Here is a 229,058-nt window from a genome sequence, read left to right on the forward strand (position 1 = left end):
GCGGCACCTCGATCCTCGGTGGCATCGTCGAAGTCGCGGCCGACGCCAATCTCGGGGCGGCGGGCGGCGGTCTGGCGCTCAGCAACGGCACGCTTTCGACCACCGGTACATTCGCAACTGGCCGTTCCGTTTCGCTTGCCGGCCAAGGCAGCGTCAATGTGGCGACCGCGACGACGCTCGGTCTGACCGGAACCGTCAGCGGCACCGGCACCCTCGTCAAGACAGGCGCCGGGACGCTGACGCTTTCGGGAACGAACGCCTATGGTAGCACGCAGGTCGTGGCCGGCACCTTGGTTGGCAGCGCCGCGTCGATCGGCGGCAACGTTTCCAACGATGCGTCGGTGATCTTCGATCAAGCCACCGATGCCGACTTCACAGGCACCACTGCCGGCCAGGGAACGTTCCGCAAGGAAGGCGCGGGCCGGCTGACCCTCAAGGGCGCATCCACGGCCAAATGGTCGGTCGAGGCCGGTGGCGTCTCGGCGTCGGCCGACAGGTTCTCCGGCGACATCGCCATCGGCACTTTGGGCAACTTCACGTTCAGCCATGGCAGTGATGCCGCGTTCGCCGGCAAGTTGGCAGGCACGGGGTCCCTCACCAAAAGCGGCGCCGGGACGCTGCTCTATACCGGCGACGCATCGGGCTTCAGCGGCCGGACGCAGATTGCAGGCGGCCTGCTTGCGGTCGGCGCCACCGGCGGCGCGGCGACCCTCGGCGGAACCGTCGACGTGCTGGCAGGCGGCCGGCTCGGCGGCAGCGGCACGGTCGGGAACGTCAATCTCGGCGCGGGATCGACGATTGCCGCCGGCAATTCGATCGGCACGCTGACGGTCGCAGGCGACCTTGCCTTCGACCCGGCGGCAACGCACGAAGTCGAAGTCGATCCCGCGGGAACGGCAAGCGATTTCGTCAAGGTCACCGGCACCGCCCGCCTCACCGGCGCCACCGTCCGCCATGTCGGCCTGACAGGGACATACGACCCGACCTCGAGCTATACGATCCTCACGGCTGACGGCGGGCTTGTCGGAACATTCGCAAGCGTCACCTCCGGTTATGCTTTCCTGTTGCCCGAGCTTCTCTACGACCCAAGGAAGGTCACGCTGCGGCTGACCCGCAACGATCTCGCCTTTGCCGACAAGGCGTGGACATCGAACCAGCGGGCTTCGGCCGGTGGTGCAGAAAGCCTCGGCCCGGCGAACGCGGTCTACGGCGTCGTTGCCGCCTTGCCCGATGACGGCGCCCTGATCCGCGCCGCGTTCGACCAGCTATCGGGAGAGATCCACGCTTCGACCAAAACAGCCTTGATCGAAGACAGCCGCTTCCTGCGCGAGGCGATCGGCGCACGACTGGATGCGGCCTTTGGCGCCGCGCAGACAGCAATGCCGGTCCTGGCCTATGGTCCGGGTGGCCCCGAACTGGCCCCTGCCAACAGCGAGGGGCTGGTTGCCTGGGGCCATGCCTTCGGCGGCTGGGGCGAGACGGAAAGCGACGGCAACGCGGCGGCGCTCGACCGCTCCAGCGGCGGATTCCTGATGGGCGCCGACACCACGATCGCGCCGCATTGGCGGCTGGGTCTTGTCGCGGGCTATAGCCGATCGTCCTTCGACATCGACGATCGCGCGTCCACCGGCAGCAGCGACAACTACCATGTCGGCCTCTACACCGGCGGCGAGATCGACGCGCTGCGGCTGAGCGGAGGGCTCGCCTATACCTGGAACGACATCGAGAGCGAACGCTCCGTCGTCATCGGCGGCCTCAACAACCGGCTCGACGCGTCATATGACGGCGGGGTGTTCCAGGCATTCAGCGAAGCGGCCTACCGGATCGAACGCGGAGGCGCTTTCCTCGAACCGTTCGCAGCGCTTGCCCATGTTTCGTTGCACACGGACGGCTTTGTCGAGCAGGGCGGCGCGGCCGCGTTGTCGGTGGCGAGCCAGGCGACGGACACCACGTTCACAACGCTCGGCGCGCGTGCCGCCACGCAATTGGATCTCGGCGGCACGCCGGTCGATGCCCACGCGACCCTCGGCTGGCGGCATGCCTTCGGGGACGTGACGCCGATATCGTCGCAGCGCTTTGCCGGCGGCGCGGCGTTCTCGGTCGCTGGCGTACCGATTGCCGAGGACGCGGCGGTCATCAGGGCCGGCCTCGACTTCGCGCTCACGCCCGACGCCACACTCGGCTTAAGCTACACCGGTCAGGTGGCAGAGGACGCCAGCGAACATGGATTGGCCGGCAGGCTGTCGGTGAAATTCTAGGACGGCCTAAGGGTCCGGCGCGGCATACGCCGCATCGGGGCATCAGACGTGGTGCCGGGAGCGCTCGGGGCTTTCCATCGTCTTGCCTTCACGCATTCCTCGGCAAAACGCTGCCCGGTCCTGAAAATGTTCTAAAGTTTCCGGATGATCGCAGCGGCAACAGGCGGAGCGACGAGTTGCAGCAGTCTCAGCAGTTTTGCTTTGCCGACGTGAAGGCGGGCCGGACCGGGCTCAAGCGCACGCACGATCGCCGCAGCGGCCGCACCGGCCGTGATCTTGCCACGCCCTCGCCCCGCCGTCATCGGCGTATCCACCACCGGCAGCACGACATCCACGACGCGGACGGGCGTGCCGTCGAACTGCACCCGCAGGGCATCCGAAAACATCCGCAGCCCCGCCTTGGTGGCGCTGTAGACTGCCGACGTCGCCTTTGGGTAGCAGGCAAGAGCAGAGCCGACATTGACGATCACGAACGGGCGCGCTGGCGTGCGCGGCAGGAGCAGGCGCGACAGGATGAGCGGCGCGACAAGATTGGTTTCGATTTCGTCGGCGATCTCGTCGGCTCCATAAAGCCGGTCGTCGAGCCTGACATTGTGCTGGATCGCGGCGTTGTTGATCAGGCCATCGATGACATCGGCTCCCGCCAGTTCCGCCGCGAGCGCCGCGACGGCGGCACGGTCGCGGATATCGAGCACCCGAACCTCGATGCGTCGATCGCGCAGCGCCAGGTTTCGAAGGCGTTCCCGATCGCGACCGAGCGCGATGACCCCGTGACCCTGGGCAGCCAGCTGGAGGGCAATCTCCAGTCCGATCCCGGAACTTGCCCCGGTGACGACGTATCTTCCCATGTTATCTATTCCCGTTGAGCTGGAAACAGAGCCTGCAGCAAGAGGACAGCGATGGCATTAACCGAGGTTAAGCATCAAAAAGGGGCGGCGATTTCGCTGTTCGAGCGGATTGCAGGGCAACCGCTTGCCAACACTGACCGGGTAACAGAGGCAATTCAGGTTCGCCTGATGCGGCCTGCGGAGACGATCTTCGACCAGGACGAACCGCACCCTTATGTCTATGTGGTCGAGACCGGCCTGATCAAGCTGACCTACCTTCGAGCCGACGGCGAAGAATGGATCAAGTCCTTCGCGCTTGAAGGGCGGTTCTTTGCCAGTCTTTCGGCATTGCTTCCGGCAGGTCGCGCGACTTTTTCAGCGGTCGCGATCGAGGCCTGCCGGCTGGAGCGCATCCCGTTTTCGACCCTGCAGGCGCTGGTGGACACGGATCTCGGCTGGTCGCGGATGCTCAGCAACGCCCTGCTTTTCCTTGCCGAGCGCAAGGAGCGCCGCGAGCGGCAATTTCTGACGCTTGATCCGGAAGAACGCTACCGGTCGCTGATCGCGGAGGAACCGGAACTGGTCGTGCGCGCGCCGCAAAAAGATCTCGCCGGCTATCTCGGCATCACGCCCGTCGGCCTCAGCCGCATTGCCAAGCGCGTCCGGGTGGAGGCGGAAGCCAGACTTAACCCGGGTTAATGCCGCAAGCCATTCAACGCGCAATAGCTGCTCCCGTTCACCAACGGGAGCCACATCTTGACCAACACCGCATCGGACACACTGCTCTTTCTGCGCTCATGGCTGACGAAGCCGCTGGAGGTCGCGGCCATTGCGCCTTCGAGCACACGCCTTGCCGCAGCCATGACCTGTGAAATCGACCGATATACAGGCGACGTCCTGGAACTCGGGCCGGGCACCGGCATTTTCACGCGCGCCCTCCTGCGAAACGGCGTCCGGCAGGACCAGTTGGTCCTGGTGGAACGGAACCCGGCCTTCGCCGCCTTGCTGAGGGGACGCTTCCCCCAGGCGACGCTGATCGAAGGCGATGCGCAGCATCTGCGTCTATCGCCAGCGCGCAAGATCGGCGCCGCCGTCAGCGGCCTGCCGCTGCTCTCCATGCCGCGACAGACGGTGCACGGCATCCTCGACGCCGTCTTTCAGCATCTCGGCGACGGCGGCTCGCTCTTCCAGTTCACCTACGGTCCACGTTGCCCGGTGCCTTCGGCACTGCTCGACGCGCATGGCCTGGAAGCCTCGTTCCTGCGGTGGGTGCCGCTCAATCTGCCACCGGCGAGCGTCTACCGGCTGTCGCGCCGGAAGCGATGAATGACGAAGATCCCCGCCGCGCTCATCAGGGCGAGCGCGTACCAGGTCGCGGCATAGACGAGATGGCTGTTGCGAAAGCTGACGACGGTCAAGCCGCCGACCGGCAGCCCGCCCCGATTGGGCGTGGCGTCGGCATCGATGAAATAGGGTGCAGCATCCGTCAGCGCTTTTGCCTTGGCGATGCCAGCGACGTCGCGGGAGTACCATCTGTTGGCGGCGGGATCGTTGGTGCGCAGGAAACCGCCACCCGGTTCGGCCATGCGAAGAAGGCCGGTGACCCGGACCGGCCCCGCGGCCGGGCTTGCCTCTGCACGCGCCAGCGCGCCGCGCCTGTCCATGGGCACGAAGCCGCGGTTGATCAGGATGGCGGAACGATCGTCCTGGATCAACGGCGTCATCACCCAGAAGCCGGCGCCGCGTTCGGTGACGGCCTGGACGAGGACGGCCTTGTCGTGCGCGAAGGTGCCGCTGGCGGTCACGCGCCGGTACTCGTCCCTGTCGGCGCTGACGGCTGGCCATTGCGATCGGGGGGGCGCCGGAACCGGCTCAGCATGAACGCGGGCATCGACGCGATCGATCAGGTCGAGCTTCCAGAAGAGCCGCTGCACCTGCCAGGTGCCGAGCGCGATGAACGCCGCCATCAGCACCATCAAGGCAACGGTGAGAAAAATGCGAGAGCGGGGGCGCGCGGCCCCCGTCCCTGTTTCCATCGCACGGTCGTTCATGGACGTGCCCGCGCTTGGGCCGTCACGGCATGTTCTTCATCATCTCGTGCGTCATCGGCATCATGTTGACGTTGAGGTGATGCATGACCCAGAGCGAGCCGGCAAGCGCGATGCCGACGATGATCAGGGTGAAGATCAGCGCCATCATCGTCCAGCCGCCTTCCGAGCGCGGGTTCATGTGCAGGAAGAAGATCATGTGCACGACGATCTGGATGGCGCCGAGACCCATGACGACGACGGCGGTCGCCATCTTGCTGTCGAGCGCACCGCTCATGACCAGCGCGAAGGGGATGGCCGTCAGCACGACGGAAAGCGCGAAGCCGACCATGTAGCTTCGCAGCGACCCATGGCCCGCTTCGTGGCCGTGGCTGTGGCCGTGATGGGCCTCATGAGCATCTTCGTGCGCAAGGCTGTGGGGCTGTGAGCTCATCCGATGACTCCGATCAGGTAGACGAAGGAGAAGACGCCGATCCAGATGACGTCGAGGAAGTGCCAGAACATCGACAGGCACATCAGCCGTCGGCGGTTCTCCGGGATCAGGCCATGCATCTTGACCTGCACCATCATCGTCACGATCCAGATGATGCCGAAGGTGACATGCAGGCCGTGGGTGCCGACCAGCGTGAAAAACGACGACAGGAACGCGCTGCGCGTCGGGCCCGCGCCCTCATGGATCAGGTGGTAGAACTCGTAGAGTTCGAGGCCGAGGAAGGCGAGGCCGAACACGGCGGTGACGCCGAGCCAGAATATCGTCTCCATCTTGGCATTGCGCTCCATCTGGAGCATCGCAAAACCATAGGTGATCGAGGAAAACAGCAGCATCGCCGTGTTGATGGCGACGAGCGGCAGGTCGAACAGGTCAGCCGGCGACGGGCCGGCCGCATAGTTGCGACCGAGCACGCCATGGGTGGCAAACAGCACCGCGAAGATGAGGCAGTCGCTCATCAGGTAGATCCAGAAGCCCAGCATGGTGCTGCCTTCTGGATGGTGCTCCTCCTCCAGATAGAACTGCGGCGCTTCGGTTGCGTCGGTTTGGGTCGCGTTCGTCATCTCAGCTGCGCTCCGCCAGAAGTTCGGACCGGGCGTCCTCGGTTGCCGTCACGGTCGCGGCGGGGATGTAGAAATCCCGCTTGTAGTTGAACGTGTGGCCGATCGACACGACGATGATGGCAATGAACGAGACGACGACGAGCCACCAGATGTACCAGATCAGCGCAAAGGCGAGCGCGACGCTGAGGCCGGCGAGGATCACGCCGGTGCCGGTGTTCTTCGGCATGTGGATCGGCTTGAAGCCGCCGAGCGGACGCTCGTAGCCGCGGTTCTTCATGTCGTACCAGCTGTCATGGTCGTGCACGACCGGGGTGAAGGCGAAGTTGTAGTCCGGTGGCGGCGACGAGGTCGACCATTCGAGCGTGCGGCCGTTCCAGGGATCGCCCGAGGTATCGCGCAACTGGTCGCGCCGCATGTAGCTGACGACGAGCTGGACGACGAAGGAGGCGATACCGAGCGCGATCAGCACCGCGCCGAAGGCGGCGATGATGAACCAGATCTGCAGCGACGGATCCTCGAACTGGCTGACGCGACGGGTGACCCCCATCAGGCCGAGCACATAGAGCGGCATGAAGGCGAAGAAGAAGCCGATCTGCCAGAACCAGAAGCTCATCTTGCCCCAGAATGGGTCCAGCTTGTAGCCGAACGCCTTCGGCCACCAGTAGACGAGGCCCGCCATCAGGCCGAACACGACGCCGCCGATGATGACGTTGTGGAAGTGGGCGATCAGGAACAGCGAATTGTGCAGCACGAAGTCTGCCGGCGGGATCGCCAGCATGACCCCGGTCATGCCGCCAATGACGAAGGTGATCATGAAGCCGACGGTCCACAGCATCGGCACTTCGTAGCGGATGCGACCGCGATACATGGTGAAGAGCCAGTTGAACATCTTCGCCCCCGTCGGGATCGAGATGATCATCGTGGTGATGCCGAAGAAGGCGTTGACCGACGCGCCCGAACCCATGGTGAAGAAGTGATGCAGCCATACGAGATAGGACAGGATCATGATCACGCAGGTCGCATAGACCATCGAGGCGTAGCCGAAGAGGCGCTTGCCGCAGAACGTGGCGACGACTTCCGAGAAGATGCCGAAGGCCGGCAGGATCAGGATGTAGACTTCCGGATGACCCCAGATCCAGATGAGGTTCACATACATCATCGGGTTGCCACCAAGGTCGTTGGTGAAGAAGTTGGTGCCGGCGTAGCGGTCGAGCGACAGCAGCGCCAGCGTCGCCGTCAGGATCGGGAAGGTGGCGACGATCAGGATGTTGGTGCAGAGCGACGTCCAGGTGAAGACGGGCATCTTCATCAGCGTCATGCCCGGCGCGCGCATCTTGACGATGGTCGCGATCAGGTTGATGCCCGACAGCGTCGTTCCGACGCCTGCCACCTGCAGGCCCCAGATGTAATAGTCGACCCCGACGCCAGGACTGTAGTCGGCGCCCGAAAGCGGCGGATAGGCGAGCCATCCGGTGCGCGCGAACTCACCGACGAACAGCGACATCATGATGATGACCGCGCCGGCCGTGGTCATCCAGAACGAGAAATTGTTGAGGAACGGAAACGAGACGTCGCGCGCGCCGATCTGCAGCGGCACCACATAGTTCATCAGACCGGTGACGAACGGCATGGCCATGAAGAAGATCATGATGACGCCATGGGCGGTGAAGATCTGGTCGTAGTGGTGCGGGTTGAGATAACCCTCGTTGCCGTTGAAGGCGATCGCCTGCTGGACGCGCATCATGATGGCGTCGGCGAAGCCGCGCATCAGCATGACGAGCGCCAGGATCACGTACATGATGCCGATCTTCTTGTGATCGACCGACGTGAACCACTCGTGCCAGAGATAGCCCCAGAGCTTGTACTTGGTGATCAGCGCCAGGACGGCGATGCCGCCGATCGCAACGGCGATGAAGGTCGCGACCAGGATCGGCTCGTGATAGGGGATCGCCTCCCAGGTGAGCCGCCCGAAGATGAATTGTGTGAGGTTGGTGCTACCGAACATAGGGCTATCCAAATTCTCTTGAGATGCGGGCTCAGGGCTGCGTCGCGGGGGCGGCGTTGTTCAACTGCGCCGGCGCCGGACCGTCCTGGCCCTCGGCAGGCGCCATCTGGCCGCCTTGCATATTGTGCATGTCGTGGTTCATCGATTGCGGCTGCGTGTCGATGCCTTCGGCCGGCTCTTCGCTCTTCGAGGGGTTGCCGGTCGCCGGGAAAGTGGCGCCCGGTGCCGCTTCGCCGGCATGGCCCGTGACATCAGCATGGCGATTGTCATGCTCGAGCTTGGCGCGGTTCTCGTGGCTCTCGACGCCGGCGCCGCCCATCATGTCGATATGCATCATGTCCTTCATGCACATCTGGCCGCTGCGAACGCACATATTCAGCACCGCTTCGTAGAGCCCGTCCTCGACGCCGGCATAGTAACGCACCGGTTCCTTGCTGCTCGGCTTTTCGAGCTTCAGATAGGCATCGCGGTTGAGCATCGTGCCGTTGCTCTTGACCCTGGCTACCCACTGGTCGAAGCCTGCCTGGTCGAGCCCGTGGAACTTGAAGCGCATGTGCGAGAAGCCGTCGCCGCTGTAGTTGGACGACAGACCTTCATACTCGCCCGGCTTGTTGATGACGGCGTGCAGCTTGGTTTGCATGCCCGGCATCGTGTAGATCATACCGGCAAGCGCCGGCACGTAGAACGAATTCATCACCGAGGACGCGGTGAGCTTGAAGTTGATCGGCACGTCCACCGGCGCCGCCATCTCGTTGACCGTGGCGATGCCATAGTCCGGATAGAAGAACAGCCACTTCCAGTCGAGCGCCACGACCTCGACGGTCAGCGGCTTGGTATCGGCCGGCACGGGCCGGTTCGCATCCAGCCGGTCGAGCGGCCTGTAGGGGTCGAGCTTGTGGGTGCTGATCCAGGTGATGGCTCCGAGCGCGATGATGATCGCCAGCGGCGCCGACCAGATGACGACTTCGAGACCGGTCGAGTGATGCCATTCGGGATCATATTTTGCAGCCGTATTGGACTGCCGGTAGCGCCAGGCGAAGAACAGCGTCAGGAACAGCACGGGCACAATGATGATCAGCATGAGGATCGTCGAAACGACGATCAAATCGCGCTGCTGCGCCGCAATATCACCCGAGGGCGACATCACGACCATGTCGCACCCGGCAAGGGCAAGGGTCGAGAGAAGAACGGCCGAACGTCCGGCGAGCTTCAATGGAGTGGGCATTTTTGGCTCCATTTGCGTTTTGTCTAGTCGGCACTAATCGCGTAACGGGCTCGGCGGAATGAGGCTGTTCGTCGCAGTGCAGCATTCTGTCGCATTGCAGCAGATAGACAACGACGTCCGCAAATGCCCAATCTAGAGCATCCTCGCCGGCTGACCATTGGCAAGATGCCGGTGAATCCACGTTTTTTTTCGCCGCTTCCTTGATCTCGGGCGTTGATTGATCAACATTCCGACGAAGCGGCACAATTCGCCGGGAGGAATTCATGAGCTCGGTCGTCAATCCCACGTCTTCAGGCCTCGAGCGGGACGCCCGCCGCATCCATGATGACAAGCCGTTGTCGCCGGGTAGCATCGCCATCGGCGTGGTCATCGGCCGCATGTCGGAGTTCTTCGACTTCTTCGTCTACGGCCTGGGTTCGATCCTGGTTTTCCCGAAGCTCATCTTCCCGTTTGCGCCCAACCCTGTTGTTGCGACCCTGCTGTCCTTCGCGATCTTTCCGCTGGCCTTTATCGCGCGCCCTGTCGGCTCGCTGGTTTTCATGTGGATCGACCGCAATTATGGGCGCGGCACGAAATTGACGATCGCGCTGGTGATCCTCGGGGGCTCCACCGCATCGATCGCCTTCCTGCCGGGCTATGAGACCATCGGTTTCTGGGCGGTGGCGCTGCTGGCACTCTTCCGGCTGGGCCAGGGCTTTGCGCTCGGCGGCGCCTGGGACGGACTTGCGTCCCTGCTTAACCTCAACGCGCCCGCGAACCACCGCGGCTGGTATGCGATGATCCCGCAGCTGGGCGCCCCCATCGGCTTTGCCCTTGCCAGCATCATTTTCTGCTATTTCGTCGCCAATCTGTCCGAGGAAGACTTTCTGTCCTGGGGCTGGCGCTATCCCTTCTTCGTGGCGTTTGCGATCAACGTCGTGGCGCTGTTTGCGCGCCTGCGCATCGTCGCCAGCAAGGAGTTCGGCGCAGCGATGGAGGCGCAGGAATTGCAGGCCCGTCCGGTGTTCGAGATGCTGAGCAAACATGCGGTCGACGTGGTGCTCGGCGCCTTCGTGCCGCTCGCCAGCTTTGCGATGTTCCATCTGGTAACGATCTTTCCGCTGAGCTGGGTGATCCTCAATGGCGGACAGTCGGCTGCGCGGTTCCTGATGGTCCAGGTGGCAGGCGCCGCGGTCGGCGTGATCGGGATTATCGTCTCCGGCCTGATCGCCGACCGGATTGGCCGCCGCAACGAGCTGATGATCGGGGCCATCCTGATTGCGATCTTCAGCTTCTCCGCCCCCTTCCTGCTTGATTCCGGCGGGGCCGGACAGGACGCCTATATCCTCATCGGTTTCGGCATTCTCGGTCTGACCTTCGGGCAGGCTTCCGGCGCAGTGTCGTCGCGCTTTACCCAATACTACCGGTACACCGGTGCAGCACTGACCTCGGATCTCGCCTGGCTCGTCGGCGCCGCCTTCGCGCCGCTGGTGGCGCTTGGGCTTGCAACCAGCTTCGGCATCATCTTCATCGGCGGTTACCTGATCTCCGGCGCGATCTGCACGCTGGTTGCCCTCAGCCTCACCAAGGCACTCGATCAGAACTGACGGCGCCTCAGCCTCAGAACGCTTTCTCCCGCATCGGCAGCCATTGCGGCGACGGCCTTGCGCCGTTGTTGCGCGGCTCTTTACTGCGACCTTCCGCCGGGAGAATAGTGGTCTTTTAGCAGCTATTACTCCGGGGATCGGCAGAATGGACCGCATTGATGCTATGAAGGTCTTCGTCACCGCGATCGACGCGGGCAGTCTTGCCGGTGCAGCAAGGCGGCTGAACCGATCCGCGACAGCGGTCAGTCGGGCATTGGCATTCCTCGAAGCGCATGTCGGCGTCGAGCTCTTGCACCGCACGACGCGCAGCCTGAAGCTGAGCGAAGCCGGCGAGCGCTATGCGGCCGCATGCCGGCGCGTGCTCACCGATCTCGAGGAGGCTGACCTGCTGGCCGGCGGCGAACGTTCGGCACCACGCGGCACTTTGACGATCTCGGCACCGCCGATCGTCAGCGAGGACGTGTTGCGACCGATCGTAGATCGCTTCCTCGACCTCCATCCGGATGTCTCGGTCCGGCTTCTGCTGCTTGACAGGTTCGTCAACCTCGTCGACGAGGGCATCGACATTGCCCTGCGCATCGGCCGACTGGCCGATTCATCCGACATTGCCACCCGCCTTGGCGGCGATGTCAGGCGCGTCGTCGTCGCGTCGCCGGATTATCTCGCAAATCACCCGCCCATCAACGAACCCGCAGATCTCGCCAATCACCGCATCGTCGCCTTCAGCAATTTCGGCCTCGAGAGCTGGACCTTCGCGCCGGCGAAGGGCTCGAAGATCCCGCGAACGGTTCACCTGCAGCCGCGCTGCATCGTCAATAGCGTGCGCGCCGTGGCGGACTCGGCAGCGGACGGCAAGGGGCTGACAAGGCTCTACTCCTACCATGTCGCAGAGCACATGCGGAACGGACGACTGAAGATCGTGCTGGCGGATGCGGAACACCCTCCCCTGCCCGTCCACCTGCTGGCGCCGCACGGCCGCATGTCGGTGCCGAAAGTCCGGGCCTTCGTCGATTTTGCCGCGCCTATCCTGCGCGCCGAATTTTTGCGCCTCGCGACCGAGGCCGCAACGCTCGGCTGATCATGCCGATAATCGCACGAGTGTCTGCCAAGGCGCGAATATTCTGCCGAAAAGTGAATGGATCTAAATCAGTTGCACCAACGCCGAGGGCGTAGGGCGGTCGCCATCGGCGATCGCTGCAACAAAAAAGGATCGAGAACATGAGCAAGGAGCAGAAAGTCGTCATCATCACCGGCGCTTCGCAAGGTATCGGCTCTGCCCTGGTGAAGGCCTATCGCAGCCGCAACTTTCGCGTCGTCGCCACATCCCGTTCGATCGAGGAGAGCGGTGACCGTGATATTGCGGCGGTTCGGGGCGACATTGCCCAGCCGGACACCGCCGACCGGATCGTAGCAACGGCGCTCGAGCGCTTCGGCCGTATCGATACGCTGGTAAACAACGCCGGCGTCTTCCTGGCCAAGCCATTTGCCGAATTCACCCTTGAGGACTACGACCACAACATGGGCGTCAACGTCGCCGGCTTCTTCCACGTCACCCAGCGCGCTTCCGCCGAGATGCTGAAACAGGGCTCGGGCCACATCGTCAGCATCACCACCAGCCTCGTCGATCAGCCGATCGCCGGCCTGCCGGCGGCACTCGCCGCCTTGACCAAGGGCGGACTGAACGCCGTGACCCGGTCGCTTGCCATGGAATTCGCAAAGACCGGGGTACGGGTCAACGCCGTCTCTCCGGGCATCATCAAGACCCCGATGCACGCGGCCGAGACCCATGCCGCACTGGCGACGCTGCATCCCGTCGGCCGGATGGGCGAGATCGGCGATATCGTCGATGCGGTGCTTTATCTGGAGGCTGCCAGCTTCGTCACCGGCGAAATTCTCCACGTCGACGGCGGCCAGCACGCCGGGCGCTGGTAGCCCTTACGCGCTGGCCCCGCCACTGGCCGGAGCCGGCAAATGGAAACCTCTCGAAAGGAGACTGCCATGCCTATCGTCACCGTACAGGTCACGCGCGAAGGAACGTCCGCCGATCGCCATTCGGTATCGGCGGAAGAAAAGGCCGCCATCATCCGCGGCGTCAGCAACGTCTTGCTCGACGTGCTGAAAAAGCCGCTGGAATCGACCTATGTCATCATCGAGGAGGTCGAGCTCGACAACTGGGGGGTGGGCGGCCTTCCCGGCTCGCAATACCGGGCTCGACAGATCACAGAAGCACGCTCCTGACACCGCGGGCGGAAATTTCGGCAGTGACCCGACCGAAACGTTGGCGGCGCTCCGGCGGCGTTTCGGCTCGGGAATAAACGTCCGCCGCATCCGTTCTTCCATCCACCCGAACGGAGAATGGACATGTTGCACTTCTGGAAGAAAGACCCGCCCAGCATTCAATTCCTGTGCGATCCGCAGGACCTCGGGGTGATCGCGCCGCCGGTGGCTGCCAAGACCAGCTTGCCCGAATGGTTTCGCAAGCTGCCCGCTGTCGACCCGCAGCATCTGTCGGCCCGCAACAACGGCCTGACCATCAAGCGCTGCATGCCGTTTCTCGACGCGATGACGACCGGTTGGATCCTGCCCTTGGCGGCAACCGTGCGGCTCGAAATCCGCGACGACGGCCGAGACGTCGAGGCCGGCTGGGAATTCGATCGGGTGATGGTCAGCAACCACGCCGCCCACCAGGTTGCGGGAAATCCGAAGGCACCGAGCCCGCCGTGCAAGTTTCACAATTACTGGTCGATCCGCACGCCTCCAGGCTGGAGCTGCCTGTTTGTGCCGCCGCTCAACCGGCCACCGCAGCCGTTCGAGTGCGTCGCAGGCGTCGTTGATACCGACACCTACAGCGCCAATATACACTTCCCGTTCTTCGCCACGGCGCGGGATGGCGTCCATACGATCGAGAAGGGCACGCCGCTCGTCCAGGTCATCCCCTTTCGCCGACAGGATGCCGCGATCACGGCCGAGATCCGCGCGGAGACAGCCGCCGAAAGAGCAGACCGAGACACCGTCTACCGCAACACGATCGCGAGCCCAGGCTGGTATCGAAAGATCGCGCGCGCCGCGCGCTGACGTCCATTCGACACCAATACTAGCCGACATCAAAACGGGGACCGGTTGCCCGGTCCCCGCCTTCTCGTATCGATCCCGCAACGTCGTCGTCAGCGTGTATGCCAGACCTTGCCCGGCCGGTAGGAACGGTCTGAGCCGTTTGACGAACTGTTGGACGAGGAATTCGAACTGGAGTTCGAACTCGAATTGGAAGAGCTGTTCGAGGAGGAATTGGAGCTCGAATTCGACGAACTGTTGGACGAGGAGTTCGAGGAAGAATTGCTCGACGAGTTGGAGGAGCTGTTGCCGGCGACCAGGATCGTGCCGTCACTGTAACCGCCCACCTGCCTGTCGACCGACGGCGCCGGCGCGGTGGTCGCTTTCGCCTGGGCCTGCGTGCCGGCAAAGGTGGCAACGCCGGCGATGAGGGCTGCGCTCAATTTCCAATGGTTCTTCATGCCCGTAACTCCTTGTTGAGAACGACCGGCATCTCCGGTCCGAAGGAATAACGGAGATCAGCGAACTCTATTCCATCGACGCAGGTTTTTCTCTCCCGGCGGTCACGGCTTGGCTCAATCGGCAGGCCACCGTGCCGGCGACGGCAGCTGCGGCGCGGTCCGTCGTCGCGAGCGGGCGAGCGCCGCCAGCCCCAGCACGACAACGGATCCAAGCCCATAAGCAAGAACATCCCACCAGTCCGGCGTGGCGCCGAAAACGGTCCTCAGGATCGGATCGGAGATACGGATCCCGAGCGAAGCCGCCAGATACTGGGCGAGTTCGATCGCCACGCCCATCAGGAATGCCGCGCCGGCGAGTAACGCCGGCCGCGCCCTCAGCAACGCGGCGAGCGCGTAGTAGACCCACATCACGGCCAGCACATCGCCGGAAAAACCGCGCACCCAACCCCATCCGGCTCCAAGGGTTGCCAGGAGAACCAGGGCGACGAAAATCAGAACGGATGACAGGAAGGCGGTGCGATCGAAGCGGAGTTGCATGGCCGCCGATGTAGCGGCGCTTGGCACGGCTGTCGAGTGGCGAACGAGGCCGTGACCGCTGTCCCGGTCTCAAGCGCTCGTGGCGCCATCTCCTGTCATCGCGAAAACGACCAGTCGCGCCCGGCCATCGAGCGGCTCCACATTTGTCGGTAAAGCGGCGACGTCTGAAGCAACTCCTCATGACGGCCGCTCGCGCTGAGCCGGCCACGGTCCATCACGAGAATGCGGTCCGCGCCGACGACGGAGTGCAGATTGTGCGCGATGACAAACAGCGTGCGGCCCGCGGCAAGCGCCGACACCGCTTGCTGGATCGCCTCTTCGTTCTCAGGATCAAGCGCCGAGGTTGCCTCATCCAGGATCACGATGGGCGCCTCTTTCAGGATCGCCCGGGCAATGCAAATGCGTTGGCGCTCACCCCCGGAAAGCCGACTTCCAAGCGCCCCGACAACCGTGTCATAGCCGTCGGCAAAGCCCATGATGGTGTCGTGCATGGCTGCGGCGCGGGCGGCATCGGCCACCTCGGCCTCCGACGCCGATGGCCGGCCGATGCGGATGTTGTTGCCGATGGTGTCGTTGAACAGCAGCGTCTCCTGGAAAACCGGCGCGATCGTCGATGCCAGCGCGGCACTGTCGAAATCGCGGATACTGCGTCCACCGATGAGGATCTCGCCGGCGTCGGCCTCGAAGAACCGCATCATCATTTGCAGACAGGTGGTCTTGCCGCTGCCGCTGGCGCCGACCAGCGCGATCATCTGCCCCTGGTTGGCCGCAAACGAGACATCTGAGAGTGCCGGTTCGCTCCTGCCTCTATAGGTGAGTGAGACGTTGCGGTAGGTTACGCCGAAGGTGCCGACGGCGGCTTCCTCCCCCTGCGGCAGCGTCGGGTTCGTCAGGATGGCCTCAATGTTGCGACGGCCGAGGCGGGCAAGCGTCAGCATCGCCGTCAGGCTGGCAAAGTTTCGGGCGGGCACGGTGGCCGAGAAAACGAGCAGGGCGGCCATGGCCAGCCGCACGACGTCGGCCCCGGATGCCGGTTCCGTTTGCGCGAGCGCGAGAACCGCCACAAAGACCGAAAATGCCGCCGACAGATCGATCGTCATGCGAAACAGCACCGCGATCGGTGTCATGCGCCGGACCCCGCGCCAGGCGCCATCGCGCAGACGCAGCACACTGCGGGCGAAGTCATCGCCGATCTCGCCGCGAGCAACGAAGGTTCTGAGCACCGCGACGCCTTCGGCGTTTTCCTGCATCACCAGCGCCGCCGCGGCAAGGCTGTCCGCGCGCCGATCGAGCCCGGTCAAAAGCATGCGCTGCGCCAGTGCCAGAAGCGCAAGTCCGATGATCATGGTGACGATCGCCACGGCGCCGACAAGCGGCCACACGATCGCGGCACCGGCCAAGCACACCACCATAGCTGCAGCGTTGGCGGCGATTTCCGGCCGCGTGTAGGCGGCATGGTTTTCCAGCCAGAGCACGTCTTCCGAGATCGCCTGGATCAGCTTGCCGCCATCGATCGACCTGAAAGCGCCGAGCGGCATGCGGATGAGATGCTGCAGGATCGCTCTCCGCAAGCGCAGGCCGGCGGAATAGGCGCGAGCATAGAGGTGCCGGGCGACCGGCCAGATCAGCAGACGGCGCAGCACGACAATGACGACAAGGGTGATCGCGCACCAGAGCGGTGCCTGCGAAAGCGGGTCCAGGGCCGCCTTTGCCACCAGCACTGCGACAATCAGCGGCTGGGCGCCGAGCAGCACCCCATCGACGATCCGCCCGGCAAGCGCCGGATCGAAGCGCAAGCCGAGATGAAGAAGCCTGTCCCGTTCAGGCATCACTTCGCACCTCGTTGTCGAGGGTGAACGACCGCGCCGCAAGATGAGAGCGCCACTGCCGCGCATAGGCGCCGTCAAGAGCGATGAGGTCGTCGTGGCTGCCGCTCTCGACAATGCGGCCATCACGCAGATAGACGATCCGATCGAAGTGGCGGACACTCGACAGGCGATGGGCGATCGCGATCAGCGTCCGGCCCTTTGCCAGTTCATCTAGCGCCTGCTGAACCTCGTGCTGGCTGTCCGGATCGAGATAGGCGGTCGCCTCGTCGAGTACGACAATCGGTGCATCCTTGAGGATGGCGCGGGCAATGGCAATGCGCTGCTTCTGACCGCCCGAAAGCCCCTCGCCGCGATGGAGGACCGTCTCATAGCCCTGCGGCAGGGCGCGGATGAAGCCATCGGCCTGGGCAAGGCGCGCTGCTTTCACGATATCCTCCCCGGTCGCATCGGGCCGGCCAAGCGCGATGTTGGCGCCGACCGATTTCGAAAACAGGAACGTGTCCTGGAATACGGCTGTGAACTGGCCCGCCAGTTCCCGCTGCGAAAAGGAGCGGATATCGCGTCCCCCGAGCGTGATGCGACCCGCTTGCGGGTCGAAGCTGCGCAACAGCAGGCGCGCCAGCGTCGACTTTCCGGAGCCGCTTGGTCCCACCAGCGCAACCTTTTCGCCGGAGCGAATCTCAAGGTCGATATTGCTCAAGGCGATCGGACCGGAACTGGTGCCGGAATAGGCGAAGCTGACGTTTTCGAAACGCAGACCGCTTTCGACCTCAGGGTTGGCGGTCACCTCGAGCAAATCCGGCAGCCCGATCAGCGCGTCGACGCGCGCAAGCGACGCCTCCTGTATCCGCAGGCGGCCCATCGCGCCGAACAACCGCGTGCCGATCGACGACAGGATGAAGGCTGAAAGGAGAAAGAAGACAAGGACTGAAATGCCCTGCGGCAGCGGATAGAGCCACAGGCCAAGCGGCGCCGCGATCACGAAAGTCGAGGTCAGCGCCAGGGCGAACCAATTGGTGCCCGACGCACTGAAGTCGAGCCAACGGCCGACGATCTCATCGACACCTCGAAACGCAGCCTCGGCGCGGGTCAAATCTTGCGGTTCGATCCCATAGGCCTTGATGACAGGGACCATCGTGACGGCTTCCTGTAGCGCGGTGTCGACCGCCGCCTGCGCCTCGACGAAACGGCTCGATAGTCCGCCGTCACGCCGCATGACCATCGAGAAGGCGACGATGCCGGTGACGATAGGGGCCAGCACGGCAACCGCCATCCGCCAGTCGATCGCGAACATCAAGGCCACGAGGAAGACCGGCGCAATGGATATCGCGACCAGATCCGGGATCAGATGGGCGATGCCGTCCTCAATGCGCTCGACATCCTCCATCAGCGTGCGCCGGACACGCGCTGCGTCGAAACGTTGAATGGCCCCGAGCGGAGCGGCCCAAAGCTTTCGCCCGATGCGCAGACGCGTCTCGGTCTGGACCTCGATCGCCACCCGGTACGCCAGCAGGTTGCCAGCCATCTGCAACAGACAGGACAGGATGAGCGCGCCGAACAGCGCGCCAGACCAGAGAATGGCACGATCGCGATCGCCGGCGATCAGCTCGCCCACGATGAGCGCGACCAGGGCGGCAGCGGCCGTTTCCAATGCCGCCGACAGCGTCGACAGGAAGCCGACCGCCGCCATGTGGCGACGATACCCCTCCGTCAGACCCCAGAGGCGGGAAGCGACGCCGCCGCCGGCAACATCGCCGCTCTTCGCCTCGCCTTGCGAAATTGACGTGTCGTCAGCCATCGGCGCGCTCAGAACTTGATCTTGAAGCTGCCACCGACCGTCACCGGATCGCCCGGCGAAACCAGCCGGCCAACGCCGAGATCGGATGCAACGACGCGGTAGTCGACATCGCCGATATTCTTGGCAAAGACGTAGGCCGCGTAACGCTCGTTCTCGAGCCCTGCATAGGCATCGAGAAGGCCGTACCCCTTCTGCCGGATCGTGTTCTGCACATCGAAATAGTAGCTGGAACGGTAGCGGTAGTTGACGCCGGCCTTGCCGATGAGGTCGTCGAAGCCGGTCTCCCACTGGTAGGCGATGCCGGCATTGCCGGTGAAGCGGGAGACGAACTGCTGCTGGTTGCCGCTGACGTCGACGCTGCCGGCACCGTTAAGCGCCCGTGCGTTGTGATAGGCCTTGTAGGTCGCGTCGGCGTAGCCCGCCCCTGCCGTCAGGGTCCAATGTTCGTCGATGTCGAACCCGACCGACAACTCGCCGCCATAGGACTGGCTGCGCGGTGCGTTGGTGATCGGCGTCGCGCCGGTCAGGGCATTGAAGCCCTGGACCTGCTGGTCGCGCCAGTCGATGTAGAATAGCGAAGCGTCGACCTTCAGCCGGTCGTCAAGGCTTGCCGATTTCAGGCCGACCTCATAGCTGATGACCCGCTCGGCATCATACGGCCCCTCGTCACCGATGCCGACGAAGCCGGAGTTGAAGCCGCCGGATTTGTAGCCGCTGGAGATGCCGCCATAAAGGTTCAGCCCATCCATGGGTTCGAACTGCAGGCCGATGCGTGGCGTGACATAGGTCTCCGACATCTTTGCGCTGTATCCCGGCGCAAATGTTGCCGTCAGGCCGAGCATCTGGGCAATGCTGTTGGCGCTGAAGTCGTAGTCGAAGGACTTGCGATCGTGACCGACGCGCAGGCCACCGAAGACCTTCCAGTCATCGTTGAGCGCGTAGGTGCCATCGGCAAAGGCCGAAAGCGAGGTCGTGTCTGTATCGCCACGGGTCGAAAGCGTTGCTTCGCCACCGGTAAAGGTGCTGTTGGCGCCATAGGTGCGCGAACCCCTGGAGAATTCTCCGTAGACGCCGCCGACCCAGTTGAAATCGGCGTTATCCTCGGAGACATAGCGGATCTCCTGGGAGAACTGGCGGTAGTCACCCTCAAACGGGTTTTCCTCACGGTAGCGGAAATTCGGAAAGCCCAGGGATTGGAACAGCGCGTCATAGGCGCCAAAATATCCGATCGGGAAACCGTTGCCGCTGACCTCGACCGCGCTCTTCTGGAAGCCGGTGATCGAGACGATCTTGTCGCCATTGTCGAGCGTATAGGTCAGTTGGCCGGAGAGCGTGGCGAGATCGCTTTCGATCCGGCTCGGATCGTCGATCGCCACGCCGCGCTTGCCGTCCTTGAAATCCTGCTCCGGCATGCCGAACATCTCGCCGTCCAGCACCTGGCGCTCGATATCGACGATCCCGAGGAATTCGAGATTGTCAGTGATATCACCGGCGACGCTGACGCGGCCGTGCACGTCCTTGCCGCCGCCAAGGTCGGCGCCGTCGCCGGTCGAATAGAGGAACCCGTCCGTCTTCGAGGTCGACAGCGCGCCGCGCACCGCCCAGCCATTGTCGCCGATCGGGGCGTTGATGATGGCGGTTGCGGTGAGGGTGCCGAAGCGGCTGAAATCCACGCCGACCTCGCCGCCAAGGCGCTCGGGATCGGGCAGGTTGGAGATGATGTTGACGGAGCCGGCGATGTTGTTGCGACCGTAAAGTGTTCCCTGCGGTCCCCGCAGGATTTCGACACGGTCGACGTCCAGAAGCGTGCCGCTATGGGCCTGGGCATTGCCGATACCGACGCCATCAAGATAGACGCCGACCGAAGGGTCGCTTTCTATCAGCGAGGAACCGACGCCGCGAATAGCGGTGAACGACGTATAGAGCTTTGCCGTCACCGCTCCGACCTGCGCGTTCGGCACGGCCGCGATCGCGTCGTCGCGACGCCGCTTCTTCTGCAGCACCAGCGACGGGCCGCTCTCGACGGCAATGCTCGCCGGCAAGTCGGCGGCTTCCGCCTGGCGCTTGCCCGCCGTCACGATGATCGGCTGTAGCGTGGTCTCGTTTTTGGCCTCCTGAGCGAAGGCGGTAAGTGGCAGGCTCGTGCCAGCAAGAAGTGCTGCAAGCCGCATGGCAGTTTTCATGATCAATCCCCGGACCCCATTTCGCCGCGGATTATCGTGGGCGGCGAGGATGCGGTCGAGGCACTTGGCTTATGGGTTTCGACAAAAAGCTTACAAATTTTGTCCAGTTTTATGCCACTCAGGATTTCAATCGGCTCGGCGGATAGCCGTAGTGTTTCGTGAAGGCCGCCGTGAAATTCGCCGGGTGCTGGTAACCGGCGCGATAGGCGGCTTCGGCAATGCTCAGCCCGTCGCGCAGGATCGCGTTTCTGCCGATGAGCAGCCGGCGTTCCAGAAGATATTCGCGGGCGCTGATGCCGAAGGCACGCTGAAAATCCTGCTTGAGTTTGCTCGGACTGATGGCAAAGGCGGCGGCGAGCGCCGAATGAGAGGTGATTTCGGCAGCGTTTGCATCGATATGCCTTCGCAGCTCCAGCATCCGTTCCAGCGACTTCGGCGGAAGATGCGCGGTTGCGGCGGCTTCGGTCGGCCGGAAGGCTTCGGCCAGCGCCCCGAGCAGGCTCATGGCACAGGCGTCGAGATGCACGTTGGTGAAGACGCCGGCCGCCGGAGGATCGAGCACCGACCAGGCGAGCTGGCGCAGCCGCGCATCGAGGGGTCGTCGCCTGATCATGACCGGCTGGCACATGGCGCGCTGCATGGCATGATAGGTCGGGTCGTCCTTCATCTGCACATGGTTGTGCCCGGCCCATGCCGGCGTCAGCAGCAGTTCCACCACCCGCACTGGCTGACCCGGATGGATGGTCATGCTGGTCGGCAGGCTGTCTCCCGTGGAGGTGATCCAGACTTCATCCGGGCAGAAACCGCCCTCGAGACCCTCGGTCATGTTGGTGGCATAGCCCTCCAGCACGACGGACAGGCAGATCGCTGGGAAGGTACGGCTGCGATAGACGAGCGGCTCGTCGACGCGAAGGTCGGTCGCGCCCAGAAACATGCCGGGGCTGACTTCCCGCCAGCGGCGCGTCTCGCCCTGGAACAGACCCTGGTCCAGAGCGCCCTTGTCAATCGCTTCCGCGGTTTGACCCGGATCGCCAGCGATATCGCTGCGGTTGCCGTTCGTCAGATCCATCAGCCGCCCTGCCCCGACCTCACCCCTTGTCACATGCGCACTAGAACAGGATCTCGCCGGTCGACAGCTTTCGCAGCGCGACGGCGATGTTGGCGACGAGTGCCTCCTTGTTCGGTCCGTGGTCGGGGTAGCGGGTCATGTTGTCGCCGTTGTGCATGAAGACGTAGCCGCCGCGTCCCGTCGCCGTTGGATATTGCCAGAGCCAGTCGGCCGGTTTCGGATCGCTTTGCGGCCCGACATCGGTCAGCCAGATCGCGCCGGGCGGCGGATCGGTCCAGCCGCGCGCGTATTGACCGAAAATCCCCTGCCAGCCATCGAAGCCGTCGCCGAGGTCAGCGAAGATGCCGAAGCGGTCGTTGCGCACCCGGACCTTGATGTTGCTGAACGGCCGCGGCGAAACCGCGTGGAATGGCGCCATGAAAGGCAACCAGGGTTGGCATGGTTCGGCGCAGATGATCAGGTTTCCGCCACGCTCGAGAAAACCGATGAGATCGCCTGCCCGGCTCTTCAGGAAGAACTCGTCATGGCTGCTCGGGATGTAGAGCGTGTCGGTCCCATCCAACAGTTCCGGGCCGAGCGCGCCGAGTGGAGCAAACGACGGCTCGAAACCGGCCCGTTTCAGGCTCGGCTCGATCCACTCCGGGTGCCACTCGGACGGCACATGCGAGCATTGCAGGTAGGTGAAGCGGTTTCTCCGTGCTCGTTCTATCCCGAGTTCGCGGTTGAGCCACGGGTAGAAGGACTGCAGGAAGCGCGTCGTTGCCGGCATGAAGCGCTGGCCGTTGTGCGAGTGTGGGTCGAGCGTTGCCAGCAGCAGCCGGCCGCCACCTGGCAGCGACGGAAAGTCGAGGAAGAGGCTGCCGCCGCCACCGTCGATTTCAAGGATCGAGCGCGCGCCCGCCGGCACGTTGTAGGAGCCACCCCAATGCCAGCTCATATGCGACAGCGGCAGGCTGTCGGTGATCGGGTGGTGCGGTTCGGTGAGGCTGACTTCGAGCCTTTCGCCCTTGGTCCACCACAGCCAGTCGCGGCAATTGCCGGGCGTCCATTCCAGCCCCTTGACGTCGAGCCAGCTCGCATGGCCCTGCAGAAAGACGACGAGAAAGCCACCACCATGACGATAGGCGTTCAGTTGCTCGGCATAGGCACGCGGCGCGCCGGCGTCCATCGCATCCGGCATCACCACCGCCGCATAGGCCGACAGGTCCACCTTGGGCAGATCGTGGATGTAAATCAGATCATCGAGATGGTGACGGAAATCCTGGAAGCTGCGCAGTTGCCAGCTGTTGCCCCAGTGGATGTAGGCAATGCCCTTGCTACGTCCCGCGTTCTCAGCCATCGATGCTGGCTCCGTCATGGCGGAAGACCGGCGCATAGGTGTGTTTTGAAAGCCCGTTGAAATCGGCCCGCGCGATCGGCAGGTCATAGAGCGCCGTCAGGTTCTCGGCGCTCAACGCTTGCGCAGTCGGGCCAGAGACATAGCTGTTGCCGCTGGTCATCAAGAGCACGTCACTGGCGATCTCGACCGCATGCTGCGGCATGTGGGTGGAAAAGACGATCGTCATGTCATGTGCCTCCCTCAAATGTTCGAGCAGGCCAAGGACCTTGTCCTGGTTCTTGTAGTCGAGTGCTGCGCAGGGTTCGTCGAGCACCAGAAGCTCGCACTCCGACGCCAGCGCCTGGGCGATCATTACCAATTGGCGCTGGCCGCCGCTCAGGGAATTGAATGTCTGCGGCTCGAAATGTTCGATGCCGAGCATATGGAAATAGTGCCGGACGATCGCGTAATCCTTTTTGCCGGGCGCCCCGAACAGGCCGAGATGGCGAGCCCGTCCCATCAGCGCGATATCGAGCGCGGAGTAGGCGAACGGCACCTCGAACAGTTGCGGCACGAAACCCACCTGCCCGGCGATCGAAAGATGCCCGGACCGCGGCTTGATCAGTCCGATCAGGGTGTTGATCAGCGTGGTCTTGCCGACGCCGTTGGCGCCGAGAACGGCCAGCGTCCGCCCGCGCGTCAGGCTGAGGCTGTAGTTTCTCAGGATGGTCTTGCCGCCGCGTTCGACGGTCAGATCGCTTGCCTCAATCACTGGACCAGCCTCCCTTGGCATGCAGGCGGCGCAGGATCACCGCGAAAACCGGCACGCCGATCAAGGCCGTGATGATGCCGAGCGGGATTTCAGCCGTGGTCAGCGTGCGCGCGAGATTGTCGACCAGCAGCAGATAGATCGCGCCGAGCACGCCGGAGACCGGCAGAAGCTTCTGGTGATCGGCGCCGACCAGCGCGCGGGCAACGTGGGGAATGACAAGGCCGACCCAGCCGATGATGCCGGAGGTCGCGACCACGCCCGCCGATATCAGCGCCGAGGCGATGAGGATGATCCATTGCACGAGAACGACCTTCGTTCCGAGCGCCCGGGCCTTCTCCTCGCCCAGCGACATGATGTTGATCTGGAAGCGCAGGAGGTAGATAGCGACAGCGGACGGAACGACGGCGGCGGCGACCAGCAGCACGTCGAGATAGTTGCTCGAGGCGATGCTGCCCATCAGCCAGTACGTGATCGCCGGCAGCTTCTGGAAGGGATCGGCAAGCAGCTTGGCGATGGAAATCGCCGCCGAAAAGAAGGCCGATATGACCACGCCGGCGAGGACCAGCGTCAGCATGCTCGTGCGTCCGCGAACGGTGGCGAGCAGCTTCACCAGAAAGACGCTGCCGACACCGAAGAGAAACGCCAGCCCCAGCAGCAGATAGCCCTGCAGGCCGATGAGGATCGCCAACGTGCCGCCGAAGCCGGCACCCGAGGTGACGCCGATGATGCCGGGATCGACCAGCGGATTGCGGAACAACCCTTGCAGCGCAGCCCCCGAAACGGCAAGCCCGAAACCGACGATGACGGCGGCCAGGATCCGCGGCAGTCGAACCTGCTCGACGACGACCTCCTGAACCGGGTCCCAATAGGGCGTGACCAGCGGATGGATGTTGTCGACCAGGATGTAGGCGACATCGCGAACCGACAGGTCGTAGCGCCCGATGGTAATCGAATAGAGAATGACCGCGACCAGCAGCGCGATCAGGACCGGGAGGACGGAAACCGATGCCAGTTTCCGACCGACCCAGCCTGTGGCCTGTGCCTTAGTCGAAGAGTTCGGCATATTTGTTCGCCGGCGCGTTGCGCTCGGATTCGAGGATCGACTGCACCTGTTCGCCCGAAAGTGCGGCACCGTAGATCAGCTTGTAGGTCTCGCCGATCTGCGCCTTGAACGCGGGCGCGAAATCGGCGCCGTGCGCGATTGCCGCCAGCCATTCCGACGTCAGGAAAATTTCCGGCGCGTCGGGGGTGCGGGCAAAGACCGGCTGCTTGTAGACGCGCTTGTCCTTGACGGCCTTCAGGCTCGCCAGAACCGGATTGTCGAAGAAATCTTCGGGGTTGAGGTCGTCGGCATAGGCCGGAATGATGATGATGTCGGGGTTCCAGACGAGCAGCTGCTCGAAATCGACCGTGCGCCACCATTCGCCGGTGCCGTCGGCGGCCGGATTGGTGACGCCGCTCAGCGACAGGTCCTGCGAGCCGTTGGCGATCACCTGGATCTGGTCGGCCACCTTGTCGATGTGCAGTACGGTCGGAAGCTTGGCCTTGTCCAGCTTTGCGACCTTGGCGTCTAGTTTCTTCAGCCGGTCGGACTGCGCCTTGAGGATTGCCTGGGCGCGGTCGTTGCGGCCGGTCATGTAGCCGGTCAGCGTGACGTAATCGAGCCGGTCCTGCTCCGAGCAGCACTGCCAGCCGACGACGGTAAGCCCGACGCGCTCCAACGGCTCGATCAGATTTTCGTCATGGGTCCACTGGATCACCGCGTCCGGCTTCTGCGCGAGGATCGCCTCGACATTCGGCACGAAGCCGTCCTGGGCGGCACTGGCATTGATTTTTGCCATCTCCGGCAGCATGTCGGCATAGATGCCCTTGGTGAAGTAACGCACCAGGCTATCCTTGTTCATGCCGGCGATATTGTCCGCCTTGCCATCGACGGCACGATAGATGATCGGCGCGGAGCGGACGATGGTGACGACCCGTTCCGGCGGCTTGGCAAACGTGATCGTCTTACCGCGGTGATCGACAAACGAACTGTCGGCATGCGCTGCCACCGGCAACAGCAACGACAATACCAGTGCGGAGAGGGCCTTGAGACGGCTGGACATGGGTCACTCCCTTGACGGACACGCCGGCGCGCGGGTGATCCCAGCGCCGACGACCCTGTGGCAAATTTCATGAGTTTGCTAGTCAAGTTAAAGCGCTCTGTCCAGTACAAATTGAGGGTAAGAAGTCGTCATTCGACAGGCCCTGCACGCGCTGAGCGCAGGCGGATCCAGGCGGCCAATGCGCGATTGAGCCGACAGCGCCCATCACGCAAACAGCCGCTGTCGGAACGACAGCGGCTGTTTTAATTCGGCGGATCGCCAGCAAGGGAATTGTGGCGCTCTAGAAGCGGCCACCGACCCCGACGCGGGCACCGACATAGGCTTCGCCATCGCCTTCGACGGTGGCGCGCAGGTTCGCGTCGATGACCCAGGCCTCGCTTGCCTGGAGCGAGACGCCCGCCTGCACCGAGCCGAAGACGCCGCTACCGTCGAGACCCGAGTAACCGGCCGAGGCACCCACCCGTGGCTTGAGGGTCAAATCGTTCTCCAGCGTAAACTGCCGCTCGATCTCCGCCCCGAGGCTCACCCGGAACTGTTCAAGGGCAAAGCCCTCGAGCCCGATCTCGCCACCGGCATCGTTGTGGACGCCATAGTCGTCGACATCCTCGTTGAGATAGACGGCGCGCAGTTTCGGCGTGACGATCGTATCCTCATCCAGAACCCATTGGCCTGTTATCGAGCTGTCCCACAGCCAGCGGCTGCTGTCGAAGGAGCCGTCGAAGAAGGCCGTGTCGATATCGTTGCTGGAACCGCCGTAGAGCAGGCTGGCGTTGAAGAAGATGCCCTGCATGAGTTCGAGCGATGTATAGGGTCCGGCAAGCCAACCGGTGCCACGGATCTCGGCGTCGTCCTTGGTCGGATCGGTCATGTGATCGATATGGAACGAGAAGCCGATCAGCGCCTTTTCGTTGAGCAGATAGTCGATACCCGCCGAAAACAGGCCGAAACCGCCCCAGCGATCGTCGTTCTGTTTCCGGTTGTGCAACATCATCGTGGCATCGAGCCAGACGTTGAGCGGCGAGATTTCGCCGTCGATGCCATCCGCCGCGTTTCTCGCCGCCTCGAGCTGCGCCAGGCTGGTGGCGAAGCTCATGCCAACCCCGTCCGTCGAAGGCGACAGGCGCATGGTCACCGGATCGGTTGTCGTCAGCATGCGACGCCTCTCCAGCAGACCCGGCACCTGGATGCTGGACGCCAGCAGATTCTGCCTGGCCTGAACGAAGCCGCGCACGAGGTTATCGATTTCGCCGACGACGGCATTCGCGTCGAAGTTCAGATTATAGGTGATCACCCCGACATTGGAGGTCCCGGCGGCGGCCGTCAGCTGATAGCCGATCCTGACCTGGCCCGAGAAAGCCGGGTCCGGCGTAAACTTGAGATAGTAGCCGACCGGCGCGAATGCGCCGACCTGCGCCAACTCCCCCTCGATGATCTCCGCCTTGCCGGCGTTGGCGGGCGTCACGGTCAAGACCTGGGCGTCGCTGAAGGGGCCGCCCGTTGCTCCGCCGTTCAGATAGACATTCGGCGGCGACGATCCGGCGGGAACGTTGACGGTCTGGTCGGGAGCACTGACCTCACGCGCAGTAACCTGAAGCGTATAGGCGGCGCTCGCCGAACTGCCAGCAGCATCGGTGACGGAAATCGTGAAGCTATAGTCCTTGACCTCGGCATCTTCGCTCAGCGGCCCGGTCAGTTCACCGGTCGAGACGTTCAGCACCATGCCATTGGGCAGCGTACCGGCGCTGATGGCATAGAGCAGAGCACCATTGCCCCCGGAGGCCGATATCGGCTGGGCATATTTTTCGCCGGCCATGGCCGACGGAAGTGCGCCGGCTGCCGGCGTGAATGCGAATGAGGCGGCAGGTGCAGCGCGGGTGACGGTCACAGTGTAGGTGTTCACCGAACCATCCTCGGCCGTCACCACCGTGTTCACCGTGTTTGAACCAACTGCGAGCGAAATCGGGCCCGAAGCCGCGCCCGACGCGACCCCAACCCCGTTGACCGTAACCGTCGCCGCCGCATCGTTGACGACAGGCGTCAGCGTCAACGACGTCGTCGCATTGGAAACGGCAGCGGTGTAGGACGTCACATTCGCCGAAAAGGCCGGAGACAGCGTGGCGCCGCTGGCAGAAAGGCCCGCGAGCCTGGCATCCGTCGAAGCAGCCATCGCACGGGTGACGACGACCGTATAGCTCGTCTGTGTCGTGCCATCCTCAGCCGTGACGAGCGTCGTCACGGTGTTGGCACCAATCGACAACGGGATCACTCCCGAAGCGGCACCCGAAGCGACGGCCACGCCATTGACCGTCACGGTCGCCGTTGCGTCGCTCACCAGCGGCGTCACCGTCAGCGACGTCGTCGCATTGGTCACGGACGCGGTATAGGACGTCGTGCCGGATGCAAACGACGGCGACAGTGTACCGCTGCTCAAAGCCAAGCCAGCGAGTTCCGAATTGGTCGAGGCCGCACGGGTGACCGTCAGCGTATAGCTCGTCTGCGTCGTGCCGTCCTCAGCCGTCACCACCGTGGCGATGACATTGTTGCCGACGGCAAGCGCAACGGAGGCCGAGGCCGCGCCCGACGCCACGGTCACACCGTTGACGGTGATCGTCGCCGTCGGATCGCCTGCGGTCGGCGTCAATGTCAATGTGGTCGTCCCATTGGGGACCGATGCGGTGTAGGCCGTCGTGCCCGTCGCAAACGCTGGAGATAGCGTGCCGCTGCTGAGCGACAGGCCGGACAGGTCTGCGTTCGTCGACGGCGCGCGCGTCACGGTGACAGTATAGGTGGTCGTCGTGCCGTCCTCGGCCGTCACTACCGTCGTCAGGGCGTTCGGCCCGACCGCAAGCGTGATCGGCCCGGAGGCTGCACCCGACGGGACCGTCGCGCCATTGACCGTGATCGCTGCGGTCGCATCGCTGACATCAGGCGTAATCGTCAGCGATGTCGTCGTATTGGGAACGGAAGCCGTGTAGCTGGTGGTGCCGGTCGCAAATGCCGGGGACAATGTGCCGGCACTCAGGGATAGACCGGACAGGTCGGAATTCGACGATGCGGCGCGGGTCACGGTCACCGTGTAAGTGCTCGTCGTTGTCCCATCTTCGGCCGTGACGATCGTCGTTATGACGTTGGCGCCAACGGCAAGCGCGATCGTGCTGGAGGCCGAACCGGGAGCGACGGTTGCGCCATTGACCGTCATCGTCGCGGTCGCCTCGCTTGCGCCCGGCGTCACCGTCAGGGATGTCGTCGTATTGGGAACCGCGGCCGTGTAGGTGGTGACACCCGAGGCAAAAGCCGGCGAGAGCGTGCCGGCGCTCAAGCTCAGGCTCGCCAGGTCCGCATTCGCCGACGCCGCCCGGGTTACCGTGACCATATAGGATTTGGTCGTGCCGTCCTGCGCTGTCACCGCCATCGTCACGACGTTGGCGCCGACCGCCAGCACGATGGGTCCGGAGGCAGAACCGGAACCGACGGTCGCCCCATTGACCGTAACCGACGCCGTGGTGTCGCTGACCGTGGGCGTTGCCGTCAGCGATGCAGCCGCATTGGGAACGGTGGCCGTATAGGATGTGACACCGGCGTCAAACGCCGGAGACAACGTTCCGGCGCTGAGCGAGAGGCCGGACAGGTCCGCGTTTGCCGAAGGCGCACGGGTCACAGTCAAGGTATAGGTTTTTGTCGTCGTGCCGTCTTCGGCTGTCACAATCGCCGTCAAGGTGTTCGCACCGACGTTGAGCGAAATGGGACCGGTCGCCACGTTCGACGTGACGGCGGCGCCATTGACCGTCAAGGTCGCCGCCGAATGGCCGATTAAGAAAGTCGCGGTCAGCGACGACGTCGCATTCGGCACCGTGGCCGTATAGGAGGTCGTCGCCGCGGTAAACGAGGGCGACAATGTACCGTCGCTCAACACCAGACCGTCGAGGTTAGCATTCGCCGAAGGCGCGCGGGTCACCGTCACCGTATAGGTCTGCGTCGTCGTGCCATCCTGGGCCGTGGCAACGATGGTAAGCGTATTCTGGCCAACGGTGAGCGCAATCGAGCCTGACGCGGCCCCCGACGCAACGGTCGCGCCGTTGACCGTGATCGTGGCGTTGGCTTCGTTTGCCGTCGGCGTCACCGTCAACGACGAGGTCGTGTTGGGAACGGCGGCCGTGTAGGACGTCTGACCGGCAGCAAAGACCGGCGACAGGGTGCCGTTGCTCAACGAGAGCCCCGACAGATTGGCATCCGAGGACGCGGCGCGGGTCACCGTCACTGTGTAGGCCTTCGTCGTCGTACCGTCCTCAGCCGTCACGACCGTCGTCACTGTGTTTGTGCCAACCGCAAGCGCAATCGCGCCCGAGGGATTGCCGGATGTGCCCGTCGCCCCGTTGACCGTCACAGTCGCATTGGGGTCGTCGAGCGTGGGTGTGAATGCCAGAGATGTCGTCGCATGGGGAACCGATACAGCGTAGGACGTCTCATCGGCATCGAACGCCGGAGCGAGCGTGCCGGCGCTCAAGCTCAGGCCTGTCAGATTCGCGTTGGTCGAAGGCGGCTGAGCGCGCGTGATGGTTACCGTGTAGGTCTTTGTCGTCGCGTTATCCTGCGCGGTTACGATCGCCGTGAACGTATTGTCGCCAACGGCAAGCGGCATCGGGATGGTTGCCACCCCTGGCGTCGCCGTCGCGCCATTGATCGTGACCGTCGCCGTGGCGTCGCTGACATCGGGCGTGATTGCCACGGACGAGGTGGCGTAAGGCACTGAGGCCGTATAGGACATCGTGCCGGCGGCAAATGATGGTGACAGCGTGCCATTGCTGAGCGACAGGCCCGACAGGTCGGCATTCGTCGAGGGCGCGCGTGTCACGATCACGGTGTAGGTCTTCGTTGCCACGCCGTCCTCGGCCGTCACTGCAATTGTCAGCGTGTTCGGGCCGGCGGAAAGGGGGATCGAACCAGAGGCGCTCCCTGACGGAACCGCTACGCCGTTGACGGTGATCGTCGCCGCGGCGTCCGTGACCGTCGGTGTAATCTTGATCGAGTCGATTTCATTGGAAACCGAGGCGCGGTATTCGATCCGGCCGGGCGTAAATGTGTCGTCTAGCGCGCCGGCGCTCAGCGCGAGGCTTTGCAAGGTCGCATCCGGGGAGGATGGCCACGAGCAAGTGACGGTGGCATGCACGGTGCCGCCGCTGATATTGCTCCAGGCATAGACAACATGATTGCCGGCGTCAGACACGGCATAGGTGCCACTCAGGTCGAGCTCGGCGCCCGACCTGCCATGCTCTTGCAGGATTACTCCGTAAACCTCCTTGGTATATTCAGTATAAAGCGCGAATCCGGACCCGTTGTCCGGGCTATTGGCGCCGTTGAGGTTGCCCGACGTCGTCGCGTGATACGAAAGCACTTCGCCGACGTTCAACGTCAGCCCCTCTTGCCACAATTCGTCGCGATCCGAGAACGTTTGCCCCGTGCCCCAGGTCGAATTGATCGCCGTGCAACCGGCCGAAGGAGCAGCCATTGCGACCTGCGGTACGCTCAACGCAACGACAAAAAGAGCGAAAAATGCCCACAGAACAGAAACAAAACGTGACAAAATCTTACCCTTCCCGCATGAATCACCAGCGGGCTTCCCCGAAGCTCAACTAGCAATTGGGCTGGGATGGGCCAACCCTCATTTTACACATACGTAAAGTCGCATTTTCATATCGTTAACCTCCGATTAACGACTGGGCTTGTGCCGCAACCGGGCCACTACCGTTGGCCGGACCTCAATAGTTCGGCGCTCGACGTTTATGGCAATGCTGCGCTGCTTTTTCCGGAGTGCCTCGAAGACACAGCCGGTGCGGCGGAGCCTTCGAGCAACGACCCGAAGCCATTCAACCGGTAACGGCGCCTTCGCTGGCCGGGCGGGCCAGCGCCGCGAACTTGGCGAGGACGCCGCGTTTGTAGCGGGGTTCCGGCTGATGCCACTGGCTGCGGCGTCGTGCGAGTTCTTCCTCGCCGACGTCGAGCTGCAGCAACTGTCGATGGGCATCGATGACGATCCGGTCACCCTCCTGCACCAGCGCGATGGTGCCGCCCTCGAAAGCCTCCGGTGTGACGTGGCCGACCACCATGCCCCAGGTGCCGCCCGAAAAGCGGCCGTCGGTGATGAGGCCGACGCTGTCGCCCAGGCCCCGGCCGATGATTGCCGAGGTCGGCGCCAGCATCTCGGGCATTCCGGGGCCGCCCTTAGGCCCGAGATAACGCAGCACGAGGATATCGCCGGGCCTGATCCGGTCGGACAGGATGGCGTCCATCGCCGATTGTTCGTCCTCAAACACACGCGCGGGACCGGTCATGACCGGGCTCTTCAATCCGCTGATCTTTGCGACGGCGCCACCCTCGGCGAGGTTGCCCTTCAACACCGCGAGATGACCCTCGCGATAGATCGGTGTCCGGTAGGGCCTGATGACGTCCTGGTCGGCACGGGGCTCGTCGGGAACGGCTGCAAGCTCCTCCGCGATCGTCCTTCCGGTGATCGTCAGACAATCGCCATGCAGCAGGCCGGCGTTCAGAAGGATCTTCAACACCTGCGGTACGCCGCCCGCCCGGTGCAGATCGACGGCCATGTACCGACCCGACGGCTTGAGGTCGCACAGGACGGGGACGTTGCGGCGGACGCGCTCGAAATCGTCGAGCGTCCACTCGACCTCGGCCGCATGCCCGATGGCGAGATAGTGCAGCACCGCATTGGTCGAACCGCCGGTCGCCATGATCAAGGCGACGGCGTTTTCGATCGATTGGCGCGTGACGATCTTGCGAGGCGTGATGCCCGCCTTGACGGCTTCGACCAGAGCCGTCGCCGACTGAGCAGCGCTCTCCAGCTTTTCCCGATCGGGATTGGCCATGTTGGAGGAATAGAGAAGTGACATGCCGAGCGCCTCGAAGGACGAGCTCATGGTGTTGGCCGTGTACATGCCGCCGCAGGAACCGGTCGACGGACAGGCGTTTCGCTCGATGCCCTCGAAATCCTCCTCGCTCATTCGACCGGCCATGAAGGCGCCGACGGCCTCGAAGGCGGAGACGACCGAGAGGCTCTGGCCCTTCCAGTGGCCCGGCTTGATGGTGCCGCCATAGACGTAGATCGCCGGCACATTGGCGCGAAGAATGCCGATCATGCCGCCCGGCATGTTCTTGTCGCAACCGCCAAGCACGAGCACGCCGTCCATCCATTGCCCCTGAACCGCGGTTTCGACGCAGTCGGCGATCACCTCGCGGGACACCAGCGAATATTTCATGCCTTCGGTGCCCATCGACATGCCGTCCGAGATTGTCGGCGTGCCAAAGACCTGCGGGTTGGCGCCGGCCGCCTTGATGGCGGCCACGGCCGCATCTGCCAGCGGCTGCAGCCCGGCATTGCACGGCGTGATCGTCGAATGGCCGTTGGCAATGCCGATCATCGGCTTGTCGAAATCGGCCCTCTCATAGCCGAGCGCATAATACATTGCCCGGTTGGGTGAGCGCGCGACGCCCTGCGTAATGTGCCGGGACCGTTCGTTGTGAGCCATGTTCCTCTCCGTCATTTGGTTCGCGGTCGAGTTTACTGGCCGTCAAAACGGTTGTGAAATATACTTTTAAAGCTCAAATAAGTCGCATGACATATCACTTGGACCGCCCATCATGGATCTGAGGCAGCTTCGCCAGTTCGTCGCCGTCGCCGAAGAACTGCATTTCGGCCAGGCGGCCGCTCGTCTCAACATGACTCAGCCGCCGCTCAGCCAATCGATCCAGGCCCTGGAAAGGGAACTCGGCGTCCAGCTCTTCGAGCGCACCAAACGGACCGTGGAGCTGACATCCGTCGGCAGGCAATGGCTCGCCCATGTGCGCCAGGTGCTCGACGGAGCAAGCGGCCTCGCCGACACGGCCCGGCGGCTGTCGCGCGGCGAGATAGGCTCGCTGCGCCTGTCCTTCGTCAGCACGGCCGATTACAGCGTTCTGCCCGAAATGGTCGGCCGCTATCGCGCTGCCTATCCGCATGTGGAACTGACCATGCGCGAGGCCACCAGCGACGTTCAGATAGAGGCACTGCTTGCCGACGAGGTCGATGTCGGCCTCATCATCGCGCCGAGCAAGGCCTCGCTTCACCAGAGCCTTTGTTACAGACCACTCCTCAGCGAGCCGCTGGTTGCCGCCGTGCCGACCAGTTGGGTCGAGGCAGGCCGACAGGGATTTGGCGCGCCCGCGCTTGAGCCGGCGGATTTCTTCCAGGCGCCGCTCATCGTTTTTCCGCGACGGGCAGCACCCGCCTTTCACGACATCGTCTCGGGTTATTTCGCCGAGCACCACGTGCCGTTTGCGACCTATCAGGAAGCGATCCAGATGCAGACGATCGTCGGCCTGGTCGCCTCCGGGCTCGGGGTGGCGTTGGTCCCGCAATCGATGACCAATCTTCAGCGGCAGGGCGCCACCTATCTGCCTCTGGCCGGCCACGTGCCATCGGTGGAAACCGGCATGGCCTGGCGCCGTTCCGACCGGAACCCGGCGCTCGAAACCTTCCTTGCTGCCGCGACGCCGTTCGATATCGCCTGAAGACGCGATAGCATCGGGCGCTAGCGCATGAGGCCGCGCAGGTCCGGCATGCGGTTGCTGATGATGGTTTCCATGGAGAAGAAACCGGTGACCGTCATCAGGTCGAAATCGGTGATGAGCTTCTGGTAGAAGGCGTCGTACCCGGCCATGCCGCGCGTCACCACCTTGATCAGATAGTCCCAGTCGCCGCCGATGCGGTAAAGGTCCGTCACCTCGGGCAAGCGCTCCACATGCGTGCGGAAATTGTCGGCCCATTCCTTGGAGTGATGGCGGGTGCGGATCATCACGAACACCGTGAGATCGAAGCCGAGCGCAGCGACATCGATCGCCGCGTGGGTGCCGAGCACGAGGCCGCTGTCCTTCAGTCGCTGCAGGCGGCGCCAGCAGGCATTCTGCGACAGGCCGACTCGGTCGGCCAGGTCCCGTTGCGAGATCGTGCCGTCCTTTTGCAGGCAGGACAGAATCCGCATATCAATGTCGTCGATTTTTTCCATTTTAGCGATCATATGACCCGATTTTGACGAATTCAAGCATAAGAATGATGAGGTTTGCATGCAACCGATCGATTAGAATTATCGCCTGCCCTGTGGAGGAGGAGATGATGACGACGCCGTGCCCGCGCCAGCTACACCTGAGCACTCCGCTCGATGCGTTTCGAAAGAGCCTTGGAGGCGACAACGCGATCGCCGCCTTGCGGGCCGGACTGGTTGGCAAGAATGCCGAGATCGACGGTCCCTTCGGCAAGCGAACGCTCGTCTATGCCGACTATGTCGCATCGGGCCGGGCCCTGCTGCAGATCGAGCACTTCATTCTCGAACAGGTGCTGCCCTACTACGCCAATAGCCATACGGAGGCTTCCCACTGCGGCGGCTTCATGACCCGGCTGCGCCGCGATGCGCGCGCCGTCATCGCCGCCTGCTGCGGCGCGGGACCGGAGCACGCGGTCGTTTTCGCGGGCTCCGGGGCGACCGCCGGCATCAACCGGCTGGTCAAGCTCTTGGGCGTTACTGATGCGGTTGCCGATGGCCGACGCGTGCTCATCCTGCTCGGCCCCTATGAACATCACTCCAACATCCTGCCCTGGCGCGAAAGCGGCGCGGAGGTGATCGAGATCGCCGAGTGCCCGGATGGCGGGCCTGATCTCGCGGCCCTGCAGGACGCGTTGAGCGAGCCGGCCGACCTTGTCGTCTGCGCGTTCTCCGCCGCATCCAACGTCACCGGCATCGTCACCAATGTCGCGGCCGTCACCCGCATTGCCAAGGCCGCTGGCGCCAAGATGGTCTGGGACTATGCCGGAGCCGGCCCCTACCTGCCGATCGACATGTCGCCGGGCGATGACGCCGAGATCGACGCCATCGTCGTTTCGCCGCACAAGTTCATCGGCGGCCCCGGCACATCGGGCGTCCTGATCCTGCGGCGCGACGCTGCCGTAACCGTCAAGCCATCCTGGCCCGGCGGCGGCACCGTCAAGTTCGTTTCGCCGAACGGCCACGACTACAGCCAGAGCCTCGAGGCCCGCGAGGAAGCCGGAACCCCGAATGTCGTCGGCGATATCCGGGCAGCACTTGCCTTCCTCGTTAAGGAGGCGATCGGGCCCGAGGCGATGCGGATGCGCAACGCCGAACTGACCCGTCGTGCGGTCAAGGCATGGCAAGGCGTCGAGCGGCTGGAACTGCTCGGCTCGCTCGGGCCGCAGCGACTGCCGATCTTCTCGTTCCGCGTCAGCGACGGCAAGGGCGGCCATGTCCATCAGCAGCTCGTCACCCGCATGCTCAGCGATCGCTTCGGCATCCAGGCGCGCGGCGGCTGCGCCTGCGCCGGCCCCTATGTCCACCGGCTGCTCGGCATCGACGAAGAGCAATCGCAGCGCCTGCGCGAGGCCATTCTCTCAGGACAGGAAATGCTGAAGCCCGGCTTCATCCGCCTGAACTTCAGCGTGCTGCTTTCGGACGAAGAGGTGGCGTTCATCCTCGACGCCGTCGCAAGGCTTGCCGCCGACGCCACGCGCTACGAACAGCACTATGATTTCGACCCGTCGCGCGCGATCTTCTTCCCGCGCGCAGCACTGGCAATGGGAGCCTGAGCGATGACGAGGCCTGACGTCGCAGCCTTCTTCGACCCGCGCACCTGGTCCGTGCAATATGTCGTCAGCGATCCGAAGACCCGGGCCTGTGCGATCGTCGACCCGGTGCTCGACTTTGACGAAAAGTCCGGCGCGGTCGCGACCGGCAATGCCGACCGCCTGCTCGACTTCGTGCGGACACAGAACCTCGACCTGCAATGGATCCTCGACACCCACCCGCATGCCGACCATTTTTCCGCAGCCGCCTATCTGAAGGACAAGACCGGCGCGCCGACGGCTATCGGCACCCATATCGTCGATGTGCAGAAACTCTGGGCCGATATCTACAACTGGCCGCAGCTGAAGACGGACGGATCGCAATGGGATCGGCTGTTTGACCATGGCGACACGTTCCGCATCGGCAATCTCGATGCCCGCGTGATGTTCTCGCCGGGCCATACGCTGGCGTCGATCACCTACCTCGTCGGCGACGCCGCCTTCGTGCACGACACCGTATTCATGCCGGACAGCGGCACCGCGCGCACGGATTTTCCTGGCGGCAGCGCCAAGGCACTCTGGACCAGCATTCGCGACATCATGGCTCTTGCCGATGATACCCGGATCTTCGTCGGCCACGACTATCAGCCCGACGGGCGCAAACCGCTGTGGGAAAGCACGGTCGCCGAGCAGAAGGCGGGCAATATCCACCTGACGCGTTATGCCGGCGAAAGCGAATTCGTCGCCTTCCGCGAGGGGCGTGATCGAACCTTGCCGATGCCCAAGCTCATCCTCCATGCCCTGCAGGTCAACATCAACGGCGGAAGACTTCCGGAACCGGAAGACAACGGCCAGCGCTACCTGAAACTGCCGATCGACGCGCTGAAAGGTGCCGCATGGTCCTGATCCCGTCAGGTTCACGCGCACGGCCCTCGTCGCGGCAATTCTCCCGCATTCGCGCCGCGGCCATATCGTTATGTCCGTATGCGGGCGCCCTGCGATGGAGCTAGACCTCATCCAATATGGTCTGGCGGCCCTCAGCGGCAGTCTCGTCGGCTTCAGCCTCGGGCTTTTCGGCGGTGGCGGCTCCATTCTCGCGGTGCCGCTGCTCGTCTATGTCGTCGGCGTCAGCAATGTACACGTGGCGATCGGCACGAGCGCGGTGGCGGTCGCGGCAAATGCGCTCTGGGGACTGGCGATGCATGCGCGCCACGGCACGGTGAAATGGCGCTGCGCGGCCATGTACAGCGTCACCGGCATCGGTGGTGCATGGCTTGGCGCGGCCATCGGCAAGGCGCTGGACGGACAACGGCTGCTCCTGCTCTTTGCGGCGCTGATGGCCGTCGTCAGCCTCACCATGCTCAAACGGCGCCACCGGGTCGGCGATCCAATGTCGGCCTGCACCCCGCAAAATGCACCGAAAGTGCTCACCTTCGGTGCCGGAACCGGCGTCGTTTCCGGCTTCTTCGGCATTGGCGGCGGGTTCCTGATCGTACCGGGCCTGATGGTTTCGACCGGCATGCCGACCATCAACGCCATTGCCACATCGCTGGTCGCCATCTCCGCTTTCGGGCTGACGACGGGAGCAAGCTACTCCGTCTCGGGCCTGGTCGACTGGCCGCTCGCCATCTCGTTCATCGGTGGCGGCGCCGTCGGAGCGCTGGCGGGCTGCCGCGCCGCCCACGGTCTCGGCAAATATCAATCCACGCTGAACATGCTGTTTGCCGGATTGACGTTCACTGTCGCCATTGGCCTTGCTGCCTACGCCGTCGGCCGCTGACGCCAAAGGATCGCACAGGCGCGCGAATGCCGGCGGCTCGTCCCCGGAATGCCGTCACACTTGTTACTCCCGCGTTTTCGCATTCGGTGCGAAACTGTCCTTCATTGCGACGGGCAGCCACGACGGCGCCCGCGCCAGCGAGGAGGTTTAACACCATGCCGACAGCAAACGATGCAGGCGGACGAACCGCTCCGCAGACACCCCCGGTCGTGTCTGCGCAAGCCTGGGAAGAGGCCCGCCAGAACCTGCTGGTCAAGGAGAAAGCCCAGACCCGCTCGCGTGACGCGCTGGCCGCCGAACGCCGGCGCATGCCATGGATGGCCGTCGAGAAAACCTACGCCTTCGAGGGACCGGCGGGCCGGGTCAGCCTGGACGACCTGTTTGCAGGCCGCAGCCAGTTGATCGTCTACCGCGCCTTCTATGAGCCAGGCGTGTTCGGCTGGCCCGATCACGCCTGCCGGGGCTGCTCCATGGTTGCCGACCAGGTTGCCCATGTCGCCCACCTCAACGCCCGCGACACGACGCTGGTCTTCGTCTCGCGCGCTCCGCAGGCTGATATCGCAAGATTGAAGGCCCGCATGGGGTGGCGGATGCCGTGGTTGACGATAACAGACGATTTCGATGCCGACTTCGGCGTGGCCGAGTGGCACGGCACCAATGTATTCTATCGCGACGGTGGACGGGTGTTTCGCACCTACTTCATCAACAACCGCGGCGACGAGCAGATGGGCGGCACCTGGAACTACCTCGACATCACGCCGCTGGGGCGACAGGAGGTTTGGGAAGATTCACCTAAGGGCTATCCGCAAACCCAGACCTACAAATGGTGGAACTGGAACGACAGCTACGTGGAGGACGCAGCCCCCGACCAGAAATGGGTCGAAGTGTCGGACGCGGGCGAAAAGGCGTTTCGCGAACAGCAAGCCGGCAAGACGCCATAGGCCCGGCATCCGGTCACCAACCGGCGAACGTCATGTTGCAGCGTTGCTCACGGCGCGATTGCGGGGGTTGGAGGTGGCGGCGCTTCCACCCCCGGTTCGATGGCGAGGATGCTCAAAGCGAGTGCCACGAGCACGCAAATCAGGATGAGGAAAACGATGCCGGATTTGTCCATCGACCGACATCACCTTCTCAATGTGGGGAAATCGAGACCGCGCGCATGTTTCTCATCCGTTGACGGGGCCGCGCCGGGGCAAACGTCACGCCGTACATCGCGCCTAAGCAGCTCGCGCGCGCATACGACCGCCCGAGTGTGCCTGGCCGCATGCTTTGCAGAATCGCTGCGGCACCGGTAAAGCAGTCCGGCACGAGGGCGCTTCTGCACCTCGGGCTTTCCCGCATGAAACGAGCCGGACCGTCGCCTTGAAGACCATCGCCATCGATTTCGAAACCGCCAACGAACAGCGCGGCAGCGCCTGCTCGGTCGGCCTCGCCTGGATCGAAGACGGCCGGGTGGTGCGAGTGGAGGAACGGCTCATTCGTCCGAAGGACATGCGCTTTTCATCGTTCAACATCGCGATCCACGGCATACGCCCGGCGCATGTGGAAGATGCCGGCGAATTTCCCGAAGTGATGGACGAGTTCGCCGACGACTTTCTCGGCGCCACGATGATCGCCCATAATGCCGCGTTCGATTTCAGTGTCTGGCGCGCCTGCCTCGATCTCTACCGGCAGGATTATCCCCAGCTGTCCTATCTCTGCTCGGTCAAGATGGCACAGAAGGTCTGGCCGCATCTGGGCTCGCACAAGCTCAACATCCTGGCCGGCCATCTTGGCCTGACCTTTACCCATCACAACGCCGCCGAAGATGCGGCCATCTGCGCCGAGGCGACGATTGCGATCGCCCGCTCCCTCAACCTTTCACGGATCGAGGACGTGCCGGGAAGGATCGGCATGAAGGCCGGGAGGCTGTTTGCCAACGGCTACGACGCCTGCACCTGCCGAAAGAATTGATCCGCTCACGCGGGATCGGCCACCGGCTGCCTATTGCGCAACGAGTTTGGTTCCCGCCCGTTTGCGTGCCGCGTTTCGATGCGTCCGGATATCGGTTCGAAACAGCCGGTCCCAGATCCCCGACGTGACGCCGAAATTGCCTTCCGCCGTCACGTGATGGTGCAGCGCGTGACGGCGCTTGAGGGCGAAGAACAACGACCCCTTGCGGGCCGGCCGGTGATGCAAGAGATGGTGCACGACGAGGTACCAGGCGTAGCCGAGCAGGAAGCCCGCCGTCAGGCTGCAGGCAAGGGCCACGCCCCCGATCCACCACAGTGGGGCGAACAGCAGAACGAACGAGGCGGGGGCGCCGACCACTGTCGGGAGGCCGATCAGTGCCTGCGGGTCGCGGTGGTGAGCCTCATGCAGGTCGCGGATGCGCGCAACGTGGTGCAGCACGAAGCGATGCAGACAATATTCGGCCAATGTCCAGGCGATGACGCCGACAACGAGCAACGACGCGCAACGCCACCATTCCATATCCGGCGCGGCCCGCAGAGCCAGGGCCGAAAGGATGAGGATGACCGCTGGGTAAACGACGAAGCCGCTGTAGTAATTCCATCGATTGACCTGCATCGCGCACGTCCCTGCGGCCGTTGAAAAAGACGGTCACCTATGTGCATGGCCGGAACATGGCTGGCCATACGGCGGATGCCGTAGAAGCGCACGGGAGAGGCCAGGTTTTGTCCATGGCATAAGCAGCGTTTTCGTGTCGGAAATGCTCGAAAATCTGCTAGGTCAATTCCCAGTCAGGCCCGATCAGGGCCCATCGACGCCATTGTCACGCGAACGGGCGATCAACCAACCGATGGATGAAATCTCCAGCCAACCGGGCTCCCCTTTGCCAACGGCGGTAATGCCGACGGCCTCCAAAGGTCTCGACGTTTTCACGGACGGTTCCCACGAGCCGCGTTCGGGCAATGGCGGTTGGGCATTCGTCGTCTACCGCGACGGGGCGGAAGCGGCATCGCAACAGGGTGGCGCGCGTAACGCCCGCGACAACACGATGGAGCTGACCGCCCTGCTCCAAGCATTGCTTTGGCTCAACGACCACGCCCCTGGCGAACGCGCCACGCTGTGGTCCGATTGTGTCTACGCCGTCAAAGGCTGCAACGAATGGCGGCGGATCTGGAGAAACAATGGCTGGAGAAAGATCGGCGCCAATTCGAGGGTCCGCAACCGCAAGATCGTGAACGCCGAACTCTGGATGGCGATCGATCGCGAACTCGACCGCAACCCGGAGCTCGCCATCGCCTGGTGCAAGGGCCATAGCGGGCTCGCCGGCAACGAGCGGGCCGATGCCCTTGCGACGATCGGGCGCCAATCTGCCCGGACCGACGGCCGATGAACATCTAGAGCCTGAAGCGCGCTCGCCCCATGCGATCGCGGCCCGGCATGTCGTTTATGCTGCCGCCGTCGCTAATGACAGACGTGGGCCTGCTCGTGTCCGGCGGCATCGGCCGATCTTGTCGACGACAGGTGGACGAGCTTGATCCCCAGTTCGAGAAGCAGCTCGGCCGATTTCAGATCCTTCGCCCCGAGATTGTCGGTGTATCCGCGGATCGTGCAGGCGACGCATTTCGAGTGGGCTGCAAAACGGATGTCGCCCATGTCCTCCGCCTCTTCGGCCACAACCTCCAGCGCGCCGGCAACCGTTTCCAGCATGCCGCTGCGTTCGCGGGCGCTCATGTCTTCCAGTGTCATTGGGATCCCGACCATGTCATCTCCTTTGCGCCCGGCAGGATAAGCTGCGGCGCCGGCATCACGTTCGAATTCTGGTGTTATTCCCCATATGGAGATTGTGGCGTCCATTAGCAAATCATGCCGGCCATGCGGCTGCTGCATGCCACGCGCAAGCGCGCGCGCACGCTTCCGCCGGGTTTCATCTGCGCGCCTGCGTGCTATGAGAGCTGACGACCCCATCTTGCCGGGCCAAAATTCGAGTTGGAAATGCGCAGCCCACAAAGCGGAGCCATGTTTGATTTGACCGGCCGTTCGCCATTGCACGCGCTTGATCGGGCTGAAGCTCACGGCAGCGCAGCGCGCAAGCCATCGGCTACCCCGGGCCCTTCGACGTGAGCAACGGCCTCCTGAAAGCCTGGCTGATCGGGATTGCGCTGTGGCTCGCGGCGGTCGTCGCTTTCGCGGTTTACTCGGTCGAAACGTCGCGCCAGCGCCTCGGAGACGAACTCGCGACAGTGGGTCGAACGCTGCATCGCCTGATATCTCAGCGCGCAGCGCAGCACGATGCCCACATGACCAGCCTGATCGCGCTTGCCGACGATACCGAGCCGGCACGGCTGGATGCCACCCGGCAGGTCATGGAGAGCGTCGCGCGCTTTTACCCGCGCATCGCCTGGCTCGCGCTCGTTTCGCTCGACGACAAGGCCGGGCAGGGCGCCACTGCGGCACCACCAGGCAATCATGCTGTGAGGACGATGATCGAAGTCCCCGCCGGTGGCGGCGAGGATCTTGCGCCGCTGCGCGACGCGATCGAAGGACAGCAGCGCGGCAAGGTCGAGGCCTATGTCGGCCGGAATGGCCGGTATCTGCTCGCCAAGCGAGCGCAGGCGCCGTCGGACGCGGCACTGGTGATCGCCATCGACGCGCGCCATCTGCTCGAGCCTGAAGAGCAGCCGCGTTGGGCGCATCTGACGCTGACCCTCGACGCGCAAACGCTGGTCGACCTGCCGGCGGACGAGACGGCTGGTGGCGCACCGCCGCTGCTCGCACCGCTCCGTTTCCAGTCGACGATCGACAGTGCCAGCCAGAAGATTTCGCTCGCACTCGAGCGGGCGATGCCGACCGATCAGCTGCTGCCGGTGCGACCGTTGATCGGATTTGCCGCCATGGCAGGGCTGGCGTCGTTCGCGCTGATGTTCGCGCTGCGCCAGCGGGCCGCCGTCCAGAAATCGCAAAGGTCGACCGAAGAGGCGGAGGCCCGGGCGCTGCTGCAGGAGCGCCAGGCCCTGCTCGCGCATGCCTCCCGCGTCAACGCCATGGGCGAGCTGGCGTCAGGCATCGCGCATGAACTGACACAACCCCTGACGGCGATGCTGAGCCGCAGCCAGGCGGCTGTGCGATTGGCCGGCGCCGACACACCCGATATCGGGCTGATCCGCGAGGCGCTTGAGGTCAATGTCCGCGAGGCGAAACGGGCGGGCGAGATGCTGAAACGGATGCGCGACTATGCGTCCAACCGGGCGCCCGTGCCGGTGCCGAGCGCGATCAACGATATCGTTGCCGAGATTGCGGCGCTGACCGGCGCGGATCTTCAGCGCCGCGGCATCGAATTGAAGCTCGACATGGCGAGCGAAACGCTCAAAGCCGACGTCGATGCGATCGAGATGGAGCAGGTGCTTCATAACCTGATCCGTAACGCCGCCGACGCCCTGGAGAGCGCTGAGACCGCCCGTCCGCAGATCGCGATCGAGACGCGCGCCGATGGCCAGGAGATCAGGATCGTCGTTCGCGACAATGGACCGGGGATTGCCGCGCAGGCTTTTCCAAAGCTGTTCCAGCCGTTCTTTACCACCAAGGCCGACGGCATGGGGCTGGGGCTGTCGCTGTGCGCGACGCTCATCGAGCGCGTCGACGGCCGGATCGAGGCGGAGAATGCACCGGATGGCGGTGCATGCTTTGCCATTACGCTGCCGCGCACGCGCAAACGGGAACCATCGTGAACACATACCGGGTCTATCTGATCGACGACGACGAGGCGGTGCGCGCGGCGCTCGCCTTTCTGTTGAGCACTTACGGCATCACCGTCGAAACCTTTGGCGATCCTCAGGCCTTCCTCGCCCATGTCGACGAGAAAAAGCCGGGATGCCTGATCGTCGATCTGCGCATGCCGCTCGTGTCCGGATTGCAGCTGCATGCCAAGCTGGCCGAGCGCGGCATCGACTGGCCGACGATCATGATCACCGGCCATGGCGACGTCGCCGCCTGCCGCCGCGCCTTCAAGGCCGGCATCCAGGATTTTCTGACCAAGCCGGTCGACGGCGAGGTACTGGTAGAAGCGCTGCAGCAGGCGTTTGCCAGTTTCGATGCGCGGCTGGAAAGGCGCGAGGCGCGCCAACAGCTTGCCCGGCTTACCGAACGCGAACGCGAAGTGCTCGACATGGTCGCGCTCGGATGGGCGAGCAAGGAGATCGCCGAAGCGCTCAACATCTCGGCCAGAACCGTCGATGCCCACCGCGCCAAGATCGCCGAGAAGCTCGGAACCAGCTCGGTTGCCGAATTCGTGCGGCTGACGCTTGCGGACAAGGGTACCGTGTGAGGCGGGAATAGGTAGTCCCACCTATGCCGGGTGGTGGCGTCGCGGATTCTGCCGGTCGGGGTAATTGGGTAGTTCTGGCTTCGGAAAAGCGAACCGCTTCCTCCGGAACAAGGATAGGAACCACGCCATGATCAGGACCCTTCTCGCAACGGCTTGCGCACTCGTCGTCGCCGGCACCGCCCAGGCCGAACTGCTGACCGAAAAGAACATCCCGTCGAGCCTTGCCGTCGAGATCGCCGTGAATGCCGTTCAGGCCTGCGCCGCCGACAAGTACAACGTCACGGCCGCCGTGGTCGATCGCGCCGGCGTGCTGCGTGCACTCGTGCGCGCCGACAATGCTGGCACCCACACGGTCGAGGCAGCCCGCGCCAAGGCGTTCACGTCCGCATCGTCGCGCACGCCGACCTCGAAAATGGCAGAGAACGTCGGCAAGAACCCGGCAGCGGCACAGCTGGTCAACATCGAGGGCTTCCTGGTGCTTGCCGGTGGCGTTCCGATCAAGGCCGGCGATGCGACCATCGGCGCAATCGGTGTCGGCGGCGCGCCGGGCGGCAATTTCGACGAAGCCTGCGCAACGGCTGCAATCGAAAAGGCCGCCGATCAGCTGAAGTAACGCTGTTCCGCGACGGCCGGGCCTGCGGGCGCGGCGATATCCCCAGGGCGGCCACACCGCCCTGGGTAAAGCGCGTGGTGATCGCGGGTCGCGATATACCCGCGGATACAGCGAATTAGGGCAAGCAGACCCGCCGCCACCCAGCCATAAATCACCAGGCAAAAGCGGCCAGACGGCGCCTTTCCGATGCCGGCGATCCGGAAACCCGCGTCGTTCCGAAGCGTCCCGCAGGACAGCAACGTGGTTTCGTCGCTGGAAGTGCGGCGCCCCATCGCGGCCTGTGAAAGTATTCTGTTGCAGACAGGCAACATATCTGCAGCAAGAATTTTCAATCCGAAATTGCGTCTTGCCGAACAGGCAATCCCGTGCGACGTTACATTGTCGGCAACCCACATTGTAGGAGGCGTGAGATGACATATACTCTCTTTAATATGCGCTTTCCTGGTGGATTCATTGTCGTGCCCGGGATGCAACTCGCATCCTGCTTTGCCCTGCCGGGTTCACAAAGCGTCTGAACGCTGATCTTCCACGGTTCGGCATTTCCCAACTGACCTAACTTTACCGGCCAACGGCGTGACGATTCCCGTCCAGGCCCAAATCAACTTTTAGAGGACCCGATCGCGTCGAAGCGTCGGGATAAACACATGCGCGAGACATCCTTTCCGGTCGCCGGCACTCTGCCGGCAGCCCTCGACGACCTGTGCCGCACATTCGGCATCTGGAAAACCGCAACCGGCCTCGTCCCGGCAGCCTGGCGGCATCACCGGCTGACAAACCAGACATCCGGCCTTTCCGACCGGATGCGCCGTGACATCGGGCTCCCCGAAATGGGAGATCCGCCCGACGATCCGTGGAACGCTGCCTGGGCAACGCCCAGGTGGGCACCCGCCATTCGCGTCACCTGATGCCGGCGACACGACCGCCAGACCCGTCAGGGCGAGGCGGTTGCTGCCACTATTGCCACACGGGCACGACGCCGGTCGTGCCCGTGACCTCATCCGGCAAGCCGACATCGGACACCATCAGCCCCAGGTCAGTGGATCGAGCCGCAGGTAGAATTCGAGGCGGGCAGCATCGGGCGCGGCGACCCCCAGCGTCTCGAAAAGCACCGCCGCTGCATGTCCTTCCTGCTCCGCCGTCTCCCAGCTTTCTCGCGCGTTGGCGATCATCAATGCCAGGTCAGCGTAACGGTCAGCCGTTCCCAGGCGCCCAAGATCGATCATTCCGGTGCAGCGTAGAGTATGGGGGTCGACCATGAAATTGGGCATGCAAGGGTCGCCGTGGCAAATCACCCTGCCTGTCGCCTCCTGCTCGAGGCGAAGTGCCAGGTCCCGCTCCACCCGTGCCAGCAGCTCAGCCGCGGGCGTCTTCCGGTCGTCGTCGGGCAGGAAATCGGGATTGACGGCATTGCGCGCGACCACGTCCATGGCTCGCCCGAAAATCGGCGCGAGGCTGCGATCGAAAGGGCACTGGCCGGCATCCAGCGCATGAAGCGCTGCGAGTTGCCGAGCCATGGAAGGCCAGGCCGAAAGCAGGTCGGTCGCCGACAGCGCCGCGGCCGGCACGCCTTCTATCGCGGTCATAATCAGGCAGGCACCTTGCTCGGCCACGTGCCAGTCGATCACCTCCGGCGTCAGGACGCCCCTGTCTTGCAGCCACAGGAGCCGATCGCGCTCGCCCGCGAGCTCCACCACCCGTGCTGCGTCCGCCACCTTCGCAAAGGCTCGCCCATCGCTGCGCCGGTAGACGGCGTCACCGGAGGCTCCGGCCACGACCGGCCCCCATTCGAAGGGCGAACGCCCAAGCAATTCCGGTGTCAAACTCAAGACCACAGCTCCTTCGATCTTTGAATGGCTTGTGTTAGTTGGGTGCCGCCAGCAAAGATTGCAACGCTCGAACGAACGGCCTTTTGCCTCATCAGTCCGGTCATCGCAGGCGTATCACGCGTCGCTGGCCTCCGACGGCAAGGCGACGGCCGCTCACGGCCAACGGTTGCGGTCATAGGACCACTGAAAAAAGCGAAGGACAGGCAGACATGAACCAGACGCTCGCACTCATTGCACTTGTCGTTCGGGACTATGACGAGGCGATCGATTTCTATGTCAACACGCTGGGTTTCATCCTGGTCGAGGACAGTTATCAGCCCGAGCAGGACAAGCGCTGGGTCGTCGTCAAGCCAGCAGGCGACGGCAGCACGTCCTTGCTGCTTGCGCGCGCTTCCACTGCGCACCAGCAAGACTATATCGGCGACCAGGCCGGCGGGCGGGTGTTTCTCTTCCTGCGAACCGACGATTTCTGGCGCGACTATAAAACCCTGGTGGCGCGCGGCGTCGAATTCATCAGGGACCCAAAGGAGGCATCCTACGGGACCGTCGCGGTCTTCAAGGATCTCTACGGCAACCTCTGGGATCTCGTGCAGTTTACCGATGGCCGGGCCTGAGGGGGCCTGCCGGCACGATCTTAGATACACCTGGCGGGCAACGCCTCGCTCGGGCGGCGTGAGCGACACCTTTCGCTCGCCTCGGGCGGCATGGGCTTGACTTATCCATAACTCGGCAGCTATGGATTCAATCCATAGCCAGAGAGTTATTGATTTGACGCAACTACCACACGAAATCCTGTTCAAGACACTTGCCGACCCGACCCGACGGGCGATCTTCGAGCGACTCTGCCGCGAAGGCGACCAGACCGTTGGCGCGCTCACGGCACATGCCGGGATTTCGCAGCCCGCCGTTTCAAAGCATCTCGGCGTGCTGAAGCGTGCCGGCCTGGTGCGCGACCGGCACGAGGGCCGCCTGACGCATTATAGCGCCGAGCTCGGTGCGCTCGACCCGCTGGTCGGCTGGGCCAAAGAGATGACCGGATTCTGGCAGAACCGTTTTGACGACCTTGAAGACCTCTTGAAAAGGATGGACCAATGACCGAAGCCGCAACCGAAACGCTGACCGTCGTCGTTGAACGGGAGGTGCCCTATCCGGTCGAGAAGATCTGGCGGGCATTGACCCAGCCGCACCTGATCGAGGAATGGCTGATGAAGAACGACTTCAGCCCGAACAAGGGGCATCAGTTCAGGCTCACGGCCGACTGGGGCGCGGTCGACTGCCAGGTGCAGGCGGTCGAGCCCAACAGGTCGCTGTCCTACACCTGGGACACCAAGGGCCTGAAGAGCGTCGTCACCTGGACGCTGACATCAACAGGTTCAGGCACCCGACTGCGCATGGAACAGTCCGGTTTCCGGCCGGATCAGCAGCCGTATTATCAAGGCGCGCAAGCCGGATGGCCGAGGTTCGTTTCCGCTCTCGAGCAGGTCCTGGAGCGGCTCGACTGACGAACGGCCCGAGACACCGCGTTCACGCCGGGCGGATCATCCGGTCCGTCCCGGCTGGTATTTTGAGGAGGTGCCAATGAACTGGAGCAATTGCATTCGACAGGTCCACCGCTGGACGTCTGTTGTCTTTGCGGTGATCGTCGCTTCGATTTTCGCCACATTGGGACTGGGCAAACAGCCGGCCGAATGGGTCTATTTCCTGCCGCTGTTTCCGCTCGCGATCCTGCTTGCCACCGGACTTTACATGTTCGCCCTGCCCTATCTCGGCGGCCGTCGCACGATCGGATAGGAGCAGGCGCAATGGGCGAAAAGACACCCAAAAGGCCGGCAAAACCGTTGGAAAAGCCGGCGGCGACGAAAGCCAAGCCGGGCGGGACCGCCGCGATTGAACCCGGCGACGTTCCGCTTCTTTCCGGCGGCAATCCGCAAATCGCCAAAGGCTATGGCGACGCCCCGGTAAAGGCCTATATCGCGGCCATGCCGGGCTGGAAGAGCGATGTGGGCAAGCGGCTCGACGCGTTGATCGAACGCGCGGTGCCCGATGTCTACAAGGCGGTGAAATGGAACTCTCCGCTCTACGGCATCGAGGGCGAGGGCTGGTTCCTCGGCATCCATGTTTTCACCAAGTACATCAAGGTGGCGTTCTTCCGGGGTGCGGCGCTCGATCCCGTGCCGCCGGGACAGTCGAAGCAGAAGGATGTGCGCTATCTCGACATTCGCGAAGACATGGCGCTCGACGAGAAGCAGTTTTCCGACTGGGTGAAGCAAGCCAGGCAACTGCCCGGCGAGCGTATGTGACGGTTCGCGGGGCGCAGGCGCGCGCGTCCTTCGTCGGCAGTGCCCGTTGCCGTTAAGCCTTTGTTAAGCATAGCTTGAACCGCAACATGTCACACACTTGGGGACGCCGGCGGCATCCCCTAAGTACACGATCATCATCCGATGCTGGGTGATTCGACGGAGTGACATGATGTCAATGGAACAAGAGGCGGCCGCGCAGGCGCTGGCCCTCGATCGATCGGTCAGCGATGCCGAAATCACCATCGCCCTTTCCCACGCGCAGAACGCAATCGCCGCAGCCGGCCAGATCCAGTCCACGGGCCTGCGTCGCGCCATGCAGGTCAAGGATGCGCTCGAGGGCGCGTTGCGGCTCCGCAGCCTGGCCGCCGGGCGATAGGAAGGCTTTAGCCGGGACGCGCCAACGGCCACCGCCCGGTAAGAAATTGCCGCTGACGCTCCACGTTTTGCACCATCACACAGGATACACGATGCAACTGATGTCCATGCCGGCCGTTGCCGGCATATCCCTGGGCGTTGCGATCGCCACTGTCTTCTCCGGCAAGCACCGCGCAAAGCCAGTCGGCGAGAAGACCCTGACCTTCCTCGGCAGCTTCCTGGCCACCGTTTTCGGCCTGTTCGTCCTCAACTTCGGCGTCTTCTACTTCCAGCCATCCTGACCGTGTCTTGCGAAACGGAAGGATGGCCGGGCGTCTCCATGTCTTACCCAAATCCCGCTAGGCAACGGCCCGCAAGCCGGGGTCGGGAATGGGGACGGCAGCCATCAAAGCCCGTGTATATGGATCCTGAGGGTTTTCGAACACGGCCCGGCGCGGGCCCATCTCAACGATGCGGCCTGCACGCATGACGGCGACATGGTGCGACATGCGCTCGATGACGGCCATGTCGTGGGAGACGAAGAGGTAGGCAAGTCCCATCGTCTCCTGAAGCTCCAGCATCAGGTCGAGCACCCGCGCGCGCACGGAAACGTCCAGTGCCGCGACGCTTTCATCGGCGACGATCAGCTTCGGATTGACCGCAAGCGCCCGGGCAATACAGATGCGCTGGCGTTGGCCACCGGAAAACTCGTGCGCATAGCGGCTCGCGGCATCGGCCCCGAGGCCGACCCGCCGCAGGAGATCGGCAACCCTGTCTTCCCGCTCGCCGCTGTTGCCGATGCCATGAATGATCAGCGGCTCCGCGATCGCGGCACCGACCGCCATTCGCGGATCGAGCGAGGCATAGGGGTCCTGGAAGATCATCTGCGCCGAGCGCCGGACCGGCCGCATCTGGCGCTGGCTCAGCGGCCCGATGTCGCAACCGTCGATGAGCACCTGACCGCTGAACGGCACGAGCCCGAGCACCGCCTTGCCGGTCGTCGACTTGCCCGAACCGCTTTCGCCGACCAGCCCCAGGGTCTGGCCGGGCAGGATCTCGAAAGAGACGTCGCTGACCGCCGGCCGGCTCTCGGTGGGTTTTGCGAGCCAGCCTGCCTTCTTGCCGTAGTTCACCTCGAGGCCGCGCACAGAAAGGACCGGGCTTGCCGTCTGCGGCTTGGCCGCGAGCAGCCCAGATCCGACACGCGGTGGGCCGTCGGTGCCGGCGTGGGCGCCGAGCCGCGGCACCGCCGCCAGAAGCTCGCGCGTATAGGCCGCCTTCGGAGCCTCGAAGATCGGCAGGACGCCGTCCTGTTCGACCACCCTGCCCTGCTGCATGATGACGACGCGATCGGCCATTTGAGCGACCACGCCCATGTCATGGGTGATCAGGATGATCGAAGCGCCGAACTCCCGTTTCAGCTCCGTCATCAGTTTCAGGATCTGCGCCTGCACCGTCACGTCGAGCGCGGTCGTCGGTTCGTCGGCGATCAGCACTTTCGGCCGGCAGGACAGTGCCATCGCGATCATCACGCGCTGGCGCATGCCACCCGACAGTTCATGCGGGTACTGCGTCAGGCGCCGCGCCGGTTCGGTGATGTGCACGGCATCGAGCATGCGCAAAGCCACCGCCTCGGCCGACACACCTTCGGAGCCCTGGTGCTCCCGGATCGCCTCGGTCAACTGCGCGCCGATCGACATCACGGGATTGAGCGATGTCATCGGCTCCTGGAACACCATGGCGACATCGCCGCCGCGCACACTACGCATGGCGCTGTTGCTGAGGCGCGAAAGTTCGCGCCCTTCCAGCTGGATGCTGCCGGAGGCAATCCGCAGCGAAGCCTTCGGCAACAGCCCCATGATCGCCAGCGACGTGACGGACTTTCCCGATCCGCTCTCGCCGGCAATGCACAGCGTTTCGCCGAGCTTGAGGTCGAAGCTGACATTGTCGAGCACGCGCCTGGCGCCTTCCGGCGTTCTTGCGTCGACACACAATCTGTCGACGCTGAGAACCGACGGGGATGCGGATTGGGATGCTGTCACGAAAAGACGATCCTCGGGAAATAGAAGGACACGACCCAGTTCGGCTGATCGACGATTTCGCTGATCCGGAGATCGCCGCAGACGGAGCAGAGCAGATAGGCGTCGACCGGGCTCAGGCCATGCTCGGCACCAAGCAGATCGATCATTCGCATCAGGCTTTCGCGTGCCCCGGTCATCAGATCGGGACCGATGCCGGTGGTCACCTCGTAGCCGGCCGCGTCGAGATGGCGGGTGACCGGCCCCGGCGTGGTGAAGCGCGGGCTTGCGAGGCGCGCGTCCTTGACGAGTTCGATGGTCGCCTCGACCTCCATCTGGCTCTCGATGGCGGTGCCGCAGACTTCACCGTCGCCTTGCGCCGCATGGGTGTCGCCGATCGAAAACAACGCACCGTCGACTTCCACGGGAAGATAGAGCGTTACGCCCGACGTCAGATCGCGAATGTCGAGATTGCCGCCGACCCGACGCGGCGGCACGACGGAATGAAGGCCAGGCTCGGCGGGTGCCACGCCTATCGTACCGGCAAAGGGCTTGAGCGGAACGCGGCCGCCGGGGCCGTAGAGTGCCGGCGCCATCGTGCTGGCGTCGTAGGTCCACATGTGCAGTGCCGGGTCGGTGAACTGGTCGGCAAGCAGGCCGAAGCCCGGGATATTGGCCGTCCAGCCGACGCCCGAGGGGACGAAGCGACGGATCGTTACCTTCAGCGCATCGCCGGGCTTGGCACCTTCGACATAGACGGGACCGGTGACCGGATTGATCCGGTTGAAGTCGAGCGCCGCCAGCGTATCGAGGGTCGACCCCGCACCCAATTGTCCACCGGACGAATCCAGGCACTCGAAATGGATGGTTTCGCCCGGCTTGGCGATCAAGGTCGGTTCAAAATCGCGGTTCCAGCCGAAATGGTGCTTGGCGCGGTGAATGGTATGGGTGCAGGCAACGCACATTTTTCTCTCCCCAGATGATAACGGGGCTCCCCGGCCGCCACGGCCCGGGGAGCCCAAGGGCTTATTGCTTCACGTAGATCGCGTCGTAATTGATGACGCGGGTCGGATCGACGTAGATCTCGCCCGCCCCGCCCATGCGCGGCGACTTGGCGACGACGCGGCGTTCGTTGGTGACGGGCACCCACGGGGCGTCGGCCATGATGTCGGTGAAGATCTTGCCCCAGGCCGCCTGCCGCTCGCCGGCCTTGGCCGGATCGGACATCGAGTCTGCGGCAACCGCGCGCTTGTCGAGGTCTTCGTTGCAGTACCACGACCAGTTCCAGCCGCCCTGAACCGCGCCGGAGCAACCGAGGATCGGCCCGTAGAAATTGGACGGATCCGGGAAGTCGGCAATCCAGGCCATGCCGCCCGACCAGATCATCGGCGCTTCGCCTTCGGTACCGCCTGCGGCAATGACGTTGGCCTGGGCGAGTGCGCGAACCTCGGCCTTGATGCCGACGGCCGCCAGATCCTGCTGGATCGCCTGGGCAATGCGCGGCTGGGGATCGGTGTTGGTGGAATAGAGGACCGTCTCGAAGCCATCGGGATGGCCGGCTTCGGCGAGCAGGGCCTTGGCCTTTTCGACGTCGAAAGCATAACCGGTGTAGGCCTTGTCGTAGCCCGGCATCAGCGGCGGCAACGGCTGGTTGGCGGGTGTCGCCCGGCCGTTGAGGATGCGGGTGATGCGCTCCTTGTTGATCGCCATGTTGACGGCCTGGCGCACCTTGACGTCGTCGAAGGGCTTGACCTTGGTGTTGAGCGTCACATAGCCGGTGTGGAGCTGCTGGCCGTCGACAATGATCTCGGCGCCCTCGGGCGAGTTCTTGATCTCGAGGAACTTTGCCGGCGGAATGCCGTCGCCGGCGATATCGACCTCGCCCTTCTGCAGCCGCAGCAATGCGACAAGCGGCTCCTGGCCGACTTCGACGGTGAACTTGTCGATATGCGGCATGTCCTTGATGAAGTAATCCGGATTGCGCTCGAAGGTCAGGCTCTGGCCGACGGTCCAGTCCTTCAGGATGAACGTGCCCGAGCCGACCGGCTTCTTGCCGAAATCGCCGGCGGCGGCCTCGACCGCTTCCTTCGGCACGACGGAGGCGAAGTTGACGGCAAGAACGTGGAGGAAGGTCGCATCAGGGCGCGACAGGTGGAAGACCACGGTCGAGGCATCCGGTGCCTCGATGCCTTCGAGCGTCGTCGTCTTGCCGCCGGTGACGTCGTCGAAGCCCTTGATCGCGCCGAAGAAGCCGGCGCCGGGGCCTTGCGTCTTCGGATCGACGGCGCGCTCGATCGAGTATTTGACGTCGTCAGCGACGATTTCGCGGCCGTTGGTGAACTTCGCGCCCTTGCGCAGCTTGAACGTATAGGTCAGGCCATCGGGCGCGACCTCGAAGCTTTCGGCAAGCGACGGCACCAGTTCCGTGGTGCCGGGCGTGTAATCCATCAGCCGCGAGAACAGGCTCTTGATCATCGACCAGTTGACCCAGTCGTAGCCGATGGCGGGATCAAGGGTTGCAATGTCATCCTTGTAGGTGATGACGATGTCACCGCCCTGCTTTGGCGCGTCCTGTGCGAAGGCAGGCAATGGCGCAAGCATCAGCGCCGTTGCGACGGTCGAGTTTCGAAGCCAGCGTTTGAACATTTTTCGTTCCCCTTTTTGGTTGCTGTATGATTTCACCGGGCGCGGATGCGCGGATCGACGAGCGGCGCGAGAATGTCGGCGATGAGATTGCCGAGCACGATCGCCAGCGCCGAGACGAGCGTCACCCCCATGATGATTGGTATGTCGACCTGCTGGATCGCCTGCCAGGCGAGCTGGCCGATGCCGGGCCAGCCATAGACGGCCTCGACCACGACGACGCCGCTCATGAACTGGCCGATATCGATGCCGATCATGGCGATGATCGGCAGCAGCGCGTTCGGCAGCGCATGGCGAAAAATGATGCGCGCCGACGACAGGCCCTTGGCCCGGGCAGTGCGGACATAATCCTGGTTGAGCACGTCGATCATCGCCGAGCGCACCATGCGCGCATACCAGCCGGCACCGAGAACGCCGAGTGTCAGCGCCGGCAGCACCACATGCGCCGGCGTGCCGAAGCCGCTCATCGGGAACCAGGCGAGCGTGACGGCGAAGACGTAGAGCAGCAGCAGTGCCGCCACGAACTGTGGCGCCGAGACGCCGACGAAGGACGCCATCATCACGGCACGGTCGACGAAGCCGCCGCGGCGCACGGCCGCGAGCACGCCGAGAAACACGCCGAGCACCACCTCGACGGCAATACCGGCCGCCATCAGGATCAGCGTTGCCGGCAGCCGAGCGGCAATCAGCGCGCCGACATCGGTCTTCTGCGCATAGGACCGTCCGAGGTCTCCCTGAAACAGGCCCTGCAGGTAGCTCCAGAACTGGACGAGCAAGGGCTGGTCGAGACCGAGTTCGCGCCGGATGTTGGCGACCGTCTGCGCCGTGGCGCTGCGGCCTGCGATCATGCGGGCGGGATCAGCCGGCAGCGCATAGAGCAGCAGGAAGGTGATGGCGGCAACGCCGAGAAGAATGAGCGCGGTCTGCACCAGGCGGCGAAGAAGCAGGAAAACCATGTCAGCCCCTGCCCCGCTGCGTCGGATCGAGAATGTCGCGCAGCGCATCGCCGACCAGATTGAAGGAGAGCGCGGTCAACAAGATGACGGCACCGGGGATGAAGACCAGCCAGGGGGCGGCCTGAAAATAGCTCTGGCTTTCGAAGATGATGTTGCCCCAGGACGGCGTCGGCGGCTGCACGCCGATGCCGAGGAAGGAAAGCGTCGCTTCGAGTAGCACTGTCGTGGCGATGCCGAGCGTGCCCCAGACGATCGCCGTCGGGACCAGATGCGGCAGGATGTGGTGAAAGAGGATGCGGCCATGGCCGGCGCCGAGCGACCGCTCGGCCAGGATGAAGTCGCGCTCCACCAGCCCACGCGTCTCGGTATAGACGATGCGCGCCACCTGCACCCAGTTGACGAGCGCAATGACCATGGCGACGATCCAGAGGCTCGGCCGCAGCAGCGCTGCGAGAACGATGGCGAGCAGCAGCGCCGGAAAAGCCATCATCAGATCGGTGAAGCGCATCAGCGCGCCGCCGACGATGCCGCGCATATAGCCCGAGAGGATGCCGATCAGGAGCCCGATCGTGACCGCCACGCCGTTGGCGACGAGGCCGATCACCAGCGAGGTTCGCGCACCGTAGAGAAGGCGCGAGAACAGGTCGCGCCCGAGCGTGTCGGTGCCGAGAAGGAACTGCGCGCTCGGCGGCAGCGGCGCGCCCTCCAATGTCAACCCGTCGAACATCTGCTCATCGGGGCTATAGGGCGCTATCAACGGTGCGGCGATGGCGAGTAGCACCACAAGCGCAACGACGATCAGGCCGAACAATGCCGCCGGCTGGCGGACCATGGTTTTGAGTGCCCGCATCAGCCTGCCTCCGGCAGCGGCTCGGCGCCGCCCACGATCGAGGCAGCGACCTGTTCCATCGTCAGCCGACGCTGCATCGCGCAATTGCGCAGGATGCGATAGGCCGCTTCTTCGTCGAGCTTGCGGGCACTTCTGATCTTCTCGACGGCCGCATGCACCAGCGGCCGCATGCGCACCCGCTCTTGGAGATGGGTGATCTCGTCGAGGACGGCCTGGCGCTCGCGATGGATGGCAAGTGCCATCACCAGGGCCGGATAGACGGCAGACGATGCCACCGGTTTGGCGATGATGGCCGAAGCCCCCTGATCCATTGCCCAGGCCACCCGGCCGGGCGCTTCCGAGCCGAGCAGGGCGACGAGCGGGCGCGGCGCGCGCTCGTCGGCCCAGGGCAGCAACCCGGTCCAGCCCTGATCGGCATCGACCAGAACGAGATCGGGCAGATTGTCGGCGGCAAGCGGCGTCCATTGCACATGGACGTGGAAGCCGAAGAGCTTCAGCTGGCGGGTCAGCCGCTCGGTCGTTGCATCCTCGCGATGGAGGACGGTGGCACGCCAGCCGGCAAAGTTGGGCGTTTCCCTCATGAGACGATCCGGAGCTGGGGTGGCTTGCGTGTCCGACGACCCGTCAGATACGGGTCGGCAAGGATGGCGGGTTCGGAAGCGATGATATCGAAACCGCCTTCGTCGTTGATGCGACCGAGGTGGAAGGGCAAGGCCGCGTGGCGGGTTTCCGCATCGATCCGGAGCGGACCGAGAACGCTTGGGCGAGGTGCGGCACAAAGCAGGCTGGAAACCACGGCCGGGTCGTCGGTGCCGGCGTCGATGATCGCCTCGGCACAAAGCTTGACGGCCGCATAGGCGCTGGCAAAGACGCTGGAGATCCGGCGCGAGACGCCGAAGCGCGCGCTCACTTGAGCCTTGAATGCCGCATTTTCGGCCGAGTTCACCGTGTCGAAATAAGCGGCTGCACAAAGCTGCCCCGTCGCCACGCCGAGGCCGATATCGATAAGTTCGCATTCCTGCAGGTCGCAGCTGACGACCGGGCAATTTTCCGGGCGAAACGCGGTGTCGCGTTCACCGAGCGCCCGGATCGCCGCGTGAAGAGCGTAGCTGGACGGACCAACGAGATTGTTGAGGATGAAGCTCGGCCGCCGCTGTTCGATCTCCGCGACAATGCGCTCGACCGCGGTCTCCTCGAGCGGCAGATAGCGCTCGCCGAGCACCGATCCGCCGGCCTCCTCGATGAGCTCGCGGGCAAGGCGGTTCATTTCCCAGCCCCAGACGTAATTGGCGCCGACGAGGTAGGGCCGACGCCCGAAGCGCGGCAGGAGATAGTCGAGCAGCGGCAACAGGTGCTGGTTCGGACAGCCGCCGGTATAGACGACATTGTCGTTGGCCTCGAAACCCTCGTAAGGGCACATGTACCAGAGCAGCCCATCATGCTTTTCGACGAGCGGAATGACCTCCTTGCGCGCCAGCGAGGTGATCGTGCCGACGATGTGGCGGCACCCCTTGTCGCGCAGCAATGAACGCGCACCCTCGAGATATCGGTCGATGCTGGCATGCGGGTCAACAAAAACCGGCTCGATGCGGCCGGGATAACGCGCCATGATCTCGTCTATCGCCAGCTCGGCACCGTCGCGGCAGTCGCGGCCCATCGTGCCATAGGGGCCGGTCGTCGAATAGAGAATGCCGATCTTCACCGCGTCGCTCATGGACCTGCCAAAAACCAAAAACCCCATGACGCGGTTCCCATCGATGATGGGGCATCATGGGGCGAAACTGCCCGTCGACCACAAAGGTCATGTGAAATGGATTGAACTGCTCAATCTGCAGCCATGATTAAGATACGGGCAACCGACCTCTGTCAAGCAAGGATTGGCAAGGAAATGCAGCCTCGCGCGCAACTTTGCATACAGGAGCAGGTGCGTTCGGCAACACGGCGCTTCACCTCGGCACCCTGAGGGCGAGCGACGTCGCCCAAGCGCAACCGGCCCGCCACAGCGGGCCGGTCGAATGCCGTTCCGCTGTCAGAATTTCCGGCTGATCGCGATCTTGAAGTTCCGGCCCGGCATCGCCGAGATGCCGTCGCTGAGATAGGGCTCGTAATATTTGTCGAAGATATTGTCGACGGCCAGATGAACTTCGCCGCCGTCCATGAAACCCGATGTCGGCGTCCAGTCGAGAAAGACGCCATGCACCGCATAACCGGCGCTGGGCGGGCGGGCATAGCTGCGTCCGTCCTGATTATAGGGCGTGCGGCTCTGGTCGTCGACGAAAGTGCCGGTCCAGCCGAAGGCGAGGTCCTGGTCCGGCACCTTGATGCCGGCGGTGGCGATGACGGTCAGCGGCGCGAGATCGTTGATATAGGTATCGGGTCCCCGAACGTTGTTGACGGCACCGGTCCGCTCGCCGGTCATCCAGGAGACGCCAAGATCGGCGAACATGCGCTCGGTCTCGTAGTGCGATTGCAACTCGATGCCGCGGATATCATAGGACGGCGTGTTCCAGTAGAACGGCACGACGCCCGAAGCGCCGACGAAGTTGGCCGTGCCGAAACGACGCGTGACTGGGTTGGAGACGTGGTTGTTGTAGGCCGAAATGCGCGTCGACAGCATGTCGTCGGCCGTCAGCACATCGTTGAAGCTCATGTCGATGCCGATGTTGAAGGTGCTGTTGCGCTCGACCTCCAGATCGCGGCTGGTGCCGGGCGCGCTGGTCTGAAAGCTCTGCGACGAATAGATTTCGTCAATGTTGGGCACGCGCATCGCATAGGCCCAATCGGCAAAGAACCGCACGGAGGACGTCGCCTCCCATGACAGGCTGATCGCCGGCGTCACGCCCTCGTGCGAGACGGCGGAGTAATCATGACCGGCCAGCGGATTGTTGAAGCGGGGCGCTGCGTTCGGCACGCCCTTGGAACGCACGTGGTCGTAGCGAAGCCCCGGCGTCACGGCCAAAGTGTCGGTCAGCTCGATCCTGTCGCGAACGAAGGCGGCAAAGGTCTTCTGCGTGCCCTCAGGCATGAACCAGGGCGCATAGTAGCCGTAGTTGTACTGCGCCTGGGTGCGGTTGGCGATGTCGTACATCCAGATGTCGCGGTCATGGTCGAAATATTGCACGCCGTAGTTCAGGCTGTGCGACAAGCCGCCGAGCGTGAAGTTGGACGTGTTTTCGACCTCGAACTTGATATCGGTATAGGCGGCATCGTTTTCATAGCCGCCGACGGATGCGCTCGGGTTGAGCCCGGCGATATCGGGCCGCGTCGCATGCTGACTGGTCTGCGAGAAGCTCGCCATCATGCGGTAATTCACCAGGTCGCTGTCGCCGCTGTAGCTGTAGTTCAGCGTCGAGGTGAAATCCTCGATCTCGCGCCAGGTGAGAAGGCGCCGCATCGCTTCCTTGTAGCCGTAGCGGGTTATGTTGTAGTCCGATGGCGCCGACTGGCCGCGGATGGCCGCCACCGGCCCCCAGTTGTTGTTTTCGCCGTAGGCGACCGTACCCCTGATCTCGTGGCCGTCATACTCGGCACCGACATTGGCAAGGAAGGTCGTCAGCTTCGAGTTGGAGTAGTTGTAGATCTCGCCGCCGCCGACGCGCATGTCGTCGCTCTTGCGCCATGTCGCCGCCAGAAGGCCGTCATAGGTAACCGGACCACCGAAATCCGACTTGCCGTAGAGTGCGCCTGTTTCCAGGAACTGCTTGTTGGCGGTCTGGAAACCTGACTTGGCCCAGACGCCCCATTCCTCGCCGGGCCGCAGCATGTCGGCGGCATCCTTGGTTTCCATCAGCACGGTGCCGCCGAAGCCGCCATTGCCGTAGCGCACCGATGTCGCGCCCTTTTCGATCTCGACGCGCTTCAGCAGCTCGGGCTCGATGAAGACGGTGCCCTGGTCATATTTTTCGAAGTTCTTCGGTGCGCCGTCGAGAATGATACGGACATCGGATTGCCGGGCAAAGCCGCGGATGGCGAGGGTCTGCCCCTCGATGCGCACGCCGCCGCCCATCGACACGCCGGGCGTCTTCTGCAGCAACTCTGGCAGGCTCGACGCCTGTGCCTTCTCGATGTCTTCGGCGTCGAGGACAGCGACGTTGGGCGCGCGATCGCCACGCTTGGCATCGCCGCGCACGACGATAGGCGCCAGCGCCGTGCCATCGCCGTCAACCGGTGTGGACGCTTCGCTTGTCCCCATCAGCTTCACGGTCGAGCCGCCGACGAAGCGGTAGCGCACGCCGGTGCCGCTCAGGAGCCGCTCGAGCGCCTCATCGGCGGTCATCTCGCCGGAAAGGCTCGGCGTGTTTACGCCCGACGCAACCGAGCTGTCGAACACGACCTGAAGCTTGAGCTGGCTTGCAAGCCGGTTGACGGCGGCGGTCAGTTTTCCGGCGGGCACATCGACCCGATGGACCGGGGCATCGTCGGCGAGGGCGCCGGTGGCCGCGAGCGCAACCACGGTACCTGCCATCAGGAGGCTGAAAATTGCGGAATGGCGTCGTGCGCCGGTCTTGTTCGAATATGGCATGATGGTCCCAGACAATGAGCGATGGCCGAGAAAGGGCCGGGTCTGGTTTCTGGACGAACGAGGTCCCACGTCAGGGACACCGCGCGTGATTTTTTTTAGCGCAGGATCGTGATGTAGGGCCCGATCCGGGTGACATTGATGTCGAAGGCTTCGGCAAGCCCCTGCAGCGCCTTGACCGGATCTGCGAGATCGAAGCTGCCGGATACCCGTCTGGCGCCGACGGCCGCATCCGCAATCAGGATCCGGCCCGGCACGTAGCGCCCGATTTCGTCCACGACCGAAGCGATGGTGCGCGCCTCGAATACCAGGCGCCCGTCGCGCCATGCCGCAGCCAACAGCGGATCGATGGGCTTGATGTCGCCGAGCCTGCCCTCACGGTTGTAGCTCAGCTGCTCGTTGACCTCGACGCGACGGGGTGGCTCCGCGCTCTCTGTGGCAACCGACACCGCGTGTTCGAGAACGGTGACATCGGCGCCCTCGTCGGTCAGATTGACGTCGAATGCCGTTCCGAGCGCCGTCGTCGTCCCCGCGCCCGCTTCGACCACGAAGGGTCTGTCTTTGTCGGCTGCGACTTCGACGAACACCTCGCCACGCAGGAGAACGATCCGCCGTTCACCTGGCGTGAACTCGTAGGCGACGGCCGACTGGGCGTTGAGCTGCAGCATCGATCCATCTTCCAGCTTCAGGATCGGCCGCTCGCCCTTGCCGGCGATGACATCGGCCCGCATCCACATCGCTCCGTCGAGCGAGAGGAAACCGCCGGCGCCGGCGGCGAGCACAACGGTGAGCGCTGCTATCGTCTTTCGACGACTTGCCGTTGCGCGCACCGCCTTGGCAGCAAATTCGGGCTCGCGCCGCACCAGCAGCGTGGCATCACCGACCGCCCGCTGCGCCCGCGCAAAGACTTCGGCATGCGCCGGATCCTCGGCGCGCCATCGTTCAAATGCCAGCCGCAGGTCGTCGTCCGCGGGCTCGCCCGTCAGGCGCACAAGCCAGTCCACCGCCTGCTCGCGCACCCGTTTCTCGAATGCCTTGCGGTGGCGATCGGCGGCCGCGGTCGGCGGATTGCGCTTGCCAATGGCAGTCATAGCGTCTCCTCCAGCCGATCGAGGCAATGCAGGTAGGCCTTGCGCAAGTGCCGATCCACCATGTTGCGGCTGATGCCGGTGCGCCGCGCAATTTCATCAGAAGTGAGGTTGCCGATGCGGCTTGCGAGAAACACCCGTCGCCGCTGCAAAGACATCTCCATGATCGCCGACTTCAGGATCGACAGTCTGCGGCGAAGATCGATATTGGCGTCGGGAGCGGCGATGTCGCTGGCGACCGCCAGGGCTTCCTCCTCCGAGCCGCCGAAAAGCTTCAATTCGAAGCGGTCGCGTCGCAGCCTGTCGATGCCGAGATTGGCGCAGGCACGGCGCAGAAACGCGCGCAAGGACGACTTGCCCTCAAGCGAAGTCCGCCGGTCGACCAGCCGCACATAGAGCTCGTGAACGACGTCGTTTGCCGCTGCCTGCGCGTGCCCGCGTCGGCGCGTCATCCCGCAGAGCTCGTCGTAGTAGGCCACGATCGCGTCGTCGAGCATCAAATGCGAGGCTGATTTCTCTGACATGTGTGTTTTTCCGGACCGAAGCGAGGTGGTCGGCGGCAAGATGTGGGACGACAGGATGGGTACGGGATGGGCAGTGCCGGCGTTCATTAGCGTGTCATTGCAGCGCGCACAAGAAATATGAGAATATTACTCATCTTTTGTTTCGGATGCGGCCGCGTTGGCCCATTGCGCCCGGCGTCATCGCCGCGAGCGCTCCCCTCGGGGTGCCAGTTTTTACGACTTCCTTATGTCCGAACCACTTCTTCGCAAGCGAATACCTATGCGCGTCAGGCTATTGTGCCTGTGTCATTGCCGCAGAGATTTAGGCAGAGACCTGGATCGTCCGCCTCACCGGGACGGCGTCGTCCCTTTGCCATGCTTGCGCCGCTTTCGGGTGTTTGAGACGCCCGCCGCTTTCTCGTGTGGCCCGACAGCCGGCAGCAATGCCTTTGGAGCCAACGACAAGGTCCCCCATGATGAGTATTTTATGATGAAGATGAAAACTGCCTTCAAGCTCGCGCCGAAACAGAGCCGGAGACTGCCCACCGAATATTTCGTCCTGGCGAATGTGCGTTTCGAAGGACAGGTCGTCGGATACCTTGCCGGGCGGCCCATCCTCGAAACCGCAACCGACGGCCACGGGCTGCGCTATCGTTTCGTCGGCGTCGCACCGCGCAACGCTGCCGGTGGGCCCGATGTCCAGTCTCTGAGGAAGGGTGAATGGATCGTCCAGCCGGGGCTGGTCTATGCCAGCATCGAGGATACGCTCGAAAGCCGTGCCGCCTGACTTCGGACCTTCTGGCCTGAGGCGACGTTTGAAGCGGACTGCAATGTCTATGTAATCTTGGCAGATTAGCTCCGGGGCAGACAATTCGAACCCCGGGATCGACCATGCCCTCTTGCAATGTGCGCAGCGTTTTCGCCGCCATCGCCATCGCCACAACGCTTGCCGTTGCCAGTTGCGCCTCCACCGAGATGAAAAACTACATCGGTCAACCGGTGGAATCCGTCGTCATCGACTACGGCCCGCCGACATCCGTGATCGATCTCGGCTGGGACCAGCGCGCCTACCAGTGGCGCAAGATTTCCACCAACGTCGTTTCCGGTTCGACCAGCGGCGAGATCCGCGACACGCGCCGCGGCCAGCGCTACGAAGAATTCGTGACGCCGGGCTATGTCGAGGAGCAGGAATGCTTCTATACATTCTACGCCCGACAGCAGGGCGGCCGCTGGTACATCACCAACTTCCGCCAGCCGAAGCTCGAATGCGAGTGAGCGCCACAACGCGGACGCTATTTGAGAACTGATGCAGTTGACACCAGGCTACGGGGCTTTCGTAGCCGCACCCAGGAGAGATCGGCATGCGCATCCTGCTGCTGGAAGACGAGCCCGAGATGGCGTCTGCGCTGAAGACGGCGCTCGAACGTCGGCAGGTGATCGTCGATCATGTCTCGACGCTCGCCGATGCCGAGGCCGTGGTCGAGCTCTGGTCCTATGACGTGATCGTGCTCGATCGCCGCCTTCCCGACGGCGAGGGCCTGAGCCTCATTCCGAAGCTGCGGGCATTGCGCGTCGAGGCGCCGATCATGATGCTGACAGCGCTCGGGGCCATCAACGACCGTGTCGCCGGCCTCGATGGGGGCGCCGACGATTATATGGCGAAGCCCTTTGCGGTAGAGGAATTGATGGCGCGCCTGCGAGCCCTCGCCCGCCGTCCCGTCACGCTGAAGTCGGACCAGATCATGGTCGGTCGTCTGACCTACGACTTTCGCCATCGCGAGGCCGTCGTCGACGACAAGCCGCTCGACCTGCTGCGCCGCGAGCGGCTGGCGCTGGAGGCGCTGATGCGCCGGCCCGGCCGCACCGTCTTGCGCGCGACGCTCGAAGATTCCGTCTATGCCATGGAGGACGAGATCGATTCCAATGCGCTCGATTCGCATCTTTCGCGATTGAGGCGCAAGCTCGAGGAGGTCGCAGCCGGCGTCGAGATCCGGGCGATCCGTAACCTCGGCTATCTCCTGCGCGCCACGGCATGAAAGATCCTCGCCCGCGCTCGCTTCAATGGGTTCTGGTGCGCCGCCTCATCCTGCTGCAGGCGGCGACCTTCGTCGCCTTCATCGCGCTGCTGATCGCGATCCTGACGATCGCTCAGCCGCGGCTGATCATCGACAACGAGGCCGCGATCAAACACCTGTCCGAAGCCGTGGCACGCGACGATGGCGGCGGCCTTTATGTTCGCGACACCGAAGAGCTTCGCGCATTCCGCGACGATTTTCCCAGCCTTTGGTTCGTGATCCGAGACGGCGCAGGCCATATGGTCCGGCAAGGCAGCGTTCCCCCCGCCTACGCGGCTGCCGGCGGTGCGCTCATGACGAATATCGGCCGCGCCACGCTGCGGTTCGACCAAGGCGACAGACGGCCGGAGGCCGCTTTTGCCAATGTCGACACGGATGCCGGCCGCGTCCAGATCCTTGCCTCATCGATCGCCTCGCGCGACGAGAATGACGGGCTCGAAGTGGAGATCAGCGTCAATGTCGACACGGCGAAGGACGCCAATGGCAATCCCGACTGGCTGCGCGTGCTGCCGGTTCTGGCGTTGCTGATCCTTGGCTTGTTGCTGCCGATCATACTGGTCATGGGCGTCGCCACGCTCGTCACCACGCCGGCGGTGGTGCGCCGTTCGCTCGCCGGTCTCATCTCCACGGCCGACCAGGCCGGGCGGATCGATATCGACAATCGCGCGGTGCAACTGGAGACGGCCCGGGTTCCAACGGAAATCGCGCCGATGGTACATGCCTTCAACAACGCACTCTCCCGCCTCGACGAGGGCTATGACCAGCGCAATCGGTTCCTGACAGATGCCGCCCATGAGTTGCGCACACCGATCGCCATCCTGCGCACCCGGGCCGAACTCTTGCAGGAAGATCCGCAGAGTGCGTCGCTGCGCAAGGACATCGAACGGTTGTCGCACCTGGCCCAGCAGCTTCTGGACCGCCAGGTGCTGGAACATGGCAGCGGCAGCCGCGAGACGGTCGACCTCGCGGCGCTGGCCAGGACGATTGCCGCCGATTTTGCGCCGCTGGCGTTCGAGGCCGGTTACGAACTGGATTTCGAAGCCAGGACGACACGTCCGGTGCCGGTCTTGGTCCAGGCCCAGCAGATCGAGCAGGCAGTCGCCAATCTCTTGCGCAACGCCGTCGAGCATGGCGGCAATCGCGGAACGATCACCGTGCTGGTCGATGCCGACGGCGGCATCGAAATTCACGACGAAGGTCCGGGTATTCCCGAAGCCGAGCGCGACCGCGTGTTCGAACCCTTCTATCGCCTGCGCCCCCGGTCGAGCGGTGCCGGCCTGGGGCTTAATCTCGCCCGCGAAATCGCCCGGTTGCACGCCGGTCGCGTCGATATCCTCTTTGGTGCGTGGGTCGGCGCTCGCATAAGGCTGCAGTTGCCGGTCGTCGGCGTCGCCCAACCGGCAGCGCCGTCGGCGGCCAGCGCCTGACCTGAATCGAACGGCGCGACGAGCGCCGACGGCCGCGTGCTTTTTCAGATCACTTTTCGCCTTGGCCCTTATCAACGGTCGGGCGATGGTCCACATATGTCTCGGCGTTTCCAGGCAAGCGAACTGCGCGCCTCGAGGCGGCCATGGCCGGCAGACCAGTGTGGAGAAATTGCAATGCAGACGTCATCCGAGGCGAAGGCCGGAGTGCTGGACGAAAGCGGCGACACGCCCATCGGCGGCAAGGGCGTTCTCGACTGGCTGGTCACCGAGACCCGGGACCAGCGCTTCATCGACAACATCTTCGTCGATCTGTGCGAGCGCCTGGTCGACGCGGGCCTGCCGCTCGCGCGTGCCACGCTGCATTTCCGGATCCACCACCCGCAATGGCTCGGCGCCCGCATTCTATGGCGCAAGGGCCTGCCGGAGGCCGATATCCGCATGTACGACTACGGCGTCGAAGACACGACCGTGTATCTCAACAGCCCGCTCTATGCCATCAACAATGGCGCCAGCCAGGTTCGCAAGAACCTCGAGGTGGCAGACGAAGACGAGGTGGCGAATACACTCTATGACGAGCTGCGCACCGAAGGCTTTACCGACTATGTCGCCCTGCCGCTCGAACACACGCTCGGCAAGCGCCACGTGATCACCTTCGCCAGCGATCGCAAGGGCGGCTTTACGGACGATCATCTCGCGTATCTCACCGGCCTCTTGCCCGTTCTCGCGCTCGTCAGCGAAATCCGGCTAAAGAACCGGATGGCCCGCACGCTTCTTGAAACCTATGTCGGACCACACGCCAGCGAACAGATCCTCGCCGGTGCAACGACGCGCGGAAGCGGCGTGACGGTCAGCGCCGCGATCCTGATCTGCGACCTGCGTGATTTCACCAGGCTTTCGGACCTGTGGCCCCGCGACGACGTGATCGAGCTTCTCAACGGCTATTTCGACGCCATGTCGGAGCCGATCGAACGACATGGCGGCGAGATCCTGAAATTCATGGGCGATGGCCTGCTGGCGATCTTCCCGCTCAGCAATGCCCAGGCCTGCGAAAACCTGTTGCAAGCCATCGGCGAAGCGGAAGCGGCACTCGCCAGGCTGAATGAGGAAAACCTGGCAAGAGGCCGCGAAGCGCTCGGCTACGGTATCGGCGTCAACGTCGGTGATGTCATGTACGGCAACATCGGTTCGCGCCGCCGGCTCGATTTCACGGTGATCGGACCTGCCGTCAATATCGCATCGCGGTTGGAAAACCTGACGAAGCTGGCCAAGCGTCCGGTGCTCCTGTCGCGGGCCTTCGTTGAACTCGCCGGCCGTACGCGCGACATGGAGCATCTCGGCGCTTTTCCGGTCAAGGGCCTCGACGAGCCGATCGACGTCTTCGCATTCTCGTCCGGCACCGCACAGGCGGCGGAGTGATCCGACCGACATCGCGCCGGCCGTTTGCGAAGCCTGGAGACGTCAGGCATCCTACGCCAAACGCTCGCGCGCCCAGCGCCCGACCGTGTCGGCCATCGTTTTGAGATGATCGGCAGTTGAAAAGCCCGAAATCGTCTTGCGTGGCTTGAGATCATGATCGCCATCCTCGAGCCAGAGGATCTCGATCGCGCTGGATAGGCGGTATCCTGACACCTCTTCACGGGTGCCGAATTCGTCACGCGTGCCCTGGCAGATCAGCGTCGGCGTTTTCAGCCCTTCCAGATGCTGTGTGCGCAGCTGCTCTGGTTTTGCCGGCGGATGGAAGGGATAGCCGAGACACAACAGGCCGGCGACCTTGCCTTCGGCATGAAGCTCATCGGCAATCATGCTCGCCACCCGGCCGCCCATCGATTTTCCGCCGATCACCAGCGGACCGGCTGCAGCAAGCGTCGCCAACTGAGCCTTGAACTCCGGATTGAGGGTTTCGGCTCGCGGCGGAGGCTTGCGACTGCCGCTGCGGCGCGCTGCCATGTAGGAGAATTCGAACCGGGCGATACGGAAACCGACAGCGGCCAGCGCCTCGGCCGATGCGGTCATCGATGCCGAATCCATCGGCGCGCCAGCGCCATGGGCCAGCAAGATCGTCAGGGGCGCAGTCTGCGGGCCATCAAAAAGCATCATCTTTTCCATCTCCCACCCTTGCAGTGCCCGACCCGGCCGGCAGGGGCGCGTGGCTCGATTGCATCTAGCCGAGCGGGCTCGGCGCGAATTGCGCCACCAGTTCATGACGATCGCCGGGATAGGTCAACCGCACATGGGTCACCGACGCGCGACCGCTCCAGGTGCGTCGCTCGATCACGAGACACGCCGCCCCCGTGGAGATGTCGAGCGCCTGGGCCGCGTTGCGCCCTGCGGCCACCGCCCGAATGCGATGTTCGGCCGTACTCCACGGCACCTTCCCCAGGAGCCAGGAGCCAGGCGCCGATGTTTCGAAAAGCTCGGTCTCCGCCTCGGGAACCGCCGCCAGGCTGATAAGCCTTTCCTCGTAGCAGAAAGGCCGGCCGCCGGCGAAATGTCGACAGCTGACCTCCAGCAATCTTGCAGTCGATGGCAGGTCGAGCCGCCCGGCATCCTTCGCCTCGGCCTTGCGGATGCTGCGTTCATCCACCTGGAAACTGTAGTCCAGTCCGAGAGACTGGACCTCTAGTTTGACATCGTGGATTTCCATCACGGCAGACTGCACATGGGGGAAGGTGACATAGCTGCCGGACTTGCGGCGCCGCTCGATGAGACCGCGCTTGACCAGTTCGGTCAGGGCCTTGTTCACCGTCATGCGCGAGCAGGCGTATTGTTCGGTCAGCTCATGTTCGAACGGGATGCGATGGCCAGGCGGCCAGGCGCCAGACAGGATATGACCTTCGACCTCGCCAAGAATTCTCTGGTGCAACGAAAGCGACTGCGGCTGGTTGCCCGCGTCGTCGGTTGGCTGGTCGCTCGGAATGTTGGCACCCTCGATGGCTTGCTTCAGCAGGCAAGCTTAACGATTTCGAAGCGCCGCGACAGCCCTCCCCTCGCCCTTTCCTGCTTTTCCACCGGTGCATCGACGAACGCCGGCTGGCGATGGCGCCGCTTTGCTCGCCTTGCCCAGACCGGACGGCCCAGCGCAACACGACGCAAGCAATTGTTATACATGAGATAATTTGGAAAAGTGGCTACCACCGGCGGCGCGTGGCCGCCAACCTCCCTCTTGGCCTGTCGTGCGAGAGGGGAACCGCCATTCCGGTTGACAGCTGTCAACGACGGTCAGCGGTACTGGCCAGTGCGAGCGGCGCCATCGTCTCCGGCGCTCGGATATTCAACCCAAATTTCCGAACGGCAAGCACCCGATCAATAAAACAGGTGCCAGGGCGTCAGAAAGGCGCGAGCCCATTCCTGTTCGCGCTCCCGCTCCCGGTCGTCGTCTTCCGTCTCGCGAGCAGCCAGTTCGATACGCGGCTTTGAAGGCTTCGCAACGCCCCGCGGTGCCGGGGGCTCGAGGTAGCCAAGTGTCATCCCGCCGAGGTAGAACATGGTGCATCCCTTCCAGACCGTCTGACGCCATCGTCATCGCACCATGATCTTGCCACAATTCGGCGGGCTGTCAATAGTCGACTAAATCCATATTCTAATAGCTTGTTATCTGCGCCGTGGCGGACAGGTTCTTCGCTGCGACCGCAACGCGCCAAGATCATCCAGGCCGTCCGCGAAGAGATCGCCTCTACGATGCCGAATCGTGCCATGACGAATGGACGCTTTTGGATGCAGACAGAGTTGTCCGCGGACAACTGACCGGCGGCCTGCGCCGCCTCGATCGCGTAAGGGCGACGGATGGCACCATCAGGCTATCCATTTGTACATTCAGGCCGAATCGGATCATAGTGCATCTGCGCATATTGCCTCGATATGACAATTTTTGCGCAGATTTCGGAGAATGCGATGTTGCAACAGAAGATCCAGGGCCTCGACGTACAGGAGCATTTGCCAACGCTCCTGGCTGCCGATGCTATGGAACTCGCGCATCAACTCCAGCAGCATCAGAAGAAAATCTTCCCGCCACAAGCGCAAAAGACGCTACGGCTGTTCAGCCCGGCAGAGGCAGCCGCCTTCATCGGGATCGCCGAAGGCTACCTGCGCCAGATCGCATCGGAGGGACACGGCCCTGCCCCCTTGGCGAACGGCCGACGGATGTATGCGATCTCGGACATCGAACGCATTCGCCGCGTCCTGGACGACGGCGGCAAGCCGGGAAAATACATCCCGCATCGTCGCGGCGACGAGAGACTGCAAGTCATCTCGGTCATGAACTTCAAGGGCGGATCGGCAAAGACCACGACGTCGGCCCACCTCGCCCAGCACCTCGCATTGCGGGGCTATCGCACGCTGGCGATCGATCTCGATCCGCAGGCATCGCTCTCGGCACTGTTCGGGCATCAGCCCGAGCTGGATGTCGGCGAAGCTGAAACGATCTACGGTGCTATCCGCTACGACAGCCCCCGGCCTGTCGCCGAAATCGTCCGCTCGACCCATCTGCCAAATCTGCATTTGATCCCGGGCAACCTCGAACTCATGGAATTCGAGCACGAAACGCCCAAGGCCATGACCAGCGGCTCTGCCGAAACGATGTTTTTCGCCCGCATCGGTGATGTTCTCGCCGATATCGAGAGTTTTTACGACGTCGTCATCATCGACTGCCCGCCGCAACTGGGTTTTTTGACCATGTCGGCGCTGTGTGCCGCCACATCGGTGCTGATAACGGTGCACCCGCAGATGCTCGACGTCATGTCGATGTCGCAGTTTCTCTCGATGACCAGCGAGTTGATGCGCGTCGTCGAAAATGCAGGCGGGCGGACGAGCTACGACTGGATGCGATACCTTGTCACTCGGTTTGAGCCGAATGACGGCCCGCAGAGCCAGATGACGGGGTTCATGCGCTCCATCTTCGGCAACCGCATGCTGCACAATGCCATGGTCAAATCGACGGCCGTTTCCGACGCAGGCGTCACCAAGCAGACGCTCTATGAGGTGGAACGCTCGCAGTTTGTCCGCGGCACCTACGACCGCGCGATGGATTCCATGACACTCGTCAACGGCGAGATCGAGGACCTCCTGCGCAAGGTGTGGGGGAGGAAGTAAGCCATGGCCCGCAAGAACCTGATCGGCGTCTCAGACAGCCACGCGGCCGGCCTCGAGGATGAGCGTCCGCTCGCTGGACGCCAGATTGCCGGCCTCACTGCCGGGCAGAGACCACCAACCCCCATTGGTGGCATCACCCGCTCCCTGTCGGCCATAACGCAAAAGGTCGAACGCGCGCAGGAGCTTGAACGCCAGCTTGCCGAAGGCCAGGCCGTCATCGAGCTTGATCCAGCCATGGTCGACGTCTCCTTCGTCGCTGACCGGCTCGGCGTCGAGGCCGATGTCGAACAATCCCTTTTGCAGCAGATCCGCGATCACGGACAACAGGTCCCGATCCTTGTGCGCCCGCATCCGGATGAGCAAGGCCGTTATCAGGTCGCCTATGGCCACCGCCGCCTCGCAGCCACACGCGCGCTTGGCAGCAAGGTCAGGGCCGTCGTGCGGGAACTCAGCGATGAACAGCTGGTGATCTCGCAGGGCCAGGAAAACAATGCCCGGACCGACCTGTCGTTCATCGAGCGATCGCTTTTTGCCACCCGTCTCGAGGATCGAGGTTTTTCGCGCGATGTCATCATGTCGTCGCTTGGCGTCGACAAGGCGGCACTCTCGAAGATGATCGCGATCGTGCGCCGGCTACCCGTCGACGTCATAGAGGCCGTCGGTGCTGCACCTTCAATTGGTCGGCGACGGTGGACGGAACTCGCCGAGCTGATCATCGAGGACGACGAACGCGTGCGAACACATGCGTTCGTTGCCCGATCCGATTTTCCGGAAAGGCCGAGCGATCAACGGTTTGAGACGCTGTTTGCGTACCTGAGCCAAGTCAAGGCCAGGAGCCAGGCGATAGCCTGGGTCGCGCCGGATGATACCAGCCCGGTGCGTATTCGTGAAACAAACCGCGAAACGACGCTGTCCTTCAATAGCAAGACGGCGCCGGGTTTTGCCGATTTCGTGAGGCAGAGGCTCAACTCTCTGTACCTCGAATATCAACAGGAAACAGGAGACTAACAGAGCAAAAGAAAAAGGCTTCCGAACGACTAGCGCACCGGAAACCCTTCTCTCGTGTAGCAACTAGAGAATCCCATTTCCGCGAATCACTGTCAAGCGTTTTCAACGTCGTTTCGGCGAACGGACTTCTTTTGCCTTTGAAAAGGTGAAGAAAGATGGAGCGAGGAAATGTGACGACGCCCTTTGGGCGGCGCGCGATGACACTTGGCATGCTTGCAAGCCAGGTTGTCGCGAGCGAAATCGATTCGCATCAGCCAATCGACAAGTGGAAATTGTTTCGAACCGCATGCGAAGCGAAGGCTGTCATCGGCGTGTCCGATCGTGCGCTCGCTGTGCTCAACGCACTGTTGAGCTTCTATCCAAAGGTCGAGCTGACGCCTGGCCGGGGCTTGGTGGTCTTTCCGTCCAACACGCAACTCGCATTGCGCACCCATGGTATGGCCGGCACGACGCTGCGCCGGCATCTGGCAGCTCTTGTCGATGCCGGTCTCATCCTGCGCAAGGACAGCCCCAACGGCAAGCGTTATGCCAGACGGGACAGCAAGGGCTCGATCGGCGATGCATTCGGGTTCGACCTGTCGCCGCTGCTTGCCCGTGCCCAGGAGCTGCAAACGGCTGCTGCTGCCATTGCACTGGCCAGGCAAGAGGCACAGCTCGCCCGTGAACGCCTCAGCCTTTGCCGTCGCGACGTCACGAAGCTTATCGACATGTTGCGCGAGGCCGATCACAGTTCAAACTGGCAGGACATTCATGACCGCTATCTTCATGCAGTCGGTGCTCTGACGAGAAAGCCCGGACTGGAAGAAATCGAGCCCATTCTGAGAGAACTGGACGGGCTACGCTCGGAAACGCTCAACCAATTGGAAATCCTGTTAAATCTCCAAAAACTGGCCGCCAATGATAGCCAGAATGGTCGCCACATACAGAGTTCACATCCAGACTCTTCTACTGAATCTGAACCGAGCTTAGGAAAGGAAACCGCTGCTGTTGTGAACACGGAGCCGCAATGCCGCCCATCCGTCGGGGTGCCGATCGGTCAGCGACCTGCAGCCAGCGACAATGGTCGCAACACTGAGACTGGACCCAGCCCACAACCATCCGGCAGGGGCGCTCAGGCCTTTCCTCTGGTCACGGTGCTTCGCGCCTGCCCCGATATCATCGACTACGGGCCCGGCGGAGAGGTCCGGTCCTGGCGGGATCTGATGACCGCCGCCCTTGTTGTCCGTTCCATGCTGAATGTCAGCCAGGGCGCCCATGACGAGGCGTGCAGGGTACTTGGGCCGGAGGTGGCCGCTACGGTTATGGCCTGTATTCTGCAGCGTTCCACGCATATCAAATCCGCAGGGGGATATCTGCGCGATCTGACGCGCCGGGCGCTTCGGCAGGAATTCGCAGCCGGCCCGATGATCATGGCCTTGTTGCGGGCCAGTCCCGGGGATATCGCACTCGCCAGCTGAGCAAGATGAAGACGTTCGGTCTGCTTGGAGGTTGACAGCTGTCAACCAAAGCGGACGTGTGCGTGACAGTAAACAAAGCACCAACGCAAAGAATGGGCCGGAAATGGTTGTCGGTGATAATCCGGACTGTCGCCAAATGATCGAGGCTGGACGCTGAGCTGGGGGGGGGGGGGGGGGGGTAGGTCCAGGTATCACCGCGTACAGGCAACATGAGAAACGACGATATCGTTCTCGAGTTTATCGAAGCGTCAATTGCTTTTACATCACGGCTCGGCAACTCCCGACAACAGGTGAATGATCGGTTTGTTCCGTTACGGCAAGCAATCGATCTGGCGCATTGTTCCGCGGAGTTCGCTCAAGTTGACAGCTGTCAACGCTAGGGTCTGCGGAGGACGCGTGCACATTTCGAGGGTGGCAGATGAAACCCGGCGCTGTCTCGGACCCTGACGTCGTTGGAGCCACTCGACGGAGCACGTAGCTTTCACCGGACGGGCACTACTCCGCTGGCAAGATGGGCTGTACTTAGGCTACCGTTCGACAGTTGACAGCTGTCAACCGAGCCGATGGCGGGGATCATTGGTGACGCAGCTTGGCGTAGACGGCGAGAACGGCCACCACACCTGTTTGCTGCGGATGCTTGGGGCGACCGATTGGACGTGTGGTGAATGCCCGATGTTGGCTTAGCAATACGCAGAAACGTCGAAAGTCTCAGCGCCTGCCGACTGGACGAATGCGGATCGGATATTGCAGCCGGTGCCGGGTAGGGGATTTGAAACGGGCTTGTCGGGTATCGGCGACAGATATCGTGCGAGCGTAAACCTTATCGGACCTTGCGCCGGTTGCGGTTGACAGCTGTCAACGAACTGCCCGTTGGCCGGAAACTACGTCTGCCATAGAGGGCTCATGGCAATTTCAAGCCCAGTTTGGACGTGTTAGCGGAATGGAAAGGAAGCGCTGTTATCCTCTGCCTGATGGTCATGATGCTTTGATATTGGCCACCAACAGCGTATTATCGGGTGGCCGAATTCTTCGAATCGAGCCGATTTTTCGCTCAAATGCATCGCGCGGTCGAGCAAATCGGGTTTCTCAATTCGGCGCCGCAGAAACACAACGACAATCAGCATAATATCCGATAAAACGACCCATCATATGTGTCGGAAGATAACGGGCGAATTCAGTTCCGTTTGCCGGAATTAGTGTGCGATTGTAATGCGATACGATATCCCTGATTTTACTCTGCAGACGCAGCTTTCGGCCACGATCGAGGCCGAGGATCGCCTGGCGCGACTGGACGAACGCGCCGGTCGTCACCCTGTTGCGGAAGGGTTTCGCGAGCGGGGCCAGTTCTTCGATGCCGCCGGCGCACTCTGGGTCGCGGGCGAACTCGTGCATGTGGAAGATCTGGTGCTGCATGACGCGCATATGGATGTCCGGGCACCGACACATGAATTGACGATTGCGCACGCGGTGCTGAGGGCGCGCCGCAGGATCTGGCTGTCGGATCCGGATTGGGCGCTGTCGCCGGCCGGTCTGGCGGTTCTGCGCGGGGAACAGCCGGCCGCAGATCCAAGCCCGATCGCGCGCCAGGCAGGGGCTCACTCCGAACCCGATGAAGAGAGCGACGTAGAGGACGAAGACGACGACAACCCGCTGTCGCGCGAATTTGCAGAAATCGATGCCGCAATCGCGCGCTCGCAGCGCCTGCTCGATGAACAAGCGGGTGAGCGCGGCGAGATGGTGTCTGGAGGAGGCGAGCGCCCATCCGCAGAGGAAGCCAAAGGGCAATTGGGTTTGCTTTTTGATGACGAATGGGACGAAGGCGCGCGGCTCGATGCCTGGCGGTTGCTGATCCCGTCAGCGGATCGCCTGCCGGCCTGCCTTGGCGCGGCAATGCTTTTCGATGCCTGGGAGCAGATGGAACCGCTCCGCCGGCAACATTGGCTCGGCGGATTGCTGATCTCTGCCTACCTGCGCGCGCGCGGCAAGGTGACGTCGCATCTGCTTTGCTTCAACATCGGCCTGAAGACGATCCGCCATGAACGTCGGCGCTCCAGGGATCAGGAGGTCAGGCTGCGGGCTTTTCTCGACGCTCTGGCTCTGACCGGAGAGCAGGGCCTCAAGGAGCTGGACCGGCTTTTTCTGGCCAAGACCCAGATGGAAATGCGTGTCCGGGATCGCCGCTCCAACAGCAGCCTGCCGGCGTTGATCGAACTTCTGCTGTCGCGACCGATCGTCTCTGCTGGCCTGGTGGCGCATCATGTCGGGGTCACACAACGGGGTGCGCTCAATCTCGTGCGTGAACTTGGTGCCAAGGAAATGACGGGCAGGGGACGCTACCGCGGCTGGGGCATATTGTAGGCGCCGCTGCCGGATCCGGCCATCGATCGAAAGCGACCATGAGGCTTCGGCCTGCCGCGATTGCTTCAGCCGTAACCTCAGATGGCCATCGCCGCAGGCCGGCCAGCCGACCTCCTATTCCGGGTTAGCCAAGCAGATTGCGGATCGTGCGCAGGAAAGCGCGACCACCCACCTCGATCAGCGCATCGGGAAAGTCGTAGTCGGGATTGTGCAGGCGCGGGTGGTTCTCGCCGGCACCGAGAAAGAACATCGCCGAAGGGGCGACGCGGCCGAACAGGCCGAAATCTTCAGATGCCTTCATCGGCAGGGTCGTCGGACCTTCATCATGGCTGATGCCTTCTTCGCCAAGCGCCTGACGCAGGGCGCTGACGGCTGCCGGCGCATTGCTGCACTGATGGAAGATGTCTTCGTAGCTGATCGAGGCGGTGAGCCCGGCAGCGATTGCGTGCTTGCGCACCAGCCCTTCGGCGCTCTGCACCAGGTCGCCCATCCGCTCATCGGTCAGCGTGCGCAGCGTTGCCCAGATCTCGGCATGACCCGGGCTTATGCCGAAGGCGGGTTCGCCGAGGCGGGCATGGGTGACCGTGACCAATGTGAATTCGGCGTTGAGCGGGCCGCCGACACCAAGGCCGGTCAACTCGCCGAGGAGATGCGCCATGGCGAAAGTCGGCGCGATGCCGTCCTCCGGGCAGGAGGCATGCGCGGTCTTTCCGGAAAGCACGATCCGCATACCGCGCGAGGCACAATTAACCGGTCCCTCCGTCAGGGCCGCGTGCCCCAGGGGCAGGCCGGGAAAGTTGTGCAGCGAAAACACGAAGTCCGGTCTCAGCGTTTCGAATTTCGGGTCGGCCAGCACCGCGGCCGCGCCAGCCCCGTTCTCTTCGGCCGGTTGAAACAGCAGGATCGCCCGTCCGCGCCGCGGACGTTTGTGGGAAAGCGCCCTGGCAAGCGCCATCAGCGTCGCCGTGTGCCCATCGTGGCCGCAAAGGTGTCCCTTGCCGTCGATCTCGGATCGATGGGGCAGGGTGGAGATTTCGTGGATCGGCAGGGCATCGAGTTCGGCGCGGACCATCACGGTCGGTCCATCGCTCTCTCCCTGATAAATGGCCGCCACCCCATGCCCGCCGAGCCCGGTGACGACAGTGTCCGGCTGGCTCGCCCGCAGTGCCTCCGTCACCATTCTGGCGGTCCCGACCTCTTCGCCGGAGAGTTCCGGCTGGCGGTGAAGTTCGCGCCGAAACGCTGTGATCTCGTCCAGTTCGCCACCATTCAGAAACATGCGCACCATCCCAACCCGTGTCTGCCGGAGGGGATGCATCGACCGCGCCCCCCGCTATCGGCAGGGAATGTGGAGCGGCGTGCCGGCCGTGTCCAGTCGGGAAAAATGAAGATGCCGGGAATGTTTTGCCGCGGTGCTGCTGGTCTTATCGCAGACAGCGCAGGTGTCACCTGCCATCCGGATGATCGGATCGGCGACGATCCGGCTGCCGCTTGTTGAAGGCGAGGGAGTGAAGCACACGGCCGCATATCTGCTGGCTCGTGCCGACCCATGGCCGTGCCGGCGCCCGCGCGCACAGCACCGGGTTCCGAAGGATTTGCGCCGCCGCCACTCGTGGCAAGGGGGATGGGCGGCGGCGGGGCTCTATCTTCGGGCGCCGCCGACGAGCGAGATCGACCGCGCTGCCGCGGTCACCAGCGGGGCGAAGCGTTCTTCGGTTTCTTCCGGCGTGTAACGACTGCGCGATACGGCGATGTTGATCGCTCCATAGGGCGTGCCATTGGCATCGAGCACCGGTGCCGCGATCGACAGATCGCCGTGGAAATATTCCTCGTAGGCGGTGGCATAGCCCTGGGTCGCCGATTGCTTGAGCTTCGCCTTCAGCGCGTCAAGGTCGAAGGTCGTGTGCGGCGTGAACGGATAGAGATCCGATTTTTCGAGGATCGCATGGGCTGCGGCTTCCGGCATCCCGGAGAGGATGGCGATGCCAGGCGCTGTGCAATAGGCCGGCAGCCGGGTGCCGGTGATAACGTCGTTGTTGAGCACGTGCCGGCTCATGAAGCGCGACACGAAGACGATGTCGGTATCGTCGAGCACGGTGAGGTTGACCGTTTCCTCAGTGGCTTTGCTCAGATGCAGCAGATAGGGCATGCCCCTTTCGACGAAGCCGCTGGCGCGGGTGTAGTGATAGCCGAAATCGAGCACCTTCACCGTCAGTTCGAAGCGCTTTGTATCGGGGTTCTTGCCGAGATAACCGAGTTTGGTCAGCGTGTGGGTGAAGCGCTGGGCCGCACTCATGTCGAGCCCGGTTTCTTCCGCGATCTGTGACAGGCTTAGGTTTGGCCGGCGCCCGTCAAAGGCTCTCAAGACCCTGAAAGCCTTCTCGACCGACTGCACCAGCAAGGGGTCGCGGTCTTCTCCCGACGTTTCGTTATCGTCCGTCGCAGCCCTGTTCGCCTTGCGCGCCATGTATCCCCGATCCCTGCCGTTTCCCACATATCGATAACAGAATCGCCAAGCCCAGGAAAAGGTGCTTGACAGCTAAAATAAACATAATCACACTATGTCATAACAATTATCGCATTGCAATAGTTGTTTCATTGCAACGGAGAAAATCATGGACCGCTTCATCCTGACTGAACGGCGCGGCGAGGTCGGCATCATCACGCTGAACCGCCCCGAAATCCTCAATGCCTGGCACAGCGCGATGCGCCAGCAGCTGGTCGCTGCATTCAAGGCCTTCGAAGAAGACGAGGCGGTCCGCGCCATCATTCTCACCGGCGCCGGCGACCGTGCCTTCAGCGCCGGCCAGGACCTGAACGAGACCCGTACCTTCGACGGCGCCCGTGGCCAGGAATGGGTGGGCGAGTGGGAGCGGCTCTATGATGCGATGCGCTCGCTGTCGAAGCCGCTGATCGCGGCACTCAACGGCGTTGCCGCCGGCTCGGCCTTCCAGGTGGCGCTTCTGTGCGACTTCCGCATCGCTCACCCGGGCGTGCGCATGGGGCAGCCGGAAATCAACTCCGGTATCGCCAGCACCACGGGACCGTGGATGATGCGCGAGATGATCGGCCTCTCTCGCACCATCGACCTGACGCTCAGCGGCCGATTGATGCAATCGGACGAATGCCAGGCCATCGGCATCATCAACCGCATCGTGCCACAGGAACGCGTCATGGACGAAGCGCTGTCTCTGGCGCATGAGCTGGCCGCCAAGCCGCCGGTCGCCATGCGGCTTGACAAACAGCGCTTCAGGGAGATGACAGAGGCTGGTTTCCGCGACTGCCTCGAAGCCGGCGCCCGCATCCAGCGCGAAGCCTACGCTTCCGGCGAACCGGCGCGGATGATGGAGCAGTTTCTCGCACGGCGTGCGGCAAGCAAGGCCTGACAAAGGCCCGGCCGCTTATGGGAGGCGGCACGCAATCCAAGACAAGAGGGTAGAACAATGACCAAAGACAAAAGCATGCTGATTGATCGCCGCAACCTGTTGAAAATCGGCGGAGGCCTGGGCGTTGCCCTGGCCGCGCCAACCATCTTCACACGGCCCGCCTTTGCCGCCGAAGCGCTGACCGTCGCCGATCCCGGCGGTCCTTATAGCCCGGGATATCGCAAGGCCTTCTACGACCCCTTTGAAAAGGCGACCGGCATCAAGGTCATCAATGTCGCGCGCGATGCCGAACCGACTGCGCAGTTCCGCGCCATGGTCGAGACGCAATCCTACAGCTGGGACGTCTGCACGTTGACGCTGTCTGCCCGCGACATTCTGGAAAAGCGCGACCTGCTCGAGCCGATCAACCTGCCGGCTGCCGACGTGCCCGGGCTGATGCCCGACGCGCTCACCGAACTGTGGCTTGGCGTCGACGTCTATTCCACCATCATGGCCTATCGCACCGACCGCTTCGATGCGGCCAACGGTCCGAGTTCCTGGGCGGATTTCTGGAACGTCGAGAAGTTCCCGGGCCGTCGCGCCCTGCGCAAGAACCCGATCGATACGCTGGAGCAGGCGCTGCTCGCCGATGGCGTGCCGCTCGCCGAACTCTATCCGCTCGATATCGAACGCGCCTATGCCAGCCTTGAGAAGATCAAGCCGCATGTCGACGTCTGGTGGACCGGTGGCGCGCAGTCGAGCCAGCTGATCCAGAGCGGCGAAGTCGACCTGATCGCACTCTGGAACGCCCGCGCCCAGGCCGTCATCGACGGCGGCGCGCCGGTCAAGATCGGCTGGAACCAGGGGCTTTATTCGATCGAGGGATGGGGCATTCCCAAGGGGTCGCCGCGTGCCGATATCGCCCGGCAGTTCGTCCGCTTCTGCGCCGATCCTAAGCAGCAGGCGCTCTTCACCGAGTTCCTCGCCTACGGCCCGACCAACCTCAAGGCCTATGAGCATATCCCGGCGGAACGCGCGTCGGCGCTGCCGACCTCCGAGGCCAATCTCAAGGTCATGACCATTGCGCGTGAAGACTGGTGGAGCGCCAACCGCTCCGAAATGACCGAGCGCTTCAACGCCTGGATCCTGGGTTAAGGGGAAAATAGATGCTCGCGAAGCCCGAACAAGCCACTCGCCCCAAACTTCTCGTCGACGGACTGGCCAAGAGCTATGGCGCGACCGTCGCCCTGAAGCCCACGCACGTCGCAGTCCAGACCGGCGAGTTCCTGACGCTTCTCGGGCCTTCGGGCTCCGGCAAGACCACTTTGCTGCAGATGATCAGCGGGCTGGTCCTGCCGACGGAGGGCCGCCTGTTCATCGACGGCAGCAACGAGACCGATACGCCGGTGCACAAGCGCGACATCGGCCTGGTTTTCCAGCACTACGCCCTGTTTCCGCATCTGACGGTGGCCGAGAATATCGGCTTTCCCCTGAAGATGCGCGGCAAGAGCAGTGCCGAGATCGACAGGCAGGTCAAAGGCGCTCTCGACATGGTGCAGCTCGGCCACCTGGCCGGGCGGTTCCCGCGCGAACTCTCGGGCGGGCAGCAGCAGCGCGTCGCGCTTGCCCGCTGTTTCGTTTACCAGCCTTCGATCATCCTGATGGACGAGCCGCTGGGCGCGCTCGACAAGAAACTGCGCGAACACATGCAGTTCGAGATCAAGCGGCTGCACCGGCAGACCGGCGCCACGATCATCTATGTGACGCACGATCAGGAGGAGGCGCTGGCGCTGTCCGACCGCATCTGCCTGATGAACCACGCCATGGTCGAGCAGATCGGCCCGCCGCAGGAAATCTACGCCCGGCCGCGTACCGCCTTTGCCGCCGATTTCATCGGCATCTCCAACATCTTCCGTGGCCGCGTCGAGATCGGCTCCGGTGGTGTCGCCCATCTTTCGACCGAAAACGGCCGCTTCCGGATTGACGGCACCGGCCTTTCCAACAATGCCGAGATGGCGCTGGTGGTGCGGCCGGAGCATCTCGAACTCGGTTCGACCGGTGCAAACGAGATCAGTGGCCGCGTCGCCGAGGTCGTCTATGCCGGATCGGAAACCCGCCTGCTCGTCGACATCGCGGCCGACGCGCTGGTCACGGTTCGTGTCCTTCCCGGCAAGCCGCTGCCGAGCATTGGCGAAACCATCACGCTCAGCTGGGCGCCGGAAACGGCCGTGCTGGTGACGCCATGACCACCGCCGCCATGACCTCTGGACGCGCAGCGCGTCCCAATCGCTTCCGCTTCGGTCCACTTTGGCTGGCCGTGCCGGGCATCGCCTTTCTGCTGATCTTCTTCCTCGTTCCCGTCGCCAGGCTCATGGGCCTCAGCCTCGAGGACGCCGACACCGGCGCGATGACCGCAAGCCATTATGCGAGGATCCTGGAGACGGACGTCTATTTCCGCGTCCTGTTGATCACGTTCCGGATCGCAGGGCTGACGACGCTCTTCTCGCTGCTGCTCGGTTATCCCTTGGCCTACTGGCTGTCGCGTCTGCCGGACCGCACGCGCGGGACGATGATCCTGCTCGTCATGGTGCCGTTCTGGACGAGCTACCTGGTCAAGAGTTTTGCCTGGGTCATCGTGCTCGGCCGTACCGGCGTCATCAACCAGATCGGCCTTGGCTCGGGTCTGCTCAGCCAGCCGCTCGAACTCTTGCACAACGAACTCGGCGTGATGATCGGCATGGTCCATGCCATGGTGCCGCTCGCAATCCTCACCATGCTGCCTGTCATGACCGGCATCGATCGACGGCTGACGCAGGCGTCAGGGACCTTGGGCGCGACGCCGGCAAAGGGCTTCTGGCTCGTCTACTTCCCGCTTTCGCTTCCGGGTGCCGCCGCCGCCGGTCTGCTTACCTTCATCTCCTCGCTCGGTTTCTTCATCGTCCCGGCCCTGCTTGGCGGCCGTCAGCAGACGATGCTCGCGCAGTTGATCATCGTCCAGGTGCAGGAGATCCTGAACTGGGCCTTCGCAGGGGCGCTCGCCGCCATGATGCTGGCAGCAGCACTGGTGACGTGCTGGCTCTACGATCGGGTGTTCGGTCTCTCCAGCCTGTCCGGCGAACCGTCCGACGGCAAGGCTGGCAAGACAGGTGTTCTGCGTGCCATCGGCCTGGGGATCCTTGATCGGGTCGCAACCGTCAGCAGCGCCATTGCATCCGGCAGTCACGCTCTGCTGGGGCAGGCGGTTTCAAGCCGCATGCTCGGCATCTACAGCCTCATGATGTTCGCCTTCCTGATGCTGCCGACGCTCGTCGTGCTGCCGATTGCCTTCACCAGTTCGCAGTTCCTCGAGTTCCCGCCGCCGGGCTATGGGCTGGAATGGTTCAGGACTTATTTCACCTCGGACCTCTGGGTGGCTGCCACCATCCGCTCCTTCGGCGTCGCCTTCGCGACCGCCATCGTTGCAACGGTCATCGGCGGTTTTGCGGCGCTCGCACTTGCCCGTTCGCGCTCGCGCTGGCGGGGCATCATCTTCGCCTTCTTCCTGGCGCCGATGATCGTGCCGCGCATCGTCATCGCCGTCGGCCTGTTCTACCTCTTTGCACAGATGGGACTGGTCGCGACCGATGTCGGCCTGGTGATCGGCCACACGGTGCTGGCATTGCCCTTCGCCTTCGTCGCAATCGCCGCTGTGTTGAAGAGCTATGACTGGCGGCTTGACCAGGCGGCGGCGACGCTCGGGGCAAACCGGGTCCAGGCCCTGCGCTTCGTCACCGTTCCCTTGATCAAGAGCGGCCTGACCGCAGCGTTCCTGTTTGCCTTCATCACCTCGTTCGACGAGCTGACCGTGGCGATCTTCGTCAGCGGCGGCGTCAAGACGACCCTGCCGAAGCAGATGTGGGACGACATGATCCTTCAGCTCAACCCGACGCTTGCGGCGGTTTCGGTCGTCGTCTTCATCGTCGTGACGACACTTCTCCTGGCGGCGGAAAAACTCCGCCGCTCCTCCTGACACGCTATTCGAGATCTTCCCATGACCGTATCTCTCGAAGGCTTCCTCGGAAGCTTCACGACCAAGGCTGCCCGCAAACCGGAACAGGTGTTTGCCCGTTTCAACGGCGAGCCGATCACCTTCGCCACGCTCGACGCGATGTCGGCAGCCCTTGCCGCCGAATTGCGCCAGCGCGGCCTGAAATCCGGGGATCGCGCCGCCGTCATGATGCGCAATTCGCGGCTGTCGCTTGCCGTGCTCTTTGGCCTCGCGAAGGCCGGCGTCGTCTGGGTGCCGGTCAATGCCCAGCTGCGCGGCGAGGGCCTGCGCTATATCCTCGAACATTGCGAACCGGGCGTTGTCATCTGTGACGCCGAGCTTGCCGAAACGATCGCCGAAAGTGGTGCCGCGCTACCCGCGGCCGGGCTCATTCTCGCCGGCGAACCGGCGGGTGCGACGTCGCTCGAGACGATCCTGTCTTCGGGTGCCGCCTTCGAGGAGGCGCCGCCTGCCGCCGACGATCTGTTTGCGATCATGTATACCTCCGGCACCACCGGCCGGCCGAAGGGCGTGCTCGTGACCCACGGCATGATCCGGCTTGCCGGCGAGGCGGTGCGCACGCTTTCGGTGGCCGGTCCCGGCGATGTCTTCTTCGTCTGGGAGCCGCTCTACCATATCGGTGGCGCGCAGCTGATCGTGCTGCCGATCATCGAAGACCTTTCGCTCGCCATGGTCGACAGGTTCAGCGCCAGCCGGTTCTGGGACCAGGTGCGCAACTATGGCGCCACCCATATCCACTATCTCGGCGGCATCCTGCAGATCCTGCTGAAGCAGCCCGAAAGCGAGCGGGATCGTGAGCATCCGGTGCGGATCGCCTGGGGCGGCGGTTGCCCGAAGGAGGTCTGGCCGCTGTTCAAGGAGCGCTTTGGCGTCGAGATGCGCGAGTGCTACGGCATGACCGAAGCCTCCAGCATCACCACCTGCAACGCCAACGGCGTCGTCGGTGCCGTCGGCCAGCCGATGTCCTGGTTCTCGGTCGATATCCTCGACGACAAGGGTGCGCCGGTACCAACAGGCGACAAGGGCGAGATCGTCGTGCGCACCTCGCTTGAGGGGGCGCTGTTCAAGGGCTACCTGCGCAATCCCGAAGCGACGGAAAAAGCGCTTCGCAACGGCGCGCTTCACACCGGCGATTCCGGTTCCTTCGACGCGGACGGCAATCTCTGGTTCCATGGGCGGTTGACCGACAGCGTCCGCTGCAAGGGTGAGAACGTCTCCGCCTGGGAGGTCGAGCATGTCGCCGCCGCCTATCCGGCGGTGGAAGATTGCGCCATCATCGGCGTCGCCGCTGACGTCGGCGAACAGGACATCAAGCTCTTCGTCAAGCCGAAGCCGGGCGCCGCGATAGATCCGATCGACCTGTCCGGTTGGCTCGCCCATCGGCTCGCGCCCTACCAGAACCCACGCTACATCGCCGTCGTCGACGAGTTCGAACGCACGCCGAGCCAGCGCATCATGAAGCACCGGCTGCCCGCCGGTCTCGACAATTGCTGGGATCGGCTGGCGCGGCCATGACCTTGGTGGCCACGGCGAACGAAGGAAGGTGAGAGGGATGGATCAGTCTGACGGGATCGTGCTGGTCGGCTGCGGCAACATGGGGTTTGCGCTGCTCGAAGGCTGGATCGGGCGGGCCGGCATTGCCGCCGACCGGATCCATGTGATCGAGCCTGTGGATCAACTGCGCAACCGCGCGGCGGCCGCGGGCGCCACGGTCTACGCAGACGCGGGCGACCTGCCACAGGCGTTGCGCCCTCGCGCCGTCATCGTCGCCGTCAAGCCGCAGGTCATCGGTGCCGTGCTCGGCGCTTACAGTCGGTTCAGCGGAAAGGCTGTCTTCATCAGTATCGCCGCCGGCGTGCCGATCGCGCGCTTCGAGGCCACTCTTGGCGAGACCGCGATCGTTCGCGCCATGCCCAACATGCCGGCTTCGATCGGCTTGGGCGTGATTGCAGCCTTTGCCAACGTCCACACCGGCGAAGGCCAAATGGCTGAGGTGACCGGCCTGCTTGGCGCCGTCGGCAATGTTCACTGGCTCAAGGAAGAAACGCTCGTCGACGCAGCGACGGCGATATCTGGCTCGGGGCCGGCCTATCTCTTCCATTTCATGGAGTGCCTGGAGGAAGCAGCGATCGCCGTGGGCTTGCCGGCGGCAACGGCACAAGCCCTGGCCAGCCAGACCGTCTGCGGTGCCGCCGCACTTGCCAGCGCCAGCGCCTTCTCGCCGGCGGATTTGCGCCGGCAGGTGACAAGTCCGAACGGCACAACGGCTGCCGCGCTCGACATCTTCACGGCAGAGCCAAGTCTTGGCGATCTGGTGAAGCGGGCGGCGGCCGCTGCGCACCGCCGGGCGTTGGAACTGGCTGTCGGCTGACCGACCTTCGTGAGCGGATCAGGCCGTGGTGAACGACGCGTCGCGCACGCCCGGGATGTGAAACGTCTGCTGGAAATAGGACCGCAATGCCTGCATCGGCGGCGTGAACTCCGCGCCGCGGCGCCAGGCAAGGCCGACATCCATGGCCGGCACGGTGTCGCGCACGTTGATCGTCTCGATGCGCCGGCCCTCCAGCGACCAGGGGCGATGCACCATGTCCGACAGAATGGCGACGCCCTGGCCGTTTGCGACCAGCGAGCGCACGGCCTCGACGGAGGAAGTCCGCAGGATGACGCGTGGCTGATAAGTCGAGGCGCTCCAGTATTTCAGTGAGGAGTGTGCGGCCTCATCGACCGTCAGCATGATATAGGGCTCCTCGGCGATCTCGCGAAAGCCGACGCTGTCACGCTGAAGCAGCGGATGCTGGGCCGGCACCCACAGCCTTCGCGTCGAACTCATCAGCTTTTCGGTCGTCAACGCCGGATTGAGGATGTTCGACGTCAGAAGCACCGCCATGTCGTAGCGGTTGGTCAGCAGACCTTCTTCGATCGATTCCCGCTTCAGTTCGAACAGTTGCACATCGAGTTTCGGGAACAGCCGCCGCAGCCGCTCGATATGCTGCGGCAGGAAATAGCCGATGACGGTATAGGTGGCCGCGATTGCCAGCGTGCCCTCGACGGCACTGCTGACGACGTTGAGATGTGTCGCCTCATCCACCTTCTTCAGGATCTCGTAGGCGTGCGAGAGGAACTGCCGGCCGGCCATCGTCAGGTCCATGCCGCTCGGCGTGCGCAGGAACAGGTTTGCGCCGACGATGCGCTCCAGTTCCTTGATGGCCGTGGTGACCGCCGATTGCGAGATCGAAAGATCGATCGCCGCCTGCGATATCTGGCCGAGCTCGGCGGTTGCGACGAAATAGCGAAGCTGGCGAAGGCTCATCGACATCACGCATTCCCATCTGATTTTTTAATAATGCGGCTGAGAAAATCAGAAAGCCTGCCGTGTGTTTGAGCAGTCAGCTGATCATCTCTAGGGCATCATCGGCTAAGCCCTTCTGAAGACGCTAATTTTCCGTCGCGGCTTTTGCAACTGCGAATTCTGAAATTCAGATAATGAGCATGTGAAAATAGAATTTTTCAAATGCGCCGTTTCACCCTAGCGTTTCCCGAGAGGTCAGGGTTGCCGGGAGAGCAATCTCCAGGAGAGCGACCTGCAACAGAGGGATGAGGCATTGCTCGACGTCGTCGACATCAATTGCGATATGGGAGAAGCCTTCGGTCGCTGGCGTATCGGCGATACGGATGACGCTGCGCTCATGCCGCTGATCAGTTCTGCCAACATCGCCGCAGGCTTTCACGCCGGCGATCCCAACCTGATGGATGAGACGGTTCGGCTTGCCGCCGAACATGGCGTCGGTATCGGCGCGCATCCCGGCTATCGCGACCTGCAGGGGTTCGGCCGGCGGAAGATTGCCGGCACGGCCCGCGAGCTCGTCAACGACATCGTCTACCAGGTCGGCGCAATCCGCGAATTCGCCCGGCGCCACGGCGCACCTTTGCAGCACGTGAAGCCGCATGGCGCGCTCTACATGGAGATGGCCGTCAACCGCGAGCTGTCGCAGATCTTCATGCAATACATGCGCACGGTGGCGCCGAACGCGTTCGTCTTCTGCATGGCCGGATCGGCGACGGAGCTTGCGGCACAGGAAGTCGGCCAGCCCGTCATTCGCGAGTTTTATGCCGATCGCGATTATGACGATAGCGGCTCGATCGTCTTTACCCGCGATGCCGGACGGCCTGATGCGGCGGCTATCGCCCGCAAAGTCGTTCGCGCCTGCCGCGAGGGCCGCGTGCGCACGGTCACGGGCGCCGATATCGACGTCCCGTTCGAATCCATCTGTTTTCATTCCGATACGCTGGGCGCGCTCGATATCGTGCGCCTCATGCGGGAGGGGTTGAGTGCCGAAGGCATTCGCATCGCTCCCGCCTCTCAGGTCAAAACCAGATAACATAGCGGAGGCAACCATGAGCAAGCACGAAATACGATCGCCCCTTCCAGGAACCTTCTATCGCTCGTCTGCTCCCGATGTCCCGCCGTTCAAGACGGATGGAGACCCGGTTTCCTCCAGCGACGCCATCGGCCTGATCGAAGTCATGAAGACCTTTCAGGAGATCCAGGCCGGTGTGGCGGGCGGCAGCATCCGCTTTCTCGTCGACAACGAAGAGCCCGTCATGGCCGGCCAGGTGATCGCCGAGGTCGAGCAATGAAGCTGCGCTCGGTTCTTGTTGCCAATCGCGGCGAGATCGCCGTTCGCATCATCCGCGCCGCCCGGGCGCTCGGCATTCGCACGGTCCAGGTCTATAGCGCCGCCGACGCCGACATGCTGGCCGTGAAGCTCGCCGACGAGGCGATCGAAATCGGACCGCCGGCGCCAAAGAAATCCTATCTCAATATCGAAGCCGTGATTGAGGCGGCCAAACGCGCCAATGTCGATGCGGTGCATCCCGGTTACGGCTTCCTGTCGGAGAACGGCGATTTCGCCGACGCGGTGGTTGCCGCCGGGCTCATCTTCATTGGGCCATCGGGTGATGCGATCCGCCTGCTCGGAGACAAGGTGGCGGCCCGCACTGTTGCCGAAAAGGCCGGCGTGCCGACGGTGCCGGGCAGCGACGGCCGGATCTCGAGCCTGGCCGAAGCGCTATCGGTCACGGAGCGCACCGGCTATCCCGTCATGATCAAGGCGGCGGCCGGTGGCGGTGGTCGCGGCATCCGCATCGTCAACGACGCGTGCGAACTGGAGACCCAGTTTCCGCAGGCATCCGCCGAGGCGCTGGCCTCCTTCGGCGATGGCGGCCTCTATCTGGAAAAGGTCATTACCCGCGCCCGACACGTCGAGGTGCAGATTCTCGGCGACGGCAAGAATGTCGTGCACTGCCATGAGCGTGAATGCTCTCTGCAGCGGCGACGGCAGAAGGTCTGGGAAGAGGCGCCGTCCTTCCTGCTTCCATCAGAGGTGCGACAGAAGCTCTGCGACAGCGCCGTAGCCCTTGCGCGCTCCGTCGGTTACCGCGGCGCGGGCACGGTCGAGTATCTCTACGACGACGAGACGCGCGAATTCTACTTCATCGAGGTCAACACCCGCATCCAGGTGGAACATCCGGTCACCGAGATGATCACCGGCATCGATCTGGTCGAGGAGATGTTTCGTATCGCCGCCGGCGCGCCGCTGTCGATCCGCCAGGCTGACATCAAGGTCAGGGGTCACGCCATTGAGTGCCGCATCAACGCGGAGGATCCGAGGCGCGGCTTCATGCCGGCGCCGGGCAAGATCGAAAGGCTGGACGTGCCCGAAGGCGAGGGCATTCGCTTCGATACGATGCTCTACGAAGGCTACGTGATCCCACCGTTCTACGATTCGCTGCTCGGCAAGCTGATCGTCTGGGGCGAAGACCGCGCGGCGTGCCTGGCACGCCTGTCGCAGGCACTGGAGCGCCTGAGGATCGACGGCGTGCCGACGACGATCCCGTTGCATCGAGCGCTCGCTGCCGATCCGCAGATCGCCAAGGGTGCCTTTCATACCCGCTTTCTCGAAACCTGGCTTGAAACTGAATTTGCCGCCGATGGCGGCCGTGCCGCGGAGGTCGCGTGATGCCGACACGATACACGTTCGGAGGCGACGAGCACCTGTTCGTCGAATGCAGCGACGAGATGTCGTTGGAAGCCTTCTTCAAGAGCCTCTCCATGGCCAACGGCGTCAAGGAGAGCGGCATCAAGGGCATCACCGAAATCTGCCCGGCCAACGCGTCGTTCCAGATCAAGTTCGATCCCGATGTCATCAAGCCCGATGACGTGCTGCGGGAAGTGCGCGCCATCGAGGGTGCAGCCGCGCGGGCCGAGCCCGTCATCCGCACCCGCATCGTCGAGATCCCGGTCTACTACAACGACCCCTGGACGCACGAGACGCTGATGCGCTTTCGTGAACGCCACCAGGAACCGTCGGGAACCGATCTCGACTATGCGACCCGGATCAACGGCTACGGCGATGTCGACGATTTCGTCGCCGCCCATTCCGGCTCGCCATGGTTCGTCTCGATGGTCGGCTTCGTTGCCGGCCTGCCGTTCATGTACCAGATGGTCGAGCGGCAACGGCAGATCCAGGTGCCGAAGTATCTGCGCCCGCGCACGGATACGCCACGGCTGACCGTTGGCCATGGTGGTTGCTTCGGCTGCATCTATTCGGTGCGCGGTGCCGGCGGCTACCAGATGTTCGGCATCACGCCGATGCCGATCTTCGATCCGACGCAGACCACCAGCTATCTCCGCGATTTCATGGTGTTCTTCCGGCCTGGCGATATCGTCAAGTTCAAGCCGATCGACCGCGACGCCTATGACCAGGCGGTCGAGGATGTCGACAAGGGGCGCTTCAGTCCGCCGGTCCGCGAGGTCAGCTTCGACCTGCGCGAATTCCAGAAGGATATCACTGGCTACAACACCCGGCTGGAGGGCATGATCAATGGCCATTAAGGTTCTGCATCACGGGCTTGCGACCACCGTCCAGGATCTTGGCCGTCCCGGTTACTTCCATCTCGGCATTCCGCTCGGGGGCGCGATGGATCGTTATGCGCTGCGCGCCGCCAACCTGCTCGTCGGAAACGACGAGGGTGCCGCCGGTCTCGAGGCGGTGTTCCTTGGCCCCAAGCTCGAATTTACCGAGGACGCAGTGGTTGCCGTGACCGGCGCCGACATGCCGGTCAGGGTCGACGGCGTCGAGCAGCCGGGATGGACGGCCTTTGCCGTTCGTGCCGGCCAGACCCTGACCTTCGATTTCCTCAAATCCGGCGCTCGCATCTATATCGCCGTTGCCGGCGGCATCGACGTGCCGCTGGCGCTCGGCAGCCGTTCGACCTACCCGATCGGCGCGCTCGGCGGCTACAAGGGCCGGCCGCTTGCTGCGGGCGACGAACTGCCCGTCGGTGCCGGCAACGGCTCCGGCGAGGGACGCTCGGTCGATGCATCCTTGCGGCGCCTGGCGGCGGCACCCGTCGCCCTGCGCGTCCTGCCGGGCCTCTATTGGGACCGTCTCTCCGACGAGGCGAAACAGAGCTTCTTTGCCGATGAATGGAAGGTGGCGCCGGAGGCCGACCGCATGGGTTACCGCTTCCGTGGTGGCACCAAGCTCTCCTTCGTCGAGCGTGAACAGCCGTTCGGCGCCGGTTCCGATCCCTCGAACATCGTCGACAGCTGCTATCCCTATGGCTCCATCCAGGTGCCCGGCGGAACCGAGCCGATCATCCTGCATCGCGATGCGGTATCGGGCGGCGGCTACTTCATGCTCGGCACGGTGATCTCGGCCGACATGGACCTGATCGGGCAGATGCAGCCACACACGCCGACGCGCTTCGTCAAGGTGACGATGGACGAGGCGCTGGCGGCGAGGGCCGCGGAAACCGTCAGGCTCAGCGCCTTGCGCGCGTCGCTTGCCTGAGGGGACGGGGAAAGGGAGGCCGGGATGGCGCGCGGGCATCGGAAAGGACAATCGGTAGCCGCGCTGAAAGCCGGTATCGCGCGCGTCTGCCTATTCGACGACGCGCGTCAGATAGGCGGCCGTCACGCTCGGGCCTGGAATGATCGCGACGATCTTCATCTGCGCGATCGTCCGGTTCATCGAGGCGTCGATATGGTTCTCCAGCATCGCTGCCGCCGCCGCCGTCGCGCCGCGTGTCATCAACTCCACGATCAGCCTGATTTCCGCGATCACCGCGGGATCGCCGGGAAGACCGAGCTGCCGCAGCAGCCGTTCCGTCGCCGTCACCGGCAGCAGGTTGTTGCGGATCAGTTCGCGCAGGCGTTCGTTCGGCATCGCCAGCACGCAGCACTCGGTAAACTGCGTGCGGATGTCTTCAAGGCTCTGCCAGGCGTCGGCGGCCTGCGGGCTGTCGAGCTTGCCGAGCCTCTCGAACAGGGCGGCAAGCCGGTCCCGGTCGATATGGCCGGCGCCGAGCGCCAGCGCCTGCGGCTCCAGCAGCCGGCGCAGCATGAAATGGTCCTTGACGGTCTGGGCCGTCAGCGGTCCGGCGATCCAGTGCGAGCTCTGGTTCTTGCGCACCAGTCCGCGCTCGCGCAGCCGCGTCAGCACGTCGCGCACCACGGTGCGGCTGACGCTGAAGTGGTTGGCCAGTTCGTTTTCGATGATGCGGTACTGGCCGAAGATGACGCAGCCGGCGACGTCGTTTTCGATTTCGGTGTAGATGCGCTCCCAGGACGAGCGGCTCTGCAGCGCCTCGTCGGCATGCTGCGGGATCGTCAGCCCGAGCGACTTGATGTCGGTGCGGTTGGGTTCGATCGCCCGGCCCGGCGGCCCGACGAGATAACCACGGCCCTTGAAGCGGTGTACGAGCCCGTCGCTTTCCAGTTGCAGGAGCGCGCGCTGCACGGGCGCTCGCGAAATCTGCAGGATCTCGGCAATCGGTCCCTCGAGCAGGACGAGGCCCGCCGGCAAGATGCCGTCGGCGATATTGCTGCGCAGCACGTCCTCGGCAATTTCATAGCGGCGCTGGGTATTCTGGCCGAGGCGTGGCTCGCTCATGCGGTCGGGCGTCTTCCGTTTGGCTGGCAATTTCGTCCTCTTTCTTTACGCCACTTGCCGGGGACTGTGACAGCTGAAAATAAATGCATTTTGCATACCGATTGGCAAATTAAATGTGCGTTTTGAGGCGGCCCTTGATGTTTGGCTATCGGTAAAACAGCCATGCGAGAGCGAAAAATGATGATTCCGCCGCCTTGGCATCACGTTTGCACGGAGGGGTGGAGTGGCTGTTTACCGCTGATTGCATAGGGTTTCGCAGGGGCTGAGCCGCATTCGGTGCCGTATCGGCTTTTGCGAGCATTTGGCGTGCGATGGGCGGCTTCTGCTCGCTCGAAATGGCGAATAAAAGTCTATTGCATACAAAAATCATTCATGTCATTGTTCGTGACATGCAAGCGCTCAGAAGAAGCGTGCAGGTGGAACTTATTTTTTGAACCGCAAAGGACCTTCATCCCCGACGCGCATGTGACCATGCGCGACCGCAATCGCATGTCCGTTCGGATGCCGCGTCGGCTCCGGCGACGGCGAAGCTTTGGGGGCGGACGTCTCGGCGGCAAACTGGCGGGAAACCAATGTCGACGGTCCTTCAGCTCAAGAGCATCACCAAAACCTACGGCGACATGCGCGCGCTGAGCGGTATCGATCTCGCCTTGCCCGGCGATGCCTATATCTCGCTTCTCGGGCCGAGTGGTTCCGGCAAGACGACGCTGCTCCGGGTCATTGCCGGCTTCGAGCAGCCCGATGGCGGCGCCATCCTGTTTGACGGAAAGCGCATCGACACCGTCGCGCCGCACAAGCGCGGCATCGGCTTCGTCTTCCAGAATTTTGCGCTGTTTCCGCACCTGTCCGTCGCGCAGAACATCGCCTACGGTCTGGAAAACCGGGATGTCGATCCCGTCACCGACCGGCGTGTCGTCGATGCGAGAGTGCGCGACATCATCAGCCTCGTCGGTCTCTCCGGTCTCGAGGGCCGCGCGGTCACGCAGATTTCCGGCGGCCAGCGCCAGCGTGTCGCGCTCGCCCGCACGCTCGTCACCGAGCCGCGCATGGTGCTTCTCGACGAGCCGCTCGGCGCGCTCGACGCCAATCTGCGCGCCCGGATGCGGGCGGAGTTGAGGGCGATCCGCGAACGCTGCGGTGTCACCTTCCTGCATGTGACCGGAAGCGAGGCCGAAGCGCTCGCCATGGGCGACACCGTGCTGGTGCTCGAAAGCGGCCGCATCGCCCAGTCGGCCGATTCCGACACTGTCTACAACAGGCCCGCGTCTCCGGCCGTTGCCCGCTTTCTCAACTGCTACAACCTTTTTCAGGGGCGGATCGAAGCCGGTGCGTTCGTCGGCGGCGCTGGCCGGTTCGCGCTCGGCGCTTCAGCGCCGACGCGGGCGGCGACCCCCGCCTACGCGATCCGCTACGACCGGGTTTCCGTCCGCCCACGCGATGCCGCCATTGGCGAGGACGAGATCCGGATCGAGGCCAATTTCGTCGCCAGCGAATATTCCGGGGCCGCGGTCAATTCCTTCTTCGCGCTCGATGACGGCCGGGTTTTCGAGGTTGAAAGCCACCTCAGCCACGCAGCGCCCGAGACCTATGCCGAACAGGGCCGCTACGCGCTCGTTTGGAAGCGGGAGGACGCCCTTGTCTATGCGTAAGCCCCATTTCGCAAAACCCGGCGCTTGCGCGCCGCACCGTTCCCGCCCGGAGAATGAGAGATGAGCATGATGGCCGTTGCGGAAGAGACGGAAATGGAACCCGTCGTCGAGAAGAAATCACCCGGAAAGGCGCTCTGGCTCCTGGCACCCGGCGTCATCTGGATGAGCCTCTTTCTTGTCCTGCCGATGTTGATGATGGTCTACGTGTCCTTCTGGACGCAGACGACGTTTACCATCGAGCCGACGCTGACGCTGAAGAGCTGGATCACCTTCTTCACCAGCGACACCTATCTGGGCGCGCTGTGGACCACGGTGCGCATCTGGCTGATCGTGCTCGTTGCAACCGTGCTGGTCGGTTATCCCGCCGCCCTTTTCGTCGGGCTGTTCGTCAAGAACAAGGCGTTGCAGACGGTGCTTCTGGTGCTGTGCGTCATTCCCTTCTGGACCTCGTTCCTGATCCGCGTTCTCGCCTGGCGGCCGATGCTCGGCAAGGAGGGCGCGATCAATATGATCCTGATGAACCTCGGCATTACCGACGCGCCGATCGAGGTGCTGCTGTTTTCAGAACTGTCGGTGATCATCGGCATGACGCAGATCTATTGCGTGTTCATGGTCGGGCCGATCGCCTTCATGCTCGGCCGCATCGACACCTCGATCATCGAGGCCGCCCAGGACCTCGGCGCCGGCTTCTGGCGGATCTTCCGCACGATCATCCTGCCTCTGTCGATGCCGGGCGTGGTCGTCGGCGCGATCTTCGTCTCGGTCATGGTTCTCGGTGAGTTCGCGACTTCCGCCGCGCTTTCCGGCCGCAAGGTCAATCTGCTCGGCAATATCATCGTCACCCAGGTCGGTTCGCTGAAATGGGCCTTCGCGGCGGTGGCCGGCGTGGTGCTTACCATCCTGATGGGTGCGGTCGTGGCGGCGCTCCTCAGGGTCGTCGATCTCAGGAAGGAGCTCTGATCATGAATGCCAGCGGCATCAAAACCGGCCTTGGGGCCTACACCGCGCTCTTCCTGGTCTTCCTCTACGGCCCGCTCGTCGTGCTTGCCATCCTGTCCTTCCAGACGGGACCGGAAGGCGGGCCGCAGTTCCCGATCATCGAATGGTCGACCTATTGGTACAAGCATCTCTTCGGCCTGACGCCGCCGTCGCGCATCGCGCCACTGCCGATCGAGCAGGCGCTGGTCCGCTCGCTCGGTCTCGCGGTGATGACCATGATCGTCTCGACGGTGCTCGGCGTCACCGCGGCACAGGCCTTCCGCCGCAAGTTCCGCGGCTCGGGCGTGGTCTTCTACCTCATCGTTCTCGGCATGATGGTGCCGGGCGTGCTGGTCGGTCTCGGCATGGCGCTCGTTGCCAACACGCTCGGTATCGACCGCCACTGGTGGAGCACCGCCTTCGTCCTCCACGTGGTTTACACCTTCCCCTTCGCCTTCCTGGTGATGCTGGCGATCTTCAACCGCTTCGATCCGAGCATGGAGGAGGCGTCCTGGTCGCTCGGGGTCACGCCGGCGCGCACCTTCCGCAAGGTGACGTTCCCTCTGATCTTCCCGGGCGTGCTTTCCGCCATGCTCTTTGCCTTCACGCTGTCCTATGACGAGTTTTCGCGCACGCTCTTTGCCTCCGGTCGCGACCTGACATTGCCGCTGGCGATCTACGGTACTTTCTCCGTCGAAGTGCATCCGAACGTCTTTGCCTTCGGCGTGCTGACGACGTTGTTTTCCTTCGCCCTGCTCGGGACCTACGCCGCACTGATGATGCTGTCGGTGCGCCGTGCCAAGCGTGTCGCGATCCAGGAGGAGGCGTGATGGCCAGCTCTTCCGCACGCGGCGCAGCGATCGTCACCGGTGCCGGCTCCGGCATCGGCCGGGCCATTGCCCTGAGACTGGCGGCTGACGGTTATGCCGTCGTCGTCAACGATCTCTCGCCTGAAAGTGCTGCCGCGGTCGCCGGCGAGATCGCGGCTGCCGGCGGCGTGGCGACGGCGGTTGCCGGCGACGTTTCGAGCGAAGCGGACGTCAAGGCGACGGCAGAGAAGGCAGCCCGGCTCCATGGCCCCGTGGCGCTGCTCGTCAACAACGCCGGCATCGCCCATCAGGCGCTGTTCGAAAATCTGGAGGTTGCCGATTTCGACCGGATGTTTGCGGTGCATGTGCGCGGCACCTTCCTGATGACGAGGGCGGTGCTGCCGGACATGCTCGCCCGCCGCGAGGGCGTCATCGTCAACATGGCCTCGCAGCTCGGCCAGATCGGCGGCGTGGAACTCGTGCACTATTCGTCCGCCAAGGCTGCGATCATCGGCATGACCAAGGCGCTGGCGCGCGAGGTGTCGAGCCGTGGCGTGCGCGTCAATGCCGTTGCGCCCGGCCCGATCAACACGCCGCTGGTCATGGGGCTCTCCGAAGAGTGGCGAGACGCCAAGAAGGCCGAACTGCCGCTCGGGCGCTTCGGCGAGCCGGACGAGGTCGCCGCGACCGTTTCGTTTCTGGCGTCGCCGGCCGCGAGCCTGTTCGTCGGCCAGACGCTCGGGCCCAATTCCGGCGACGTGATGCTTTGACAGGAAAGATGAATATGCCAGATCCTCAGAAATCCTCCCGCATTGTCATCGTCACCGGCGCCGGCATTGGCATCGGTCAGGCCGCCGCCCGGGCCTTTGCCGCCAAGGGCGACCATGTCGTCGTCACCGACATTCTCGAGCGCGAGGGCGCGGCCACGGTCGATGCGATCCGCGAGGCCGGCGGCTCTGCCGAATTTGCCTATTACGACGTGCGCTCGACATCGGCGACCGATGCGCTGATCGCCGACCTGGAAAAACGTCACGGCCGCATCGACGTGATCGTCGCCAATGCCGGCATTGCCCATCGCACCCCGCTTTCGGCCCTTACCGATGACAAGTGGGACCTGACCTTCGACATCGATCTGAAGGGCATCTTCCGGCTCGTGCGCGCCGCAGCGCCCGGCATGCGCAAGCGCGGCGAGGGCAGCATCGTCGCTCTCTCCTCGATCATGGGCGTCGCCTACGGCTGGGACGAGCATGTGCACTACTCCGCCGCCAAGTCCGGCGTCGTCGGGCTGGTGCGGGGGCTCGCGGTCGAGCTTGCCGGCGACGGCGTTCGCGTCAACGGCGTGGCGCCCGGCTACATCCGCACGGCGCAGCTGCTGTCGAAGGAAAACTCGCTGGGGCCGGAGGGCGCCGAAGCGGCTGCCGCCTTCATTCCGATGAAACGGCTCGGAACGCCCGAGGATATCGCCGACGTCATCGCGTTCCTGGCATCCGACAGTGCGAGATACATCACCGGCCAGGTGCTGGTCGTGGATGGGGGCCTCCTGGTGGGGCGCTACTAAAGCCGCGCTCAGCGGCGAACGAAATGGGGTTCGTGCCAATCGGGCTCCGGGGAACAACAACAACTGGAGAAGAGACAATGCCACGTATGGAACTCAATCGCCGCTCCCTCCTCAAACGGTCAGCAGGCATGATGGCGCTTGCCATGGGCGGCGGCACGCCGTTCCTGTCGTCGCGCGCAGCCTTCGCGCAGGCAGCCGACCTGGCCGGCCAGCAGCTGCGCACGATCGGACTTTCGGTCACCGTTCAGGAGCGCATCCTGGAACAGTTCAAGGCGGCCGCCGGCGTCGGCGGCACCTCCGGAACGGCCGCGACCTTCCCGGACGCCCAGACGAAGATCCTCTCCGGCTCCAAGGACTACGATTGCTGGGAAATCATCGCCGAGCGCCTGCCGTCGATCGTCATGACCAACAATGTCGAGCCCATTCCAGCCTCCGCGCTGAAGAACTGGGCCAACATCCGCGACACGTTCACAACCGCCAGCGACAAGTGGGACCGCTCCGCCCAGATCGTCGGCCAGATCTGGACCGATGAAAGCCAGACAGGGCTGAACATGGTGCCGGCGGTCTACAACTACGATTCCATCGGTTACAACCCGGATGTGCTTTCGGCCGAGGAGGCCAACAGCTGGACCGCGATCTTCGACCCGAAGTGGAAGGGCAAGTCCGGCATCAACACCGACCCCTTGATCGCGATCGGACAGGCGATGATGGCGATGAACTCGCTTGGCCTCTCCGACGTCAAGAACCCCGGCAATGCAACGGCGGCCGAAATCGACGAGGCGGCAAAGTTCCTGATTTCCAAGAAGAAGGAAGGCCAGTTCCGCGCGCTCTGGGGCGACTTCGGCGAGCTCGTCAACCTGATGGCATCGGGCGAAATGGTCGTCTGCGACGCCTGGCAGCCGGCGGTCATGGCCGTCAAGGCGCAGGGCAAGGCCTGCCGCTACGCGGTGCCGAAGGAAGGCTATCGCGGCTGGGCAATCGGGCCGGCGATGATTGCCGGAACCGCCAACAAGGAGGCGGTCATCGCCTATGCCGACTACTGGCTCTCGGGCGAGCCCGGCATCACCGTGTCCGAGCAGGGCTACTACTCGCCGTCGACCAACATCAAGAACGTCATGGCGCCGGAGAAATATGCCTTCTGGTACGAGGGCAAGCCCTGGGTCGGCGCCGAGGAGCGCGGCATCAAGGAAGGTGACCTGCGCGACGGCGGTTCGCTCGAAGAGCGCGCCAAGAACGTCGCCTACTGGCACCAGTGGCCGGATGAATACGACCACCTGATCCAGAAGTGGGACGAGTTCCTGAACGCCTGATCGGACAGGCCGGGAGGCGAAAACCTCCCGGTGTCCAGAAACACAGTGCGTGGCCCTTGCACGAACGACAATGCGGCCGGGGCCACGCGCCAGATACCCGTGATTTCAGCAAGCTCCGGAGCGCCACGATGATCTTCGACCTCGAACTCAACAATGTCGGCAAGGTCTATGACAACGGCACGCCCGCCGTGATCGATTTCAACCTGTCGGTTTCCAAGGGCGAGTTCATCGCGTTTCTCGGGCCGTCGGGCTGCGGCAAGACGACGACGCTGCGCATGATCGCCGGCTTCGAGACGATCTCGTCGGGCGAGATGCTGATCAAGGGCAAACGCATGAACGACATCCGGCCGGAACACCGGCCGACGTCGATGATCTTCCAGAGCTACGCGCTCTTTCCTCATATGACCGTGCGCCGCAATGTCGGCTACGGCCTCGACGTCAAGGGCATGGCAAAGGCCGAACGCGACGCCAAGGTCGACCGGATCCTGGCGACGCTGGGGCTCGAAGATATCGCCGAGAAGAAGCCCGACCGCTTGTCGGGCGGCCAGCGCCAGCGCATCGCGCTTGCCCGTGGGCTTGTCGTCGAGCCGGACATCCTGCTGCTCGACGAGCCGCTGGGAGCACTCGACGCCAACCTGCGCAAGGCGATCCAGAACGAACTGAAGCTGCTGCAGAAGACGCTTGGCGTGACCTTCGTCTTCGTCACCCACGCGCAGTCCGAGGCATTGGCGCTTTCCGACCGCATCGTGGTGATGAACCAGGGCAAGGTCGAGCAGATCAGCCCGCCGCATCAGCTCTACACCCGGCCGAACACGGCCTTCGTCGCCCAGTTCATCGGCAACAACACCATTTTCCAGGGCGAGGTCGATGGCGCATCCGACGAACGGACGCTGGTTTCGACGCCGCTCGGTCAGTTGTCCGGCCGCCCGAACGGCAACCTTGCACGGCGGTCGCGCGTCAACGTCGTCATTCCGGCCGAGGCGATCGAGGTGCACCCGGCAGCCCGCGTCTCGCGCGAACAGATTGCCCAGACTGTCGGCGGCAATGTCGTCGGCGCCAGCGTCAGCCGCTTCGACGTGGTCGGCCACGTGTCCCATCTGACGGCAACACTTGGGGACGGGCGCACCGTCTCGCTCGAAGCCCATGTCGACAAATACCAGCCCGACGCCTTCCCGGTCGGCGCCGACATTCTTTTGAGCTGGCAGCCGGGCGAAGCCACCGTCATCCCAGCCTGACGTCCAGCCAGCTTGACCTTTTGAACGATAAAACACGAAGGAGACATACCATGGCCAAGGAAATCCTCTGCAGCTTCGGCATCGACGTCGATGCGGTCGCCGGCTGGCTCGGATCCTATGGGGGCGAGGATTCGCCTGACGATATTTCGCGCGGCCTCTTTGCCGGCGAGGTCGGCAGCCCGCGCCTTCTGAAGCTGTTCGAGCGCTTCGGCATCAAGACCACCTGGTTCATCCCCGGCCACTCGATCGAGACGTTCCCCGAGCAGATGCAGGCGGTTGCCGATGCCGGCCACGAGATCGGCATTCACGGCTACACCCATGAAAACCCGATCGCCATGACGCGCGAGCAGGAAACCGAAGTCCTCGACAAGTGCATCGATCTCGTCACCAAGCTCTCGGGCAAGCGCCCGACCGGTTACGTTGCGCCGTGGTGGGAGTTTTCCAACGTCACCAACGAGCTGCTGCTCGAGCGCGGCATCAAGTACGACCACTCGCTGATGCACAACGATTTCACGCCCTATTATGTGCGCGTCGGCGACAAGTGGACGAAGATCGACTACTCCAAGAAGCCGTCTGACTGGATGGTGCCGCTCACCCGCGGCAAGGAAACCGATCTCATCGAAATCCCGGCATCCTGGTATCTCGACGACCTGCCGCCGATGATGTTCATCAAGAAATCGCCGAACAGCCACGGCTTCGTCAACCCGCACGACATCGAGCAGATCTGGCGCGACCAGTTCGACTGGGTCTACCGCGAGATGGACTATGCGGTGTTTCCGATTACCATCCATCCCGACGTTGCCGGCCGCCCGCAGGTGCTGATGATGCTGGAGCGGCTCTATGCCCACATGATCAAGCATCCGGGCGTGAAGTTCGTGACCATGAACGAGATCGCCGACGACTTTGCCAAGCGCTTCCCGCGCAAGAAGTGAGCGACTGGCGGGGGTGGTCCTGAGCGCCGTCCCCGCCTTTTTACCGATTGCCCGCCTTTTACCGATTGGATGACACGATGTGCTCTCTCTGCGGCGTCCTTGGAGGCAACGAACACTGGGCCGACGCGGTGGCGCGGCCAGGCGTCTACACCCGCAATGTTGAGCGCATCGACCGCAGGCGCGAGCGCGCCAACAGGGTGCGGATCGCCAACGGCATGCTGGCGCGCTTCGGCCTGACCATCTCCGATTGGCAGGGCGCATCCTTCGTGCTTGCGACCCGCACCGGCAAGAGCGAGATCATCGAGGACCTCGGCCATCTCTGGCCGGCGGCCGAACGGCTCTGCGGGCGCCCCTGCGACCCGCTCGAGCCCGGCCTGATTGCCGCTGCGGAGGCCGCCATCGATGGCTGAGGAAACCACGATCCCGCTCTTGACCCCGATCAACCTGCTGACGGGCTTCCTCGGTTCCGGCAAGACGACGCTGCTTGCGCGCCTGCTCGCCGATCCAGCCCTTTCCGATGCGGCGGTGCTCATCAACGAATTCGGAGAGGTCGGCCTCGACCATCACCTGGTCGAACGCATCGACGACACCATGGTGCTGCTGCAGTCCGGCTGTCTTTGCTGCACTGTGCGTGGCGAGCTTGCCGAGGCGATCAAGGATCTGCATTCCAAGCGCGAACGTGGTGTGGTGCCGCCCTTCCGCCGCATCGTCGTCGAAAGCACCGGGCTTGCCGATCCGTTTCCGGTGCTGTCGACGATCAAGTCAGATCCGGTCCTGCGCCACCATTTCCGGCCCGGCAATGTCATCACGACGGTCGATGCGGTCAACGGGGTCAGCCAGCTCGGCACCTATGTCGAATCCAACCGCCAGGCCGCCATCGCCGATCGGCTTGTTGTCACCAAGGCCGATCTGGCGCCATCGGCCGATGTGTCTGGCCTCGTCGAGACTTTGCGCGGCCTCAATCCGGATGCACCGCTGCTGCTGGCGACCGATCCGTCCTTCGACGTCGGCGCGCTCGTCGATGAAAACCTCAGCCTGCGGGCGACGGCACTGCAGTCGACACGTGGCTTTTACTGTGAGACGCCAGTGCAATTGGCGACGGCCGCCGGCGGTGTGCACCAATCGGCGGTGACCTCTTTCGTGATAACGGTGGAGCGCGCCATCGACTGGACGGCCTTCGGCATCTGGCTGACGATGCTGCTCAATCGCCACGGCGACAGGGTGCTGCGGGTCAAGGGCATTCTCAACATTGCGGGCGAAGACCGCCCGGTCGCCATTCACGGCGTCCAGCATCTGGTGCACACGCCCGTCCATATGGAGCGCTGGCCGGACGAGGATCGCCGGTCGCGCATCGTCTTTATTGTTGACGGTCTGGATATCGAGCTGCTGAAACGGTCGTTCGAGGCTTTTGCCCTCGACCGGTCGCCCGTCGGGGAGGCCGCCGTCCCGAAAAGCAGCCTTCAGGAACGTCAGTCGTCTATATGAGCAAACGCCAGCCCGACCAAACGACAATTGCGACACCGGCCCTTCACCTCGAAGGGCGCCCGCGGCTGCGCGTGCTCGGCACGGCGATCTCGCTGCTCGAGGAGCTGAGGGTGCGCGCCGAGGCCGATCTCGGCATCGAGGTCGTCTTCGACAACAATGACTTCCTGACGACGCAGCACAAGGCGGCGCAGGAGCCCGACAGCTACGACATCTACGACCAATGTTTCCACAATCTGGATATCGTCTGGTACTGGCGGGCGATCCAGCCGATCGAGATCGGCCGCATCGCGCTTTGGGACGAGATCAACGATCTGACGAAGACCGGCCATATCGGCCCGAATGCCCGGCTGGGGCAGGGGGACGCGCCGGTCAAGAAACTGTTCGTGCAGCCCAATCTCGAACTTGGCGACACGCCGTCGAGCACGATCTCGATGCTGCCGACGACGCATAATTTCGACAGCTTTGCCTACAGGACCGACGTCGCCCCCAACACCGTGTCGATGAACAGCTGGGCGGCCCTTCTCGACGACCGCTGGGCCGGACGCGCGGCCCTCGTCGATGAGCCCGCGATCGGCATCTTCGATGCCGCACTTGCCGCACAGGCGTCCGGGCTGATGTCGTTCGACAATATCGGCGCCATGACGGTCGACGAGATCGACCGGTTGATCGGGCTGCTCGAGGCGCGCAAGAAGGACGGCTATTTCCGCGCCTTCTGGCGCACGGCGGAAGATGCCGCCCGGCTGATGGTGCGCGGCGAAACCGACATCCAGAGCATGTGGTCGACGGGCATCAGCATCCTCAACGGCCAGGGCGTTCCGGTGGAACAGGCGGTGCCGGCGGAAGGTTATCGCGCCTGGCACGGGGGCTTGTGCCTCGCGCGTCATCTGTCGGGGCGCATGCGCGATGTCGCCTATGAATATCTCAACTGGTGGATTTCGGGCTGGCCGGGCGCCGTGGTCGCGCGCCAGGGCTACTACATCTCGACGCCCGAGCGCTCGCGGCAATTCATGTCGGTGGCCGAATGGGACTATTGGTATGGTGGCCTGCCGGCGGTCAGCGACCTGCCGGGGCCGGATGGCAGCATGCGCATCCGCGCCGGATCGGTCAGGAGCGGTGGCTCTTACTGGCAGCGCGCCAATTGCATCGCCGTGTGGAACACGACGATGGACGAGCACAATTATCTGGTCCGTCGCTGGATGCAGCTGGTCGAGCGATAGGAGATCGACGCAATGACGCAGGATCTTGGCGGCAAATCGATCGCGCGGCTGTCGGTGCTTTTGCAATCGGGCGCGCTCGATCCGCGCGAACTGACGGGCTGGACGCTGGAGCGGATCGGCGGCCACGAGGACCGGGCGATCTTCACCAGGGTCGTGCCGGAACGGGCGATGCGCGAGGCGGACGCTTCCGCCCGGCGTCTTGCCGCCGGCCGCCCGCTCAGCCTTCTCGACGGCATTCCCGTTGCCTGGAAGGACCTGTTTGCCCTGTCGGGTCTGCCGACGACGGCCGGATCGGTCGTCCTCAAGGACGCGCCGGCGGCCGAGGGCGATGCAGCCGTGGTGACGGCGCTCGGCCATGCCGGCATGATCAGTGTCGGCCGGGTCAATATGAGCGAGTTCGCCTTTTCCGGGCTCGGCATCAACCCGCATTACGGCACGCCGCGCAACCCCTGCGCCACGGACGTCGATCGGCTTCCGGGTGGCTCATCCTCCGGCTCCGGCGTTGTGGTTGCCGCCGATCTCGTACCGGTGTCGATCGGCACGGACACGGGCGGGTCGATCCGCATTCCCGCCGCCTTCAACGGCATCGTCGGCTACAAGGCGACGCGCGGCCGCTATTCCATGCGCGGCGTCTTTCCGCTCGCCAAAAGCCTGGATTCGCTTGGACCTCTTTGTCGGACCGTGCAGGATGCCGTTTGGGTCGATGCCGCCATGCGCGGCTTGCCGGCGCCGGAAATCCGTCGCGGCAATATTGAGGGCCTGTCGATCGTCGTGCCGACGACAATCGTGTTCGACGATGCCGAGGACGGCGTCGTCACCGCCTTCGAAGCGGCAATCGTCCGGTTGCAGCGCGCCGGCGCCCATGTCCGCCGCCAGCCGTTTCCGACGTTCGAACGTATCTTCGAGGCAATGTCGAAGCATGGGCCGCTGGTGACTGCCGAAGCCTATGCATTGCATCGCGAGAGGTTGGATGGCCCGCAGGCCGCAGGGATGGACCAGCGCGTCGTGGCGCGGGCCCGGCTCGGGCAAAAGATCAGCCTTTCCGACTACATCGCCACATCAGAGCTTCGCGCGGCACTGATCGACGAGATTGCCTTCAGCGTCGGGCCGAACGAGATCATCGCCTTTCCGACGGTCGCCCATGTGGCACCGCCGACAGCACCGCTTCTCACCGATGACGCCTTGTTTGTCGAAACCAACGCCAAGACCTTGCGCAACACCTTGATCGGCAACTTCCTCGACTGGTGCGGTGTCTCGATACCCTGCGGTATTGGCGATGCCGGCATGCCGGTCGGCCTGCTGCTGTCCGCACAGCCGCATCACGATGCGCATCTGCTGTCGGTCGCGCTCGCGGCCGAAGCCATCGTGCGTGCCGATTGAACGTTCAATACGCCCAGCGACAAGCGCAAGCGCGCTTTGCGACTAGCGGCAAGGGGCAAGGCATAGTCTACTGTTTGAAGACCTGAGGAATTGCCGGTCGCGAAAGCCCTGAAGAGGCGGCGACATCAAAGGCAACCGACGGGAACAATGGGCCGCAATCGGCCGTCGCCTCGGCACCATGGGAACAGCCGAAGCGTTCGGACGGCGGCCGGGATGGGAGCTTCGCATGGACGTGAGTTATTCCACGGCAGGCACGGCTGCGGTCGAGCGCAAGCGCTATTGGGACGAGGCGGTGTCGAGCACCTATTTTCCGCTCGACCTGCGCTTTCAGAACGCGGCGGAATTTTCCGGCGAGCTCAACGTCTGGGACCTCGGTGCGGTCTCGCTGTCGCGGCTCGATTCCGACGGCCTTCTCTACCGTCGCCAGAAGCGGCATCTCCTGCATGAGCGGGAAGAAAGCTACCTGATCACCGTGCCGGAAAAAGCCGAGATCAGCTTCGAGCAGAGCGGCAAGGCGGTGCAGTGCAAGCCGGGTGCCTTTCTGGTCGAGCGCAGCCATCTTCCCTATGAGTTCAGCTATTCCGCCAAGAACACGCTCTGGGTCTTGAAGGTGCCGATCGCGACGCTGCGGCCGCGCGTCGGGCTGCCCGAGCGCATCGCGTCGCTGAGCTTCGATTCCACCCGGGGCACCGGCGCCCTGTTCGTCGACATGATCCGGCTGGTCGCGCCACGGCTCGTCGAGATGGATGCACCCGCCCGCGACATGACCGGCAAGCACCTGGTCGATATTCTCGCGATGTCGCTGATATCGGACGAGCGCATGCTGATGTCGGATGCGGGCTCGGTCCAGGTCGGCCACCTGCACCGCGTCGAACGCTATGTCCGCGCCAATCTCGCGCGTGCCGATCTCGGCCCGCAGATGATCGCTGATGCCTGCGGGATCTCGGTGCGCTATCTGCACCAGCTGATGAAGCGGCAGGGCACGTCCGTGTGTCACTGGATCCGGCTCCAGCGGCTGTTGCGCTCGGACGAGATGCTGCGCGATCCGTCCTGCCATAAGCTGGTTTCGGAAATCGCCTATGCGCTGGGGTTCAGCGACCACGCGCAGCTCAGCCGTCATTACAAGGCGCATTTCGGCTACAGTCCAAGCGAAGCGCGTGAGCGCTATAGCATGGCGCGCCCGAGCGGTTCCGGCTGAACCGAGGGCCGCCCACACACCAGAAAGACATGAGGTGCGCAAACGCCCGACCGGGCGAGGGCGAAGCCTTGCCCGCGTTTCAATGATTGAAAGACAGGAGACGGATCTTGCAAAACCTTCGCGTTGCGGTCGATGTCGGCGGCACCTTTACCGACATCTGCATAATGGACGAGACTACGGGCCTGATCCGGGTCGAAAAGACGTCATCGTCGGCCGATCCGATCGACGGTATCATGACCGGCGTCGAAAGGGCCGGTATCGATCTGTCGAAAGTCGCGCTTTTCTCGCACGGCACCACCGTTGCCACCAACGCCCTGATCACCCGGCGGCTGCCGCGCACCGCGATGGTCTGCACCCGCGGTTTTCGCGATGTGATCGAGATCCGCCGCGCCAACAAGGAAGACCTCTGGGATACCTACAAGGATGTGGTGCCGCCCTATGTGCCGCGGCGCGACCGACTGGTGGTGTCCGAACGCGTCGATGCGCAAGGCGGGATCGTTGCCACCCTCGACGAGGACGAGGCCCGCGAGGTGGCGCGCATTCTCAAGCGCCGCAATGTCGCGGCCGTCGCCGTCTGCTTCATGAACGCCTTCATGAATGGCGCCAACGAGCGGCGCATGAAGGAGATCCTGATGGAGGTGATGCCCGGCGTTCCGGTCTCGACCTCGTCCGAAGTCTTGCCGGAGATCTTCGAGCACGAGCGGTTCTCGACGACGGTCGCCAATGCAGCCCTCAGCCCCGTCGTCGTCGACTACACCTCTCGGCTCGGCAAGCGGCTGCAGCAGGACGGCTATGAGCGCGACCTTCTGCTGTTGCACACCGGCGGCGGGGTGATGACACCGAAGAGTGTCGAGGATTTTGCCGCGCGGCTGGCCGGCTCCGGCATCGCCGCCGGCGCGATCGCCAGCAAATACATCGCTGAGCTTTGCGGCTTCCGAAACTCGATCGGCCTCGACATGGGCGGCACCTCGACCGACGTGTCGCTTGCCTATGACGGCCAGTCGCGCATCACCAAGGACTGGTTCATCGAATTCGGCTATCCGATCCGCTTTTCCTCGATCGAGGTCCTGACGATCGGTGCCGGCGGCGGCTCGCTCGCCTGGACCGACGAGGCGGGATCGCTGCGCAATGGGCCGCAATCGGCCGGCGCCAATCCGGGGCCTGCCTGCTATGCCAAGGGCAACCGCCAGCCGACCAACACCGATGCCAATGTCGTGCTCGGCCGTCTCGGCACCAGCCTTGCCGGCGGCAAGATCAAGCTTGATGCGGATCTGGCGCTTCGGGCCGTCCGCGAGGGCGTGGCCGAGCCCTTCGGACTTGAACCGCATGCGGCCGCCGATGCGATCATCCGCGTTGCCAATGCCAATATGTCGGATGCGGTGCGGCTGATCTCGATCAGCCGTGGCTACGACCCGCGCGACTTTGCGCTCGTCGCCTTCGGCGGTGCAGGGGCCCTGCATGGCGCGGCAATCGCCCGCGAACTGGCGATCCCGGCCGTCATCGTGCCGCCGAACCCTGGCGTCACCTCGGCGCTCGGCTGCCTGCTTGTCGACATGCAGCATGATTTTTCGGAGAGCTACCTGAAGGCGGCGGCCGATGCCGACGCGACCGCGATCGAGGAGGCTTTCCTTCGTCTCGAGCAGGAAGCCTCGGAGCGGCTCGCACATGAAGGGGTCGCGTCCAAGGATGTGGTGCTCCAGCGCAGCATCGACATGATGTATCTCGGCCAGTGGCGGTCGCTTGCGGTCACCGCGCCGTCTCCGGTTGTCGACATCGCACCGCTGGTCGAAGCCTTCCACCGTGAGCATCAGCGCGAATACAACTTCCGCCGCGACGAGACGCCCGTCAGCCTGTTCCGCATCAATCTCAAGGCGGTCGGCATGGTGCCGAAGGCATCGCTTGCCAAGCACGAACCGACCTGGCTTACCCCCGAGCCGAAGACGCGGCGCGATGTCTGGTTTGCAGCCGATGCCGCGCTCGAGACACCGGTCTACGACCGGGAAGCCCTGCCGGCGGGCTTCGTCTTCAAGGGCCCTGCCATCGTCGAACAGCTCGATTCCACCGTCGTCGTCCCGCCGGGAACGACCGCGGAAGTGGACACCTATCTCAACATCATCATCCGCATCGAAGGTGAAGCGAATGTCTGAACAGCAAAACCTTGACCCGGTGACCTTCGAGGTCCTGAAGAATTCCTTCATCACCAGCGTCGACCAGATGGCCGAGCAAATCCTGCGAACCTGTTATTCCTTCGTCATCTATAACAGAGACTTCTCCAGTGCGCTCCACGATGCCGAAGGCAACTCGGCGGCCCAGGGCAACCAGGACATCGCCGTGCACGTTGGCACCCTGCATTTCACCTGCAAGGACGTCATCCGCGCCTTCGACGGCGACATGCACCCGGGCGACGTCTACGCGATCAACGACCCCTATGCTGGCGGCACTCATTTCAACGACGTCCGGCTGATCCGCCCGATCTTCGTCGACGGCAGGATCATCGCCTTCAGTCAGTCCAACGGTCACTGGTCCGATCTCGGTGGCAGCGTTCCCGGCTCCTTCGACGTCGCTGCCAAGGAGATGTTCAAGGAGGGCATGCGCATCACGCCGATCCGGCTGTTCGACAAGGGGCGGTTCTGCAAGGACGTTGCCCATCTGATCGCCTCCAACACCCGCGACCCGGCCTCGATCATCGGCGACATTCACGCCCAGGCGCAGGCGACCCAGGTCTGCGAGCGCGAGATCCTGCGGCTCGTCGGCAAGTACGGCGAGGGCACGGTCAAGCAGGGGCTCGGCGCCGTGCAGGATTATGTCGAACGCGCCATGCGCCAGCGCATCGCAGCCTTGCCGGATGGCGAGTGGGAAACCCAGGATTTCATCGATCGCGACCCGGCCGGCAACGAAGGCATGATCCCGATCAAGGTCAAGCTGACGATCAAGGGCGACCGCGCGATCTACGACTTCACCGGCAGCCACCCGACCATCGGTTCGATCTACAACTCCGCCTTCGGCGCGACCTTCTCGGCGGTCGCGGCGGGCATGAAGACCTTCTTCCCGGATCTGCCGCTCAACAGCGGCTTCTACCGGGTGTTCGAAATCGTCGCCCCGGAAGGCTCGATCGTCGATGCGAAATGGCCGGTGGCCGTCACCGGTTTCCTCATGCCCTTCGAGAAGATCATGAACGCGATCTACGAGATCTGGTCGAAGATCATTCCGGAACGCGCCATCGCCTGCGCCTTCAACCTCGAATATCTGCTAACCGGCGGGCGCGACGCCCGGGCGCCGGAAAAGCCGATCTTCATGTTCTACGACTGGCTGCCGGGCGGCTGGGGCGGGCGCAACGGCATGGACGGCTGCAACGTCACGACCGCTTGCTTCGGTACGGGGCTGATGGCCCAGCCGGTCGAAGGACAGGAGCGGGCAAATCCGATCCTGACCACCGAATTCGAGGTGCTGACGGATTCGGCCGGTCCGGGGAAATGGCGCGGCGGCGCCGGCGTGATGAAGACCTCACGGATGCTGGAGGCCGAAAACACCGTTATTTCCTATATCTGCGACCGCGAACGCGCGATCGTCTGGGGCATCGAGGGTGGATTGCCCTCCATGCCGCACGGATTGACGCTGACGCGGGAAAAAACCGGCAGGAAGGAATGGCTGGGCGCCACCTTCTCCGATGTGGCGATCGAGGCAGGTGACGTCTTCTCGCGCCCGACGGCCGGCGGTGGCGGCTTTGGCGACCCGCTGGAGCGCGATCCGCAGCGGGTGCTGGCCGATGTGATCGACGACTATGTCTCGGTCGGGCGTGCGGCAAAGGATTACGGCGTCGTCATCGCTGCGGTCGATCCGGAAATCTGCGCTTACGAGATCGATGCGAAGGCGACCGCCGAACTGCGAGAAAAGATCCGGGCTGAGCGCATGGGATGGCTGGAGACCGATCCGGCCGAAATCTCGAAGCGATTCAAGGCCGGCGAAATCGACGCGCTCGATGCGGTGCGCCGCCATGCGGTTATCCTCGACTGGGATACTGGCGATCTCCTGCCCGTCTCTACCGAGCAGTTTCGCGACATGTATCGCAAGCGCTCGGCGGCCGGGTGGCAGTGAGGGACGGACAGGATCGAGGGGTGGGCGCCGCGCCCACCCGGCAAACAGGGGGATGGCATGGCAGGTGTTACGATCGTCGCGGCTGCTGAGGGCGACAGGTCCGCATGGAACGAGCTTCACGCGGGATTTGCAGCCTTCTATGGCGTTCATCAGACCGAGGAGATGCGCGACCGGGTCTGGGGCTGGATCCGCGACGGTCAGCTCGAATGCCGGCTGGCGCTCGATGGTTCCGGGCGCCCGATCGGCCTGACGCATTTTCGCGAGTATATCCGGCCGCTGATGGCCGCGCGCGGCGGCTTTCTCGACGACCTCTTCGTCGCTCCCGAAGCCCGCGGCAGCGGCGCCGCTCCCGCCTTGATCCGGGCGGTTGCCGACATCGGGCGCGACCGTGGCTGGTCCGTCATCCGCTGGATCACGCGCGACAACAATTATCGGGCACGTGGGCTCTACGACCAACTGGCCACCAGGACGGACTGGCTGACCTATGATATCGCCCTGTAATCAGGCATCAGAACAAGCACGCATCGAAACAGGAGACGCCGATGACCGCACAGCCCAATTCCACCGAAGCGCGGGACATGGCCTTCCATCTCCATTCCTATACCAACCCGCGCAAGCTCGAACGGGATGGACCGCTGATCATCGATCGCGGCGAGGGTATCCACGTCTACGACAACAGCGGCAAGCGCTATATCGAGGGCATGGCGGGGCTGTGGAGCGTGGCCGTCGGCTTCGGCGAGCAGCGGCTGGTCGACGCGGCAAGCCGCCAGATGGCTAGGCTTCCCTACTACCACACCTTCTCGCAGAAATCGCACGGGCCGGTGGCGGATCTCGCCGAGAAGCTGGTCGGCATGGCGCCGGTGCCGATGTCCAAGGTCTATTTCGCCAACTCCGGATCCGAGGCGAACGACACTGCGATCAAGCTGGTCTGGTATCGATCCAACGCGCTCGGCAAGCCGGAAAAGAAGAAGATTATCTCGCGCATCAAGGGCTATCACGGCGTCACCGCGCTGAGTGCAAGCCTGACGGGCCTTCCCAACAACCACCGCTCCTTCGACCTGCCCTTCCCCAACATCCTGCACACGACCTGCCCGCATTACCGAACCGGCGCCGAACCCGGTCAGGACGAGCTTGCCTTTTCGCGCTGTTGCGCCGAGGAACTCGAAGCGCTGATCCTCGAGGAAGGCCCGGAGACGATTGCCGCCTTTATCGGTGAACCGGTCATGGGGGCCGGTGGGGTCATCGTGCCGCCGGAGGGCTATTGGGCGGCGATCCAGGAGATGCTGCACAAGTATGACATCCTGCTGATCGCCGACGAGGTGATCTGCGGTTTCGGGCGCACCGGCAACATGTTCGGCTCCGAAACCTTCGGCATGCGCCCCGACATCATGACGCTGTCGAAGCAACTGTCGTCGTCCTACCAGCCGATTGCGGCCCTGATGATCAACGACAACGTCTACCAGCCGATTGCCGACGAGGCCGACCGGATCGGGGCGCTCGGACACGGCTTTACGGCCAGCGGCCATCCGGTCGCCGCCGCCGTGTCGCTCGAAAATCTTGCGATCATCGAGGAGAGAGATCTGGTCGGCAATGTGCGCCGTCTCTCGCCGCAGTTTCTCGGCCGGCTGAACGCGCTCGAGCGCCATCCGCTCGCCGTCGAAGCGCGCGGCGTCGGCCTGATCGGCGCGCTCGAGCTTGAGCCCGCCGACGGTGCCGCCGCCGGCGCAACGGGCGCGCGGGTCGGTGCGATCCTGCAGAAGAACGGCCTGATCTGCCGCAACATCGGCGATTCCATCGCCTTCTGCCCGCCGATGATCATCACGGCCGCCGAAATCGACGAAATGTTCGACATCGTCGAAGCTGGTCTTGCCGAACTCGGTCGACAGGCGGCGGCATGAGGCCACAGCCGTCGAGCCCGCATCGTCATGCGGGCTCGCGGTAAGCCAGATTGCTGGCGTTTGTGCCGCGGCGATAGAGGTGGACTTCCGCCACGATCCAGTTTGGCACCCAGCAGAGAAAGGAGATGGCGCGATATCCTTCTTCGAAGTCGACCGGCAAGAATTCCAGGAGGATCAGGTAAAGGCGCAGCGTGACCGCCGCGAAGGTCAGCGCGAAGGAGCGGATCATCCATGCCCGATGCGCGGAAAATCTGCACTCGACGGCACAGCGCCATCCCTGCACCGTGACGAAGATCCAGGCGAGAGCCAGGATGCCGAAGCCGAAAGAGGAGATCATGCCGGTGGATGCCCCGAGCGCGAGCGGCACGCCGGCGATGCCACCGACAAGGCATCCCATGACATAGACCCGCCCCGTGAGCCGGTGGAGCCTCGAGGCCGGTGGACGCAGCCGCGGCAGGAACTGGAAGCACGCGGTCGCCAGCGCGGCCACGGAACCAGCCACATGGATCACCAGGAAAGGGCGCGCGAATTCGTTGGTCGCGATCACCGGCGGTATCGGGCCCGCGCCGGTGAGGTATCGCGCGGACACTACGGCGACCAGGGCACAGATCGGCATAAAGACCCACCATAGCAGGCGTTGGCGCCGGCCCATCACTGTAACCATTTCATATCTCCTGCTGTCGACCGGTGGAGCGACGATCGCGAGCCACGCCGAAGGCGCCCCAGTGGATTTGCTTGCCCGGGCCGGATGGATATTTCGCTGTGCTTCGGCCGTGCCCTTGTCGGCAACGGTCCGTTCTTGCCCGGTGCGTGGCGATCAGAACCGATAGCCGACGAACAAGGACGCTGTCGGCTGCAGGTCTCGCTCGACGATCGGGCTGTCGGCTGCGTCGGACAGCAACATCCCGAGTTCCGCTTCGCCGCGCACGAACCAGTTGCGGTCAAGCAGATAGATCGCCGACACCGATACCGCGGCACTTTTCAGGCCGGCCTCGGCATCATAGGCGTCAAGGCCGGAAGCGGTCGACTGGTCGGGCGTCACGCTGAAATAGGCATCCATGTATTTGTCGTCGGCAACGGTGGCGGAGGCCGCAAGCCCGACGATCAGCGTCTCCGACAGCGGCACGGTCACCTCGGTACCGAATTCGCCGACGAGGCCCTCGCTGCCGTTGACCGTTTTCTTCACCGCCGCAAACAGGCTGAAAGGCTCGATCTCATAGCGCAGTCGCGCTCCGGCCGAGACCCCGAAGTCGATATCGCCGAGACCGCGCAGGCGTACGTCGTCGTCTTCCGAGCGGCCGAGTTCGTAGCCGACCAGCACGTCGACGGCGAAATTATTCACATCGGCGACCGTTGCCGCGAGGCCCTCCGGATCGATTTCGACCCAGTCGCCATAGGTGATGGAAACCAAGGGGATTGGCGTGACCGAATAGCTGTCGGCGCCCTCGAATTCCGGTTGGATGATGCCGCCTGCGCCGACAACGATTTTCCATTTCGAGTGAGGCGCCTGGTCCGGAGACAGGCGGGTCTCATCGAAGCTGGCGGCATCGGCAGCGGCCGCCGGGTCTGCGGGCACGGCGAAAAGGCAGAAGCTGGTGAGGAAAAGACGCAAGGCGGCGGGGCGCGGGCCTGGAAAATGAAGCATGTACACTCCGGGGCTGCTCTGCGCCGCATCTGAGCGGCGCCGATGAGGCGATGGCGATCACCTGTCATCCCATGAGGCACGCGGTCGGGGGATGTTGAAATATTACATTATGTTGCGGCCGGTCGTGTGGTCGGAAGGACGATCCGGGCGGTCAGTCCGCCGCGTGGATCGTTGACGAGCGCGAGCACGCCGTCGTGGTGCCTGACGATTTCGTCGACGATCGAAAGGCCGAGACCGTAGCCGGCGGTGCCGGTATCGATCGCCCGGGCATCGTCGATCCGGAAAAATGGCTCCAGCACCCGCTCGTGCATGTCGGGCGGAATGCCGGGCCCATCGTCGTTGACCTCGATCACGATCTGCCGCTGGTCGCCGGAAAGCCGGATGACGGCCGCCGTGCCGAACTTGACGGCATTGTCGCAGAGGTTGGCCATCGCCCTGATGATGCCATCCGGCTGGCACAGCGCGACAAGGCGGCCCGGCCCCTCATAGGTGACGGAATGTCCCGCATCGCAGAAGTCGGAGCACAGCGTCTGCAGCATGCTGGCAATGTCGGCGCGTTCGGTCGGCTCGCAATGCCTGTCGGTTCTGAAGTAATCGAGGGCGGCGGCGATCATCCGGTCGATATGCCCGAGATCGAGCAGCATCTGCTGGCGCAGGCCCTGATCCGAGATCCGCTCGGCGCGCAGCCGCAGCCGCGTCATCGGTGTTCTCAGGTCATGACTGATGCTGCGCAACATACGTGTTCTGCCCTGGATCAGGGTGTGGATCCGGTCGCGCAGTTCGTTGAGCGTTCTTGAAAGGTCGACGATCTCTCGGCTGCCTTGTTCGTCCAAAGGCCGGTCGCCTGCCAGGAACGTGTCGACGGAGCCGAGCGAGGCGGCAATGCGCCGCAAGGGGCTGTCACGACGAAATAGATGAAGGCGGAAAACAGGATCCCGAGCATGGCGACCGACAGGAGCTGATAAATCAGCGGGCTCGTCATGTCGGTCGTCAGCACCGTTTCCGGCACATTGCGAAAGATCAGCGCGCGCGACGGGTCGAGATCGGCGGTGAGCGCCAGCCTGTTGTCGACGAGCACGTGGCGGCTGTTGGCCGGCATGTCGAGATCCGGCGGGAAGACACGGGAAAATACCCGGCCGATCGCCGCGTTCAGCCCGGTTGGGGACGGCAGGGCGTCGGCCGTCGCCTTATCGACGATTGCCAGATCGAGCCCGGCTGCGGCGGCGGAACGGAGGATTTCGGCCTCACCTTCGGGACCGGATGCACGCAACAGGAGCGCGATCGTGCCGAGACGGGCGGTGACGAGGTCCGGATTGGTGATGGTGACGCCTGAATTGCGCGTTGCGCGCTCCAGGAGGCTGCCAATCTGGACGACGGCGACGACGGCCACGAGGATCAGCAGGATCATCTGCCCACGAATGGTGCTTGGCCGGAGACGGGCGAACCGGGCGATCATGATGCTTCGACCGTGGCGGTGAACGTGTAGCCTCCGAGCCGGACGGTTCTGAGCATCTCCGGCGCCTTCGGGTCGGTCTCGATCTTCTGCCGGAGGCGGCTGATATGCACGTCGATGCTGCGGTCGATCGGGCCGGCAAGTCCCGAATGGGTCATGGCGAGCAGTTCTTCGCGGCTGATAACCCGTCCCGGGTTGAGGCAGAAGGCATAGAGCAGATCGAATTCTGCGGTCGTGAGCGAAATGCGCGCATTGCTCGGGTCATGCACCTGCCTGCGCGTCGCATCGATGCGCCAGCCGTCGAAGCGCAGGGTGCGCGGTCGCTGCTTGCTCGCGGCGCCGTAGCCGGATCGACGCAGCAGGCTGCGGATGCGCGCGACAAGCTCGCGCGAGCTGAACGGCTTCGTCACATAATCGTCGGCGCCGATCTCCAGGCCGACGACCCGGTCGACTTCGTCGCCAAGCGCGGTCAGCAGGATGATGGGCGTGGTGCTGTCGGCGCGCAGGCGACGGCAGATCGAGATGCCGCTTTCGCCCGGTAGCATGACATCGAGAATGATGGCGTCATAGGTCGATCTGCTCAAACGGCGATCCATCTCGACGCCGCCATCGGCAATGTCGGTCTCCATGCCCTGCTCGCCGAGCGCTTCGGCCAGCATCCGGCCGATTTCGGGGTCGTCCTCGACGATGAGGATACGTGCGGCGGGCCTGTTCTGGCGGCGGTCTTCGCTCGGCATGGGGCAATCCTGGAGCGTTGGGTTGAAACTTTGCCAAGCTAATCATCTTTTGCGAGCCGGATGTTGCGAAATGTTGCGAAACATTGCGATCAGCCATGGTGTCCTGCATTCGCTGGTACGGCGGGGCAGTTGCGATGGATGGCAACGGCGGTCGCCCCGACGGACGGGACTGTTTTCGTGCTCCCGCTGCGTTTTTCGAGCGCGAAAAGCTGCCGATTGACACCGCTCCGATCCAAGCCCTATCAATAAGTCAAAGTTCTTGACTTAATTTATGCGCCATCGAAACCTGGAGGGGAGTTCGACATGTTCGCAGTCGAGAGATCCGGTCCAGGGCGACGCCTGCGGGGCCTGGGTGAGGGGGCATTCCATCACGAGCACGGCCTTCGCACAGCTCGGCCACATCCGTTGCCGGGGCGCTGGCGAGACGGTGCATGGAAAAGGGGCGGCGGACGCATCGCGGCTTGCCTCCTTGGGCGATCCGAACACGATGGGCCGGGCCCGCGCCATCAACGATATCCTGTGAAAAGACCGTCGGCGCCGTGCCGATCAGATCCACCGCGCCAGGGCAGCGATGCCGGCGTGCAGATTTTCGACGACCAACCTTTCTGGAGATGATGATGACGATCGCCACCAAACCGGAATTTCGGCTGGAGACCCTCTGGACGCCGGCAAAGACGGAGACACAAGCCGTTTATTCGCTGACGCTGACCAATGCCTCCGATCGGCCGCTCAAGGATTTTCGGCTCTGCGTTTCCGGACCCGCCCGCATCGACCCGGCCGCCGTCGTCGAAGGTGGGGCGTTGTTGAGCCGGCTCTCCAACCATTCCGAATTCGCGCCGCCGGCCGGCCTGGTGCTTGAGCCCGGAAGCACATGGACGGTGAAGGCGCACGGCATGAGCTTTGCGCCGCAGCACTGGACCGATGGCGCAAATGCCGCCTATCTCGTTCTGGCCGACGGCAGCACGGCGCCGATCTCGGTGGTGCCGTCGCGCGCCCATGGCGACAATGCCGAACTGAAGCGTGGCGCGGTGATCTACCCGGTGCCGAAGGTCGCACCGGTTGCCGTCTCGGTCGTGCCCTGGCCGCAGGAGGTGTCCGTCTCCGGTCGCCTGACGCCGCCACAGGGGCTCGACCTTTCGCCGGAAGGGCCGGAGGCAGAGGCGGCGGCTGAGGCCTTTGCGGCGTTGACAACCAGCCTGTTTCCGGTCGAAGGGATCGTTCGGCCGGTCTCCGAAGGCGGGCTTCGGGCCACGCTTTCGCTCTCGGCCGACCTTGCGCAGGAAGGCTACGTCATCCGCTTCTCGCCGGCCGGCATCGCGGTATCAGGCGGCACGCGCACCGGTCTGCTTTACGGCCTGATCACGCTCGGACAGATCCTGCGCGGGGCGCGGCTTCATCCAGGCACGTTCCTGTTTCCGGCCGGCGGCGAGATCCGCGACGAGCCGGCGCTCGGCTGGCGCGGCACCCATCTCGACGTTGCCCGCCAGTTCTACAGCACCGCCGAAGTCTCGCAATTTCTTAGGCTGATGGCCTGGAACAAGCTCAACCGTTTCCACTGGCACCTCTCCGACGACGAGGCCTGGCGCATCGAGATCGACGCCTATCCGGCGCTGACCGAGATCGGCGCCTGGCGCGGCCATGGTCGCAAGATCCCGCCGCTGCTCGGCTCCGGCCCTGATGTCGCCGGCGGTTACTACACCAAGGCGGCGGTTCGCGAGATCGTCGCGCTTGCCGCGACGCTCGGTATCGAGGTGATGCCGGAGATCGACGTCCCCGGCCATTCCTTTGCGATGCTGCAGGCCATTCCCGAGTTGCGCGACCCTGGAGAGGCAGGCAGCTACTATTCGGTGCAGGGTTTCCCGGACAATTGCCTGAACCCGGTGCGTGAGGAAACCTATCGGGTGCTCGAAACCGTCTTCGACGAACTGATCGCGCTGTTCCCGTCAAAGATCATCCATGTCGGTGCGGACGAGGTGCCGCTCGGGGCCTGGTCTGGTTCGCCGCAGGCGCTCGAACGCTTGGCGCAGGTGGCTGGCGACGAAATGGCGGCGGCTCACGCCAAGCGGCTGAATGTGGTCACCAACACCCATGGCGCCGACGAGATCGACGGCTCGGGCGCCGCGGTGCTGCAGGCCGAATTCCTTGCCCGTGTGCAGAGCTTCCTCGCCAGCCGCGGCTGCGTCACGGGCGGCTGGCAGGAGGCCGCCCATGGCAACGTCATCGACAAGCAGAAATCGCTGCTGTTCGGCTGGCGCACGGTCGAGGCCAATGCCGAGCTTGCCGGCGAAGGCTACGACATCGTCGTCTGCCCGGGGCAGGTCTACTACCTCGACATGGCCAACAGCCCTGTTTGGTCCGAGCCCGGCGGCAGCTGGGCCGGGTGGTCGGATCCGGAAAAACTCTACCTGTTCGACCCGATCGAGGGATGGACGGACGCCCAGAAGAAACATCTGCGCGGACTGCAGTGCTGCATCTGGTCCGAGCCGATGACCGATCGCGGCGTGTTCGACCGACTGGTGTTCCCGCGGCTGTCGGCGCTTGCCGAGACCGGCTGGACCCGCCCAGAGCGCAAGAATTTCAAACGCTTCGAGGCGCTGGTCGGGTTGATGCCGGTTCTCTACGGCCACTATTCTGAGCAGTAATCGCAAGGCTTGGGGAGGCATCTAGGCTTTGGGATGCCTCGTTTCCCTTGCATTTTTGGGAGGGCAGACGCCGCGAATCAACGTTTGCGGCGCGGCCGTTACCCGTGACATAAGGGCGCCGCAACGTTCCGGGCCCGTAAAACATGATTCGTATCGAAAATATCAGCAAGCAGCTCAGCCACCGCATCCTCTTCATCGAGGCATCGGCTGCCCTCAACAAGGGTGAGAAGGTCGGCCTCGTCGGTCCGAACGGTGCGGGCAAGACCTCGCTCTTCCGCATGATCACAGGCGAAGAGATGCCGGACGAAGGCCAGGTCGCCGTCGATAAGGGCGTGACGATCGGCTACTTCAATCAGGATGTCGGCGAGATGTCGGGCGGCAGCGCCGTGGCCGAGGTGATGAATGGCGCCGGGCCGGTCAGCACCGTTGCTGCCGAACTGCACGAGCTTGAAGCCGCCATGGTCGATCCCGATCGTCTCGACGAGATGGACGCGATCATCGAGCGCTATGGCGAAGTGCAGGCGCGCTACGAGGAACTCGACGGTTATGCGCTCGAGGGCCGCGCGCGCGAAGTGCTTGCGGGCCTCAGCTTCTCCCAGGAGATGATGGACGGCGACGTCGGCGCGCTTTCCGGCGGCTGGAAGATGCGCGTCGCGCTGGCGCGCATTCTGTTGATGCGCCCTGACGTGATGCTGCTCGATGAGCCGAGCAACCACCTGGATCTCGAAAGCCTGATCTGGCTCGAAGCCTTCCTCAAGGGCTATGAAGGCGCGCTGCTGATGACCTCGCACGACCGCGAGTTCATGAACCGGATCATCACCAAGGTGGTCGAAATCGACGGTGGCCAGCTCAACAGCTATTCCGGCGACTATGGCTTCTACGAGCAGCAGCGGGCGCAGAATGAAAAGCACCAGCTGGCGCAGTTCGAACGCCAGCAGGCGATGCTCGCCAAGGAAATCAAGTTCATCGAGCGGTTCAAGGCGCGTGCATCGCACGCAGCCCAGGTGCAGAGCCGGGTCAAGAAGCTCGACAAGATCGACCGGGTCGAGCCGCCCAAGCGCCGGCAAGCCGTGTCGTTCGAGTTCCGCCCGGCGCCGCGCTCGGGCGAAGACGTCATCAGCATCAAGAACGTGCACAAGAAGTACGGCGAGCGCAGCATCTATGAAGGCCTCGACTTCATGGTGCGTCGCCGCGAGCGCTGGTGCATCATGGGCATCAACGGCGCCGGCAAGTCCACGCTTCTGAAGCTGGTGACCGGTTCGACCGACCCGGACGAGGGCAGCGTCGCGCTCGGCGCCAGCGTCAAGATGGGTTACTTCGCCCAGCACGCCATGGACCTGCTCGATGGCGAACGCACGGTGTTCCAGTCGCTCGAAGATGCCTTCCCGCAGGCGGGCCAGGGTCCGCTTCGGGCGCTTGCCGGCTGCTTCGGTTTTTCCGGCGACGACGTCGAGAAGCGCTGCCGCGTGCTTTCGGGTGGCGAGAAGGCGCGACTGGTGATGGCGATGATGCTGTTCGATCCGCCGAACTTGCTGGTGCTCGACGAGCCCACCAACCACCTCGATCTCGACACCAAGGAAATGCTGATCAAGGCGCTGGAGCAGTATGAGGGCACGATGCTGTTTGTCTCGCACGATCGCCACTTCCTGGCGGCATTGTCGAACCGCGTGCTGGAGCTGACGCCGGAGGGCGTGCACCAGTATGGCGGTGGCTATACCGAATATGTCGCGCGCACCGGCCAGGAAGCGCCGGGCCTGCGCAGCTGATTTCGATCGGTCGCGGCCACGCTGTACCGGCTGTCCGATATGAAAAGGGCCGAAGCACATCGCGTGCTTCGGCCCTTTTTTGTCTATGTCGCTATCTCGAAGCCGTAGCGTCGGCTTCGGCTGCCGATGTCAGACGCGTTCTTCCCAGACTTTGGCGAGCTCCACCAATGTGTTGACGGCCCGTTCCATGTCCTGGCGGCTCACCCATTCGAGCGGCGAGTGGAAGGCGTGGCCGCCGGCGAAGATATTGGGGCAGGGCAGGCCCATGAACGACAGGCGCGAACCGTCGGTGCCGCCACGGATGCTGCCGCGCACCGGCGTCATGCCGGCGCGACGCACGGCTTCGAGCGCGTTGTCGGTGATCTCCGGGTTGCGGGCGAGGATCGCCTTCATGTTGCGATACTGCTGCTTGACCTCGAAGGTGTAGGAGGAGCCCGGATAGGCGGCGATCACCTGCTTGACGATGCCCTCGATCAGGGCTTCCTTGGTCGCCAGGCCCTCGTCCTCGAAATCGCGCACGATCATGCTGAGGCTGGCCTTCTCCATCGTGCCGGTGACGCCGGTCGGATGGATGAAGCCTTCGCGGCCTTCCGTGCTTTCGGGCGCGATGTCCTTGGGCAGGCGGTCGATGATGGCGCCGGCGATCTTGATGGCGTTTTCCATCTTGCCCTTGGCAAAACCCGGATGGATGGCGACGCCCGCGATGGTGATTTCGACGCCATCGGCGGAGAAGGTCTCGTCCTCGATATGGCCGGCGGTCTCGCCGTCGATCGTATAGCCGAACCGGGCGCCGAGCTTCTTCAGGTCGACCTTGTCGGCGCCGCGGCCGACTTCCTCGTCGGGTGTGAAGAGGATGCGGATGGCGCCGTGCTTGATATCGGGATTGTCCATCAGGATCTGTGCTGCCGACATGATCTCGGCAACGCCGGCCTTGTCGTCGGCGCCCAGAAGCGTCGTGCCGTCGGTGGTGATGATATCATTGCCGATCTGGTCGAGCAGAACCGGGTGGTCGCTGACGCGAATGACCTGCTGCGGATCGCCTGATAGCCGGATGTCACCGCCCTGATAATTCCTGATGATCTGCGGCTTGACGTTGGTGCCGGTGAAATCGGGCGCCGTGTCCATGTGCGAGCAGAAACAAATGACCGGGACCGGCTTGTCGACGTTCGACGGAACCGTCGCGTAAACATAGCCGTGTTCGTCGAGATGCGCGTCGGAGACGCCCATCGCCAGCAGCTCTTCGACCAAAAGCTTGCCGAGCGTCTTCTGTTTCTCGGTGGTGGGCGTGGTCTTCGACTTGGCATCCGATTGGGTGTCGATAACGACGTAGCGGAGGAAGCGATCGATAACAGTGTCGGTCATGGGCAATGTGTCCAATATGTCTGCGTCAACGATTGTCACGCTATAGCGCATCGCGGATGCCGCCGTGAATGGACTTTTCGCCGCGTCGACGGTTTTGTCGACGCGGCGAAGGGGCATGGGCGGTGCCGGCTGCGTTAGGACGATTTCGCCCTCGGGCAGGCAAACGTCGTTTCCGCTTTCGCGCGCAGGCCGAAGACGAGCAGGCTTGCGGCCGCCGACAGCCAGACGCCGGCCATGCCATAGAGCATGACCCAGCCAAATCCTTCTTTCAGCGCTCCATGGATAAGACTTTCCGGCAGGCCGTAGCCTGAGCCCAGCAAGCCGCCGGCCGAGATCTTTTCGGCAAGCACGCGCAACTCCGTGCCGGCGATGTGGCCGAGTGGCGCGCTTTGCAACGCCGACAGCACACCCTCGACCAGGATCAGCCCCATCAGCGCGATGTTGATTGCAAGCGAAATCATCCGCGCACTGGTGTCGATGCCCGAGGCCATGCCGACCCGCTCGGGCGTGACCGCTCCGGTCGCGGCGTTGGTGACCGTCGTGTTGGTGAAGCCGATGCCCATGCCCGCCACCACGCAGCCCGGAAGCATCGTTAGCCAGCTGGCGCCGGAAACGGTGCTGCCGATCTTCATCATGAGAAAGCCGAGACCGATCGTGAACAGGCCGGCCGGAATGACGATGCCCGGGCGAAAGCGAAGCATCAGGCGTTCTGCGAAAGGCGGAATGACGAGCGGCGGAAGCGTGTAGGCCAGAAGCGCTATGCTCGCGGTGACGCCGTCATAGCCGAGGCCCGCCTGAAACCAGATGGGGAGATAGATCATGAACGGCCAGAAACTGATGTTCATGCCCATCGATCCGAACAGTGCGCCGGAGAAGTCGCGGTTGCGGAACACCGAAAAGTCGAACATCGGTCGGGGGCTGACCTTTTCGGCAACGATGAAGCCGATCAGGCTGAGGACGGCCAGGCCGAGGACCGACAGCGCGCTCGGGCTGGTAAAGCCGAGTTCGGGCCCTTGCGTGATGAAGTAGGCGAGGCAGAAGACCGCGACCGATAATGTGACGATGCCGGCGACGTCGAGGCGCTCGGCACCCGGATCGCGCGATTCCTGCACGCCTGCGAACGCAAGCGCTACGGCTACGACCGCAAGCACGGCGTGAACGAGAAACACCCATTCCCAGCTCAGCAGCGCGACCGTTGCGCCGCCGACGATCGGGCCGAAGCCGAGGCCTACGCCGAAGATGATGCCCCACCAGCTGAACGCGATGCCGCGCTGGCGGCCGGATGGAAACTGGTGCGAGAGAACGGCGATCTGGCAGATGAGCATCACGCCACCGGCCATGCCCTGAAGAAAGCGCGCGATGATCAGCACCGAGGCGTTGTCGGTCAGCCCGCAGATCAACGACGCAATGCCGAAGGCGGCGATGCCGGCGATGAACACGCGTTTGCGTCCGTAGCGGTCGGCCAAGGTTCCCGCAGCCATCAGCACGGCCGTGACTGCAATGGTGTAGGCGTTCATGATCCACTGCAGCTGCTTGAAGTCCGCGCCGAGCACCTGCTCCAGCGTCGGCAGGATTGCCGGAATGCTGGAGATTTCCAGTCCGAACATCGCCGTAGAGAGGCAGGCGGCTGAAAGCGCCAGCGCGCTGCGGCGGTTTATGGGTTCGTTCATGCTCTTGGTCTTTCGAGGCTGCGGCGGGATGCGGGAAGAGGCGATGCGACCTTCCCCGAGCGCTCCGCCCGGTTTGATATCGATAGGGCAGGCGCACGATAATCGGACCTTGATCACAACGGAATTGTATGGATAGCTATTTCAGAGACAACAAAACTGGATGGTTGTTATGACGACGCTGGATGTGGACGCGGTGCAGGCCTTTGTTGCGATTGCCGATTTTCAGAGCTTTACCCGCGCGGCGGAGTTTCTCGGCAGCACGCAAGGTGCAATCAGCGTCAAGCTGAAGCGGCTCGAGGATCGCCTCGGCGTCAGGCTGCTGGAGCGCACGCCGAGGCAGGTTCGCCTTTCGGCGCAGGGCGCGGTGTTCATCGCTGGCGCGCGCGAGTTTTTGGCCGCCCATGAGCGGGCGCTGGCCGGGCTGTCATCGACGCGCCGCCGCTTCGGGCTCGGCATTGCGGCGCATGTCGCCGGACCGGAGGTGCCGACCCTGCTCGCGCGTCTTTACGCACATGATCCCGGCCTGTGCATCGAGGTCCGGCTGGAAACATCGCGAAATCTTCTGGGCGCCTTCGACCGCGGCGAACTCGATGCCGTCATCATCCGGCGCGACGAGGACCGGCGTGACGGCGAGACGCTGGGGCCGGAGCATTTCGGCTGGTTCGCGTCCCCTGGCTTCAAGCGGGCGCCGGGCGAGCCGCTTCGCCTTGCCGCACTAGCGCCGCTCTGCGGCGTGCGCGACATCGCTACGCGCGCGCTCGATGCGGCCGGTGTTCCCTGGGTGGAAGTGTTCGTCGGCGTGTCGACGGCGGTCAACGCCGCCGTCTCCGCGGGCCTGGCCGTCGGCCCGTTTTCCTGTCGTCTAGCGCCCACAGACACCGTCGAAGTCAGCAAGCAGTTTGGCCTGCCGCCGCTTCCGTCCTCGGAGATCGTCCTGCATTCGACCTTGACCGACGCGCGCTCCCGCAAGGCCTTGCAGACGCTTGCCGCCGCCTTTCGCGAGCGGCATTCGGCCTTGATCGAAACCGAGCCGTCGGCCGAAAGGACCTGGCCGAAAATCGAGCTTTCCGCGTCTTGAGTGCCGCGGCTGCGGCCGCGACGCTTTCTGCCGCCGCCTTCCCATTGCAGGCGGACGCCCCCTGATCGAAACGATTTCGGGGACGTTGTGGGTGGGAATTACCGGGTGGTGGCGAAACGCCGTTGTTCCAGGCCGATCCGGCGGACCGGCGCCGCCGGTGCCTTGACCCAGCCATGGCCGGTCGGCGTCTTTCTGGCCGGCGCGCTGGCGCTCGGCCCTTTCAGCCAGCGGATGATGGCTTCAAAGCCATGCTTGGCGAGGCGCTTGGTGATGCGCAGGCTGTCTTCGTCCAGATCGCAGGCAAGGCCGATTTCCTTCCAGTCGAGCTTGTTGCCGGTCTGCGGCGGCATGGCCCGCCGGACGACGAAATCCAGCATGTAGTGGCGAAGGTTGTCATAGTCGTGCTTGGGAAGGGCACAGGCGAGCCGGAGCTCGCAAAAGGATGCAATCTTTTGATGAAAACTGTGAACCGGGGCAGTCATTGGGGGCATGTCAGAAGGAACTCATACGTGGTTGGCCGGCGATGCGCCGGGGTACGGGCAGCTAAGTGAATCGCGTTAATGAAGCGTTTCGCTTATCGCATGCAGCATCGATGTGGCAGCCGATAAGCCATTAAAAAACAACGCAAGCCCAATCATCCCGCGATGATTGGGCTTGCTGTCGACCCCTGGCAGGCGGTCACATGCGGACCACCTGCCGGATGGGGTTCATCGGCTCACGAGAACGTCAGCGCGCGATCGCCATCGGCATCCTTGATGCGGGTGGGAAGCCCGATCCGGTTGAGGATGTCGAGGAACGGGCGCGGCGGCAGTTCTTCGACATTAACCATCTGCTTCACGTCCCATTCGCCTGACGCGATCAGCATCGCGGCTGCGACCGGCGGAACGCCTGCGGTGTAGGAGATGCCCTGCGATCCGACCTCCTCGAAGGCTTCCTTGTGGTCGGCGACATTGTAGATGAAGACTTCGCGTTCAACGCCGTCCTTCAACCCCTTCACGAAATCACCGATGCAGGTCTTGCCCTGGTAGTTCGGCGCCAGCGACGACGGATCCGGCAACACGGCCTTGACCACCTTCAACGGCACGACCTCGAGCCCTTCGGCCGTCTTGACCGGCTGTTCCGACAGGAGGCCGAGGTTCTTCAAGACGGTGAAGACGTTGATGTAGTGATCGCCGAAGCCCATCCAGAAGCGCACGTCGGCGCCGTCCATGTGCTTTGCCAGCGAATGAACCTCGTCGTGGCCGGTCATGTAGGCCTTGCACTTTCCGACCACCGGCAGGTCGTATTCCTTGCCGACCTCGAACATCGAATTGGTCTGCCACTGGCCGTTCTGCCAGGAATAGACGACGCCGGTGAATTCGCGGAAGTTGATCTCCGGGTCGAAGTTGGTGGCGAAGTATTTGCCATGGCTGCCGGCATTGATGTCGACAATATCGACGGCGGTAACCTTGTCGAAATACTCATCCTTGGCGAGGCGTGCATAGGCGTTGACCACGCCCGGATCGAAGCCGATGCCGAGGATGGCGGTGATGCCTTTTTCCTTGCACTCCTGCGCACGCTGCCATTCGTAGTTTCCGTACCACGGCGGCGTTTCGCAGATCTTCTTCGGGTCCTCATGGATCGCGGTGTCCATGTAGGCGGCACCAGTGTCCATGCAGGCGCGCAGCACCGACATGTTGACGAAGGCGGAGCCGACATTGATGACGATGCCGGCCTTGGTCTTTTCGATCAGTGCCTTCGTCGCCTCGACGTCCATGGCGTCGAGCGCATGGGCTTCGAGTGCGACCTTGGTCTTCAGGCTGTTCTTTTCGTGAATGGAGTCGACGATCGCGCGGCACTTTTCGACCGTTCTGGATGCGATATGGATGTCTCCCAGTACATCGCAGTTCTGCGCGCACTTGTGCGCCACGACCTGAGCCACGCCACCGGCGCCGATGATGAGAACGTTCTTCTTCATTTCGGGTGATTTTTCCTTCTTCTGTGGGGGTAGGACGAGCCTTAGGAGAGGCTCTGTTCGTAGTCGGCGAATGAAAATTCGCGGACGAGCCTGACGCTGCCGTCAAGCTCTCTGACGGCGATCGACGGCATGCCGACGCCGTTGAACCAGTTCTTCTTGACCATGGTGTAGCCGGCCGCATCTTGGAACGAGACGCGGTCGCCGACCTTCAGAGGCTCTGGAAAGCGGAACTCGCCGAAGATATCGCCGGCAAGGCACGATTTGCCGCAGACCATGATGCTGTGCGGTCCGGCATTCGGCTCGACCTTGGCGCTTTCGCGGTAGATCAGGAGGTCGAGCATGTGCGCCTCGATCGAGCTGTCGACGATGGCGAGGTCCTTGCCGTTGTTGAGCGTGTCGAGAACGGTGGTCTCGAGCGTCGTGCTGCGGGTGATCGCGGCTTCGCCGGGCTCCAGATAGACCTGGACGCCATGGCGGCCGGAAAAGGACTTCAGGCGCTCGCAGAAGGCATCGACCGGATAGTCGTCGCCGGTAAAGTGAATGCCGCCGCCGAGGCTGATCCAGTCGGCGCGGGAGAGCAGTCCGCCGAACCTTTCCTCGATCTCGCCCAGCATCCGGTCGAACAGGGCAAAATCCCTGTTCTCGCAGTTGTTGTGGATCATGAAGCCGCTGATGCGATCCATGACGGTCTCGATCCTGGCCGCATCCCATTCGCCGAGCCGGCTGAAGGGGCGGGCAGGGTCGGCGAGGTCGAAACTGGACGAGCTCATGCCCGGATTGAGGCGCAGGCCGCGGGCGATGCCGGATGCCTTGTCGGCGAAGCGATCGAGCTGGCCGATCGAGTTGAAGATGATCTTGTCGGCGTGGCCGATCACCTCGGCAATTTCATTGTCACCGTAGGCGACGCTGTAGGCGTGGGTTTCGCCGCCGAATTTTTCGCGCCCCAGCCGCACCTCATAGAGGGAGGACGACGTCGTGCCGTCCATGTAGTCGCGCATCAGGTCGAAGACGGACCATGTGGCAAAGCATTTGAGCGCGAGCAGCGCCTTGGCGCCGGATTTTTCGCGCACAAGGGCGATCTTCTCCATGTTGCGAAGGAGTTTCGCCTTGTCGATCAGGTAGTAAGGGGTCTGGATCATGATCATGCCTTGTGTCTTCAGAGTGTCTTCAAATGCTGGCGCTTGCAGGGAAACCGGTGCGGGCTGGCGCTATCTGACGGTCAATCCGAGCGCTCGCCGTTTCATCGAGCGCGCGGCAAGCGAGATGTTGACCGAGTGCTTCGAGCAATAATTGGTGGCCAGTGTTGCGAGGCTGCCTGGCTCGTCGATCTTCGGTGCCGTTGGCAGGCGCTCGCACGGACGGGCGTCGCGCGTTGACGAGACCGGGCAGAACCGTCCGTCCCTGATCGAACCGAGCCAGATCGATTGGTGTTCGGGCGACCGCCTGACGACGGCGGCCGCCGCGAGAAAGTCGCCCTGTGCGGCGACATCATGCGGGTCGATGCGCAGGCGTTGCTGGCTGGCATGGAGAGCCGATGCCAGCCCCTGCGGATCCTCCATCGGCCTTCGCCACAGCAGATATCGCCCGTCGATCACATCGATGTAGTCGTCGAGCATGGCGACCGGCAGCGGTTCGCCGGCATGGGGCCCGTAGAACTGGAATGGGTCCGCCGTCGATGCCGGCTCAAGGCACGCACTATCGTCGTTCGAGGCGTCGGGCTGGAAGTCGACAAGGCTGGCGACGGACAGGGCGATCGTCGGCCAGCTCGAAAGCGCCTGCTCGGCCAGCGTCACGTCGAGGGCGGCGTGGCTGTGAAGGGCATGCATGATGGCGAGGCTGGCACGCGATCCCGGGTCCAGGACGAAATGCTCGGCCTTGCCGGCGCGGGCCGCCTGGCGGGCACTTTTCAGCATTCCGCATTCAAGCAGCGCGGCAAGGGACGTCGCGCTCGCACCAAGTGCGTTGGCAACGTCGAACGTCGTGAAAAGGCCGGAGTGCCAGCTGTCTGATTGCGGGATGTTTTTCATGGAATGCTGTCGAGTACTGAAGGCCTGCTCGCTATCAGGATGTCCGCAAGTGGCGGTACGAACCGGCGATCGATTTCATCGTCTCAGCCACGGGGAAATAGCTGGGATGGTGTGACATGCCCCGGTCGCGCACGATGAAAGCCGCGGCCGGGTTACGATCCCGCTTTGAGGCGCACGGGTTCTCGAAGGGCATATGAAGTCACGATCAGCATGCCACTATCGTAAATGCGACAGCGCATATGTCAAGGCAATGGGCCGGATGTGCGCAAGCGCCGCACTCTCTGTGGTGCCGCCCGGGTGTGGCCGCTGCCTGAGAGAGCGCGGTCTATCACAGCGCTTGAGCGTCTGATGCGTCAGCGTAGTAAAAAATCGCGGCCCCCGGGCGAATGTTGGAAGAGCGATCCGGCTCCGCCCCGAGTTCTGGTTTTGCATTGATTGAGAAGCGGGCGCGGAGATGTCACATTATCGTTGTCGCTCGGGACGCAGCCATCCTCCCCGCTGCAGGAGCGATGTTCCCTCTGGAGGTTGCACCTCTCACCGTGTGTGGAGGTCATATCTCTCAATTTGAGGCCGCCGGTTCCACGGTGGCCTTTTTCTTTTTTATCCCGCGTCATCACTGGCAAAACCACCTCGGAAATCGGTGGACTTGCGGACTCAAAATCTCCGTGGTAACGTTCCCACGAACTCATGCCATGGGAGGGCGTGTCTGAATGCAGCGGAGGCGGCCGACGATCATTGACGTGGCGCGCAAGGCGGGGGTGTCGAAGAGCACCGCCGGCCGGGCGCTCTCCGGCGCGTCCAACATTACGGACGAAGCCCGCGAGCGCGTGCTCGAGGCCGCCCGTGCCGTCGGCTATGAGCGCAATGACCTGGCCGTCGGGATGCGGTCCGGCCGCACCGGCCTGCTCGGTCTCGTCATTCCCGACATTACCAACCCGTTCTGGGCCGAGGTGGCGCGCGGCGCGCAGGATCGCGCTGCCGAAAACGGTACCTCGCTTCTGGTTTTCTCGTCCGATTGGGATCATGGCCGCGAGGCCAGCCACCTGCGTGCGCTTCGGCAGGCGCGGGTCGATGGCGCGATCATCAATCCCGTCGCCGACAGCTTCGACGATCTCGACCGGTTCGGCCTGCCCTTCGTCTTGATCGGCTCGAGTGCCGAGCGCTTTCCCGCCAATTCCAGCGTCGGCTCCGATATTGCCCAGGCGGTCAGGCTCGGCATGGACCATTTGGTCTCCAAGGGCCATCACGCGCCGGCGCTGATCCTCGGGCCGAAGTCGCGTATTGCGCGCGCCCGCTTCCTGCGGACGTTCCATGAGCATTGCGTCGAGCGCGACATCGACCCGGCGGCGCTGCCGATGGAAGATGGCGAATACACCGTCGAGGGCGGGCGCACGGCGATGATGCGACTGCTTGAACGCGACCGTGTCGGTCACCTCGCCGTTTTCGCTGCCAACGATCTGATGGCGCTCGGCGCGATGGTGGCCGTGCGCGAAGCAGGTCTGCGCTGCCCGGAAGACGTCTCGATCCTCGGCTTCGACGGCATTCCGGCCGGCGCATTTTCCTGGCCGGGACTGACGACGGTCGCCAAGCCCGGGCGCGAGATCGGCGTACGCGCCGTCGATTGCCTGTTCGACGAAATTGCCGGCCGGCCCGAGCATGGCCGGGTGTTCATGCCATGCCGGCTGATCGAGCGCGGCTCATTGGCCGATCTGTCGCTCGACCAGCCCAGACGCGCAGCAAGCTCCGGGAGGGGGTAAGCAATGACCAATCGTGACGAGGCGGTGATGGCGCCTAAATTTGGGAACGTTCCCAAATCGAGCGCGCGCCGCAAGCATGGCCGCGTGGCGGTCGCCGCCGAAGGCTGGCGGCGCTGGTGGCCCTATTACGTCATGATGGCGCCGGGCATCCTGTTCTTTCTGATCTTCCATTACCTGCCGATCTGGGAGGCGCGCATCGCCTTCGAACAGGTCCGCATCGTGCCGCCCAACATCTGGGTTGGCATCAAGCATTTCCAGGTGCTGTTCTCCTCGCCGGTGTTCTGGCAAGTGCTCGCCAACACCCTGATCATCTCGGCGATGAAGATGGTGTTCTTCCTGCCGGTGCCGATCATCGTCGCGCTGCTCCTGAACGAGGTGCGCGGCGGATCGTTGCGCAAGTTCATCCAGTCGGCGATCTATCTGCCGCATTTTCTGTCATGGGTGGTGATTGCCGGCATCTTCATTGCCGCACTGTCGCCGACCGATGGCGCCGTCAACAATCTCATGGGCATGGCCGGCATCGCGCCGCGCTCGTTCATGACCGACACCGGCGCCATCCGCTGGGTGCTGGTCTTCACCGAAATCTGGCGTTCGGCCGGCTGGGACAGCCTGCTCTATCTGGCGGCCATCATCGCCATCGACCAGCAGCTTTACGATGCCGCCGAAATCGATGGCGCCAACCGCTGGCAGAAGATCCGCCACGTCACGCTGCCGGGCATCGTGCCGACGATCGCGACGCTGTTCATCCTCAATGCCGGCATGTTCCTCAACGCCGACCTCAACCAGGTGATCAACCTGTCCAACGACGTGGTGCGCAGCAAGATCGATATCGTTGACACCTATGTCTACCGCATCGGGCTGCAGACCGGCGAATACTCGCTGGCAACGGCCGCCGGCCTCTTCAAGGCCGTGCTCGGCACGATGATGATCGTGATCGCCCATTTCGTCTCCAAGCGTCTGACCGGAAAGGGAGTCTGGTAATGGCCCTGTCGCGCAAGACCCCGATCGAACGCATCGAATATGCGATCATTGTCTCGACGCTGCTGCTGCTCGTCGTCGTCACGGTCCAGCCGATCCTCAACCTGCTCGCCGTCTCGCTGTCGGAGCCGGCAAAGGTGCCGGGCATGAGCGGGCTGACGATCATACCGAGAGGCCTGTCCTTCGAGGTCTGGAGCGTTCTGCTGCAGCATCCCAATGTTCAGCGTGGCATCTTCAACTCGATCTTCATCACCGCCGTCAGCACCGTGATCGGCGTCGTCGGCACGGCCCTGATGGCCTGGGGTCTTTCCAGGCCCGGCCTGCCGGGCCGCAAGGCGCTGTTCATCCTCGTGCTCGTCACCATCGTCTTCGAGCCGGGCATCATCCCCGACTATTTCGTCAACAAGCGGCTCGGCCTTCTCGACAGCTACTGGTCGGTGATCCTCTTCAAGGCGGTCAATGCCTGGTACCTGATCATCCTCATCCGGTTCTTCGAGGAGATCCCGAAGGAACTGCTGGAGGCCGCGGAACTCGATGGCGCCAACCCGTTCCAGGTGTTCTGGCATCTGGTCCTTCCGCTCGCCAAGCCGGCGCTCGCGACCATCTCGCTGTTCTACCTCGTCTTTCACTGGAACGAGTTCTTCCGCGCGATGATCTACCTGAACGACCAGGGCAAATGGCCGTTGCAGGTGGTGTTGCGCCAGTTCGTCATCGATGGCGACAAGGTCGCGATCGTCGGCGCAAACAGCGCCAGCAACAACACCGGCGCCAGCCAGATCGACCTGCGGTCGCTGAAGGCCGGCATGATCCTGCTCACCATCGTGCCGATCCTGGCGATCTATCCGCTGATCCTGAAATTCTTCACCAAGGGAACCATGAGCGGCGCGCTCAAGGGGTGACGACGACACGCGTTCCAACAAAGAAGCCTATCTAAACGGAGGAGACGAAATGCTTAGAAAAATGGTCCTGCTGGCATCGACTGCGCTAGCGCTCAGCCTTGCTGCCACTGCCCCGACGATGGCCGAGCCGGTCAAGATCCGGGTGGTCTCCAAGGACTTCACCCCGTCCAACCCCGACGACGTCAAGCACCTGCAGCGCATTGAGGAAGCGCTCCGGGCGCAGGGCACCGATCTCGACATCGAACTCGTCGACCTGCCGTCTTCCGGTTACGCCGACAAGCTGTCGGTCATGCTGCTGTCGGGCGATATCCCGGACCTGATCTATTTCCAGGGCGGCGACGCCAAGATGGTCGAGCAGGGCGTGCTTGAAGACCTCGGCCCGATGCTGGCCGACACCAAATATCTGAAGGACGCGCTGTGGCCGCACAATGTCGAGCGCCTGAAGAACTATCCCTATCTGCTCTACGTCTATCCGGTGCGCGGCCCCCAGCCGGTGATCCGCAAGGACTGGCTGGAAAAGACCGGCCTCAAGGCGCCTGAAACCGTCGAAGACTATGTCACCCTGTTCAAGGCGATCAAGGATGGCGATCTCGACGGCAACGGCGTCGCCGACAGCTATGGCGTGACCACGGCCGACAACACCAACGAGCTCGATTCCATCTTCAACCAGGCTTTCGGCATTACCGGCAGCTGGATGAAGAACGCCGGCGGCGAGTGGGTGCATGCCCGCGTCACGTCGCAGGAGAAGGACAAGATCGCCTTCTACGCATCGCTGCGCGAACAGGGCCTCTACGATCCCGAATACATCACCACCAAGTTCGATGTGAAGGAAGACAAGTTCTACACCGGCCGTGCCGGGGTGATTTTCGGCTCCTCCGGCGAGGTCATCGACATCTATGGCGGCAAGATGCGTCAGGTTCATCCGGGCACGGAACTCGTGCTGTTGCCGCCGCCGAAGGGACCGGGCGGCCAGGGGCTCTCGGCCGTCGATGTTTCTAAGGAATCGCGTGGCTTTGCGATCTCATCCGTGTCGGAACACAAGGCCGAGGTGATGAAGCTGCTCGACTTCATGGCAAGCCCGGAAGGCCAGATGTTCGACCGCCTCGGCTTCGAGGGCCAGGAATACACCAAGGACGGTGACGCCTATAAGGTCACCGACAAGATCGCCACCTGGTATGCCCGCTTCATGGTGGCGGCCAACTGGACCCCGCCCGTCGTCTGGCAGTCGCAAGCGGCCCAGCAGTCGCTGGCGACGATCCAGAAGGACTTCAAGCCGGACAACACCTTCGTCTGGCCGGCCGACTACGCCGCCGATCTCGACGCCACCGAAAACGTCTACCGCTCCTGGGTCTACAAGTTCATCTCCGGCGCCGCCAAGATGGATCAGTGGGACCAGTATGTCGCGGAGTGGGAAGCGGCCGGCGGCAAACGTCTCAACGAGTATGCAAGGACTGTTCTCGATGCAGAAAAGTAGCGTTCAAGGGCTCTCTCTGAAGGGGAGAGTCCGCGCGCTCATCCATGGCGTCGCACTCGGCGACGCCATGGGGGCGCCGGTCGAAAAACTGCCGGCCGCCGAAATCGCGCAGCGATATGGCCGGGTCAGCTCGCTGGACACCGAGTGGCACAAGATGTCGCTCGATGCCACGGCGCGCAACGGCCGGGTGCGCGGCAACGGCATCGTCACCGACGACACGTTGATGACGCTCTGCCTGATGGATATCTACGGTGACGTAAGTCGACATCTCGACGCCTGGGACATGGCCGACGGCATGGTCAGGCAGATCGCATGGGTGCCGCGCTACGTGCCGGAACTGCAGCGCGAAGCGTTGCTGATCGAGCGGCTGTTCTATCCGGAAAAATGGATCTTCCAGCGCCACCAGCTGACCTCGTGCGACCCGCGTCAGGGTGGCATCGGCAACATGGTCAATTGTGGTGCCGCGATGTATGTGGCGCCGATCGGCGTCGTCAATGCCTGCGATCCGAAGGCGGCTTACGACGAGGCGATCGCGTTTGCTTCCGGCCACCAGGAAAGCTTCGGGCTCGAGGCCGCCGGCGTGTTTGCCGCTGCGGTTGCCGCGGCCTTCACGCCGGGCATTGATATCGAAGGCGTGATCGCGGCCGTTCTGGCGCTGGCCAAGGACGGGACGCGCAACGCCATTGCCGACATCGCCGACGTCGCCCGCCGGCTCAAGGCGCAGGGTGCTGACCACACGACGGTTGTCTCCGCCTTCCATGCGGCGATCGCGCCCTATTCTCCCATGGGCGATGACGTCAACCACACACCCGCCAAGGCAGGTCGCCTGACGGCCGCCTATCAGCCGAGCCGCCTCGGCTCGATCGAGGAACTGCCGCTCGCGCTCGGGTTCTGCCTGTTCAACGACGGCGATTTCCGCCGCTCGATCGAAGACGGCATCAATTCCGGCCGCGACACGGATTCCATCGGCGTCATGGCCGGTGCGATCCTCGGTGCGATGCACGGCGAAAGCGTCATCGACGCCGCCGACCGCTCCCTGCTCGACCGGGCAAACCGGCTCGACCTTACTGCCTCGGCCGACCGCTTTACCGCGGTGGCAACGACCATGCTTGCCGCCGACCAGGCGGCAGCCGCCAAGCGGGCCAGCTTCCGCGCCGCCCTCACATTCTGATTGATAACGAAAGACGCATGATGCCCAAGCTCAGCAAAGAGACGATTTACGAGAAGATCTATGCCGGTTTCATCGGCAAGGCCATTGGCGTTCGCCTGGGGGCCCCGGTCGAACCGACGATCTGGAGCTATGAGCGCGTCCAGAAGACCTATGGCGAAGTCACCCAGTATCTGCGGGACTTCAAGAATTTCGCCGCTGACGACGACACCAACGGCCCGGTCTACTTCATTCGCGCGCTGCGCGACTACGGTCTGAAGGCAAGCGCTGCCGATGTCGGCAAGACCTGGGTGAACTATGCCGCCGAAGAGCATGGCATGTACTGGTGGGGCGGCTTTGGCGTTTCGACCGAGCACACCGCCTACCGCAACCTGCGCGCCGGCATTCCAGCACCGCAGTCCGGGTCGATTGCCCAGAACGGCGCGACCGTCGCCGAGCAGATCGGCGGGCAGATCTTCATCGACAGCTGGGGCTGGGTGCATCCGGGCGAGCCGCAAAAGGCAGCCGACGCATCGGCACGTGCTGCAAGTGTTGCCCATGACGGCGACGGCCTGAACGGAGCGCGCTTCTGCGCGGCCGCCATCGCCAAGGCTTTCGACGCGACCTCGATCGCCGAGGTGATCGCCGCCGCCATGGCGACCATCGACGCGAAATCCACCTATGCCCGCGTGGCGCAGGCGGTGATCGACTTCCACAAGGCCAATCCCGGCAACTGGCGCGCCTGCCGCGACATGCTGACGGCCGATTGGGGCTATGACCGCTATCCGGGCGTCTGCCACATCATCCCGAATGCCGGCGTCACCGTCATGGCGATCCTCTATGGCGAAGGCGACCTGCCGCGCACAGCCGAGATCGCCACCATGGCCGGCTGGGACACGGACTGCAACGCCGGCAATGCCGGCGCCATCGTCGGCACCTTCCAGGGTCTTCAGCCCGGCTGGGACAAGTACAGAAAGCCGATCAACGATTTCATCGTCGCCTCCGGCGTCGTCGGCTCGATCAACATCGTCGACATCCCGTCCTTTGCCCGCGAACTCACGGTGCTGGCGCTGCAACTGCGTGGTGACGACGTGCCGGCTCTTTGGTTGGAAGATTTCACCCGTCGTGGCGTCCGCTTCGACTTCGATCTGCCCGGATCGACCCACGGTTTCCGCACCGAAGGCTTCAACCAGATCAGCCTCAAGGGCTCGACCGAGAGACAGGCCGAAGGTTCGCGCGGTTCGCTCGAAATCCAGCTCGACCGGCTCGAGCGCGGCCAGGGTGGACGCATCTTCTGGAAGCCGTTCTATCGCCGCTCCGATTTCGACGACGAGCGCTACCGGCCGATGTTCTCGCCGCTGGTCGACGCCGGCCAGACGGTATCGTTCAAGCTGTGGCTCGATCCGTGGAACGGCGACGGCAACCTGCGCGTCGCGCCCTACATCCGCCGCGCCATCACCGGTGCGATCGAGGAGACCGGCGCCTGGCACGTGCCCAACCATGAAGGCTGGCAGGACTATTCCTTCACCGTGCCTGAAGGTGCCGAAGCGATCGACGAGATCGGCATCCAGGTCGAGTATTTCGGTCGGTTGAAATTCCTCGGCCGCCTGTTCCTCGCCGATTTCAAGGTCGAGGGCGCTGGCCACACGGTCATCGATCCCAAGGGCGAAGTGCAGGAGTGGGGCGCTATCTCGCGCTTTACCTGGAATCGCGGTCACTGGAGCCTGCAAGATGGCCGCATCCATGCCCATACCGCCAGCGACGCCGATATGTGGACGGGCCACTACTACGCCCGCGACGTCGAGGTGCTTGCCGATATCAAGCCGCTCGCCGGAGCCTCGCAGCTGGTCACCGCCCGCGCGCAGGGCACCAGCCGGTTCTATGCCGCCGGTTTTGACGGCGACGACGTGGTCATCCTCAAGGAGGATTTCGGCACCACCGTTCTCGCGCGCGCCCCGTTCAAGCGCGAACTGGGTAAGAGCTACGGTTTCGCGTTCACCCTCAAGGGCGATGCGCTGTCCTTCGCGATTGACGGCAAGCCGCTGATCGAGGCGCGCGACGGCCAGTTCGTCTACGGCATGGCCGGCCTCCGCTTGGGTGCGCTCGGTCGCATGAGCGTCGGAACGATCGAGATTGTCGAAGCCGCCTGAGCGATCTTGATCCTGCCCGCCGGTCCATGAAAACGGGCCGGTGGGAGGGACCAGGAAACGCATCTGCGTATCAAGTGGGAGGAGAGACCATGTCCGAGATCGAACTCAGGAATGTGGGCAAGAGCTACGGCAGCCTGTCGGTACTCGACGATATTTCGCTCGACATGGGCAGCGGCGAATTCGTCGTCCTGGTCGGCCCGTCCGGTTGCGGCAAGTCGACCTTGCTGCGGATGATCGCAGGGCTTGAGGACATCAGCGCCGGCGAGATCACCATCGGCGGCCGCATCGTCAACGACATGCCGGCCAAGGAGCGCGACCTGGCCATGGTGTTCCAGAGCTACGCGCTCTATCCGCACATGAAGGTCGCCGACAATATGAGCTTCGCGCTGAAGCTTGCCGGCGTGCCGAAAGGCGAGATCAAGCGGCGCGTCGATGAGGCCGCCGACATTCTCGGGCTTGGGCATCTGCTCGAACGGCTCCCGCGCGAATTGTCGGGCGGCCAGCGCCAGCGCGTGGCCATGGGCCGGGCGATCGTGCGCGATCCGCGCGCCTTTCTCTTCGACGAGCCGCTTTCCAACCTCGACGCCAAGCTTCGGGTGAAGATGCGCGGCGAGATCAAGAAGCTACACCAGCGCCTGGGCAAGACAACGATCTACGTCACCCACGACCAGACGGAAGCCATGACCATGGCCGACAAGATCGTGGTTCTGAACGGCGGCAAGATCGAGCAGATGGGACCGCCGCTGGAGCTCTACAAGAACCCGCAGAACCTGTTCGTCGCCAGCTTCATCGGTTCGCCCGAAATCAACCTTCTGCGTGGCGAGGTCGACGGCCAGGCGCTGAAGCTTGCCGATGGCGCCCGGCTGCCCTTGCCGCCGGGTCATGGTCTCGCCGGCGGCCGCAAGCTCGTCTACGGCATTCGCCCGCAGCATATCCATCTTGCCGACAGCGGCATCGCCGCCGAGGTCATGCTGGTCGAGCCCACAGGCGACGCGCAGGACGTGATGCTTCGGATCGAAACCACCGACATCACCATGGTCCTTGGCGAAAGCGCCCTTTTGCAGTCAGGCGCGAAGGTGACGATCGGCTTCGACACGGCCAACGTACTTTTGTTCGATGACAAGACGGGCGGGCGCATCCAATGAACGATTTCGCGAGAATGCACTGGGATCCCGAGGCCGAAGGGCCGCTCCAGGGGATCAGGGTGCTTGACCTGTCGCGCCTGGTTGCTGGCAACATGCTGTCGCTGCAGCTTGCCGATTTCGGCGCCGACGTCATCAAGATCGAACCGCCGGCCGGCGATCCCTTGCGCGAATGGAAGGATGAGGGCCTGTCGCTGTTCTGGAAGACCTATGGCCGCAACAAGCGCTCGGTCGTGCTCAACCTGCGCGAGGATGCTGACCGCGAGGCGCTCTGGGCGCTGATTGCAAGCGCCGACGTCTTTATCGAGAATTTCCGCCCGGGAACGCTGGAGCAGATGGGCTTCGGCCCGGACGCGTTGATGGCGCACAACCCCGATCTCGTCGTCGTGCGCGTCTCCGGCTTCGGCCAGACCGGCCCGTATGCCGAATTTCCGGGCTTCGGCACCATCGTCGAGGGCATGAGCGGCTATGCCTACCGCACCGGCTTTGCTGACCGCGAACCGGTGCTGCCGCCCTTGGCGCTCGCCGACATGATCGCCGGGATCTACGGTATGTCAGCGACGATGACGGCGCTTTTTGCCCGCGAGAAGGGCCGGGCGCGCGGACAGGTCATCGACCTGTCGCTGCTGGAGCCGATCTTTTCCGTGCTCGGTCCGGAGGCTGCGATCTACGCACTTAACGGCACGGTCAAGGAACGCATCGGCAGCGCCTCCAATACGGCGTGCCCGCGCAATGTCTACCGCTGTGTCGACGGCAAATATGTCGCGCTTTCCGGATCGACGCCGGCCGTCGCCCGGCGGATATTCGAGATCATCGGCCGCGCCGACATGAACGAGGACCCGCGCTTCCGCTCCAACAGCGAGCGTCTCAAGCATCGTCACCTGGTCGATGAGGCGATCGGTGCCTGGTTTGCCGTCCGCTCCCACGACGAGGCGCTTGCCATCATGCGCGACAGCGGCGCGACGGTTGGGCCGATCTACAACATCGCTGACGCCAGCGAGGACGCGCATTTTTCCGAACGCGAGGTGATCGTGTCGCTGGACGATGCGGAACACGGTGCGCTGCCGATGCACAATATCGTTCCGCGCCTGTCCGAAACACCAGGCCGCTTCCGGCGCCCCGCACCGGCGCTCGGGGAGCATACGGCCGAGGTGCTGGCCGAGGTCGGCCTTGGCGACGCGACGGTCGCAGCAATCGCCGGGGCCGGTCGTTAGGCCGGCTCTCTCACGCATAGGCGATCCGGCATCGCCGGTTACGGTGTTGCGGGCGGCACGCCGGCAGCCCCTCTTCGCACCCGTGCGGCGTTAAAACCGTTATCAGCCGAAGAACAGTGCGCGCAGGCGCGCCATCAGGCCGCTGCGTTCCCCGCTCATGATGGAGCGGACGAGGGTCGCTGCCGTCTCGGCATTCACGGTGGCGCCAAAATGGCAGTAGCAGATCACGTCGTGCAGCTGCCAGTGACGCAGTCCGAAAAAGCGGAGCGCCTCGCCATAGGTATCGTCCTTCATGCCCGCGGCGCGCAGCATCGGGTCGTCGAATGCCACCGAGATCGGCGAGCCGTCGCTGCGCAAGGTGTTGCGCAGCGCTGTTGGCTGGTGTTCCGTCTCGTAGAGCGTCGCCAGATGCCGATTGTGGCTTTGGTCGAGCAGTTCCGCCCAACGCGCGAGGCGTTCTTGGCGAGACAGGGCCTGAGGCCGGTAGTCCGGCTCGACTTGCGCAAAGACCTGTAGCTGCTCGCGTGTATGGTGCTTCATTGTCGCCTCCATTAGGACGATAGATGCTCTGCGCCAGCCCAACTTTCCCTGCATGAAAGCGTGACTCCAGACGCGCCCGAAGTCCAATCACGATGACGGTTCGCCATCGGACCCTGGCCGATGCTTCCGGCACCTCGTCCACAGACAACATGCCCGCTTCGGATCGCGGACCGCGATTTTGACATCTTGTCGGGCCAGTCACGATTTGGTGAGACGGAGGCATTCATGAAGACGAAAGCGCGCGATCGCGAACTCATTGAGGTGATGCGGCGATACTTCGGCGCCAAGGCCGAACGTGCGGAGCTCAGGACGTTGCTGGAGCAGGCGCGCCGTGCCACCGGCGAGGATATCGGTCGCTTTTATGATCCACGCACCAATGCCGCCTATGCCGAAGCCATCCTGCGCTGCCATGCCCTCAATGGCGAAATGCGCGCGTTGATGGATCGTGCACAAGACTGGGCACGACAGGAAGCCGGTGCGCTTGAAAGCGAGCCTGGTACGCAACACCAGGACGCCTCATCCGTGCGGCCGGATGCCGCCGCGGGCGATCGACAGGCGTAACTTCGGGCCGACCTGCCCGTGACCAGGGGCCGTGCCTGCGGCACGTCGTACCTGCCCATTCGAATGAGAGTGGTCTTGTGTGTTTCTCCAGCTGAAATGCGGCGCTTCAAACGCGCAGCGACTTCCGTCACGGCGTCCGAATGTCAGCGGAAACAAGGCCGAGCGGTGCTCTTTGCGTGGTGTCCGCGGGATCTCCCTAGAGTATCGTTCAGTCCTTTCTGGGACTGGATAAAATACAAATACAATCCTGAAGCGCATAATCAGGCGGTGCGCGGATTAATCCGAAAGATTATCTGCGCGCCGATACAACTTTCGAGGTAGATTCCCGGTTGAATTGTGAAGAGCATTGATACAAACTCTTAGCGCAATCACATTTCCAAATGCTCTCCTGAAGACAGGCCGCAAGGTCACGACACTGCCGTTGTTTTTTTCGACGCGGGAACGCCGATCGTCAGTGCGGTTCCGCCTAAAAGGTGCAAATGGCTTTCTTGTTGCAAACCTTTGGTGGACTGAAGCTTGTCGATCCCTCCGGGCGGCAGGTCGCTTATCCAGAAAAAGGCCTGTTGCTTCTGGCCTACTTGCTGACGGCCAGGGAGGGAACCGAATACAGGACCGCAATCGCCGCGTTCTTGTGGGGCGATGAGGATAGCGGCGTTTCCCTCGTCAACCTGCGCAAGATGATTTCGAGGATAAAGGCACGCCAGGACGAGCTCGGGGCGCAACTGCTGTCCTTTCCCGGCGACATGGTCGCAGTCGATCGAGCCTCGCTGTCTTCGGATATGGCCTGGATCGGCGACGATGACGAGGGCGAGCCTTTAAGCCGGCTTCGCAATCTGACGACGCTGATGCACCGGGCCTTCCTCGGTGCAGTCGGCTGTCAAAGTCGCGATTTTTACGGATGGTTTGCGGAACAGAAGGACCGTCAGAACGCTCTGCTCAAGGATCTCCTGAAAAAGGCGTCGCGCGGGGCGCACGCGCAGGCGGACACGGATATTCTGAAGGATGCGGGGATCCTGCTCATCGGGTCGGAACGGGCCGACCCGGAAACGCTGCAATTGCTCGTCGAAGTCTTCGACGCCGAGGAGGAGGTCGATCATCTCAGGCGCGTGATCGAGAAGCGAAGCCATGCGCTCGCCCGCGGTGCCGATTTCGTCCATGCGCTGGCAAGGCAGACATCCCCGGGCCAGCCGCTGCCCCCATCGCCTGCAGCCACCTTCGAACCGAGCCAGCCCGCTCGAGGCGAAGAGACAAGCCTGCACGCCGTTCCACGCCTGGTGCTGCTGCCACCGACCGACCACACCGGCCGTCCCGACAGTCGCTTCATCGCAAACGCCCTGATCGAGGACATCACGATCGGGTTTTGCGCCTTCAATAGCCTGCAGGTGATCGCGCATCATTCCGCCGTGCGCATCGGTTATCAACTCGACGCTCAGGCCGACTTCTTCGAACGTTTTTCGCTGAACTACATACTCGACAGTCGCATCAGCAGTCAGGCCAGCGACGGGACGTTGTTCGTCCAGCTTATCTTTTTTCCCGACAACGAGATCGTCTGGGCGGAACGGTTCAGCCTCAGCCATGCCGATCTCGTCGCAACCCGGCGGGTCATTGCCCGCAACATCGCGCTGTCGGTTTCAAGCGAGATCGAGCGACATGAGGCGGCGCGCCTTTATCGCGAACTCAATCCGGCAGCCTACCACAGCTATCTCGTCGGCCGACGCCACCTGAGCCGGCTGACATTGCCGGACCTCAGGCGCGCGCGCAAGGAGATGAAAACCGCCCTGCATGCGAGCGCCGATTTTGCGCCGGCGCTCAGCTCGATTGCCAGAACCTACTCCAAGGAATGGTTGCTGACGGCGCGCGGCGATCTCGATCTGTTGAAATCGGCCGAGACCTTCGCGATGCGCGCGATCGATGCGCATCGCAACCTGGCCGACGGCTACCGCGAATTCGGCGTCGCCAAGCTGCTCCAGGGTGCTTTCGACGAGAGCGCGGAGGCGATGGAACTCGCGGAGACACTCGGTCCCCACCATGCCGACATCATTGCCGATCATGCCGATACGCTGGTGCATTGCTCGCTTCCGAGCAGGGCGCTCAGCAAGATCGAACGGGCGATCGAGCTCAATCCCTTGAGCCCGGACTCCTATCTGTGGACCGCTGCCGGCGCAAACTATGCACTCGGCGAGTTCGAAGCCTCGCTCGACTATATCGGGCGGATGGCGGATCCCGGCCTGGCGGACAGGCTTTCGGCCGCGAATTGGGCGATGCTCGATCAGAAGGACAAGGCGCGGGTCTTCGTTCGCCGCGTCCGCGAGGCCAACCCAAACTTCGATCTGGACACATGGCTTGCCGCTGTTCCCAGCAAGGAACAGTGGCACAAGGACCTCTACCGCGAAGGCTTGAAGAGGGCAGGATTCTAGACTGATCCAACCAACAAAAGGGAACAAGGCGCATGAGCAAAGTTGTTGTAATCGGTATCGAAGGTGAAAAGGACCTCTGGGTCGTCGATCTGGGTGCCCTCACCGTCGAGCGTCTCGATCTGCCGAAGTCCGGTGGGTTGAAGGCCGTCGCGGATCGGAGGGCGAAAGGCGAGAACGTGATCAAGGGTGCGGATGTGGCAGTGGTGGTCAAATCGGCTGACGCGGCGATGTCGGGCCACTACGAGGGGTGACCGGCCATCGCGCGACGGCAGTGCCTTCGGCCTGCCGTCGCCAACTGGACGGCGGTGAAAGCCGCACGTCCGGTTGGACGCATCCGCAACGCCTGGTGCGCCCTGCCGGCTCGAATGCCGATGGTTACCGGATCGGCTTGGTATAGACTTTCAGCTTGGAAACCTGCCGGTAGCCGCTTCCCTTGTAATATTCCGCAGCCGTCCCGCGGCTTTGCGACAGCAGCCATGCGCCGGAAAAACCGGCCTCGCGGGCTTCGTCCTCGAGCAGCTGGAGCAGCCGCTTGCCAATGCCTTTGCCCTGGTGATCGGGATGAACGGCGATTTCCGGGATGTAGAGGCCACGGCCCGTCGCCGAGGTATGGGGGAGGCCGACGGCAAAGCCGAGCAATGCGCCATCCGTCAGGGCCCCGACGCCCAACCAGCCCGGCGTCGTTGACAGCTCGCCCATGCGTGCCATCGCTCCGTCCAATGTCCATGCCTCGTTCCAGGGAGGCGCGCGATAGGCTTCGACAATGATCTTCGCCGCCTGGGACGCGTGGTCCTCATGAATGCGTTGAAAGATGACCGGCATCCAAGCTCCGCTTCGGCTGTCTTTTTCCTGCACGATCACAATGTCTGGACAGATGACGCAGGATGTTTGGAGGACTGTGGCATTGCCAATGCGCCATAAACGGCTGGCACACTGTAACGCCGGGATCCGGCGCGGCGACAATCCTTCAGTATTCCAATCCGTGAAGGATAACAACTCTACGATATTGTCGCGTGCATTTAAAACGTGCTGATTGAAGCTCCGCCATGCTCGGGAGCCGATGGCAACACGTTGGCGGGATAGGTTCGGCTGAGGTCGTACCGGAATAGCGTTTGGACACGGACCGACAGCGCCGGCCGACGGCACGGGCTTGGTTGGGGACCAGAACCGGTCCCCAACCGCACATTTTCAGACACTGTCGTCAACCGAGGGAGAAGGGCACGGCAACGAAAGTCTGGCTATCCTGCCTTTGCACCAGGAGCAGAACGGACTTGCGGCCGGATTTACCGGCTTCCGATACGGCAGCCCTGGTCTCTTCCGCCGACTTTACTGGCTTCTGGTTGACCGAGACGATGATGTCGCCGGGCTGCAGGCCGGCATCGGCTGCGGGCTTGTCAGGCGCGACACTCTCGATGACCGCACCGGCCTCGCCACGCGGCAGGTTGAGCGCCTGGCGAACGGCCTTGGTGATGTCGCCCAGTCCGATACCGATCGTCGGCACATGCAGGCCGGCGGGATTGGGCTTGCTTCCGGTTTCGCCCGTCGCCTGCTTGCCGTCGCTCGCATTGGCGGCGATGGTGATCGTCAGGTCCTGGCTTTGGCCGCTTCGCCAGACGGTGAGGCTTTCCTTGGCGCCGGGCGCAAGGTCGGCGACCATGCGGGACAGATCTCTCGGCGAACTGATCGCCTTGCCGCCAAGCGCGGTGATGACATCGCCTGCCTTCACGCCGGCTTCCGATGCCGGTGCGCCATCGCTGACATTGGCAACCAGGGCGCCGTTGGCCGTGGCAAGGCCGATGGCGTCGGCGACGTCAGCGGTGACCGGCTGGATCTGCACGCCGATGAAACCGTGCTCGATTGCGCCGTCCTTGATTAGCTTGGCAACGACGGTCTGGGCCTGATCCGACGGGATGGCAAAGCCCACACCGACACTGCCGCCATTGGGCGAGTAGATGGCCGTGTTGATGCCGACCACGTGTCCTTGGAGGTCGACAAGGGGACCGCCCGAATTGCCGTGATTGATCGGGGCGTCGATCTGGATGAAGTCGTCATAGGGGCCGCTGTGGAGATCGCGGCCACGGGCGGAAACGATGCCGGCGGTCACCGTCGGGCCGATGCCGAAGGGGTTGCCGATCGCCAGAATCTGGTCGCCGGCGCGAAGCGTCGCGGAATCACCCCAGGTAACAGTTGCAAGCGGATGCGGGGCGTCGATCTTGATGACCGCAAGGTCAGACTTCGGGTCGGCGCCGACCAGGGTCGCGGGAACCTCGGTGCCATCGTCGAGTGTCACCTTGATGGCGAGCGCATGGTCGATGACGTGGTTGTTGGTGACGATATAGCCGTCGGGCGAGACGATGAAGCCGGAGCCGAGCGCCTCGGCCTTTTGTTGCGGCTGTTGTTGTTGCTGTTGCCGGCCGCCGCCAGGCAGCGGGGATCCGCGATCGCCGAAGAACTGCCGGAACTGCTGGTCGAACGGGCTATCGCCGCCGAAGGGCGACGTCTGGTCCGAACTGACGGTCTCGGCCTTCATCGTCGTCATGATCGTCACGACGGCGGGCTTGTCCGCTGACACGATCGGCGCGAACGAGCCGCCGGGCGCGACCGGGCCGGCAATGCCTGGCAGGGGCGGCGATGCAGCCTGGGCCGTCTGGCCGCCCACGACGATCGTGAGGGCGATCGGGGCTGCGATTAAGGCCGCGCCAAGAAGTGCGGCCACGCGGTGCTTGCGAAGAATGCTCGACATGACGTCGTTCCTTTCTGTGTTCGGCATGGCAACGGCAAGGGGGCTGCGAGCGCCATGCCGCAGAGGCGCTCGGCTTCGATGTCCCGGTGCTACGGTAAAAGTCGGAGATCAGCCTTGGCTGGTCGGGTGATGGCTGCCGGTGCGCAGTTGCTTGTGGCTGTGGCTGACGGCGGCCTGGTGATGAGCCGGCTTTGCCGGCATCGTCGGCGCGGTCATGGCCGGCATCATGTCTTCAGGGTGATTGGTGATGCCGGGGTAGTAATCGCCCGGATCCACATAGGCTGCGGCCGTCTGGATCGACGTGGCCAGGAGAAGGGTTGCAACTGCAACGGATGTCAAGAGCGAGCGCATGTGCAGCTCCATTGTCGGCGGAAGAGTAAAGCTTCCAGGTTAGACTGTCTCATACCGTCGCGTCGCGATATACTCTATCGTCGGCAGTATTCAGTCTCAATAGAGTTATACATCCGCGTTTCTTTACGGTCACGTTAAATAAAAGTAAGTTTATTGTCAGAGTTGACGACAAAATCCGGCCATAATCCACTTGGTTTTTTTAAGGATTGTGACACTCGCCCAACTTTCTTTCCGCGCGGGTTTCCTATGCCGTCTCGCTGGTTTGCGGGCGACGCGGGACGGCGCGGCGCAATCGCCGCAGCCCGTTCGATAGATCTTCCATGTAGAGGTAGATGACCGGCGTGACGAACAAGGTCAGGACCTGCGAGACGACGAGCCCGCCGACGACGGCGACCCCGAGCGGCTGGCGCAGCTCGGCGCTTGCGCCGCTGCCAAGCGCAATCGGCAGCGTGCTCATGATGGCGGCGAGCGATGTCATCATGATCGGGCGGAAGCGCAGGAGGCAGGCCTGGCGGATCGCCTCACCGGCGGTAAGGCCGCTGCGCTGAAGTGACAAAGCGACGTCGATCATCATGATCGCGTTCTTCTTGACGATGCCGATCAGCATCAGGAGGCCGATGACCGCGATGATCGACAGGTCGAAGCCGAAGAGACTGAGGGCAAGCAGCGCACCCGACGCCGCCGACGGAAGGCCCGACAGCACGGTCAGTGGATGAATGAAGCTCTCGTAGAGCACGCCGAGCACGATGTAGATCGTGACGACAGCTGCCAGAATCAGCAGCCCCTGATTGGCGGCTGCATCCTGAAACAGCTGCGCGGTGCCATAATAGCGCGTGCTGACGCCAGGCGGCACGCCGATGCGGTCTTTCAGCTGGTCGATCTGCCGGATCGTGTCGCCGAGCGCCACGCCGGACGGCAGGTTGTAGGAAATGGTCACTGCCGGCAGCTGGCCGAGCTGGTTGATGGTCAGCGGGCCTGAGACGGTCTCGACCCTTGCAAACGCGCCGAGCGGAACAAGGCCGCCCTGGGCGGTCGGGATCTGCAACTGCGCCAGCTTGTCCGGCGACCAGACGATGCCGGGGTCGAGCTCCATGATCACGTCATAGCTGTCGCTCGGCGTGTAGATCGTCGAAATCTGCTCGCTGCCGAAACCGCCATAGAGCGTCGTGCGCAGCAGGCTGGCGGACACGCCGAGGACGGCGGCCTTGTCCCTGTCGACGACGAGCCGCGTCTGCGGCGCGTTGTTCTGCAGGTCTGTGTTGACGTCGGTGAAGAAGGCGCGATCCTCCCGCATCGCATCCGCCAGCTTCTGTGCCCACTCGTTCATTTGCGGTTCGTCCAGGCTTTGCACGACCAGTTGATACTGGCTGGACGAGGCACGGGCGCCGACCGACAGGTTTTGCACCGGTGTCATGTAGCTGCGAATGCCTGGGATGCGGGCAAGTTCGGTGCGCAGATCGGACAGGACTTTTTGCAACGGCGGGCGCTGGTCCCTGGCCTTCAGCTCGACGAACAACCGACCGGCGTTGAGTGCGGTGGCGCCGCCGCCACCTGAGCCGACGGAACTGGCGACATGAGCCACATAGGGCGATTGCGCAAAAACCGCTTCGACCTTGGCCTGCAGATCAGACATCGCCTGGAACGAGACGTCTTCGCGTGCCTGCGTGGTCACCTGCAATTGGCCGATATCCTCCTGTGGGAAAAAACCCTTCGGGATCGTCATGATCTGGTAGGCGCTGATGGCGAGCGTTGCGAGGAACAGAAAAAGCATCAATGGCCTTGCGCCGAGACAAAGGCTGAGCAGGCGGTCGTAGCCCGCGACGATGGCAGCGAAGCCGCGCTCGAACGCCGCATCGATCCCGGCGAGCGCACCGCTCTTCGGGCCGTCTTTCCTGTCGGGAAGGCGCGCCGCCAGCATCGGCGTCAAGGTCAGCGATACGAAGGCGGAGGCGAGAATGGCGACGGAGACGACGATCGCAAATTCGTTGAAGATCCGCCCGATCACGCCTCCCATCAGCAGAACCGGGATGAACACCGCGACGAGCGACAGCGAGATTGCGATGATGGTGAAGCCAATTTCGCTCGATCCCGTGAGCGCCGCTTCGAAGTATCCCTTCCGGTCTTCGTCCGCATGGCGCACGATGTTTTCGAGCATCACGATGGCATCGTCGACCACAAGGCCGACGGACAGCGTCAGCGCCATCAGCGAGATGTTGTCGATCGAAAAGCCGAGCGCATACATCGCCGCGAATGTCGCGATGATGGAGATGGGCACGGCCAGTGCGGGAATGAGCGTTGCCCACAGGCGCCGCACGAAGACGAAAATGACCAGGATGACGAGGCCGATGGTCAAGATCAGCGTGAACTGAACATCGCGGACGGCGCCGCGCACCGAACTGGAACGGTCGTTGAGCGTTTCGATCGAAGCGGCCGCGGGAAGCGACTGCCGGAGCGTCGGAAGCACGCTCATGACCTTGTCGACAACCGCCACGGTGTTGGCATCCGGCTGGCGCTGGATGGCCAGGATGATGGCGCGTGAACCGTCGTGCCAGCTGGCGGTCTGGTTGTTGGCGACCGAATCGATCACCTTGGTGACGTCGGCCAGGCGCACCGCCTTGCCCGCATCGGTCCTGATGATGATTTTCGAGAAAGCGGCCGCATTGTCGAGCTGGGTATTGGCGACGATCGCCATCTGCCGACCGGAGGACTGCACGGTGCCGAGGGGCGAATTGTCGTTGGCGGCTGCAACCGCCGCCTGGAGATTTGCAAGCGAAATGCCGCGCGCGGCGAGCGCATCCGGGTCGATCTGGATCCGCACGGCAAATTCCTGGCTGCCGAGGATCGAGACTTCCGCGACGCCGTCGAGCGTCGACAGTGTCGGCGAGATCACCTGCTGCGCGATGGCGTCGAGATCGGTCAGGGGCACGGTCTGGCTCTTCAGCGCAAGCAGCAGCACCGGTGCATCAGCCGGGTTGCTCTTGCGGTAGCTCGGCGGTGACGGCATGTCCTGCGGGAGGGCCCGTTGTGTCCGCGTGATCGCGGCCTGGACGTCGGCGGCTGCCGCATCGATATCGCGCCCGAGCACGAACTGGATGGAAATGGAGGTGGAGCCGAGCGCGTTCGTCGTCGAGATCGTGTCGATGCCAGCGATCGTGGCGATCTGCTTGATCAGAGGCGTGGCAACCGAACTTGCCATCGTGTCGGGCGATGCGCCGGGCAATGTCGCTGAAACAGTGATAACGGGAAAGTCGGTGCGCGGCAGCGCTGCAATCGGCAATGCCAGATAGCCGAAGATTCCGGCGATGGTCAGGGCCAGCGACAACAGGATGGTTGCGACCGGGCGGCGAATGCAGAACTCGGAAAGAGACATGAGCTTTTACATCCATTGCGGCTGAGCCATGTGACAGCCCGGCTGGTGTTCAAGGAAGCGCTAGTCCATTGGTCGGGGATGTGCCGGCGTCCGGCGCGATGGATACGAGATCACCCGCCTTCAGGCGGGATTGGCCTTCGGTGACGACCCTGTCGCCCGCCGCAAGGCCCGAATTGACGGCCGCATCCGTTCCGTCGTTGGCGGCAACGACGATCGGGCGCACCTCGACGGAGCTATCGGCCTTCACCTTATAGACGAAAGGGCCGTTCTGTCCGGTCTGGATCGCAACTGCCGGAATAACCGGCGTTTGCGCCAGCGTGCCTTGTTCGACGTCGACATCGACATATTGGCCGGGCCAGAGCTTCTGTTCGTCATTGGCAAAGCTGGCGCGCATCGCGATCGTGCCGGAGGTCGCGTCCACGGCGGAATCGATGAAGTCGACAACGCCTTCGGCGATGACGGTGTCGGTATTGTTCGTCTTCGCCTTGACCCGCGGCGGCTTGCCGGTGTCGAGCAGCGTCTTGAACGTCTGCAGGCGATCCTCGGGAACGCGAAAGACGACGTCAATCGGGTTGATCGCGGTGATCGTCACAAGCGTATTCTGCGTGTTCGTCGACGTACCGACGAGGTCACCCACTGTCACCTGGACGGCGCCAAGCCGGCCATCGATCGGCGCATTGATCTGAAGCAGGCTCAAGGCAACCAGGTCGGCATCAATGGTCGCGTTGTCGGCGTCGACGGTCGCCTGCGCGGACTGCTGGACCGACTGGGCCGTGTCGTAGGCCTGCTGGGTGCCGTTCTTGTCGTCGCGCAACGTTCTCGCGCGCTCCAGCTCCGCCGTCGCGTCGGCAAGCAGCGCGGTATCCTTGACGAGAACGGCGCGGTCGCGCGCCAGCTGGGCTTTGGCAGCGCGATCGTCGAGGGTGAAAAGCGGGTCACCCGCCTTGACCATCTGGCCGTCCTTGACGTGGATGGCGGTGATCTGGCTCGCGGTGCGGGCACCGATCGCCACGGTGTCTGGCGCCTGAACGTTGCCGAAGGTGCTGAGCACGATCGGGAAGTCCTTGAGTTGTGCATTCGCCACCGTGACGGCAACGGTAGCGCCGCCAGCCCGCGCGTGGCCGGCCTCAAGGCTGACCACGCGCGTCGGCAAGCTTGCCTCTGGCGGCGGACCGCTCCATCGGCCGACGCTCAGGGCGAGGGCAGCCGCGCATAGCGCGCCTGCGATGATGACGATGACGAACCGCTTTGGCATCGGCCGAACTCCTTCGAAGTTGCGACGCGGACGAAAACCGCTCCATTACCAATGCATATGGCTACAACAACTGGCGCATCCAGGCTTTTGCAGCAAGTTACAAAGATTTAACCCGCGTCGAGGCCGGCGGATCGCGTGGGCAAAAACCGGGAGGGATTCGGTTCGCCATGGCCGCGCGACGATCGGCCGGGGTGCCCGGCCGCAAGGGGCTGAACGGCGGGGAAACAAAAAAGGCCGGCATCGCTGCCGGCCCTTTTCGTGTGTGCATGCGGTCAGGCAGCCTGGAGACCGGCGACCGGTTCCGGATCCTCGATGGATCCGCCGCCATTGTAGACGGTCTCGTCGAGAATGCCTTCGCGCTTGGCAACGATCGTCGGCACCAGCGCCTGTCCGGCGACGTTGACGGCGGTGCGGCCCATGTCGAGGATCGGATCGATGGCGAGCAGCAGGCCGACACCTTCGAGGGGCAGGCCAAGTGTCGAGAGCGTCAGCGTCAGCATCACGGTGGCACCCGTGAGGCCGGCGGTCGCGGCCGAGCCGAGTACGGAGACGAAGACGATCAGCACATATTCCTGGATGCCGAGCGGCACGCCGAAGAACTGGGCAATGAAGATCGCCGAGATCGCCGGGTAGATCGCGGCGCAACCGTCCATCTTGGTCGTCGCGCCGAGCGGCACGGCAAAGGCGGCATATTCGCGTGGTACGCCGAGGCTCTTTTCCGTCACCGTTTCGGTGACCGGCAGGGTGCCGACCGACGAGCGCGAGACGAAGGCGAGCTGGATCGCCGGCCATGCGCCAGCAAAGAAGCGCGAGGGCTTCAGGCCATGCGCGATCAGGAGTGCCGGATAGACGACGAACAGTACGATGGCGAGGCCGATATAGACGGCGGCAGCGTACCAGCCGAGCTGCGCCAGCGTTCCCCAGCCATATTGCGCCACGGCGCGGCCGAGCAGGCCGATGGTGCCGAGCGGCGTCAGGCGAATGACCCACCAGAGGATCTTGCGAACGATGACGAGCAGCGACTGGTTGAAGGCGAGGAACGGCTTGGCCGCGTCGCCGGCTTTCAGCGCGGCGGCGCCGAAGACGATGGAAACGACGAGGATCTGCAGCACGTTGAAGTTCAGCGACGTGCTGGCGCTTCCCTCCGTCAGTTTGGTGCTCGCCTCCAGGCCCAGGATGTTGGCCGGGACGAGGCCCTTGAGGAAGTCGAGCCAGGAGCCGGAATAGGAGGGCGCCTTGGCCGCTTCCTGCGACACGGCCGAGCCGATGCCGGGCTCGATGATGAGGCCGAGCGCGATGGCGATGACGACTGCGATCAGCGAGGTGATCGCGAACCAGAGCAGCGTCTGCCAGACCAGCTTTGCCGCATTCTGCAGCGTTGCCAGATTGGCGATCGAGGCAACGATTGCGGTGAAGATGAGCGGCGGGACGAGCGCGCGCAGAAGCTGCACGAAGATCGAGCCGATCGTCTGCAATGTCACGGTCAGCCAGTTGGGGTTGCCGGCGGCGTCGGCGCCCATGTTGCGGGCGATGAGACCGAGCAGCAGCCCGATGACCATGGCGGCCAGAACCTGGAAACCGAAGGACAGGTAGAACGGCTTCGGCGGGGATTTGATGGAAGCTTGGGACACGATTTACACTCGATTGATTGGTGGAGCGGAGCGTGAGGGAGGCATCGTCCGCAGCGAGGGCAAAATAGTCAAGGTTGCAGGTCAGTTTAAGCAACCGTTTGGCGCGTGAGGAACGATAGGTGGAATAATTTTCCAGGCTGGCAAACGGGTGTGGCAGCGTTAAACGGGATGGCTGAACTCCCGCTCGCCATGTCTTTCGTGGCCGGTAAATCCGTGCATCGTCATGGCAATCCGTCGATACCGCGCTATCTGCAACGCCGTGGATTTTAACGATAGGAGATGGAGCATGCAGATCAACCGCACTGGACAGGCAAAGTGGGCTGGCGGCCTCAAGGACGGCAAGGGGCAGATTTCGACCCAGAGTGGCGCGCTCAAGGACTATCCCTATGGCTTTGCGGCGCGTTTCGAGGGCGTTGCCGGCACCAATCCGGAGGAACTCATCGGTGCCGCTCACGCCGGCTGTTTCACCATGGCATTGTCGTTGATCCTGGGAGAGGCGGGGCTCACGGCCGAGAGCATGGAAACGACCGCCAAGGTGACGCTCGAATCCGTTGCAGACGGCTTTGCCATCACGGCAATCCACCTGTCGCTGAAAGGCCGCGTGCCGGGCGCCGATCTCGCCAAGTTTACCGAACTCGCAAACAAGGCAAAGGCCGGGTGCCCGGTCTCCAAGGCACTCGGTGCAGTGCCGATCACACTCGACGTCGGCCTGGCTTGACGAAACGTTGCCCGGAGTAGCGCGCCGGGCCGGCCCGGCGCGCTACTCCGGCAATAGGGCGGACGCCAGTCGAGAGGCGCGCCGTGATGGCGGCACGCCGTTGCTCAGCGCCAGCCGAGCGCCGGCGCCACGTGCTTCAGGATCGCCTCGATGACATGGGCGTTGTAGTCGACGCCGAGCTGGTTCGGCACGGTCAGCAGCAGGGTGTCGGCTTCGGCCACGGCCTCGTCGCCGGCCAGCTGCTTGATCAGCACATCAGGTTCGGCGGCATAGGATCGCCCGAAGATCGCCCGCGTCTTGTCGTCGATGAAGCCGATGGTGTCCTCTTCCTTGCCGCTCCGGCCGAAATAGGCGCGGTCGCGGTCGTCGACGATGGCAAAGATGCTGCGGCTGACGGAGACCCGGGGCGTGCGGGTGTGTCCCGCTTCCTTCCAGGCCTGCCGATAGGCGCGGATCTGGGCTGCTTGCTGGACATGGAACGGCTCGCCGGTCTCGTCGTCCTTCAGCGTCGAGCTCTGCAGGTTCATGCCGAGCTTTGCTGCCCAGATGGCGGTGGCGTTCGAGCTTGATCCCCACCAGATCCGGTCGCGCAATCCTTCCGAATGCGGTTCGAGGCGCAAAAGCCCCGGCGGGTTGGGAAACATCGGTCGCGGGTTCGGCTGGCCGAAGCCGTTGCCCTTCAGCGCCTCGAGAAACACTTCCGTGTGGCTGCGGCCCATGTCGGCATCCGATGCGCCGTCCTCGGGCACATAACCGAAATAGCGCCAGCCATCGATCACCTGCTCGGGCGAGCCGCGGCTGAGACCGAGCTGCAGACGCGAGCCGGATATCAGGTCGGCCGCCCCGGCGTCTTCCGCCATGTAAAGCGGGTTCTCGTAGCGCATGTCGATGACGGCCGTACCGATCTCGATGCGCTTCGTGCGGGCGCCGACGGCGGCCAGCAGCGGGAAGGGCGAGGCCAGCTGCCGGGCGAAATGGTGGACGCGGAAATAGGCGCCATCGGCGCCGAGTTCTTCTGCCGCAACCGAAAGATCGATCGACTGCAGCAGCGCATCGCCGGCCGAGCGGGTCTGCGACTGGGAGGAGGGGGTCCAATGGCCGAAGGAGAGGAAACCGATTTTCTTCACGGATAGCGCCGCCTGTGCATGTGTCGTTGTCACTGTCCTAGATGGCATAAGACCGGCTTGGGCGACAGCCGTGCCGTCGCGAACACAGTGTTTCCCATCCGCTTGCGAACCATCCTGTCGCTGACCGCATCGGCGCCATTCCCGAATTGCCTCGCGACGGTAGAGCCGAGGCATGTGCTCTGCCTGGGATCGCCGCCGTCAGGCACTTGCGCTGACGGCGGCTTCTACAAGGGACCGGCCTTGGCTGCCGGCAATGGCAGGTCCGGGCCACCGAGGGGCGGCGCCTTCGGTCTAGCCGGGCTGAAGCGCGACCTTGCGGGACATCGCGACAAGAGAGGCGCCCAGCAGCGCGGCCAATGACGCGAACAGGAAGACGCCGGCCGGACCCTGCAGTTCGACGATCAGGCCGCCGAGGATGGCCCCGGTGGAAATCGCGATCTGGAATGTCGTCAGGGTCGCTGCCCCCGCGCCTTCCGCCTCGTCGCCGGCAGCCCGGCTGAGGAAGGACTGGACGCTGACGGGAAGCGCGCCGAAGGCAAAGCCCCAGGCGGCCGTCGCAGCCGCGGCGATGCCCGGCAGCCCACCGGCGACCGCGAGCAGGAGCGCTGTCACGGCGATGCCGATCGCTGCCAGCATCATCGCCAGGCGTGTGTTGCGCTCGGCAAGGAACCCGCCGGCGATGTTGCCGAAGAAGCCGCCGATGCCGAAGGCAAGCAGGATCGCCGTGATCATTTCAACGTCGAAGCGCGGCACCTGCTCGAGGTAGGGGCGGATATAGGTGAAGCCGGCAAAATGGCCGGTGACCACCAGCAGGATCGTGGCAAGGCCGAGCCGGATCGCCGGACGCCGGAGAACCCTGGCGATGGTCGCAAGCCCGGTCGTGCCGACGGGCGGCAACGACGGGACGGTCAGGGCCTGGACGATGAAGGTGATCACTCCGACGGCGGCGGCCAGCAGGAAGGCGTAGCGCCAGCCGAGCGTGGCACCGATCCAGGCGCCGACGGGGGCCGCGCAAACGGTTGCGATCGACACGCCCGACATCACGATCGCCATCGCGCGGGGCATCAGCCGGCCCGGAACAAGGCGCATGGCGAGCGCCAGAGACATCGCCCAGAAGCCGCCGAGCGCGACACCGAGCAGCACGCGCGCCGCAAGCAGGAACGGCAGATTGGGGGCAAAGCCCGCCATCAGGCTCGAGACGACGAGCAGGGCCGTTAACGCCAGAAGAACCGTGCGCCGGTCGAACCGCCCAGTATAGACGACGATCGCCGGACCGGCGACGGCCGCAACGACGGCGGTCGTCGTTACCGATTGTCCGGCCGCGCCGACACTGACCCCGAGGTCAGCGGACATCGGGGTCAGCAGGCTCGCCGGCAGGAATTCCGCCGTTACCAGCCCGAAAACCCCGAGCGAAAGCGATACGACAGCGCCCCATCGCGCCTTGCTCTGCTCGTCCGTCGGACCAGTAGATTTCGTCACCACACCATCCATGATTTTTAATCTCCGCGAGTGTTGATGGCGAAAATAGGCGCGACCTTCAGGAGTTTCTATGCTAGAAAATCCAAAAGACCATGCCGATTGTCCAAACTTGCAGGGGCATTTCATGAGTGATGCGTTGACCGAGATCCTGCGCGGGCTGAGGCTCGACGGCGTCGAATACGGCCGTTGTCAGCCCTGTGCCCCCTGGGCGACAGCCTATCCGGCGCAGCAACCCGCCCGGTTCCATTTCCTCGCCGCAGGTTCGGCCCATCTTCAGACGCCGGACGGTGAATGGATGGAGCTTGCCGAGGGCGATGCGGTACTGTTGCCAAGAGGCGACGCGCATGTGCTCGCCAGCAAGCCAGGCATCCGCCCCGTCTCGATCAGCGACCTGCCCAGGCGGCAGCTCTGCGACGGCATCGTCGACGTGCAATGCCCGTCGACCGACAGCAAGAACCTGATCTTCTACGCGGTCATGCAGTTCAACGTCGATCGTCTGCATCCGCTGCTGCAATTGATGCCCGCCGTCATGCGCACCAGCGACCTTGCCGCGAGCGAGCCGTCGATACCGGCCTTGCTCGAAGCGATGCTGCGCGAAGCGCAGATGCAGCGCGTCGGTTCCGGCGGAATTCTGGCGCGGCTCGCCGACGTGCTCACGGCAACGCTCATTCGGACCTGGGTGGAGCATGGCTGCGGCTCGGCAACGGGCTGGCTTGCGGCCGTGCGCAATCCGGAACTCGGGCGCGTGCTTGCCGCCATCCATCTGGAGCCGGCAAGGGACTGGAGTGTGCCGGAACTGGCAAAGCTCATGGGCGCATCACGATCCGGCTTTGCCCAGCGTTTTGTCGACACCATGGGCGAAACGCCCGCCCGCTATGTGGCGCGCATGCGGATGCATCAGGCGCATCAATGGCTGCAGCAGGGACAGCGCGTTGCACTCGTTGCAAACCGCCTTGGCTATGATTCCGAGGCCTCGTTCAGCCGCGCCTTCCGCAAGATCATCGGAGCACCGCCCAGTCACTACCGAAGCAAGGCGGCGATGCGGGAGCCGTTGGCCTCCTGAAGCGGGCGAGTGGAGCTCTGGTCGTCCGGACTTGATGACATCGTCCCGGTCGAACCAGATTTTTCGATCGTCGCTCAAGGCTTGCCGCACGCGCCGGCATCGCATGTGGAGCCCGGCGCCGGCCATTGTTCGTTCCTCGCGCCGTGCATCTCAGCTTGCAGCGATGCATGCCATCTGCGCCGATCCGCCCGGCGTCGATCGGGGGGCGTTTCATCAGCGCCTGAACGCAGCCGTCGTCGCCTTTTTGACGACGCTCGGCGCGCGGTAGCGCGACGGCTGCGCGTTCTTTTCAGAAAGTGTCCCTAAAAGCCGTGAAAGACCATGTCGAGCGCCGCGATGATGTCGTCATGCCGATCGGAGAGATTGGCCACAGGCGCCTCCAGCGCCGACATGGGTATGGCAGCCATGAACTGGGTGACCAGAACATAGCTGACGCCGGAAATTTCAAACACCGGGTTGAGGCGCCTGGCGGGCTTGGGGGCTGTTTCCGCCGGCAGAAGCGGGATGACGACCCGCGTCTTCAGCGCGTCGAGCACGTCGGCCTGCACATCGAGCACAAGCCCGCCGCCCGGATTGGCATAGACGTCATAACGCGGCATGAGACCGTTTCCAGGAGAAGAGAAGATCGGCTTCCGCTGCCAGACGGCGTCGGAAAAGGGCGGTAAAGCGTTGCGCCATCAGGCACGCCGGGTGCGCTAGAATTGGCGGAACTGCGCCAGTGGCAGGCCGTTGGCATCGACGAACGCGTTCGAGCTCTGTAGCGCCTCGTTGTTCTCCTTTTTCCAGCGGTCGGCCTTGGCATCTGCCACGGCCCTGGCGATGCCGGCCTCGGCCGCCCGCGATAGATTGATGTCGAAGTGCCGCGCCTCGGCAAGAAGTTCCGCATCGATCGTCAGATTGGCGGCGCGCTTTGCAGCGACGGATCGGGCATGCTCGCTCATGGAAGGTCTCCTTGTCTTTGCCAGCATATGCGCATCTTCGTGCGCATGCAAACTTGCGAGAGCTTGCATCGATCAACCGCGGCCCGCCGGCTGCGGTGCCGATCACTGCGCCGGCGATTTTTCTCCATGCAGGGCGGCATCGATCGCCTCGCGCAGTTCCTCCCCGGTAATAGGCTTGTGCAGGATGCGCACACGACTTGCGCTGACCTCCTTCAGCCGCGATGGCGAGGTGTCGCCGGTGACGATGATAGCCGGAACGTGACGACCAAGGTGGCTGCAGAGATCCCGAATGGCGTCGAGACCTGTGGCGCCGTGCTCGAGGCGGTAGTCGGCAATGATGAGGTCGACCGGCGCGCCGCCGGTCGCCAGCGCTTTCGAATGCACCTTGAGCACCTCGTCGGCCGATCGGCCGGCATAGATGCGGTGTCCCTCCAGGGTCAGAAGCCCGACCATGGCATCGGCGACCTCCTTCTCGTTCTCCACCAGGATGATGCCGGCAGCGCTGCTGGCTGTGGGCGAGGGGCGGACGGCCGGCAGGGGTGACGCCACCCGGCGCGCCAACGGCACCGTGATCGAAAACATGGAGCCGCGACCGGGCACGGAGACCAGTCTCAACGGGTGCTGCAGCAGCTCGGCCGTGCGGCGAACGATGGCAAGCCCGAGGCCGAGGCCCTGCGTCCGGTCCCTTGCCAGGTTCTGCAACTGCATGAATTCCTCGAAGACCATTGTCTGCTGGTCGGGAGGGATGCCGGGGCCGGTATCCAGCACCTGGATCTCCACCGAATTGCCGCGTCTGCGGCAGCCCAGCAGAACGCTGCCCGTTTTCGTGTAGCGAAAGGCGTTCGACAGAAGGTTGCTTAAAATGCGTCGCAGCATCATCGGGTCGCTGTCGATCAGCAAGCCGCTGTCGACGATCCGCCAATCAAGGTCCCGCTGGTCCGCCTCGGCGGCGAACGTGTCGTTCAGGTCGCGGAAAAGCTCGCGGATCGATACCGTCTCATTGGCAATCGTGACGATGCCGGCGTCGAGCCGTGAGATGTCGAGAAGCGCATTCAGCAATCCCCCGAGATTGCCGACGGCGGATTTCGCCCTCGTCGCCAGATCGCGGGCATCGCCGGAGGAGACGTTTCCACGCTGCCCGAGGATCTGAAGGGTGGAGACCAGCAAGCTCAACGCATGGATCGGCTGGCGAAGATCGTGGCTCGCGGCGGCAAGAAAGCGCGTCTTGGCGCGGTCTGCGGCCTGGGCGCGGTCACGCTCTTCCTGCAGGTGACCGACGAGATTCTCGTTTTCCAGCCGCAGGCTGACGGTCTCTCGCAACATCCGGTAGGTGATGCGGCAATAGTAGAAGTTGATGGCGACGAGCGAGGCGAGCAGGAAAAGGAACGGGCCGGTAATTTCGCTGTCCGTCTGGATGCAACGCACGGCGATCGGCAACACCGTCACGAGGATAGAGCCCACGAGGGCGGGTGGAAATGCCGAGAGCGACGGCACCGTACCGCAGACGAGGCCGCTGAGGACGATGACCGTGAAGGAAAGCACGATCGGTTCCTCGGGAAGGAAGCCGACCCATCCGACCGTGCCCCAAAGCAGGCCCGACGACCAGGTGAAGGCGGCCGCGAGCCAGGCCCACCGCATGGTAGAGCGCGCGTTTCTCGGGCGACTGAAGAAACGTCGGGAGGCAAGGACACGCAGGAGGATCAGCAGATACAGCGCGCCGACCCATCCGATGAGCCAGCTCGTGGATACCGCCTGCCGCAGCACGGATATGGCGGCAAGCGAAACGACGATGTTGGAGATGACCACGCCATAGGAGCTTCGATAGAGAAGCTCGATCAGGGCCTGGCGAATCTTGTCTTCGTGCATGCGCCCACTCCATATGCCGGCGCGAGATTGCCCGCCGCTGTCCCGGAACAAGGGGTCTACAGGAAAACTCTTTCCCATAGGTTGGCGGCGAGGGCATTGATGACGATACCCTCGCAAGCCCCAAGTTCCGGCGCGTCGCCCGGCCTGACGCAATCCTGCAATCCGTGCCCTTACTGGATGAGCCGCGGGCCCCCACCGCCCGCGAGCTGCGGAGGAACGGGAACTGCGCTGTTTTCCGGGGGCTTGCGAAATGCCACCGTTCCCGACACCGCCATGTAGAGCGTCTTGGTGATCAGCGCCGTGTAGGCGGCCTCAACATTGGCACTGCCGCTGACGTTCCATTCGACCGCCGCATGCGGCAGGTAGATGGTGCCGGCGTAATAGCTGCCGTCCGCGGTGTTCAAGCGTTTGATGACGCTGCTTCCCACCGCGTCCCGGCCCTGGAACATCAGGATACCGGCGAGTTTGCCGGTGGTCGGCGCCGAAAGCTGGAGCACGGCCGCGCCGTTCGACATGAACGCCGAGCGCTCATCCTCGAAATAGAGGAGCACATCCTCCCCCTTCACGGTCCCCGAGGCGTTGAGCGTGAAGTTGCCGTTCCTGAAGACGTAAACACCTGGCTTCAAGACCAGCCCGGCGGAAGAATTGACCGTCAGGCCCTTGCAGTAAACGCCAGGATTGAGCGTGGCCGGGGAGCTGCTGTCGATGGTGAGCGCCGTGAAATTGCAGGGCTTGCCCTTTTGCTGCGGCTCTTCGATGCCGGCCAGCGGGTCGGGCACGACGGGCGATCTGTCGATCGGTTGCGGCAGCAGCGTTTGCTTGACCGACGAACCACCGTGCACGTTGATCGTCGTGGCGCTGAAGAACTTCGAACTCTCGATCTTCAGAGCCCGGGCATTGTCCGAATTGACCTGAATGCCGCATTCGGCCCGGAATGTGTTGGCGTTGACCAGGCGAAAGGCCTCCACCTTCGACGGATCGAGGGCGAAAATGCACGCGTCGTTTCGCTTCTGCGCCTTTGCCCTGGCGAGAACCGAGACGGGAATGCTCTCCATGCCGATCAGGCCGAGGAAACTGGTCTGGTATGGCTGGTTCAATCGAACGGTGACGATACCCTGCGCGCTTTCAATCTTGTGGACACGGGAGCTTCGCTCGAGATCTTCGCTGGAATTGCCCCCAAGGTTTGCTGCAAGGAAGGACTCGGCCGCGTCGACGTGCCGGTCGCTGCCAACGGCCGCGCCGGCAAGCGCGCCCGCATCGGCCGCCCCCTGGAGTTCCGTTTTCAGCGCCAGGGCCCCGGCCAGGTCGACTGCGCCTCCAGCCGCCACCATAAGCGGAACGGCCACCACCGCGGCCAGCATGGCAAAGTTTCCTGATTTGTCACGCAGCAGTCTTTTCGAGTTTCGTGCGCCGAAAATGCGTAATGGCTGAAATAAGTTCATGTATAGCGACCCCTTTTTTAGTGGGTTCTTTTGTTGTTGCACCTTGAATTTCCTCGATTTGCCCCGAATTCCCAAATTGACAGCTTAATTTCACATCAATCTGTTAAAAAATGGCCCTTATTTGCACCCAACTATTCTTAGTATTGGGTAGTCAGACTTGCACTGGACCATCAACGCTGGTGCTGAACGCGACGTACGGCCATGCATGGGGATCGACAGCTGCCGCGGGGGAGATTGTCGTGATCGGTAACGGCAAGATGGTGTATCGCTTCGCGCATTCGGCCACCCGTCGAACAGCGCGCGGTATTCGGCCGCGCGGGGACCGGACCGTTCAAGTACCAACTGGAGTGATGACTTTGCTTTCGAGAGTTTTGCCTGCCCTTGCCGTTGTCCTGATCCCGGCGACGCTCATGGCATCCGACGATATGGCGGCTTTTTACGACGGCGCGCTCTGCAGCCCGCCCTACACGATGCAATCGGCAACCGAACTCTATGATGCGGCCGAGAAGCTGACCAAGCCCGATACGTCGCTGCTGACGGCCTATGTCTACAAACTGCCGTCCGACATCGGTCGTGACGGCTTCAAGACCAGCGAGGTCGTCTTTGCAGGCAGTTCCGTCGGCGTTCTGATCGAAGGCGCGCGGGCGGACGACCTGGCGGCCCGCTATCAATTGCAGCCGGAGAAAAGCAGCATTCTCGGCACGTCGACCAAGGGCTTTGCACGAGCGCTGGCCGATGCGGAGCAGCCGACGGCGGAAATGGGGATAGTGTCGATCGTTGCGCGTGAAAGCGATGCCATTCCCGGCAAGACCCTGCTGGCATGCGAGTTCGTATCGCACGCGGATCTGGAAGCGCTCAAGGCTGTCGAAGGCGCGAACTAGTTCCGGGCGTCCTGCCGGATGCAGGCAGCGTAAAGATCGCCTGCCTCCGGTATGACGCGTGCCGCCGGAGCGTGCTACGTTGATGGCAACGTCAACAATGCGAGGCGCGAAGCGCCCGAAGGGAGACCATGTCCGGTTCGGATGGCAGTATTTTCGACTATCTCGGGATACTGGCCGTGTTTCTACTCGTCGCCGCCAACGGATTTTTCGTCGCAGCCGAATTCTCCCTGGTATCCGTCCGCCGCAGCCGGGTGACAGAGCTGGTCGCGCAACGGCGCATGAACGCCGGCGCGCTGCAGCACGCGGTCGACAATCTCGATGCAAACCTGGCGGCCACGCAGCTCGGCATCACCATATCATCGCTGGCACTCGGCTGGGTGGGGGAACCGGCTCTTGCGCATCTGATCGAACCGCTCTTGAACGTGCTGCCGATGGGCTGGGCCTCGTTCGGTTCGCATGCGATCGCGGTGGCCATCTCGTTCATCATCATCACTGCGCTCCACATCGTGCTCGGAGAGCTTGCGCCGAAAAGCCTCGCGCTGCAGCGAAGCGAGGGCACGGCCCTTGCGGTGGTGCGCCCGCTCGGGCTCTTCCTGTTTCTGTTGCGCCCGGCGATCCTGTCTCTCAACGGCCTCGGCAATCTCGTCCTCAGGCTGGTCGGCTTGCGGCCGGGCACGGGCGAGGCATCGATGCATTCGCCGACCGAACTGAAGCTGCTGGTCGCCGAAAGCCAGGAGGCGGGGCTTCTGGATGTCGCCCAGCAGGAGCTGGTGGAGCGTATCTTCAACATCGGCGATCGGCGGATTTCCGATTTCATGACGCCGCGCATGGAAATAGACTGGATCGATGCCGATGACACCCGCGAGGAAATCCTGCGCACCATCCGCGATTGCCGCCACGAACAGCTGCTGATCGGCCGCGGCGGCATCGACTATCCGCTTGGCATGGTGTTGAAGAAGGACCTGCTCGACCAATTGCTCGACGGACAGCTGCCCGATCCGATGAAGGCGATGCGCGAGCCGCTGGTGCTGCACGAATCGGCACGGGTCTTCCGTGTTCTCGAGGCCTTCAAGACGGCGCCCGTGCGGCTTGCGATCATCGTCGACGAGTACGGCAGTCTCGAAGGCATCGTCACCCAGACCGATCTTCTCGAAGCGATTGCCGGTGACCTGCCGGATACGGAGGCGAACGATCCCGACATCGTCACCCGCTCCGACGGCTCGCTCCTGATCGAAGGGCTGATGTCGGCGCACGACGCCTTCGATCGGCTGGGCATACAAGGGCGACCGGAGGGAGACTTCCACACCATTGCCGGTTTCGCGCTACAGGTCCTCGGTCATCTTCCGCATGTGGGCGAGACCTTCGATTTTCAGGACTGGCGCTTCGAGATCATCGACATGGACGGCATGCGAATCGACAAGCTGCTGGCGTCACGCAACGACTGAAGCCCGACCGCGCCGCCCAACCCCTCGGTCGGGCGGCGCGGACCGGTCATAAGGTCGCAAGTGCCCGATTGGACAGCGCTCCGCCATAGGCCTCGCGAATGGCGAGCTTGTTTTCGAGCGCGATCACGATCTCTTCGGAAAAATCGATCTTGTGCAGCGCCCGGATGTTCTGCAGTCCGCCGGGCGTGAACACGTTGATTTCGAGAACCTTGTCTCCGACGATATCGAGGCCGACGAGGAACATGCCGTCGTCGATCAGTTTCGGGCGAAGTTTTTCGGCAATCGCCAAAATCTCCGGAGTTATGATAGCCGCTTCCGCGGTGCCGCTCGCATGGATGTTGGAGCGCACCTCGCCCTTGGCAGGCACTCGGCGAAAGGCTGCGAAGACGTCACCGCGTACCAACGGGCGGCCGTTCATGAGGAACAGCCGGATATCCCCGGCGGTCGCCTCGGGCAGATAGCTCTGGGCGATGAGATAGCCGACCTCGCTCACCGCCTCGAAGATCTGGTTGAGATTGGCTTCATCGCTGGACTTGATCTTGAAGACGTTCTTGCCGCCCGAGCCCTGCAATGGCTTCAGGATGACGCCGCCGCGATGGTCGTCGATGAAGGCGCGGATCTCCTCGATGTTCTTAGAGATCAGCGTCGTCGGCCGCACGGCCTGGGGAAAATCCTGGAAATAGAGCTTGTTTTGCGCCAGTGCGAGACCGGAGGGGTCGTTGACGACGATGGCGCCGCGTTCCGCGGCAAGGCGGCCGAAATTGGCGCCGACATGGGCGGCCCAGGGCCGGCCTTCGGCGTCTTCCGAGGGGTCGTTGCGCAGGAACAGTACGTCGATCTCGCTGACATCGACGACGCTCGTCGTCGCGTCGTCGGCCTTGAGGGCGGAGATGAACGTCTCGGGCTTTTTCGGCTTGGTGCCGTTGAGGCTGCGTGCCCGGACCATCAGCCTGTCGTCCGGCCGCAGGATGAAGTCCGCAGGCGTGACGTAGCAGATCTCATGCCCCCTGGAGAGGGCGGCGAGCGCCAGTGACGTCGTCGTGTAGGACGCCGTTTCCGATTCGATCGAATTGACGAAGAAGGCTAAGCGCATCAGGTCTCCTACTCTGCGACCATGTCGAGTGGGGTTATTCCCCCCCGCGCCCGGTCCAACCGGGCGCGTGCATGGGCGTCATCCAGAAAAATAGGGCGCACCGCCGGCGCACCCAGCAAGCCACGCAAGCTCAATTCCTGCATGGCGGTAAAATGGGACGCGGCAATCTTGCCCATCCAGAAGGGTTCGAGGCTGCCGCCAGCGCTGAGGTGAGCCAGCAGTTGAAGCAGACCGCGCAGATAGATCGCGTCCTTTGCGAGGCCGCCGCCACGATAGATCCGCAGCACGATGTTGAAGGCTTCGTTGGGCTGAAACCGGTGCTGGTCGACGAGCAGGCGGTAGGTCTCCGGGAACAGAGCGCCGTCCAGCATCGCCGCGCAGGCAACCACGCGCGCCGCGATGAGGCGCAAACGCGAAAGCGTCATGCCGCCACTCAGATATTCGGCGAAGACGGCAAGCCCCTCCTGCATGCCCTCATAGCCGGCAAGGCCGGAGCGGAAGAGCCGCAGCCCCTGCGCCGAGCCGTTGAAGTAGGTCAGCAGGTGCACGCCGATTTCGTGGCTGAGCAGGGCCTCGACGCGGGCCCGGCTCATGGCGGTGCTGCGCGCGATCAGAAGCTGGCTTCTCGACACCAGCAACCCGGCGGGAATGTCGTCGCGCAGTTCCACCGATGCGCTGAAATCGGCATACTGCCGTTTGTAGGCCGAGACCATCACCTGCGCCCGATTGCGCACATAGGCGCTATCGACGGCGTCGACTGCCGGCTTTTTCCCGGGCTTGCTCACACGTTTCTGGGTCTGCGTCAGAATGTCGGTCGCGGCCTCCAGCAGCTTTCTCTCCACCGGACCATAGAGCGCGCGGCCGAACTCGACGAAGGTGCGGCCCTCGCGGGCCGAGATCATCGAAAGCTGCAGGTCGAGCTCCTGCTGCTTTTCGCGATAGAGTGCGTAGAGCAGCGGATCCTCAAGGTGTTCGAAGCTGATGGAAAAGAGCTTCTTCTTCGCCGTCTCGACTTCGAGCGTCAGCGGTCGATACAGCAGTCGCGGTGCGACCTGGTGGCGACTTGAAACGAACTCCGCCCAGGCGGCATCGGAGTTTATCGGCGTGACCGCCAGGAGGAAGTCGAAACTCGAGGCAATCTCGTCGATGGCGCGATCGGTGCGCGTGACGGTGTCGACGAAGGTCTTGCGTCCAAGCGCCCGGTGCGTCGAAAGGCTGATGTCGGTCGCGCTTTGCGTTGCCGCCGCCAACGCCTTGAGGCCTGCATCGAAGATGTTGGCGATCAGGCGCTCGCGCAGTTCCGGATAGATGCGCTCTGTTCCCGGTTCACGGTAGATCGGTGCGAAACGGACGCCGATAGCGGGAAATGTCGTCAACGGCGCGTCGCCGCGCCCGTTTTCCGGTTGCGGTGAGAGCAGGTCCATATGGGCCGTGCGAAACTTGCCTTCGATCGTGCCGACCGAGCCGAGGAAGGCTTTCGCCGCGGCTTGCGCCAACGGATCGTTGCCGGCCGTCACTTCGATCGTGAAAGGCGGCAGATAGGGCGCGTCCTTGGCGGGCTTGTCGTCATGGGAGAGTTCGCCGAACTCGAGCACGAAGAAAGCCCCGAGGCGGTCCCGGATCACGGAGCCAACAGCGGCAACGACGAGCGCGGCCGTCGCAGCATCCGGCGCAACGAGATAGGACGCATTGGACTGGGTGATCTCGCGTGCGACGACCGCCTGTTTCGCCTCGGCGATAAACACGCAGAGAAAGGGCAGCGGTCTGTCGATGTGCAGGCGTCCGCCCTCGGCAAAGTCGCGCCGCACCGCCTTGCCGGCCGCAAGACACCCGATCACGTCATCGAGCCAAGCGTCATCCGGCGCCGACCGTCCGGCCTCGAGAGTAGGCGATGTGTCACGGTCTCTGGGCGTCGCGGCATTTTTCATCGGCGCTGATCCAGCGCCTTGACGAGGTCGGGCACGGTCGAGGCCATCAACGCGCGCAAGGCGTCCAGCACCTCGAAATCCGGTTCTCCGCTCCATTCGTCCATGAAGAACTTCTTGAACTCGATTGCGATGGCGCAGCCGGTCTGCGGAAAATGCTCGTGGATGAAGCGGGTCTGTTCGCCGCGTCCCTGAAACGCGACGTTCTCGCGAACGTCGAACCGCCGGCCGCGAAACTCGAACCGGCGCAGCGCGTCAGTCAGCGCGTCGAGCACGCCAGCCCAGCGGGCGCGATCCATCGAATGGGTGCCGATGTTGATCTCGGGTGCCGCTTGCGGGTCCGTGGGCGTGGCATCCGGCCCGTCGCGGCGGTGGTTGTAGCTGTGGACGTCGAGAACGACGAAACTGCCATGCCGCCGCTCGATCGACAGCAGCATCGATCGCAGCATGCGATAATATTCGTCGTGCAGCACCAGAGAGCCCTGTTGCAGCGCCTGCGGCAGCGCGTCTCGCCAGACGGACAGTCCCCAGGCCTGTGAAGGGTCGACATAGACGGCACCGTCGCGGGCGCGGTTGAGATCGACCTCGAAGCGCGAGCGATGCACGATGACGCGATTTGCGATGTCCTCGATCACGTAAGCCGTAAACGGGTCTTCTTCCCGCAGCCGTTCCCCGTCGGTGAGGGCAGCCAATGCCCTGATCTCGGTTCGAAGGCCGTGTCCGTCATGGATCGCCGTGGCGACAATCGGGCTGTCGCCGCGGTGCACCGTCCACCAGCCATCATTGCCAGCGTCGCTCAAGGTCTCGCCTGTCCGTTTCAGCATTTTTGCGACCCGTTCCTCCCTCATCGACGGCCGTTAGGTCTCGCTACAATTCGCGAGATGGCTGTTCTGTTCCGGGCCCGATGCAATTCGTCCTGTCGCGAAGACGGCGCCGGGCCCGCCCGAGCAGGCGCGACAGTTCTCCTGTCAGGGTGTCGGACGCTGCCGTGCGATCGGCGACGGAACCAATGAGGCTCGTGCGCATTTCCAAAGCACCAAACAATGCATTCGTGAAGGGAAACGCCATGCTTGGAACTGTGCTGCTTGTCGTGTTGATCCTGCTCTTGATCGGTGCTTTTCCGAGCTGGCCGCATGCGAGCAACTGGGGCTACGGCCCGTCCGGCATACTGGGCGTCCTCGTGGTCGTCCTCCTGATCCTCGTCCTCATGGGACGGATCTGACGCCGACGAAAATCCCGTGATCAGCGGCGATGGAACCCGACCTCATCTACGTCACCGATGCCGATCCGGGCATCAGGCGCTACCGAAAGGGAAAGCGGTTCAGCTACCGCCTTCCCGACGGTTCCCTCCTCAAGGACCCGGACGCAACGGCTCGCATCGCAGCACTCGGCCTCCCGCCGGCCTATGAACGGGTGTGGATCTGCATCAAGCAGAACGGGCATTTGCAGGCCACTGGCTTCGACGCGCGGGGGCGAAAACAATACCGCTATCACGATGCTTGGCAGGCAATGCGCAACCACGAAAAGTTCGACCAGCTGATCGAGTTTGCCAAGATCCTGCCAAAGCTCCGACGAACCCTGCGCCGCCACATGGATGGTCCGTTGGACGATCCGCGCACGGTTCTGTCGGCGCTTGCGATGCTGCTCGATCAGGCATCCCTGCGCGTCGGAAACGCCGCCTATGCGCAGGAGAACGGGACTTTTGGCGCGACCACGCTTTTGAAGCGGCATTTGAAGCTGGGCGAAGACGGCATCGAGCTCCGTTTCCTCGGCAAGGGCGGAAAGCGCGTTGTTCGCCGACTGCGCAGCCCGCGATTGCAGCGCTTGCTGGAGGATATTGCCGACCTGCCGGGGCGCCAGCTTTTCGTCAGCAGGGATGCGAGCGGCGATCTGCATCCGATCGATTCCGGTCGCCTCAATCGCTATCTCGCGGCCGTCTGCGGCGCGCCGATTTCGGCCAAGACGTTTCGCACCTGGGCGGGAAGCGTTGCCGCATTCACCGAGGCGCGCCTGGCATTTGGCGAAGGTCGCCGGCCATCGGTGAAGCGGATGTGCGAGGCGGCGGCCGAGGTGCTGCACAACACGCCTGCCGTCTGCCGCAAAAGCTACGTTCATCCTGATATCATCGCGCTCGCCGAGAAGGAGGCGACGATCAACCTGCGGCGGCTCGAGGCGCAGCCGAGACAAAGCGCCCTGCTGCGCGCGGAGGAAGACCGCCTGCTGCGCTTTCTCAGATCCAGCGCCCGTGCCCGCAAGCGGGCCGCTTCGCCTCCCGCGCGTCAAACGTGAGGGCAAGGGATGCAGCCACGCGAAGAGGCGGCTCCGTCTTGCAGCAACCGATCGTGGGGGTCATTGGTCGGCCAGAAGATGCTCGAGCGTGCGGATGAGATCGCGGGTGTTGAACGGTTTTGCCAGCCGCGGAAGACTGCGATACGGCTCGGGAAGATCGGAGGCGGCGTAGCCCGTCAAAAGGAGAACGGGAATGCCGCGCGCAATCAGTTCGTCGGCAACGGGATAGACAAACTCGCCGTTGAGATTGACATCGAGCGTGGCGGCCTGCGGCGTCTCGCGCCTTGCCGCGGCGATCGACGTGCGCAGGCTGGTGAACGGGCCGATCACCGAGAAGCCGGCGGCCATCAGATCGTCCTCGATCTGGATCGCCAGCAGAAACTCGTCTTCGACGACAAGGACGCTGCGCTGTGTGCCGTTCATCGTTCGGCACCTGCGTCGTAGGGCATGTTGATGGTGTATCTCAAGCCGGTCTTTGCGAAGTCCAGTTCGACATCTCCGCCGAGATCCGAGCCGACGACGCGCTCCAGCAGCAATCGCCCGAAACCGTTGCGCGATGGTGGAGCCACCTTGGGACCCCCGGTTTCGCGCCAGGCGATGTTGAGCGTCTTGTCAACCCGATGCAGGCTCCAGCTGACGTCGACATGACCGCTTTCCACCGAGAGCGCGCCATGCTTGGCGGCGTTGGTTGCAAGCTCGTGAGCGGCCATGCCAATTGCCAGGGCATGCCGTGGCGACAGCATGATTGCCGGTCCGCCAAAGGAGATATTTCCCGCGTTTTCGTTCCTGTAAGGGGCCAGCTCGTCGCACAGGATCGTTTCCAGCGAAACGCCAGCCCAGGTTGCCTCGGCCAGCCGGGTGTGGGTTTGCGCCAGAGCCCGGATGCGGGCATGGAATGATTGCTCGGCCTCCTTTTGATCGGGGGTCATGGCGAAGGACTGACGGGCGATCGAGGTCACGGTCGCGAGCGTGTTCTTGACGCGGTGGCTGAGCTCGGCCACCAGAAGGTTGCGCTGCGCCTCGGCATCCTTGCGTTCGGTAATGTCCATGCACACGCCGGCGAGGCGGAGCGTAGAGGACCCCGTGGCCTGCAGAAAGCGCCCGAACGCCTCGAGCCACCGGATGGAACCATCGGGGCGCACGATGCGATAGGTCGTGTGATAGTCCTCTTTCTTGTCGATGGCAGTTTTAATCTCAAGTTCCACCAGACGGAGATCGTCGGGGTGAATGTCAGCCTTGAAATCGTCAAGCGTGCCGCCGAAGCTGCCGGGCTCCAGGCCGTGCAGTGCCTCGAGGCCTGGGGACCAGATCACCTTGCCGGTATCGAAGTTCCATTCCCATGCTCCCATCCGCCCGGCTTCGAGCGCCATCTGCAGGCGCCGCTCGCTGTCGCGCATCGCCTGCTCGTTTTCCTTGCGCTCGGTGATGTCGACGAAAGCCGCGACGGCGCCTTGCGGAATTCCCAGGGCGTCGATCAGGGGCGTAGCGTTGCCCAGGAGATGCCGGGATGTGCCATCGTCAAAGCGGATTTCCTGCTCGAAGCTGCGCACCTCTTCGCCGCGTGCGGCCCGTTGAACCGGCAGTTCGTCCGCCGACAACAGCCTGTCCTGCGAATAGACCCTGAAGTGAGCGGGCCTTTCGCTCGCCGGTGCAGAGAGCGAAGGGTTGCTGTCGGGCGACAGCCTGAGCAGCTCGAACGAGCTTCTGTTGCCGCTGATGACCCGGCAGTCGGGCGTCCTTGCGATCCAGATCGGCGCCGGCACCGCTTCCATCAGTGCCATCACCTCGGTGGCCCTGGCACGTTCTTTCGCCTCGTTGTGCCGCAGCAGATCTTCGGCCCGCCGCCTCGCCTCTTCCGCCCGGATACGCTGCACGCTGAAGCTCAGCTGGCGCGCGATCGTCAAGGCGAGGTCGACTTCGGCGCCGGCGAAGTGGTGTGCCGCGTCGTAATAGGTCATGAACTTGCCGATCAGTCGTCCGGCCGAGACCAGTGGAATGAAGCCCAGAGCGCCGATACCTTCGGTTTGAACGGCAGCGCGAAGGTCGTCGTGAATGTCGGCTACTTCGACGTCTTCAATAAAGATCGGGCTCGGGTCCTGCGCCTCCGCACTCCAAGGCGTATGACCGTCGACGGCGAGACGGTAACTCTCAGAAAGTCCACGCGAGGCGACAAAACGCATGATCCCGGTGTCATCGATAAGCAGGATCGACGCCCGGCTGCAGCGCAGTGCTGATTGAATGGCATCAAGCGCTGCCTCATAGACTGTGGCAATCGACCGTGCCCGGTAAACGCGCTCGGTGAACTGGTGGAGTGCGGCCTGCTCGCGCGAACGTTCGGACAGGACGATTTCGGACGCCTTGCGCTCTGTGATATCGCGGGCGATCTTCGAAGCGCCGACGATGCGCCCGTCGTCATCGCGGATCGGCGATATCGTCAGCGAGATGTCGAGCAGCGTGCCGTCCTTGCGTTGGCGCTTGGTCTCGTAGTGATCGACACGTTCGCCCCTGCGAATGCGATCGAGGATATGCACTTCCTCGTCCTCATGGCCCTTGGGAATGAGCCGCAGGATCGACGTTCCCACCATCTCCTGCCGGCTATAGCCGAACAGCGCCTCGGCTCCCCTGTTCCAGCTGGTGACGATGCCGTTCAGGTCCTTGCTGACGATGGCGTCATCCGAGGATTCGACGATCGAGGCGAGATGCCGGGCGGAAATTTCGGCGATCCGCCGGCTCTCGGACTGCCTCCGGCTTTCGGCCAGCAGGTTGGCGTTGTCGATCGCGATTGCCGCATGCGCGGCGATCGCCACGACGATATCTTCGGAATCGCTGGTAAACATGCCGGCTGCATCATGGCCGAAGAACAGGCCGCCAAGCACGGCGCCCGAACGGGCGATCACCGGGACCGCGAGGTAGCTGACAACCGGTAGATGCCCCGAGGGCATGCCGAAATGCGGTCCGCTCTGTCCATAGCGCGGATCAGTGCGGATGTCGTCGCTGCGCACGACCCCTTCACCGTTGAAGGTAGGCGCGAACACGGCGGTGTTGCGCGGCAGGCCGAATTTTTCGAAGGCCTCGCGGGGTGCGCCGGACAGGGTGAACAGTTGGAAGTGCCCGCCGGTCTCGTCGAGCACGTTGTAAAAGAAGGCGCCAAATTTCGCGCCGGTCAGTTCCGTAGCGCTATCGGTGACCGTCTGGACGATATGCTCGACGTTGAGATCGCTGGCGAGCAGCCTCGCGATGCGATCGAGCGCCTGGATACGGTCGGTCTTCCAGCGCAATTCCTGTTCGGCGGCCTTGCGCCCGCCGATATCGATAAGGACGTTGACCGCGCCGATCATGTCGCCCTCAGCATCGAAGATCGGCGTCGGGCAGGGAAGCACCGGCACCATCGCGCCGTCCGGACGCGCGACGATCAGCTCTTCGCTTCGAACGGCGGCCTGGCTGCGCAGTGTCTCGGCCATGGGGCATTCGTCAAGGGGCAGCGCCGTACCATCGGCACGATAAAGGCGCCAGCAAACGCACCAGCGGTCGACATTCAGGCGCGGTTCGCGCCCGGCGAGGTCCGCCGCGGCGCGATTGAAATAGGTGAGGATCCCGGCAGGGTCCGTGGTGTAGATCGCGATAGGAAGGCTGTCGAGAACTGCCCTCGACTCGATCGTCGGCGCTCCCGCTTTCGCCGCCAGTGCCGCCGACAATGCTTCTGCGCCGTTCATAAATCCCTCCGCAAACGGCTTACTAACCTCAAGCAACGCTGCACCGGGTGGATTTGTTCCGCTCGGTGACGTCTGGAGGCGGTCCGGCCCTGCACTTGAAACCGTGAGGGGCTGCGCTCAGCGGCTTGAAGATGCGGCGCTGCGGATCAGCCGGTTGATGAAATCCAGCTTCTCGACCACCGGCTGGGAGAGGACGAAGGGATAGCTGTCGGGTTGGCCCATCGACCGCTGCAGGGCGTTCAGCGCGACGCTGAGCGGCACCCAGGCCTCGACGAGCGCATCGGCGTCTGACGTACGATAGGGATCGAAGTCGATATCCGCCTCGAGCGCCTCATGCCCCATCGGGTCGATATTGATGCCGAAGGCGTGGCCGGTCTCCAGCGTGTCGACGATATGGAAGAGGTGTGCGAAGCACTCGGCGAAATCCTCCGCGGGATGGGCGCTCGCATAGGGACTGATGAACTGATCCTGCCAGTCCTCCGGCGGCCCCTGTTCGTAATGGCGGTCCAGTGCCGCGCCATAGTCCTCGCTTTCGTCGCCGAACAGTGCCCGGGCCGCGGTTCTCGTCTGATCGTCGACGACAAGCTGCTGCCAGTAGAAGTGACCGATCTCGTGGCGAAAATGACCGAGCAGCGAGCGATAAGGCTCGTTCATGGAAACGCGCACACCTTCCCGCACCACGTCGTCGGCCTCTGAGGCCCGCAGGCTGATCAGCCCGTTTTCGTGGCCGGTCATCGCCGGAATAACGTTGCCGTTGGCATCGACGGTGTCGGCGAGAAATTCGAAGGCGAGCCCGCCCTCGGGGTCCTCGCTTCGTGTCGGATGCGGCAGGCGCCAGCGCAGGAGCGAGTAAAACAGATGGCGCTGCGCCACGCCGATCCGTCTCCAGCGTTCCAGGCCGTCGTCGTTGCTTGCCGGTACGATCGTGTTGTGCCGACAGGCCACGCAATAGCGATCGGACTGATCGGCCGGCACGAGCCAATGACAGACGTCGATGGCGGCGTTGTCGCAGAAACGAAACGTCCGTGACGTGTCGCCATGGATCTGGAAGAGGCCATTGTCGAGCGGCACCAGGGCGCGCATTCCGACCCCGACGGGATCGAACCCCAGTTGCGACCCGCAGCGCATGCAGCTGCGGTTTTCAAAGTGGATCGTCTGGTCGCAGACGCCGCACTCAAAGAGCCGCATCTCTTTCTCCCCCTGGATTTCCCGAGTGTCGAAGCAGTTTACAAGATACAACTATTGCGTGCTTTCACGGCGGCATCGAGGGCCTGTCGCGAGGGGCCATGCTGCTGAAACAGCGGCCGCGCCACCAGTGGCGGCAGGTCATAGGCACGGATAAATTCGGTCAGATCGTAGATGTTGTTCCAGCCGTGGACCACTTCTCTTTGAACGGTCGGCCTGTTTTCTTGCGTGGATCTTGCCATCGTTCTCGATCTCTCCCTTGAATTCCGAGTCGCCGTTTTTCACGACCCTGCCAACAACACGCGGAACCGGACAAAGTTCCGTAAGATACAAAAAAACCCCGCCGAGGCGGGGTTTTGAAGACTTATTGACCGTTAGTTCTGGCGGCCATACCAATCGTCGATGTCGCGGCGGGCGCGGTCCTTCTCGATGCCGTAGCGTTCCTGGATCTTGCCTTCCAGCTGATCCCGCTTGCCGGCGATCTGGTCGAGGTCATCGTCGGTGAGCTTGCCCCACTGTTCCTTGACCTTGCCCTTGAACTGCTTCCAGTTGCCTTCAACACGATTCCAATCCATCTTCGCATCTCCTGACGTTTTGGTTGTGCTGGTAGACAAACGCCTGGCATCGGCTTTGGTTCAATCGGCGCGTCCAAAAAGTTCGATGTCTCTGCCCGTCGTTTTCGCTCGAACGCGCGCATCTCCTCTCGTCTTTCCGCTCGATCGCCACAGTTAAGCAACAGGCAAGCGCCCTGATGTGGCGGCGCATTCTGGAGGAGGACGACCATGGATGAGCCTGTTGTGGCTTTCGATCTCGGGCGGATGGTGTTCGGTGAGGCGCCGCCCCTTTTTCTGCTCGAAATCGCGCTGCGGACGGTGATCATCTACGCCTATACGCTGTTCCTGATCCGTTGGATCGGCAGCCGCTCGATTGGCCAGCTGTCGCTGGTGGAGTTCCTGCTGGTGATCGCGCTCGGCTCGGCGGTGGGTGACGCGATGTTCTACCCCGACGTGCCGCTCATCCATTGCATGGTCGTCATCACCGTCGTCGTCCTGCTCGACAAGGCGTTGAGCTACATCGTCGCGCGCAACCGCAAGCTCGAAGACGTGATCGAGGGCATCAGCATCGAGGTGGTGCGCGATGGCGGCATCCTGTGGAAGGCGCTGAAGCGGATGAATGTCGGCCATGACGAGCTGTTCGAGCAGTTGCGGTTGAAGCAGGTGCGGCATCTCGGCGAGGTGCGCGCCGCCTATTTCGAAACCAATGGTCTGTTGTCGGTCTTCACATCAGATGATGCCTCGACCCGGCCAGGCCTGGTGATCGAGCCGCCCTGGGACGTCAGCAAGCCCAAGGAAGTTCGTGCGGGCGAGGGTGCCGGCGAAAGACGCCGCCTCGCCTGCGTGCGATGCGCGGAGGTTCTCGAGGTCGCCGCGGGCGAGACGGTGGCGCCATGTCCGCGCTGCGGGGGCGACGTGTGGCATGCGGTTGATGAGGGGGCGAGCGCCTTTCGGTGACGCTGAATTTGGAGCGACGGTGCTTGGTGCAGGCTTCGGGATGTGGCAGAGATCCGGGTCACAAGGCTCGGGATCGCTTGCATTGGGAGGGGAATGACGTTGAAGGTCATGGGATTGATCGGCGGCATGAGCTGGGAAAGCTCGGCGCAGTACTATCGTATCGTCAACCAGGAGGTCCGGGCGCGGCTCGGCGGCGTGCATTCGGCAAAGAGCCTGATGTGGTCGATGGACTTCGGCGAGATCGAGCGACTGCAGCATATTGGCGACTGGGCTGCCCTGACGGAGAAGATGACAGCCGCCGCCCGGCACCTTGAGGCCGGCGGCGCGGATTTCCTGGTGATCTGCACCAACACCATGCATCGCATGGCCGATCAGGTTTCGGCTGCCGTCGCCATTCCGCTTCTGCATATTGCCGATCCTACGGCGGAAAAAATCAAGGCGCTCGGCCTCAGCCGCGTCGGCCTGCTGGGCACCGCCTTCACGATGGAGCAGGAGTTCTACAAGGGGCGGCTGATCGAGCGCCATGGGCTGGACGTGATCGTGCCTGATGACGCGGACCGCAAGATCGTGCACGACATCATCTATCGCGAGCTGGTGGTCGGGCGCGTCGAGGACGCCTCGCGCGACGCCTATCGGCAGGTGATCCAGCGGCTTGTCGATCGCGGCGCCCAGGCCGTGATCATGGGCTGCACCGAAATCATGCTGCTGATCTCGCAAGCCGACAGTCCGGTGCCGGTCTTCGATACCACCGAGCTTCATGCGCTTGCGGCGGTCGATCTCGCGCTTGGCTGAAATCCGCGCGTGTGTCGTGCGTGATAACGATGTTGCGCGCGACGACAGGGCGGGCGAGCAACGGCCCGGTGGGTGACCGTTGCTCGCGATCCGGTCCGTGGCCGCCGATGTCAGCCGTTGCGGAACGTGTAACCGTAGCCGTTGAGAGCGGGGGCGCCGCCGAGATGGGCGTAAAGGACCCTTGACCCCTCGGGGAAATAGCCCTTGCGAACGAGATCGATCATGCCCTGCATCGACTTGCCCTCGTAGACGGGGTCGGTGATCATACCCTCGAGCCGCGCGCAGAGCCGGATCGCCGCCTTGGTCTCTTCCGAGGGCACGCCATAGACGGGGTAGGCATAATCCTCGAGCAGCACAACGTCGTCTTCCACGAGATCCTTGCCGAGTTCGACCAGGTCTGCGGTCCTGCGGGCGATCTCGAGCACCTGTGCCCTGGTTTGCGCCGGTGTGAAGGAAGCGTCGATGCCGATCACCCGGCGCTGGCGGCCATCGGCGGCAAAGCCGACAAGCATGCCGGCGTGGGTCGAGCCGGTGACGGTGCACACGACGATATAGTCGAACTTGAAGCCGAGCTCCTCTTCCTGCGCTCGTACTTCCTCGGCAAAGCCGACATAGCCAAGCCCGCCATATTTGTGCACGGAGGCGCCGGCAGGGATGGCATAGGGCTTGCCGCCGCGCGCCTTGACGTCCTCGATCGCATCCTCCCAGCTCTGGCGGATGCCGATGTCGAAACCCTCGTCGACCATCTGGACGTCGGCGCCCATGATGCGGCTGAGCATGATGTTGCCGACGCGGTCATAGACGGCGTCTTCATGCGGCACCCAGCTCTCCTGCACCAGCCGGCACATGAAGCCGATCTTGGCCGCGACGGCGGCGATCATGCGGGTGTGGTTCGATTGCACGCCGCCGATCGACACCAGCGTATCGGCGCCGGAGCGCAGCGCATCCGGGATGATGTATTCGAGTTTGCGCAGCTTGTTGCCGCCGAAGGCCAGGCCCGAATTGCAGTCGTCCCGCTTGGCATAGATCTCGACCTTGCCACCGAGATGGCTCGAGAGCCGGTCGAGCTTTTCGATGTGCGTCGGCCCGAAGGTGAGTGGATAGCGTTCGAACTTCTTGAGCATGCTGTTCCCTTCCTTTTGCTGTGAAAGTCAGGAAACGCTATCATCCCATCTCTGAAAGGTGCTCTCTAACATCATTCCGTAATTTTGCAGTTCTCTTGGAGAATGGCAGCTAATGATGATTTACTTCCGTTTATTATGAGCAATAAGGAAGAATCTTCCATGCAGGGCGAACTCGATCGGATCGACCTCAAGATGCTGCGGCTGTTGCAGAAGAACGGCCGGCTGACCAATGCCGAGCTGGCGCAGATGGTCGATGTCAGCGCGGCGACCTGCCACCGCCGGACGCAGCGGCTGTTCGAGGAAGGCTACATCAGCAATGTGCGCGCGCTGGTGGCGCCGCAAAAGGTCGATCGCGGCGCGCTGGTCATGGTCGGCGTCGTTCTTGACCGCTCGACGCCGGAGAGTTTCCGCGAATTCGAGAAGGCCGTCGAAAAGCTGAAGTCCATTCTCGACTGTCATCTCGTCGCCGGCGACTTCGACTATTTCCTGAAGATCCGTGTCGGCGACATGGCCGACTTCAACCGCATCCATGGGACGCAACTGATCGCGCTGCCGGGCGTGCGCCAGACCCGCACGTTCTTCGTGATGAAGGAAGTGGTCGACAACGCTGCGCTCGACTTCTGAGCGCGCTGCGACGCTCAGCCCGTCGTGATCAGGATCAGGAGAACGAACACCACCAGCACCATCGCGAGCGCGGGAAGGATGATCGCCGGATAACCAAACGTCACGATCGCCAGCAGCCACATCAAGATACAGTTGACGAGGAACAGCACCTTGGCGGTGCCGGAGCCGCGAACAGCCTCCTTGAGCATCCAGCCGAACACCGGCACGTGATAAACCATTTTCGCAATCATTGTATTCAAGCCTTTCGTCGGGGTGGGCGTCGCGCCCACCGTGATCTGTTGGGGTCGCCGGTCATGGGCGAGGGTTCAGTCGCGGCGCGCCAATCCGGCCATCGTCCGCAATTGCTGCTCATCGAGGATGCGCACCGTCTTCGGGTGGTTGAAGTCGATCAGGCCGTCGCGCTTGAAGCGGTTGAGACAGCGGCTGACCGTCTCGACCGTCAGGCCCAGCCAATCGGCGAGATCGGCGCGCGAGAGATAGAGGTTGAAGCTGAACAGGTTCCGGTTTGCGGCGCGGCCGCGCCAGGCGAACTGGTCCGCGAGATCGATGAGCGCGGTCGCAACCTTCTCGGTTGCGGTCTTCCGGCCGAGCAGGGTGGCGTGCGCCTGCATCCGGTGCAATGTCGCCTTGAGTTCGGTGGCGACATCCGGCCCGTGGTCACAATCGTCGACCTGGCTGCCGGCAAGCGTTTCGATGCGGGCGAAGGTCAGTGTTTCGGCGGTGGCGATGTTGCGGCCGTCATGCGTGAAGCCGAACAGGCGCCCGGGGCCAAGCACATCGGTGATCTGGCGACGGCCGTCGTCGAGCAATTGGGACAGCGCCACACAGCCGTCGACGACCCTGTAGAGATGGCGGTTGCGCCCACCCTGAAACAGCAATGTCGCGTGTTCGCCAACGAGGCGCTGCCGGTTTGGGGAAAGCGTCTTGGTCGAAAATGCGGTCGGGGGCGGAAGCGTCGTTTCCGCGAAAGTCATGGTATCGGGCATGGCAGGCGATCCATCTTGCGACCTCACCGGGATCGTCGCTCTGCGACGCGCCGGAGATCAGGCATCAACGTTTCGTCACGATCGGTCGTGACGTGGGGCTCAGAAGTTGAACCCCGACGCTGGTGGCCCACGCGGGCTCGCGTTCGGTGGAAGGTGGGCGCGGGCGGAGGCGACAGGTTGCGAAGGTGGCAACACCGCCCCGGTCTTTCGCACGATCGTGTGCGCGGCATCTGCCGGTGCTGGCAACAGGTCCCAGAAGACACGGCAGGCGCCGCAGAAATGGCTGTGGGAGATTTTCTTGCCGCTGCCGTCATCCGGGGTTCCGGGCAGGCAGAGATCGGGCAGGGAACCGTCGGGCAGCGAGAACGCGGCGCGCTCAGCGGGCGTCAGCGCCGCTGCGGCCGAGGGCGCCTGATGCGCGAAGCCGAGAAGCAGCACGGCCAATGCGCAAAACATGCGCATGGCCTGCTGCATTCTGATCCTCGTGCGAGGCTTCATTCGTTGTGCCTATCCCTGTGCCGGTCTGTCGGTTGAGGGATAGGCGATGATCTTGACAAAGCTCAATGTGGCAAACCGCGCAGGGGCAGAATGCCGCATCCCCCTAATCAATCCTCCTCGACGAAGACCTGCTCGCGCTTGGCCTTGACGCTCGGCAGGAACACCACCACCAGCACGATGGCGGCAATCAGCAGCAGGATGGCGCTGATCGGACGGGTGACGAAGGTGGTCGGATCGCCACGCGACAGGATCATCGCCCGCCGCAGATTTTCTTCGAGCAGCGGGCCGAGCACGAAGCCGAGCAGCAGCGGCGCCGGTTCGCACCGCAGCTTCAACAGCAGGTAACCGACAAGGCCGAAGAAGGCGACCGCATAGAGGTCGTAGACGTTGGAGTTGACGCTGTAGACGCCGATCGAGCAGAACGCCATGATGATCGGGAAGAGCACGTAGTAAGGGATCTTCAACAGCCGCACCCACAGGCCGATCAAGGGCAGGTTCAGCACCACCAGCATCAGGTTGCCGATCCACATCGAGGCGATGATGCCCCAGAAGAGCGCCGGTTGTTCCGATGCGACATTCGGGCCGGGCACGATGCCCTGGATGATCATTGCGCCGATCATCAGCGCCATGACCGGGTTTGCCGGAATGCCGAGGGTCAACAGCGGGATGAACGAGGTCTGGGCGCCGGCATTGTTGGCGCTTTCGGGCCCCGCGACGCCGGCGATGGCGCCGTGACCGAACTCTTCGGGCCGGTCGGAGACACGCTTTTCGACGGTATAGGAGGCAAAGGCCGCAAGGATGGCGCCGCCACCCGGCAGGATGCCGAGCGCAGAGCCGATCGCCGTGCCGCGCAGGACCGGGCCGACCATCCGCTTGAAGTCCTCGCGGGAGGGCAACAGGCCCGTCACCTTGGCCATCAGCACTTCGCGCGTGCGCTCATTTTCGAGATTGCGAAGGATCTCGGCGATGCCGAAGACGCCGACCGCAAGCGCCACGAAATTGAGCCCGTCGGAATATTCCCTGATCCCGAGCGTGAAGCGCGGCGTGCCGGTGTAGATGTCGGTGCCGACGAGACCGAGCAGGAGCCCGAGCGCGACCATGGCCAGTGCCTTGACGATCGATCCGTGCGCGAGCGCGATCGAGGAGACGAGGCCGACGATCATGAGCGAGAAGTATTCCGCCGCGCCAAACTTCAGAGCGATCACGGTCAAAGGCGGCGCGAAGACCGCGACGAGGAAGGTCGAGACCGTGCCGGCAAAGAACGAACCGAGGGCGGCGATCGCGAGCGCGGCCCCGGCGCGGCCCTTGCGGGCCATCTGGTAGCCGTCGATCGCGGTCACGGCCGACGAGGATTCGCCCGGCATGTTGATGAGGATCGCCGTGGTGGATCCGCCATACTGGGCGCCGTAGTAGATGCCGGCCAGCATGATCAGCGAGGAGACAGGCTCCAGCTGAAAGGTGATCGGCAGCAGCATGGCGATGGTCGCGGTGGCGCCGATGCCGGGCAGTACGCCGATCAGCGTGCCGAGCAGAACCCCGATCAGGCAGAAGAACAGGTTTTCCGGCGAGGCGGCCGTGGCAAAGCCGAGGGCGAGATTGCTGAAGAGTTCCATCATCCGTCTCCTAGAACTGGGTCCAGGGGCCGAAGCGCTGGAAGGGTAGGCCGAGGCCGTAGCTGAAGACGGCGACGGAGAAGGCCGTGAGCGCCAAAGACAGCGCGATGGCGGTCAGAGGTTTCATCCGGCCGGAGGCAAAGCAGGCGATGAGCGCGGTAAAGAACAGCGAGGGGACGAAGCCGAGCCCGCGCACCGTGAGCCCGAAAAACACCGGCGCCGGCAGGATGAACAGCATGCCGCGCACCGCGATCGGCCCGATCGGTTCGCCCGAAACCCTTGTCGACTGAACGAGGATGACGGTCCCGAGAAGCGTCAGAATGACGGCCAGAACCAGCGGGAAGTAGCCCGGCCCCATGCGGAACGCGGTGCCGAGCTCCAGGTTGAAGGCCTGCCAGGCGAAAAAGAGCCCGACGGCTGTCAGGATGCCGCCACAGAGCGCATTGGTGCTGTCGAAGGAGATTGATTTCATCGTGTCCCCATTTGGTTATTGGAGCTGGGCAATGGCCGGAGCGAAACCCAAACCCGAACTGGCCGTCATCCATGGCTTGGCGACGGCGCCTGAGCGTCTTGTGCGCAAGGGCCATCGGAATGAGCGCTTCACCGTACCTGCCGGATACTATGCCTGAAGCGGCAAAAACCGCCACGACCGTGGCTCTTCGGCCGACGATCGTGGCGGGCAAAGGTATCGGATCAGTCGGCGTACTGGCCGGCGGCTTCGATCACCGGCTTCCACCGGGCGATTTCGCCTTCAAGCTTGGCCTTCAACGCTGCCGGGGTCGCGTCCGCATCGCTCGACGGGACCGTGCCGAGTTCGCCGAAACGGGCGACGACGTTCGGGTCCTTGAGGGCGACCTGCAGTGACTTCGACAGGCGTTCGGTGACGTCGGCAGGCGTACCCTTCGGCGTGTAGACGCCATGCCAGATGCCGACCTGCAGGCCCGGAAGACCGCCTTCGGTCGTCGTCGGCAGGTCCGGGAAGACCTTCAGGCGTTCAGGCGAGGTGACGCCGTAGGCCTTGATGGTGCCGCCCTGGATCTGCTTGGTGGTGTTGGTGGTCTGGTCGCACATGATGTCGACCTGGCCGCCGAGCAGGTCGGTCATCGCCGGGCCCGTGCCCTTGTAGGGAACGGTGGTCAGCGGCGTTTCGATGGCGCTCATGAACATCATGCCGCAAAGATGCGAGGCGGCGCCGATGCCGGCATTGGCAACGGTGATGGTGTCCTTGTTGGCCTTGGCGTATTCGACGAGGCCCTTGAGATCGGCCGGTTCGAGGTCCTTGCGTGCGACGATTGTCATCGGCACTTCGGTGACGAGGCCGACATATTCGAAGGCGTTCAGCGTGTCATAGGCAAGCTTGCGGTAGAGCGTGGCGCTGGTTGCCATGCCGATATGGTGCAGCAGCACGGTATAGCCATCCGGGTCGGCCTGGGCGACGCGACCGGCGCCGAGCGTGCCGCCGGCGCCGCCGACGTTCTCGACGATGATCTGCTGGCCGAGGTCCTTCGACATGGATTCGGCAACGAGCCGTGCGACTGTGTCGGTCGGGCCGCCGGCCGAGAACGGTACGACCATGGTGATCGAGCGCTCGGGGTAGGTCTGCGCATTGGCGGAAGCGGCAAACAGCGACAGGGCGGCAACGGCGCCAAGAAGCGCATTCAGGGTTTTCATCTTTTCCTCCCGGATGAATTATCGACCAGCCGGCAAGGCTCCTCCCATGCCGATTCTGGTTGAGCCCATTTGCGGACGTAATCCCGCCAACGACAACGGTCTTGGCGTGGGTGCTTGCGCATTTCTGCCGATGGTTGTCCTGGTTTGGGTGGAATCTGAAACAACGGGTGTGTTTGATGGGTGGATTTCCACCCGTCTCGGGCGGGTCAGCGCGCCGGGACCCTGCGCCACCGGCGGCCGTGCGGCTTTGCGCAGCTTTACTTTTGTCCCGTGCGCTGCCGCAGGTACCGCACTTCGTCGGTCGTCAGCGGCCGCGTGGCGCCTTTCGCAAGCGCGCCGAGGGCGACATCACCGATCGAGACCCGCACGAGCCGCAGGACCTCGAAACCGAGCACATCGAGCATTCGGCGGATCTGGCGGTTGCGACCTTCCTGCAACTCGACCTCGATCCAGCTGTTCTTCTCGCCGCCGCGCAGGTGTTCGGCGCGCGCGGCACGCAAATGCTCGCCGCCCTCCTCGACGCCGTCGACCATGGCGCGCAGCTTATCGTCGTCGATCTCGCCCGAAATCTGCACATGGTAGATCTTGCCGAGATGGGTTTCCGGGTCGAGCAGGCGCTGGGCGAGAACCGTGTCGTTGGTGAAGAGCAGCAGCCCCTCGCTCGCCTTGTCCAGTCGCCCGACCGGCGCGATGTGCTGCGCGTCGGCGTCGCCAAGGCAATCAAACACCGTCGGGCGCCCTTCGGGATCGTGCCGGGTCGTCACCAGGCCGCGCGGCTTGTTGAGCATCAGGTAGATCTTGTCTTCCGCCGCGACCGGCGTGCCGTCGACGGCGATGCTGTCCTTGTCGATATCCACCCATTGGGAAAGGTCGGTGGTCTTGCGACCGCTGATGCTGACGCGGCCTTCGAGCACGAGCTTTTCGGCCTGCGTGCGCGAGCAGTAGCCGAGCTTGGATAGCGCTCGGGCAACAGTGACGCGTTTGCCGACGTCGCCGGTCATGCGGCCGGTGCCGTTACCTCGTCCTGCCGTCGGCCGTTTCTGCCTCACTTCGGGTCATTCCTTCCATCGCGGCCCAGCGACGGGTGTCGCTACGCCTTTGGCACCGTGCTTCAGACGACCTTGATATAGCCGATCTGGCGGGCAAGCCAGCAGCCGATCGTCAGGCCGCATATGGCGCCCTTGCCATCGCGGTGGATGCGCACTGTCCAGTCCCCCGGCGCCGGCGCATCCATCGAACGCTTGCAGCTGACAAGCCAGATATCCTCGGCAACGGGTTGCATCGCATGCATCGCGCCTTTGCCGAGCAGGCCCTCGAAGCCGGCAAAGAAGACGCCGCTGGTCGAGACGATCTCGATATCGGCGTCGAGTTCCGCGCAATGGTAGCGCCCAGTGATGTCTGGCTTTGCCGTGCCCGAGACCTTCTCGGCCGTCGTCGCGAGGTTTTCGCGTTCGCGCTCCATGTATAGGCAGGTGCCTTCAGCCGTCAGCGAGACGGCGCCGGAGCGGGCGATGCCGTCCGTTGCGATCTGCAAAGCCTCTGCTCCCGTCGCAAAGCGCAGTTCCAGACGTCCCGCTCCAGCGGGGCGCGTAGTGAGGGCAAGGCCGGTCTCCGGCTCGAGATAGGTGCCGAAGTGCGAGGCGTCCCATGCGCCGGCTTCGGTCTTGGCGTCGCTATGACCGAGCGCGACCTTCATCAGGCCGGTGGCGGCGGCGTGGGCGTCGGCCTCGTGATTGAACATCACCACGATCGAAAGGCGCTCTGCGGCCGCATGCAGGCGGCGCGAACGAAAACCGCGCAGGGCGCCACCATGCCCGGTGATCGCGACGTCGCCGATCCTCTCATGGGCAAGGCCGAAGCCGTAGGTCGCCGGGGTGCCATCCGCATAGGTCTGCGGGACGGAGAGCCGGCGATAGAGCCCGCCTTCGTCGTCACGCGTCCTGTCGATGAAAGTCTCCCAGGCAAGCATGTCGTCGAGGCTCGCGCAAATGCCGGCGTCGCCCGCCCAATAGATCCGGTTGCGAGCCTCGAAGTAGCCCGTCGTCTCGTTGCCCTCGTAGCCGATCACACCGCCTGGCGAGACGCTGGTATCGGGTGCAAGCGCTGCAGTTGCCATGCCAGCCGGACCGAAAGCGCTGCGATCGTAGAGTTCTGACAGCGACCGGCCCGTATGATCCTCGATGAGGTCGGCGAGGATGCGGTAGTTGCCGTTGGAATAGGAATAGCGTGTGCCGGGCTCGAAATGTGTCGTGCGCGCACGCGACAGAAGCGGCCGCGCGTCCTCGCGGCGAAAGACGCCGTCCGCCATGGCGCCCTGCAGCACGGTCAGCGCCCAGTAGTCGCGCAGGCCCGACTGGTTGTGGCAGAGATGCGCGACATTGGGGCGCTTGCCTTCGATCAGCGGCAGATAGGCATCGAGCGCGGCGTCGAGGTTGGCGGGATTGCCCACCGCGTCGAGCAGCGCGGCGCAGGTGAAGTGCTTGCTGATCGAGCAGATCGGCAAAAGCGCGCCCGACGTCATCGGCAGGCGCGCGGCCAGATCGGCATAGCCCCAGACGTGCTTCAGGATGACCTCGCCGTTCCTGACGACACCCACGACGCCACCTGGCCCCTTGTATTGATGCGTCAAGGCGAGCACGGCTCGCTCAAGGGCGGGAAGGTCGAGGTTGTTCATGATGTACGATGCCAGTCGGTGGGTGAGAAAACCTGCCGCCCGGACGGGCGGATGAGTTTCGTACCTACCGCTCCGTCAGGACAGTTGCAACCGGGCTGCGGGTCCTCTCAGCGCAATCCCGCCTGGGCATGATAAAGCCGGCTATAGGCGCCCTTGGCGGCGAGCAGCGTGTCGTGCGGCCCCTGCTCGCTGATGCCGTTGGCGTCGACGACGATGATGCGATCAGCATCGCGGATCGTTGCCAGGCGATGGGCGATGACCAGCGTGGTGCGGCCCTTTGACAGTTCGGCGAGCGATTGCTGGATCGCTTTTTCGGTTTCGGTGTCGAGCGCCGAGGTCGCCTCGTCGAGGATCAGGATCGAGGGGTTCTTCAGGAACATCCGGGCGATGGCCAGGCGTTGCTTCTGACCGCCGGAAAGCTTGACGCCGCGCTCGCCGATCACCGTGTCCATGCCGTCGGGCAGGCCCGCGATCATCCCGTCGAGCTTTGCCCGTCGGGCGGCATCAAGGATATCCGCATCGCTTGCGCCCAGGCGCCCATAGGCGATGTTGTCGCGGATCGTGCCGGCGAACAGGAAGACATCCTGCTGCACGATGCCGATCTGTCCGCGCAGCGATGCGAGCTTGATGTCGCGGATATCGACGCCGTCGACGGTGATGCTGCCTTCGGAGACTTCGTAGAAGCGCGGCAGCAGCGAGCAGATCGTCGTCTTGCCTGCACCCGACGGCCCGACGAAGGCGACGGTTTCTCCCGCCTTGATCGTCAGGTCGATGTTGGAGATCGTCGGCTTGTCGGCGCTGTAGCCGAAGGAGACATTACGATAGGTGATGTCGCCGCGCAGGCCCTTCACCTCGACTGCATCGGGGCGATCCTCGATATCGGGCTCGGTCTCCATCAGCTCGATGAAGCGCCTGAAGCCGGCGATGCCCTTGGGATAGGTCTCGATCACCGAGTTGATCTTTTCGACGGGGCGGAAGAAGACGCCGACCAGGAGCAGGAAGCCGATGAAGCCGCCATTGGTCAATTGTCCCGTCAGCACGAAATAGCTGCCGGTGATCATGACGATCAATTGCGTCAGCCGCATGCTCATGTAGCTGAGCGAGGTGCTGGCAGCCATGATGCGGTAGGCCTCGAGCTTCGTCTGGCGGTAGTTTTGATTGTCGGTCTCGAACAGGCTGCGCTCGTGCTCTTCGTTGGCGAAGGCCTGGACCACGCGCATGCCGCCGACATTTTCCTCGATGCGGGCATTGAAGTCGCCGACGCGGCCATAGAGGTTGCGGAAGTTGTTGGCCATGCGGCCTCCGTAACGGCTGGTGACCCAGGCCGTGATCGGCACGACGGCTGCGGTGATCAGCGCCAGCTGCCAGTGCACCGTCAGCATCAGAAGCAGGGCGCCGATGAAGGTCATGATCGCGATGAACAGATCCTCGGGGCCGTGATGGGCGACTTCGCCGATCTCTTCCAGGTCCTTGGTCAGGCGGCCGACGAGATGGCCGGTCTTCTGGTTGTCGAAGAAGCTGAAGGAAAGCTTCTGCAGATGGTCGAAGGCCATGCGGCGCATGTCGGTCTCGATGTTGATACCGAGCATGTGTCCCCAATAGGTCACCGTCGCCATCAGGCCGGTGTTGAGCAGGTAGACGACGAGCAGGCCGACGGACGAAAGCAGGATCAGCGTCCACTCCTGGCTCGGCAGCAAATGATCGACGAACAGTTTCACCGCGACCGGAAAGCCCAGTTCCAGGAGGCCGGACAGCACCGCGCAGGTGAAATCGAGAATGAAGAGGCCGCGATAGGGCCGGTAGAACGCGAAGAAGCGCTTCAACATGACAATCGCACTCACATGGGCGGCCGCTTGGGACGGCCTTAAAATCTGAGCTCAAATGTCATGTTTTGTCCCGGAAGCCAACAGGCATGGGCTCGAAAAGCGAAGATGGAGCCAAACGAACGAGCAACCCGCGCGTGTGATCCTCGATTGAGACGGAACGCGGCGCAAGGGAAGGAAACGTTAACCATAAGCTCCGTAGAAGAGGGAATCACCAGGGGAGAATACGAAGCAATGGCAGTCGAGCGATCAGATGAAGCAACGGTGTTTGGCGGGCGGGATGTCGTTCCGTTCCCGATGGCAAGACGGCTGAGCACCATCCGCATCTGCGCTGCCGAACTCGAAGATCTTCATGGCGACGATGCCGTTAAATTCTGGCGGCGCGAATGCAGAAAGCTTGCCGACGAACTGCTCGCGCTCGGATGCTCTGAAGACGAAATGCGCGCTGAGGTCATGGCGTTCCAGGCCGAGGTCCAGGCCGAACTCTGGGAGCGCCACCAGTCCCGCGTTTCCGCCGGCGCGGTCAGCCAGTAAGCGGGCTGCCCGACCTCCGTCCGGTTTCGTCCCGGCTTGCCGCCGTCAGGCAAGCCCGCCATTGGCGCGCAACACCTGGCCGTTGATCCAGCCGGCGCCGGAGCCCGCCAGAAACGCCACCACATTCGCGATATCGTCCGGCTGGCCGAGCCTCTCCAGCGGCGGCATCCTGGCAAATTGGGCGACCAGCTCATCGCTCTTTCCCGACAGAAACAGATCGGTCGCGACCGGCCCCGGCGCCACTGCGTTGACGGTGATGTCGCGGCCACGAAGCTCCTTGGCAAAGACATGCGTCATCGCCTCGACGGCTGCCTTGGTGGCGTTGTAGACGGCGTAGCCCGGCAGGTTGAGGGCGAGCGTCGTCGAGGAGAAATTGACGATGCGGCCGCCCTTGCGCATGCGCCTTGCCGCCTCGCGAAGCGTGTTGAAGGTACCCTTGGTGTTGATGGCGAAGTGGCGGTCGAATTCCGCGTCGCCGGTGTCGGCGAGCGCCGCCACCTGAAGGATGCCGGCATTGTTGATGAGGACGTCGACGCCGCCGAAGGCGGCCTCGGCGGCATCGAACAGCCGGGCGACCGCTTCGGGATCGGATACATCAGCTCTCGCCGTCAGGGCGCGGCCGCCTTTCCGTTCGATGCTGCGCGCCAGTTTCTCCGCAGATGCCACGTCGCCGGCATAGTTGATGACGACGGTCAAACCGTCTGCGGCCAGACGTTCCGCAATGGCGGCGCCGATGCCGCGAGAGGCGCCGGTGACGATCGCGACCCTGTTGGTTTGCTCCTGCATGATCTTGCTCCATCGTTGTTGATGCCAAGATCATGAAGCCTTTCTCGATCCGCATAATCATGCATAATCCGGCAATATAATCCGGGGATCGCGAACAAATGGACAGGTTCGATGCCATGCGCGTGTTTTCACGCGTCGTCGAGAGGCGCAGTTTCACCCAGGCCGCAGCCGATCTCGGCCTGCCGCGCTCGACGGTGACGGATGCGGTCAAGCAACTGGAAGCGCGGCTTGGCGTTCGACTTCTGCAGCGCACGACCCGCCATGTCAGCCCGACGCTCGATGGCGCCGCCTATCATCAGCGGTGCCTTGCCATCCTCAGTGATATCGAGGACGCAGAGGGTGCCTTTGCCGGCGCCAGACCCAAGGGACTGCTGCGCATCGACGTGCATGGTACGCTGGCGCGGCACTTCGTGCTGCCGCGTCTTCCGGCCTTTCTTGCCGCCTATCCTGATATCGAGCTCTATATGAGCGAGGGCGACAGGCTCGTCGATCTCATCCGTGAAGGCATCGATTGCGTGCTGCGGGTCGGCGAGCCGCAGGACAGCGACATGATCGCGCGGCGAATGACGTTGCTCGACGAAATCACCTGCGCGGCACCCGATTATATTGCACGTCACGGCCGGCCCGAGCAGCCCGACGCGCTGGATGGGCATCGTATGATCAGTTTTCGTTCATCGACGACAGGCGCGCCGATGCCGCTTGAATTTCAGGTCGCGGGCAGGGTCGAGCATGTCGTGCTGCCGGTCACCGTCGCGGTCAACGCCGCCGAAAGCTTCGTTGCCGCCGCGAGACTGGGGCTCGGGCTTATCCAGGTTCCGCGCTATCATGTCGCGCAGGATTTGAAGGCGGGGACGTTGATCGAGGTGCTTGAAAGCTTTCGGCCGACGCCGACCCCAGTCCACATTCTCTATCCGCGCAATCGTCAGCTTTCCCCGCGCGTGAGGGTTTTCATCGACTGGCTCGTCGGCGTTTTCGCCGAAGGCGACAACCGGGACGTCAATCCGCCTGAAGTTCCGGATCCCAGGTGAACAGTTCCTTCGCGCGGGCAATGCCGCGCAGGGCAAAACGCCCGAGCGATACGGCGTCTGCCTGAAGCGCGGGCGGGCATGCCGCGACAAAATCCGCCGACATGATTACCTGTCGCTCGACCGAGCGGCACATCGAGGCGATGCGGCTCACCTCGTTGACCGCAGGGCCGACGACCGTGAAATCGAGGCGATTCTGGCTGCCGATATTGCCGTAGAAAACCTCGCCGATGTGCAGTCCGAGATAGACATCGGTTGTCGGTTTTCCCGCCTCCTCTCGGCGCGCATTCAGCGCCTCCAGCATGCGCCGCAGTTGCCGCTCTGCCGCGATTGCGCTGGCGCAGGCGGTGGCCGGATCCGCCGCGTTGAAGATCGCCAGCACCCCGTCGCCGATCAGCTTCAGCACGCTGCCACCGTGATCGTGGATGGCGGAAATCACCATGCCCGTGTAGTCGTTGAGGAACGGGATGATGTCTTCGGGCGCGGCGGTATCGGAAATGCGCGTGTAGTTGCGCAGGTCCGAAAACCACATGACGGTTTCGATGCGCTCGGCCTCGCCGCGCACGATGCTGCCCTCGACCACACGGCGGCCGGCATCGGCGCCGAGATAGACGTCGGCAAGCGTGCCGATGATGCGCACGCAGGAGGTCGTCTTGACCGCGAGCGCCAGCGTCGGCAGCAGAATGCGAAGGGCTGCGACCTCGTCGTCCGTAAACCCGCTTTGCCTGCGTGTCGTCCAGTAGGAATAGAAGCAGTCCATCTCGCCGACGCGGCCCTGGTCAGTGAAATGGTGGATCATGTTGATGCAGTCGGTGTGACCTTCTTCCTTGAGGCGGTCGAGCACCTGGTAAGGCACCGAAGGCTCAATGGCGAGGCGCACGCGCCGCTCCGGTTCGCAAGCGGTCAGCATGTGATAAAAAATGGAGCGATGCCAGTTGGCCTGGGCTTCTCCCCCTGTTGTCGAGGAATATTGCACGACTTCCGGCGTTACGTCGCTCTCGCTGTTCCACTGGAAGGCGCGGCCTTCGAATTCGGGATGCAGCGTATCGATCAGGCCTTGCGCCCGCGCAAGGTCGAGGCCGGCGGCGCGACATTTCTCGCAGAAGCCGGCAAGCATTTCGGGCTCTTCCAGTCCCTTGAGGCCCTGCTCCGACAGCCAGAGGACGATGTCGCGGATCTGTTGGTCGTTCATCGCGGATCCCGTTCTGCAGCGGCCGTCGGTCCGGCGCGAGCATTTATCAATAGCCAATTCCGGCACGAGGACAAGCAACCGTTCATAGACCGGCACGGTTCCATTGGTCGTCGGATTTCATGCCGCGAGCCGATCGGATCGCGCTACCCTCAGCGGCAGGCCCGCGCACGTCATCGTGGCGTCGCCGGGCAGGAAAATGCCATCAGACGGGCCCGGCCTTGAAAGCACCATACGCCTTCCCGCCCAGCGAGCTTTAGAACAGCACTCCGGCATTCTTGCCCGTTCCTGCAAATGATTGCCGCGACGGGTCAGATCGCCAGGTGCAGCGACTGCCCGTCATTACCTGCCGGCACTGCGCAGCAGAGCAGCGCTTCGCCCTGCTTTGGGTCAAGCGACGGCTGCCTGGGGTAGGCGACGTCGCCTTCCAGTACCGGCACGCTGCAACTGCCGCAGCTGCCGTTGCGGCAGCCATATTCCGGCGAAAGGCCGCGCGCTTCGGCGAGGTCGAGCAACGTACCTTCGCCCGGGTGCCAACGCGCTTCCTTGCCGGAACTGGCAAAGACCACACGCACCGGCACGTCGGCAGGCGGCTTCGCGGTCAAGTCTGCATCCTGGCCACGGATCAACGAAGACAGACCGAAGGTTTCGGCATGGATCCTGGCGTCGGGGACGTTCAATGCCCGCAGCCCGTCGTAAAGCGATTGCATGAAGGGCCGCGGGCCGCAGAGATAGAAATCATAGTCGCCGAAGGGTAGGGTCGACTGCAGAAGGGGTAGGTCGATATGCCCGTTGGCATCGTAGTCCACGCCCTTGCGTGCGCCATCCGTCCGGCCGAGCACGCGGGTCAGCCGGATCGTGCCCTCGCCGGCCGCGACCAGAGACGCGATTTCCCGATCGAAAGCGCGATCTTCAAGATTGCGCGTCGATTGGAACAGCCAGGTCGGGCGGATGCGCCGCTTGCGCACGCCATCGTAGAGAATGTGCCGCAGCATTGCGATCATGGGCGTGATGCCCACGCCGGCAGCCAGAAGCACGGCCGGGCGCCGTTCCTCTGCGTCGATGACGAAGCCGCCGGCCGGTGCCCGCACCTCGAGCATGTCGCCGGCGACGAGCCCGTGCAGGAAGGACGAGACCGCACCCTGGCGCTTGACGCTGAGGCGGTAGGTTCCGTCCGAGGGGGCGGCCGAAATCGTGTAGCTTCGAACCACGGGTTTGCCGGCAATCACGGTGCGGATCGGCAGATGCTGGCCGGCTTGAAACGGCGCAAGACCGGCGCCATCGGCCGGTTCGAGATAAAACGAGCGGATGGTCGCGCTCTCCATCTCTGTCCGCGCGATGCGAAATGGCCGCCATTGGCCGGCCCGCGCTGTGGCGCGCAGACGATCTTCGGCCTCTTTCCAATCCCCCGTCATCAGGGAATCGGGCGACCAGCCCGCCGCGTCGAACGACCAGCGAAGCGGCGAGCCATCGGGCCGATGGACCACCTTCCGGGGTCGAAAACGCCAGAGGCGTTCCGCTCCCTGGAAAGCATCGATGTCCGGTGATGTCAGAAGCACCTCCGCCTCGCCGGTCATCTGCAGCATGTCGCCGGTGGAAAAATCGACGAAGAGCAGCCCGGCCCTGGGGTTGAGCATGAAGTTGCCCAGCGTGTTGAAGAACAGGTTGCCAGCGAAATCGGGGATCGTGAGAACACCGTCCTCACCGACGCGCACGAACCCGCGCTTGCCGCCACGGTGCGAGACATCCACCTGACGCCCGGCATCGTCGCGGTCGACATAGGAGGCGACGAAGAACGTGTCGGCGTTGGCGATGATTTCCCTGGCGCGGGCATCGAAGCTGTCGAGATAGACCGGCCGCTCCTTTGATGGTGTGTTCGGGTGGCGCGCGAACGAAAAATCCCGCAGCTGGATATATTGCGGACAGTTGCCGAAGCTTTGGCCGACCGCCACGGCAAAGTGATTGTCATCCGCGCGCCTGACGGTGCCGTTCAACCGGTTCCTGCGCCGCGTCTCCAGCTGGATGCCGAGCAATGCTACGGCGTCGCCATCCTCCATGCCGGCATCGGCCGGGTCGGCCCGGTCGCGTGGCAGTTGAAGCGCAAGGGCGTGCGGATCCGGAGCTTGCATGAAGCCCGGCTTGCCCGCCCTGAGGCTCGCCCAGACGTCGCCTGTGGGATCGACGGCGCCGAGCACGATGAACGGCAGCAGCGGAAAGAACTGCCGGTGCTGTTCGGGCATGAAGGTGCGAACGAAGTTGCGGCCGGGCCCGTCCATGCGCTCGACCACCCCAAGGCTGCGCTGAATGGCGAGTTCGCCCTCGTGCCAGGGCGACGCAGCTGCGGTCGGCTCGATAATGTCCGGCATCGTCATGCTCCTTGCTGGTTGAGAAAGGCCGGGGCGGGATGGTCCGCCCCGGCAGCATGGTCAGGCGGCGAGGCCTGCAGCCGTCTTCTGGAACCCGACAAAACCGGGCAGCGCTTCGATGCGGTTGAGCCAGCTGCGGACATGGGCGTAGCCGGCAAGATCGACGTTGCCTTCTGGCGCGCTGGAGACATAGCTGTAGAGCGCGACATCAGCGATGGTCGGCTGGCCTCCCAGCAGGAAGGAGCGGTCGGCAAGCTCGGCTTCGATCCGTTCCAGGATGCGATGCGCTCTTTCGATCACTTCGTCCGGCCGCAGGCTCGCTCCGAAGACCGTAACGAGCCGTGCGGCGGCCGGCCCGTAGGCGATTTCGCCGGCGGCGACCGACAGCCATTTTTGCACCTTCGCCGCGCCGACGGCGTCTTCCGGCAGCCAGTCGGTGCGGCCGAGCTTCTTGGCGAGATAGACGAGGATCGCGTTGGAATCGGTGACAACAGTACCGTCGTCGTCGAGTACCGGTACCTGGCCGAAGGCGTTCAGCCTGAGGAAATCCGGCGCCTTGTGCGCCCGCGCCATCAGGTCGACGTCGACAAGCTCATGCGGCACGCCAAGCAGAGCGAGGAACAGCTGTGCGCGGTGCGAATGGCCGGAGAGGGGGTGGCGGTAGAGTTTCATGTCGAAATTTCCTTCGTGTCGAAGCCAGCGGACCGAGCCGCCTGCAGAAGCGTCGGGGGCGTCCTGTCGACGGCGACCAACGGTTCATCAGGGGGCGCCTGGCGGTTGCGGGCAGGCCGGAGCGAGCTGCCTTGCCGCAATCTATGACTTTCCGAATTTCGGCTGTAGAGTGCCATCTCGATAGGTTGGCTCCCGAAAATTGGAAAGAAGATGGATCGACTGGATGCAATGACCGTGCTTCTCGGCGTTGTCGAAGGCGGAAGCTTGTCCGCAGCGTCGCGCCATCTGCGCATGCCGCTCGCGACCGTCAGCCGCAAGGTTTCGGAGCTCGAAAGCCATCTTGGCGCGCAGCTGTTCACCCGCACGAACCGCCGTATCCAGCTCACGGAAGCCGGGCGATCCTATGTGGAAGCGGCGCGCGAAATTCTCGCGCGCGTCGAGGAGGCGGAACGGGTGGCGGCCGGCGAATACACCGCCGTCAGGGGTGACCTGATGATGACGGCGCCGATCGTCTTCGGACGGCTGCACGTCCTTCCCGTCGTCGTCGATTTTCTGAAGGCTAACCCCGAGGTCAACATGCGCCTGTCGCTCGGCGACCGGCTCGTCAATCTCACCGAGGATCACATCGACGTCGCGTTGAGGATCGGCAACCTGCCCGACAGCAATCTGATCGCCACCCGGCTCGGCACGATCAGGCGGGTCGTTTACGCAAGCCCCGACTACATCGCCGGTCGTGGCGCCCCGGTCGATCCGCGCGCGCTCGCGGAGCATGATTGCATCACCTTCGAAGGATTGATGTCGAACCGGACCTGGAGCTTCGTCGACGGGACGGGCGAGATCGCCGCGCCGATCCGGTCGCGGCTCGCCGTCAACACGGCGGAGGCCGCCGTCGATGCGGCCGTTGCCGGGCTCGGCCTGACGCGCGTCCTTTCCTATCAGGCCGCGCGCGCGGTTGCCGGCGGCCAGCTGGTGCCGTTGCTCGAAACGTTCGAGCATCCGGCGCTGCCGGTTCAGCTCGTCTACCTGCCTCAGGGACACGTGCCGATGAAGCTCAGGGCCTTCGTCGACTTCGCCGCTCCCCGGCTGAGAGCGGTGCTGAAGTGAGGGTGGCGCCGCCGCCAGGCGCTGCCGCCCCTTGCTGCGATATCAGCGGCTGATCTGCGCTGTCTCGCCGAGATCGGCGATCGACGTGCTGAGCGGGGGAAGCTGGTTCGTGGCAGCGAGCGGGCGCGGTCGGTGGACAAGCGTGACCAGCACGAAGGAGAGGATCATCAGCAGGTACCAGGCGCCGAGCTTGTGCAGCGACACCAGCGTCCAGCCGCCATGTTGCGACGGGTAGATCCAGGCGCGCGACCAGGTGCCGATGTTTTCGGCAAACCAGATGAAGAGCGCGATGAGCAGAAAGCCCAGGAGCAGCGGCATGCGGTGGCGGAAGCGGAAAACGCGGTAGTGCACGGTGGTGCGAAAGAACAGGATCGCTATGACGCCGAACAGGAGGTAGCGCAGATCGATGATGAAATGGTGCGTGAAGAAATTGACGTAGATGGCGAGAGCCAGGAGCACTGTCATCCACCGGGACGGGTAATGCGTGTAATGCAGATCGAGAATACGGCTGACGCGCGCGAGATACGAGCCGACGGCGGCATACATGAAGCCTGAAAACAGCGGCACGCCGCCGATGCGAAAGAAGCTCTCTTCGGGATAGATCCACGAGCCGACAGAGGTCTTGAAGATCTCCATCAGCGTGCCGACGATATGGAAGATCAGGATGACCTTGGCCTCGGCGATCGTCTCGAGCTTGAAAGCCAGCATGAGCAGCTGGATGCCGAGGGCGGCAAGGAAGAGAAAGTCGTAGCGGGCAAGGCCGATGTCATCGGGCCAGGCCAGCTTGGTGGCGATCATCAGCGCCAGGAGTGCCCCGCCGAAAAGGCAGGCGAAGGCCTGCTTGATGCCGAAGACCAGAAACTCCGTGAGGCCGCCAAGGACGCCATGGCGAGGAAGCCGGTCGAGCAGCCGGTGGGCTGCCGCATCGATACGTGCTTCGAGCGAAGTAAAACGTCTCTCGTCCGATCGCTGAACCACGTGGATAGCCTCGCTGCTGGTGTCATCGCTGCGATGCCGAGGCAATGCGGTCGAATTGTGGACCGGCCCGAGCTTGTGGGCTCGGGCCGATCGACGATTTCGTTTTCGTGGGGCGTGTGAGCCTACCGAAACAGGCTCGGCAGCCAGAGGGAGAGGCCGGGGATATAGGTGACGAGCATCAGAACGGCGATGCTGGCGCCGAAGAACGGCCAGATCGTGCGCATCGCCTCGCGGATCGAGATGCCGCCGACGGCGCAGCCGACGAAGAGCACGGTGCCGACCGGCGGGGTGTTGAGGCCGATGCCGGCGTTCAGGATCATCACCACGCCGAAATGCACCGGGTCGATGCCGAACGCCTTGACCACCGGCAAAAGCACGGGCGTGCTGATGATCACCAGCGGCGCCATGTCCATGAAGGTGCCGAGCAAGAGCAGGATGATGTTGATCAGCAAAAGCACGATGATGGGGTTGTCGGAGATCGCGCTGATGGCGGCGACCATGCTCTGCTGCACCTGCAGGAACGCCATCAGCCAGCCGAAGGAAGCGGCGGTGCCGATCACCAGCAGCACCATCGCGGTGGTGCGCACCGCCTGAAGCACCGCCTCGACGAAGCCGCTCCAGTCGAGTTCGCGGTAGACCAGCAGCGCGACGATCAGCGCGTAGAACACGGCAATGCATGAGCTTTCTGTGGCAGTGAAGACGCCCGAGCGCACGCCGCCGAAGATGATGCCGATCAGGAGCAGGCCGGGAAGCGAGGCGAGCAGATAGTATCCGAGACGGCGAAGGCCTGGGAACGGTTCCGACGGATAGCCCTTTTTCCGTGCCACGACATAGGCCGTGACCATGAGGGCCGCGGCGAGCAGCAGGCCGGGCAGGATGCCGGCGGTGAAGAGATCGGCGACCGAGACATTGCCGCCGGCGGCGATCGAATAGAGGATCATGTTGTGCGAGGGCGGGATCATCAGCGCGATGATCGCCGCATTGACCGTGACGTTGACGGCGTAGCTGCGGTCATAGCCGCGGGCCGCCATCTGCGGGATCATAAGCCCGCCAACGGCCGAGGCGTCGGCAACGGCCGATCCGGAGATGCCGCCGAAGAGCGTCGAGGCAACGATGTTGACCTGGCCGAGCCCACCGCGCAGATGGCCGACGATACCGGCGGCAAAGCGGATGAGGCGGTCGGCGATGCCGCCGCGCACCATCAGGTCGCCGGCAAAGATGAAGAAAGGGATCGCCATCATCGCAAAGACGTTCATGCCGGAATTCATCTGCTGGAAGACGACGATCGGCGGCAGGCCCATGTAGATGACGGTGGCAAGCGACGCGATGCCGAGGCAGAACGCGATCGGCATGCCGATCATCATCAGGATGGTGAAGGTGCCGAAAAGAATACTGTAGGCCACTATGCTGCCTCCTGGATGACGATGTCGGCCACGGGAGCCTCGCCCAGAACGACGTCGGCGAGCCGCTCGGCCGCGAACAATGCGATCAGCAGGCCGCCGGCGATCATCGGAAAGAAGTCGACGCCACCCGGCCAGCCGAGCACCGGGATGGTCGCCGCCCAGGTTCCGGCGGCAAGCAGGGCCGAATAGAAGCTCATGGCAAGGCCGAAAAGCACGATGAGCGACAGGCTGACGATATCCATCAGGCGCTGCGCTGCCGGCGACGCCGAATGACGCACGAAATCGAGGCCGAGGTGTACGCTCTCGCGCACGCCGACGGCGGCGCCAAGCAGGATGAACCAGGACATCAGATGCAGCGACAGCGGTTCCGACCAGCTCGGCGTGTCGTTGAGCACGTAGCGGGCAAAGACCTGCCAGCCCACGATTGCCGTCATCGCGACAAGGCCGAGGCCGGAAATGTAGAGTGAAAGCCGGCTGAGCCGGGAAAGCATGGGCCTAACGGCCTGCAAGAGACGCCACATTGCCTTATCCTCCATAGGCTGCAGACGAAGGAAGTGCCCGCTCCAAAGAACGGACACCCCGCTATTGCGGCGCGCATCAGTTGATGGCGCGGATCCGCTCGAGCAGGTCCTTCATCTGCGGATCGGTGACGAAGCGGTCGTAGACCGGCTTCATCGCCGCGGAGAACTCCGCCTTGTCGACCGTGATGACATTGGAGCCGGCGGCGCGAACTTTTTCTTCCGACGCCTTTTCCCGGGCGGTCCAAAGCTCGCGCATCTTCACCACCGATTCCTTGGCTGCTTCCTTCAGCACCTTCTGGTCATCCGGCGAAAGCTTGTCCCAGCTGATCTTGGAAATCACCAGGATCTCCGGATTGAGCGAATGTTCGGTGAGCGTGTAGTTCTTGGCCACCTCGAAGTGCCTGGAGGATTCGTAGGACGGCCAGTTGTTTTCGGCTGCGTCGACGACGCCGGTTTCCAGCGACGAATAGACTTCGCCGAAGGGCATCGGCGTGGCATTGGCGCCGAAGGCTTCCATCATGGCGATCCAGAGGTCCGACTGCTGGACGCGCACCTTCATGCCCTTGAGATCGGCCAGCTTCTCGATCGGCTTCTTGGTCGAATAGAACGAGCGCGCGCCGGAATCGTAGAAGGCGAGCCCGATCAGCCCATGCGGTTCGAAGGCGGCCAGCACCTCGTCGCCGATCGGCCCGTCGACAGTCTTGTGCATGTGCTCGGTCGAGCGGAACAGGAACGGAAGCCCGAGCACGACGGTCTGCGGCACCAGGTTGTTGAACGGCGCGGCGTTGACGCGGTTCATGTCGATGACGCCGAAGCGGGTCTGTTCGATCGTGTCCTTCTCGCTGCCGAGCGCGGCATTGTTGGTGACGTCGATCTTGATGCGGCCGTTGGTGCGCTTGGCGACCAATTCGCCCATGTATTTCACCGCCTCGACGGTCGGATAGCCATCCGGGTGAATGTCGGCCGAACGCAGGGTGATTTCCTGCGCCTGCAGGGTGCCGGCACCCAGGGCAACGCCCAGGGCCAGGCATAGGGTTTTTGCGATGTTCATTCCGTCCTCCTCCTCTTGTAGCGCCGGAGCCTCCTCGCTCCGGACGAATGCGGATGGCTTCAGGCACCTCCGTGCGTAAACGGCTTCAAGCCAAAGAGCCGTTCGGGATTTTCGACGAGCACGCGATGACGGGCCGCGGCATCGGGCAGCCAGCCCAGGACCGTGTCGGTCAGATGGGCGTCGTCGGGATAGTCGGCATTGGTCTTTGCAAGGTTGTGCGGCCAGTTGCTGCCCCAGACGATGCGCTCGGGCGCATGCTCGGCAATCGCGAGCGAGAGCGCGGCCACGTCTTCATAGCCGGGACCGCCGGTCTTCGAGGATTCGTAGACGCCGGCGAACTTGAACCAGCAATTTCCGCCGTCGATCAGCCGCTTGACCGCGGCGATCTCGGGGCCTTCGGGTGTCGCGCCCGAGAAGAACTTGCCGTGGTGATCGAAAACCCAACGGGATTTCAGTTTCTTCAATCTCGGTTCGTGCTCGAGGATGTCGGAGCCATCGAACTGGATGGCCATCATCCAGTTACGCGCGGCCGCGCGGTCATCGACCGCTTCCAGTTCGTCGAGCCCGACGGCGCCACCGGGCAGGTCCATGATCCTTGCCCCGATCACGCCTGCTTCCGACAGGAAATCGAGGTCGTTTTCCGACGTTTCCGCGCCGAAGGCAGCCACGCCGCGAGCCTCCGCGCCCATGGCACGCAGGCAGGTCACGAGATTGCCATTGTTGCGCTGGTGGGCATTACCCTGGGTGATGATGACCCTGTCGATGCCGAGCCAGCGCATGAATTGTCTGTATTGATCCGCGTCGGGCAGCGCGCCCGCGGGAAGTGCCGGTCCGCCGGCAAGGGCGGGAAACCCGGGCAGATACATGTGCATCTGGGTGTCGACCGCGCCTTTCGGCAGCGGGGTCTTGGGCGGGCGGCCGGAGAGCGGTCTCACCAGCATCTCAATCATCCCTCATCCGGAACTCGGCAAGCGCATCGCGGTCGATCTCGATGCCAAGTCCCGGGCCGGAGGGGATTTTGACGACCCCCTGGTCATGGTCGATCGGTGTTTTGACCACCGCCTGCCGGAACGGGTTGTCGGTGCGGTCGAATTCGAGGATCGGCTCGATCGGGTTGACGCGCACGGGGTTGGGCACCATCGCCGCCATGAACTGAAGGGCGGCAGCGATATGAACGGCCGTGCCCCAGACATGCGGCACGACGCGCACGCCGTGAAGTGCAGCCATGTCGGCGACGCGCCGCGCCTCCGTAAAGCCGCCGACGCCGGCAAGATCGGGCTGGAGGATATCGACGGCGCGGGTCTCGACCGGCTCGCGCATGCCCCAGCGGCCGTGCCATGTTTCGCCACCGGCAACCGGTATCGGCTGGCCGGCGCGCACCTCGCGATAGGCACCAAGTTGTTCCGGAACCACCGGCTCCTCGAACCAGTCGATGTCGAGCTCGGCAGCCTTGCGCCCGAATGCGAGCGCTTCCAGCACGTCGTAGCCGTGGTTGGCATCGACCATCAGCCGCATGTCGGGCCCGACGGCGTTGCGAACCGCGCGCACGACGGCAAGGTCTTCATCGACGCCGAAACCGATCTTGATCTTGCTGGCGTGGAAGCCCTCGGAGCGATAGCGCGCGACGTCGGCGGCATTGTCCTCGATGCGGTCGACGCTGTCCCGCTTGAAACTGCCGGTCGCGTAGGCCCGGATCGTCTCGCGGAAGCGCCCGCCCAGAAGCGTGGAGACCGGCACGTCGAAATGTTTGCCCTTGATATCCCAAAGCGCGATGTCGATGCCCGAAAGGGCCGTGAGCGTCAGGCCGCGTTGGCCCTGGTCGCGCAGCGCATTGTAGAGCCGCGCCCAGATCTTTTCCGTCTCGAGCGGATCGGCGCCGATCAGCCATGGAGTGTAGGCGGCAACCACCGCGGCGTTCGGCCTTGCCGGGCCGAGGCATTCGCCCCAGCCGGTCGTGCCGTCGTCGCAGACGATCTCCACCAGCACATGGGCGCGCCGGTCGAAGCGCATCGAGGCGCTCTCGAACGGCACCGCGAGGCGGTGTTCCAGCAAATGCGTGCGGACGGCGGCGATCTTCATCCTAGCGTTTCCACGGCGCAATGAGCGTTGCGAGCATGTCTTCTTCCTCCGCCGTCAGGTCGTCGAGCGGCGGCCGGACGCCACCGGCATCAAATCCCTGGAGGCGGACGCCGGCCTTGATCGCGGCGACGGCATAGCCCTTGCGCCGGTTGCGGATGGCCATGAAGGGATAGAAGAAATCGCGCAGGATCTCTTCGCAGCGCTCCCGCTTTCCGGCGCGAAGCGCACCGTAGAATTCGACCGCCAGGCCGGGAACGAAATTGAAGACGGCTGAGGAATAGGTGGTGAAGCCGGCGCCGAGATAGGCTTCGGCGAAAAGTTCGGCCGTCGGCATGCCGCCGAGATAGGTGAGCCGGTCGCCCATCGTTGCGGTGATCTGGCGGATGAGGCCGATATCGCCGGTTCCGTCCTTGAAGCCGATGAGGTTCGGGCATTCGTCGCAAAGGCGTTTCAGCGTATCGACCGAAAGCACCGAATTGTCGCGATTGTAGACCATGACGCCAATGCCGACGGACTGGCAGATCGCCTTCACATGGGCGTAAAGCCCTTCCTGCGGCGCATCGATCAGGTAGTGCGGTAGAAGCAGGATGCCGTCGGCGCCGGATTTTTCCACAGCGCGCGCCAGCTCGACGCCGATCTCGGTGCCGAAGCCGCATCCCGAAACGATCGCAGTCTTGCCGGCAGCCTCCTTGGCGGCGGCGACGATGCCGGGGATTTCCGCGGGCGAGAGCGAGAAGAACTCGCCGGTTCCGCCTGCGGCAAACAGCACCGGGGCGTCGAAGCCGGACAACCACTCGACATGGCGGCGATAGCTTTCAGCATGGAACTTCCGCTCGGCATCGAAATGCGTCACGGGAAAGGACAAAAGGCCGGCGCCGAGCGCGGCCTTGATTTCTTGCGGCATCATGCTGGATTCCTCTGCCTGTCTCCTCTGGCAAAGTTGTCGTACATGTATGACGGGTTCGTGTCAATGATTTATCGTACAGGTAAGCGCTGTTCCCGCAGCAGCGTCCGGTAGCGCGCCTGGCTGCCACGCAGGTGCCGCCGCATGGCGGCGCGCGCGCCGTCTTCGTCGCCGTCACAGATGGCGACGACGATGTCGTTGTGCTCGTTGTCGAGCATGGCGATATAGGCCGACTGGTCCTGTTCGCTGTCGTCGTTGCGCAGGGCACCGCGCGGGATGACGTTTCGGCCGATCATCGCCAGGAACTCGCGGAAGCGCGGATTGTTGGTGGCCTCGGCGATGGCGAGATGCAGGGCGAAGTCGGCCTCGACGCTGGAGACACCGGCATTGAGGCAGGCCCGTACCGCGTCGTGCCGCTCGATGATCACCTCTTCCTGGGCCGGCGAGCGGCGCAGCGCCGCAAGCCCTGCGGCTTCCACCTCAACTGCCGTGCGCAGTTCCAGAAGTTCGATCATCGAGGAGACCCGCACCGGATCGATGTTTTGCAACGACAGCGAGGCAAGGCCGGCGGCCGGCGGCGGATCGAGGACGAAAACGCCGGCACCCTGGCGCGCCTCGACCAGCCTGTCCGCCCGAAGCGCCGCGATCGCCTCGCGCACCACCGTACGGCTGACGCCGTGGGCCTCGGAGAGCTGTGCCTCGCTCGGCAGCTTGCTGCCCGGGGGAAACTGGCCCGAAGCGATCGTCCGCCGCAGGACGTCGCCGAGCCTGGAGGTCAGCGTGCCTGTTCCGGTGCCCGGCTCCAGCTTCGTTTGAACGCTCATCTCGCTTCCTCCTCGTCGCCATTGGTCGTTGCGCTGGCGCGCCGTGCCCACCGGTATGCCAGATTATTTGGCGTGTGACATCACCGGTCCGATTTATTGACGTCGTTGCATCAACATGTATGATGAGTTTGGATGAATTGCAATGTATCGATGTCCGGCGGAGGATGTGACTTGAAGCGATTGTTGATCACCGGGGCGGCGGGGGCCCTGGGGCGCGCCATGCGCTCGCGCGTTGCCCATCTGGCCGAGATCGTGCGCGTTTCGGATATTGCCGATCTCGGCACTGCGGCGCCGCACGAGGAGGTCGTCGCGTGCGATCTCGGCGATGCCGCGGCGGTCGATCGGCTGGTGGAAGGCTGCGACGCCATTCTCCACCTCGGCGGCATTTCGGTCGAGGACAAGTTCTCAAGGATCCTCAATGCCAACCTCCTTGGCCTTTACAATCTCTACGAGGCGGCGCGGGCGCATGGCCAGCCGCGCATCCTTTTTGCCAGTTCCAACCATACGGTCGGGTTCTACCGGCAGGACGAGCCCGTGGCGGCGGATGCGCCAATGCGCCCCGATGGCCTCTATGGCGTCTCGAAGTGTTTCGGCGAGGCACTGGCCCGGATGTATTTCGAAAAATTCGGGCAGGAGACGGCGCTGGTCAGGATCGGCAGCTGCATGGAGAAGCCGACCAACCACCGTATGCTGTCGACGTGGATGTCCCATGACGATTTTGCCGCGCTGATCGCCTGCGTGTTCCGGGCGCCGATGCTCGGCTGCCCGATTGTCTGGGGGGTCTCCGACAATGACAGCCGCTGGTGGGACAACGGCCATGCCGCCTATCTCGGCTGGCGGCCGCGCGACAATGCTGAACGCTTTCGCGCCGAACTCGAGCTTTCCCCCGGCCGGCCGCAGCCGTCGTCGCCGCTTGCCGTCTACCAGGGCGGGATGTTCACGGCGGAGCCGATCTTCACCGAGGACTGATCGGATCCTCGGTGCCGCCCGGCGCCGGCGCGAGCCGCAGCAGGGCGGTCAACTACCGTTCTGTCGATATCGGCCTCACGATCGGCCACCACGAGGAAGGTGTAGCGCACCTGCCGGTGTCGCCCACCAACAGGGCCGTCGAACCATTGGGCCGTCCGATTGGCGCAGGTGGCCTCAGGCGCAGTTCGCCATCGGACCTCTCTCGGTCCGGCCCGGAGAAAGCGCTCTCTCAGTCGCCTGGGCCGTCCGTCCCGACGCGAAGCGGGGAGCGCCGTCCCTGGCGACAATCCAGACGGCATTTCTGCCGGCAGTCTTGGCGGCGTAAAGTGCGCGGTCGGCGCTGTTCAGGAGGTCGCTTGCCGCCTGGTCTTTGCCAACGAAGGCGACGCCGATGCTCAAGGTTGCCCACACCGTGGCATTGCCGGCCGGGATATGCGCCCGTTCGAAGGCGCAGCGAATGTCCTCCGCGATGGCCGCCGCCTGCGAGCTGTCGGCCCCTGGGAAGCAGGCGGCAAACTCTTCACCGCCGAGGCGAGACAGGAAGGCGTTGCCACCAACCGCCCTAGAGATGACGGCGGCGCATTCAACCAGGACCCTGTCGCCGACCGCGTGCCCATGGCGATCGTTGATCGACTTGAAGTGGTCGATGTCCATGTACATCAGTGCGCCTTGAACCGGCTTCGTCGAGAGATAGGTCTCGAGGCTCGACATGAAGGCGCGGCGGTTCCTGACGCCGGTCAGCGCGTCGGTTTCCGACGCCAGCTTGTATCTGTACTGCGTTCTTTCCTTGATCAGCGCGAAGAACGAGAAGCCGCCGGCAAGGCTGTGGATGAACAGTTCGAAGGTCAGCAACTGGTACCAGAGCGGCTGCTCGGCAGCGGACGCCGTGTTGCCGAACAGCGGCCAGACGAAGATCAGCGGGATGCGCACGAGATAAAACAGCCCGTGCGTGGCAAACAGAAAGGCGACGATGTAGGAACTCGGCAGCCGGCGGAAATTGTCGGAGCGGAAGATCTCGACCGCGATCATCGCCGAATATACGAAGATCAGCACCGAAAACAGAACGATCCTGCTGGTTACGTCGTTCTGGACAAAGTCGGAAAAGCCGGTGACCAGCAGCCAAAGTGCCGGTCCCGCCAGGGCGGATGCCACCTTCATCGGCTGGTTGTCAAACGCACGAAGGCCGAGCCAGATCAGCGCCAGTCCGAGCACCGCCAGAGCGTTGCCGAGTGAAACGGCAATGAAGGAGTAGTCGGGGCCTCTGAAGGCCAGGAGCGTGAACCCCAGAGCTGCGACCAGAAACGCAACGGACCACAGCCGCAGCTCCAGGCTGTCGCGCTCTTGCAGCGAGGCAAGCCCGAAATAGACGGCGAAAACCACCAGCGTCGCAAAGGAGCTGATCATGATCGTTGGGGTATGTAGCGCTTCCACCGTCAACTCCTGGATTCTGCGGGGAGGTTATGAGGCAGATTGTTAAAGGTTTCGCAAAGGCGCACTGCGAGGATTCGCGGGGGCCGTTGGCGCATTCGGCGCCTTGCAGGAGGCTGCGCGCGCGCCCTTGTCAGCGGTTCAGGACGGCATTGCCCGGCGCAGCGTCAGGGTTTCCATCAATCGCTGCTGGCCGGCCCGGATGACGTTTTCCATCGCCTGGCGAGCGCCTTCGGGGTCACGCCGACGGATCTCCTCGACGATGCGGATATGGGTGACCGCCACGCGGTCGATGTCGCTGCGCTGGGCGGTCGGGTTGGTGAGCTTGAAGACGCCGATCAGCGCCGCCTCGATCAGGCTGCCGACGGTGCGCATGAAGGGGTTGAGCGACGCCTCGAGCAGGTGCAGATGGAACTCGAGGTCGGCATGCGCCAGCGTTTCGGCGCTGTGGTTTTCATCGCCCATGGCGACGGCGAGCCGCATCATCTGGGCAATGTCGGCGTCGGTTGCGCGCTCGGCTGCCAGTGCTGCCGCGGACGGCTCGAGCGCCAGCCGGATTTCGCTCAGGTGATTGAGGAAGGTCTCGTCGACGCCGACGCTGAAGTGCCAGGCGAGCACGTCGCCGTCGAACAGGTTCCAGTGGGCCTGCGGCATGACGCGGGTGCCGATACGCGCGCGCGGAAAGACGAGCCCCTTGGCGGCGAGCGTCTTCATCGCTTCGCGAAGCACCGTGCGCGACACCTTGAAACGGGCCGCTAGGTCGACGTCACCCGGCAGGATATCGCCGGGCGCGAACTCGCCGCCGATCACCGCGCGCCCGAGCTCGTCCACCACGTGGCCGTGGCTCGAACGCTTCAGCGGCTGCTTTGCGAAGGTTCCTGGCGGCATGGGGTGCAACGGGCCCTTTCCTAGGCATGTCGCTGTTTGCTGCGCGACGCGTAGACGATGCCCTTTTGCATCAGGATGAAGACGAACAGCAAAAGGCCGATCAGGATCTTCGTCCACCAGCTGGAGAGCGATCCGTCGAAGGTGATGTAGGTCTGGATCAGGCCCTGGATGAGGATGCCGATGAAGGTTCCGGCGACGAAGCCGGAGCCTCCGGTCAGAAGCGTGCCGCCGATCACCACCGCCGTGATCGCATCGAGTTCGACGCCGACGGCCGCAAGCGAATAGCCGGCGGACGTATAGAGCGAGAAGACGATGCCGGAGAGGCCGGCGAGCAGCCCCGAAAGCGCATAGATCAGGATGGTGGTGCGACCCACCGGGACGCCCATCAGCTTGGCGGTCGCCGTGCCACCGCCAAGGGCGTAGACATCGGTGCCGAAGCGGGTGCGATGGGCAATGAGAATGCCGATGGCAAAGACCAGCAGCATCAGCCCGCCGATCAGGCTTATCCGGCCGCCGCCGGGAAGCTTGTAATAGAAACCCTTCAGCGTGCCGTAGAACGGATGCTTGATCGCGATCGAGTCGATCGACAGCACGAAAGCCATGCCGCGCGCCAGGAACATGCCGGCGAGCGTGACGATGAAGGCAGGCATTTCCAGATAGTGGATGATGGCGCCCATGAGCGCGCCGAACAGCGTCGCGATCATAAGCGCCAACGCAAAGGCGGCGAGCGGGTGGATGCCGGTGTTCTCCAGAACGACGGCGAGGAACACGCCGGTAAAGGCGATGACGGAGCCGATCGACAGGTCGATGCCGCCCGACAGGATCACGAAGGTCATGCCGACGGCCGCGATGCCGAGGAAGGCGTTGTCGGTCAGAAGATTACCGACTACGCGCGTCGACAGGATGTTGGGGTATTGCATCACGCAAAGCGCGTAGCTGAGCACGAAGATGACGATGGTCGCGGTGAGCGGCAGGTATTTGGGTTTCATCGCGCTTGGCCCTCCGTCGGTTTTCTGCCGGCGCGCAGGAGCGCGACAAAGGTGAAGGCGTTGCGCACCGGCGGCGACTGCAACACCAGAATGAAGACGATGATCGCCGCCTTGATGATCAGGTTGAATTCCGGCGGGAAGCCGGAAAGCAGGATGCCGGTGTTGATCGACTGGATGATGATCGCCCCGAGGACGGATGCGGCGATGCTGAAGCGACCGCCGAGAAGCGAGGTGCCGCCGATGACGACCGCGAGTATCGCGTCGAGCTCCAGCCAAAGCCCCGCATTGTTGGCGTCGGCGCCCTTGATGTCGGCAGCAGCGATGATGCCGGCTATGGCGGCGCAGAGGCCCGACAGCATGTAGGCCGCAATCAGCAGCACCGGGGTAAGCACGCCGGAGAGCGTGCTTGCCTGGCGGTTGACGCCGATCGCTTCGATCAGCATGCCGAGCGCCGTCTTGCGCACGATCAGCGCCACCAGAATGCCGAAGACAAGCCAGATGATGACCGGCAGCGGCAGCCAGGCGAAGGAGCCGCTGCCCAGGAAAATCAGGCCGGGATCGTTGAAGGTGAGGATCGCGCCTTCGGTGACGAGCTGAGCGATGCCGCGGCCGGCCACCATCAGCACCAGCGTCGCGATGATCGGCTGGATATCGAGAATGGCGACAAGGACGCCGTTCCACAGGCCGCACAGGAGCCCGGTGCCGAGCGTGATCACCAGCGTCATCGCAAGCGAATGGCCCGACGTGATCGAGGAGGCGGCGACGGCGCCGCAGATAGCCATGACGGCGCCGACCGACAGGTCGATGCCCTTGGTGGCGATGACCACGGTCATGCCGATTGCAAGCAGCACCACCGGCGCGCCGCGATTGAGGATGTCGATGAGGCTGCCGTAGAGCCGCCCGTTCTGGATTTCGAGGCGGAAGAAGCCCGGAAACACCAGGGATACCATCAGTAGGATAACCGCCAGCGCGATCAGCTGCGGCAGGAGCCTGAGCGCATAGCCCCTCAATATTGCTGTCATGCCGCTCCCCGTTCGTTCGCCGATGCGATGGCTTCGATGATCTGGTCCGCCGTGATCCTGTTGCCTTCAAGGGCTGCAACGTGCTGGCGGTCGCGCAAAACGACGATGCGCGTGGAATAGGCGACGAGTTCCTCGATCTCCGAGGAGATGACCATCAGCGACATGCCTTTTTCGCGCAGTCCCTCGATCAGTCGGACGATTTCGGCGTGGGCGCCGACGTCGATGCCGCGCGTCGGCTCGTCGAGGATCAGGAATTCCGGCTCGGTCGCCAGCCAGCGGGCGAGAATGGCCTTCTGCTGGTTGCCGCCGGACAGGAGCCGGATCGGCTTTTCCCGGTCGGCCGTGCGGATGTCGAGCGCGCGGATATAGTGGTCGGCGATGCGGTTCTGCTCGGTGCGCGAGAGCGGGCGCGTCCAGCCGCGTCTCGCCTGCAACGCGAGCACGATATTCTCACGCACCGAGAGGTCGCCGACGATGCCGGCGGTCTTGCGATCTTCCGGGCAGAAGCCGAACCGGTGCGCGATGGCCCGGCGCGGCGACGAAAGCTGGACGGCCTTGCCGTCGACCTCGGCCATGCCGCTGTCGGCGCGATGCGCGCCAAAGAGGATCTCGGCCGTCTCCGTGCGGCCGGAGCCGAGAAGCCCGGCAATACCGACGACCTCGCCGGCCCTGATATCGAGGTCGAAGGGGGTGATGTGGCCCTTGCGACCGTAGTTTTCGAAGCGATAGCGCACGGGTCCCGCCACAACCTGCCCCTCGCGCGCGGATCGGATTTCGGCGGCCAGTTCACGACCGATCATCATCGAGATCAGGTCTCGCCGCTCGAGCGTCGCCGTTTCGCGGGTGCCGACCAGCTGGCCGTTGCGAAGCACCGTGATGCGATCGGAGATTTCATAGACCTGTTCGAGGAAATGGGTGATGAAGACGATGCCCAGACCGCGGGCCTTCAGCCGGCGGACGATACGAAACAGCATCTCGACCTCGTGGGCGTCGAGGCTTGCGGTCGGCTCGTCGAGGATCAGTACCTTGCCCGAGAGATCGACGGCGCGCGCGATCGCGACGACCTGCTGAATGGCGACGGAATAGCTGTCGAGTGCACGGGTGACGTCGAGATCGAGTTCATAATCGTCAAGCAGCGCGCGCGCCTGGCGGTTCATCGCGCCGACATCGACGAGACCGAACCGGCGCGGCTGGCGCCCGAGAAAGAGGTTCTCCGCCACGCTCAGGTTGGGCAGCAGGTTGACCTCCTGATAGACGGTGCCGATGCCGAGTTTCTGCGCATTGAACGTGTCGCGAGGATCGACTTCGACGCCATCGAGCAGGATCGTGCCGCCGTCGCGTCGGTAGGCGCCGGTCAGGCATTTAACCAGCGTCGACTTGCCGGCGCCGTTCTCGCCGAGTAGTGCGTGAACCTCGCCGCGGCGCAAATGAAAATCGACCTTGTCCAGCGCCCTTGCGCCGGGAAACACCTTGTCGATCCGGGTCGCGGAAAGCAGGTTGTCGCCATTGGGCTGCATGATCCCTCCCTGAGTGGAACGCGGCGCGCCCGATCGGGCGCACCGCATCGTCCTGCTTCGCGTCGATCCTCGTATTCGAGCAAAGCAGGCCAACCCGACGTCGAGCCAGCGGCGAAGATGAGACGGACAAGCCCGTTCCATCTCTCAGCCCTGCAGTTCGATCGCCCGGCCTGCGACCGCAGGCGCCGGCGGTTCGCGCCAGCGCCTGTCGGGCCTTGGGATCAGTAACCGAGCCCCTTCTTGGCCTCGTAGATCTTCATCGGATCGTCGGCCTGGGTGTAGAGCTTCGATTCCGTCTGGATCCACTTCGGCGGCTTGGTGCCGTCCTTCTGGAAGGCGGCAAGCGCGTCGAAGGCGGGGCCGGCCATGTTCGGCGTCAGCTCCACGGTCGCGTTGGCTTCGCCGGCTGCCATCGCCTGGAAGATATCCGGCACGGCATCGATCGAGACCACGAGGATGTCCGTGCCCGGCTTCAGGCCGGCTTCCTTGATCGCCTGGATGGCGCCGACTGCCATGTCGTCATTGTGGGCGTAGAGCGCGCAGATATTCTTGCCGCCATCTTCGGCTTTCAGGAAGCTTTCCATGACTTCCTTGCCCTTCGTGCGGGTGAAATCGCCGGTCTGGCTGCGTACGATCTTCAGGTTGTCGTGGCCGGAAAGGGCCTGTTCGAAGCCTTTCTTGCGGTCGATTGCCGGCGAGGAGCCGGTGGTGCCCTGGAGTTCGACGATGTTGCACGGCTTGCCGGCAACAGTGTCGGCCAGCCATTTGCCGGCGACGTTGCCTTCATGCACGAGGTCGGAGGTGACGGCCGTCATATAGAGATCGTCCGACGCGTCGACGGTCCGGTCGAGCAGGATGACCGGAATTTCCGCGTCCTTGGCTTCCTGCAGGACTTCGTCCCAGCCGGTTGCGACGACGGGCGCGAGCAGGATTGCGTTGACGCCCTGCGCGATGAAGGACCGCAGCGCCTTGATCTGGTTTTCCTGCTTCTGCTGGGCATCGGCGAATTTCAGGTCGATGCCGCGCTCTTCAGCCTGTTGCTTGGTCAGCGTCGTTTCCGCCGCGCGCCAGCCCGACTCCGAGCCGATCTGGGAAAAACCGACGACGAGATCTGCGGCGGATGCGCTGCCAAACGTGCAGGCAGCAAGGATCGTTGCACTCGCGAGTGCTTTGGCGAACTTCATGATTTCCTCCCAAAGAAAGCTGCTCTCCCAGCAGCGCATTAAAAAAATCATATAATAGTACTTTTGTAAACTCACGTTTGAAGACAGATGCTGTCGGCCCGCGCAGAGACACGGGGCGCGGCGTGTGCGGTTGTTGCGGCGGCGAGAATAACGCGTCGAGCCGTTGGTGAGCAGCGCCTCAATGCTGCACGTGGGATACTGCCTCGCGGGTCGGGGACCACGCGGTCGGGCGGTGCGTGCAACACAGGCTTGTCTTGTATTGCCGCTTGCCTCGATTGAACACGTGTGCAAATATGCTCGCGTGTGCAAGGGAGATGCGGCGGAATGAAGCTGGAAGAACCACACTACTCGGACGACCTGAATGGCCGGGCGCGCCTCTGCCGGGATGTCATCCTGTCGGCCGGAGCGCTGGTGCTCAGGGGCTTCCAAGACAGTGCGACCCGCAGCTTTTCGATGAAGGGACCGCAGGATTTCCTGACCGAGACCGACGCGGCTTCCGAGGCGCATATCCGCACGGCGATCGCCGCCCATTTCCCCGATGACGCCTTCTTCGGCGAGGAAGGCGGCGGAACGATCAGCAATCGCCTCTGGGTGGTCGATCCGGTCGACGGCACCGCCAATTTTGCGCGCGGCATCCCGCATTTCTGCATCTCCATCGCCTATATCGAGAATGGACGGGCCGAAATCGGCGCGATCTTCAATCCGGCGCAGGACGAGCTCTATTTCGCCGAGCGCGGGGCGGGCGCGACCCGCAACGGCCAGCCGATCAGGGTCTCGGCCACCACGGCATTTGAAGCTGCGTCCGTCGAGATGGGCTGGTCCGGCCGGGTGGCGAACGAGATCTACCTCGAAGCCATCAGCGATCTGCTGGCGCTTGGAACCAATGTGCGCAGGGCGGGCTCGGGCGCCCTGGCGCTCGCCTATGTCGCTGACGGTCGTTCGGACGCCTATGTCGAGCTGCACATGAACTCATGGGATTGCCTTGCCGGCCTGCTGCTGGTTGCCGAAGCCGGCGGCGAGGTTTGTCCCTTCATGGATATCGGCAGCCTTCGCGATGGCGGACCGGTGCTCGCATCCGCTCCCGGCATTGCCGGCGGCATCAGCCAGGCGTCGCGGATCCCGATCGCGTCGGCGAGCGAACGGGTGTCTGAACTGGCGCTTACATGAACGATGGCTCCTGCGGCGCCAACAGTCGGAATTTTGTGGGCGGCCCGCGCTTTGGCGCCGTCCGATCTGGAAAGGAAATGGCATGGATGCCCCAGTCTACGCGCGCCCGGCGATCAGTCTGATCGCCAAGGGCTTGGGCCCGCACAATTCGGACCTCTATATCGGCGGCAGCGACGGTGCCCGCGATCTCGATCTGCTCAGGCGCCACGGCATCTCGGTCGTCGTCAACTGCGCGATCAATCTGGATATCAACTGGGTGCGTGACGCAGCCGATGACGAGGGCGACCTGCGGCCGAGCGGCTATGCCGATATTCGCTATTACAAGCTCGGCCTGATCGACGGCGAGGGCAGTCCCGACACGATGATGCTCGGCGCTTATTACATCCTCGACGGCGCGCTGCGCCAGGCGATGCCCAAGCGCGAGACCTATCCCTTCGCCGATGGTGGCAATGTGCTGGTCAATTGCCGCGGCGGCCGTAGCCGCTCGGTGTCGCTGGTCGCGCTGTTCCTGCATAAGCAGCAGCCGGAGCTGTTCCCGACGCTCGATGCCGCCGTTGCCCATATCCGCGAACATCGCGAACTGCGGCCCGACGAATGGTTCGAGACGCCGAAGCCGATGCTTTACGAGGCGGCGCGTCGGGCATCCGGATGGATCGACAGGATTGCCGGCGAGGGATCAGGGAAGGACTGATGTTGAAGCGTAGCCAACCGCGCATTGCCGTCATCGCCGATGCGCATTTCCACGATCTCGAAGGCGATTTCGATTTTCCCGGCATGACCATCGATGGCGAGCGGATGATGGTTCGCAGCTGGTCGGAAACACGCCAGTCGACCCGCGTTTTCAACGAGAGTGCCAGGGCGCTTTCCGTGGCGCTGGACGAAGTGCGTGCGCGTGGCATCCGCCATGTCGTGCTGCTCGGGGACTATACCGACGACGGCCAGCGTCAAACGACCGCGAGCCTGCGTCGCATTCTCGACCGGCATGCGCGCGAGCACGGCACCGCCTTTTACGCACTTCCCGGCAACCACGATATCTTCGGCCCGCAGGGGCGCAATCACACCAAGGAGTTCCTGGATCATGATGGCGCCGGCGTCTGGGTGACGAGCGATCCGGAATCGCCCGTCGAGGGCGCTATCGTGACGCCGCGCATGTATTGCGAGGGCTACCCGTCCGGTCTCGGCCCGATGGCTGCCTACGGCTATTTTCGCAAACCGGACTACCTCCATTGGGAGACGCCCTTCGGCCTTGCCGACGACGTGGAAAGCCGGCGCTATCAGGTGGTCTCGCCTGATGGAAGCAACCGCCATGCGCTGATGGACGCGTCCTATCTGGTCGAGCCGGAGCCGGGCATCTGGTTGTTGATGATCGATGCCAATGTGTTCGAGCCGCGCGACGGCACGTTCGAAGGCGGCGAGGAGGCGGCCTTTGTCGACAGCACGGCGGCGGGATGGAACGCAATGCTGCGGCTGAAGCCCTTCATCGTTACCTGGATCGCCGACGTCTGCGCACGGGCTGAGGTGCTGGGCAAGACGGTGCTCGCCTTCTCGCACTATCCGGCACTCGATCCCTTCGATGGCGCGACAGGCGCGGAGCGCGTGCTGTTCGGGGAAACCAATGTCGCCCGGCGCACGCCGCGCGCGGCTGTCACTGACGCCCTGCTCGGTGCCGGGCTTGCCGTGCATTTCAGCGGCCATCTTCATGTGGAAGGCGTGACGCGGCGGGGTGACGGCGGGCGCCGGCTCACCAACGTGGCAGTGCCGTCGCTGGTCGCCTATCCTCCGGCCTTCAAGATCATCGAGCCGACGGATGCCGGCGTCACGGTTGATACCGTCGAACTGCAGCAAGCGGCGCTCGATCGGCGGCTGGCTAAGGCCTATCGTCTGGAGACCGAACGCCGCGGCGAAGCGGGCGATCCTGCCTTCGATGCGGCCTATTATGGTGCGTTTCTGCGCGCCCACAAGCAGGCGCTGGTGCACCACCGCTACTTCGTCAAGGAATGGCCGCAGGCCGTGGTGAGCCGCGTTTCGGATGCCACCCTCGCTGACGTCTGCGTCCAGCTGCTCGACGTCGAAACTGCGGCATCGACGTTGCACGCGTTTGCAAAATCGTCGGAAATTTCTGCTGACGAGATCGCGGCACTGCGCATGATCGACATCATCGCCGACTGGTACTGCCTGCGGCAGGCGGCACACCTGGCGCTACCGGCGATCGCGCCCGCGCGGCTTCGGCTCTATCGCGCCCTTGCCGAAAGGTTTGGCCGAGAACCTGAGGAGGGCTGGGACGGCTCGGTCCCCGGTTTCCTGTCGATTTTCTTCGGTGCCTTCAGCGCTTTTCTCGACCGGGCGGAAAATGGTGCGCGCCGGATCGAGATTCCATTGCGGTTGCACGTCAGGGAGGTTGTTTGAATTATGGATCAGCCATCGTTTGCCTTGCCGGCCCATGGCCAGATACCGCCGGCGAGCGTTCCGGAATTGAAGGAGGCGTTTCGCCTGCGCGCTCGCGGACTGAAGGGCGGTCGGCTCGAAGTCGCCAAGTTCGCGCTTTCGCATCCCTATGACATCGCCTTTGCCAGTGCCCGGGAAGTGGCCGCGCGCGCCGGCGTTTCCACCTCCACCGTCATGCGGCTGATCAACGATCTCGGGTTCGAGAAATACGCAGCCTTCCAAAACCTGTTCCGCGAGGAATTGCGGCGCGGCCGGCAGTAATGCCAGGCCGTAGGCGGCACGACGCATAAGGGAACGGGCACAGATGGAATCGACGATCGTCAGCATCAATCTCTTCGGCGCCGTGGCGCTGCTGTTGTTCGGGCTGTCGCAAGTCAAGTCCGGAGTGCAGCGCGCCTTCGGCGCCAGGCTGAAGACGGGATTGGCGGCCGGCACGCGCGATGGCGTGCGATCGTTTCTCGCCGGCCTCATCGCGACCGTCGCGCTGCAAAGCTCGACCGCGACGGCGCTGATGATCGCGTCCTTTGCCGAACGCAATCTCGTCGCGCCGCGCATGGCGCAGATCGTGCTTCTGGGCGCCAATGTCGGCACCGCGATGACCGCCTGGATCGTATCGCTCGGGATTGGCTGGCTCTCGCCGCTCCTCATTCTGACAGGCGTTATCCTGTCGCGCGGCACCTCGAACGCGCGAAAGGGCGGTGGTGCGGCCGTGGTCGGCGTCGGGCTGATGTTGCTGTCGCTGCACCTGATCGGGCTTGCGACGGAACCGCTACGCGCCTCCGCAGCGCTCTCCGCTTTTCTGGCGATGCTGGACAATGCCTGGCCGGTCGCACTGATTTTCTCTGCCTTGCTGGCGATCCTCGCATCCTCCAGCCTTGCGATCGTCGTCCTCATCTTGTCGCTCGCTGCAACGGGCGGCATTTCCACCGGGCTGATCATCGTCCTCGTTCTCGGGGCCAATCTCGGCGGTGCCGTGCCGCCGGTCCTGGCGACGCTGCGCTCGCCGATCAGCGCCAGGCGCGTGACGATCGGCAATCTCATCGTGCGTGCGATCGGTTGCCTTGTCGCCCTGCCGCTTGCCGGCTACTCGGCGCAGCTGCTCGACATCCTGCCGCTGTCGCACGAAAAACTGCCTGTCGATGCGCACCTGATCTTCAACCTGGCGCTCGCAATGCTCGCCTGGCCGCTGTCGCGCCCGCTTTCGGCGCTGACAGCACGGCTGTTGCCGGAGCCCGGGCAGATGCCGGATGCGCCGAGCTATCTCGACGAGGACAAGCTTTCGACGCCGGTCGCAGCCCTTGCCGGTGCCAGCCGCGAGGTTCTGGCCGTCGGCGATCTGATCGAAAGCATGCTCGGCCAGGCGAGCGCCGCGCTCCAGCATGCGGATGCGTCGAAGCTTGCCGCCATCAGCACGCTCGAGGGTCGGGTCGACCGGCTGCAGCACCAGATCAAGGTCTACGTCTCGCGCCTCGGCCAGGCGGAGATCGGCGAGGACAACCGTCGGCGCGCCATGGATGTCGTCGACTATGCCATCAACCTCGAACATATCGGCGACATCATCGAAAAGGGCCTGCTGGCCGAACTAGCCAAGAAGATCTCGCTTGGGCTGGCCTTTTCGCTGGATGGCCATGAGGAGCTGACGCGGCTCTTTGTCATCACGCTCGACAATCTGCGCCTGGCGCAGACTGTGTTTGCCACCCGCGATGCGGCGCTCGCCCGGCGATTGGTTGAGGTGAAGGAAGATGTGCGCCGCCTTGAACGGCAATCGGCCGAGCGGCATCTGCAGCGCCTGCGTGACGGCAGGGCAGAAAGCATCGAGACAAGTTCACTGCACCTCGATATGCTGCGCGACCTCAAGCGCATCAACGCTCACATCGCGTCCGTTGCCCACCCGATCCTCGACGATAGCGGCCTTCTGATCGAAAGCCGCATCCGCCAGGCCGGGTGATTTGGGCTCGAGCGTTTCTGCGCATTTCCCGACAGAAAACCGCTTCGCACTTTGCCTCTAAGCGCTTCTAGCGCACCGTCTTGCGCTCGATCATCGAGACCGGCACCACCTGCAGCCGGGTCGCGGGCTCATCGGTTTCGAGCGCCGTCAGCACGTTGTCGGTCAATGTTGTCAGAGACTGGACGATGGTCGTCAGCTCGTAGCTCTTCCAGCCGGCCTGCGGAATGTCATCGAAGCCGATGATCGAGAGGTCCTCGGGCACGCGCCGCTGCATCTCGATGCGCGCGGCATCGAGGAAGCCGAGCGCCAAAAGGTCGGTGACGCAGAATGCCCCATCGATCTTCTTGTCGCGCAACAGTTCGCAGCCAGCCTGATAGCCGCTTTCGTAGCCGGTCGGCCCGTCCGACCAGGCGACCACCTCGATGCCGGCCGTCTGCATCCTCTGGCTAAACGCCGTCGCGCGACGAACCTGCGCCGGTGTCTGGCTGGCGCTTGAAACGACGGCCACCTTCTTGCATTTGGCGGACATCAGTCGCAGTGCCGCGAGGTCGGCGCCGTGCGAATCGTCGCTGAGCACCATATTGGTATCGGTTCGATCGAGCCGCTGGTTGACGAGGATCAGCCGCACGCCATTGGCGATGCATTCGTCGACGATCGAGGACGGGGGCTCGCCAGATAGCACGACGATGGCCTGGGCGCGGAATTCGAACAACAGCTCGATCAGCGGTGCGATATCCTTGCGGGCGTCTGCGGCGTTGAGCAGCAGGCACTGAAGTCCGCGCCGGAGCAGGCCGATGCTCAAGAGATCGAGTTGCCTGGAAATGAAGGGCGCGCTGAGATTGGTGCCGACGACGCCGATGAGGTTCGAGCGGTCGTTGTTCAGTCCTTGCGCCAGGCGGTTGACCCGATAGCCGAGTTCGCGCGCCGCCTTTAGCACCTTGCGTCGAACAGCCTGGGACACGCTGGCACCCGGGGTAAAGGTTCGCGAAACGGCCGAACGCGAAACGCCCGCGCGCTTGGCGACTTCCTCTGCCGTAACGAACCCTCGCGCCATGGTTTTCCTCAAGAATCAGCTCAAGGTCATCTGGGCCACAAAAGCGTGGCCATTCCAATGAAAAAGTGTCTCCGGATCCGGTTGGCAGCGCCGCCGGTGGCCCGGTCGACGGGCGAAAATCGGGCTGTCGGAGTGTGCGTTCCGCTGCTCCGCGGCCCGACTTCACCTGCCGGTCGTGTTGTATTGATCACGTGTTCGGATAAACTCCAAATCGTCCTTCAAAAGATATAATAAAAACAATGGTATATAGCATTGCGCACGTGTGCATTTTTTTGTTGACAAGGCCGCGCTCTCAATGGATCATGCATTCCATAGGCGGGCAAGAAATGGAATTTTTGTTCCGTCTATGTTCGTGATGATGGCGCCGGCTTCTGAGGAGTGGCCGCGTGTCGTCTGACCCGATCCGAAAGCAGGATCGTTGAACGGGGTCGATCGCGGACAGGGAGGATTGGATCGATGACGACGCATCGCGTTTCTGCGGCAGCTGGCCTTGCTCGAATGGGAGAGGGGCGGCGCGCCGCGTGGCTCTCGCCCATCTCCCCGTTCGCATGTTGGCTCGTCTGCAGCACGTCCGGCACATGGCCGGATCATGCGGCAAGGCGAGGTCTCAAGGGGAGAGAGCATGGCTTTTCTAAGTGAACCAACGAAGGCAGCGCCCGCCGTGGGCGCCGGGGCGTCCGCCGTGCCTTCGTCCTGGCAGGTCTGGCGATACCGGCTGAAGGTCGCCTCCCGCGAGCCGACGACATTGATCGGCGTGCTGACGGCGCTGCTCTTTACCTATCTGATCGTCGTCCCGATCATCTCCATCGTGCTCGATGCCGTTCGGGTCCAGTTCGGGCATGAGCGCCGGCTCGGCAAGGATTTCGGCGACCTGACGCTCTATTATCTCGACCGGACGTTCACGTCTCCGGTCTCGGTCGATCTCTTCTGGCGGCCCCTGTTCAACACGCTGTCGGTTGCCGTCGGTGCGATCCTGCTGTCACTCCTGATCGGAACCATTCTCGCCTGGCTGATCAGCCGCACCGACATGTTCGGACGGCGCTGGTTTGCGACAGCGCTGATCGTGCCTTACATGCTGCCCGCCTGGACCTTCGCGCTCGCCTGGACGACCTTGTTCAAGAACCGCACGGTCGGCGGCCAGCCGGGCTGGTTCGAGGCTTTGGGATGGACACCGCCGGACTGGGTTGCCTACGGTCGCTTCCCGATCACCATCATTCTCGCGCTGCATTACACCCCCTTCGTCATCCTGCTGTTCGGCTCGGCGCTCCGGCGCTTCGATTCCCAGCTGGAAGATTCCGCCCGCATCCTCGGCGCCAAGCGCTATCAGGTGGCAATGCAGATCATCCTGCCGCTGATGCGCCCGGCGCTGATGTCCTCGATGATCCTGATCTTCGCAAAATGCCTCGGCGAATTCGGCGTGCCCTATGTTCTTGGCCTGCCGGTCAAGTTCGAGGTGTTGTCCACCTCGCTCTTCCGCAGCATCGCTTCACGCCAGACAGGTGTTGCCGGTGTGGTTGCCGCCTCCATCATGCTGATCGGCATCATCACGCTGATGATCGATGCCCGTCTGGTGCGTGAAGCGCGCCGCTTCGTCACCATCGGCTCCAAGGGCTCGATGAACCGTCAGAGCCGGCTCGGCAAACTGAGGCTTCCGGCCACCGGCTTTGCCGCAACCATCTTCATGTTGAGTGTTGGCCTGCCGCTACTCACCTTGTTCCTGTCGACGATCATGAAGCTGCCGGCGCAGTTCACGCTCGACAACTTCACGCTCGACTACTGGATCGGCCGGGACCTGCACACCGTGGCGCTGCAGACCGGCGTGCTGCTGAGCCCCGACCTCTGGGCCGCGGCCAAGAACACGCTGATGATCGTCGGCCTCGCCTCGGTCGCCTCCGGCATCCTCGGCCTGCTGGTCGGTTACGTCGTCATCCGCACCCCGGTGCGAGCGCTCTCCGTCTATCTGCGCCAGGTGACGTTCCTGCCTTATCTGGTGCCGGGCATTGCCTTTGCCGCCGCCTATCTTTCGCTCTTTGCCGTCCCAAGGGGACCGATGCCGGCGCTCTATGGCACGGTCACCATCCTGGTGCTGGCGCTGATGGCCGACCAGATGCCCTACGCCTCGCGCGCCGGGATCTCGGCGATGACCCAGCTCGGCAAGGATCCGGAAGAGGCGGCCCAGATCGCCGGCGCCGGCTGGTTCCGGCGGATGATGTCCATCGTCATCCCGATCCAGAAGGGTTCTCTCGTCACCGGCGTGCTGCTGCCGTTCATCTCCGGCATCAAGGGCCTCAGCCTGTTCGTCATCCTCGCCGTGCCCAGCACCGACGTCCTGACGACCTATTCGCTGCGCCTCGTCGACTACCACTACACCCAGGCGGCAAACGCGGTCGTGCTCATCATCGCGGCGATCGCCTATCTCGGAACCCTGGCAGCCCAGAAGCTGACCAAGACCAATCTTGCAGAAGGACTCGGAAGCTGATGCCCACTATCAATCTGCGCGGCGCCCAGAAGAATTATGGCGTCAACTCCGCCAATGCCGTCTCCAACCTCGATCTCGAAATCCGCGATGGCGAGTTCATGTGTCTGCTCGGGCCCTCCGGCTGCGGCAAGACCACGACCTTGCGCATGATCGCAGGCCTGGAAAACCTGTCCGGCGGAGAGATCCGCATCGGCGACCGGGTGGTGGATTCCATCTTCGACGGTGTCTTCGTGCCGCCGGAAAAGCGCGAAATGGGCCTTGTTTTCCAGAGCTACGCGCTCTGGCCACACCTGACCATCGAGCGCAACACCGATTTCGGCCTGCGGCTGCGCAAGCTGCCGAAGGCCGAGCGCGAGGCCCGGGTCGAGAAGGTGATGCAGGCGCTCGACATCGCCAAGTATCGCGACCGCTACCCGTCGCAGCTTTCGGGTGGTCAGCAGCAGCGCGTGGCCCTTGCCCGCATGCTTGCGGTCAATCCGGGCGTACTGCTTCTCGACGAGCCGCTGTCGAACCTCGACGCGCGGCTGCGGCTTGAGATGCGCGCCGAACTCAAGCGCCTTCACAAGGAATTCAAGACGACGATCGTCTTCGTCACGCACGATCAGTGGGAGGCGATGACGCTCGCAACCACCATCGCAGTGATGAACGAAGGCACCTTGCAGCAGATGGGCACGCCGAACGACATCTATGATCGCCCGGCCAATCGCTTCGTCGCCGAGTTCGTCGGCAGCCCTCCGATCAACATCCTGTCCTTCGACAAGAAGGACACGTCCGATGTGGCCAAGGAGGCGGAAACCTACCTGTCGAGCCGTTACCCGAGCCTGCGCGGCATCGGCTCCGTCGGCATCCGCCCGGAGGCACTAAGCTACGCCACGAAAAAGGAAGACGTTCCGCAGGGCAGCTTCAGCGGCAAGATGGTCGTGACCGGCATCCTGCCGACCGGCGGCAGCTGGATCCTGGAGCTGCGAAGCGACAGCCACACGCTGTTCCTGACGACGCACGCGCTGCCGCGGCTCGAGCTTGGGGAAAAGGTCCGCTTCTTCGCGCCACCCGACGCGCTTCATGTCTTCGACAAGGACGGCCAGCGCATAACCGAGGCAGACAAGCTGCTGCGCAGCGCGAAGCTGAACTGACGACATCACTGATCGCATCAACCGAAAGACGAACACCGCTTACTGAGGAGGAGCAGTCGATGCATTTTCGGAAGAATGGAAAGATGGGCAAGGCGAGGGGCCGCCTGCTTTGGACAACAGCCTTTGCCGGGCTTTTGGCAGGGCAGGCGATGGCTGAGGAGGCCTTCGATCTCAACGCCCTGATCGAGGCTGCCAAGAAGGAGCCGCCGATCACCGTCTACGACAGCACCGGCAAGATCGTCGAGATGGCCAAGGCCTTCTCTGCGAAGTACGGCGTTGCCGCCGAGGGCTCAAAGGTCAAGGCGTCGGCACAGCTCGAAATGATCATCCGCGAGGCCCGCGCCAACAATATCCAGGGCGACGTCTCGATCATCAGCGATGCGCCGGCCGCCATGGCGCAGCTGATCCCGCAGGGCTTTGCCGAGAGCTGGCTGCCGCCGGACATGGTCTCGAAGATCCCGCAGCAGTACCAGAGCCCGCTGACCGTCGTGACCAGCGCCAACGTCTGGGCCTACAACACCGAGCTCTACGACAAGTGCCCCGTCACCAACATCTGGCAACTGACCGGCCCTGAGTGGAAGGGCAAGGTCGCCATGCAGGACCCGCTCGGCAAGGCGTCCTATGTCGACTGGTTCAACCAGATGGCAAAACATGGCGACGACAAGGTCGCCGCCGCCTACAAGGAGCTTTACGGCAAGGAACTCGAGCTCGACGACGGCAGCGCGACGGCGGCCTGGGTGAAGGCGCTCGCCGCCAACGCGCCGCTTCTGACGGATGCGGATGCGGCGGCGGCCGATGCTGTCGGCGCTCCCGGCCAGTCGCAGCCGTTCATGGGGCTGATGAGCTCGGCGAAGTTCCGCGACAATGCCGAGAAGGGCATGAAACTCGGGCTCTGCACCGACCTGAAGCCCTGGCTCGGCTGGATGTATCCGGGCGTCGGGCTGATCACCAAGGGCACCAACAGCCCGAACGCCGCCAAGCTGTTCATCCATTACGTCATGACCGCGGAAGGCATCGCGCCGCAGGCGGTCGACGGCAAGATGTCGACCAACACCGACGTCGCCCTTCCGGCCGATGAACCATCGGGCATCGGCAAGGTTCTCGATCAGGTTCTGCCCTACCAGATGGACACGAGCCTCGACGATTGGGATGCCCGCGAAACCTGGCAGGATTTCTGGCGGGTGAACTACCAGAAGTGACGGCACGCGGCCGGCACGACCGGCCGCGATGTCAATGCAGTGCATCAATCGACCGCTCCGTCACGGGGCGGTCGCCGGCGCCCTTTTAGTGGCGCCGATGGCAGCGCGCGAAACTGAACCACCGAAGTTCGCAGAAGCGGACACGGTTTCCTTGGGAGGGGAAAATGAAAACGGACATGATCAAACGGCATGGGACGACGATGACCGCGGTCGCACTGGCGGCGGGTCTCCTTTCGTCGCAGGCCAGCGCAGCCGACGGCGATCTGGACGCGCTGATTGCAGCGGCCAAGACGGAAAAACCGATCAATATTTACGACAGCACCGGCAAGATCGTCGAGATGGCCGAAGCCTTTACCGCCAAATACGGCGTCAAGGCGACCGGCGTCAAAGTGTCGGCCAACAGCCAGCTGGAAATGATCATCCGGGAAAGCCAGGCGGGTAACGTGCAGGGCGATGTCGCCTTGATCACCGATGCGCCGGCAGCACTTGCGCAGCTGTTGCCGCAGGAATTCGTCGAGAGCTACCTGCCGGCCGACATGGTCGCGAAAATCCCGGCGGAGTTCCAGAACCCTCTGGCGATTTCGACCAACGCCAATGTCTGGGCCTATAACACCGAAGCCTATGACAAATGCCCGGTCGCCAATATCTGGGAGCTGACGGAGCCGAAGTGGAAGGGCAAGGTCGCCATCGTCGACCCCTTGACCAAGGGCACCTATACCGACTGGTTCAACCAGATGGAAAAACACGCCGACGACAAGGTCGCCGGTGCCTACAAGGCCCATTTCGGCAAGGACCTTGCGACCGAGGAAAAGAGCGCGTCGGCCGCCTGGATCAAGGCGCTGGCGCAGAACGCGCCGCTCGTCACCGACGGTGACGACCCTGTCGCGGAGGCCGTTGGTGCGGCCGGGCAGAAGGAGCCCTTCTTCGGTCTGCTCTCGTCGGCAAAATTCCGCGACAACGAAGGCAAGGGCTACAAGCTCGGCATCTGCAAGGAACTCAATCCCTGGGTCGGCTGGACCTATGTCAAGCTTGGTCTGATCGCGACAAAGACGCAGAGCCCGAACGCGGCGAAGCTCTTCATCCACTACATCCTGACCGAGGAAGGCATCGCGCCACAGATGAAGGACGGCAAGCTGCCGACCAACGTCGACATCAAGATGCCGGCTGACGAGCCCTCGGGGCTGATGACGGTTGCCGACCGCCTGTTCGGGTACAATTCCTCGACCGGTCTCGAGGACTTCGATCGGCGCGAGGAATGGCAGGATTTCTGGCGCGTGAACTACAGCAAGTAACGCAATGCCGGTGCGCCACGGGCTGGCGCACCGGCCCTCTTTCTCTACGGAACGGATGCAAACGACATGGAAAAACGCCTTTCAGCCGCGACAGCCCCAGCGGGCAACCCTGAAACAAGGCTGGAGCGGTCGAAGCGTCTCGCCGAGATCGCCCGTGGGGCGGCCAGACAAGTGCGCGAGCCGCTGCTGAAGGCGTTCCGCTCCGACATGGTCGTCGACTACAAGCGCGACCTGCATGATGTCGTCACGATCCACGACAAGCGCGCGGAAGCCAGCATTCGCGATTTCATCTTTGCGCAGGAGCCCAATTCCGCCATGCTCGGCGAAGAGGGAGGGCAGGTGGGCGACGGCGACATCCAATGGTATGTCGACCCGATCGACGGCACGTCCAATTTTGCCCGCGGACTGGCGTTCTGGTGCGTGTCGATTGCCGCCGTCGAACGGGGCGAGGTCATGGCCGGCGTCGTCTATGACCCGGTCGCCGAGATGATGTTTTCCGCCGATCTCGAACAGGCGTACCTCAATGGTGAGGTGCTGTCCTCGCAGGCCGTCGACGACGAGACGCGGGCGACGCTGATTACCGGCTATCCCGTGTCGCGCGACTTTCGCCTCGACGGCCGGGAGGTGGCGCTCGCTAACCTCGGGGAATTCGTCGAGACCTTCTCCACCCTTCGGCGGCCGGGCAGTGCCGCCCTCAGCATCGCCCATGTGGCGGCCGGTTGGGCGGATGCGGCGACCGGCTTCGGCGTCAATTCATGGGACGTCGCGGCGGCGACCCTGATCCTGAAAAACGCCGGCGGTCGTTACGAGCCGCTAACCTTGGGCAAGGTGCCGGCGGATGCGCCCGATTTCATGTGCCCCGGCTACATCGCCACCGGCGCCGGGGGGGACTATCCGACATTGCAGCGCGTGGCGCGGACGATCTCGGCCAATCGCATTGCCGCGGCAGTAAACTGAACAGACAGCGGAGACAGCATGTTGACCACAAACCAGGACACCGAGACGAAGAGCCAGCCATCGGCGGAGCTTGCCAAGCTCAGCCTCGTCTACAAGCAACATCCGCACTATGGCGTCGATATCTATATCGCCGGCAAGGAGGGCACGAGCGACCTCGATCTCCTGCGGCAGAACGGTATCACCACCGTCGTCAATTGCGCGGTCAATCTCGATTTCAATTTCGTCCGTCAGGCGCAACTGGTGTCCGATCACGAGGGCAGCGTCTACGGTCCGGGCGAGATCCGCTACTACAAGACCGGGCTCATCGATGGCGGCGGCAATCCGGACACGCAAATGCTGGCGGCCCACTATATCCTGCGCGCAGCACTCGAGCAGGTTCTGCCGGAAAAACCGTCCTATCCGCGCCGCGAGATGGGCAACATCCTCGTCAATTGCCGCGGCGGACGCTCGCGTTCGGTGATCGTGGTGTCGCTGTTCCTGCACCTGACGCTGCCGGCCGAATTCCCGACGCTCGATGCCGCGATCGCATTCGTGCGCGACCGGCGCGGCCTGCCGCAGAACGAATGGTACAAGGCGCCGAAGCCGGTGCTGATCCAGTCGGCCGAACGCGCGGCAGGCTGGGCGAAGATGATCGAAGCGAAGTAGCACGGGGCTCCCCCACTCGCGGACGATCACTCTGGCGAGGCGAGGAGATGCTGGCCGTTCCAACAGTCCGCAGCCTGTTGGCAATGGCGCCCAAGCGCAGGTTTCGGGTTGAATTCGCCCTCCATCCGCACGATTTTCATGCCATGTGAAAACGTGAGGACGATGCGATGGCGCAGGCAGTTCACAACTATCTTATCTTTGAAACCGATGCCGGGTTCTGCGGCATCGCCTGGAATGCCGTCGGCATCACCCGTTTCCAGCTGCCGACCAAAAAGGCGGAGGATACCGAGAGGCTGCTGTTGCGCCGGCTTGTTGCCGGCGAACCCGGCACGCCGACGCCGCAGATTGCCGAGGCGGTCGACGCAGTTCGACGCTACTTCGGCGGCGAAGAGGTCGACTTCACCGGTCTCACGCTCGATCTCGAGGGCCAGGACCCGTTTTTCAGGGAGATTTACGCGGCCGCCCGCCAGCTCGCCTGGGGGCAGACCACGACCTATGGTGCCCTGGCAAAGGCGCTCGGCGCCGGACCGGAGGCCGCACGCGACGTTGGCCAGGCAATGGCGAAGAACCCGGTGGCGCTGATCATTCCCTGCCACCGGGTGCTGGCGGCAGGCGGCAAGGTCGGCGGCTTCTCGGCGCCGGGCGGCTCGACCTCGAAAATCCGGATGCTGGAACTGGAAGGCGTTCATTTGGGACCGCCGGAGCCAGCCCAGCAATCGCTGTTTTGAGCGGCGCGCAGGATAAGGCTGGGGCGAGGCAATCGGGAAGCGCTGGCGACTGCCGGTCCGCCCCATACAATCGCCATGCAACATTTGGGGTGGAAGGTGCCACCGGTGCGGGGTGCATGACCCGCACGCGGGAGGGCTGACGATCGCGATGAGCGATGCATGCAACTGAGATGCGTGGAGGCGTCATGGGCTGGTTCTGTCTCGCATTGTCAGCCTGCAGTGTCGCGGTCATGCTCGCCGTTTCCGCCCGGGCAAATCCGGTTCTTCGCCGTTTCGATCGGCTACCGATGCAGTGGTCGTTCAGCGGTGTGACATGGTTTTCGCCACGTCTTGCAGCGCTTCTGATCTTGCCGCTGGTGGCCATGCCGATCCTCATCGGTCCGGCAATTGGCCTGCTTTTGGCGCCACCGGCCGATGCCGCTTCCGTCGTGATCACGGTGGCGGCGATGGCGGCAGGGCTCATCGCCATCCAGCTGCTCCACCTGTTCCTGATCCATCGATGGGCGTTGTCACAAAAACCCGAAACGGAGGAATTCCGATAGGGCGATTGCATCGGTCAGTTCGTCGCAAGGGTAACGTTGCGGCGCCGTTTGCCAAATCCCGCCGATCACCTATACAAAAGGTCGAACAGCGTATCCGGGAGACATCAGGCATTGGCGCATGACTTGCAAGAAGATCTGGACGCCGTTGCCAGCATCTCGGTCGTTCCGACGATTCTCGACGTCATCCAGCAATCGACGGGCATGGGCTTCGTCGCCGTGGCGCGGGTCACGGACGATCGCTGGGTCGCCTGCCAGACGCTCGATCTGATCGATTTCGGCCTCGGACCCGGGGGAGAGCTGCGGCTCGAGACGACGATCTGTCACGAAATCCGGCAGAGCGGTGAACTCGTGGTCATCGACGACGTCGATGCCAGCGAGGTCTATGCGCGCCACCACACGCCGCTGCAATATGGCTTCAAAAGCTACATTTCAGTGCCGATCTACCTGCGTGGCAATGTGTTCTTCGGTACGCTCTGCGCCATCGACCCCAACCCTGCCAAGCTTAGCGGCACGGTGACCGTGGGCATGTTCCGGCTGTTTGCCGATCTGATCGGACGGCACCTCGACGCCCGAGCCGACGTCACGGACACGAAGCAGAAACTCGACCACGAACTCGAGACCTCCGAACTCCGGGATCAGTTCATTGCCATCCTCGGGCACGACTTGCGCAATCCGCTGGCGTCGATCTCCGCGGGCACGCGCATCCTGGCGCGAGAGGAGCAGGCGGCGAAGTCGAAGACGGTGATCGCGCTGATGCAGCAAAGCGTCGATCGCATGGCCAATCTGATCGACAATGTGATGGACTTCGCCCGCGGCAGGCTGGGGGGCGGTATCGGGCTCAACCGAACCCATCTGCCGCTCGGCCCGGTCTTGATGCAGATCGTGGAAGAACATCGCAGCGCCTATCCAGACAGGCAGATCGAAACGGATCTCGCCCTCGATACGCCGCTGACGCTGGATCACCAGCGCATCGGTCAGCTCTTTTCCAACCTGCTGAGCAACGCCTTGACCCATGGCGCACCGGACAAACCAATCCGTATCGGTGCCACCCGAAGCGGCAATACGCTCGAACTCTGGATCGCCAATGCCGGTGAGCCGATATCGCAGGCAGACATCCCGCGGCTTTTCCAACCGTTCAAACGGCGGGAGGGCAAAGGCAACGGCAAAGTGCAGGGCCTCGGCCTCGGGCTCTACATAGCCGCCGAGATCGCCCAGGCACATGGTGGCAGGATCAGCGTTTCGTCGACGCCGAACGAGACCAGGTTCACCTTGCGCGTGCCCGCCTGTTGACGCTTTCGTCATGGGCAGCGCAAGTTGTCCGTAAGCGCAAGCTGACGAAACGCGCCGAGCCTATGCCGGCCGGACCATCGTTGCGGTTCGTGTTTCGGCAGCCGAAATCAGATGATAGGTGTGTGCCGACGCGGGACGGCCGACATGGTAGCCCTGAACGTGGTCGATGCGGAATTCCCGCACGAGCGCCATCTGCTCATCGGTTTCGACACCTTCCATCAGGATCTTGTGGCCCCGGTTGCGCACCAGCCCAATGATGTCCTTCAGCATCGCCTTGCCCTTCGGCGTGGCACAATCGTGAAGGAAGGAGCGGTCGACCTTGACCGTGTCGAAATCGATAAGCCGGAGCCAGGACAGCCCGGCAAAACCCGTGCCGAAATCGTCGAGCCAGATGCGGATGCCCAGCGTTTCGAGATCGCTGATGCAGCGCAACACATCCGAGTGCATCTCCATCTCGAGGCCCTCGGTAATTTCGAAGGCGAGGCGACCGCCGGCGACCCCGGTTTCACCGAGGATCGCCGCGACAGATGTGGCAAAGCCGGGTGTCTTCAGCTGGATCGGCGAAACATTGACGCTGACGACGGGCACGTGATCGTTGGCGAGAAGCTCGCGGCAGACCGTGCGGATCGCCCAGCGGCCAAGGTCGATGATCGCGCCGGTTCGCTCGGCGATCGGGATGAACAGGCTCGGGGCGACAGCCGTCCCGTCCAGCATTTTCAGCCGCATCAGCGCTTCGACAGCCTCGATCCGGCCCGACGTGACGCTCTTGATCGGCTGGTAGACCAGAGAAAGCAGATCCTGGTCGGTCGCGATCTTCAGGAGCGCCGCGATGTTCTCGCTCTCGTCACTCGTCTGCGGATCGTTGGGGTCGAAGACCCTGGCGCAGTTGCGACCGCTCGCCTTGGCGGCATAGAGCGCCCGGTCCGCCTCGTGGATGATCCGCTCGAGCTTCGGGCCCGTCTGCGGCCTGGTGAAAGCTGCCCCGACGCTGACCGTGACGATCGACGTGCCGTCGCGCCGCTGTCCGTGCACCAATGCGAGCGCCTGGACCGTGCGGCAGATGCTTTCGGCAAGCTCTGCTGCCTCCTCGCGCGTCTCCACGCGCGCCAGAATGATGAACTCCTCGCCGCCGTAGCGGCCGATCGACGCGTCGAAATCCGCAATCGATTCCTTCAGCGTGTTGGCGACAAGAATGAGGCAACGGTCGCCTTCCTGGTGGCCGTAGCAATCGTTGTATTTCTTGAAGAAATCGACGTCGATCAGGATCGCTGCGAAACTGTCGCCGAATTTCTGCCAGTCGCTCCAGTATTCCCTGAGCTTCTGGTCCACCGCCCGGCGGTTGTCGAGGCCGGTCAGCGAATCCGTGTTTGAAAGCCTGAGCAGCGCCTTGCCGCGCTCCGTCGCCTCGCGCTGCTGCACCCTTGCCTCGAAAGCGTTGAGGAAGACCTTGTAGCGTTCCCGGTTCAGCTTCCAGTTGACGTAGGAGGTGAAGACGAAACACGAGACGAAGAAGGTGCCGAAGGCAAGCTGATAATAGGGGTTCTGCGGCGAGAAATAGAAGAGGTCGAGGAAGAACGCACCGAGGATGATACCCGACGAGATCACCGAAAGCCGGAACTGAAAGATGAAGAACAGGTTGGCGCCCATCATGAAGATCGCGCCGAAGATCATGTAATAGGACATGTTCTGCGTGTACGCGGTCATCATTGCCGGAATGAGCCAGCCGAGATAGCCGAAAACAAGCGCGCCCGAGCAGGTGCGGTCCAGCCAGTCGGTCTTGGCGTTGACGCGGACCTGGATTTCGAGGACGGCAAGCGAAATCGCACCGACGACAAAACGCCAGGCGATCGTCTTGTAGGCGACGTCGGGGATCAGTAGCAGGTCGGTGATCGAAAACAGGAGATAGACCGCAACCGCGATCCACAGCCCTTTTCGTGTGGCCTCCCGGCGCGCCGTCTGGCCCTCCTGGCGGTAAAGCGAACGCAGTTCTGCAGGCAGCGGCCGGTGCGGCTGCTTGTGCAAATCGATCTCAACGACATCGGCCAGGGTTTGCTTCATGCACCGGTCCAGAGGAATTCGTCGCGCTCAACGGATATTTGGTCTCGCCTATCCATCTCTGGGCGTTGCTTCATGCATTCCACGCTTGCCATCCGGTGGCTACCACAACAAGGACGAGCAGGCCTCACCGTTACCCTAGGGGAAGCCCATTAAATTTTGATAAATTAGCCGGGGCTGACGGCCGGCATACGAGTGTATCCGATTGGCTACGGGGTCCGCCAGAATTTACCATATACTCTACAAAAACT

The 229,058-nt window shown here is 63.5% G+C and carries 206 protein-coding genes and 1 pseudogene; 106 read left to right on the forward strand and 101 right to left on the reverse strand.

Annotated elements, in window-relative coordinates:
• A partial coding sequence (locus RTP54_RS17480; RefSeq protein ID WP_312364582.1) for an autotransporter domain-containing protein occupies positions 1-2,258 on the forward strand: 2,258 nt, incomplete at its 5' end.
• Between the two features lie 131 nt (positions 2,259-2,389).
• Here RTP54_RS17480 and RTP54_RS17485 read toward each other — a convergent pair.
• Positions 2,390-3,106, reverse strand: a complete 717-nt coding sequence (locus RTP54_RS17485; RefSeq protein ID WP_112817346.1) for an SDR family NAD(P)-dependent oxidoreductase — start codon at positions 3,104-3,106, stop codon at positions 2,390-2,392.
• 51 nt (positions 3,107-3,157) lie between these two features.
• Between RTP54_RS17485 and RTP54_RS17490 the strand changes: the two genes are divergently transcribed.
• Both RTP54_RS17490 and RTP54_RS17495 read left to right on the forward strand, forming a co-directional pair.
• Complete coding sequence (locus tag RTP54_RS17490; RefSeq protein ID WP_312364584.1) at positions 3,158-3,784, forward strand: Crp/Fnr family transcriptional regulator; 627 nt, start codon at positions 3,158-3,160, stop codon at positions 3,782-3,784.
• A gap of 57 nt (positions 3,785-3,841) precedes the next feature.
• The gene (locus tag RTP54_RS17495) at positions 3,842-4,411 is read left to right on the forward strand and encodes a methyltransferase domain-containing protein (RefSeq protein WP_312364586.1); all 570 of its coding nucleotides are present in this window, start codon (positions 3,842-3,844) and stop codon (positions 4,409-4,411) included.
• Here the strand turns inward: RTP54_RS17495 and RTP54_RS17500 are convergent.
• The 5 genes from RTP54_RS17500 to cyoA are packed head-to-tail and all read right to left on the reverse strand — an operon-like array spanning position 4,384 to position 9,416.
• On the reverse strand, positions 4,384-5,136 hold the full coding sequence (locus RTP54_RS17500; RefSeq protein ID WP_409517158.1) for an SURF1 family protein: 753 nt from the start codon (positions 5,134-5,136) through the stop codon (positions 4,384-4,386). The two genes, RTP54_RS17495 and RTP54_RS17500, sit on opposite strands and share 28 nt — an antisense overlap.
• 22 nt (positions 5,137-5,158) lie before the next feature.
• Positions 5,159-5,566, reverse strand: a complete 408-nt coding sequence (gene cyoD / locus RTP54_RS17505) for a cytochrome o ubiquinol oxidase subunit IV (RefSeq protein ID WP_112806357.1) — start codon at positions 5,564-5,566, stop codon at positions 5,159-5,161.
• Entirely contained in the window at positions 5,563-6,186 is a 624-nt protein-coding gene (gene cyoC / locus RTP54_RS17510) for a cytochrome o ubiquinol oxidase subunit III (protein WP_112817350.1), read from the reverse strand. The genes cyoD and cyoC overlap by 4 nt, the downstream gene beginning before the upstream one ends.
• A gap of 1 nt (position 6,187) precedes the next feature.
• Positions 6,188-8,191: a cytochrome o ubiquinol oxidase subunit I gene (cyoB, locus tag RTP54_RS17515; protein WP_112806353.1), complete on the reverse strand. Its 2,004-nt coding sequence runs from the start codon at positions 8,189-8,191 to the stop codon at positions 6,188-6,190.
• Positions 8,192-8,222: 31 nt separating this feature from the next.
• The gene (gene cyoA / locus RTP54_RS17520) at positions 8,223-9,416 is read right to left on the reverse strand and encodes a ubiquinol oxidase subunit II (protein WP_112817351.1); all 1,194 of its coding nucleotides are present in this window, start codon (positions 9,414-9,416) and stop codon (positions 8,223-8,225) included.
• A 263-nt stretch (positions 9,417-9,679) separates the two neighbouring features.
• Here cyoA and RTP54_RS17525 point away from each other — a divergent pair, with 263 nt between their 5' ends.
• From RTP54_RS17525 to RTP54_RS17550, 6 genes are all read left to right on the forward strand, one after another.
• Positions 9,680-11,002: an MFS transporter gene (locus tag RTP54_RS17525; RefSeq protein WP_112817352.1), complete on the forward strand. Its 1,323-nt coding sequence runs from the start codon at positions 9,680-9,682 to the stop codon at positions 11,000-11,002.
• A gap of 145 nt (positions 11,003-11,147) precedes the next feature.
• Positions 11,148-12,080 (forward strand): LysR family transcriptional regulator, encoded by a 933-nt coding sequence (locus RTP54_RS17530; RefSeq protein WP_312364595.1) that lies wholly within the window; start codon positions 11,148-11,150, stop codon positions 12,078-12,080.
• Between the two features lie 140 nt (positions 12,081-12,220).
• On the forward strand, positions 12,221-12,934 hold the full coding sequence (locus tag RTP54_RS17535) for an SDR family oxidoreductase (RefSeq protein ID WP_312364597.1): 714 nt from the start codon (positions 12,221-12,223) through the stop codon (positions 12,932-12,934).
• 66 nt (positions 12,935-13,000) lie between these two features.
• Entirely contained in the window at positions 13,001-13,240 is a 240-nt protein-coding gene (locus RTP54_RS17540; RefSeq protein WP_112806345.1) for a tautomerase family protein, read from the forward strand.
• A 123-nt stretch (positions 13,241-13,363) separates the two neighbouring features.
• The gene (locus RTP54_RS17545) at positions 13,364-14,077 is read left to right on the forward strand and encodes a DUF6065 family protein (RefSeq protein ID WP_312364600.1); all 714 of its coding nucleotides are present in this window, start codon (positions 13,364-13,366) and stop codon (positions 14,075-14,077) included.
• A 150-nt stretch (positions 14,078-14,227) separates the two neighbouring features.
• Positions 14,228-14,392, forward strand: coding sequence for a hypothetical protein (locus RTP54_RS17550; protein WP_312364602.1), 165 nt, complete (start codon positions 14,228-14,230; stop codon positions 14,390-14,392).
• A gap of 236 nt (positions 14,393-14,628) precedes the next feature.
• On the opposite strand, the gene RTP54_RS17555 is transcribed toward RTP54_RS17550, so the two are convergent.
• The 11 genes from RTP54_RS17555 to ilvD all read right to left on the reverse strand — a co-directional run bounded on the left by RTP54_RS17555 (position 14,629) and on the right by ilvD (position 33,663).
• Entirely contained in the window at positions 14,629-15,051 is a 423-nt protein-coding gene (locus RTP54_RS17555) for a DUF2809 domain-containing protein (protein WP_312364604.1), read from the reverse strand.
• Between the two features lie 95 nt (positions 15,052-15,146).
• Complete coding sequence (locus RTP54_RS17560; protein WP_312364606.1) at positions 15,147-16,880, reverse strand: ABC transporter ATP-binding protein; 1,734 nt, start codon at positions 16,878-16,880, stop codon at positions 15,147-15,149.
• Positions 16,873-18,678 (reverse strand): ABC transporter ATP-binding protein, encoded by a 1,806-nt coding sequence (locus RTP54_RS17565; RefSeq protein ID WP_312364608.1) that lies wholly within the window; start codon positions 18,676-18,678, stop codon positions 16,873-16,875. Before RTP54_RS17565 ends, RTP54_RS17560 begins: the two co-directional genes overlap by 8 nt.
• 8 nt (positions 18,679-18,686) lie before the next feature.
• Positions 18,687-20,861 (reverse strand): TonB-dependent receptor domain-containing protein, encoded by a 2,175-nt coding sequence (locus RTP54_RS17570; RefSeq protein ID WP_312364610.1) that lies wholly within the window; start codon positions 20,859-20,861, stop codon positions 18,687-18,689.
• Between the two features lie 118 nt (positions 20,862-20,979).
• Positions 20,980-21,930 (reverse strand): AraC family transcriptional regulator, encoded by a 951-nt coding sequence (locus tag RTP54_RS17575; protein WP_312364612.1) that lies wholly within the window; start codon positions 21,928-21,930, stop codon positions 20,980-20,982.
• A 40-nt stretch (positions 21,931-21,970) separates the two neighbouring features.
• The gene (locus RTP54_RS17580) at positions 21,971-23,269 is read right to left on the reverse strand and encodes a hypothetical protein (protein WP_312364614.1); all 1,299 of its coding nucleotides are present in this window, start codon (positions 23,267-23,269) and stop codon (positions 21,971-21,973) included.
• Positions 23,262-24,020 carry an ABC transporter ATP-binding protein gene (locus RTP54_RS17585; RefSeq protein WP_112806327.1) on the reverse strand — a complete coding sequence of 253 codons (759 nt, stop codon included), beginning with the start codon at positions 24,018-24,020 and terminating at the stop codon, positions 23,262-23,264. Before RTP54_RS17585 ends, RTP54_RS17580 begins: the two co-directional genes overlap by 8 nt.
• Positions 24,013-25,083 (reverse strand): iron ABC transporter permease, encoded by a 1,071-nt coding sequence (locus tag RTP54_RS17590; RefSeq protein WP_312364617.1) that lies wholly within the window; start codon positions 25,081-25,083, stop codon positions 24,013-24,015. The genes RTP54_RS17585 and RTP54_RS17590 overlap by 8 nt, the downstream gene beginning before the upstream one ends.
• Complete coding sequence (locus RTP54_RS17595; protein ID WP_312364619.1) at positions 25,064-26,125, reverse strand: ABC transporter substrate-binding protein; 1,062 nt, start codon at positions 26,123-26,125, stop codon at positions 25,064-25,066. Before RTP54_RS17595 ends, RTP54_RS17590 begins: the two co-directional genes overlap by 20 nt.
• Positions 26,126-26,405: 280 nt before the next feature.
• Positions 26,406-31,631, reverse strand: coding sequence for a cadherin-like beta sandwich domain-containing protein (locus tag RTP54_RS17600; RefSeq protein WP_312364621.1), 5,226 nt, complete (start codon positions 31,629-31,631; stop codon positions 26,406-26,408).
• Between the two features lie 358 nt (positions 31,632-31,989).
• On the reverse strand, positions 31,990-33,663 hold the full coding sequence (gene ilvD, locus RTP54_RS17605) for a dihydroxy-acid dehydratase (RefSeq protein ID WP_312364623.1): 1,674 nt from the start codon (positions 33,661-33,663) through the stop codon (positions 31,990-31,992).
• A gap of 112 nt (positions 33,664-33,775) precedes the next feature.
• Here ilvD and RTP54_RS17610 point away from each other — a divergent pair, with 112 nt between their 5' ends.
• Positions 33,776-34,684: a LysR family transcriptional regulator gene (locus RTP54_RS17610; protein ID WP_312364625.1), complete on the forward strand. Its 909-nt coding sequence runs from the start codon at positions 33,776-33,778 to the stop codon at positions 34,682-34,684.
• A 20-nt stretch (positions 34,685-34,704) separates the two neighbouring features.
• Here the strand turns inward: RTP54_RS17610 and RTP54_RS17615 are convergent, their stop codons facing one another.
• The gene (locus RTP54_RS17615) at positions 34,705-35,190 is read right to left on the reverse strand and encodes an Lrp/AsnC family transcriptional regulator (RefSeq protein WP_409517159.1); all 486 of its coding nucleotides are present in this window, start codon (positions 35,188-35,190) and stop codon (positions 34,705-34,707) included.
• A gap of 95 nt (positions 35,191-35,285) precedes the next feature.
• Between RTP54_RS17615 and RTP54_RS17620 the strand changes: the two genes are divergently transcribed.
• The 5 genes and pseudogenes from RTP54_RS17620 to RTP54_RS17640 all read left to right on the forward strand — a co-directional run bounded on the left by RTP54_RS17620 (position 35,286) and on the right by RTP54_RS17640 (position 40,476).
• Entirely contained in the window at positions 35,286-36,767 is a 1,482-nt protein-coding gene (locus RTP54_RS17620) for an aminotransferase class V-fold PLP-dependent enzyme (RefSeq protein WP_312365027.1), read from the forward strand.
• Positions 36,768-37,649, forward strand: a pseudogene (locus RTP54_RS17625) (MBL fold metallo-hydrolase); the annotation flags it as partial.
• Between the two features lie 94 nt (positions 37,650-37,743).
• Positions 37,744-38,523: a sulfite exporter TauE/SafE family protein gene (locus RTP54_RS17630; RefSeq protein WP_312364628.1), complete on the forward strand. Its 780-nt coding sequence runs from the start codon at positions 37,744-37,746 to the stop codon at positions 38,521-38,523.
• A gap of 155 nt (positions 38,524-38,678) precedes the next feature.
• On the forward strand, positions 38,679-39,464 hold the full coding sequence (locus tag RTP54_RS17635; protein WP_312364630.1) for a DUF899 domain-containing protein: 786 nt from the start codon (positions 38,679-38,681) through the stop codon (positions 39,462-39,464).
• Positions 39,465-39,885: 421 nt separating this feature from the next.
• Positions 39,886-40,476 carry a 3'-5' exonuclease gene (locus RTP54_RS17640; protein ID WP_312364632.1) on the forward strand — a complete coding sequence of 197 codons (591 nt, stop codon included), beginning with the start codon at positions 39,886-39,888 and terminating at the stop codon, positions 40,474-40,476.
• A gap of 30 nt (positions 40,477-40,506) precedes the next feature.
• Here the strand turns inward: RTP54_RS17640 and RTP54_RS17645 are convergent, their stop codons facing one another.
• A complete protein-coding gene (locus RTP54_RS17645; RefSeq protein ID WP_312364633.1) occupies positions 40,507-41,091 on the reverse strand; it encodes a sterol desaturase family protein in 585 nt (194 codons plus the stop codon).
• Positions 41,092-41,323: 232 nt separating this feature from the next.
• Between RTP54_RS17645 and RTP54_RS17650 the strand changes: the two genes are divergently transcribed.
• On the forward strand, positions 41,324-41,863 hold the full coding sequence (locus RTP54_RS17650) for a ribonuclease H (protein WP_312364634.1): 540 nt from the start codon (positions 41,324-41,326) through the stop codon (positions 41,861-41,863).
• Between the two features lie 71 nt (positions 41,864-41,934).
• Here the strand turns inward: RTP54_RS17650 and RTP54_RS17655 are convergent, their stop codons facing one another.
• Positions 41,935-42,234: a hypothetical protein gene (locus RTP54_RS17655; RefSeq protein WP_312364636.1), complete on the reverse strand. Its 300-nt coding sequence runs from the start codon at positions 42,232-42,234 to the stop codon at positions 41,935-41,937.
• Positions 42,235-42,590: 356 nt separating this feature from the next.
• Between RTP54_RS17655 and RTP54_RS17660 the strand changes: the two genes are divergently transcribed.
• The 3 genes from RTP54_RS17660 to RTP54_RS17670 all read left to right on the forward strand — a co-directional run bounded on the left by RTP54_RS17660 (position 42,591) and on the right by RTP54_RS17670 (position 45,407).
• Entirely contained in the window at positions 42,591-44,198 is a 1,608-nt protein-coding gene (locus tag RTP54_RS17660) for an ATP-binding protein (protein WP_312364638.1), read from the forward strand.
• Complete coding sequence (locus tag RTP54_RS17665) at positions 44,195-44,794, forward strand: response regulator (protein WP_312364640.1); 600 nt, start codon at positions 44,195-44,197, stop codon at positions 44,792-44,794. Before RTP54_RS17660 ends, RTP54_RS17665 begins: the two co-directional genes overlap by 4 nt.
• Before the next feature lie 127 nt (positions 44,795-44,921).
• Positions 44,922-45,407: a heme-binding protein gene (locus tag RTP54_RS17670; protein WP_312364643.1), complete on the forward strand. Its 486-nt coding sequence runs from the start codon at positions 44,922-44,924 to the stop codon at positions 45,405-45,407.
• Here the strand turns inward: RTP54_RS17670 and RTP54_RS17675 are convergent.
• Positions 45,395-45,802, reverse strand: coding sequence for a hypothetical protein (locus RTP54_RS17675; RefSeq protein WP_312364645.1), 408 nt, complete (start codon positions 45,800-45,802; stop codon positions 45,395-45,397). The two genes, RTP54_RS17670 and RTP54_RS17675, sit on opposite strands and share 13 nt — an antisense overlap.
• Positions 45,803-46,051: 249 nt before the next feature.
• On the opposite strand from RTP54_RS17675, the gene RTP54_RS17680 reads away from it, so the two are divergent.
• Complete coding sequence (locus RTP54_RS17680) at positions 46,052-46,312, forward strand: DUF1127 domain-containing protein (RefSeq protein ID WP_312364646.1); 261 nt, start codon at positions 46,052-46,054, stop codon at positions 46,310-46,312.
• 117 nt (positions 46,313-46,429) lie between these two features.
• Here the strand turns inward: RTP54_RS17680 and RTP54_RS17685 are convergent, their stop codons facing one another.
• On the reverse strand, positions 46,430-47,233 hold the full coding sequence (locus RTP54_RS17685; RefSeq protein ID WP_312364648.1) for an APH(3'') family aminoglycoside O-phosphotransferase: 804 nt from the start codon (positions 47,231-47,233) through the stop codon (positions 46,430-46,432).
• A 209-nt stretch (positions 47,234-47,442) separates the two neighbouring features.
• On the opposite strand from RTP54_RS17685, the gene RTP54_RS17690 reads away from it, so the two are divergent.
• From RTP54_RS17690 to RTP54_RS17720, 7 genes are all read left to right on the forward strand, one after another.
• Positions 47,443-47,847: a VOC family protein gene (locus tag RTP54_RS17690; protein ID WP_312364650.1), complete on the forward strand. Its 405-nt coding sequence runs from the start codon at positions 47,443-47,445 to the stop codon at positions 47,845-47,847.
• 154 nt (positions 47,848-48,001) lie between these two features.
• Positions 48,002-48,328 (forward strand): ArsR/SmtB family transcription factor, encoded by a 327-nt coding sequence (locus tag RTP54_RS17695; RefSeq protein WP_409517160.1) that lies wholly within the window; start codon positions 48,002-48,004, stop codon positions 48,326-48,328.
• The gene (locus RTP54_RS17700; protein WP_312364653.1) at positions 48,325-48,735 is read left to right on the forward strand and encodes an SRPBCC domain-containing protein; all 411 of its coding nucleotides are present in this window, start codon (positions 48,325-48,327) and stop codon (positions 48,733-48,735) included. The genes RTP54_RS17695 and RTP54_RS17700 overlap by 4 nt, the downstream gene beginning before the upstream one ends.
• 76 nt (positions 48,736-48,811) lie before the next feature.
• Positions 48,812-49,024 carry a hypothetical protein gene (locus tag RTP54_RS17705; protein ID WP_112833396.1) on the forward strand — a complete coding sequence of 71 codons (213 nt, stop codon included), beginning with the start codon at positions 48,812-48,814 and terminating at the stop codon, positions 49,022-49,024.
• An 11-nt stretch (positions 49,025-49,035) separates the two neighbouring features.
• Entirely contained in the window at positions 49,036-49,533 is a 498-nt protein-coding gene (locus RTP54_RS17710) for a DUF1801 domain-containing protein (protein WP_312364655.1), read from the forward strand.
• Positions 49,534-49,702: 169 nt separating this feature from the next.
• The gene (locus RTP54_RS17715; protein ID WP_162703271.1) at positions 49,703-49,909 is read left to right on the forward strand and encodes a hypothetical protein; all 207 of its coding nucleotides are present in this window, start codon (positions 49,703-49,705) and stop codon (positions 49,907-49,909) included.
• A gap of 91 nt (positions 49,910-50,000) precedes the next feature.
• The gene (locus RTP54_RS17720; RefSeq protein ID WP_162704365.1) at positions 50,001-50,189 is read left to right on the forward strand and encodes a DUF3810 domain-containing protein; all 189 of its coding nucleotides are present in this window, start codon (positions 50,001-50,003) and stop codon (positions 50,187-50,189) included.
• A gap of 57 nt (positions 50,190-50,246) precedes the next feature.
• Here RTP54_RS17720 and RTP54_RS17725 read toward each other — a convergent pair whose 3' ends face one another.
• From RTP54_RS17725 to RTP54_RS17770, 10 genes are all read right to left on the reverse strand, one after another.
• Positions 50,247-51,929, reverse strand: a complete 1,683-nt coding sequence (locus tag RTP54_RS17725; protein ID WP_312364659.1) for an ABC transporter ATP-binding protein — start codon at positions 51,927-51,929, stop codon at positions 50,247-50,249.
• A complete protein-coding gene (locus RTP54_RS17730) occupies positions 51,926-52,870 on the reverse strand; it encodes an acetamidase/formamidase family protein (RefSeq protein WP_112806278.1) in 945 nt (314 codons plus the stop codon). The genes RTP54_RS17725 and RTP54_RS17730 overlap by 4 nt, the downstream gene beginning before the upstream one ends.
• A 61-nt stretch (positions 52,871-52,931) precedes the next feature.
• Entirely contained in the window at positions 52,932-54,551 is a 1,620-nt protein-coding gene (locus tag RTP54_RS17735) for an ABC transporter substrate-binding protein (protein ID WP_112832986.1), read from the reverse strand.
• 32 nt (positions 54,552-54,583) lie between these two features.
• The gene (locus RTP54_RS17740) at positions 54,584-55,504 is read right to left on the reverse strand and encodes an ABC transporter permease (RefSeq protein ID WP_112806274.1); all 921 of its coding nucleotides are present in this window, start codon (positions 55,502-55,504) and stop codon (positions 54,584-54,586) included.
• A 1-nt stretch (position 55,505) separates the two neighbouring features.
• Entirely contained in the window at positions 55,506-56,354 is an 849-nt protein-coding gene (locus RTP54_RS17745; RefSeq protein WP_312364665.1) for an ABC transporter permease, read from the reverse strand.
• Positions 56,354-56,935 (reverse strand): ANTAR domain-containing protein, encoded by a 582-nt coding sequence (locus RTP54_RS17750; protein ID WP_312364667.1) that lies wholly within the window; start codon positions 56,933-56,935, stop codon positions 56,354-56,356. Before RTP54_RS17750 ends, RTP54_RS17745 begins: the two co-directional genes overlap by 1 nt.
• On the reverse strand, positions 56,932-58,068 hold the full coding sequence (locus tag RTP54_RS17755) for a transporter substrate-binding protein (protein WP_112806268.1): 1,137 nt from the start codon (positions 58,066-58,068) through the stop codon (positions 56,932-56,934). The genes RTP54_RS17750 and RTP54_RS17755 overlap by 4 nt, the downstream gene beginning before the upstream one ends.
• A gap of 315 nt (positions 58,069-58,383) precedes the next feature.
• Positions 58,384-60,876 carry a TonB-dependent hemoglobin/transferrin/lactoferrin family receptor gene (locus tag RTP54_RS17760; RefSeq protein WP_312364670.1) on the reverse strand — a complete coding sequence of 831 codons (2,493 nt, stop codon included), beginning with the start codon at positions 60,874-60,876 and terminating at the stop codon, positions 58,384-58,386.
• 95 nt (positions 60,877-60,971) lie between these two features.
• Positions 60,972-61,964: a FecR family protein gene (locus RTP54_RS17765; RefSeq protein WP_312364671.1), complete on the reverse strand. Its 993-nt coding sequence runs from the start codon at positions 61,962-61,964 to the stop codon at positions 60,972-60,974.
• Positions 61,961-62,485, reverse strand: a complete 525-nt coding sequence (locus RTP54_RS17770; RefSeq protein WP_112815980.1) for an RNA polymerase sigma factor — start codon at positions 62,483-62,485, stop codon at positions 61,961-61,963. Before RTP54_RS17770 ends, RTP54_RS17765 begins: the two co-directional genes overlap by 4 nt.
• Before the next feature lie 469 nt (positions 62,486-62,954).
• On the opposite strand from RTP54_RS17770, the gene RTP54_RS17775 reads away from it, so the two are divergent.
• The 5 genes from RTP54_RS17775 to RTP54_RS17795 all read left to right on the forward strand — a co-directional run bounded on the left by RTP54_RS17775 (position 62,955) and on the right by RTP54_RS17795 (position 67,382).
• Positions 62,955-63,251 carry a hypothetical protein gene (locus RTP54_RS17775; protein WP_312364674.1) on the forward strand — a complete coding sequence of 99 codons (297 nt, stop codon included), beginning with the start codon at positions 62,955-62,957 and terminating at the stop codon, positions 63,249-63,251.
• A gap of 104 nt (positions 63,252-63,355) precedes the next feature.
• Complete coding sequence (locus tag RTP54_RS17780; RefSeq protein ID WP_312364676.1) at positions 63,356-63,739, forward strand: hypothetical protein; 384 nt, start codon at positions 63,356-63,358, stop codon at positions 63,737-63,739.
• Between the two features lie 86 nt (positions 63,740-63,825).
• The gene (locus RTP54_RS17785) at positions 63,826-64,500 is read left to right on the forward strand and encodes a response regulator transcription factor (protein WP_312364678.1); all 675 of its coding nucleotides are present in this window, start codon (positions 63,826-63,828) and stop codon (positions 64,498-64,500) included.
• Positions 64,497-65,966, forward strand: coding sequence for a HAMP domain-containing sensor histidine kinase (locus tag RTP54_RS17790; RefSeq protein WP_312364680.1), 1,470 nt, complete (start codon positions 64,497-64,499; stop codon positions 65,964-65,966). The genes RTP54_RS17785 and RTP54_RS17790 overlap by 4 nt, the downstream gene beginning before the upstream one ends.
• 174 nt (positions 65,967-66,140) lie before the next feature.
• Positions 66,141-67,382: an adenylate/guanylate cyclase domain-containing protein gene (locus tag RTP54_RS17795; RefSeq protein WP_312364682.1), complete on the forward strand. Its 1,242-nt coding sequence runs from the start codon at positions 66,141-66,143 to the stop codon at positions 67,380-67,382.
• 51 nt (positions 67,383-67,433) lie between these two features.
• Here the strand turns inward: RTP54_RS17795 and RTP54_RS17800 are convergent, their stop codons facing one another.
• From RTP54_RS17800 to RTP54_RS17810, 3 genes are all read right to left on the reverse strand, one after another.
• Complete coding sequence (locus RTP54_RS17800; protein ID WP_312364684.1) at positions 67,434-68,072, reverse strand: alpha/beta family hydrolase; 639 nt, start codon at positions 68,070-68,072, stop codon at positions 67,434-67,436.
• 55 nt (positions 68,073-68,127) lie between these two features.
• Complete coding sequence (gene hutC, locus RTP54_RS17805) at positions 68,128-68,829, reverse strand: histidine utilization repressor (RefSeq protein ID WP_312364686.1); 702 nt, start codon at positions 68,827-68,829, stop codon at positions 68,128-68,130.
• Positions 68,830-69,269: 440 nt separating this feature from the next.
• Entirely contained in the window at positions 69,270-69,452 is a 183-nt protein-coding gene (locus RTP54_RS17810; protein WP_112832980.1) for a hypothetical protein, read from the reverse strand.
• Between the two features lie 405 nt (positions 69,453-69,857).
• Between RTP54_RS17810 and repA the strand changes: the two genes are divergently transcribed.
• The 4 genes from repA (at position 69,858) to RTP54_RS17830 (ending at position 75,877) form a co-directional block, all read left to right on the forward strand.
• Positions 69,858-71,054, forward strand: a complete 1,197-nt coding sequence (gene repA, locus RTP54_RS17815; RefSeq protein WP_312364691.1) for a plasmid partitioning protein RepA — start codon at positions 69,858-69,860, stop codon at positions 71,052-71,054.
• A 3-nt stretch (positions 71,055-71,057) separates the two neighbouring features.
• Positions 71,058-72,062 carry a plasmid partitioning protein RepB gene (repB, locus tag RTP54_RS17820; protein WP_312364693.1) on the forward strand — a complete coding sequence of 335 codons (1,005 nt, stop codon included), beginning with the start codon at positions 71,058-71,060 and terminating at the stop codon, positions 72,060-72,062.
• Positions 72,063-72,217: 155 nt separating this feature from the next.
• The gene (gene repC, locus RTP54_RS17825; RefSeq protein WP_312364695.1) at positions 72,218-73,519 is read left to right on the forward strand and encodes a plasmid replication protein RepC; all 1,302 of its coding nucleotides are present in this window, start codon (positions 72,218-72,220) and stop codon (positions 73,517-73,519) included.
• Between the two features lie 1,209 nt (positions 73,520-74,728).
• On the forward strand, positions 74,729-75,877 hold the full coding sequence (locus tag RTP54_RS17830; RefSeq protein ID WP_312364698.1) for an RHE_PE00001 family protein: 1,149 nt from the start codon (positions 74,729-74,731) through the stop codon (positions 75,875-75,877).
• A 124-nt stretch (positions 75,878-76,001) separates the two neighbouring features.
• Here RTP54_RS17830 and RTP54_RS17835 read toward each other — a convergent pair whose 3' ends face one another.
• Together RTP54_RS17835 and RTP54_RS17840 are read right to left on the reverse strand one after the other, a co-directional pair.
• On the reverse strand, positions 76,002-77,156 hold the full coding sequence (locus RTP54_RS17835) for an amidohydrolase (protein ID WP_312364701.1): 1,155 nt from the start codon (positions 77,154-77,156) through the stop codon (positions 76,002-76,004).
• 363 nt (positions 77,157-77,519) lie between these two features.
• Complete coding sequence (locus tag RTP54_RS17840) at positions 77,520-78,344, reverse strand: IclR family transcriptional regulator C-terminal domain-containing protein (protein ID WP_312364703.1); 825 nt, start codon at positions 78,342-78,344, stop codon at positions 77,520-77,522.
• A gap of 148 nt (positions 78,345-78,492) precedes the next feature.
• On the opposite strand from RTP54_RS17840, the gene RTP54_RS17845 reads away from it, so the two are divergent.
• Genes RTP54_RS17845 through proC form a run of 6 tightly spaced genes read left to right on the forward strand, consistent with a single transcriptional unit; the run spans position 78,493 to position 85,661 of the window.
• Positions 78,493-79,263, forward strand: a complete 771-nt coding sequence (locus tag RTP54_RS17845; protein WP_312364705.1) for an enoyl-CoA hydratase/isomerase family protein — start codon at positions 78,493-78,495, stop codon at positions 79,261-79,263.
• Between the two features lie 57 nt (positions 79,264-79,320).
• On the forward strand, positions 79,321-80,397 hold the full coding sequence (locus tag RTP54_RS17850; RefSeq protein WP_112815948.1) for a polyamine ABC transporter substrate-binding protein: 1,077 nt from the start codon (positions 79,321-79,323) through the stop codon (positions 80,395-80,397).
• A gap of 11 nt (positions 80,398-80,408) precedes the next feature.
• A complete protein-coding gene (locus RTP54_RS17855; protein ID WP_312364709.1) occupies positions 80,409-81,488 on the forward strand; it encodes an ABC transporter ATP-binding protein in 1,080 nt (359 codons plus the stop codon).
• Positions 81,485-83,251, forward strand: a complete 1,767-nt coding sequence (locus RTP54_RS17860; protein WP_312364711.1) for an ABC transporter permease subunit — start codon at positions 81,485-81,487, stop codon at positions 83,249-83,251. Before RTP54_RS17855 ends, RTP54_RS17860 begins: the two co-directional genes overlap by 4 nt.
• A gap of 21 nt (positions 83,252-83,272) precedes the next feature.
• Positions 83,273-84,805: an AMP-binding protein gene (locus RTP54_RS17865; protein WP_312364713.1), complete on the forward strand. Its 1,533-nt coding sequence runs from the start codon at positions 83,273-83,275 to the stop codon at positions 84,803-84,805.
• 37 nt (positions 84,806-84,842) lie between these two features.
• Positions 84,843-85,661 (forward strand): pyrroline-5-carboxylate reductase, encoded by an 819-nt coding sequence (proC, locus tag RTP54_RS17870; protein ID WP_312364715.1) that lies wholly within the window; start codon positions 84,843-84,845, stop codon positions 85,659-85,661.
• 18 nt (positions 85,662-85,679) lie between these two features.
• On the opposite strand, the gene RTP54_RS17875 is transcribed toward proC, so the two are convergent.
• On the reverse strand, positions 85,680-86,606 hold the full coding sequence (locus RTP54_RS17875; protein ID WP_112815945.1) for a LysR family transcriptional regulator: 927 nt from the start codon (positions 86,604-86,606) through the stop codon (positions 85,680-85,682).
• Between the two features lie 286 nt (positions 86,607-86,892).
• On the opposite strand from RTP54_RS17875, the gene RTP54_RS17880 reads away from it, so the two are divergent.
• From RTP54_RS17880 to RTP54_RS17900, 5 genes are read left to right on the forward strand one after another with little or no spacing between them, the layout of a single operon-like run.
• Positions 86,893-87,669, forward strand: a complete 777-nt coding sequence (locus RTP54_RS17880) for a 5-oxoprolinase subunit PxpA (protein ID WP_312364716.1) — start codon at positions 86,893-86,895, stop codon at positions 87,667-87,669.
• 16 nt (positions 87,670-87,685) lie between these two features.
• On the forward strand, positions 87,686-87,928 hold the full coding sequence (locus RTP54_RS17885; protein ID WP_112806226.1) for an acetyl-CoA carboxylase: 243 nt from the start codon (positions 87,686-87,688) through the stop codon (positions 87,926-87,928).
• Positions 87,925-89,310, forward strand: coding sequence for an acetyl-CoA carboxylase biotin carboxylase subunit (locus tag RTP54_RS17890; RefSeq protein WP_312364719.1), 1,386 nt, complete (start codon positions 87,925-87,927; stop codon positions 89,308-89,310). Before RTP54_RS17885 ends, RTP54_RS17890 begins: the two co-directional genes overlap by 4 nt.
• Positions 89,310-90,185, forward strand: coding sequence for an allophanate hydrolase subunit 1 (locus RTP54_RS17895; RefSeq protein WP_312364721.1), 876 nt, complete (start codon positions 89,310-89,312; stop codon positions 90,183-90,185). Before RTP54_RS17890 ends, RTP54_RS17895 begins: the two co-directional genes overlap by 1 nt.
• Complete coding sequence (locus RTP54_RS17900) at positions 90,175-91,146, forward strand: biotin-dependent carboxyltransferase family protein (RefSeq protein ID WP_312364723.1); 972 nt, start codon at positions 90,175-90,177, stop codon at positions 91,144-91,146. The genes RTP54_RS17895 and RTP54_RS17900 overlap by 11 nt, the downstream gene beginning before the upstream one ends.
• 90 nt (positions 91,147-91,236) lie before the next feature.
• On the opposite strand, the gene RTP54_RS17905 is transcribed toward RTP54_RS17900, so the two are convergent.
• Complete coding sequence (locus RTP54_RS17905) at positions 91,237-92,247, reverse strand: GntR family transcriptional regulator (RefSeq protein WP_112806218.1); 1,011 nt, start codon at positions 92,245-92,247, stop codon at positions 91,237-91,239.
• Positions 92,248-92,819: 572 nt separating this feature from the next.
• On the opposite strand from RTP54_RS17905, the gene RTP54_RS17910 reads away from it, so the two are divergent.
• The 17 genes from RTP54_RS17910 (at position 92,820) to RTP54_RS17990 (ending at position 111,991) form a co-directional block, all read left to right on the forward strand.
• Positions 92,820-93,896, forward strand: coding sequence for an ABC transporter ATP-binding protein (locus RTP54_RS17910; protein WP_112832965.1), 1,077 nt, complete (start codon positions 92,820-92,822; stop codon positions 93,894-93,896).
• Positions 93,897-93,965: 69 nt separating this feature from the next.
• Complete coding sequence (locus tag RTP54_RS17915; protein ID WP_409517165.1) at positions 93,966-94,856, forward strand: ABC transporter permease; 891 nt, start codon at positions 93,966-93,968, stop codon at positions 94,854-94,856.
• A 2-nt stretch (positions 94,857-94,858) separates the two neighbouring features.
• A complete protein-coding gene (locus tag RTP54_RS17920) occupies positions 94,859-95,704 on the forward strand; it encodes an ABC transporter permease (RefSeq protein ID WP_112806212.1) in 846 nt (281 codons plus the stop codon).
• Positions 95,704-96,453: an SDR family oxidoreductase gene (locus tag RTP54_RS17925; RefSeq protein ID WP_312364731.1), complete on the forward strand. Its 750-nt coding sequence runs from the start codon at positions 95,704-95,706 to the stop codon at positions 96,451-96,453. The genes RTP54_RS17920 and RTP54_RS17925 overlap by 1 nt, the downstream gene beginning before the upstream one ends.
• A gap of 14 nt (positions 96,454-96,467) precedes the next feature.
• On the forward strand, positions 96,468-97,241 hold the full coding sequence (locus RTP54_RS17930; protein WP_312364733.1) for an SDR family NAD(P)-dependent oxidoreductase: 774 nt from the start codon (positions 96,468-96,470) through the stop codon (positions 97,239-97,241).
• A 77-nt stretch (positions 97,242-97,318) separates the two neighbouring features.
• Complete coding sequence (locus RTP54_RS17935) at positions 97,319-98,551, forward strand: PotD/PotF family extracellular solute-binding protein (RefSeq protein WP_112806208.1); 1,233 nt, start codon at positions 97,319-97,321, stop codon at positions 98,549-98,551.
• Between the two features lie 128 nt (positions 98,552-98,679).
• Positions 98,680-99,786: an ABC transporter ATP-binding protein gene (locus RTP54_RS17940; protein WP_312364735.1), complete on the forward strand. Its 1,107-nt coding sequence runs from the start codon at positions 98,680-98,682 to the stop codon at positions 99,784-99,786.
• Between the two features lie 50 nt (positions 99,787-99,836).
• The gene (locus tag RTP54_RS17945; protein WP_112815938.1) at positions 99,837-100,718 is read left to right on the forward strand and encodes a polysaccharide deacetylase family protein; all 882 of its coding nucleotides are present in this window, start codon (positions 99,837-99,839) and stop codon (positions 100,716-100,718) included.
• 77 nt (positions 100,719-100,795) lie between these two features.
• Positions 100,796-101,128, forward strand: coding sequence for a hypothetical protein (locus RTP54_RS17950; protein ID WP_312364736.1), 333 nt, complete (start codon positions 100,796-100,798; stop codon positions 101,126-101,128).
• The gene (locus RTP54_RS17955; protein ID WP_312364737.1) at positions 101,121-102,203 is read left to right on the forward strand and encodes a GTP-binding protein; all 1,083 of its coding nucleotides are present in this window, start codon (positions 101,121-101,123) and stop codon (positions 102,201-102,203) included. The genes RTP54_RS17950 and RTP54_RS17955 overlap by 8 nt, the downstream gene beginning before the upstream one ends.
• Positions 102,200-103,420: a PotD/PotF family extracellular solute-binding protein gene (locus tag RTP54_RS17960; RefSeq protein ID WP_112815936.1), complete on the forward strand. Its 1,221-nt coding sequence runs from the start codon at positions 102,200-102,202 to the stop codon at positions 103,418-103,420. Before RTP54_RS17955 ends, RTP54_RS17960 begins: the two co-directional genes overlap by 4 nt.
• Positions 103,421-103,432: 12 nt before the next feature.
• Positions 103,433-104,800: an amidase gene (locus RTP54_RS17965; protein WP_312364739.1), complete on the forward strand. Its 1,368-nt coding sequence runs from the start codon at positions 103,433-103,435 to the stop codon at positions 104,798-104,800.
• 226 nt (positions 104,801-105,026) lie between these two features.
• The gene (locus tag RTP54_RS17970; protein ID WP_112806195.1) at positions 105,027-105,998 is read left to right on the forward strand and encodes a helix-turn-helix domain-containing protein; all 972 of its coding nucleotides are present in this window, start codon (positions 105,027-105,029) and stop codon (positions 105,996-105,998) included.
• 107 nt (positions 105,999-106,105) lie between these two features.
• The gene (locus RTP54_RS17975; RefSeq protein WP_312364741.1) at positions 106,106-108,145 is read left to right on the forward strand and encodes a hydantoinase/oxoprolinase family protein; all 2,040 of its coding nucleotides are present in this window, start codon (positions 106,106-106,108) and stop codon (positions 108,143-108,145) included.
• Positions 108,138-110,093, forward strand: a complete 1,956-nt coding sequence (locus RTP54_RS17980; protein ID WP_312364743.1) for a hydantoinase B/oxoprolinase family protein — start codon at positions 108,138-108,140, stop codon at positions 110,091-110,093. Before RTP54_RS17975 ends, RTP54_RS17980 begins: the two co-directional genes overlap by 8 nt.
• 57 nt (positions 110,094-110,150) lie before the next feature.
• On the forward strand, positions 110,151-110,594 hold the full coding sequence (locus tag RTP54_RS17985; protein WP_112806189.1) for a GNAT family N-acetyltransferase: 444 nt from the start codon (positions 110,151-110,153) through the stop codon (positions 110,592-110,594).
• A 41-nt stretch (positions 110,595-110,635) separates the two neighbouring features.
• The gene (locus tag RTP54_RS17990) at positions 110,636-111,991 is read left to right on the forward strand and encodes an aspartate aminotransferase family protein (protein ID WP_312364746.1); all 1,356 of its coding nucleotides are present in this window, start codon (positions 110,636-110,638) and stop codon (positions 111,989-111,991) included.
• Between the two features lie 25 nt (positions 111,992-112,016).
• Here the strand turns inward: RTP54_RS17990 and RTP54_RS17995 are convergent, their stop codons facing one another.
• The 5 genes from RTP54_RS17995 to RTP54_RS18015 form a co-directional block, all read right to left on the reverse strand.
• On the reverse strand, positions 112,017-112,643 hold the full coding sequence (locus tag RTP54_RS17995) for a DUF2306 domain-containing protein (protein ID WP_312365030.1): 627 nt from the start codon (positions 112,641-112,643) through the stop codon (positions 112,017-112,019).
• 165 nt (positions 112,644-112,808) lie between these two features.
• Positions 112,809-113,636 carry a MipA/OmpV family protein gene (locus RTP54_RS18000; RefSeq protein ID WP_312364747.1) on the reverse strand — a complete coding sequence of 276 codons (828 nt, stop codon included), beginning with the start codon at positions 113,634-113,636 and terminating at the stop codon, positions 112,809-112,811.
• 107 nt (positions 113,637-113,743) lie between these two features.
• The gene (locus tag RTP54_RS18005; RefSeq protein WP_312364749.1) at positions 113,744-114,469 is read right to left on the reverse strand and encodes an ATP-binding protein; all 726 of its coding nucleotides are present in this window, start codon (positions 114,467-114,469) and stop codon (positions 113,744-113,746) included.
• The gene (locus tag RTP54_RS18010; RefSeq protein ID WP_312364752.1) at positions 114,391-115,092 is read right to left on the reverse strand and encodes a hypothetical protein; all 702 of its coding nucleotides are present in this window, start codon (positions 115,090-115,092) and stop codon (positions 114,391-114,393) included. The genes RTP54_RS18005 and RTP54_RS18010 overlap by 79 nt, the downstream gene beginning before the upstream one ends.
• Positions 115,089-115,826 carry a response regulator transcription factor gene (locus tag RTP54_RS18015; protein ID WP_312364754.1) on the reverse strand — a complete coding sequence of 246 codons (738 nt, stop codon included), beginning with the start codon at positions 115,824-115,826 and terminating at the stop codon, positions 115,089-115,091. The genes RTP54_RS18010 and RTP54_RS18015 overlap by 4 nt, the downstream gene beginning before the upstream one ends.
• Positions 115,827-116,437: 611 nt before the next feature.
• On the opposite strand from RTP54_RS18015, the gene RTP54_RS18020 reads away from it, so the two are divergent.
• Positions 116,438-118,468, forward strand: coding sequence for a beta-N-acetylhexosaminidase (locus RTP54_RS18020; RefSeq protein WP_409517161.1), 2,031 nt, complete (start codon positions 116,438-116,440; stop codon positions 118,466-118,468).
• 143 nt (positions 118,469-118,611) lie between these two features.
• Complete coding sequence (gene abc-f / locus RTP54_RS18025) at positions 118,612-120,234, forward strand: ribosomal protection-like ABC-F family protein (protein ID WP_312364757.1); 1,623 nt, start codon at positions 118,612-118,614, stop codon at positions 120,232-120,234.
• Positions 120,235-120,363: 129 nt separating this feature from the next.
• On the opposite strand, the gene pepT is transcribed toward abc-f, so the two are convergent.
• Together pepT and RTP54_RS18035 are read right to left on the reverse strand one after the other, a co-directional pair.
• The gene (gene pepT / locus RTP54_RS18030; RefSeq protein ID WP_312364758.1) at positions 120,364-121,596 is read right to left on the reverse strand and encodes a peptidase T; all 1,233 of its coding nucleotides are present in this window, start codon (positions 121,594-121,596) and stop codon (positions 120,364-120,366) included.
• Positions 121,597-121,730: 134 nt separating this feature from the next.
• Positions 121,731-123,266, reverse strand: a complete 1,536-nt coding sequence (locus tag RTP54_RS18035) for an MFS transporter (protein ID WP_312364760.1) — start codon at positions 123,264-123,266, stop codon at positions 121,731-121,733.
• A gap of 169 nt (positions 123,267-123,435) precedes the next feature.
• Between RTP54_RS18035 and RTP54_RS18040 the strand changes: the two genes are divergently transcribed.
• The gene (locus RTP54_RS18040) at positions 123,436-124,344 is read left to right on the forward strand and encodes a LysR family transcriptional regulator (RefSeq protein WP_162719417.1); all 909 of its coding nucleotides are present in this window, start codon (positions 123,436-123,438) and stop codon (positions 124,342-124,344) included.
• A 98-nt stretch (positions 124,345-124,442) separates the two neighbouring features.
• On the opposite strand, the gene RTP54_RS18045 is transcribed toward RTP54_RS18040, so the two are convergent.
• From RTP54_RS18045 to RTP54_RS18060, 4 genes are all read right to left on the reverse strand, one after another.
• A complete protein-coding gene (locus tag RTP54_RS18045) occupies positions 124,443-124,835 on the reverse strand; it encodes a hypothetical protein (RefSeq protein WP_162703265.1) in 393 nt (130 codons plus the stop codon).
• Between the two features lie 224 nt (positions 124,836-125,059).
• Entirely contained in the window at positions 125,060-126,301 is a 1,242-nt protein-coding gene (locus RTP54_RS18050; protein WP_312364761.1) for a saccharopine dehydrogenase family protein, read from the reverse strand.
• A gap of 41 nt (positions 126,302-126,342) precedes the next feature.
• The gene (locus RTP54_RS18055; RefSeq protein WP_312365032.1) at positions 126,343-127,440 is read right to left on the reverse strand and encodes a carboxynorspermidine decarboxylase; all 1,098 of its coding nucleotides are present in this window, start codon (positions 127,438-127,440) and stop codon (positions 126,343-126,345) included.
• Between the two features lie 69 nt (positions 127,441-127,509).
• A complete protein-coding gene (locus tag RTP54_RS18060; RefSeq protein WP_312364763.1) occupies positions 127,510-128,328 on the reverse strand; it encodes a hypothetical protein in 819 nt (272 codons plus the stop codon).
• A gap of 710 nt (positions 128,329-129,038) precedes the next feature.
• On the opposite strand from RTP54_RS18060, the gene RTP54_RS18065 reads away from it, so the two are divergent.
• The 8 genes from RTP54_RS18065 (at position 129,039) to RTP54_RS18100 (ending at position 139,089) form a co-directional block, all read left to right on the forward strand.
• Entirely contained in the window at positions 129,039-130,085 is a 1,047-nt protein-coding gene (locus RTP54_RS18065; RefSeq protein ID WP_112806168.1) for a LacI family DNA-binding transcriptional regulator, read from the forward strand.
• A 3-nt stretch (positions 130,086-130,088) separates the two neighbouring features.
• Positions 130,089-131,066 (forward strand): ABC transporter permease, encoded by a 978-nt coding sequence (locus tag RTP54_RS18070; RefSeq protein WP_112806166.1) that lies wholly within the window; start codon positions 130,089-130,091, stop codon positions 131,064-131,066.
• On the forward strand, positions 131,066-131,962 hold the full coding sequence (locus RTP54_RS18075; protein ID WP_112806164.1) for a carbohydrate ABC transporter permease: 897 nt from the start codon (positions 131,066-131,068) through the stop codon (positions 131,960-131,962). The genes RTP54_RS18070 and RTP54_RS18075 overlap by 1 nt, the downstream gene beginning before the upstream one ends.
• A 49-nt stretch (positions 131,963-132,011) precedes the next feature.
• Positions 132,012-133,436 (forward strand): extracellular solute-binding protein, encoded by a 1,425-nt coding sequence (locus RTP54_RS18080; protein WP_312364768.1) that lies wholly within the window; start codon positions 132,012-132,014, stop codon positions 133,434-133,436.
• A complete protein-coding gene (locus RTP54_RS18085; protein WP_312364770.1) occupies positions 133,423-134,607 on the forward strand; it encodes an ADP-ribosylglycohydrolase family protein in 1,185 nt (394 codons plus the stop codon). The genes RTP54_RS18080 and RTP54_RS18085 overlap by 14 nt, the downstream gene beginning before the upstream one ends.
• A gap of 17 nt (positions 134,608-134,624) precedes the next feature.
• Positions 134,625-136,733 carry an ADP-ribosylglycohydrolase family protein gene (locus tag RTP54_RS18090; protein ID WP_312364771.1) on the forward strand — a complete coding sequence of 703 codons (2,109 nt, stop codon included), beginning with the start codon at positions 134,625-134,627 and terminating at the stop codon, positions 136,731-136,733.
• Between the two features lie 89 nt (positions 136,734-136,822).
• On the forward strand, positions 136,823-137,878 hold the full coding sequence (locus RTP54_RS18095; RefSeq protein WP_312364773.1) for a sn-glycerol-3-phosphate ABC transporter ATP-binding protein UgpC: 1,056 nt from the start codon (positions 136,823-136,825) through the stop codon (positions 137,876-137,878).
• Complete coding sequence (locus RTP54_RS18100) at positions 137,875-139,089, forward strand: CoA transferase (protein ID WP_312364775.1); 1,215 nt, start codon at positions 137,875-137,877, stop codon at positions 139,087-139,089. The genes RTP54_RS18095 and RTP54_RS18100 overlap by 4 nt, the downstream gene beginning before the upstream one ends.
• A 102-nt stretch (positions 139,090-139,191) precedes the next feature.
• Here RTP54_RS18100 and RTP54_RS18105 read toward each other — a convergent pair whose 3' ends face one another.
• Positions 139,192-139,629, reverse strand: coding sequence for a hypothetical protein (locus RTP54_RS18105; RefSeq protein ID WP_312364777.1), 438 nt, complete (start codon positions 139,627-139,629; stop codon positions 139,192-139,194).
• A 225-nt stretch (positions 139,630-139,854) separates the two neighbouring features.
• Here RTP54_RS18105 and RTP54_RS18110 point away from each other — a divergent pair, with 225 nt between their 5' ends.
• The 3 genes from RTP54_RS18110 to RTP54_RS18120 all read left to right on the forward strand — a co-directional run bounded on the left by RTP54_RS18110 (position 139,855) and on the right by RTP54_RS18120 (position 142,858).
• The gene (locus tag RTP54_RS18110) at positions 139,855-140,190 is read left to right on the forward strand and encodes a hypothetical protein (RefSeq protein WP_312364779.1); all 336 of its coding nucleotides are present in this window, start codon (positions 139,855-139,857) and stop codon (positions 140,188-140,190) included.
• A 479-nt stretch (positions 140,191-140,669) separates the two neighbouring features.
• Positions 140,670-142,607, forward strand: coding sequence for a hypothetical protein (locus RTP54_RS18115; RefSeq protein WP_312364781.1), 1,938 nt, complete (start codon positions 140,670-140,672; stop codon positions 142,605-142,607).
• A gap of 32 nt (positions 142,608-142,639) precedes the next feature.
• Positions 142,640-142,858 carry a hypothetical protein gene (locus RTP54_RS18120; RefSeq protein ID WP_112806154.1) on the forward strand — a complete coding sequence of 73 codons (219 nt, stop codon included), beginning with the start codon at positions 142,640-142,642 and terminating at the stop codon, positions 142,856-142,858.
• A 124-nt stretch (positions 142,859-142,982) separates the two neighbouring features.
• On the opposite strand, the gene RTP54_RS18125 is transcribed toward RTP54_RS18120, so the two are convergent.
• The 6 genes from RTP54_RS18125 to RTP54_RS18150 form a co-directional block, all read right to left on the reverse strand.
• The gene (locus RTP54_RS18125; protein ID WP_312364785.1) at positions 142,983-143,429 is read right to left on the reverse strand and encodes a GNAT family N-acetyltransferase; all 447 of its coding nucleotides are present in this window, start codon (positions 143,427-143,429) and stop codon (positions 142,983-142,985) included.
• 379 nt (positions 143,430-143,808) lie between these two features.
• Positions 143,809-145,350, reverse strand: coding sequence for a DegQ family serine endoprotease (locus RTP54_RS18130; RefSeq protein WP_312364787.1), 1,542 nt, complete (start codon positions 145,348-145,350; stop codon positions 143,809-143,811).
• 108 nt (positions 145,351-145,458) lie between these two features.
• Positions 145,459-145,701 (reverse strand): hypothetical protein, encoded by a 243-nt coding sequence (locus RTP54_RS18135; RefSeq protein ID WP_162703263.1) that lies wholly within the window; start codon positions 145,699-145,701, stop codon positions 145,459-145,461.
• A gap of 244 nt (positions 145,702-145,945) precedes the next feature.
• Positions 145,946-149,071, reverse strand: coding sequence for an efflux RND transporter permease subunit (locus RTP54_RS18140; protein WP_312364789.1), 3,126 nt, complete (start codon positions 149,069-149,071; stop codon positions 145,946-145,948).
• 49 nt (positions 149,072-149,120) lie between these two features.
• On the reverse strand, positions 149,121-150,326 hold the full coding sequence (locus RTP54_RS18145) for an efflux RND transporter periplasmic adaptor subunit (RefSeq protein ID WP_312364791.1): 1,206 nt from the start codon (positions 150,324-150,326) through the stop codon (positions 149,121-149,123).
• A gap of 272 nt (positions 150,327-150,598) precedes the next feature.
• Complete coding sequence (locus RTP54_RS18150) at positions 150,599-151,960, reverse strand: dicarboxylate/amino acid:cation symporter (RefSeq protein WP_409517167.1); 1,362 nt, start codon at positions 151,958-151,960, stop codon at positions 150,599-150,601.
• Between the two features lie 283 nt (positions 151,961-152,243).
• Between RTP54_RS18150 and RTP54_RS18155 the strand changes: the two genes are divergently transcribed.
• Positions 152,244-152,675 carry an OsmC family protein gene (locus RTP54_RS18155; protein WP_112815911.1) on the forward strand — a complete coding sequence of 144 codons (432 nt, stop codon included), beginning with the start codon at positions 152,244-152,246 and terminating at the stop codon, positions 152,673-152,675.
• A 104-nt stretch (positions 152,676-152,779) separates the two neighbouring features.
• On the opposite strand, the gene RTP54_RS18160 is transcribed toward RTP54_RS18155, so the two are convergent.
• Both RTP54_RS18160 and RTP54_RS18165 read right to left on the reverse strand, forming a co-directional pair.
• The gene (locus RTP54_RS18160) at positions 152,780-153,802 is read right to left on the reverse strand and encodes an LLM class flavin-dependent oxidoreductase (RefSeq protein WP_112815910.1); all 1,023 of its coding nucleotides are present in this window, start codon (positions 153,800-153,802) and stop codon (positions 152,780-152,782) included.
• Between the two features lie 291 nt (positions 153,803-154,093).
• The gene (locus tag RTP54_RS18165) at positions 154,094-155,281 is read right to left on the reverse strand and encodes an MFS transporter (protein WP_312364798.1); all 1,188 of its coding nucleotides are present in this window, start codon (positions 155,279-155,281) and stop codon (positions 154,094-154,096) included.
• A gap of 124 nt (positions 155,282-155,405) precedes the next feature.
• Between RTP54_RS18165 and RTP54_RS18170 the strand changes: the two genes are divergently transcribed.
• Positions 155,406-156,344, forward strand: coding sequence for an AraC family transcriptional regulator (locus RTP54_RS18170; RefSeq protein ID WP_112806134.1), 939 nt, complete (start codon positions 155,406-155,408; stop codon positions 156,342-156,344).
• A gap of 302 nt (positions 156,345-156,646) precedes the next feature.
• Here the strand turns inward: RTP54_RS18170 and RTP54_RS18175 are convergent, their stop codons facing one another.
• The 4 genes from RTP54_RS18175 to RTP54_RS18190 form a co-directional block, all read right to left on the reverse strand.
• On the reverse strand, positions 156,647-156,943 hold the full coding sequence (locus tag RTP54_RS18175; RefSeq protein WP_112815907.1) for a CcdB family protein: 297 nt from the start codon (positions 156,941-156,943) through the stop codon (positions 156,647-156,649).
• Between the two features lie 96 nt (positions 156,944-157,039).
• Positions 157,040-157,285: a type II toxin-antitoxin system CcdA family antitoxin gene (locus tag RTP54_RS18180; protein WP_312364802.1), complete on the reverse strand. Its 246-nt coding sequence runs from the start codon at positions 157,283-157,285 to the stop codon at positions 157,040-157,042.
• Positions 157,286-157,387: 102 nt separating this feature from the next.
• Positions 157,388-159,151, reverse strand: a complete 1,764-nt coding sequence (locus RTP54_RS18185; protein WP_312364804.1) for an ATP-binding protein — start codon at positions 159,149-159,151, stop codon at positions 157,388-157,390.
• A gap of 170 nt (positions 159,152-159,321) precedes the next feature.
• Positions 159,322-160,635, reverse strand: a complete 1,314-nt coding sequence (locus RTP54_RS18190) for a pilus assembly protein TadG-related protein (RefSeq protein ID WP_162703261.1) — start codon at positions 160,633-160,635, stop codon at positions 159,322-159,324.
• A 368-nt stretch (positions 160,636-161,003) separates the two neighbouring features.
• Between RTP54_RS18190 and RTP54_RS18195 the strand changes: the two genes are divergently transcribed.
• Both RTP54_RS18195 and RTP54_RS18200 read left to right on the forward strand, forming a co-directional pair.
• Positions 161,004-161,474, forward strand: coding sequence for a hypothetical protein (locus RTP54_RS18195; RefSeq protein ID WP_312364808.1), 471 nt, complete (start codon positions 161,004-161,006; stop codon positions 161,472-161,474).
• A gap of 128 nt (positions 161,475-161,602) precedes the next feature.
• Positions 161,603-162,919: a hemolysin family protein gene (locus RTP54_RS18200; protein WP_112806120.1), complete on the forward strand. Its 1,317-nt coding sequence runs from the start codon at positions 161,603-161,605 to the stop codon at positions 162,917-162,919.
• Positions 162,920-162,965: 46 nt separating this feature from the next.
• Here the strand turns inward: RTP54_RS18200 and RTP54_RS18205 are convergent, their stop codons facing one another.
• The 3 genes from RTP54_RS18205 to RTP54_RS18215 are packed head-to-tail and all read right to left on the reverse strand — an operon-like array spanning position 162,966 to position 166,761.
• A complete protein-coding gene (locus RTP54_RS18205; protein ID WP_112806118.1) occupies positions 162,966-164,012 on the reverse strand; it encodes a glutathione synthase in 1,047 nt (348 codons plus the stop codon).
• A gap of 8 nt (positions 164,013-164,020) precedes the next feature.
• The gene (locus RTP54_RS18210; RefSeq protein ID WP_312364813.1) at positions 164,021-165,940 is read right to left on the reverse strand and encodes a flavohemoglobin expression-modulating QEGLA motif protein; all 1,920 of its coding nucleotides are present in this window, start codon (positions 165,938-165,940) and stop codon (positions 164,021-164,023) included.
• Entirely contained in the window at positions 165,937-166,761 is an 825-nt protein-coding gene (locus tag RTP54_RS18215) for an N-formylglutamate amidohydrolase (protein WP_312364815.1), read from the reverse strand. The genes RTP54_RS18210 and RTP54_RS18215 overlap by 4 nt, the downstream gene beginning before the upstream one ends.
• A gap of 242 nt (positions 166,762-167,003) precedes the next feature.
• Here RTP54_RS18215 and RTP54_RS18220 point away from each other — a divergent pair, with 242 nt between their 5' ends.
• Positions 167,004-167,159, forward strand: a complete 156-nt coding sequence (locus tag RTP54_RS18220; protein WP_112806392.1) for a DUF3309 family protein — start codon at positions 167,004-167,006, stop codon at positions 167,157-167,159.
• 29 nt (positions 167,160-167,188) lie between these two features.
• Positions 167,189-168,226 carry a DNA topoisomerase IB gene (locus RTP54_RS18225; protein ID WP_312364820.1) on the forward strand — a complete coding sequence of 346 codons (1,038 nt, stop codon included), beginning with the start codon at positions 167,189-167,191 and terminating at the stop codon, positions 168,224-168,226.
• A gap of 60 nt (positions 168,227-168,286) precedes the next feature.
• On the opposite strand, the gene RTP54_RS18230 is transcribed toward RTP54_RS18225, so the two are convergent.
• The 5 genes from RTP54_RS18230 to RTP54_RS18250 all read right to left on the reverse strand — a co-directional run bounded on the left by RTP54_RS18230 (position 168,287) and on the right by RTP54_RS18250 (position 173,699).
• A complete protein-coding gene (locus RTP54_RS18230; protein ID WP_112806110.1) occupies positions 168,287-168,649 on the reverse strand; it encodes a response regulator in 363 nt (120 codons plus the stop codon).
• Positions 168,646-171,939: a PAS domain S-box protein gene (locus RTP54_RS18235; protein ID WP_312364825.1), complete on the reverse strand. Its 3,294-nt coding sequence runs from the start codon at positions 171,937-171,939 to the stop codon at positions 168,646-168,648. The genes RTP54_RS18230 and RTP54_RS18235 overlap by 4 nt, the downstream gene beginning before the upstream one ends.
• 117 nt (positions 171,940-172,056) lie before the next feature.
• Positions 172,057-173,127: a putative zinc-binding metallopeptidase gene (locus RTP54_RS18240; RefSeq protein WP_312364827.1), complete on the reverse strand. Its 1,071-nt coding sequence runs from the start codon at positions 173,125-173,127 to the stop codon at positions 172,057-172,059.
• A gap of 38 nt (positions 173,128-173,165) precedes the next feature.
• Positions 173,166-173,366: a hypothetical protein gene (locus RTP54_RS18245; protein ID WP_162703260.1), complete on the reverse strand. Its 201-nt coding sequence runs from the start codon at positions 173,364-173,366 to the stop codon at positions 173,166-173,168.
• Positions 173,367-173,498: 132 nt separating this feature from the next.
• Positions 173,499-173,699 carry a CsbD family protein gene (locus RTP54_RS18250; RefSeq protein WP_112806104.1) on the reverse strand — a complete coding sequence of 67 codons (201 nt, stop codon included), beginning with the start codon at positions 173,697-173,699 and terminating at the stop codon, positions 173,499-173,501.
• A 207-nt stretch (positions 173,700-173,906) separates the two neighbouring features.
• Here RTP54_RS18250 and RTP54_RS18255 point away from each other — a divergent pair, with 207 nt between their 5' ends.
• On the forward strand, positions 173,907-174,635 hold the full coding sequence (locus tag RTP54_RS18255; RefSeq protein WP_112806102.1) for a DUF421 domain-containing protein: 729 nt from the start codon (positions 173,907-173,909) through the stop codon (positions 174,633-174,635).
• 99 nt (positions 174,636-174,734) lie between these two features.
• On the forward strand, positions 174,735-175,427 hold the full coding sequence (locus RTP54_RS18260) for an aspartate/glutamate racemase family protein (RefSeq protein WP_312365033.1): 693 nt from the start codon (positions 174,735-174,737) through the stop codon (positions 175,425-175,427).
• 110 nt (positions 175,428-175,537) lie between these two features.
• Here the strand turns inward: RTP54_RS18260 and RTP54_RS18265 are convergent, their stop codons facing one another.
• Positions 175,538-176,551 (reverse strand): 1-aminocyclopropane-1-carboxylate deaminase, encoded by a 1,014-nt coding sequence (locus RTP54_RS18265; protein WP_312364829.1) that lies wholly within the window; start codon positions 176,549-176,551, stop codon positions 175,538-175,540.
• A 159-nt stretch (positions 176,552-176,710) separates the two neighbouring features.
• Between RTP54_RS18265 and RTP54_RS18270 the strand changes: the two genes are divergently transcribed.
• The gene (locus RTP54_RS18270) at positions 176,711-177,175 is read left to right on the forward strand and encodes an Lrp/AsnC ligand binding domain-containing protein (protein ID WP_312364831.1); all 465 of its coding nucleotides are present in this window, start codon (positions 176,711-176,713) and stop codon (positions 177,173-177,175) included.
• Between the two features lie 14 nt (positions 177,176-177,189).
• Here the strand turns inward: RTP54_RS18270 and RTP54_RS18275 are convergent, their stop codons facing one another.
• The 5 genes from RTP54_RS18275 to RTP54_RS18295 form a co-directional block, all read right to left on the reverse strand.
• A complete protein-coding gene (locus tag RTP54_RS18275; protein WP_312364833.1) occupies positions 177,190-177,393 on the reverse strand; it encodes a hypothetical protein in 204 nt (67 codons plus the stop codon).
• Between the two features lie 87 nt (positions 177,394-177,480).
• Complete coding sequence (locus RTP54_RS18280) at positions 177,481-178,161, reverse strand: Crp/Fnr family transcriptional regulator (protein WP_112806094.1); 681 nt, start codon at positions 178,159-178,161, stop codon at positions 177,481-177,483.
• A 99-nt stretch (positions 178,162-178,260) separates the two neighbouring features.
• Positions 178,261-178,635, reverse strand: coding sequence for a hypothetical protein (locus tag RTP54_RS18285; RefSeq protein ID WP_112832927.1), 375 nt, complete (start codon positions 178,633-178,635; stop codon positions 178,261-178,263).
• Between the two features lie 131 nt (positions 178,636-178,766).
• Entirely contained in the window at positions 178,767-180,272 is a 1,506-nt protein-coding gene (locus RTP54_RS18290) for a tripartite tricarboxylate transporter permease (protein ID WP_112806090.1), read from the reverse strand.
• Positions 180,273-180,282: 10 nt separating this feature from the next.
• Positions 180,283-180,744: a tripartite tricarboxylate transporter TctB family protein gene (locus tag RTP54_RS18295; RefSeq protein ID WP_312364838.1), complete on the reverse strand. Its 462-nt coding sequence runs from the start codon at positions 180,742-180,744 to the stop codon at positions 180,283-180,285.
• Between the two features lie 31 nt (positions 180,745-180,775).
• Between RTP54_RS18295 and RTP54_RS18300 the strand changes: the two genes are divergently transcribed.
• Positions 180,776-180,901: a hypothetical protein gene (locus RTP54_RS18300; protein WP_312364840.1), complete on the forward strand. Its 126-nt coding sequence runs from the start codon at positions 180,776-180,778 to the stop codon at positions 180,899-180,901.
• A gap of 64 nt (positions 180,902-180,965) precedes the next feature.
• Here the strand turns inward: RTP54_RS18300 and RTP54_RS18305 are convergent, their stop codons facing one another.
• The 4 genes from RTP54_RS18305 to RTP54_RS18320 form a co-directional block, all read right to left on the reverse strand.
• A complete protein-coding gene (locus RTP54_RS18305) occupies positions 180,966-181,943 on the reverse strand; it encodes a tripartite tricarboxylate transporter substrate-binding protein (protein ID WP_112806085.1) in 978 nt (325 codons plus the stop codon).
• Positions 181,944-182,200: 257 nt separating this feature from the next.
• Positions 182,201-182,992 (reverse strand): pseudouridine synthase, encoded by a 792-nt coding sequence (locus RTP54_RS18310; RefSeq protein WP_409517164.1) that lies wholly within the window; start codon positions 182,990-182,992, stop codon positions 182,201-182,203.
• A 62-nt stretch (positions 182,993-183,054) separates the two neighbouring features.
• Positions 183,055-184,617, reverse strand: coding sequence for a D-aminopeptidase (locus RTP54_RS18315; protein WP_312364843.1), 1,563 nt, complete (start codon positions 184,615-184,617; stop codon positions 183,055-183,057).
• Positions 184,618-184,724: 107 nt separating this feature from the next.
• A complete protein-coding gene (locus tag RTP54_RS18320) occupies positions 184,725-186,443 on the reverse strand; it encodes an ABC transporter ATP-binding protein (protein WP_312364845.1) in 1,719 nt (572 codons plus the stop codon).
• A 231-nt stretch (positions 186,444-186,674) separates the two neighbouring features.
• Between RTP54_RS18320 and RTP54_RS18325 the strand changes: the two genes are divergently transcribed.
• A complete protein-coding gene (locus RTP54_RS18325) occupies positions 186,675-186,974 on the forward strand; it encodes a DUF6074 family protein (protein WP_112806077.1) in 300 nt (99 codons plus the stop codon).
• A gap of 45 nt (positions 186,975-187,019) precedes the next feature.
• Here RTP54_RS18325 and RTP54_RS18330 read toward each other — a convergent pair whose 3' ends face one another.
• Positions 187,020-187,760, reverse strand: a complete 741-nt coding sequence (locus RTP54_RS18330) for an SDR family oxidoreductase (RefSeq protein WP_312364848.1) — start codon at positions 187,758-187,760, stop codon at positions 187,020-187,022.
• A gap of 98 nt (positions 187,761-187,858) precedes the next feature.
• On the opposite strand from RTP54_RS18330, the gene RTP54_RS18335 reads away from it, so the two are divergent.
• Positions 187,859-188,788, forward strand: coding sequence for a LysR family transcriptional regulator (locus RTP54_RS18335; RefSeq protein ID WP_312364849.1), 930 nt, complete (start codon positions 187,859-187,861; stop codon positions 188,786-188,788).
• Here RTP54_RS18335 and RTP54_RS18340 read toward each other — a convergent pair.
• The 3 genes from RTP54_RS18340 to RTP54_RS18350 all read right to left on the reverse strand — a co-directional run bounded on the left by RTP54_RS18340 (position 188,757) and on the right by RTP54_RS18350 (position 193,012).
• Positions 188,757-189,977 (reverse strand): adenylate/guanylate cyclase domain-containing protein, encoded by a 1,221-nt coding sequence (locus RTP54_RS18340; RefSeq protein WP_112806071.1) that lies wholly within the window; start codon positions 189,975-189,977, stop codon positions 188,757-188,759. The genes RTP54_RS18335 and RTP54_RS18340 overlap by 32 nt on opposite strands.
• A 308-nt stretch (positions 189,978-190,285) precedes the next feature.
• A complete protein-coding gene (locus RTP54_RS18345) occupies positions 190,286-192,340 on the reverse strand; it encodes a pyridoxamine 5'-phosphate oxidase family protein (protein WP_312364851.1) in 2,055 nt (684 codons plus the stop codon).
• A gap of 60 nt (positions 192,341-192,400) precedes the next feature.
• Positions 192,401-193,012 (reverse strand): glutathione S-transferase family protein, encoded by a 612-nt coding sequence (locus tag RTP54_RS18350; protein WP_112806067.1) that lies wholly within the window; start codon positions 193,010-193,012, stop codon positions 192,401-192,403.
• Between the two features lie 210 nt (positions 193,013-193,222).
• Here RTP54_RS18350 and RTP54_RS18355 point away from each other — a divergent pair, with 210 nt between their 5' ends.
• Positions 193,223-194,116, forward strand: a complete 894-nt coding sequence (locus RTP54_RS18355; protein ID WP_112806065.1) for a LysR family transcriptional regulator — start codon at positions 193,223-193,225, stop codon at positions 194,114-194,116.
• Between the two features lie 42 nt (positions 194,117-194,158).
• Here the strand turns inward: RTP54_RS18355 and RTP54_RS18360 are convergent, their stop codons facing one another.
• From RTP54_RS18360 to RTP54_RS18395, 8 genes are all read right to left on the reverse strand, one after another.
• The gene (locus RTP54_RS18360) at positions 194,159-195,094 is read right to left on the reverse strand and encodes a DUF817 domain-containing protein (protein ID WP_312364853.1); all 936 of its coding nucleotides are present in this window, start codon (positions 195,092-195,094) and stop codon (positions 194,159-194,161) included.
• A 122-nt stretch (positions 195,095-195,216) separates the two neighbouring features.
• Complete coding sequence (locus RTP54_RS18365) at positions 195,217-196,497, reverse strand: TRAP transporter large permease (RefSeq protein WP_112815885.1); 1,281 nt, start codon at positions 196,495-196,497, stop codon at positions 195,217-195,219.
• Complete coding sequence (locus RTP54_RS18370; RefSeq protein ID WP_312364855.1) at positions 196,497-197,018, reverse strand: TRAP transporter small permease; 522 nt, start codon at positions 197,016-197,018, stop codon at positions 196,497-196,499. Before RTP54_RS18370 ends, RTP54_RS18365 begins: the two co-directional genes overlap by 1 nt.
• A gap of 76 nt (positions 197,019-197,094) precedes the next feature.
• Positions 197,095-198,069 (reverse strand): TRAP transporter substrate-binding protein, encoded by a 975-nt coding sequence (locus RTP54_RS18375; protein ID WP_312364857.1) that lies wholly within the window; start codon positions 198,067-198,069, stop codon positions 197,095-197,097.
• 59 nt (positions 198,070-198,128) lie between these two features.
• On the reverse strand, positions 198,129-199,010 hold the full coding sequence (locus tag RTP54_RS18380; RefSeq protein ID WP_312364859.1) for an amidohydrolase family protein: 882 nt from the start codon (positions 199,008-199,010) through the stop codon (positions 198,129-198,131).
• Between the two features lies 1 nt (position 199,011).
• Positions 199,012-200,148, reverse strand: coding sequence for a mandelate racemase/muconate lactonizing enzyme family protein (locus tag RTP54_RS18385; protein ID WP_312364861.1), 1,137 nt, complete (start codon positions 200,146-200,148; stop codon positions 199,012-199,014).
• Between the two features lies 1 nt (position 200,149).
• Positions 200,150-201,055, reverse strand: coding sequence for a 5-dehydro-4-deoxyglucarate dehydratase (gene kdgD, locus RTP54_RS18390; RefSeq protein ID WP_312364863.1), 906 nt, complete (start codon positions 201,053-201,055; stop codon positions 200,150-200,152).
• Between the two features lie 68 nt (positions 201,056-201,123).
• A complete protein-coding gene (locus RTP54_RS18395) occupies positions 201,124-201,876 on the reverse strand; it encodes a FadR/GntR family transcriptional regulator (protein ID WP_112815880.1) in 753 nt (250 codons plus the stop codon).
• Positions 201,877-202,047: 171 nt separating this feature from the next.
• On the opposite strand from RTP54_RS18395, the gene RTP54_RS18400 reads away from it, so the two are divergent.
• The gene (locus RTP54_RS18400) at positions 202,048-202,845 is read left to right on the forward strand and encodes an NAD(P)-dependent oxidoreductase (protein WP_312364866.1); all 798 of its coding nucleotides are present in this window, start codon (positions 202,048-202,050) and stop codon (positions 202,843-202,845) included.
• A 174-nt stretch (positions 202,846-203,019) separates the two neighbouring features.
• Here the strand turns inward: RTP54_RS18400 and RTP54_RS18405 are convergent, their stop codons facing one another.
• The 6 genes from RTP54_RS18405 to ytfQ all read right to left on the reverse strand — a co-directional run bounded on the left by RTP54_RS18405 (position 203,020) and on the right by ytfQ (position 209,873).
• Positions 203,020-204,276 carry a GGDEF domain-containing protein gene (locus tag RTP54_RS18405; protein WP_312364868.1) on the reverse strand — a complete coding sequence of 419 codons (1,257 nt, stop codon included), beginning with the start codon at positions 204,274-204,276 and terminating at the stop codon, positions 203,020-203,022.
• 138 nt (positions 204,277-204,414) lie between these two features.
• Positions 204,415-205,161, reverse strand: coding sequence for a FadR/GntR family transcriptional regulator (locus RTP54_RS18410; RefSeq protein ID WP_112806043.1), 747 nt, complete (start codon positions 205,159-205,161; stop codon positions 204,415-204,417).
• Positions 205,162-205,181: 20 nt separating this feature from the next.
• Positions 205,182-206,150, reverse strand: a complete 969-nt coding sequence (gene yjfF, locus RTP54_RS18415) for a galactofuranose ABC transporter, permease protein YjfF (protein WP_112806041.1) — start codon at positions 206,148-206,150, stop codon at positions 205,182-205,184.
• Complete coding sequence (locus RTP54_RS18420; RefSeq protein WP_112806039.1) at positions 206,147-207,172, reverse strand: ABC transporter permease; 1,026 nt, start codon at positions 207,170-207,172, stop codon at positions 206,147-206,149. Before RTP54_RS18420 ends, yjfF begins: the two co-directional genes overlap by 4 nt.
• Positions 207,169-208,689 (reverse strand): galactofuranose ABC transporter, ATP-binding protein YtfR, encoded by a 1,521-nt coding sequence (ytfR, locus tag RTP54_RS18425; RefSeq protein WP_312364874.1) that lies wholly within the window; start codon positions 208,687-208,689, stop codon positions 207,169-207,171. Before ytfR ends, RTP54_RS18420 begins: the two co-directional genes overlap by 4 nt.
• Before the next feature lie 221 nt (positions 208,690-208,910).
• On the reverse strand, positions 208,911-209,873 hold the full coding sequence (gene ytfQ / locus RTP54_RS18430) for a galactofuranose ABC transporter, galactofuranose-binding protein YtfQ (RefSeq protein WP_112806035.1): 963 nt from the start codon (positions 209,871-209,873) through the stop codon (positions 208,911-208,913).
• Positions 209,874-210,197: 324 nt separating this feature from the next.
• Here ytfQ and RTP54_RS18435 point away from each other — a divergent pair, with 324 nt between their 5' ends.
• From RTP54_RS18435 to RTP54_RS18455, 5 genes are all read left to right on the forward strand, one after another.
• Positions 210,198-211,040, forward strand: coding sequence for an inositol monophosphatase (locus RTP54_RS18435; protein WP_312364876.1), 843 nt, complete (start codon positions 210,198-210,200; stop codon positions 211,038-211,040).
• Positions 211,041-211,122: 82 nt separating this feature from the next.
• Complete coding sequence (locus RTP54_RS18440) at positions 211,123-211,731, forward strand: dual specificity protein phosphatase family protein (RefSeq protein WP_112806031.1); 609 nt, start codon at positions 211,123-211,125, stop codon at positions 211,729-211,731.
• Entirely contained in the window at positions 211,731-213,446 is a 1,716-nt protein-coding gene (locus tag RTP54_RS18445) for a metallophosphoesterase (RefSeq protein WP_312364879.1), read from the forward strand. Before RTP54_RS18440 ends, RTP54_RS18445 begins: the two co-directional genes overlap by 1 nt.
• Before the next feature lie 3 nt (positions 213,447-213,449).
• Positions 213,450-213,746, forward strand: a complete 297-nt coding sequence (locus RTP54_RS18450) for a MurR/RpiR family transcriptional regulator (RefSeq protein WP_112815873.1) — start codon at positions 213,450-213,452, stop codon at positions 213,744-213,746.
• A 43-nt stretch (positions 213,747-213,789) separates the two neighbouring features.
• Complete coding sequence (locus RTP54_RS18455) at positions 213,790-215,433, forward strand: Na/Pi cotransporter family protein (protein ID WP_312364882.1); 1,644 nt, start codon at positions 213,790-213,792, stop codon at positions 215,431-215,433.
• Positions 215,434-215,500: 67 nt separating this feature from the next.
• Here RTP54_RS18455 and RTP54_RS18460 read toward each other — a convergent pair whose 3' ends face one another.
• Complete coding sequence (locus tag RTP54_RS18460) at positions 215,501-216,487, reverse strand: LacI family DNA-binding transcriptional regulator (protein WP_312364884.1); 987 nt, start codon at positions 216,485-216,487, stop codon at positions 215,501-215,503.
• Positions 216,488-217,109: 622 nt separating this feature from the next.
• Here RTP54_RS18460 and RTP54_RS18465 point away from each other — a divergent pair.
• The 9 genes from RTP54_RS18465 to RTP54_RS18505 all read left to right on the forward strand — a co-directional run bounded on the left by RTP54_RS18465 (position 217,110) and on the right by RTP54_RS18505 (position 226,752).
• On the forward strand, positions 217,110-218,966 hold the full coding sequence (locus RTP54_RS18465) for an iron ABC transporter permease (protein ID WP_312364886.1): 1,857 nt from the start codon (positions 217,110-217,112) through the stop codon (positions 218,964-218,966).
• Positions 218,966-220,099, forward strand: a complete 1,134-nt coding sequence (locus RTP54_RS18470; RefSeq protein WP_112806019.1) for an ABC transporter ATP-binding protein — start codon at positions 218,966-218,968, stop codon at positions 220,097-220,099. The genes RTP54_RS18465 and RTP54_RS18470 overlap by 1 nt, the downstream gene beginning before the upstream one ends.
• Positions 220,100-220,158: 59 nt before the next feature.
• Complete coding sequence (locus tag RTP54_RS18475; RefSeq protein WP_312364887.1) at positions 220,159-221,298, forward strand: ABC transporter substrate-binding protein; 1,140 nt, start codon at positions 220,159-220,161, stop codon at positions 221,296-221,298.
• A 200-nt stretch (positions 221,299-221,498) separates the two neighbouring features.
• Positions 221,499-222,590 (forward strand): ABC transporter substrate-binding protein, encoded by a 1,092-nt coding sequence (locus tag RTP54_RS18480; protein ID WP_312365037.1) that lies wholly within the window; start codon positions 221,499-221,501, stop codon positions 222,588-222,590.
• Positions 222,591-222,656: 66 nt separating this feature from the next.
• Entirely contained in the window at positions 222,657-223,547 is an 891-nt protein-coding gene (locus tag RTP54_RS18485; RefSeq protein WP_112832916.1) for an inositol monophosphatase family protein, read from the forward strand.
• 18 nt (positions 223,548-223,565) lie between these two features.
• A complete protein-coding gene (locus tag RTP54_RS18490) occupies positions 223,566-224,192 on the forward strand; it encodes a dual specificity protein phosphatase (RefSeq protein ID WP_312364889.1) in 627 nt (208 codons plus the stop codon).
• Between the two features lie 167 nt (positions 224,193-224,359).
• Complete coding sequence (locus RTP54_RS18495; protein ID WP_112832915.1) at positions 224,360-224,920, forward strand: methylated-DNA--[protein]-cysteine S-methyltransferase; 561 nt, start codon at positions 224,360-224,362, stop codon at positions 224,918-224,920.
• Positions 224,921-225,105: 185 nt separating this feature from the next.
• Positions 225,106-225,462, forward strand: a complete 357-nt coding sequence (locus RTP54_RS18500) for a hypothetical protein (RefSeq protein ID WP_312364893.1) — start codon at positions 225,106-225,108, stop codon at positions 225,460-225,462.
• 123 nt (positions 225,463-225,585) lie between these two features.
• Positions 225,586-226,752 carry a GAF domain-containing sensor histidine kinase gene (locus tag RTP54_RS18505; protein ID WP_312364895.1) on the forward strand — a complete coding sequence of 389 codons (1,167 nt, stop codon included), beginning with the start codon at positions 225,586-225,588 and terminating at the stop codon, positions 226,750-226,752.
• Positions 226,753-226,812: 60 nt separating this feature from the next.
• Here the strand turns inward: RTP54_RS18505 and RTP54_RS18510 are convergent, their stop codons facing one another.
• The gene (locus RTP54_RS18510) at positions 226,813-228,810 is read right to left on the reverse strand and encodes a putative bifunctional diguanylate cyclase/phosphodiesterase (RefSeq protein WP_112806005.1); all 1,998 of its coding nucleotides are present in this window, start codon (positions 228,808-228,810) and stop codon (positions 226,813-226,815) included.
• Positions 228,811-229,058: the final 248 nt, after the last annotated feature.

It is taken from the genome of Ensifer sp., from assembly GCF_031989085.1.
In the GTDB taxonomy this organism is placed as follows: domain Bacteria; phylum Pseudomonadota; class Alphaproteobacteria; order Rhizobiales; family Rhizobiaceae; genus Ensifer.

What these genes read in the sequence shown, in the direction of transcription:
- RTP54_RS17700 (WP_312364653.1), top strand. Translation starts at nt 48,325, where the DNA reads ATGACCGAAGCCGCAACCGAAACGCTGACCGTCGTCGTTGAACGGGAG.
- cyoA (WP_112817351.1), bottom strand. Translation starts at nt 9,416, where the DNA reads ATGCCCACTCCATTGAAGCTCGCCGGACGTTCGGCCGTTCTTCTCTCG.
- RTP54_RS18320 (WP_312364845.1), bottom strand. Translation starts at nt 186,443, where the DNA reads ATGTTGAAGCGCTTCTTCGCGTTCTACCGGCCCTATCGCGGCCTCTTC.
- RTP54_RS17675 (WP_312364645.1), bottom strand. Translation starts at nt 45,802, where the DNA reads ATGTGGGTTGCCGACAATGTAACGTCGCACGGGATTGCCTGTTCGGCA.
- RTP54_RS17945 (WP_112815938.1), top strand. Translation starts at nt 99,837, where the DNA reads ATGGCCAAGGAAATCCTCTGCAGCTTCGGCATCGACGTCGATGCGGTC.
- RTP54_RS18065 (WP_112806168.1), top strand. Translation starts at nt 129,039, where the DNA reads ATGCAGCGGAGGCGGCCGACGATCATTGACGTGGCGCGCAAGGCGGGG.
- RTP54_RS17895 (WP_312364721.1), top strand. Translation starts at nt 89,310, where the DNA reads ATGCCGACACGATACACGTTCGGAGGCGACGAGCACCTGTTCGTCGAA.
- RTP54_RS17900 (WP_312364723.1), top strand. Translation starts at nt 90,175, where the DNA reads ATGGCCATTAAGGTTCTGCATCACGGGCTTGCGACCACCGTCCAGGAT.
- RTP54_RS18470 (WP_112806019.1), top strand. Translation starts at nt 218,966, where the DNA reads ATGCCCACTATCAATCTGCGCGGCGCCCAGAAGAATTATGGCGTCAAC.
- repA (WP_312364691.1), top strand. Translation starts at nt 69,858, where the DNA reads ATGTTGCAACAGAAGATCCAGGGCCTCGACGTACAGGAGCATTTGCCA.
- RTP54_RS18490 (WP_312364889.1), top strand. Translation starts at nt 223,566, where the DNA reads ATGTTGACCACAAACCAGGACACCGAGACGAAGAGCCAGCCATCGGCG.
- RTP54_RS18420 (WP_112806039.1), bottom strand. Translation starts at nt 207,172, where the DNA reads ATGACAGCAATATTGAGGGGCTATGCGCTCAGGCTCCTGCCGCAGCTG.
- RTP54_RS18200 (WP_112806120.1), top strand. Translation starts at nt 161,603, where the DNA reads ATGTCCGGTTCGGATGGCAGTATTTTCGACTATCTCGGGATACTGGCC.
- RTP54_RS17650 (WP_312364634.1), top strand. Translation starts at nt 41,324, where the DNA reads ATGGATGAAATCTCCAGCCAACCGGGCTCCCCTTTGCCAACGGCGGTA.
- RTP54_RS18325 (WP_112806077.1), top strand. Translation starts at nt 186,675, where the DNA reads ATGGCAGTCGAGCGATCAGATGAAGCAACGGTGTTTGGCGGGCGGGAT.
- RTP54_RS18060 (WP_312364763.1), bottom strand. Translation starts at nt 128,328, where the DNA reads ATGAAAAACATCCCGCAATCAGACAGCTGGCACTCCGGCCTTTTCACG.
- RTP54_RS17740 (WP_112806274.1), bottom strand. Translation starts at nt 55,504, where the DNA reads ATGGTTTTCCTGCTTCTTCGCCGCCTGGTGCAGACCGCGCTCATTCTT.
- RTP54_RS17865 (WP_312364713.1), top strand. Translation starts at nt 83,273, where the DNA reads ATGACCGTATCTCTCGAAGGCTTCCTCGGAAGCTTCACGACCAAGGCT.
- RTP54_RS18450 (WP_112815873.1), top strand. Translation starts at nt 213,450, where the DNA reads ATGGATCAGCCATCGTTTGCCTTGCCGGCCCATGGCCAGATACCGCCG.
- RTP54_RS17775 (WP_312364674.1), top strand. Translation starts at nt 62,955, where the DNA reads ATGAAGATGAAAACTGCCTTCAAGCTCGCGCCGAAACAGAGCCGGAGA.
- RTP54_RS18205 (WP_112806118.1), bottom strand. Translation starts at nt 164,012, where the DNA reads ATGCGCTTAGCCTTCTTCGTCAATTCGATCGAATCGGAAACGGCGTCC.
- RTP54_RS17995 (WP_312365030.1), bottom strand. Translation starts at nt 112,643, where the DNA reads ATGGGCCGGCGCCAACGCCTGCTATGGTGGGTCTTTATGCCGATCTGT.
- RTP54_RS17830 (WP_312364698.1), top strand. Translation starts at nt 74,729, where the DNA reads ATGCGATACGATATCCCTGATTTTACTCTGCAGACGCAGCTTTCGGCC.
- repC (WP_312364695.1), top strand. Translation starts at nt 72,218, where the DNA reads ATGGAGCGAGGAAATGTGACGACGCCCTTTGGGCGGCGCGCGATGACA.
- RTP54_RS17715 (WP_162703271.1), top strand. Translation starts at nt 49,703, where the DNA reads ATGTCAATGGAACAAGAGGCGGCCGCGCAGGCGCTGGCCCTCGATCGA.
- RTP54_RS17525 (WP_112817352.1), top strand. Translation starts at nt 9,680, where the DNA reads ATGAGCTCGGTCGTCAATCCCACGTCTTCAGGCCTCGAGCGGGACGCC.
- repB (WP_312364693.1), top strand. Translation starts at nt 71,058, where the DNA reads ATGGCCCGCAAGAACCTGATCGGCGTCTCAGACAGCCACGCGGCCGGC.
- pepT (WP_312364758.1), bottom strand. Translation starts at nt 121,596, where the DNA reads ATGACCGACACTGTTATCGATCGCTTCCTCCGCTACGTCGTTATCGAC.
- RTP54_RS17930 (WP_312364733.1), top strand. Translation starts at nt 96,468, where the DNA reads ATGCCAGATCCTCAGAAATCCTCCCGCATTGTCATCGTCACCGGCGCC.
- RTP54_RS18000 (WP_312364747.1), bottom strand. Translation starts at nt 113,636, where the DNA reads ATGCTTCATTTTCCAGGCCCGCGCCCCGCCGCCTTGCGTCTTTTCCTC.
- RTP54_RS18090 (WP_312364771.1), top strand. Translation starts at nt 134,625, where the DNA reads ATGATGCCCAAGCTCAGCAAAGAGACGATTTACGAGAAGATCTATGCC.
- RTP54_RS18035 (WP_312364760.1), bottom strand. Translation starts at nt 123,266, where the DNA reads ATGAACGAACCCATAAACCGCCGCAGCGCGCTGGCGCTTTCAGCCGCC.
- RTP54_RS17920 (WP_112806212.1), top strand. Translation starts at nt 94,859, where the DNA reads ATGAATGCCAGCGGCATCAAAACCGGCCTTGGGGCCTACACCGCGCTC.
- proC (WP_312364715.1), top strand. Translation starts at nt 84,843, where the DNA reads ATGGATCAGTCTGACGGGATCGTGCTGGTCGGCTGCGGCAACATGGGG.
- RTP54_RS18020 (WP_409517161.1), top strand. Translation starts at nt 116,438, where the DNA reads ATGATGATGACGATCGCCACCAAACCGGAATTTCGGCTGGAGACCCTC.
- RTP54_RS18015 (WP_312364754.1), bottom strand. Translation starts at nt 115,826, where the DNA reads ATGCCGAGCGAAGACCGCCGCCAGAACAGGCCCGCCGCACGTATCCTC.
- RTP54_RS18140 (WP_312364789.1), bottom strand. Translation starts at nt 149,071, where the DNA reads ATGTCTCTTTCCGAGTTCTGCATTCGCCGCCCGGTCGCAACCATCCTG.
- yjfF (WP_112806041.1), bottom strand. Translation starts at nt 206,150, where the DNA reads ATGAAACCCAAATACCTGCCGCTCACCGCGACCATCGTCATCTTCGTG.
- RTP54_RS17545 (WP_312364600.1), top strand. Translation starts at nt 13,364, where the DNA reads ATGTTGCACTTCTGGAAGAAAGACCCGCCCAGCATTCAATTCCTGTGC.
- RTP54_RS18355 (WP_112806065.1), top strand. Translation starts at nt 193,223, where the DNA reads ATGGATCGACTGGATGCAATGACCGTGCTTCTCGGCGTTGTCGAAGGC.
- RTP54_RS17955 (WP_312364737.1), top strand. Translation starts at nt 101,121, where the DNA reads ATGGCTGAGGAAACCACGATCCCGCTCTTGACCCCGATCAACCTGCTG.
- RTP54_RS17940 (WP_312364735.1), top strand. Translation starts at nt 98,680, where the DNA reads ATGATCTTCGACCTCGAACTCAACAATGTCGGCAAGGTCTATGACAAC.
- RTP54_RS17620 (WP_312365027.1), top strand. Translation starts at nt 35,286, where the DNA reads ATGACGACGCCGTGCCCGCGCCAGCTACACCTGAGCACTCCGCTCGAT.
- RTP54_RS18040 (WP_162719417.1), top strand. Translation starts at nt 123,436, where the DNA reads ATGACGACGCTGGATGTGGACGCGGTGCAGGCCTTTGTTGCGATTGCC.
- abc-f (WP_312364757.1), top strand. Translation starts at nt 118,612, where the DNA reads ATGATTCGTATCGAAAATATCAGCAAGCAGCTCAGCCACCGCATCCTC.
- RTP54_RS17780 (WP_312364676.1), top strand. Translation starts at nt 63,356, where the DNA reads ATGCCCTCTTGCAATGTGCGCAGCGTTTTCGCCGCCATCGCCATCGCC.
- RTP54_RS18170 (WP_112806134.1), top strand. Translation starts at nt 155,406, where the DNA reads ATGAGTGATGCGTTGACCGAGATCCTGCGCGGGCTGAGGCTCGACGGC.
- RTP54_RS18045 (WP_162703265.1), bottom strand. Translation starts at nt 124,835, where the DNA reads ATGCCCCCAATGACTGCCCCGGTTCACAGTTTTCATCAAAAGATTGCA.
- RTP54_RS18305 (WP_112806085.1), bottom strand. Translation starts at nt 181,943, where the DNA reads ATGAAAACCCTGAATGCGCTTCTTGGCGCCGTTGCCGCCCTGTCGCTG.
- RTP54_RS17840 (WP_312364703.1), bottom strand. Translation starts at nt 78,344, where the DNA reads ATGGCGCGCAAGGCGAACAGGGCTGCGACGGACGATAACGAAACGTCG.
- RTP54_RS18380 (WP_312364859.1), bottom strand. Translation starts at nt 199,010, where the DNA reads ATGCTGGTGAGACCGCTCTCCGGCCGCCCGCCCAAGACCCCGCTGCCG.
- RTP54_RS18465 (WP_312364886.1), top strand. Translation starts at nt 217,110, where the DNA reads ATGGCTTTTCTAAGTGAACCAACGAAGGCAGCGCCCGCCGTGGGCGCC.
- RTP54_RS18210 (WP_312364813.1), bottom strand. Translation starts at nt 165,940, where the DNA reads ATGAAAAATGCCGCGACGCCCAGAGACCGTGACACATCGCCTACTCTC.
- RTP54_RS18435 (WP_312364876.1), top strand. Translation starts at nt 210,198, where the DNA reads ATGAAGCTGGAAGAACCACACTACTCGGACGACCTGAATGGCCGGGCG.
- RTP54_RS18250 (WP_112806104.1), bottom strand. Translation starts at nt 173,699, where the DNA reads ATGGATTGGAATCGTGTTGAAGGCAACTGGAAGCAGTTCAAGGGCAAG.
- RTP54_RS18095 (WP_312364773.1), top strand. Translation starts at nt 136,823, where the DNA reads ATGTCCGAGATCGAACTCAGGAATGTGGGCAAGAGCTACGGCAGCCTG.
- RTP54_RS18175 (WP_112815907.1), bottom strand. Translation starts at nt 156,943, where the DNA reads ATGCCGCGTTATGACGTCTATGCCAATCCGGGCGGCGGGCTTGTGCTC.
- RTP54_RS17735 (WP_112832986.1), bottom strand. Translation starts at nt 54,551, where the DNA reads ATGTTCAAACGCTGGCTTCGAAACTCGACCGTCGCAACGGCGCTGATG.
- RTP54_RS18330 (WP_312364848.1), bottom strand. Translation starts at nt 187,760, where the DNA reads ATGCAGGAGCAAACCAACAGGGTCGCGATCGTCACCGGCGCCTCTCGC.
- RTP54_RS18350 (WP_112806067.1), bottom strand. Translation starts at nt 193,012, where the DNA reads ATGAAACTCTACCGCCACCCCCTCTCCGGCCATTCGCACCGCGCACAG.
- RTP54_RS17635 (WP_312364630.1), top strand. Translation starts at nt 38,679, where the DNA reads ATGCCGACAGCAAACGATGCAGGCGGACGAACCGCTCCGCAGACACCC.
- ytfR (WP_312364874.1), bottom strand. Translation starts at nt 208,689, where the DNA reads ATGCAGCCCAATGGCGACAACCTGCTTTCCGCGACCCGGATCGACAAG.
- RTP54_RS18285 (WP_112832927.1), bottom strand. Translation starts at nt 178,635, where the DNA reads ATGCAGCAGGCCATGCGCATGTTTTGCGCATTGGCCGTGCTGCTTCTC.
- cyoD (WP_112806357.1), bottom strand. Translation starts at nt 5,566, where the DNA reads ATGAGCTCACAGCCCCACAGCCTTGCGCACGAAGATGCTCATGAGGCC.
- RTP54_RS17910 (WP_112832965.1), top strand. Translation starts at nt 92,820, where the DNA reads ATGTCGACGGTCCTTCAGCTCAAGAGCATCACCAAAACCTACGGCGAC.
- RTP54_RS18340 (WP_112806071.1), bottom strand. Translation starts at nt 189,977, where the DNA reads ATGAACGACCAACAGATCCGCGACATCGTCCTCTGGCTGTCGGAGCAG.
- RTP54_RS18385 (WP_312364861.1), bottom strand. Translation starts at nt 200,148, where the DNA reads ATGAAGATCGCCGCCGTCCGCACGCATTTGCTGGAACACCGCCTCGCG.
- RTP54_RS18475 (WP_312364887.1), top strand. Translation starts at nt 220,159, where the DNA reads ATGCATTTTCGGAAGAATGGAAAGATGGGCAAGGCGAGGGGCCGCCTG.
- RTP54_RS17630 (WP_312364628.1), top strand. Translation starts at nt 37,744, where the DNA reads ATGGAGCTAGACCTCATCCAATATGGTCTGGCGGCCCTCAGCGGCAGT.
- RTP54_RS17770 (WP_112815980.1), bottom strand. Translation starts at nt 62,485, where the DNA reads ATGTCAGAGAAATCAGCCTCGCATTTGATGCTCGACGACGCGATCGTG.
- RTP54_RS17485 (WP_112817346.1), bottom strand. Translation starts at nt 3,106, where the DNA reads ATGGGAAGATACGTCGTCACCGGGGCAAGTTCCGGGATCGGACTGGAG.
- RTP54_RS18145 (WP_312364791.1), bottom strand. Translation starts at nt 150,326, where the DNA reads ATGCCAAAGCGGTTCGTCATCGTCATCATCGCAGGCGCGCTATGCGCG.
- RTP54_RS18080 (WP_312364768.1), top strand. Translation starts at nt 132,012, where the DNA reads ATGCTTAGAAAAATGGTCCTGCTGGCATCGACTGCGCTAGCGCTCAGC.
- RTP54_RS18245 (WP_162703260.1), bottom strand. Translation starts at nt 173,366, where the DNA reads ATGGCAAGATCCACGCAAGAAAACAGGCCGACCGTTCAAAGAGAAGTG.
- RTP54_RS17720 (WP_162704365.1), top strand. Translation starts at nt 50,001, where the DNA reads ATGCAACTGATGTCCATGCCGGCCGTTGCCGGCATATCCCTGGGCGTT.
- RTP54_RS18270 (WP_312364831.1), top strand. Translation starts at nt 176,711, where the DNA reads ATGCAGGGCGAACTCGATCGGATCGACCTCAAGATGCTGCGGCTGTTG.
- RTP54_RS17885 (WP_112806226.1), top strand. Translation starts at nt 87,686, where the DNA reads ATGAGCAAGCACGAAATACGATCGCCCCTTCCAGGAACCTTCTATCGC.
- RTP54_RS17860 (WP_312364711.1), top strand. Translation starts at nt 81,485, where the DNA reads ATGACCACCGCCGCCATGACCTCTGGACGCGCAGCGCGTCCCAATCGC.
- kdgD (WP_312364863.1), bottom strand. Translation starts at nt 201,055, where the DNA reads ATGATGCCGCAAGAAATCAAGGCCGCGCTCGGCGCCGGCCTTTTGTCC.
- RTP54_RS18215 (WP_312364815.1), bottom strand. Translation starts at nt 166,761, where the DNA reads ATGCTGAAACGGACAGGCGAGACCTTGAGCGACGCTGGCAATGATGGC.
- RTP54_RS17565 (WP_312364608.1), bottom strand. Translation starts at nt 18,678, where the DNA reads ATGGCTGACGACACGTCAATTTCGCAAGGCGAGGCGAAGAGCGGCGAT.
- RTP54_RS17555 (WP_312364604.1), bottom strand. Translation starts at nt 15,051, where the DNA reads ATGCAACTCCGCTTCGATCGCACCGCCTTCCTGTCATCCGTTCTGATT.
- RTP54_RS17575 (WP_312364612.1), bottom strand. Translation starts at nt 21,930, where the DNA reads ATGGATCTGACGAACGGCAACCGCAGCGATATCGCTGGCGATCCGGGT.
- RTP54_RS17710 (WP_312364655.1), top strand. Translation starts at nt 49,036, where the DNA reads ATGGGCGAAAAGACACCCAAAAGGCCGGCAAAACCGTTGGAAAAGCCG.
- RTP54_RS18155 (WP_112815911.1), top strand. Translation starts at nt 152,244, where the DNA reads ATGCAGATCAACCGCACTGGACAGGCAAAGTGGGCTGGCGGCCTCAAG.
- RTP54_RS17925 (WP_312364731.1), top strand. Translation starts at nt 95,704, where the DNA reads ATGGCCAGCTCTTCCGCACGCGGCGCAGCGATCGTCACCGGTGCCGGC.
- RTP54_RS18255 (WP_112806102.1), top strand. Translation starts at nt 173,907, where the DNA reads ATGGATGAGCCTGTTGTGGCTTTCGATCTCGGGCGGATGGTGTTCGGT.
- ilvD (WP_312364623.1), bottom strand. Translation starts at nt 33,663, where the DNA reads ATGGCTCACAACGAACGGTCCCGGCACATTACGCAGGGCGTCGCGCGC.
- RTP54_RS18480 (WP_312365037.1), top strand. Translation starts at nt 221,499, where the DNA reads ATGACCGCGGTCGCACTGGCGGCGGGTCTCCTTTCGTCGCAGGCCAGC.
- RTP54_RS17610 (WP_312364625.1), top strand. Translation starts at nt 33,776, where the DNA reads ATGGATCTGAGGCAGCTTCGCCAGTTCGTCGCCGTCGCCGAAGAACTG.
- RTP54_RS18395 (WP_112815880.1), bottom strand. Translation starts at nt 201,876, where the DNA reads ATGAGCGTTCAAACGAAGCTGGAGCCGGGCACCGGAACAGGCACGCTG.
- RTP54_RS18295 (WP_312364838.1), bottom strand. Translation starts at nt 180,744, where the DNA reads ATGAAATCAATCTCCTTCGACAGCACCAATGCGCTCTGTGGCGGCATC.
- RTP54_RS17790 (WP_312364680.1), top strand. Translation starts at nt 64,497, where the DNA reads ATGAAAGATCCTCGCCCGCGCTCGCTTCAATGGGTTCTGGTGCGCCGC.
- RTP54_RS18495 (WP_112832915.1), top strand. Translation starts at nt 224,360, where the DNA reads ATGGCGCAGGCAGTTCACAACTATCTTATCTTTGAAACCGATGCCGGG.
- RTP54_RS17590 (WP_312364617.1), bottom strand. Translation starts at nt 25,083, where the DNA reads ATGCCGAACTCTTCGACTAAGGCACAGGCCACAGGCTGGGTCGGTCGG.
- RTP54_RS17980 (WP_312364743.1), top strand. Translation starts at nt 108,138, where the DNA reads ATGTCTGAACAGCAAAACCTTGACCCGGTGACCTTCGAGGTCCTGAAG.
- RTP54_RS18440 (WP_112806031.1), top strand. Translation starts at nt 211,123, where the DNA reads ATGGATGCCCCAGTCTACGCGCGCCCGGCGATCAGTCTGATCGCCAAG.
- RTP54_RS18235 (WP_312364825.1), bottom strand. Translation starts at nt 171,939, where the DNA reads ATGAACGGCGCAGAAGCATTGTCGGCGGCACTGGCGGCGAAAGCGGGA.
- RTP54_RS17970 (WP_112806195.1), top strand. Translation starts at nt 105,027, where the DNA reads ATGGACGTGAGTTATTCCACGGCAGGCACGGCTGCGGTCGAGCGCAAG.
- RTP54_RS17535 (WP_312364597.1), top strand. Translation starts at nt 12,221, where the DNA reads ATGAGCAAGGAGCAGAAAGTCGTCATCATCACCGGCGCTTCGCAAGGT.
- RTP54_RS17905 (WP_112806218.1), bottom strand. Translation starts at nt 92,247, where the DNA reads ATGAGCGAGCCACGCCTCGGCCAGAATACCCAGCGCCGCTATGAAATT.
- RTP54_RS17890 (WP_312364719.1), top strand. Translation starts at nt 87,925, where the DNA reads ATGAAGCTGCGCTCGGTTCTTGTTGCCAATCGCGGCGAGATCGCCGTT.
- RTP54_RS18125 (WP_312364785.1), bottom strand. Translation starts at nt 143,429, where the DNA reads ATGCCGGTCATCTTTCAACGCATTCATGAGGACCACGCGTCCCAGGCG.
- cyoB (WP_112806353.1), bottom strand. Translation starts at nt 8,191, where the DNA reads ATGTTCGGTAGCACCAACCTCACACAATTCATCTTCGGGCGGCTCACC.
- RTP54_RS17985 (WP_112806189.1), top strand. Translation starts at nt 110,151, where the DNA reads ATGGCAGGTGTTACGATCGTCGCGGCTGCTGAGGGCGACAGGTCCGCA.
- RTP54_RS18050 (WP_312364761.1), bottom strand. Translation starts at nt 126,301, where the DNA reads ATGAAGAAGAACGTTCTCATCATCGGCGCCGGTGGCGTGGCTCAGGTC.
- RTP54_RS17670 (WP_312364643.1), top strand. Translation starts at nt 44,922, where the DNA reads ATGATCAGGACCCTTCTCGCAACGGCTTGCGCACTCGTCGTCGCCGGC.
- RTP54_RS17540 (WP_112806345.1), top strand. Translation starts at nt 13,001, where the DNA reads ATGCCTATCGTCACCGTACAGGTCACGCGCGAAGGAACGTCCGCCGAT.
- RTP54_RS17990 (WP_312364746.1), top strand. Translation starts at nt 110,636, where the DNA reads ATGACCGCACAGCCCAATTCCACCGAAGCGCGGGACATGGCCTTCCAT.
- RTP54_RS18115 (WP_312364781.1), top strand. Translation starts at nt 140,670, where the DNA reads ATGGCTTTCTTGTTGCAAACCTTTGGTGGACTGAAGCTTGTCGATCCC.
- RTP54_RS17845 (WP_312364705.1), top strand. Translation starts at nt 78,493, where the DNA reads ATGGACCGCTTCATCCTGACTGAACGGCGCGGCGAGGTCGGCATCATC.
- RTP54_RS18195 (WP_312364808.1), top strand. Translation starts at nt 161,004, where the DNA reads ATGGCATCCGACGATATGGCGGCTTTTTACGACGGCGCGCTCTGCAGC.
- RTP54_RS18485 (WP_112832916.1), top strand. Translation starts at nt 222,657, where the DNA reads ATGGAAAAACGCCTTTCAGCCGCGACAGCCCCAGCGGGCAACCCTGAA.
- RTP54_RS18110 (WP_312364779.1), top strand. Translation starts at nt 139,855, where the DNA reads ATGAAGACGAAAGCGCGCGATCGCGAACTCATTGAGGTGATGCGGCGA.
- RTP54_RS18070 (WP_112806166.1), top strand. Translation starts at nt 130,089, where the DNA reads ATGACCAATCGTGACGAGGCGGTGATGGCGCCTAAATTTGGGAACGTT.
- RTP54_RS18120 (WP_112806154.1), top strand. Translation starts at nt 142,640, where the DNA reads ATGAGCAAAGTTGTTGTAATCGGTATCGAAGGTGAAAAGGACCTCTGG.
- RTP54_RS18445 (WP_312364879.1), top strand. Translation starts at nt 211,731, where the DNA reads ATGTTGAAGCGTAGCCAACCGCGCATTGCCGTCATCGCCGATGCGCAT.
- RTP54_RS17960 (WP_112815936.1), top strand. Translation starts at nt 102,200, where the DNA reads ATGAGCAAACGCCAGCCCGACCAAACGACAATTGCGACACCGGCCCTT.
- RTP54_RS17615 (WP_409517159.1), bottom strand. Translation starts at nt 35,190, where the DNA reads ATGATCGCTAAAATGGAAAAAATCGACGACATTGATATGCGGATTCTG.
- RTP54_RS18345 (WP_312364851.1), bottom strand. Translation starts at nt 192,340, where the DNA reads ATGCCGGACATTATCGAGCCGACCGCAGCTGCGTCGCCCTGGCACGAG.
- RTP54_RS18500 (WP_312364893.1), top strand. Translation starts at nt 225,106, where the DNA reads ATGGGCTGGTTCTGTCTCGCATTGTCAGCCTGCAGTGTCGCGGTCATG.
- RTP54_RS18460 (WP_312364884.1), bottom strand. Translation starts at nt 216,487, where the DNA reads ATGGCGCGAGGGTTCGTTACGGCAGAGGAAGTCGCCAAGCGCGCGGGC.
- RTP54_RS18055 (WP_312365032.1), bottom strand. Translation starts at nt 127,440, where the DNA reads ATGATCCAGACCCCTTACTACCTGATCGACAAGGCGAAACTCCTTCGC.
- RTP54_RS18105 (WP_312364777.1), bottom strand. Translation starts at nt 139,629, where the DNA reads ATGAAGCACCATACACGCGAGCAGCTACAGGTCTTTGCGCAAGTCGAG.
- RTP54_RS17760 (WP_312364670.1), bottom strand. Translation starts at nt 60,876, where the DNA reads ATGCCATATTCGAACAAGACCGGCGCACGACGCCATTCCGCAATTTTC.
- RTP54_RS18290 (WP_112806090.1), bottom strand. Translation starts at nt 180,272, where the DNA reads ATGGAACTCTTCAGCAATCTCGCCCTCGGCTTTGCCACGGCCGCCTCG.
- RTP54_RS17500 (WP_409517158.1), bottom strand. Translation starts at nt 5,136, where the DNA reads ATGAACGACCGTGCGATGGAAACAGGGACGGGGGCCGCGCGCCCCCGC.
- RTP54_RS17755 (WP_112806268.1), bottom strand. Translation starts at nt 58,068, where the DNA reads ATGAGCGACGCGGTGAAGATCGGCATTCTCTATTCGACGACCGGCCCC.
- RTP54_RS17855 (WP_312364709.1), top strand. Translation starts at nt 80,409, where the DNA reads ATGCTCGCGAAGCCCGAACAAGCCACTCGCCCCAAACTTCTCGTCGAC.
- RTP54_RS17530 (WP_312364595.1), top strand. Translation starts at nt 11,148, where the DNA reads ATGGACCGCATTGATGCTATGAAGGTCTTCGTCACCGCGATCGACGCG.
- RTP54_RS18280 (WP_112806094.1), bottom strand. Translation starts at nt 178,161, where the DNA reads ATGCCCGATACCATGACTTTCGCGGAAACGACGCTTCCGCCCCCGACC.
- RTP54_RS18335 (WP_312364849.1), top strand. Translation starts at nt 187,859, where the DNA reads ATGGACAGGTTCGATGCCATGCGCGTGTTTTCACGCGTCGTCGAGAGG.
- RTP54_RS17645 (WP_312364633.1), bottom strand. Translation starts at nt 41,091, where the DNA reads ATGCAGGTCAATCGATGGAATTACTACAGCGGCTTCGTCGTTTACCCA.
- RTP54_RS17580 (WP_312364614.1), bottom strand. Translation starts at nt 23,269, where the DNA reads ATGGCTGAGAACGCGGGACGTAGCAAGGGCATTGCCTACATCCACTGG.
- RTP54_RS18375 (WP_312364857.1), bottom strand. Translation starts at nt 198,069, where the DNA reads ATGAACATCGCAAAAACCCTATGCCTGGCCCTGGGCGTTGCCCTGGGT.
- ytfQ (WP_112806035.1), bottom strand. Translation starts at nt 209,873, where the DNA reads ATGAAGTTCGCCAAAGCACTCGCGAGTGCAACGATCCTTGCTGCCTGC.
- RTP54_RS17835 (WP_312364701.1), bottom strand. Translation starts at nt 77,156, where the DNA reads ATGTTTCTGAATGGTGGCGAACTGGACGAGATCACAGCGTTTCGGCGC.
- RTP54_RS17810 (WP_112832980.1), bottom strand. Translation starts at nt 69,452, where the DNA reads ATGTTCTACCTCGGCGGGATGACACTTGGCTACCTCGAGCCCCCGGCA.
- RTP54_RS17800 (WP_312364684.1), bottom strand. Translation starts at nt 68,072, where the DNA reads ATGGAAAAGATGATGCTTTTTGATGGCCCGCAGACTGCGCCCCTGACG.
- RTP54_RS18075 (WP_112806164.1), top strand. Translation starts at nt 131,066, where the DNA reads ATGGCCCTGTCGCGCAAGACCCCGATCGAACGCATCGAATATGCGATC.
- RTP54_RS17965 (WP_312364739.1), top strand. Translation starts at nt 103,433, where the DNA reads ATGACGCAGGATCTTGGCGGCAAATCGATCGCGCGGCTGTCGGTGCTT.
- RTP54_RS18230 (WP_112806110.1), bottom strand. Translation starts at nt 168,649, where the DNA reads ATGAACGGCACACAGCGCAGCGTCCTTGTCGTCGAAGACGAGTTTCTG.
- RTP54_RS17705 (WP_112833396.1), top strand. Translation starts at nt 48,812, where the DNA reads ATGAACTGGAGCAATTGCATTCGACAGGTCCACCGCTGGACGTCTGTT.
- RTP54_RS18185 (WP_312364804.1), bottom strand. Translation starts at nt 159,151, where the DNA reads ATGCACGAAGACAAGATTCGCCAGGCCCTGATCGAGCTTCTCTATCGA.
- RTP54_RS18265 (WP_312364829.1), bottom strand. Translation starts at nt 176,551, where the DNA reads ATGCTCAAGAAGTTCGAACGCTATCCACTCACCTTCGGGCCGACGCAC.
- RTP54_RS18220 (WP_112806392.1), top strand. Translation starts at nt 167,004, where the DNA reads ATGCTTGGAACTGTGCTGCTTGTCGTGTTGATCCTGCTCTTGATCGGT.
- RTP54_RS18225 (WP_312364820.1), top strand. Translation starts at nt 167,189, where the DNA reads ATGGAACCCGACCTCATCTACGTCACCGATGCCGATCCGGGCATCAGG.
- RTP54_RS17730 (WP_112806278.1), bottom strand. Translation starts at nt 52,870, where the DNA reads ATGTGCGTTGCCTGCACCCATACCATTCACCGCGCCAAGCACCATTTC.
- RTP54_RS17950 (WP_312364736.1), top strand. Translation starts at nt 100,796, where the DNA reads ATGTGCTCTCTCTGCGGCGTCCTTGGAGGCAACGAACACTGGGCCGAC.
- RTP54_RS17915 (WP_409517165.1), top strand. Translation starts at nt 93,966, where the DNA reads ATGGCCGTTGCGGAAGAGACGGAAATGGAACCCGTCGTCGAGAAGAAA.
- RTP54_RS17595 (WP_312364619.1), bottom strand. Translation starts at nt 26,125, where the DNA reads ATGTCCAGCCGTCTCAAGGCCCTCTCCGCACTGGTATTGTCGTTGCTG.
- RTP54_RS17600 (WP_312364621.1), bottom strand. Translation starts at nt 31,631, where the DNA reads ATGGCTGCTCCTTCGGCCGGTTGCACGGCGATCAATTCGACCTGGGGC.
- RTP54_RS18130 (WP_312364787.1), bottom strand. Translation starts at nt 145,350, where the DNA reads ATGTCGAGCATTCTTCGCAAGCACCGCGTGGCCGCACTTCTTGGCGCG.
- RTP54_RS17690 (WP_312364650.1), top strand. Translation starts at nt 47,443, where the DNA reads ATGAACCAGACGCTCGCACTCATTGCACTTGTCGTTCGGGACTATGAC.
- RTP54_RS18085 (WP_312364770.1), top strand. Translation starts at nt 133,423, where the DNA reads ATGCAGAAAAGTAGCGTTCAAGGGCTCTCTCTGAAGGGGAGAGTCCGC.
- RTP54_RS17875 (WP_112815945.1), bottom strand. Translation starts at nt 86,606, where the DNA reads ATGTCGATGAGCCTTCGCCAGCTTCGCTATTTCGTCGCAACCGCCGAG.
- RTP54_RS17680 (WP_312364646.1), top strand. Translation starts at nt 46,052, where the DNA reads ATGCGCGAGACATCCTTTCCGGTCGCCGGCACTCTGCCGGCAGCCCTC.
- RTP54_RS17795 (WP_312364682.1), top strand. Translation starts at nt 66,141, where the DNA reads ATGCAGACGTCATCCGAGGCGAAGGCCGGAGTGCTGGACGAAAGCGGC.
- RTP54_RS18300 (WP_312364840.1), top strand. Translation starts at nt 180,776, where the DNA reads ATGGCCGGAGCGAAACCCAAACCCGAACTGGCCGTCATCCATGGCTTG.
- RTP54_RS17560 (WP_312364606.1), bottom strand. Translation starts at nt 16,880, where the DNA reads ATGCCTGAACGGGACAGGCTTCTTCATCTCGGCTTGCGCTTCGATCCG.
- RTP54_RS18135 (WP_162703263.1), bottom strand. Translation starts at nt 145,701, where the DNA reads ATGCGCTCGCTCTTGACATCCGTTGCAGTTGCAACCCTTCTCCTGGCC.
- RTP54_RS18010 (WP_312364752.1), bottom strand. Translation starts at nt 115,092, where the DNA reads ATGATCGCCCGGTTCGCCCGTCTCCGGCCAAGCACCATTCGTGGGCAG.
- RTP54_RS17765 (WP_312364671.1), bottom strand. Translation starts at nt 61,964, where the DNA reads ATGACTGCCATTGGCAAGCGCAATCCGCCGACCGCGGCCGCCGATCGC.
- RTP54_RS18315 (WP_312364843.1), bottom strand. Translation starts at nt 184,617, where the DNA reads ATGAACAACCTCGACCTTCCCGCCCTTGAGCGAGCCGTGCTCGCCTTG.
- RTP54_RS18100 (WP_312364775.1), top strand. Translation starts at nt 137,875, where the DNA reads ATGAACGATTTCGCGAGAATGCACTGGGATCCCGAGGCCGAAGGGCCG.
- RTP54_RS17785 (WP_312364678.1), top strand. Translation starts at nt 63,826, where the DNA reads ATGCGCATCCTGCTGCTGGAAGACGAGCCCGAGATGGCGTCTGCGCTG.
- RTP54_RS17850 (WP_112815948.1), top strand. Translation starts at nt 79,321, where the DNA reads ATGACCAAAGACAAAAGCATGCTGATTGATCGCCGCAACCTGTTGAAA.
- RTP54_RS18370 (WP_312364855.1), bottom strand. Translation starts at nt 197,018, where the DNA reads ATGTGGCGTCTCTTGCAGGCCGTTAGGCCCATGCTTTCCCGGCTCAGC.
- RTP54_RS18180 (WP_312364802.1), bottom strand. Translation starts at nt 157,285, where the DNA reads ATGAGCGAGCATGCCCGATCCGTCGCTGCAAAGCGCGCCGCCAATCTG.
- RTP54_RS17655 (WP_312364636.1), bottom strand. Translation starts at nt 42,234, where the DNA reads ATGGTCGGGATCCCAATGACACTGGAAGACATGAGCGCCCGCGAACGC.
- RTP54_RS18410 (WP_112806043.1), bottom strand. Translation starts at nt 205,161, where the DNA reads ATGCCGCCAGGAACCTTCGCAAAGCAGCCGCTGAAGCGTTCGAGCCAC.
- RTP54_RS17750 (WP_312364667.1), bottom strand. Translation starts at nt 56,935, where the DNA reads ATGAGGGAAACGCCCAACTTTGCCGGCTGGCGTGCCACCGTCCTCCAT.
- RTP54_RS18510 (WP_112806005.1), bottom strand. Translation starts at nt 228,810, where the DNA reads ATGAAGCAAACCCTGGCCGATGTCGTTGAGATCGATTTGCACAAGCAG.
- RTP54_RS18240 (WP_312364827.1), bottom strand. Translation starts at nt 173,127, where the DNA reads ATGCGGCTCTTTGAGTGCGGCGTCTGCGACCAGACGATCCACTTTGAA.
- RTP54_RS18275 (WP_312364833.1), bottom strand. Translation starts at nt 177,393, where the DNA reads ATGGTTTATCACGTGCCGGTGTTCGGCTGGATGCTCAAGGAGGCTGTT.
- RTP54_RS18455 (WP_312364882.1), top strand. Translation starts at nt 213,790, where the DNA reads ATGGAATCGACGATCGTCAGCATCAATCTCTTCGGCGCCGTGGCGCTG.
- RTP54_RS17745 (WP_312364665.1), bottom strand. Translation starts at nt 56,354, where the DNA reads ATGCGGGCACTCAAAACCATGGTCCGCCAGCCGGCGGCATTGTTCGGC.
- RTP54_RS17935 (WP_112806208.1), top strand. Translation starts at nt 97,319, where the DNA reads ATGCCACGTATGGAACTCAATCGCCGCTCCCTCCTCAAACGGTCAGCA.
- RTP54_RS17490 (WP_312364584.1), top strand. Translation starts at nt 3,158, where the DNA reads ATGGCATTAACCGAGGTTAAGCATCAAAAAGGGGCGGCGATTTCGCTG.
- cyoC (WP_112817350.1), bottom strand. Translation starts at nt 6,186, where the DNA reads ATGACGAACGCGACCCAAACCGACGCAACCGAAGCGCCGCAGTTCTAT.
- RTP54_RS17570 (WP_312364610.1), bottom strand. Translation starts at nt 20,861, where the DNA reads ATGAAAACTGCCATGCGGCTTGCAGCACTTCTTGCTGGCACGAGCCTG.